The organism is Flavobacterium sp. K5-23 (assembly GCF_023278045.1).
Taxonomy (GTDB): domain Bacteria; phylum Bacteroidota; class Bacteroidia; order Flavobacteriales; family Flavobacteriaceae; genus Flavobacterium.
Genome location: NZ_CP056783.1, coordinates 2,608,598 through 2,839,283 on the forward strand (window position 1 = coordinate 2,608,598; position 230,686 = coordinate 2,839,283).

Annotated in this window: 207 protein-coding genes, 2 tRNA genes, 1 other RNA gene and 1 riboswitch (2 of these 211 cut by a window edge); of the genes, 122 read left to right on the top strand and 88 right to left on the bottom strand. The window is 33.0% G+C overall.

Going from position 1 to position 230,686, the window contains the following annotated elements:
* Positions 1 to 529 carry the 3' portion of a M1 family metallopeptidase gene (locus tag FLAK523_RS11295; protein WP_248903430.1) on the top strand. The gene continues 1,517 nt to the left of window position 1, outside the view, so the window shows 529 of its 2,046 coding nt (coding positions 1,518–2,046); its start codon lies off the left edge, out of view; the stop codon is at positions 527 to 529.
* Positions 530 to 599: 70 nt separating this feature from the next.
* Here FLAK523_RS11295 and FLAK523_RS11300 read toward each other — a convergent pair whose 3' ends face one another.
* Positions 600 to 1,121 (bottom strand): hypothetical protein, encoded by a 522-nt coding sequence (locus tag FLAK523_RS11300; protein ID WP_248903432.1) that lies wholly within the window; start codon positions 1,119 to 1,121, stop codon positions 600 to 602.
* A 151-nt stretch (positions 1,122 to 1,272) separates the two neighbouring features.
* Between FLAK523_RS11300 and FLAK523_RS11305 the strand changes: the two genes are divergently transcribed.
* From FLAK523_RS11305 to FLAK523_RS11315, 3 genes are all read left to right on the top strand, one after another.
* Entirely contained in the window at positions 1,273 to 2,043 is a 771-nt protein-coding gene (locus tag FLAK523_RS11305; protein WP_248903434.1) for a TSUP family transporter, read from the top strand.
* 120 nt (positions 2,044 to 2,163) lie between these two features.
* Positions 2,164 to 4,497 carry an ATP-dependent helicase gene (locus FLAK523_RS11310; protein WP_248903436.1) on the top strand — a complete coding sequence of 778 codons (2,334 nt, stop codon included), beginning with the start codon at positions 2,164 to 2,166 and terminating at the stop codon, positions 4,495 to 4,497.
* Positions 4,498 to 4,589: 92 nt separating this feature from the next.
* Positions 4,590 to 5,210: an L-threonylcarbamoyladenylate synthase gene (locus FLAK523_RS11315; protein WP_248903439.1), complete on the top strand. Its 621-nt coding sequence runs from the start codon at positions 4,590 to 4,592 to the stop codon at positions 5,208 to 5,210.
* Positions 5,211 to 5,337: 127 nt separating this feature from the next.
* Here the strand turns inward: FLAK523_RS11315 and FLAK523_RS11320 are convergent, their stop codons facing one another.
* The 3 genes from FLAK523_RS11320 to FLAK523_RS11330 all read right to left on the bottom strand — a co-directional run bounded on the left by FLAK523_RS11320 (position 5,338) and on the right by FLAK523_RS11330 (position 7,735).
* Positions 5,338 to 6,171, bottom strand: a complete 834-nt coding sequence (locus tag FLAK523_RS11320; RefSeq protein WP_248903441.1) for an OmpA family protein — start codon at positions 6,169 to 6,171, stop codon at positions 5,338 to 5,340.
* An 80-nt stretch (positions 6,172 to 6,251) separates the two neighbouring features.
* The gene (locus FLAK523_RS11325) at positions 6,252 to 7,241 is read right to left on the bottom strand and encodes a glycosyltransferase family 2 protein (RefSeq protein ID WP_248903443.1); all 990 of its coding nucleotides are present in this window, start codon (positions 7,239 to 7,241) and stop codon (positions 6,252 to 6,254) included.
* A 50-nt stretch (positions 7,242 to 7,291) separates the two neighbouring features.
* Positions 7,292 to 7,735 (bottom strand): type I restriction enzyme HsdR N-terminal domain-containing protein, encoded by a 444-nt coding sequence (locus FLAK523_RS11330; protein WP_248903445.1) that lies wholly within the window; start codon positions 7,733 to 7,735, stop codon positions 7,292 to 7,294.
* Between the two features lie 94 nt (positions 7,736 to 7,829).
* Between FLAK523_RS11330 and holA the strand changes: the two genes are divergently transcribed.
* The 7 genes from holA (at position 7,830) to ettA (ending at position 17,677) form a co-directional block, all read left to right on the top strand.
* Positions 7,830 to 8,834 carry a DNA polymerase III subunit delta gene (holA, locus tag FLAK523_RS11335; RefSeq protein WP_248903447.1) on the top strand — a complete coding sequence of 335 codons (1,005 nt, stop codon included), beginning with the start codon at positions 7,830 to 7,832 and terminating at the stop codon, positions 8,832 to 8,834.
* Between the two features lie 46 nt (positions 8,835 to 8,880).
* Positions 8,881 to 9,063: a CAL67264 family membrane protein gene (locus tag FLAK523_RS11340; RefSeq protein WP_248903449.1), complete on the top strand. Its 183-nt coding sequence runs from the start codon at positions 8,881 to 8,883 to the stop codon at positions 9,061 to 9,063.
* A gap of 106 nt (positions 9,064 to 9,169) precedes the next feature.
* Complete coding sequence (locus FLAK523_RS11345) at positions 9,170 to 13,231, top strand: response regulator (RefSeq protein ID WP_248903451.1); 4,062 nt, start codon at positions 9,170 to 9,172, stop codon at positions 13,229 to 13,231.
* Between the two features lie 3 nt (positions 13,232 to 13,234).
* The gene (locus tag FLAK523_RS11350; protein ID WP_248908090.1) at positions 13,235 to 14,044 is read left to right on the top strand and encodes a protein-glutamate O-methyltransferase CheR; all 810 of its coding nucleotides are present in this window, start codon (positions 13,235 to 13,237) and stop codon (positions 14,042 to 14,044) included.
* A 1-nt stretch (position 14,045) separates the two neighbouring features.
* Complete coding sequence (locus FLAK523_RS11355; protein ID WP_248903453.1) at positions 14,046 to 14,603, top strand: chemotaxis protein CheB; 558 nt, start codon at positions 14,046 to 14,048, stop codon at positions 14,601 to 14,603.
* On the top strand, positions 14,593 to 15,693 hold the full coding sequence (locus FLAK523_RS11360; protein WP_248903455.1) for an ATP-binding protein: 1,101 nt from the start codon (positions 14,593 to 14,595) through the stop codon (positions 15,691 to 15,693). The genes FLAK523_RS11355 and FLAK523_RS11360 overlap by 11 nt, the downstream gene beginning before the upstream one ends.
* 289 nt (positions 15,694 to 15,982) lie before the next feature.
* Positions 15,983 to 17,677, top strand: a complete 1,695-nt coding sequence (gene ettA / locus FLAK523_RS11365) for an energy-dependent translational throttle protein EttA (protein WP_248903457.1) — start codon at positions 15,983 to 15,985, stop codon at positions 17,675 to 17,677.
* Positions 17,678 to 17,729: 52 nt separating this feature from the next.
* Here ettA and FLAK523_RS15235 read toward each other — a convergent pair whose 3' ends face one another.
* The 4 genes from FLAK523_RS15235 to FLAK523_RS11380 all read right to left on the bottom strand — a co-directional run bounded on the left by FLAK523_RS15235 (position 17,730) and on the right by FLAK523_RS11380 (position 22,173).
* Positions 17,730 to 17,858 carry a hypothetical protein gene (locus FLAK523_RS15235; RefSeq protein ID WP_256469080.1) on the bottom strand — a complete coding sequence of 43 codons (129 nt, stop codon included), beginning with the start codon at positions 17,856 to 17,858 and terminating at the stop codon, positions 17,730 to 17,732.
* A 69-nt stretch (positions 17,859 to 17,927) separates the two neighbouring features.
* Positions 17,928 to 18,344 (bottom strand): thiol-disulfide oxidoreductase DCC family protein, encoded by a 417-nt coding sequence (locus FLAK523_RS11370; protein ID WP_248908091.1) that lies wholly within the window; start codon positions 18,342 to 18,344, stop codon positions 17,928 to 17,930.
* Between the two features lie 982 nt (positions 18,345 to 19,326).
* Complete coding sequence (locus FLAK523_RS11375) at positions 19,327 to 19,632, bottom strand: GIY-YIG nuclease family protein (protein WP_248903459.1); 306 nt, start codon at positions 19,630 to 19,632, stop codon at positions 19,327 to 19,329.
* Between the two features lie 375 nt (positions 19,633 to 20,007).
* The gene (locus FLAK523_RS11380) at positions 20,008 to 22,173 is read right to left on the bottom strand and encodes a DNA mismatch repair protein MutS (RefSeq protein WP_248903461.1); all 2,166 of its coding nucleotides are present in this window, start codon (positions 22,171 to 22,173) and stop codon (positions 20,008 to 20,010) included.
* A 70-nt stretch (positions 22,174 to 22,243) separates the two neighbouring features.
* On the opposite strand from FLAK523_RS11380, the gene FLAK523_RS11385 reads away from it, so the two are divergent.
* From FLAK523_RS11385 to ung, 3 genes are read left to right on the top strand one after another with little or no spacing between them, the layout of a single operon-like run.
* Positions 22,244 to 22,534: a nucleotidyltransferase family protein gene (locus FLAK523_RS11385; RefSeq protein WP_248903463.1), complete on the top strand. Its 291-nt coding sequence runs from the start codon at positions 22,244 to 22,246 to the stop codon at positions 22,532 to 22,534.
* Complete coding sequence (locus FLAK523_RS11390; RefSeq protein WP_248903465.1) at positions 22,527 to 22,892, top strand: DUF86 domain-containing protein; 366 nt, start codon at positions 22,527 to 22,529, stop codon at positions 22,890 to 22,892. Before FLAK523_RS11385 ends, FLAK523_RS11390 begins: the two co-directional genes overlap by 8 nt.
* A gap of 1 nt (position 22,893) precedes the next feature.
* Positions 22,894 to 23,565: a uracil-DNA glycosylase gene (gene ung / locus FLAK523_RS11395; RefSeq protein ID WP_248903466.1), complete on the top strand. Its 672-nt coding sequence runs from the start codon at positions 22,894 to 22,896 to the stop codon at positions 23,563 to 23,565.
* Positions 23,566 to 23,717: 152 nt separating this feature from the next.
* Here ung and FLAK523_RS11400 read toward each other — a convergent pair whose 3' ends face one another.
* From FLAK523_RS11400 to FLAK523_RS11420, 5 genes are all read right to left on the bottom strand, one after another.
* A complete protein-coding gene (locus tag FLAK523_RS11400) occupies positions 23,718 to 24,092 on the bottom strand; it encodes a DUF4258 domain-containing protein (RefSeq protein WP_248903469.1) in 375 nt (124 codons plus the stop codon).
* Between the two features lie 36 nt (positions 24,093 to 24,128).
* Positions 24,129 to 25,328 (bottom strand): alanine dehydrogenase, encoded by a 1,200-nt coding sequence (locus tag FLAK523_RS11405; protein ID WP_248908092.1) that lies wholly within the window; start codon positions 25,326 to 25,328, stop codon positions 24,129 to 24,131.
* Between the two features lie 97 nt (positions 25,329 to 25,425).
* A complete protein-coding gene (locus tag FLAK523_RS11410; RefSeq protein ID WP_248903472.1) occupies positions 25,426 to 25,905 on the bottom strand; it encodes a GNAT family N-acetyltransferase in 480 nt (159 codons plus the stop codon).
* 11 nt (positions 25,906 to 25,916) lie between these two features.
* Entirely contained in the window at positions 25,917 to 26,324 is a 408-nt protein-coding gene (gene tsaE / locus FLAK523_RS11415; protein ID WP_248903481.1) for a tRNA (adenosine(37)-N6)-threonylcarbamoyltransferase complex ATPase subunit type 1 TsaE, read from the bottom strand.
* A gap of 163 nt (positions 26,325 to 26,487) precedes the next feature.
* Positions 26,488 to 28,041, bottom strand: a complete 1,554-nt coding sequence (locus tag FLAK523_RS11420; protein WP_248903483.1) for a bifunctional response regulator/alkaline phosphatase family protein — start codon at positions 28,039 to 28,041, stop codon at positions 26,488 to 26,490.
* A gap of 641 nt (positions 28,042 to 28,682) precedes the next feature.
* On the opposite strand from FLAK523_RS11420, the gene FLAK523_RS11425 reads away from it, so the two are divergent.
* From FLAK523_RS11425 to FLAK523_RS11525, 21 genes are all read left to right on the top strand, one after another.
* Entirely contained in the window at positions 28,683 to 29,714 is a 1,032-nt protein-coding gene (locus FLAK523_RS11425) for a hypothetical protein (RefSeq protein ID WP_248903485.1), read from the top strand.
* A 182-nt stretch (positions 29,715 to 29,896) separates the two neighbouring features.
* Positions 29,897 to 34,558 carry an AAA domain-containing protein gene (locus FLAK523_RS11430; protein WP_248903487.1) on the top strand — a complete coding sequence of 1,554 codons (4,662 nt, stop codon included), beginning with the start codon at positions 29,897 to 29,899 and terminating at the stop codon, positions 34,556 to 34,558.
* A gap of 166 nt (positions 34,559 to 34,724) precedes the next feature.
* Positions 34,725 to 35,093, top strand: a complete 369-nt coding sequence (locus FLAK523_RS11435; RefSeq protein WP_248903489.1) for a lipocalin family protein — start codon at positions 34,725 to 34,727, stop codon at positions 35,091 to 35,093.
* Positions 35,094 to 35,201: 108 nt separating this feature from the next.
* Positions 35,202 to 35,411: a hypothetical protein gene (locus FLAK523_RS11440; protein WP_248903491.1), complete on the top strand. Its 210-nt coding sequence runs from the start codon at positions 35,202 to 35,204 to the stop codon at positions 35,409 to 35,411.
* Between the two features lie 270 nt (positions 35,412 to 35,681).
* Complete coding sequence (locus tag FLAK523_RS11445) at positions 35,682 to 36,026, top strand: DUF4242 domain-containing protein (RefSeq protein WP_248903493.1); 345 nt, start codon at positions 35,682 to 35,684, stop codon at positions 36,024 to 36,026.
* 101 nt (positions 36,027 to 36,127) lie between these two features.
* A complete protein-coding gene (locus FLAK523_RS11450) occupies positions 36,128 to 36,706 on the top strand; it encodes a protoglobin domain-containing protein (RefSeq protein ID WP_248903495.1) in 579 nt (192 codons plus the stop codon).
* A 124-nt stretch (positions 36,707 to 36,830) separates the two neighbouring features.
* Positions 36,831 to 37,295 carry a GNAT family N-acetyltransferase gene (locus tag FLAK523_RS11455; RefSeq protein WP_248903497.1) on the top strand — a complete coding sequence of 155 codons (465 nt, stop codon included), beginning with the start codon at positions 36,831 to 36,833 and terminating at the stop codon, positions 37,293 to 37,295.
* A 220-nt stretch (positions 37,296 to 37,515) separates the two neighbouring features.
* Positions 37,516 to 38,010: an SRPBCC domain-containing protein gene (locus FLAK523_RS11460; protein WP_248903500.1), complete on the top strand. Its 495-nt coding sequence runs from the start codon at positions 37,516 to 37,518 to the stop codon at positions 38,008 to 38,010.
* A gap of 506 nt (positions 38,011 to 38,516) precedes the next feature.
* Positions 38,517 to 39,746 carry an HD domain-containing protein gene (locus FLAK523_RS11465; RefSeq protein WP_248903502.1) on the top strand — a complete coding sequence of 410 codons (1,230 nt, stop codon included), beginning with the start codon at positions 38,517 to 38,519 and terminating at the stop codon, positions 39,744 to 39,746.
* A 131-nt stretch (positions 39,747 to 39,877) separates the two neighbouring features.
* A complete protein-coding gene (lpxD, locus tag FLAK523_RS11470) occupies positions 39,878 to 40,921 on the top strand; it encodes a UDP-3-O-(3-hydroxymyristoyl)glucosamine N-acyltransferase (RefSeq protein WP_248903504.1) in 1,044 nt (347 codons plus the stop codon).
* The gene (locus FLAK523_RS11475; RefSeq protein WP_248908093.1) at positions 40,914 to 42,302 is read left to right on the top strand and encodes a bifunctional UDP-3-O-[3-hydroxymyristoyl] N-acetylglucosamine deacetylase/3-hydroxyacyl-ACP dehydratase; all 1,389 of its coding nucleotides are present in this window, start codon (positions 40,914 to 40,916) and stop codon (positions 42,300 to 42,302) included. The genes lpxD and FLAK523_RS11475 overlap by 8 nt, the downstream gene beginning before the upstream one ends.
* Positions 42,303 to 42,376: 74 nt before the next feature.
* Positions 42,377 to 43,162, top strand: a complete 786-nt coding sequence (gene lpxA / locus FLAK523_RS11480) for an acyl-ACP--UDP-N-acetylglucosamine O-acyltransferase (protein WP_248903506.1) — start codon at positions 42,377 to 42,379, stop codon at positions 43,160 to 43,162.
* A gap of 56 nt (positions 43,163 to 43,218) precedes the next feature.
* Positions 43,219 to 43,785, top strand: a complete 567-nt coding sequence (gene efp / locus FLAK523_RS11485; RefSeq protein ID WP_248903508.1) for an elongation factor P — start codon at positions 43,219 to 43,221, stop codon at positions 43,783 to 43,785.
* Positions 43,786 to 43,855: 70 nt separating this feature from the next.
* Complete coding sequence (locus FLAK523_RS11490; protein ID WP_248903511.1) at positions 43,856 to 44,785, top strand: UDP-3-O-(3-hydroxymyristoyl)glucosamine N-acyltransferase; 930 nt, start codon at positions 43,856 to 43,858, stop codon at positions 44,783 to 44,785.
* A 1-nt stretch (position 44,786) separates the two neighbouring features.
* Complete coding sequence (locus FLAK523_RS11495) at positions 44,787 to 45,149, top strand: nuclear transport factor 2 family protein (protein WP_248903513.1); 363 nt, start codon at positions 44,787 to 44,789, stop codon at positions 45,147 to 45,149.
* An 85-nt stretch (positions 45,150 to 45,234) separates the two neighbouring features.
* A complete protein-coding gene (gene sucD, locus FLAK523_RS11500) occupies positions 45,235 to 46,107 on the top strand; it encodes a succinate--CoA ligase subunit alpha (protein WP_248903515.1) in 873 nt (290 codons plus the stop codon).
* 86 nt (positions 46,108 to 46,193) lie between these two features.
* Complete coding sequence (locus tag FLAK523_RS11505) at positions 46,194 to 46,622, top strand: hypothetical protein (RefSeq protein ID WP_248903518.1); 429 nt, start codon at positions 46,194 to 46,196, stop codon at positions 46,620 to 46,622.
* A 117-nt stretch (positions 46,623 to 46,739) separates the two neighbouring features.
* Positions 46,740 to 46,836: riboswitch (SAM-I-IV-variant riboswitch) on the top strand.
* A gap of 58 nt (positions 46,837 to 46,894) precedes the next feature.
* On the top strand, positions 46,895 to 48,217 hold the full coding sequence (locus FLAK523_RS11510) for a Na+/H+ antiporter NhaC family protein (protein WP_248903520.1): 1,323 nt from the start codon (positions 46,895 to 46,897) through the stop codon (positions 48,215 to 48,217).
* Between the two features lie 185 nt (positions 48,218 to 48,402).
* Positions 48,403 to 49,149 (top strand): 3-oxoacyl-[acyl-carrier-protein] reductase, encoded by a 747-nt coding sequence (fabG, locus tag FLAK523_RS11515; RefSeq protein WP_248903523.1) that lies wholly within the window; start codon positions 48,403 to 48,405, stop codon positions 49,147 to 49,149.
* An 83-nt stretch (positions 49,150 to 49,232) separates the two neighbouring features.
* Positions 49,233 to 51,260 (top strand): hypothetical protein, encoded by a 2,028-nt coding sequence (locus FLAK523_RS11520; protein ID WP_248903525.1) that lies wholly within the window; start codon positions 49,233 to 49,235, stop codon positions 51,258 to 51,260.
* A 96-nt stretch (positions 51,261 to 51,356) separates the two neighbouring features.
* Positions 51,357 to 52,361: a zinc dependent phospholipase C family protein gene (locus tag FLAK523_RS11525; protein ID WP_248903527.1), complete on the top strand. Its 1,005-nt coding sequence runs from the start codon at positions 51,357 to 51,359 to the stop codon at positions 52,359 to 52,361.
* Between the two features lie 259 nt (positions 52,362 to 52,620).
* Here FLAK523_RS11525 and FLAK523_RS11530 read toward each other — a convergent pair whose 3' ends face one another.
* Entirely contained in the window at positions 52,621 to 54,165 is a 1,545-nt protein-coding gene (locus tag FLAK523_RS11530) for a hypothetical protein (protein ID WP_248903529.1), read from the bottom strand.
* A 235-nt stretch (positions 54,166 to 54,400) separates the two neighbouring features.
* Here FLAK523_RS11530 and FLAK523_RS11535 point away from each other — a divergent pair, with 235 nt between their 5' ends.
* The 14 genes from FLAK523_RS11535 (at position 54,401) to FLAK523_RS11600 (ending at position 70,637) form a co-directional block, all read left to right on the top strand.
* Positions 54,401 to 55,576 carry a 2-isopropylmalate synthase gene (locus FLAK523_RS11535; protein ID WP_248903531.1) on the top strand — a complete coding sequence of 392 codons (1,176 nt, stop codon included), beginning with the start codon at positions 54,401 to 54,403 and terminating at the stop codon, positions 55,574 to 55,576.
* A 231-nt stretch (positions 55,577 to 55,807) separates the two neighbouring features.
* Positions 55,808 to 56,926, top strand: a complete 1,119-nt coding sequence (gene leuB / locus FLAK523_RS11540) for a 3-isopropylmalate dehydrogenase (RefSeq protein ID WP_248903533.1) — start codon at positions 55,808 to 55,810, stop codon at positions 56,924 to 56,926.
* A gap of 275 nt (positions 56,927 to 57,201) precedes the next feature.
* Positions 57,202 to 58,875, top strand: coding sequence for a dihydroxy-acid dehydratase (gene ilvD, locus FLAK523_RS11545; protein ID WP_248903535.1), 1,674 nt, complete (start codon positions 57,202 to 57,204; stop codon positions 58,873 to 58,875).
* A 40-nt stretch (positions 58,876 to 58,915) separates the two neighbouring features.
* Positions 58,916 to 60,610: a biosynthetic-type acetolactate synthase large subunit gene (gene ilvB / locus FLAK523_RS11550; RefSeq protein ID WP_248903537.1), complete on the top strand. Its 1,695-nt coding sequence runs from the start codon at positions 58,916 to 58,918 to the stop codon at positions 60,608 to 60,610.
* A gap of 4 nt (positions 60,611 to 60,614) precedes the next feature.
* Positions 60,615 to 61,136 (top strand): acetolactate synthase small subunit, encoded by a 522-nt coding sequence (ilvN, locus tag FLAK523_RS11555; protein ID WP_248903539.1) that lies wholly within the window; start codon positions 60,615 to 60,617, stop codon positions 61,134 to 61,136.
* A gap of 66 nt (positions 61,137 to 61,202) precedes the next feature.
* Positions 61,203 to 62,672 (top strand): ketol-acid reductoisomerase, encoded by a 1,470-nt coding sequence (gene ilvC, locus FLAK523_RS11560; protein WP_248903541.1) that lies wholly within the window; start codon positions 61,203 to 61,205, stop codon positions 62,670 to 62,672.
* A 508-nt stretch (positions 62,673 to 63,180) separates the two neighbouring features.
* On the top strand, positions 63,181 to 65,088 hold the full coding sequence (gene acs / locus FLAK523_RS11565; RefSeq protein WP_248903543.1) for an acetate--CoA ligase: 1,908 nt from the start codon (positions 63,181 to 63,183) through the stop codon (positions 65,086 to 65,088).
* 107 nt (positions 65,089 to 65,195) lie between these two features.
* Positions 65,196 to 66,329 (top strand): NAD(P)/FAD-dependent oxidoreductase, encoded by a 1,134-nt coding sequence (locus tag FLAK523_RS11570; protein ID WP_248903545.1) that lies wholly within the window; start codon positions 65,196 to 65,198, stop codon positions 66,327 to 66,329.
* On the top strand, positions 66,330 to 67,043 hold the full coding sequence (locus FLAK523_RS11575; RefSeq protein WP_248903547.1) for a methyltransferase domain-containing protein: 714 nt from the start codon (positions 66,330 to 66,332) through the stop codon (positions 67,041 to 67,043).
* Entirely contained in the window at positions 67,040 to 68,092 is a 1,053-nt protein-coding gene (locus tag FLAK523_RS11580; RefSeq protein ID WP_248903548.1) for a type III polyketide synthase, read from the top strand. Before FLAK523_RS11575 ends, FLAK523_RS11580 begins: the two co-directional genes overlap by 4 nt.
* Before the next feature lie 16 nt (positions 68,093 to 68,108).
* Positions 68,109 to 68,537, top strand: a complete 429-nt coding sequence (locus FLAK523_RS11585; protein ID WP_248903549.1) for a 3-hydroxyacyl-ACP dehydratase FabZ family protein — start codon at positions 68,109 to 68,111, stop codon at positions 68,535 to 68,537.
* A 71-nt stretch (positions 68,538 to 68,608) separates the two neighbouring features.
* Positions 68,609 to 69,883 (top strand): beta-ketoacyl synthase, encoded by a 1,275-nt coding sequence (locus tag FLAK523_RS11590; RefSeq protein ID WP_248903550.1) that lies wholly within the window; start codon positions 68,609 to 68,611, stop codon positions 69,881 to 69,883.
* 11 nt (positions 69,884 to 69,894) lie between these two features.
* The gene (locus tag FLAK523_RS11595; RefSeq protein WP_248903551.1) at positions 69,895 to 70,149 is read left to right on the top strand and encodes an acyl carrier protein; all 255 of its coding nucleotides are present in this window, start codon (positions 69,895 to 69,897) and stop codon (positions 70,147 to 70,149) included.
* The gene (locus FLAK523_RS11600; RefSeq protein WP_248903552.1) at positions 70,146 to 70,637 is read left to right on the top strand and encodes a 4'-phosphopantetheinyl transferase superfamily protein; all 492 of its coding nucleotides are present in this window, start codon (positions 70,146 to 70,148) and stop codon (positions 70,635 to 70,637) included. The genes FLAK523_RS11595 and FLAK523_RS11600 overlap by 4 nt, the downstream gene beginning before the upstream one ends.
* A 20-nt stretch (positions 70,638 to 70,657) precedes the next feature.
* Here the strand turns inward: FLAK523_RS11600 and FLAK523_RS11605 are convergent, their stop codons facing one another.
* The 4 genes from FLAK523_RS11605 to FLAK523_RS11620 all read right to left on the bottom strand — a co-directional run bounded on the left by FLAK523_RS11605 (position 70,658) and on the right by FLAK523_RS11620 (position 75,115).
* Positions 70,658 to 71,254, bottom strand: a complete 597-nt coding sequence (locus FLAK523_RS11605; RefSeq protein ID WP_248903553.1) for a PolC-type DNA polymerase III — start codon at positions 71,252 to 71,254, stop codon at positions 70,658 to 70,660.
* 2 nt (positions 71,255 to 71,256) lie between these two features.
* The gene (locus FLAK523_RS11610; protein ID WP_248903554.1) at positions 71,257 to 73,173 is read right to left on the bottom strand and encodes a DUF294 nucleotidyltransferase-like domain-containing protein; all 1,917 of its coding nucleotides are present in this window, start codon (positions 73,171 to 73,173) and stop codon (positions 71,257 to 71,259) included.
* 555 nt (positions 73,174 to 73,728) lie between these two features.
* Positions 73,729 to 74,256 (bottom strand): GNAT family N-acetyltransferase, encoded by a 528-nt coding sequence (locus FLAK523_RS11615; RefSeq protein WP_248903555.1) that lies wholly within the window; start codon positions 74,254 to 74,256, stop codon positions 73,729 to 73,731.
* A gap of 184 nt (positions 74,257 to 74,440) precedes the next feature.
* Positions 74,441 to 75,115, bottom strand: a complete 675-nt coding sequence (locus FLAK523_RS11620) for an NAD(P)H-dependent oxidoreductase (protein ID WP_248903556.1) — start codon at positions 75,113 to 75,115, stop codon at positions 74,441 to 74,443.
* 242 nt (positions 75,116 to 75,357) lie between these two features.
* On the opposite strand from FLAK523_RS11620, the gene FLAK523_RS11625 reads away from it, so the two are divergent.
* Positions 75,358 to 75,726 carry a helix-turn-helix domain-containing protein gene (locus tag FLAK523_RS11625; protein WP_248903558.1) on the top strand — a complete coding sequence of 123 codons (369 nt, stop codon included), beginning with the start codon at positions 75,358 to 75,360 and terminating at the stop codon, positions 75,724 to 75,726.
* Between the two features lie 154 nt (positions 75,727 to 75,880).
* Here the strand turns inward: FLAK523_RS11625 and FLAK523_RS11630 are convergent, their stop codons facing one another.
* Genes FLAK523_RS11630 through FLAK523_RS11640 form a run of 3 tightly spaced genes read right to left on the bottom strand, consistent with a single transcriptional unit; the run spans position 75,881 to position 79,218 of the window.
* On the bottom strand, positions 75,881 to 76,810 hold the full coding sequence (locus tag FLAK523_RS11630) for a phosphotransferase (protein ID WP_248903560.1): 930 nt from the start codon (positions 76,808 to 76,810) through the stop codon (positions 75,881 to 75,883).
* A 1-nt stretch (position 76,811) separates the two neighbouring features.
* Positions 76,812 to 78,263, bottom strand: a complete 1,452-nt coding sequence (gene thrC, locus FLAK523_RS11635; protein ID WP_248903562.1) for a threonine synthase — start codon at positions 78,261 to 78,263, stop codon at positions 76,812 to 76,814.
* A 4-nt stretch (positions 78,264 to 78,267) separates the two neighbouring features.
* Positions 78,268 to 79,218, bottom strand: a complete 951-nt coding sequence (locus FLAK523_RS11640) for an NAD(P)-binding domain-containing protein (RefSeq protein ID WP_248903564.1) — start codon at positions 79,216 to 79,218, stop codon at positions 78,268 to 78,270.
* 594 nt (positions 79,219 to 79,812) lie between these two features.
* Between FLAK523_RS11640 and FLAK523_RS11645 the strand changes: the two genes are divergently transcribed.
* Complete coding sequence (locus FLAK523_RS11645) at positions 79,813 to 80,244, top strand: peptidylprolyl isomerase (protein WP_248903566.1); 432 nt, start codon at positions 79,813 to 79,815, stop codon at positions 80,242 to 80,244.
* A gap of 210 nt (positions 80,245 to 80,454) precedes the next feature.
* Here the strand turns inward: FLAK523_RS11645 and FLAK523_RS11650 are convergent, their stop codons facing one another.
* The 4 genes from FLAK523_RS11650 to FLAK523_RS11665 all read right to left on the bottom strand — a co-directional run bounded on the left by FLAK523_RS11650 (position 80,455) and on the right by FLAK523_RS11665 (position 83,446).
* A complete protein-coding gene (locus FLAK523_RS11650; RefSeq protein WP_248903568.1) occupies positions 80,455 to 80,949 on the bottom strand; it encodes a hypothetical protein in 495 nt (164 codons plus the stop codon).
* Between the two features lie 153 nt (positions 80,950 to 81,102).
* A complete protein-coding gene (locus FLAK523_RS11655) occupies positions 81,103 to 81,546 on the bottom strand; it encodes a hypothetical protein (RefSeq protein WP_248903570.1) in 444 nt (147 codons plus the stop codon).
* Between the two features lie 234 nt (positions 81,547 to 81,780).
* On the bottom strand, positions 81,781 to 82,677 hold the full coding sequence (locus FLAK523_RS11660; protein ID WP_248903572.1) for a restriction endonuclease: 897 nt from the start codon (positions 82,675 to 82,677) through the stop codon (positions 81,781 to 81,783).
* A gap of 148 nt (positions 82,678 to 82,825) precedes the next feature.
* Positions 82,826 to 83,446 carry an Abi-alpha family protein gene (locus FLAK523_RS11665; RefSeq protein ID WP_248903574.1) on the bottom strand — a complete coding sequence of 207 codons (621 nt, stop codon included), beginning with the start codon at positions 83,444 to 83,446 and terminating at the stop codon, positions 82,826 to 82,828.
* 356 nt (positions 83,447 to 83,802) lie between these two features.
* On the opposite strand from FLAK523_RS11665, the gene FLAK523_RS11670 reads away from it, so the two are divergent.
* Positions 83,803 to 84,996, top strand: a complete 1,194-nt coding sequence (locus FLAK523_RS11670) for a multidrug effflux MFS transporter (RefSeq protein WP_248903575.1) — start codon at positions 83,803 to 83,805, stop codon at positions 84,994 to 84,996.
* 359 nt (positions 84,997 to 85,355) lie between these two features.
* On the opposite strand, the gene FLAK523_RS11675 is transcribed toward FLAK523_RS11670, so the two are convergent.
* From FLAK523_RS11675 to FLAK523_RS11685, 3 genes are all read right to left on the bottom strand, one after another.
* The gene (locus FLAK523_RS11675) at positions 85,356 to 86,693 is read right to left on the bottom strand and encodes a DEAD/DEAH box helicase (RefSeq protein WP_248903578.1); all 1,338 of its coding nucleotides are present in this window, start codon (positions 86,691 to 86,693) and stop codon (positions 85,356 to 85,358) included.
* Positions 86,694 to 86,834: 141 nt separating this feature from the next.
* A complete protein-coding gene (locus FLAK523_RS11680) occupies positions 86,835 to 88,391 on the bottom strand; it encodes a DEAD/DEAH box helicase (RefSeq protein WP_248903580.1) in 1,557 nt (518 codons plus the stop codon).
* 109 nt (positions 88,392 to 88,500) lie between these two features.
* The gene (locus tag FLAK523_RS11685) at positions 88,501 to 89,031 is read right to left on the bottom strand and encodes a DUF6155 family protein (protein ID WP_248903582.1); all 531 of its coding nucleotides are present in this window, start codon (positions 89,029 to 89,031) and stop codon (positions 88,501 to 88,503) included.
* 102 nt (positions 89,032 to 89,133) lie between these two features.
* Here FLAK523_RS11685 and FLAK523_RS11690 point away from each other — a divergent pair, with 102 nt between their 5' ends.
* From FLAK523_RS11690 to FLAK523_RS11700, 3 genes are read left to right on the top strand one after another with little or no spacing between them, the layout of a single operon-like run.
* Positions 89,134 to 89,418 (top strand): DUF3817 domain-containing protein, encoded by a 285-nt coding sequence (locus tag FLAK523_RS11690; protein WP_248903584.1) that lies wholly within the window; start codon positions 89,134 to 89,136, stop codon positions 89,416 to 89,418.
* The gene (locus FLAK523_RS11695) at positions 89,411 to 90,667 is read left to right on the top strand and encodes a mechanosensitive ion channel family protein (protein WP_248903586.1); all 1,257 of its coding nucleotides are present in this window, start codon (positions 89,411 to 89,413) and stop codon (positions 90,665 to 90,667) included. Before FLAK523_RS11690 ends, FLAK523_RS11695 begins: the two co-directional genes overlap by 8 nt.
* Before the next feature lie 7 nt (positions 90,668 to 90,674).
* The gene (locus tag FLAK523_RS11700) at positions 90,675 to 91,241 is read left to right on the top strand and encodes a GNAT family N-acetyltransferase (protein WP_248903587.1); all 567 of its coding nucleotides are present in this window, start codon (positions 90,675 to 90,677) and stop codon (positions 91,239 to 91,241) included.
* A gap of 159 nt (positions 91,242 to 91,400) precedes the next feature.
* Here FLAK523_RS11700 and FLAK523_RS11705 read toward each other — a convergent pair whose 3' ends face one another.
* The gene (locus FLAK523_RS11705; RefSeq protein WP_248903589.1) at positions 91,401 to 91,787 is read right to left on the bottom strand and encodes an acyl-CoA thioesterase; all 387 of its coding nucleotides are present in this window, start codon (positions 91,785 to 91,787) and stop codon (positions 91,401 to 91,403) included.
* Positions 91,788 to 92,296: 509 nt separating this feature from the next.
* Here FLAK523_RS11705 and FLAK523_RS11710 point away from each other — a divergent pair.
* The 3 genes from FLAK523_RS11710 to FLAK523_RS11720 are packed head-to-tail and all read left to right on the top strand — an operon-like array spanning position 92,297 to position 93,728.
* Positions 92,297 to 92,557, top strand: coding sequence for a hypothetical protein (locus FLAK523_RS11710; RefSeq protein ID WP_248903591.1), 261 nt, complete (start codon positions 92,297 to 92,299; stop codon positions 92,555 to 92,557).
* Complete coding sequence (locus tag FLAK523_RS11715) at positions 92,550 to 93,203, top strand: class I SAM-dependent methyltransferase (RefSeq protein WP_248903592.1); 654 nt, start codon at positions 92,550 to 92,552, stop codon at positions 93,201 to 93,203. Before FLAK523_RS11710 ends, FLAK523_RS11715 begins: the two co-directional genes overlap by 8 nt.
* 36 nt (positions 93,204 to 93,239) lie before the next feature.
* Positions 93,240 to 93,728: a nuclear transport factor 2 family protein gene (locus FLAK523_RS11720; RefSeq protein WP_248903595.1), complete on the top strand. Its 489-nt coding sequence runs from the start codon at positions 93,240 to 93,242 to the stop codon at positions 93,726 to 93,728.
* A 424-nt stretch (positions 93,729 to 94,152) separates the two neighbouring features.
* Here the strand turns inward: FLAK523_RS11720 and FLAK523_RS11725 are convergent, their stop codons facing one another.
* The 26 genes from FLAK523_RS11725 to FLAK523_RS11850 form a co-directional block, all read right to left on the bottom strand.
* On the bottom strand, positions 94,153 to 96,240 hold the full coding sequence (locus FLAK523_RS11725) for a copper-translocating P-type ATPase (protein ID WP_248903597.1): 2,088 nt from the start codon (positions 96,238 to 96,240) through the stop codon (positions 94,153 to 94,155).
* A gap of 115 nt (positions 96,241 to 96,355) precedes the next feature.
* Positions 96,356 to 97,129 carry a hypothetical protein gene (locus FLAK523_RS11730; protein WP_248903599.1) on the bottom strand — a complete coding sequence of 258 codons (774 nt, stop codon included), beginning with the start codon at positions 97,127 to 97,129 and terminating at the stop codon, positions 96,356 to 96,358.
* 4 nt (positions 97,130 to 97,133) lie between these two features.
* A complete protein-coding gene (locus FLAK523_RS11735; protein ID WP_248903601.1) occupies positions 97,134 to 97,673 on the bottom strand; it encodes an AAA family ATPase in 540 nt (179 codons plus the stop codon).
* A gap of 28 nt (positions 97,674 to 97,701) precedes the next feature.
* A complete protein-coding gene (locus FLAK523_RS11740) occupies positions 97,702 to 99,075 on the bottom strand; it encodes an MBL fold metallo-hydrolase RNA specificity domain-containing protein (RefSeq protein ID WP_248903603.1) in 1,374 nt (457 codons plus the stop codon).
* Positions 99,076 to 99,100: 25 nt separating this feature from the next.
* The gene (locus FLAK523_RS11745; protein WP_248903605.1) at positions 99,101 to 99,943 is read right to left on the bottom strand and encodes an ATP cone domain-containing protein; all 843 of its coding nucleotides are present in this window, start codon (positions 99,941 to 99,943) and stop codon (positions 99,101 to 99,103) included.
* 127 nt (positions 99,944 to 100,070) lie between these two features.
* Positions 100,071 to 101,132 (bottom strand): class I fructose-bisphosphate aldolase, encoded by a 1,062-nt coding sequence (locus FLAK523_RS11750; RefSeq protein ID WP_248903609.1) that lies wholly within the window; start codon positions 101,130 to 101,132, stop codon positions 100,071 to 100,073.
* An 11-nt stretch (positions 101,133 to 101,143) separates the two neighbouring features.
* Positions 101,144 to 101,839 carry a type II glyceraldehyde-3-phosphate dehydrogenase gene (locus FLAK523_RS11755; RefSeq protein ID WP_248903611.1) on the bottom strand — a complete coding sequence of 232 codons (696 nt, stop codon included), beginning with the start codon at positions 101,837 to 101,839 and terminating at the stop codon, positions 101,144 to 101,146.
* 15 nt (positions 101,840 to 101,854) lie between these two features.
* Complete coding sequence (locus tag FLAK523_RS11760) at positions 101,855 to 102,157, bottom strand: hypothetical protein (RefSeq protein ID WP_248903613.1); 303 nt, start codon at positions 102,155 to 102,157, stop codon at positions 101,855 to 101,857.
* 150 nt (positions 102,158 to 102,307) lie between these two features.
* Positions 102,308 to 102,583: a DUF5676 family membrane protein gene (locus FLAK523_RS11765; protein WP_248903615.1), complete on the bottom strand. Its 276-nt coding sequence runs from the start codon at positions 102,581 to 102,583 to the stop codon at positions 102,308 to 102,310.
* A 15-nt stretch (positions 102,584 to 102,598) separates the two neighbouring features.
* Complete coding sequence (locus tag FLAK523_RS11770; protein ID WP_248903617.1) at positions 102,599 to 102,817, bottom strand: SHOCT domain-containing protein; 219 nt, start codon at positions 102,815 to 102,817, stop codon at positions 102,599 to 102,601.
* A gap of 131 nt (positions 102,818 to 102,948) precedes the next feature.
* Positions 102,949 to 103,446: a DUF4175 domain-containing protein gene (locus tag FLAK523_RS11775; protein WP_248903619.1), complete on the bottom strand. Its 498-nt coding sequence runs from the start codon at positions 103,444 to 103,446 to the stop codon at positions 102,949 to 102,951.
* A gap of 99 nt (positions 103,447 to 103,545) precedes the next feature.
* On the bottom strand, positions 103,546 to 103,851 hold the full coding sequence (locus FLAK523_RS11780) for a hypothetical protein (protein ID WP_248903622.1): 306 nt from the start codon (positions 103,849 to 103,851) through the stop codon (positions 103,546 to 103,548).
* Between the two features lie 21 nt (positions 103,852 to 103,872).
* On the bottom strand, positions 103,873 to 105,051 hold the full coding sequence (locus tag FLAK523_RS11785) for a hypothetical protein (protein WP_248903624.1): 1,179 nt from the start codon (positions 105,049 to 105,051) through the stop codon (positions 103,873 to 103,875).
* The gene (locus tag FLAK523_RS11790; RefSeq protein WP_248903626.1) at positions 105,048 to 105,455 is read right to left on the bottom strand and encodes a c-type cytochrome; all 408 of its coding nucleotides are present in this window, start codon (positions 105,453 to 105,455) and stop codon (positions 105,048 to 105,050) included. Before FLAK523_RS11790 ends, FLAK523_RS11785 begins: the two co-directional genes overlap by 4 nt.
* Before the next feature lie 834 nt (positions 105,456 to 106,289).
* Positions 106,290 to 106,985, bottom strand: a complete 696-nt coding sequence (locus FLAK523_RS11795) for a DUF4240 domain-containing protein (protein WP_248903628.1) — start codon at positions 106,983 to 106,985, stop codon at positions 106,290 to 106,292.
* 48 nt (positions 106,986 to 107,033) lie between these two features.
* Entirely contained in the window at positions 107,034 to 108,689 is a 1,656-nt protein-coding gene (locus FLAK523_RS11800; protein WP_248903630.1) for a M1 family metallopeptidase, read from the bottom strand.
* A 41-nt stretch (positions 108,690 to 108,730) separates the two neighbouring features.
* Positions 108,731 to 110,161 (bottom strand): M17 family metallopeptidase, encoded by a 1,431-nt coding sequence (locus FLAK523_RS11805; RefSeq protein ID WP_248903631.1) that lies wholly within the window; start codon positions 110,159 to 110,161, stop codon positions 108,731 to 108,733.
* 227 nt (positions 110,162 to 110,388) lie between these two features.
* The gene (gene hisIE, locus FLAK523_RS11810; RefSeq protein WP_248903633.1) at positions 110,389 to 110,988 is read right to left on the bottom strand and encodes a bifunctional phosphoribosyl-AMP cyclohydrolase/phosphoribosyl-ATP diphosphatase HisIE; all 600 of its coding nucleotides are present in this window, start codon (positions 110,986 to 110,988) and stop codon (positions 110,389 to 110,391) included.
* Between the two features lie 49 nt (positions 110,989 to 111,037).
* Positions 111,038 to 111,793: an imidazole glycerol phosphate synthase subunit HisF gene (gene hisF, locus FLAK523_RS11815; protein WP_248903635.1), complete on the bottom strand. Its 756-nt coding sequence runs from the start codon at positions 111,791 to 111,793 to the stop codon at positions 111,038 to 111,040.
* Positions 111,794 to 111,833: 40 nt separating this feature from the next.
* Positions 111,834 to 112,571: a 1-(5-phosphoribosyl)-5-[(5-phosphoribosylamino)methylideneamino]imidazole-4-carboxamide isomerase gene (gene hisA, locus FLAK523_RS11820; RefSeq protein WP_248903637.1), complete on the bottom strand. Its 738-nt coding sequence runs from the start codon at positions 112,569 to 112,571 to the stop codon at positions 111,834 to 111,836.
* A 14-nt stretch (positions 112,572 to 112,585) separates the two neighbouring features.
* Positions 112,586 to 113,173 (bottom strand): imidazole glycerol phosphate synthase subunit HisH, encoded by a 588-nt coding sequence (gene hisH / locus FLAK523_RS11825; RefSeq protein ID WP_248903638.1) that lies wholly within the window; start codon positions 113,171 to 113,173, stop codon positions 112,586 to 112,588.
* 98 nt (positions 113,174 to 113,271) lie between these two features.
* Positions 113,272 to 114,408: a bifunctional histidinol-phosphatase/imidazoleglycerol-phosphate dehydratase HisB gene (hisB, locus tag FLAK523_RS11830; protein ID WP_248903639.1), complete on the bottom strand. Its 1,137-nt coding sequence runs from the start codon at positions 114,406 to 114,408 to the stop codon at positions 113,272 to 113,274.
* 17 nt (positions 114,409 to 114,425) lie between these two features.
* Positions 114,426 to 115,481 carry a histidinol-phosphate transaminase gene (hisC, locus tag FLAK523_RS11835; protein WP_248903640.1) on the bottom strand — a complete coding sequence of 352 codons (1,056 nt, stop codon included), beginning with the start codon at positions 115,479 to 115,481 and terminating at the stop codon, positions 114,426 to 114,428.
* 82 nt (positions 115,482 to 115,563) lie between these two features.
* Positions 115,564 to 116,868, bottom strand: a complete 1,305-nt coding sequence (gene hisD / locus FLAK523_RS11840; RefSeq protein WP_248903641.1) for a histidinol dehydrogenase — start codon at positions 116,866 to 116,868, stop codon at positions 115,564 to 115,566.
* 81 nt (positions 116,869 to 116,949) lie between these two features.
* On the bottom strand, positions 116,950 to 117,807 hold the full coding sequence (gene hisG, locus FLAK523_RS11845; protein WP_248903642.1) for an ATP phosphoribosyltransferase: 858 nt from the start codon (positions 117,805 to 117,807) through the stop codon (positions 116,950 to 116,952).
* A 267-nt stretch (positions 117,808 to 118,074) separates the two neighbouring features.
* Positions 118,075 to 118,599 carry a DUF2231 domain-containing protein gene (locus FLAK523_RS11850; protein WP_248903643.1) on the bottom strand — a complete coding sequence of 175 codons (525 nt, stop codon included), beginning with the start codon at positions 118,597 to 118,599 and terminating at the stop codon, positions 118,075 to 118,077.
* Between the two features lie 455 nt (positions 118,600 to 119,054).
* On the opposite strand from FLAK523_RS11850, the gene FLAK523_RS11855 reads away from it, so the two are divergent.
* Positions 119,055 to 121,154, top strand: a complete 2,100-nt coding sequence (locus FLAK523_RS11855; RefSeq protein ID WP_248903645.1) for an LTA synthase family protein — start codon at positions 119,055 to 119,057, stop codon at positions 121,152 to 121,154.
* A gap of 82 nt (positions 121,155 to 121,236) precedes the next feature.
* Here the strand turns inward: FLAK523_RS11855 and FLAK523_RS11860 are convergent, their stop codons facing one another.
* Positions 121,237 to 122,781 carry a hypothetical protein gene (locus tag FLAK523_RS11860; protein WP_248903647.1) on the bottom strand — a complete coding sequence of 515 codons (1,545 nt, stop codon included), beginning with the start codon at positions 122,779 to 122,781 and terminating at the stop codon, positions 121,237 to 121,239.
* A gap of 586 nt (positions 122,782 to 123,367) precedes the next feature.
* Complete coding sequence (locus FLAK523_RS11865; RefSeq protein ID WP_248903649.1) at positions 123,368 to 125,344, bottom strand: thiamine pyrophosphate-dependent enzyme; 1,977 nt, start codon at positions 125,342 to 125,344, stop codon at positions 123,368 to 123,370.
* 171 nt (positions 125,345 to 125,515) lie between these two features.
* Between FLAK523_RS11865 and FLAK523_RS11870 the strand changes: the two genes are divergently transcribed.
* The 7 genes from FLAK523_RS11870 (at position 125,516) to FLAK523_RS11900 (ending at position 130,848) form a co-directional block, all read left to right on the top strand.
* A complete protein-coding gene (locus FLAK523_RS11870) occupies positions 125,516 to 126,466 on the top strand; it encodes an isopenicillin N synthase family oxygenase (protein WP_248903651.1) in 951 nt (316 codons plus the stop codon).
* Positions 126,467 to 126,641: 175 nt separating this feature from the next.
* A complete protein-coding gene (locus tag FLAK523_RS11875) occupies positions 126,642 to 127,025 on the top strand; it encodes a GxxExxY protein (RefSeq protein ID WP_248903653.1) in 384 nt (127 codons plus the stop codon).
* A 74-nt stretch (positions 127,026 to 127,099) separates the two neighbouring features.
* Positions 127,100 to 127,429 carry a translation initiation factor gene (locus FLAK523_RS11880; protein WP_248903655.1) on the top strand — a complete coding sequence of 110 codons (330 nt, stop codon included), beginning with the start codon at positions 127,100 to 127,102 and terminating at the stop codon, positions 127,427 to 127,429.
* A gap of 93 nt (positions 127,430 to 127,522) precedes the next feature.
* Positions 127,523 to 128,392 carry a nucleoside phosphorylase gene (locus FLAK523_RS11885; protein WP_248903657.1) on the top strand — a complete coding sequence of 290 codons (870 nt, stop codon included), beginning with the start codon at positions 127,523 to 127,525 and terminating at the stop codon, positions 128,390 to 128,392.
* 107 nt (positions 128,393 to 128,499) lie between these two features.
* The gene (locus FLAK523_RS11890; protein WP_248903660.1) at positions 128,500 to 129,024 is read left to right on the top strand and encodes a GNAT family N-acetyltransferase; all 525 of its coding nucleotides are present in this window, start codon (positions 128,500 to 128,502) and stop codon (positions 129,022 to 129,024) included.
* A gap of 18 nt (positions 129,025 to 129,042) precedes the next feature.
* Positions 129,043 to 129,894: a substrate-binding domain-containing protein gene (locus tag FLAK523_RS11895; protein ID WP_248903661.1), complete on the top strand. Its 852-nt coding sequence runs from the start codon at positions 129,043 to 129,045 to the stop codon at positions 129,892 to 129,894.
* Between the two features lie 21 nt (positions 129,895 to 129,915).
* Entirely contained in the window at positions 129,916 to 130,848 is a 933-nt protein-coding gene (locus tag FLAK523_RS11900; protein ID WP_248903662.1) for a transglutaminase, read from the top strand.
* Positions 130,849 to 131,102: 254 nt separating this feature from the next.
* Here the strand turns inward: FLAK523_RS11900 and FLAK523_RS11905 are convergent, their stop codons facing one another.
* Together FLAK523_RS11905 and FLAK523_RS11910 are read right to left on the bottom strand one after the other, a co-directional pair.
* Positions 131,103 to 131,267 carry a GIY-YIG nuclease family protein gene (locus FLAK523_RS11905; protein WP_248903673.1) on the bottom strand — a complete coding sequence of 55 codons (165 nt, stop codon included), beginning with the start codon at positions 131,265 to 131,267 and terminating at the stop codon, positions 131,103 to 131,105.
* Between the two features lie 115 nt (positions 131,268 to 131,382).
* Positions 131,383 to 131,457, bottom strand: a tRNA-Val gene (locus FLAK523_RS11910).
* Positions 131,458 to 131,669: 212 nt separating this feature from the next.
* On the opposite strand from FLAK523_RS11910, the gene FLAK523_RS11915 reads away from it, so the two are divergent.
* Positions 131,670 to 133,457 (top strand): ABC transporter ATP-binding protein, encoded by a 1,788-nt coding sequence (locus FLAK523_RS11915; protein WP_248903674.1) that lies wholly within the window; start codon positions 131,670 to 131,672, stop codon positions 133,455 to 133,457.
* Positions 133,458 to 133,567: 110 nt separating this feature from the next.
* Here FLAK523_RS11915 and FLAK523_RS11920 read toward each other — a convergent pair whose 3' ends face one another.
* Complete coding sequence (locus FLAK523_RS11920; protein WP_248903675.1) at positions 133,568 to 134,737, bottom strand: proline dehydrogenase family protein; 1,170 nt, start codon at positions 134,735 to 134,737, stop codon at positions 133,568 to 133,570.
* Between the two features lie 161 nt (positions 134,738 to 134,898).
* Here FLAK523_RS11920 and FLAK523_RS11925 point away from each other — a divergent pair, with 161 nt between their 5' ends.
* The 6 genes from FLAK523_RS11925 to recQ all read left to right on the top strand — a co-directional run bounded on the left by FLAK523_RS11925 (position 134,899) and on the right by recQ (position 143,798).
* Positions 134,899 to 137,283 carry an O-antigen ligase family protein gene (locus tag FLAK523_RS11925; RefSeq protein ID WP_248903676.1) on the top strand — a complete coding sequence of 795 codons (2,385 nt, stop codon included), beginning with the start codon at positions 134,899 to 134,901 and terminating at the stop codon, positions 137,281 to 137,283.
* A 7-nt stretch (positions 137,284 to 137,290) separates the two neighbouring features.
* Positions 137,291 to 138,370 (top strand): 3-dehydroquinate synthase, encoded by a 1,080-nt coding sequence (gene aroB / locus FLAK523_RS11930; RefSeq protein ID WP_248903677.1) that lies wholly within the window; start codon positions 137,291 to 137,293, stop codon positions 138,368 to 138,370.
* 291 nt (positions 138,371 to 138,661) lie between these two features.
* Positions 138,662 to 140,062 carry an arginine decarboxylase gene (locus FLAK523_RS11935; protein ID WP_248903678.1) on the top strand — a complete coding sequence of 467 codons (1,401 nt, stop codon included), beginning with the start codon at positions 138,662 to 138,664 and terminating at the stop codon, positions 140,060 to 140,062.
* 97 nt (positions 140,063 to 140,159) lie between these two features.
* Positions 140,160 to 141,131: a deoxyhypusine synthase family protein gene (locus FLAK523_RS11940; RefSeq protein WP_248903679.1), complete on the top strand. Its 972-nt coding sequence runs from the start codon at positions 140,160 to 140,162 to the stop codon at positions 141,129 to 141,131.
* A gap of 9 nt (positions 141,132 to 141,140) precedes the next feature.
* A complete protein-coding gene (locus FLAK523_RS11945; RefSeq protein WP_248903681.1) occupies positions 141,141 to 141,554 on the top strand; it encodes a DNA primase in 414 nt (137 codons plus the stop codon).
* A gap of 129 nt (positions 141,555 to 141,683) precedes the next feature.
* A complete protein-coding gene (recQ, locus tag FLAK523_RS11950) occupies positions 141,684 to 143,798 on the top strand; it encodes a DNA helicase RecQ (protein ID WP_248903683.1) in 2,115 nt (704 codons plus the stop codon).
* Between the two features lie 51 nt (positions 143,799 to 143,849).
* Here the strand turns inward: recQ and FLAK523_RS11955 are convergent, their stop codons facing one another.
* From FLAK523_RS11955 to FLAK523_RS11970, 4 genes are all read right to left on the bottom strand, one after another.
* Entirely contained in the window at positions 143,850 to 144,365 is a 516-nt protein-coding gene (locus FLAK523_RS11955; protein WP_248903685.1) for a DinB family protein, read from the bottom strand.
* A gap of 12 nt (positions 144,366 to 144,377) precedes the next feature.
* The gene (locus FLAK523_RS11960; protein WP_248903687.1) at positions 144,378 to 146,963 is read right to left on the bottom strand and encodes a phosphoenolpyruvate carboxylase; all 2,586 of its coding nucleotides are present in this window, start codon (positions 146,961 to 146,963) and stop codon (positions 144,378 to 144,380) included.
* Positions 146,964 to 147,074: 111 nt separating this feature from the next.
* On the bottom strand, positions 147,075 to 147,554 hold the full coding sequence (locus tag FLAK523_RS11965; RefSeq protein WP_114755272.1) for an Lrp/AsnC family transcriptional regulator: 480 nt from the start codon (positions 147,552 to 147,554) through the stop codon (positions 147,075 to 147,077).
* A gap of 76 nt (positions 147,555 to 147,630) precedes the next feature.
* Positions 147,631 to 148,785, bottom strand: coding sequence for a M14 metallopeptidase family protein (locus FLAK523_RS11970; protein ID WP_248903689.1), 1,155 nt, complete (start codon positions 148,783 to 148,785; stop codon positions 147,631 to 147,633).
* Between the two features lie 311 nt (positions 148,786 to 149,096).
* On the opposite strand from FLAK523_RS11970, the gene FLAK523_RS11975 reads away from it, so the two are divergent.
* On the top strand, positions 149,097 to 149,573 hold the full coding sequence (locus FLAK523_RS11975) for a helix-turn-helix transcriptional regulator (RefSeq protein ID WP_248903691.1): 477 nt from the start codon (positions 149,097 to 149,099) through the stop codon (positions 149,571 to 149,573).
* Between the two features lie 81 nt (positions 149,574 to 149,654).
* Here the strand turns inward: FLAK523_RS11975 and FLAK523_RS11980 are convergent, their stop codons facing one another.
* Positions 149,655 to 150,206: a 1-acyl-sn-glycerol-3-phosphate acyltransferase gene (locus FLAK523_RS11980; protein ID WP_248903693.1), complete on the bottom strand. Its 552-nt coding sequence runs from the start codon at positions 150,204 to 150,206 to the stop codon at positions 149,655 to 149,657.
* A gap of 63 nt (positions 150,207 to 150,269) precedes the next feature.
* Here FLAK523_RS11980 and FLAK523_RS11985 point away from each other — a divergent pair, with 63 nt between their 5' ends.
* Both FLAK523_RS11985 and FLAK523_RS11990 read left to right on the top strand, forming a co-directional pair.
* Positions 150,270 to 150,935, top strand: a complete 666-nt coding sequence (locus FLAK523_RS11985; RefSeq protein ID WP_248903695.1) for a spermidine synthase — start codon at positions 150,270 to 150,272, stop codon at positions 150,933 to 150,935.
* 65 nt (positions 150,936 to 151,000) lie between these two features.
* Entirely contained in the window at positions 151,001 to 151,711 is a 711-nt protein-coding gene (locus tag FLAK523_RS11990) for a potassium channel family protein (protein ID WP_248903697.1), read from the top strand.
* A gap of 92 nt (positions 151,712 to 151,803) precedes the next feature.
* Here FLAK523_RS11990 and FLAK523_RS11995 read toward each other — a convergent pair whose 3' ends face one another.
* From FLAK523_RS11995 to kdsB, 3 genes are all read right to left on the bottom strand, one after another.
* Positions 151,804 to 153,216, bottom strand: coding sequence for a pitrilysin family protein (locus FLAK523_RS11995; RefSeq protein WP_248903699.1), 1,413 nt, complete (start codon positions 153,214 to 153,216; stop codon positions 151,804 to 151,806).
* Positions 153,209 to 154,522 carry a pitrilysin family protein gene (locus tag FLAK523_RS12000; protein WP_248903701.1) on the bottom strand — a complete coding sequence of 438 codons (1,314 nt, stop codon included), beginning with the start codon at positions 154,520 to 154,522 and terminating at the stop codon, positions 153,209 to 153,211. The genes FLAK523_RS11995 and FLAK523_RS12000 overlap by 8 nt, the downstream gene beginning before the upstream one ends.
* Positions 154,523 to 154,730: 208 nt before the next feature.
* A complete protein-coding gene (gene kdsB, locus FLAK523_RS12005) occupies positions 154,731 to 155,459 on the bottom strand; it encodes a 3-deoxy-manno-octulosonate cytidylyltransferase (protein ID WP_248903703.1) in 729 nt (242 codons plus the stop codon).
* Positions 155,460 to 155,565: 106 nt separating this feature from the next.
* Here kdsB and FLAK523_RS12010 point away from each other — a divergent pair, with 106 nt between their 5' ends.
* Positions 155,566 to 156,372, top strand: a complete 807-nt coding sequence (locus FLAK523_RS12010; protein WP_248903705.1) for a hypothetical protein — start codon at positions 155,566 to 155,568, stop codon at positions 156,370 to 156,372.
* Positions 156,373 to 156,449: 77 nt separating this feature from the next.
* Here FLAK523_RS12010 and FLAK523_RS12015 read toward each other — a convergent pair whose 3' ends face one another.
* On the bottom strand, positions 156,450 to 157,871 hold the full coding sequence (locus FLAK523_RS12015; RefSeq protein WP_248903708.1) for an ATP-dependent RecD-like DNA helicase: 1,422 nt from the start codon (positions 157,869 to 157,871) through the stop codon (positions 156,450 to 156,452).
* A gap of 208 nt (positions 157,872 to 158,079) precedes the next feature.
* On the opposite strand from FLAK523_RS12015, the gene FLAK523_RS12020 reads away from it, so the two are divergent.
* Positions 158,080 to 158,892: a DUF3822 family protein gene (locus FLAK523_RS12020; RefSeq protein ID WP_248903710.1), complete on the top strand. Its 813-nt coding sequence runs from the start codon at positions 158,080 to 158,082 to the stop codon at positions 158,890 to 158,892.
* Positions 158,889 to 159,482, top strand: a complete 594-nt coding sequence (locus FLAK523_RS12025) for an RsmD family RNA methyltransferase (protein ID WP_248903712.1) — start codon at positions 158,889 to 158,891, stop codon at positions 159,480 to 159,482. The genes FLAK523_RS12020 and FLAK523_RS12025 overlap by 4 nt, the downstream gene beginning before the upstream one ends.
* Before the next feature lie 115 nt (positions 159,483 to 159,597).
* Here the strand turns inward: FLAK523_RS12025 and FLAK523_RS12030 are convergent, their stop codons facing one another.
* On the bottom strand, positions 159,598 to 160,536 hold the full coding sequence (locus tag FLAK523_RS12030) for a ketopantoate reductase family protein (RefSeq protein WP_248903717.1): 939 nt from the start codon (positions 160,534 to 160,536) through the stop codon (positions 159,598 to 159,600).
* A 129-nt stretch (positions 160,537 to 160,665) separates the two neighbouring features.
* Positions 160,666 to 160,989: RNase P RNA component class A (gene rnpB / locus FLAK523_RS12035), an RNA gene on the bottom strand.
* Positions 160,990 to 161,107: 118 nt separating this feature from the next.
* On the opposite strand from rnpB, the gene FLAK523_RS12040 reads away from it, so the two are divergent.
* The 4 genes from FLAK523_RS12040 (at position 161,108) to FLAK523_RS12055 (ending at position 164,492) form a co-directional block, all read left to right on the top strand.
* A complete protein-coding gene (locus FLAK523_RS12040) occupies positions 161,108 to 161,416 on the top strand; it encodes a hypothetical protein (protein ID WP_248903719.1) in 309 nt (102 codons plus the stop codon).
* Between the two features lie 89 nt (positions 161,417 to 161,505).
* Complete coding sequence (locus FLAK523_RS12045; RefSeq protein ID WP_248903720.1) at positions 161,506 to 162,618, top strand: class I SAM-dependent methyltransferase; 1,113 nt, start codon at positions 161,506 to 161,508, stop codon at positions 162,616 to 162,618.
* 123 nt (positions 162,619 to 162,741) lie between these two features.
* Positions 162,742 to 163,827, top strand: coding sequence for a DNA polymerase III subunit gamma/tau (gene dnaX, locus FLAK523_RS12050; protein ID WP_248903723.1), 1,086 nt, complete (start codon positions 162,742 to 162,744; stop codon positions 163,825 to 163,827).
* Positions 163,828 to 164,147: 320 nt separating this feature from the next.
* A complete protein-coding gene (locus FLAK523_RS12055) occupies positions 164,148 to 164,492 on the top strand; it encodes a DNA polymerase III (RefSeq protein ID WP_248903725.1) in 345 nt (114 codons plus the stop codon).
* A gap of 180 nt (positions 164,493 to 164,672) precedes the next feature.
* Here FLAK523_RS12055 and FLAK523_RS12060 read toward each other — a convergent pair whose 3' ends face one another.
* Together FLAK523_RS12060 and FLAK523_RS12065 are read right to left on the bottom strand one after the other, a co-directional pair.
* On the bottom strand, positions 164,673 to 165,629 hold the full coding sequence (locus FLAK523_RS12060) for a phosphoribosylaminoimidazolesuccinocarboxamide synthase (RefSeq protein ID WP_248903727.1): 957 nt from the start codon (positions 165,627 to 165,629) through the stop codon (positions 164,673 to 164,675).
* Between the two features lie 89 nt (positions 165,630 to 165,718).
* A complete protein-coding gene (locus FLAK523_RS12065) occupies positions 165,719 to 168,073 on the bottom strand; it encodes a prolyl oligopeptidase family serine peptidase (RefSeq protein ID WP_248903729.1) in 2,355 nt (784 codons plus the stop codon).
* Positions 168,074 to 168,365: 292 nt separating this feature from the next.
* On the opposite strand from FLAK523_RS12065, the gene hmpA reads away from it, so the two are divergent.
* Both hmpA and FLAK523_RS12075 read left to right on the top strand, forming a co-directional pair.
* Positions 168,366 to 169,568, top strand: coding sequence for an NO-inducible flavohemoprotein (hmpA, locus tag FLAK523_RS12070; protein WP_248903731.1), 1,203 nt, complete (start codon positions 168,366 to 168,368; stop codon positions 169,566 to 169,568).
* A 12-nt stretch (positions 169,569 to 169,580) separates the two neighbouring features.
* Entirely contained in the window at positions 169,581 to 170,018 is a 438-nt protein-coding gene (locus FLAK523_RS12075; RefSeq protein WP_248903733.1) for an Rrf2 family transcriptional regulator, read from the top strand.
* A 281-nt stretch (positions 170,019 to 170,299) separates the two neighbouring features.
* Here the strand turns inward: FLAK523_RS12075 and FLAK523_RS12080 are convergent, their stop codons facing one another.
* Positions 170,300 to 171,115: an SDR family oxidoreductase gene (locus FLAK523_RS12080; protein ID WP_248903736.1), complete on the bottom strand. Its 816-nt coding sequence runs from the start codon at positions 171,113 to 171,115 to the stop codon at positions 170,300 to 170,302.
* A gap of 171 nt (positions 171,116 to 171,286) precedes the next feature.
* On the bottom strand, positions 171,287 to 172,237 hold the full coding sequence (locus FLAK523_RS12085) for a PhoH family protein (protein WP_248903738.1): 951 nt from the start codon (positions 172,235 to 172,237) through the stop codon (positions 171,287 to 171,289).
* Positions 172,238 to 172,423: 186 nt separating this feature from the next.
* Here FLAK523_RS12085 and FLAK523_RS12090 point away from each other — a divergent pair, with 186 nt between their 5' ends.
* From FLAK523_RS12090 to dnaN, 5 genes are all read left to right on the top strand, one after another.
* A complete protein-coding gene (locus tag FLAK523_RS12090; RefSeq protein ID WP_248903740.1) occupies positions 172,424 to 173,251 on the top strand; it encodes an S-adenosyl-l-methionine hydroxide adenosyltransferase family protein in 828 nt (275 codons plus the stop codon).
* A 61-nt stretch (positions 173,252 to 173,312) separates the two neighbouring features.
* Positions 173,313 to 173,609: a putative quinol monooxygenase gene (locus tag FLAK523_RS12095; protein WP_248903742.1), complete on the top strand. Its 297-nt coding sequence runs from the start codon at positions 173,313 to 173,315 to the stop codon at positions 173,607 to 173,609.
* Between the two features lie 57 nt (positions 173,610 to 173,666).
* A complete protein-coding gene (gldF, locus tag FLAK523_RS12100) occupies positions 173,667 to 174,392 on the top strand; it encodes a gliding motility-associated ABC transporter permease subunit GldF (RefSeq protein ID WP_248903745.1) in 726 nt (241 codons plus the stop codon).
* A complete protein-coding gene (gldG, locus tag FLAK523_RS12105) occupies positions 174,392 to 176,077 on the top strand; it encodes a gliding motility-associated ABC transporter substrate-binding protein GldG (protein WP_248903746.1) in 1,686 nt (561 codons plus the stop codon). Before gldF ends, gldG begins: the two co-directional genes overlap by 1 nt.
* A gap of 108 nt (positions 176,078 to 176,185) precedes the next feature.
* The gene (gene dnaN / locus FLAK523_RS12110) at positions 176,186 to 177,304 is read left to right on the top strand and encodes a DNA polymerase III subunit beta (protein WP_248903756.1); all 1,119 of its coding nucleotides are present in this window, start codon (positions 176,186 to 176,188) and stop codon (positions 177,302 to 177,304) included.
* A gap of 157 nt (positions 177,305 to 177,461) precedes the next feature.
* On the opposite strand, the gene FLAK523_RS12115 is transcribed toward dnaN, so the two are convergent.
* The 3 genes from FLAK523_RS12115 to FLAK523_RS12125 all read right to left on the bottom strand — a co-directional run bounded on the left by FLAK523_RS12115 (position 177,462) and on the right by FLAK523_RS12125 (position 181,149).
* On the bottom strand, positions 177,462 to 178,346 hold the full coding sequence (locus tag FLAK523_RS12115; RefSeq protein WP_248903758.1) for a hypothetical protein: 885 nt from the start codon (positions 178,344 to 178,346) through the stop codon (positions 177,462 to 177,464).
* Between the two features lie 76 nt (positions 178,347 to 178,422).
* Positions 178,423 to 180,195 (bottom strand): DNA mismatch repair protein, encoded by a 1,773-nt coding sequence (locus FLAK523_RS12120; RefSeq protein ID WP_248903760.1) that lies wholly within the window; start codon positions 180,193 to 180,195, stop codon positions 178,423 to 178,425.
* A 120-nt stretch (positions 180,196 to 180,315) separates the two neighbouring features.
* Entirely contained in the window at positions 180,316 to 181,149 is an 834-nt protein-coding gene (locus tag FLAK523_RS12125) for a universal stress protein (RefSeq protein WP_248903762.1), read from the bottom strand.
* Between the two features lie 167 nt (positions 181,150 to 181,316).
* On the opposite strand from FLAK523_RS12125, the gene mnmE reads away from it, so the two are divergent.
* The 9 genes from mnmE to FLAK523_RS12170 all read left to right on the top strand — a co-directional run bounded on the left by mnmE (position 181,317) and on the right by FLAK523_RS12170 (position 191,878).
* Complete coding sequence (gene mnmE, locus FLAK523_RS12130; protein WP_248903764.1) at positions 181,317 to 182,717, top strand: tRNA uridine-5-carboxymethylaminomethyl(34) synthesis GTPase MnmE; 1,401 nt, start codon at positions 181,317 to 181,319, stop codon at positions 182,715 to 182,717.
* Positions 182,718 to 183,167: 450 nt separating this feature from the next.
* Positions 183,168 to 184,730, top strand: a complete 1,563-nt coding sequence (locus FLAK523_RS12135; protein ID WP_248903766.1) for a type I restriction-modification system subunit M — start codon at positions 183,168 to 183,170, stop codon at positions 184,728 to 184,730.
* Positions 184,730 to 185,962 (top strand): restriction endonuclease subunit S, encoded by a 1,233-nt coding sequence (locus FLAK523_RS12140; RefSeq protein WP_248903768.1) that lies wholly within the window; start codon positions 184,730 to 184,732, stop codon positions 185,960 to 185,962. Before FLAK523_RS12135 ends, FLAK523_RS12140 begins: the two co-directional genes overlap by 1 nt.
* A gap of 11 nt (positions 185,963 to 185,973) precedes the next feature.
* Entirely contained in the window at positions 185,974 to 186,654 is a 681-nt protein-coding gene (locus tag FLAK523_RS12145; protein ID WP_248903770.1) for a hypothetical protein, read from the top strand.
* Positions 186,635 to 187,237 (top strand): hypothetical protein, encoded by a 603-nt coding sequence (locus FLAK523_RS12150; RefSeq protein WP_248903772.1) that lies wholly within the window; start codon positions 186,635 to 186,637, stop codon positions 187,235 to 187,237. Before FLAK523_RS12145 ends, FLAK523_RS12150 begins: the two co-directional genes overlap by 20 nt.
* Positions 187,238 to 187,251: 14 nt before the next feature.
* The gene (locus tag FLAK523_RS12155) at positions 187,252 to 190,128 is read left to right on the top strand and encodes a type I restriction endonuclease subunit R (protein ID WP_248903774.1); all 2,877 of its coding nucleotides are present in this window, start codon (positions 187,252 to 187,254) and stop codon (positions 190,126 to 190,128) included.
* 288 nt (positions 190,129 to 190,416) lie between these two features.
* Entirely contained in the window at positions 190,417 to 190,941 is a 525-nt protein-coding gene (locus FLAK523_RS12160) for a hypothetical protein (RefSeq protein WP_248903776.1), read from the top strand.
* Positions 190,942 to 190,943: 2 nt separating this feature from the next.
* Complete coding sequence (locus FLAK523_RS12165; protein WP_248903778.1) at positions 190,944 to 191,420, top strand: helix-turn-helix transcriptional regulator; 477 nt, start codon at positions 190,944 to 190,946, stop codon at positions 191,418 to 191,420.
* Positions 191,420 to 191,878: a hypothetical protein gene (locus tag FLAK523_RS12170; RefSeq protein ID WP_248903780.1), complete on the top strand. Its 459-nt coding sequence runs from the start codon at positions 191,420 to 191,422 to the stop codon at positions 191,876 to 191,878. The genes FLAK523_RS12165 and FLAK523_RS12170 overlap by 1 nt, the downstream gene beginning before the upstream one ends.
* Positions 191,879 to 191,948: 70 nt before the next feature.
* On the opposite strand, the gene FLAK523_RS12175 is transcribed toward FLAK523_RS12170, so the two are convergent.
* From FLAK523_RS12175 to FLAK523_RS12185, 3 genes are read right to left on the bottom strand one after another with little or no spacing between them, the layout of a single operon-like run.
* Positions 191,949 to 192,875, bottom strand: coding sequence for a HipA domain-containing protein (locus FLAK523_RS12175; RefSeq protein WP_248903783.1), 927 nt, complete (start codon positions 192,873 to 192,875; stop codon positions 191,949 to 191,951).
* Entirely contained in the window at positions 192,868 to 193,182 is a 315-nt protein-coding gene (locus tag FLAK523_RS12180) for a HipA N-terminal domain-containing protein (protein ID WP_248903786.1), read from the bottom strand. The genes FLAK523_RS12175 and FLAK523_RS12180 overlap by 8 nt, the downstream gene beginning before the upstream one ends.
* A 2-nt stretch (positions 193,183 to 193,184) precedes the next feature.
* Positions 193,185 to 193,394 (bottom strand): helix-turn-helix transcriptional regulator, encoded by a 210-nt coding sequence (locus tag FLAK523_RS12185; protein WP_248903788.1) that lies wholly within the window; start codon positions 193,392 to 193,394, stop codon positions 193,185 to 193,187.
* A 269-nt stretch (positions 193,395 to 193,663) separates the two neighbouring features.
* Between FLAK523_RS12185 and FLAK523_RS12190 the strand changes: the two genes are divergently transcribed.
* Together FLAK523_RS12190 and FLAK523_RS12195 are read left to right on the top strand one after the other, a co-directional pair.
* Positions 193,664 to 193,975, top strand: coding sequence for a type II toxin-antitoxin system HigB family toxin (locus tag FLAK523_RS12190; RefSeq protein WP_248903789.1), 312 nt, complete (start codon positions 193,664 to 193,666; stop codon positions 193,973 to 193,975).
* A 19-nt stretch (positions 193,976 to 193,994) separates the two neighbouring features.
* Positions 193,995 to 194,351: a type II toxin-antitoxin system HigA family antitoxin gene (locus tag FLAK523_RS12195; protein ID WP_248903791.1), complete on the top strand. Its 357-nt coding sequence runs from the start codon at positions 193,995 to 193,997 to the stop codon at positions 194,349 to 194,351.
* A gap of 269 nt (positions 194,352 to 194,620) precedes the next feature.
* On the opposite strand, the gene FLAK523_RS12200 is transcribed toward FLAK523_RS12195, so the two are convergent.
* On the bottom strand, positions 194,621 to 195,298 hold the full coding sequence (locus FLAK523_RS12200; RefSeq protein WP_248903793.1) for a 2OG-Fe(II) oxygenase: 678 nt from the start codon (positions 195,296 to 195,298) through the stop codon (positions 194,621 to 194,623).
* Between the two features lie 186 nt (positions 195,299 to 195,484).
* Between FLAK523_RS12200 and FLAK523_RS12205 the strand changes: the two genes are divergently transcribed.
* Both FLAK523_RS12205 and FLAK523_RS12210 read left to right on the top strand, forming a co-directional pair.
* A complete protein-coding gene (locus FLAK523_RS12205; RefSeq protein WP_248903795.1) occupies positions 195,485 to 196,627 on the top strand; it encodes a saccharopine dehydrogenase family protein in 1,143 nt (380 codons plus the stop codon).
* Positions 196,628 to 196,734: 107 nt separating this feature from the next.
* Complete coding sequence (locus FLAK523_RS12210; RefSeq protein ID WP_248903805.1) at positions 196,735 to 197,454, top strand: DUF4339 domain-containing protein; 720 nt, start codon at positions 196,735 to 196,737, stop codon at positions 197,452 to 197,454.
* Positions 197,455 to 197,526: 72 nt separating this feature from the next.
* Here the strand turns inward: FLAK523_RS12210 and FLAK523_RS12215 are convergent, their stop codons facing one another.
* From FLAK523_RS12215 to FLAK523_RS12225, 3 genes are read right to left on the bottom strand one after another with little or no spacing between them, the layout of a single operon-like run.
* A complete protein-coding gene (locus FLAK523_RS12215) occupies positions 197,527 to 197,910 on the bottom strand; it encodes a YchJ family protein (protein WP_248903807.1) in 384 nt (127 codons plus the stop codon).
* 29 nt (positions 197,911 to 197,939) lie between these two features.
* Positions 197,940 to 198,164 carry a hypothetical protein gene (locus tag FLAK523_RS12220; protein ID WP_248903809.1) on the bottom strand — a complete coding sequence of 75 codons (225 nt, stop codon included), beginning with the start codon at positions 198,162 to 198,164 and terminating at the stop codon, positions 197,940 to 197,942.
* Position 198,165: 1 nt separating this feature from the next.
* A complete protein-coding gene (locus tag FLAK523_RS12225; RefSeq protein ID WP_248903811.1) occupies positions 198,166 to 198,321 on the bottom strand; it encodes a hypothetical protein in 156 nt (51 codons plus the stop codon).
* Positions 198,322 to 198,814: 493 nt separating this feature from the next.
* On the opposite strand from FLAK523_RS12225, the gene FLAK523_RS12230 reads away from it, so the two are divergent.
* The 13 genes from FLAK523_RS12230 (at position 198,815) to FLAK523_RS12290 (ending at position 225,924) form a co-directional block, all read left to right on the top strand.
* Positions 198,815 to 201,658 carry a PAS domain-containing protein gene (locus FLAK523_RS12230; protein WP_248903814.1) on the top strand — a complete coding sequence of 948 codons (2,844 nt, stop codon included), beginning with the start codon at positions 198,815 to 198,817 and terminating at the stop codon, positions 201,656 to 201,658.
* Positions 201,655 to 202,050 (top strand): response regulator, encoded by a 396-nt coding sequence (locus tag FLAK523_RS12235; RefSeq protein WP_248903816.1) that lies wholly within the window; start codon positions 201,655 to 201,657, stop codon positions 202,048 to 202,050. Before FLAK523_RS12230 ends, FLAK523_RS12235 begins: the two co-directional genes overlap by 4 nt.
* A gap of 853 nt (positions 202,051 to 202,903) precedes the next feature.
* Entirely contained in the window at positions 202,904 to 207,847 is a 4,944-nt protein-coding gene (locus FLAK523_RS12240; protein ID WP_248903818.1) for a gliding motility-associated C-terminal domain-containing protein, read from the top strand.
* A gap of 131 nt (positions 207,848 to 207,978) precedes the next feature.
* Positions 207,979 to 208,890 (top strand): type IX secretion system membrane protein PorP/SprF, encoded by a 912-nt coding sequence (locus FLAK523_RS12245; protein ID WP_248903820.1) that lies wholly within the window; start codon positions 207,979 to 207,981, stop codon positions 208,888 to 208,890.
* 11 nt (positions 208,891 to 208,901) lie between these two features.
* Entirely contained in the window at positions 208,902 to 209,282 is a 381-nt protein-coding gene (locus FLAK523_RS12250; RefSeq protein ID WP_248903822.1) for a tetratricopeptide repeat protein, read from the top strand.
* Between the two features lie 131 nt (positions 209,283 to 209,413).
* On the top strand, positions 209,414 to 210,115 hold the full coding sequence (locus FLAK523_RS12255) for a hypothetical protein (RefSeq protein ID WP_248903824.1): 702 nt from the start codon (positions 209,414 to 209,416) through the stop codon (positions 210,113 to 210,115).
* A 43-nt stretch (positions 210,116 to 210,158) separates the two neighbouring features.
* A complete protein-coding gene (locus FLAK523_RS12260) occupies positions 210,159 to 210,554 on the top strand; it encodes a flagellar motor protein MotB (RefSeq protein WP_248903826.1) in 396 nt (131 codons plus the stop codon).
* A gap of 181 nt (positions 210,555 to 210,735) precedes the next feature.
* Positions 210,736 to 212,673, top strand: a complete 1,938-nt coding sequence (locus tag FLAK523_RS12265; protein WP_248903828.1) for an OmpA family protein — start codon at positions 210,736 to 210,738, stop codon at positions 212,671 to 212,673.
* 699 nt (positions 212,674 to 213,372) lie between these two features.
* On the top strand, positions 213,373 to 216,120 hold the full coding sequence (locus FLAK523_RS12270; RefSeq protein WP_248903830.1) for a SprB repeat-containing protein: 2,748 nt from the start codon (positions 213,373 to 213,375) through the stop codon (positions 216,118 to 216,120).
* Positions 216,062 to 216,334, top strand: coding sequence for a SprB repeat-containing protein (locus FLAK523_RS12275; protein WP_248903831.1), 273 nt, complete (start codon positions 216,062 to 216,064; stop codon positions 216,332 to 216,334). Before FLAK523_RS12270 ends, FLAK523_RS12275 begins: the two co-directional genes overlap by 59 nt.
* Before the next feature lie 311 nt (positions 216,335 to 216,645).
* Entirely contained in the window at positions 216,646 to 222,933 is a 6,288-nt protein-coding gene (locus FLAK523_RS12280) for a gliding motility-associated C-terminal domain-containing protein (RefSeq protein ID WP_248903833.1), read from the top strand.
* Between the two features lie 130 nt (positions 222,934 to 223,063).
* On the top strand, positions 223,064 to 223,975 hold the full coding sequence (locus tag FLAK523_RS12285) for a type IX secretion system membrane protein PorP/SprF (RefSeq protein ID WP_248903835.1): 912 nt from the start codon (positions 223,064 to 223,066) through the stop codon (positions 223,973 to 223,975).
* Positions 223,976 to 223,986: 11 nt separating this feature from the next.
* Positions 223,987 to 225,924: an OmpA family protein gene (locus FLAK523_RS12290; protein WP_248903837.1), complete on the top strand. Its 1,938-nt coding sequence runs from the start codon at positions 223,987 to 223,989 to the stop codon at positions 225,922 to 225,924.
* A 107-nt stretch (positions 225,925 to 226,031) separates the two neighbouring features.
* Here the strand turns inward: FLAK523_RS12290 and FLAK523_RS12295 are convergent, their stop codons facing one another.
* Positions 226,032 to 226,589 carry a hypothetical protein gene (locus FLAK523_RS12295; protein WP_248903838.1) on the bottom strand — a complete coding sequence of 186 codons (558 nt, stop codon included), beginning with the start codon at positions 226,587 to 226,589 and terminating at the stop codon, positions 226,032 to 226,034.
* 92 nt (positions 226,590 to 226,681) lie between these two features.
* Between FLAK523_RS12295 and FLAK523_RS12300 the strand changes: the two genes are divergently transcribed.
* The 6 genes from FLAK523_RS12300 to FLAK523_RS12325 all read left to right on the top strand — a co-directional run bounded on the left by FLAK523_RS12300 (position 226,682) and on the right by FLAK523_RS12325 (position 229,771).
* Entirely contained in the window at positions 226,682 to 226,930 is a 249-nt protein-coding gene (locus tag FLAK523_RS12300) for a hypothetical protein (RefSeq protein ID WP_248903840.1), read from the top strand.
* A gap of 159 nt (positions 226,931 to 227,089) precedes the next feature.
* A complete protein-coding gene (locus tag FLAK523_RS12305; RefSeq protein WP_248903842.1) occupies positions 227,090 to 227,530 on the top strand; it encodes a KTSC domain-containing protein in 441 nt (146 codons plus the stop codon).
* A 220-nt stretch (positions 227,531 to 227,750) separates the two neighbouring features.
* Positions 227,751 to 227,987, top strand: a complete 237-nt coding sequence (locus FLAK523_RS12310; RefSeq protein ID WP_248903845.1) for a hypothetical protein — start codon at positions 227,751 to 227,753, stop codon at positions 227,985 to 227,987.
* 357 nt (positions 227,988 to 228,344) lie between these two features.
* Positions 228,345 to 229,097, top strand: a complete 753-nt coding sequence (locus FLAK523_RS12315) for a DUF4369 domain-containing protein (RefSeq protein WP_248903847.1) — start codon at positions 228,345 to 228,347, stop codon at positions 229,095 to 229,097.
* Between the two features lie 36 nt (positions 229,098 to 229,133).
* Complete coding sequence (locus FLAK523_RS12320; protein WP_248908094.1) at positions 229,134 to 229,502, top strand: TlpA disulfide reductase family protein; 369 nt, start codon at positions 229,134 to 229,136, stop codon at positions 229,500 to 229,502.
* 187 nt (positions 229,503 to 229,689) lie between these two features.
* A tRNA-Tyr gene (locus FLAK523_RS12325) sits at positions 229,690 to 229,771 on the top strand.
* A 141-nt stretch (positions 229,772 to 229,912) separates the two neighbouring features.
* On the opposite strand, the gene FLAK523_RS12330 is transcribed toward FLAK523_RS12325, so the two are convergent.
* Together FLAK523_RS12330 and FLAK523_RS12335 are read right to left on the bottom strand one after the other, a co-directional pair.
* Positions 229,913 to 230,602, bottom strand: a complete 690-nt coding sequence (locus FLAK523_RS12330) for an SIMPL domain-containing protein (RefSeq protein WP_248903848.1) — start codon at positions 230,600 to 230,602, stop codon at positions 229,913 to 229,915.
* 52 nt (positions 230,603 to 230,654) lie between these two features.
* Positions 230,655 to 230,686 carry the 3' portion of a rhomboid family intramembrane serine protease gene (locus tag FLAK523_RS12335; protein WP_248903849.1) on the bottom strand. The gene runs 607 nt beyond the window's last position, so 32 of the gene's 639 nt are visible here — the last part of the coding sequence; its start codon lies beyond the right edge, outside the window — the gene reads right to left on this strand; its stop codon occupies positions 230,655 to 230,657.

Below are 230,686 nucleotides of genomic sequence, written 5' to 3' on the forward strand. Positions count from 1 at the left end.
ACAAGCGGTTGCAAGTTCTTTAACTAAAATACCAGAAGATTTTAGAACGCTATATGAGACGTTATTAGAAGACAAATCCTATCAGACACAGGAATTTGCATTGTATCAATTATGGAATAATTTTCCCGAACATCGTGCTTCCTATTTGGATAAAACTAAAGATTGGATAGGTTTTAACGATTATAATTTAAAGACACTTTGGCTTTCACTGGCTATTTCTACTCCAAATTACTCGACAAATAGAGAAGAATTAATTAACGAACTTGTTTCATATTCCTCTACTAAATATGAAGCTACAACCCGACAAAAAGCCTTAGAAAAATTGATTGCTTTTCGTGTTTTTAATGATGTTGTTTTAAAAAATCTAGTGAACTCTACTACTCATCATACGTGGCAGTTTACTAAATTTGGAAGAGATAATCTTAGGGCTTTAATTAAGAAAGAAGAAATGAAAGCTTCGTTAACTCGTATTCTACCGGAATTGAATGAGACAGAACAGTTTCAATTGAATAGATTGTTGATCGAATAAAAAAAATCTCATCTAATTGACTGAAAGAAAGCAATTGGATGAGAATAGTATTAAAATCAGGCGTTTTGTATTAAAACAATTGGCCTACTTCATTTTTTATGTAAGCTAGAGCAGCATAACTTGGAGATTGCTTTTCTATTAAATCACTAATTACCACTTCGCGTAAACTATCGGCATTAGATACTTTTTCGTTTTTTGCTGCCAAACGTATCATTTGAATAGTAGCGTTTTTAGCGGTTACTATAATAGACCAGCACTCTTCAGATATATAAATTTGTTGAGCTAAATTATGTTCGAATTCTTGTTCGATTTGAGCGATAACAAGATTTTGATAATCGTTTTTATCTTCAGAAAGGGGATTGATGCGTATCATCAATTGTGATGGATTGATGCGTTCCATAAACAAAGTTACTCTCTCGTACGCTTGCAGTCTAAGAGGTAATGTCCCTGATTGATTGTCTTTTTGTAACAACCAACGTCTAGTGTTTTGCTGGTCTTTAAAATGCGAATCGAATAAAAAGTAAGCAACTCCACCTGTAATTAATGATGGAAGAGTGTAGGCAATTATTTCAATTATAGTAGTAGATTCCATTTGGTTTTAAATTTAGATAAACAAAAATATACTTTTTGATGCTATTTCTTCTTCAATTGTAGGTTAATAAATAAACGGAATAGTATTTTTACCAAAAATTATCAAAGTTTTATTCTAAAAAGGAATTGCTGTATTTTAATACTATTTATAAATGGAGTCATATATCATTATTTTGCTTTGTATTGCAGCATTCGCTGCTGGTTTCATTGATGCAATTGTAGGTGGTGGAGGATTAATTCAAACACCCGCTGGATTAATTCTATTGCCAAATTTACCTGTGTCTACAGTAATAGGAACGCTGAAGATACCTGCATTTAGTGGGACTTCTTTTGCTGCATATCAATATTTGAAAAAGGTAAAAATGAACTGGAAGTTATTGCTGATAATGATGGGAGTATCATTGCCTTCTGCTTTTTTAGGTTCGACACTGCTGACTTATATGAGTAATGATTTTATGAAGCCTTTACTGTTATTTATACTTTCATTACTAGCGATTTATACCTATGCCAAGAAAAATTTTGGTCAACATATTGAGAAAAACTTATCTGAAAAGACGCAAATTATTAATGCCGTTATGATAAGTGTAATTGTTGGTTTCTATGATGGCTTTATCGGTCCTGGAACCGGTAGTTTCTTTGTAGTTGCGTTCATAGCTTTAATGGGTTTTGATTTTCTTCACGCTTCTGCCAATGCTAAAATGGTTAATCTATCGACTAATTTTGGTTCGATTTGCTTATTTATCATTAAAGGAAAAATCATTTGGGCAATAGCTTTACCTATGGCAGCAAGCAATGCGCTTGGCGGGTGGATAGGAGCTAAACTAGCCATAAATAAAGGGAATGGATTTATCAGGATTTTCTTTTTAGTGGTAGTTGTAGGGACATTGATTCGCTTTGCTTATGATGTTTTTTGGAATAAATAATACGTTATTACCTTGAGTTTTTGTTCCTAATTATCTTTTTCTTTGTATACAAATATGGATGCGATATATACTCTTTTATTAATTCTTAAATTCTTATTTTTGCATAAATAGAAAATCTACATGCAACAATATATTTCCCAATTAAACGAAGCACAACGCGAACCTGTATTACAGAAAGAAGGACCTATGATAATCATTGCAGGTGCCGGTTCAGGTAAAACTCGTGTATTAACTATAAGAATTGCTTATTTAATGCATCAGGGGATAGATGCTTTTAATATATTGTCGCTTACTTTTACGAATAAGGCGGCACGTGAAATGAAAAAACGTATCTCAGATATTGTTGGTTCCAGTGAAGCAAAAAACCTTTGGATGGGAACTTTTCACTCTGTTTTCGCCAAAATATTACGTTCAGAAGCGTCTCTTTTAGGGTATCCATCTAATTTCACCATATACGATTCCCAGGATTCACTTCGTGCAATATCAGGTATCATTAAGGAAATGCAATTAGATAGGGATGTTTACAAACCCAAACAGGTTTTAGGTAGGATTTCTAATTTTAAAAATAATCTGATTACCGTTAAAGCTTATTTCAACGATAGAGATTTACAAGAAGCCGATGCAATGTCCAAAAAACCAAGGATGGGCGAGCTGTATCAAGCTTATGTAGATAAATGTTTCAAATCGGGTGCGATGGATTTTGATGATTTATTATTGAAAACCAATGAATTGCTTACCCGTTTTCCCGAAGTACTTTCAAAATATCAAAACCGTTTTAGATATATAATGGTAGATGAGTACCAAGATACAAACCATTCTCAGTATTTGATTGTTCGTGCGCTCTCAGACAAATTCCAAAATATATGTGTGGTTGGAGATGATGCTCAAAGTATTTATGCCTTCCGTGGTGCGAATATCAATAACATCCTGAATTTCCAAAAAGATTATGAAGGGGTAAAAACCTATAAATTAGAACAAAACTACCGTTCTACAAGAAATATTGTGGAAGCGGCTAATACCATCATTGACAAAAATAAAGTCAAACTGGATAAAATCGTTTGGACGGCAAATGAATTTGGACCAAAAATAAAAGTGCATAGAAGCTTAACTGATGCCGAGGAAGGCCGTTTTGTCGCCAGTACCATTTTCGAACAAAAAATGCAAAACCAAATGACGAATGGTCAGTTTGCTATTTTGTACCGTACCAATGCACAGTCCCGTGCAATGGAGGACGCTTTGAGAAAAAGAGATATTCCATACCGTATTTATGGTGGATTGTCATTTTATCAAAGAAAAGAGATCAAAGACGTGCTTTGTTATTTGAGATTGGTCATCAATCCAAAAGATGAAGAAGCCTTGATGCGTGTAATTAATTATCCAGCAAGAGGAATTGGCGATACCACAGTTGAAAAACTGACTGTTGCTGCTAATCATTACAAGCGATCAATATTTGAAATAATGCAAAATATTGATAAAATAGATCTCAAGTTGAATTCAGGGACAAAACAGAAACTGAAAGATTTTGTGCTTATGATTCAGAGTTTTCAGGCTTTAAATGAAAATCACGATGCTTTTTTTATAACGGATCACGTTTCTAAAAAAACGGGATTGGTACAGGAATTAAAAAAAGATGCTACTCCGGAAGGAATGGCTAAAATTCAAAATATTGAAGAGTTACTAAACGGTCTTAAAGATTTTACTGAAGGTCAAAAAGAAATTGATGGGGCACGTGGTGCTTTATCTGAATTTATGGAAGATGTGGCCTTGGCTACTGATTTAGACAAAGACACATCCGATGAAGACCGTGTGGCATTGATGACCATACATTTAGCCAAAGGACTGGAATTCCCGCATGTTTTTGCAGTAGGAATGGAAGAAGATTTATTCCCATCAGCAATGAGTATGAGTACTCGAAGCGAACTGGAAGAAGAACGCCGATTGTTTTATGTGGCGTTAACCCGTGCTGAACACCAGGCCTATTTAACCTATGCGCAATCCCGTTACCGTTGGGGAAAACTGACAGATAGTGAGCCTTCGCGTTTTATCGAAGAAATTGACGGTCAATATTTGGAATATCTTACTCCTGCGGAATCTAATTATCGTTATAAATCATTGATAGACAAAGATGTTTTTGGGGATGTTGATAAGTCAAAAATGCGATTGGCAAAACCATCAAATGGAACACCTCCTAAATATAATACAGACAATGAGCCTAAACCGGATGTAAATATTCGTAAATTGAAACCAGTAACCGGGAGTTCTTCTTCTGGAGCCGCAAATTTATTTGATAATAAATTAGTCTCTGGTAATCTGGTAATGCATGAGCGTTTTGGTAGAGGTGAAGTATTAAATATCGAGGGAGTGGGAGCAGATAAAAAGGCTGAGATTAAATTTGAGGTAGGAGGAATTAAGAAATTATTATTGCGTTTTGCAAAATTAGATATTATTGGTTAAAATTTTGTTTCAGGTTTAAGGTTTAAAGTTGTCGGTAAGAAGAACTTTAAACATATTAAACTTTGAACATTTTATACTTTAAACAAAAAAAAATGGCACAATTTATAAAAATATACCCAGACAATCCTAATGAAGCGGCTATTGCTAAAGTAGTTAAGGTGTTGAAAGACGGAGGATTGATAATTTACCCAACGGATACCGTTTACGGATTGGGTTGTGATATTACTAATACAAAAGCGCTGGAACGGATTGCTAAAATAAAAGGAATCAAACTGGAGAAAGCTAATTTTTCTTTCATTTGTCACGATTTAAGTAATATCTCAGACTATGTAAGGCAAATTGAAACATCAACATTTAAAATTTTAAAAAGAGCATTACCGGGTGCGTATACTTTTATTTTACCAGGAAATAATAATCTACCCAAAGAATTTAAGAAGAAAACCACTGTTGGTATCCGTGTTCCTGACAATTCAATAGCACTAGAAATTGTTCGCAAGTTAGGAAATCCAATTGTTTCTACTTCTATTCATGATGATGATGATGTAATTGAATACACTACAGACCCAGAATTAATTTTTGAAAAATGGCAGAATCTTGTTGATTTGGTTGTTGATGGCGGATATGGAGATAATGTAGGATCAACCATAATTGATTTATCTGGAGATGAACCTATTGTAGTAAGAGAGGGAAAAGGAAGTTTGGATATTCTATAGAAGTTATTTAGTGTTCAGTCCCGAAGCGTCGGGGTTAGTGTTTAGTAAAAACAAAAAAACGTCTCGATTTCTCAAGACGTTTTTTTTATGCAATCTGAAAATTGATCACTAAAAACTGATCACTTTTTTATTGTTTCTGTTTTTTCATTTCTTTTTCAATCATATCATAGAATTGATCGATTTTTGGTAAAACAACGATACGAGTTCTTCTATTACGAGCTCTGTTATCAGCTGAATCATTTGCTACTAATGGAATGTAAGAACTTCTACCTGCAGCAATCAATTGTGATGGTTTAACTCCTAATTCATTCGTTAATACACGGATGATTGAAGTAGAACGTTTCACACTTAAATCCCAGTTGTCAAGTAATATTCCGCTTCCGTTGTAAGGTACGCTATCAGTATGACCTTCTACCATACATTCAAAATCAGGTTTGTCATTTACTACTTTAGCTACTTTAGCTAATACTCCTTTAGCTTTGTCTGATACATCATAGCTTCCAGTTTTGAATAATAATTTATCAGCAATAGAGATAAATACAACTCCTTTTTCTACGTTAATTTCAATATCTGGATCAGAAATTCCAACTGAGCTTTTTAAACTTGTTACTAAAGCAAGTGTTACACTGTCTTTTTTAGTTAACGCGTCTTGCATCCTTGTAATTTTCAAATCTTTTTCTTTGATAGACTCTAATGCTTTTTCAATGTTTTCAGCACCTTTAGTAGTCAATATCGTCATATCTTTTGAAGTAGATATAAGAGTTTGGTTATGGTCTTTTAAACCAGCAACAGTAGCGGTTAGTCCAGCTTTCTCCTCCAAACATGAATTTAATTTTACAGTACAAGAATTTAATAAATCTTGAGTTTCTTTATTTCTTGCTTCCAGGTCAGTGTATTTCTTCTTAGATACACATGAAGTCAATGCCATAAGGATAGACAGGGTAATTACAATTTTTTTCATAAAAATTAGGGTTAAATTAAAAGGTGAATACCAAAGTTAGTTTTTTAATATTAAATATTGATTGTTAAATACTGTTAAAATCATTTAACAAAGACCTTGCCAAAACTCACGTAATATTGATAAACAATACTACGTGTTTTATAGTATTTTTCAGTCTGAATTGTCTCTCTTTTGTCATAACTAATTGAAAATAAACGATAAAAAGAAAAATGTGCCTTTAGAATAGCTGTGAAATGAGCAAAATTACCTTTTAAAATAAATTGAATTCCCGCAACACCGTCCAAAATCATTCGGCAAAATAAAATCCAATATAGGGATTTTTGGGGTAAGTTTTTGGTTAACATTAATAATGAATTTCTGAAATTCAAAAAAATTTTCCTTGGATTGCCTTGTTGTAAGGTAGCTCCTCCTACATGGTATACAACAGATTCCGAATTATATTTGATTTGATGCTCTTTGTTAATGGCTCTCCAGCATAAGTCAATTTCTTCTTGATGGGCAAAAAAATCAGCATCAAAACCTTGTAATTCATTGTAAACAGAACTTCTAATAAAAAAACAAGCTCCTGATGCCCAGAAGATTTCGCAATTATCATCGTATTGGCCATTATCCTTTTCTACAGTATCAAAAATTCTACCTCTACAATATGGATAGCCATATTTGTCAATGAAACCGCCAGCTGCACCAGCATATTCAAAATATTCTTTGTTCTTAAAATCTAATATTTTTGGTTGAACAATGGCTGTTAAAGGTTCTTTTTCGAAAGTTTCAATAATGGGCTTTAACCAGTTTTCGGTCACTTCGATATCTGAATTTACTAAAGCAAATATTTCAGCATCTATATGTTTTAATGCCTCGTTGTAACCTCCTGCAAAACCTAAGTTCTCCTTGTTTTTTACAATTTTTATTGTTGGGAAATTTGCCATTACAAAAGAGATGGAATCATCCGTAGAGGCATTATCTGCTAGATAAACGGTTGCTTCTGGAGAATATTGAATTACGGATGGCAAAAATTGCTCTAATAATTTAACTCCATTCCAATTAAGTATTACAACTGCTATTTTTTTCAAAAGTATTATTTTTTAAAGTTTGAATTTTCATTTCGATCGTGATTAAGCTCTTATCTGAAATCAGGAAGTTCTCTTAAGAACTCATATTTTTCATTTTCAAAATCCATTTGACAAAAGTAATGATTCAAACCATTGGTAACCATCAAAAAATCGGCTTTCATAGTCATATTATAACGTGCTATTTGGTCAAAGGTGGCTTGGGCTATTTTAATTTGAGGCGCTTTACATTCAATAAGTACGAGAATTGAACCATCAGAATTAAATACAACAACATCATATCTTTTGTTCAAACCATTGACTTTTAGTACTTTTTCAACATTTATTAATGATTTTGGATATTTTTTCTCTTCTAATAAAAACTGCACAACATGCTGACGAACCCATTCCTCGGGTGTGAGAATGATAAATTTTTTCCTGATTTCATCAAAAATAGACACTTTATTTTCGCTATTTTTGAATCGGAATGGATAGGAAGAAAAATTGAGTTTCTGCATAAAGCAAAAATAGTTATTTAGTTTAAAGTTTTAGGTCTAAAGTTGTACAAGATGCAACAAACCTTAAACATTAAACCTTAAACCAACAAATTAAATGGACGAGGTAATAAAAATTGTAAATGATATAAAAAGCGGCAACATTAAACCCATCTATTTTTTGATGGGTGAAGAGCCTTATTATATTGACAAATTATCAGATTATATAGAAAAAAACATCTTGTCTGAAGAAGAGAAAGGATTCAATCAAACTGTTTTGTATGGACGCGATGTGTCAATTGAAGATATTGTTTCTACAGCGAAGCGCTACCCTATGATGGCCGAACGCCAAGTGGTAATTGTCAAAGAAGCACAAGACTTAAGCCGCACCATTGATAAGCTGGAAAGTTATGCCGAAAATCCTATGCCGTCGACTGTTTTGGTAGTTTGTTACAAGTATAAAACCTTAGACAAACGTAAAAAAACAACTAAACTCCTTGCGAAATCTGGAGTTGTTTTCGAAAGTAAAAAATTATATGAAAATCAAGTAGGTGACTGGATTAAGCGTATTTTGGCTGGTAAAAAATATACTATTGAACCCAAAGCTTCCGCGATGCTCGTTGAGTTTTTAGGAACCGATTTGAGTAAAATAAACAATGAACTTGAAAAGTTGCAAATTATCCTCCCTGTAGGAAGTGCAATTACTCCTAAACATATTGAGGAAAATATAGGTTTCAGCAAGGATTTCAATGTATTTGAATTGCGAAAAGCAATAGGGGAACGTAACCAATTAAAGGCTTACACCATTGCCGAAAATTTCGCCAATAATCCCAAAGACAATCCTATGGTGGTTACTACAAGTTTAGTTTTTGGTTTCTTTATTCAATTGCTAAAATACCATGGTTTAAAAGACAGAAACCCAAAAAATGTTGCAACCGTTTTAGGAGTCAATCCTTTTTTCTTGAAGGAATATGATGTGGCCTTGAAGAATTACCCTATGAAAAAAGTAAGTCATATAGTGGCTTCATTAAGAGAAATAGATGTGAAAAGTAAAGGAGTGGGTGCAAATGCAATGTCAAATTCAGATTTGTTAAGAGAAATGCTATATAATATTTTCAATTAAAGAGTAATATTTACGATATTTGCTTTAACTAATATATAACACAATTATGGGAATGAATAAAAATACCATCCTGGGATGGGCAACTTTTATAATGGTTATAATGGGCTTTTTATTAATAGGGCTTGGTGCCTTTAGGTACAGTGAAGTGTCTGGATGGGGTTTTGCTGCAGTTGGTGTTGGTTTTTTAGCAAATGCATGGGTATTCAGTTCCCTTAAAGGAAGGCTTTAATAGTATTCTTATAATTTTTTTAAAGCACTATTGATTTAGTGCTTTTTTTTGGTTTTATATTTAAATTTAAATATTATATTTAGCTAAAAATAAACCTACTCTAGATATGTGGAAATCATTATCAATCAAATCTCAATTAATTTTAGTCTTATTGTTGCCAATCTCAGGGCTAATTTATATGACTATTTCTAATATTAAAACTTCTTTAGATGATTATAAAAATATTGATTCTAGCACAGAAAAGATAAAGAATATAGCTGTTCTTTCAAGAGGAATTTCTGAGATTAGTTTTGAGAGAGGGTACTATAATTATTCTTATTTTGATGTTACCAAAAAAGAGAGGTATAAGGAAGAGAAGAAAAAAACTATTGATTGGTTTTTAAAAACACAAATCAAAGACACAATAATCTCTAAAAATCTCAAAGCTTTACTAACTTCTTTAAAAGAACTACAATCTAATATTGAAAATGAAAAAGAAACGCCAGCAACTGCTTATGTTAAATATTCAGCTTTTAATAAAATATTAAATAATTTAATTAAAAGAGAAATAATTGAATGTGAGTCTTCCAAATTGTCTGAATTGGTAAATAATTATTATAATTATGTAATATTAAAAGAATCAGCCTTATTAGAAAGAGGTACCGTTTTACAAAAATTAATAAATTCCCAAAATCATCAAGGACTTGATTATTCATTATTGGAATTATATTTTAACGGCAAAGATTATGTAGGCGATGCCAATTTCACATTAACTAATTTTACATTCGATAATTTAAATAAAGATTTGAATAAATTTAGGAATTCGAATGTTTTTAAATCTCACAATATAGATTCTGAAATGATTATAGGAGATAAATTAAATTTGTCTCCTCATTTATGGTGGGAAAAATCATCATCAATAATTTCAACGTTAACAGAATTAGAAGGTAATAATTTAGAATCAGTTCTAAATTATACTAATAAAGAAAAGCAGTCCGCTTTAAAATCCATTATCATTTTATTTTCGATAATGACCTTATTCCTAATTATTACATTTTTTCTATTATATAAATTAGTCAATAATTTATCAAAATCTCTAAACTTCATATCTACAACAATAAAGAAAATTTCGCAGGGAAAAATCATAGGCAATCCTGTTTTTTCAGGAAATTCAGAGTTTGTTGATATTAGCAATTCATTCAATCAGTTATTACAAGGTATGAAAGAACAGTTTGAACTTTCATCAAAAATTAGTTCAGGAAACTATGGTTCCCAAATAAACCTAAGGAGTCCTAATGACACATTAAATAAATCTTTGAATTCAATGTCATTGGAATTAAGTAGATTATACAATGAATCTGTTGAAATTAATGAAATGAGAAAGAACATTTTTGAGATAAATCAATCCATTCTGGATTCAACGGATTTGCATGAATTTGGAATGAATATTTGTCAAACTTTAGTAAAAATAACTCAGGGATGTCAGGCTAATTTTTATTTTATAAATAAGACTGATAATCCAGATCAATTGTATAAAATAGGAGGATATGCTGATGATGTAAACACGCCAAATGTTATTAAAATTGGCGATGGGTTAGTAGGTGAAGCCGTTAAATCAAATCAACAAAAATGCTTAAATAATTTACCAAATGAATACTCTTATATATCCTCTTCACTTGGGAAATCTCCTTATTTTAACGTTTTAATCACACCTATATCCTATAAGAATAACGTGATTGGTGTAATAGAAATTGGATCACTTGAAAATTTTAGTGCAGGTCATGAGAAATTAATGAGTACGGTATCTGACTCTATAGGAAATGCAATTGAAGTTTATATTCGAAATGAAGAATTAAAAATTTCTGTCAACGAAATTAATCAAAAGAATAATACACTTCAGGTACAGGAAGAAGAATTAAGACAAAGCAATGATGAGTTAAATAAACACACTATGCTCTTGCAACAATCTGAAGAAGAGTTGAGAAATCAAGCTGCTGAGTTAGAGAAAACCAATGCTTATTTAGAAGAAAAAGGAAGAGAGCTTGAAAACAAAAACTATGAAATTGGTATAAAGAATGATGAATTGGTTATTGCTCAAGAGGAATTAAATATTAAAGCTGATGAAATTGCTCAAGGCAGTAAATATAAGTCGGAGTTTTTAGCGAATATGTCCCATGAATTACGAACACCTTTAAACAGTATTTTAATTCTTTCGGATCTTTTAAAAGAAAATAGTGGGGGTAATTTATCAGATGGTCAAATAGATAATTTATCGGTTATTAACTCCTCTGGAAAAGATTTACTGAATTTAATAACTGATATTTTAGATATTTCTAAAATCGAAGCTGGAAAAGTTGAAATTTACCCTGAAGAAACTATTGTAGAGCGTGTATTCTCTGATATGGATGGATTATTCAGAGCTCAAATGGAGAAAAAGAAAATTGATTTTTCCACAACTGTCTCTGAAGATTGCCCTAGAAAACTAAATACTGATATAGGAAAACTTGAACAAATTCTTAAAAATTTCCTGTCAAATGCTTTAAAGTTTACACCTGAAAAAGGAAAGGTTTCATTAAGTTTTTCATCAGGAAAAGAGAAAAAAGATTTCGTTTCCCCGTTTTTGAATAAATTAAAATCAGATGAAATAGTATGTATTCAAATTAAAGACAATGGAATTGGAATATCAGATATAAATAAAAAGAAATTATTTCAAACTTTCCAACAAGCAGATAGTTCTACCAGTAGAAAATATGGGGGTACAGGATTAGGTTTGTTTATTTCAAAAGAGTTAGCAATCCTTTTGGGAGGAGAAGTTGACTTTAATAGTGAACTCAATAAAGGTAGTGTGTTCAGTGTATATATTCCTGCAATTTATCAAATTGAATCTCTAAAACAAAATGAATCTATTGTTGATAGAAAGGTTGAAACAAAACAGGATGAAACGATAAAACCGTCAGTAGACACTATAGATTTAACGGAGCATCTTGATGATGATAGAAAATTACTGTCTCCAGATGACAAGACGATTTTGATTATTGAAGACGATGCTGCTTTTGCGGAGATATTGATGAAAGTAGCCCATGAAAATGGCTTTAAAGCTGTTGTAGCTTATCAGGGAGAAACAGGATATCAATATGCTAAAAAATACAAACCAAAAGCTATTATTCTGGACATGAAACTTCCAGGAATTGATGGATGGACAGTTTTAAAATGGCTGAAAGAGGACAAGGAATTAAAACATATTCCAGTGCATGTAATGTCAGGTATGGATAGGGAAAAATTGGCAAAAGAAATGGGTGCATTTGGTTTCTTAGTGAAACCCATAACAACTGAAAAACTTAAAAATGCTTTTGATTCAATCGACGTACAGATAAATAAAGTGTTCAAAAAAGTTCTGATTTTGGAAGATGATGTAAATCTTAATTATTCCATTAAAGAGCTAATTCATAACTGTGATAGAAATGTTATTTGCATACAAGCACATACATTTAAAGAAGCCGAACATATTTTAAAAAATGATGATATAGATTGTGCAATAATGGATATTGGTTTGCCAGATTCAAAAAATATTGAGAATATATCAGAACTCAGAAAAATTTCAAAAAACAAGGATATTAATATCATTGTAAATACAGGAAAGGAATTAACAGAAGAGGAAGAATTAGTACTTCAAAACAGTGCCAATGGCGTCGTTATAAAAACTAATAATGTAACCGAAAGGTTAAAGGATGAGTTACTTTTATTTTTAGACACGGTTGAAACTACTGATAAAAAAACAAGTATTGCGACTCATAATTTATTAGGTGGAGATATATTGAAAGACAAAAAAATTCTGATTGTTGACGATGATATTCGTAATATATATGCGCTTTCGAGTGCTTTGACAGCTAAAGGAGCTTCAATAACAACTGCTTTTAACGGAATCGAAGCTCTTGAAGTTCTTTCTAAAAATACGGATATAGATATAGTTTTAATGGATATAATGATGCCAGAAATGGATGGATTTGAGGCTACCCGAAAAATAAGGGAAAATGCAAAATGGAAAAATCTTCCTATAATTGCTCTTACTGCTAAAGCAATGAAAGGGGATAGAGAGGAAATTTTAAATGCAGGAGCATCAGATTACCAGTCTAAACCAATAGACATTCAACAGCTTATTTCTTTAATTAGTATTTGGATTTACAAATAAATGATGACATTCGATGACCTTGAAGATATAATTCTTCTAATAAATAAGCATTATGGTTACGACTTTTCTGGATATTCCCGAGCATCTCTGCTTAGGCGAATAAATAGGTATATGGAGGTTTCAAAGTTGGAATCAATATTCAGTTTAAAATTTGAATTGATAAATAATCCTGAAAAGTTCAACGAATTTATAAATGAAATTGTAGTTAATGTAAGCGAGTTTTTTAGAGACCCTTCTTTCTATAAATCTTTGAGAACAAAAGTATTTCCTTATTTGGAAAGCTATCCTAAAATCAATATTTGGAGTGCTGGCTGTTCTTTTGGAGAAGAAACTTATTCTTTGGCTATTCTATTAAAAGAATTAAATTTACTTCATAAATCTAGATTGTATGCTACAGATATAAGTGATAATGCTATTTCAAAATCTAAAAAAGGGATTTATTCGAATAAAGATTTCAAAGAGTATTCTAATAATTATTTTTCTAGTGGAGGCAAAGAATCATTGAATGAGTATTTTGTATCTGACGGAAAAAAATCAATGATAAATTCGGAATTAAAAAAAGACATCCTATTTACAAAACATAATTTAGTTGCTGATGGAGTTTTTAAAGAATGTCAGCTTATTTTATGTCGTAATGTTTTAATCTATTTTAATGAAGAGTTACAAAATAAAGTGATAAATTTATTTTATGATAGTTTGCCTATTCATGGATTCTTGGCTTTAGGTAATAAAGAATCGTTACGATTTAGTACTGTTTTTGATAAATTTAAAGAAATTGATAAAGAACAGAAAATCTTCCAAAAAATAAAATAATATGGAAATGATTATAATTGGTGGTTCAGCGGGTTCTTTTGATTGTATTTTATCCATTCTTAAAGGATTGGATAAAAGGCTACAGATTCCTATTGTTATTGTTTTACACAGGTTGAAAAATGCCAGTTCAATGCTAGAAAAACATTTACAGTTACATACTCATTATACCGTTAAAGAAGCCGAAGATAAAGAATTTATTAAAAATGCGTATATCTATACAGCCCCAACGGATTATCATTTATTATTAGAGGAAAATTTAAGTTTTTCATTAGACAATTCTGAGAAAGTGAATTACAGTCGTCCTTCGATTGATGTTACTTTCGAATCATTTTCTTATGTTTTAAAAGAGTATTGTTGTGGAATACTATTATCAGGTTCTAATAAAGACGGTGCCAAAGGTTTGAAACAAATAGCTGAAAATGGGGGTTTAACCATAGTGCAAGATTACAATGAAGCTGAATTTGATGTAATGCCACAATCAGCTATAAGTCTATATAATAATCATAATGTTTTAACAGTAAATAATATAATTAAAAAACTCAATCTTAATGTCGAATAAAAAACATACACTTTTATTAGTAGATGATTTACCTCAAAATCTGGTTGCTTTAAAAAGCATACTTGAGCGTCCTGATAGAGAGATCATTACCTGTCTATCAGGGAATGAGGCTTTACAAATATTATTAAAAAATAAAATATCATTAATTTTAGTTGATGTTCAAATGCCAGATATGGATGGCTACGAATTTGTTGAGATTGTAAAGAATCACCCCGACACCAAATTTATACCTACAATCTTTGTAACTGCAATAAGTGACGAGCCAAAGTATTTAAGCAAAGCGTATGATTTAGGAGCTATTGATTTTTTATTCAAACCGTTAATTACTGAAGTTACACGTAAAAAAGTAGATTCTTTTTTACGTATATGGGATTACGAGCAAGAATTAAAAGGCTTGAATGAAAAACTAGTTCAAAAAAATAATGAATTAGAACAGTTCGCACATATTATAGCGCATGATTTAAAAACTCCTTTGGGTAATATTCAAGTTTTAATTGATTTAATTGAAGAGGATCATATTATTGATAATGACAAAAGTGAGCTTGCTGTGTTGTTTGATATGGTGAAGACTTCTTCTAAAAGTATGTCAAAACTTATAGAAGATTTACTCTATTACAGTAAAAATGTTCAAAACAATGAAGGAAAAGTAAATGTAAATATCGCTGATGCATTAGATGGGGTATTAAAACTTATAAATCATTCAGAGAAAGTACATATAGAAAAAGTAAACTTAAATCATGAAATTCTTTTTCAACCTATAGCATTTCATCAAATATTATCTAACCTTTTATCGAATGCCATAAAATATAATGATAAAGATAAAATTGTAATCACAATAGCATTTGATCCTGAAGCTAATTCCTTATCGGTTTTAGATAACGGTCCAGGAATTGATGAGAAATACCATAAATTAGTTTTCGAAATGTTTCAAACATTAGGCAATAGGTCTAGTGGAGAAAGTAGTACGGGAATTGGTTTAAGTTTAGTGAAAAAATTAGTAGAAAGAAATGATGTTAATATTGTGATTAATAACATCCTTAATTCAGGAAGCGAATTTTTAATTACGGATTTGAAATTTGAAAACAATTAATTAAGTTCATCAGGAATATTTACAATAATTAACGAGGATATTTATATTCAATTTGTGAATGTAATAATTTAAATCCTTCCATTTAGTAATGAAGTTTTCCATCTGTTGGTTTATTTATCTTTTACTAAAAAGCATTTTTCAACAACTAATATATGCGTGTTTTGTTCCTAAAAAAATAATACCTTTGCAGCGTAAAAATTAAACGAATTTTTAGTGCCTATTGTGGATTGAACTGTTTTAAGATATTTTCAATTAGCCAATAATTCATTAATACAATTAAATAAAAATTATGTCAGACGATAAAAAAGTAATTTTCTCAATGTCAAAATTGAGTAAAACTTATCAAGGAGCAGATAAACCCGTTCTTAAAAACATCTATTTAAGCTTTTTCTACGGAGCTAAAATTGGTATTCTAGGTCTTAACGGATCAGGAAAATCTTCATTATTAAAAATTATTGCCGGGGTTGATAAAAATTACCAAGGTGATGTAGTATTTGCTCCAGGTTACAGTGTTGGTTATTTAGAGCAAGAACCAATTCTTGATGACAGTAAAACGGTTATCGAAATTGTACGTGAAGGTGTTGCCGAAACAATGGCAGTTCTAGAAGAGTTCAATCAAATCAATGATAGTTTTGGTCTTCCTGAGGTTTATGAAGATGCTGACAAAATGGAGAAATTGATGGACCGTCAGGCTTTATTGCAAGATAAAATTGATGCTCTTGGTGCTTGGGAAATTGATACTAAATTAGAAATAGCTATGGATGCATTACGTACTCCAGATGCTGATACTCCTATAAAAAACCTTTCTGGTGGAGAACGCCGTCGTGTGGCTCTATGTCGTTTGTTATTGCAACAACCTGATGTTTTGTTACTGGATGAGCCTACGAATCACTTGGATGCGGAAAGTGTACTTTGGTTAGAACAACATTTAGCGCAATACGCAGGAACAGTTATCGCTGTAACGCACGATAGATATTTCCTTGATAATGTAGCAGGATGGATTTTAGAGTTGGATAGAGGAGAAGGTATTCCTTGGAAAGGGAATTACTCTTCTTGGTTAGACCAAAAATCAAGCCGTATGGCTTTAGAAGAAAAAGTAGTTTCTAAAAGAAGAAAAAACTTGGAACGTGAGTTGGACTGGGTTCGTCAAGGAGCCAAAGGTCGTCAAACGAAACAAAAAGCACGTTTACAGAACTACGATAAATTGTTGAATGAAGATCAAAAAGCATTAGACGAGAAATTAGAAATCTATATCCCGAATGGTCCCCGTTTAGGAACTAATGTAATAGAAGCAAAAGGTGTCGCTAAAGCATATGGTGATAAATTACTGTATGACAACTTGAACTTTACTTTACCTCAGGCTGGAATTGTTGGAATTATCGGGCCAAACGGTGCGGGTAAATCGACTATTTTCAGAATGATTATGGGAGAAGAAAAGCCAGATGCTGGAGAGTTTTCGATAGGAGATACAGTAAAAATCGCTTATGTAGATCAAGCACACTCTAATATTGATCCTAATAAATCAATCTGGGAAAACTTCTGTGATGGTCAAGAATTGATTATGATGGGAGGACGCCAGGTGAATTCTCGTGCTTATTTAAGCCGTTTTAACTTTGGTGGTAGCGATCAAAACAAGAAAGTATCTACACTTTCAGGAGGAGAGCGTAACCGTTTACACCTTGCAATGACTTTGAAAGAAGAAGGAAACGTATTGTTACTGGATGAGCCTACGAATGATTTGGATATTAATACTTTGCGTGCACTTGAAGAAGGTTTAGATAACTTTGCTGGTTGTGCGGTAGTAATTTCTCACGACAGATGGTTCTTAGACAGAATTTGTACACACATTCTAGCTTTCGAAGGTGATTCTGAAGTGTATTACTTTGAAGGTGGTTTCTCTGAATATGAAGAAAATAAAAAGAAACGTTTAGGTGGTGATTTAACTCCAAAACGTTTGAAATACAGAAAATTAATCAGAAGTTAATTTTTACAATTACACACAAAAAAAGAGGATGTCTACTAGGCATCCTCTTTTTTTATTTCTTTTTCTTATCGCTATTCATCAATAGTAGTACTGCGGCAACTAAACCAATGCAAACAAAACCGAAGACAAAAACAATGATAATCGAACCGTTATCCCAATTAAATAGTGCCAAGTTTTTCATATTTCTTTTTTTATTTCAAAAATAGAAAATTCAACAGCTAAAGTATATGATATTAGTCAGTTTTTTTATTTAATCTAAAAATTTTGATTTTAATTCCAGTGTTGGAATCATACAGCTATCTTTTTTACCATACCATTTGTAACGGTTTTTGGCCACGTAATCATATATAACATTGCTTAATGCTGTAGGCAGAATTTTAAAAATTGTTGCAAACGAGAATAGCCCACCAAGATTTTTTGCAATTTCTAATGCTGCTTCCGATTTATAATAATAAGCAATACCGGGTTGGTACAATATTATGCTATCAATTTTTTGCGTGTCAATTCCAATATGTTTAATAATCTCCTGACCAATCTCCGACTGTAAAGAAGCGAATCTAAAAACATCTTTTTTATCGTGTTTAATAACAAATTGAACAGCTGAGTCACACAAATTGCAAACGCCATCAAAGAGTATTATTTTTTTATTTTGAGGAAGGTTTAGCATACATTTTAATTGTTTTATTGTTCCTGGAGGGACGAGATTCCGAGTCATTTCGTTGTGTTGCAAGAGACGGAGCAATGGAATCTCATACAGTATTTCTTCAATCTATTTCCGTAATCTAAGTCATTGCGAGGGACGAAGTAATCTCATTCAGTATTTCCGTTCCAATTAATTTCCGTAATCTAAGTCATTGCGAGGAACGAAGCAATCTCATCCAGTATTTCTTCAATCTATTTCCGTAATCTAAGTCATTGCGAGGAACGAAGCAATCTCATCCAGTATTTCCGTTCCAATTAATTTCCGTAATCTAAGTCATTGCGAGGAACGAAGCAATCCCATACAGTATTTCCATTCCAATAAATTTTTATTTTGTTTGTCGATGTGTTTTAGTGTGTTTGCTTCGTTCCTCGCAATGACTCAGTTTGTCTATTTTGTTTGTGGGCTTATTTTAGTTCAATTTCCTCGTTCCTCGCAAAGACTCAGTTTGTCGATTTTTATTGTCGACTTGTTTTAGTGTGTTTGCTTCGTTCCTCGCAATGACTCTAATTGTGTACTCTGTTTGTCGATTTTTATTGTCGACTTGTTTTAGTGTGTTTGCTTCGTTCCTCGCAATGACTCAGTTTGTCTATTTTGTTTGTGGGCTTATTTTAGTTCAATTTCCTCGTTCCTCGCAAAGACTCAGTTTGTCGATTTTTATTGTCGACTTGTTTTAGTGTGTTTGCTTCGTTCCTCGCAATGACTCTAATTGTGTACTCTGTTTGTCGATTTTTATTGTCGACTTGTTTTAGTGTGTTTGCTTCGTTCCTCGCAATGACTCTAATTGTGTACTCTGTTTGTCCACTTTGTATGTCTACTTGTTTTAGTGTGTTTACTTCGTTCCTTGAATTGACTCAGTTTGTGTACTCTGTTTGTCGACATATTATAGTGCGATTGCTTCGTTCCTAGCAATGACTCAGTTTGTGTTTTCTGTTTATAGACTAGTTTATTATTCTGTCATAATATCTTTAATTTCATCAAATAAATCGATCCAATTTGGGTTTACCGAACGAATCAATTCATTCTTCGTCTCTCTTGAACCTGCTTTTATTTGTTTTTCTCTTGCAATCGCATCACCAATCCATTGATATTGTTCATAATAAACTAATATGTCTAAATTATAACGAGCTGAGAATGAATTTGGATTTCTTTTTTCTTTATGATTTAAAACACGTTGGGGAAGATTAGCCGTAACACCAGTATAAACAACTGTTTGGTATTTATTTGTAATGATATAAATAAATCCTGGTTTCATATAGACTTTTTTATTACTTGAAATTTAATGAATTTAATTCATTTAATCATTTTATTTGCTGATTCGTTACTAGGGCCGAAGCAATCTCATTGAGTATTTCTTCAATCTATTTTGGTAATATAAGTCATTGCGAGGAACGAAGCAATCTCATCCAGTATTTCCGTTCCAATAAGCTTTCATTTTGTTTGTCGATGTGTTTTAGTGTGTTTGCTTCGTTCCTCGCAATGACTCTGCTTGTCGATGTGTTTTAGTGTAATTGATTCGTTCTTCGTAAAGACTCAGTTTGTCGATTTTGTTTGTCGACATATCATAGTGTGATTGCTTTCGCCCCGACGAACAGGTCGTTCCTCGCAATTACCATAAGATAACTGAACACTACTTCTTAGCGGCCTCCACAAATTCTAATGAATCCAGGCTTACCTTAGAAGTAAAGATACCATAATTTACTGTGGCTTTATTTTTCTCTATTACATCAATACTACCTACCGCTTTTCCGTCTATCATTCGAACGCGATCACCTACTTTCAGGATGTGTTTTATTTTTTCAACTACAGGTTTGAGTTTCTTTTCCTTTTTTGCTGCACGAATTTCTTCTACCTGAACGGTAACTTCTTCAATGACTTCCTTTTTCTTGGCAACAATAGCTTTAACCTCTTTTGGTGTGGCTTTCTTGCGTTTCGAATTTTCTATTTCTATTATCTTTAAAAACTCACCTATTAGGTCTTTCTTGTTTTTATTATTGAAATATTTCTCGGCAATATCTTCAATTTTCTGACCTATGTATATTGTTTTTTGATTGCTGTCATACAATTCCTGATAGCTTTCCAGTTTTTGTTTTATTTTGACATTAATCGTTTCCATTTTCTTTCCTTCTTCACGCGCTTTGGTTTCTTCTTCCTTTAATGTTTGTGAAGTTTTCTCCATTTTGGAGCGTTCTTTTTGAAGTGTGGCTATGGTTTTGTCAAAACGTACTTTTCCAACTTCAATCTTCTTTTTAGCTCTATTGATAAGACTGAAAGGGATTCCGTTTTTCAAAGCTACTTCAAAAGTAAACGAACTTCCAGCTTGTCCCAGGGCTAATTTATACATGGGCTCTAACGACTTTTCGTCAAACATCATATTAGCATTCGTCGCAAACGGTAATTCATTTGCTAATATTTTCAAATTGGAATAATGCGTTGTGATAATTCCAAAAGCTTCCCTATGATAAAATTCTTCGAGGAATATTTCGGCCAAAGCTCCACCCAATTCTGGGTCAGAACCAGTACCAAATTCATCAATCAAGAACATCGTTTTTCGATTGCACTTCTTCAAGAAGTAGTTCATATTCTTCAATCGGTAGCTGTAAGTACTTAGGTGATTTTCAATGGATTGGTTGTCACCAATATCTGTAAGTATTCTATCGAATAAAAACGTTTCAGAGCGTTCGTGAACCGGAATCAACATACCTGACTGTAGCATCAATTGAAGTAAACCAACCGTCTTTAACGATATGGTTTTACCACCAGCATTAGGACCGGAAATTACAATAATTCTGTTTTCCTGTTGTAATTCAATAGTCTGTGGATGTGTGATTTCCCTTTTCTCTTTGTTGTTCAAATATAAAATAGGGTGGTAGGCATCTCTAAAATAAAGACGACGATCGTCAGTAATCGTTGGCAGGATTCCGTTAATTTTATTGGCGTATTTTGCCTTGGCAGCAATCACATCTATATCACTTAGAAAATTCTGGTATTGAATTAGCAGCGATAAAAAAGGCCTGATATCATTTGACAATTGTTTTAAAATACGCATAATCTCTTCAGACTCTTCGTATTCTAAATTACTCAATTCACGAGAATACATCAAGGTGGCTTCTGGCTCGATATAAGCAATGCTACCCGTTTTTGAACTTCCTAGAATTGATCCTTTTACTTTACGGCGATACATAGCTAATACTGCTAAAACTCTACGGTTTTGAACAAAACTTTCTTTAATGTCGTCCAGATAACCCAGACTATTGTATTGGGTTAATGCCACACCAAAACTCTGATTTACTTTTCCGCGTATAAGATTCATATTTCTACGAACTTCTTGTAGCATAGGCGAAGCATTATCTTTTATCTCACCGTATTTGTCAACTATGGCATCTATCGACGTAATTATTTCTTTAGTAAATTCTACTTCGTTGGCTCTGGTATTTAAATAAGGATAGTAATCATCAAATTTTTTAAAGTAAGTCAATAAAAAATTCACCGTAGAAGATAAGGTAGCTATTTTTCTAAAACTTCCCACTTCAAGATAACTGTCTTCAATAGCCAGAAATTTAATTTCGTGTGTTATGGCATCAAAGCCATGATTAGGAATCGCATTGTTATTTTGAAAAGAGGAAACATACTCTGATGTTTGCATTAAAGCCTGCATCAAAGTTTCTTTATCTCTAAAAGGGGTTATTTCTAAGGCTTTTTGTTTTCCAATGTCTGTATTACAGATTGTAGAAATCGTTTCAAGAACGGTTGGAAATTGTAAATCCTGTAATGTTTTTTCTGTAATCGAAATCATTTTATATGCTAAGTTGTAAGATTGCAAAGTTACAAAGTAATTTGACTGTATTATTTTTTATCTTTGTTTAATGAAAAAAGATGAGATAATCAATGTGCTACAAAAAGACAAGCAATACCTTAAAGAAAAATATGGTGTTGTGACAATCGCTTTGTTTGGTTCTTATGCTAAGGGGTTAGAAAATCCTGATAGTGACGTTGATTTCTTTGTTGAATTTAGTAAACCTTCTTATAGTATTTTAATGGGTTTATATTCTTATTTAGAAAATAAATTGAATTCTAAAATTGAAATTGTTAGAAAAGGACCGCATATTTCGGAGCGTTTTTTTAATAATATAAAAAATGATTTAATTTATGTATAATGACGTTTATAAATATTCGTTAGAAACTATTTTAGAACATATCAATATTTGCAATAAAAGATTTTCGGAAATTGATATTGCAACAGATTTTGTCGCTACTGAATATGGACAAATGGTATTAGATGCTATCGTTACTAGGCTTCAGGCAATTGGCGAGAATGTTAAAAACACTTCCAGAAAACATAATTTACTGCAGGATAATTATCCGGAAATCGAGTGGGATAAAATCATTCGTTTTCGAGATTTTATTTCACATCATTATGAAATGTTAGATTATGAGATAGTTTATGAAATAGGAAAAAATTATTTACCTAAATTAGAATTAGCTATAAAAAAAGAGCTCGGTAAATTTGAATAATATGCAAATCAAACTAAATTCCGAGTGGAACTCCTTTTTATCTGACGAAATTGAAAAACCTTATTTTCAGGATTTGATGAAAGGAGTGGAGAAAGAATACCAAAATCAAACTTGTTTCCCTCCTAAAGAGTTAATTTTTTCCGCTTTTGATCATTGCAGTTTTGAAAACACAAAAGTGGTCATAATAGGTCAGGATCCCTATCACGGGGAAGGGGAGGCTAACGGTCTTTGCTTTTCGGTAAATGATGGCGTCCGAATTCCGCCCTCTTTGCGAAACATCTATCGCGAAATGTGTGATGATTTAGATACTATATTTTTACCCACTTCGGGAAATTTAGAAAGCTGGGCAAAGCAAGGGGTTTTGTTGTTGAATGCTTCACTAACGGTTAGAAAAGACACGCCCAACAGTCATAAACACATGAAATGGAATCTTTTTACCGATGCTGTAATCCAAAAGATTTCGGAAGAAAAAGATGGTGTTGTATTTTTACTTTGGGGCGCTTTTGCACACAAAAAAGGATTGAAAATTGATAGAAACAAACATTTGGTTTTAGAATCCGGCCATCCTTCTCCAATGAGTGCTAATATGGGAAAATGGTTTGGGAACAAGCATTTTAGCCAAGTAAATGCGTATTTGAAAAAAGAAGGGGAATCTGAAATTTCTTGGTTTTAAAATACGACCTCACGGTTTACGGTTTGCGTGAGGGATAATAGCTATCCGCCGCGGCGGAGCGAATAGCCCGACGGCCATAAAAAAAGGCGCTAATTACCATACTGATAATTAGCGCCTTTTTTTATTGCTGGCACGCCCAAAGTAGGGACTTACTATTTCTTGATGATATCTTCTAAAATCGCTTTGTCAGCACGGTTACTTACTTTTAGGATAATCTCTTGATTTTTCATTGTTTTACCTTCGATGATATAGGTTTTAGCTTTTCCAAAATCGGTGCTGCTTTGATCAAAATCTACATCTCCAAATTCTAGAGTGTTTTTTATATCGATGGTGTCTATCCATTTTTCGGTTAAAATAGCGGAAGCTTTTTCAGAATAATGGAAAGGTTTATTTCTTAAATCATTTAAAACTCGGGAATTCGGGAAATAATTGCAACGGGTGTCTTTACCACTAAAAACCATTGCTACAAAAAACAGACCGATAACCAATCCCACTAAGTAGTAGGCAAAACGTTGTGCAAATTTCATGAAATATTTTTTGTGCAAAGATAAATGAATCTTTACTTAAAACACAATTAAATTGATGTCGTTATTTGGTAAATCAAACCATTCCCCAATCGCTTTATTAGTCAGGATTCCATGGTACATATAAACACCGTTTTTCAAGCCGTAATCAAAACGGATAGCGGGTTCAATACCGCCATCTCCAGCAATTTGCAATAGATAAGGCGTAATAATGTTGCTAATGCACATCGAAGCCGTTTTAGAATAGCGAGAAGGAATATTAGGTACACAGTAATGCAGGACATTACTTTTTATAAAAGTGGGCATTTCGTGAGAAGTGACTTCTGATGTTTCAAAGCAGCCTCCAGTATCAATGCTAACATCGACAATTACAGCTCCATTTTTCATTTGTTCCACCATAGTTTCAGTAACAATTACCGGACAGCGTTCTACGCCACGCATAGCGCCTACAGCCACATCACAACGTCTTAAGGCTTTAAGTAAAGCCTTAGGTTGTATGGTTGAAGTGAAAATACGCTGGTTTAAATTATTTTGTAAACGGCGTAATTTATTAATCGAATTATCAAAAACTTTTACGTTTGCTCCAAGACCAATTGCGGTTTTAGCCGCAAATTCGCCCACGGCTCCAGCACCTAAAATAACCACTTCAGTAGGAGGGACGCCTGTAATATTACCAAATAACAGTCCTTTTCCGAACTCATTAGTAATCATCAGTTCAGAGGCAATTAATATGGAGGCTGTTCCTGCGATTTCGCTTAATGATTTAACGGCAGGGTAGGAACCATCTTCATCTTTGATGTATTCAAATGCTAAGGCAGTAATTTTTTTCTTGGTTAAAGCGTCAAAATAATCTTTCTTCTTGGTTTTCAGTTGGATAGCCGATATCAGAATCGTTTGAGGATTCATCATTTGTATTTCGGCAATAGTGGGTGGTGATACTTTTAATATCATTGGGCAACTAAATACTTTATTAGTGTCTTTAGTTATCTCGGCTCCGGCTTCACTATACTCTTTATCAGAATAACTGGCATTTACACCAGCGCCTGCTTCCATCATTACCCGATGTCCTTGATAAGTTAGTGAGGTAACAGCGTCAGGGGTTAGGCAAATGCGGCGTTCCTGGAAACTGGTTTCTTTTGGGATACCAATAAAAAGTTCGCTTTTGTGTCTTGATACCTCAAGTTTTTCTTCTTGGGGTAAAAGCTGTTGTTTTGTAAAAGGAGTTATTGATATTGATATTGACATTGACATTGTTATGACGATAGTAAGAAGTAAAATTACACAAAAAAGATTAAAAATATCTCTTTCTGGACTTAGAAATTTAAAAATGAATTGTTTATAATCCGTAAATATTTTTTCTCATTTTTATATCAGCTCGTTCATATACACCTTCTTCTAGAGGTACTTCGACAAATCCAAATTTATGGTACAAATGAATCGCAGGTACCAAGCTTCTATTCGAATACAATAGAAGGGTTTTTATTTTTTGTTTTTCGGCTGCTTCAATGCAATGTTGAAGCAGTTTTTTTCCTATTCCCAGTCCTTGAACATCATCAGTAACGGCCATTTTGCTCAATTCAAATAAATTTTTATCTATATTAATTAAAGCTACGGTGCCTACAATTTTGTCGTGGTATTTAGCATAGAATATCATACCGCCTTTGTCAATAATTTCTTCCTGTGGATTAGAAAGTACCCGCTTGTCTTTGGGCTCAATTTTAAAATATTTCTTTAGCCATTCATAATTAAGTTCCTTAAAAGGTTCTTTTAAATCAGCTGAAAAAGGAATGATTGTAATTGCGTTTTTTGTATTCATAATCGTTATTTTTAACTGAGTACTAATGAGCGTCTACCGTCAGCAAGTACTTTAATTGTGATAACCGAATGTTCATCAGGAATCAGGCTGGGGATCTGTTCGGCCCATTCAATGAAACACCAGTTCCCAGAATATAAATAATCATCCACACCCATATCCATAGCTTCGATTTCGTTTTTCAATCTATAAAAATCAAAATGGTAAACAGTTTGATTTTCAGTTGTTTGGTATTCGTTAACTAAAGAAAAGGTTGGACTGCTCGTTGCTTCAGTAACCCCCAGTGTTTTAGCTAATTGTTTTATGAAAGTAGTCTTTCCAGCACCCATTTCTCCGTGAAATAAAATCACTTTGTTAGGACTTTGCGCCACTACTTGCTTTGCTATATTTTCGATTTCATCTAATGAAAAAATAAATTCCATACTTTTTAATAGTTATGAATTATAAGTTATGAGTTATGAGTGCTGAATTATGAGTTATGAGTTATGAATTATGAGTGCTAGATAATGATATCGGCACTTCATTAAACTTTAAACTTTAAACATTTTTAAACATTAAACATTTTCAAACGTTAAACCCTTTTCTTTACTTCGGATTAAATATCAAAAACGGGATTATCATTTCTTCCAGTGATATTCCGCCGTGCTGATACGTATTCTTATAGTAACTCACATAATGGTTGTAATTGTTCACATAGGCCAAAAACAAATCATTTTTGGCAAAAATATAAGAACTACTCATATTTATGGTAGGCAAGCCTATATTTTTAGGATCTTTTACCGCATACACGTCTTTGTGCTCATAAGTAAGGCTACGACCCGTTTTGTAACGCAAATTCAAACTCGTGTTTTTATCACCCACTACTTTCGATGGGTTTTTAACGTTTATGGTTCCGTGGTCCGTGGTTAGAATCAATTTGAAACCCATTTTTTGGGCCTGTTGAATGATTTCTAGCAAGGGTGAATTCTTAAACCAACTCAAGGTCAGCGAGCGATACGCTTTATCATCAGAGGCGAGTTCTTTCACTACATCCATTTCGGTTTTGGCGTGAGAGAGCATATCCACAAAATTGTAAACCACCGTCACAAGATCATTGTCTTTTAGTCCCTTGAAATTCTCCACCAGTTTTTTCCCTGAGGCCAAATTGGTGATTTTAAAATAATCTTCTTTGATTTTTAGTCCAAGGCGTTTCAATTGAGCCGACAAAAACTCCGCTTCATACAGGTTTTTACCGCCTTCCTCGGGATCATTTTTCCAGTATTGCGGAAACTGTTTTTCCATTTCAACAGGTAATAAACCGGAGAAAATGGCATTTCGCGCATACTGGGTCGCAGTAGGGAGGATAGAGTAGTAAGGCACTTCTTTTTCCAGCTTGTAATAATTGCCCACCACACTTTCAAAAGATTTCCATTGGTCGTAGCGCAGGTTATCGATAACTACAAATAGAATGGGTTTGTCTTTCTTGACAATCTCGGGAACCACTAATTCCCGAAATAAAGTATGCGATTGAATGGGTTTATCCGCCTTTGGTAAAAACCAATCCTCGTAATTGCGTTCTATAAATTTCCCAAACTGCGAGTTGGCTTCCACTTTTTGGGATTCCAAAATCTCTACCATACTCTGGTCGTTGATATTCTCGAGTTTCAGCTCCCAGAAAACCAGTTTTTTATACAATTCAATCCAGTCTTCATAGGAATTCACCATAGACATCTCCATAGTAATTTTCCGGAATTCCTTCTGGTAATCTAATGTCGTTTTTTGCGAAACCAGTCTCGAGTGATCCAGATTCTTTTTCAAGCTCAACAGGATTTGGTTTGGGTTCACCGGTTTAATCAGGTAATCAGCAATTTTAGAACCTATCGCTTCCTCCATAATGTATTCCTCCTCACTTTTAGTGATCATAATCATAGGAATAGAGGATTTCTTCTCCTTCATTTCTGACAGCGTTTCCAGTCCGCTCATCCCGGGCATATTCTCGTCCAGGAATACGATATCAAAATTCTCGCTATCAAAAATATCAATCGCATCCCTACCGTTATTACAAGTGGTCACGCTGTAGTTTTTTTTCTCCAAGAAAAGGATGTGCGGTTTCAAGTAGTCAATCTCGTCATCAACCCAAAGTATTTTTATCTTGTCCATATAGTAGTGTAAAGGGAATTAAAACCATAAAATCATTGTGGCAATTTACAGCTTTTTGGGCTGCTTAGATACTAATATTATGATAAATTTTAGTGTTAAAAGACACTCTTCTATAACTCTATAAAACCTTTTTTATTTTGTGCCATTGCTATCTTTTTTTGCTCGCGCTGAACTTGTTTCAGGGCTTGTGCTGAACTTGTTTCAGTGATTGCACCAAAGTTTATTCAGGGCTTGTGTTGAACTTTTTTCAGGGCTTGTGCTGAACTTGTTTCAGTACGTGCCCTTCGCAAAAGCTACGGTCGGGCAGTTCACTGCAAGTCCTCGCCCCGCCAAAAAAAGCGCGGCTGTGGGCTTTCCGTTTCCGTCCCTCACGCAAATGCGAGAAGGAGTGGAGTTTACAAGAAGGATTTAGTTTTAAATTTCAATTGATTACTAATAATGAGGAGTTTATATAGCAACAAAATTGTAAACTATAACTTATGTTAAATTTAAAGGGCTTTTGATGATTTGTAATAAAAATATTATTTTATATTTGGTGAATAAAACGCTATTCAATAGTGACATTCTACACAATTTTGGGTGTATAGTCGCTACTTTGTAGCGAGTATGTACATGTTTGCAGTAATTTAAAAAAAAACCGTATGGATATAAATTTAATATATATGATTCTTGGAGTTGTCGCTACAATAATAGTTGGGTATTGGGGCATCAAATTCACTGATAATCATAAAACAATTACAAATTTACTTTTTTTTGAGAATGGTTGCATTTCTCTATTCAAAACTGTTGTAAAAGACTTGGAGGAAGTTGAAATAAAATACAAAGGAAAAAAAATAGATGAAAACTTACTAATTTATAAAGGCACGTTTTTTAATTCAGGTAATACAGACATTGATAAAACTATAATTCATCAACCACTTAAAGTAAAATTACCTGAAAACTATGAATGGAAAAAAATAAAAATAATTGACCAATCAAAGGATGTTAATATTTCATTAAATCACACAGAAAATGATTTGACCTTCGATTGGGATATTCTTAAAGAAAATGAGTTTTTTACTTTTGATTCAGTAATTGAATTTAAGCCACAAACTGAAATTAATGAAAATTCAGCAATTAAAGATATTACAAGACATTTATCTCGTAATATTAGTTTTAGCCATAGAATTACTAACTTAAAATCAATACAAAAAGAAGAACTTCCCGCAAAACCTGTTGGGAAATTTGGATTAATTTTTTTAAGTGCTTATTTATTAGGAATAGTTTGTTTAGGTCTCTACTGGTCTGCTGGTCAGTTTATATTTCCACATTATAACATCTCTTATGAAATAAAAAGCGACTCAACAAAATTTTATTCATCAATTGAAGCTAATGGTTTAAACGAAATTTTACTTACTGATAATAATGAAAATGAAATCATTAAAAATATTGGGTCCGATAAAAAAATTGGACTTACAGGAAATGTAAAAACACTTAGAAAAAATTTATCGTATTGGGGATTAATAGGTGGTGGTATATTAGCTCTTTTAATACTCTTCGTATTTATACTAATGATTTATAGCCACATAAAGGACAGCAATTTATATAAAAAAGTAAAATTGATAGCTGACAAATATGATGAAAAAACTTTTCCAAGAAGAAAATCTTCTAGATTATTATTCCCTTTTGAATAAAAAACTACTGCCAACACACGTTTGTGGCTATTGCGGAATTTAGTGGAATTACCGTTTTTTATCGTATTTTCGTTTAGCCGAAAATACTCGTCTTCGTAAGTCGCAAACGGCGCAAGGCGCGAGAACGTTATGTGCAATTTAACCGAGACGACCAACATTAACTGACATTCAGAGAAAAAAGTATGACGCCATTACAAAATCTATTTTACTATATAAGGGACTTGTACAATTCATCGGACACTTGTTTTGACTTTGAAAAAGACAAAAGCAATCCAAAGACGAAGAATATAAACTTTTGGGAAGTTGGAGAACTTTTGACACTTGCTAAAAAATGTGAGCAAAAAAATATAGCAGAATTTAGTTTAGCTATTAACAACAATCTAAATCCACTTGACTTTTTATTAAAGTTAAAGCGAATTGCAATACCTGATGAACCCAAACAACCAAAAGAACTCGAAAGTTGGATTGAAATTAATAGAAGTAACGAAATTCCAACACTTACAATTAAACAAGAAATTGAAACAGTTGAAAAATTTGAACAGTCAACACAAAGAATAAATGATTTAGAAAAATACAAGGAACAAAGACTAACGTCTTTGTTCGATTTATCTTTACCAAATTCTTTAGTTGATTGGATTGATTTAACAGATAACAAATTCTTGCGAAAACCAGAGCTAAAAGTCAAAATAGTTCTTGCAAACAATCCAACACTATCAAGAGTAGCAAACAACTTTCAAAAGGAATTTTCTGAATTCTATCAAAAATTTGAACTGCCTTTTAAGACAAATCGAATTTACGATGCCTTACATACGCTACATTATGAATTAAAAGGGAAAGACAACAAAAGAATTTATATATCATTTGGTTTAGTTTGTGGAAAAATTGGAAACCAAGACTATAAAAATTTTCTTTTTAATGTTCCATTGAAACTAACTCTTAAAAGCCAAGAATTCAAATTAGAATTTGACACTTTTTCAAGTAAAATATTTTGCGAACAATTTTTTGTAGAATTATTAGACAATCATTTTCAAAATGAAAATCAATTAATAATTGAAGAACGCAAAAAAGATGTTTTACTAAATATCGATAGTTTCAATTCACAGCAACGTGAATTTATTTTTGAAAGTGATTTTATAAGAACTGAATATTTTGACAAAGGTTTAGAAATATTAAGCGTTTTTACTAAAAAACAATATGCCTTTTTCAATGAAGAAACATTAAATTATTCTTTTCAAAAAACACCAATTGAAAATCAATTAACTTTTAGTTTTTCGCCAATAATTCAAACCAAAATTGTTGAAAGTAAACTTGCTATTTCAAAAGATGCAAATAATATAATCAACAAAATAAATGAATTACAAGCAAGTGGAAATCTTCAACTAATTCCAGATTTTTTCAAAAAACTATTTTCAATAGATGGTTTAGAAATTGAAACAGAAACACAATCAAACACAAACCAATTTCAAAATAATGAAAGCAAATCTCAATTAGCTGATTTTGGAGAAGTAAAACATCGTTCCTTATTTCCATTACCTTACAATGAAGAACAATTTGAAATTGCAAAACGATTAAACGAGCAAGATGCAGTAACAGTAAAAGGACCACCAGGAACAGGTAAAAGTCATACAATTGCAAACCTAATTTCGCACTTTGTTGCACAAGGAAAATCTATACTTGTAGTTTCACATAATGCTAAAGCATTAAGCGTATTAAAAGATAAATTACCAAGTGGAATTCAAGAACTTGCAGTTTCTTTAGTAAATGAAGGAAAGGGAAATGAAAGTTTAAAAGGCTCTGTTAATGCTATTATTAGAAATTTGGCACAAAGATATGAAGAAACAAAAGTTACAGAATTAGAACGGCAATTAACCAATTTAGAAAGTAATTATGCGAACACTTTAATCCAAATATATAAAGCTGTTCAAGCGAATACTTTAACTCTTAATATTTTCAACCCAATCACAAAAGAACTTGAAAATAAATCAGCTTACGATTGGGCTGTTTACCATTTTGAACAAACAAATTACGAAAATCAATTATTAAAAGATACCGTTTCTTATGAAACAGAAACAAATGGAGTAGCTGAAAAATTAGTTGACTTAGTAGCAATTGGAAACAATCTCAAAAGAGATGATTTTGATTTAATAAACTTTCAGTTTCTAAATGATGATACTTTTATTGACTTAAATGAGATTAGGAAATATGATATTAAGCTAAAGGAAATTAACGAAAAAATTAATCCATTAGATTACACTAACATTCCAACAAATTCAATAGACGAAAATCTAAAAAATATTATTCTCAATTACGAAAATATTTTTAGAACATTCAAAACAAACTTAATTGCAGAACAGGTATACAAGCATCCTAATTTTAGGATTGATGTATTAGTTAATATCTTAAACGAAAATGCTGGATTAAGAAAACAGATTGAAGTTGCAAATAGCAAACTTTTGTCTTACGAAATTGATTTGTCAGCAGTTCAAGATACAGATGCTGACATTTTACATCAGCAAATAAATCAAATAATTGTAAAATTTGGTCAAAATAAAGCACTTAATTGGTTTACTAAAAACACTTTAGATAAACCATTAAAACGTTTTTTTGAGTGTAAGTTGAATTTCAATCCAGTAACTGAAATTGACCAATTCAAAATTTTAGAAATCGAGATAAATAGATTAAAATGTTTAAAACAACTTTCTATAACTTTTAATAAATATCTAAATGGCTTTGGCATAACAAAGCAAAATAATATTCAAGAAACATTAAAAGAACTTGATTTTACAGTAGAATTTGCAAAAGAAATAACTGAATTTAATTCGCAATTAAAAACAAGAAATTTACCACAAGTTTCAATTACATCAGACGATTTAGCAGAAAAAATAATCTACATCAAGAATGTGAATTATTACGCTGATTTTGTTTCTATCTCAACCTTTTTACAAGAAACCAAACAGAAATTAATTACTCATTCAAAACCACATCCTATAATTTACAAAATTGCAGACGCAATTGAAAATACGGACAGAGCAAGTTACGAACTCTATATAGACGAATATAGAAAGTGCAGAGATAAACAAAGTCAATCATTGGTGTTTGAAAAACTCTTAAACGAAATCGGCAAAACACTTCCTCAAACAGCATTGTTCGTAAAAAACAAATGTCTAATTGATGACCAATACACGATTGATAAAAAGATAATCGAATTAGATATTTTCAATTTAAAACTAAATGATTTTCTAACTTTTGTAACATTACAAACAAATGGTTCGGAAAAACTTTTAGCCAATCTTCAAACTTTGAAACTAAGTATTGAAAAACAAACAGCAGAGACAATATCATACAAAACTTGGTATCATAAGTCTAAAAAAGTTAGTGACACACAAAAAGCCGCTTTAAATGCTTGGCTAAATGACCTAATTAACATTGGTAAAGGTTACGGAAAAAATACAGCAAGAAATATTGCATCAGCAATAACAAATATGCAAGTAGCAAAAGGTGCTGTTCCTATTTGGATTATGCCACAAGATACAGCAGTTACATTTTTTCCTGATGCTTCACCTGAACAATTTGACTTATTGATAATCGATGAAGCGAGTCAATGTGATATAAGTAGTTTGAATTTAGTTTTTCGATGCAAAAAATGTTTAATTGTAGGCGATGAAAATCAAACTTCTGTAGTTGCAGACAGAAGTTTATTTACTATTGATAGAACAAATGAACTTCTTGACAAATATTTAATATCTCATAGATTTAAAACCCAATTTGATGTAAATAATAAAAACAACAGTATTTACACAATTAGTGGAGTTATTTATCCAAACATTGTAACGCTCACGGAACATTTTAGATGTTTGCCCGAAATTATTGGTTATTCAAACAAGTACGTCTATAATTCTGATATTGTTCCACTAAAAACAGCGACTGAAAAAACTTTCGGAGAACCAATAGAAATTCATTATGTTGAAGATAATTTAGACGATGAATACAAACCATTAATTGTACAAAAAGTAATTGACGAAATTGAAAATTACATTAATCAATTTCAAGCACAGCAAATTAAAAGATTGCCGACCATTGGAATATTGACTTTAGACAGCAGTAATATAAAACACCAATATCAACTCATTCGTCAAATATCACAGAATGAACTTATAAAACAATTTGAAGACAAACTTGAATTATTAATTGGGACATCCAGAGAATTTCAAGGCGATGAAAGGGATATTATGTATATGACAATTACAGCCAGCCATAGTATTGTTGAAAAAGAAAATCGCTTTGAAATTAAACCACCAAGAGCAGCAACAACTGAAGAATATATGCGAATTTTTAATGTTGCTGCAAGTAGAGCAAAAGAAAAATCTGTTGTTATTCATAGTATTCATCCTGACGCAGTTGGAATTATGAACTCTGATTGTTACAGAAAAAAATTAATAGATTATTACGCCAATATTCAAAATCAAACGAACAAACCTACTACAACAAAAAATTTGCAATCACTTTTAAATAAGACAGATGCAAATTCAGGAGACTTTGAAAAAAGTGTTTGTAAACTACTCTACAATAATGGATTTGGAGATTATTTATTTCCTCAATTTGAAGTCGGAAAATATTGTATAGACTTTGGGCTAATAATAAACAATAAAAAAATAGCGATTGAATGTGATGGTTTTACATATCATTCAGGAATTGTAAAAATACAAGAAGACATAAACCGTCAACTCATTTTAGAAAGAGCAGGATGGCGTTTTTTTAGAATACAAAGTACAGATTGGTTTTATAAAAACTCAAAAGTAAGTTCAGACTTAATTCAATGGATAACCGAAAACACAACAGAATGAAAAATAAACTGCACATAACAGCCATTTTTATATAGCTGGAATTTAGTGGAATTACCGTTTCGTATCAAGTTTCGTTAAACCGAAAATATTCGTTTCAGTGTCTCCTATACAGCTATAAACACGGGAATATCAGATTGTATTTTGAATAACCAACAATAAAAAAACAATGTTTAGAATAATTTTATTATTTGTCTTGATAGGGTTTTACACCACTTCTAATGCTCAAAACTCTGAACTACTTAAGGGAAAATGGGTCTTTAAAGAAGCCTTGAATAAAGGCATCGATAAAGATGGAAAAAAAAGCTTAAATTCATATATCATTAATAAAATGACATTTGAGTTTGAAGAAAACGGAGACTTTGTGGCTTTTGTAATGGGACAAAACCAAAAAGGACAATGGAAACTTACAGATAATTCAAAAGACATAATTTTAGATACTGGTGCAGAAGAATTTGAAATGAGCATTCTCGAATTGACAGCAACAAGATTGGTTCTTAAATTAGGGTTAGGCGAATTTTTAATGAAGAAAATGTAAACATCCCTAATTGCTTTGTATTAACATCCAAGCTATCATTGTCTTAACCTAATAATATTGATTGTGAATCTCGCAACCTCAATAAAACAAAACCGAAAATCATCTTTTATGAAAATGTCAAAAAACATATACTTAGTGCTCGCTATTTTATTTTTGGTTTCGTTCATCAACTCATTATTTGATACTGGAGAGACACATAAATTGTTCTTTTGGGAAGTTAATATTTGGGTGTATCGATTGTTTAGATTGGCGATAGCAGTATTGTTTATGAAATCGTACTTAGACATTAAAAAAGCAGAAACGATTACGAAGGAATAAAGAAGTGAACTCAACGGCTTAAATAAATTCGGAATTTAAAACAGTTGTTCCCAAAACTATAATAAACACATCAAGATTTTTAACCAAAAAACTACAGCAAAATTCAATTTTGCTGTAGTTTTTTGTTTTTATACCTATTTTATCATAATGTGATTTAAAATCACCAACAAATGTTTAGCAATTGAATTAGTGTTAAATAATTGATAATGAATGCTATGTGAGTAATTATTGCTTAGATATTGATTAACTTTAGGTTCATTAAAAATAAAAATGGAAACCAGATACCATTTTAAAAAACGGGCCGATTCTCAATCTTCGATAAGTATCAAAAAAGGAAATGTTATGCCTAAGTATGTAATTGAAAGAGAAATTCCGGGTGCAGGTAAATATACTCCTGAAGAGTTAAAAAATATTTCCCATTCTTCAAATGAAGTAATCAATAAAATGGGTTCGGATATTAAATGGGTAAATAGTTTTGTAACTAAAGATAAAATTTACTGTGTTTACGATGCTAAAAACCAGGAAATTGTAAAAGAACACGCTAAATTAGGAGGATTTCCGGCAGATAGTATCAGTGAGGTTTTCGCTGAAATTAATCCTGAAACGGCAAATTAATCTTGTGTTAGATTCTTTGATAATAAACAAAGTGTTGTCACAATATAATTGTTTGAATTTCGTGTCTACTAATTTCATTCGTTAATTAAATTTTAAATAAAATGGAAGAGCAAATCAAAGGGTATGACTACGGTAAAGTAGGGCAGTCCCCAGTAAGTATTGCTGAACTGGAACTGCTTAAAAAAACGGTTCTATTTACTGCAGAAGACGAAAAAAACCTGCGTTTGGTAGGCGAAGTGCTGAAAGATCAAACCAATGAGGTCTTGGATCTTTGGTATGGTTTCGTTGGCGGAAACGAACATTTACTTCATTATTTTGGCAAAAACGAGAAGCCTAATATGGAGTATCTCACAGCTGTAAGAGCCAGATTTGGGCAATGGATAATGGATTTATGCAACAAACCGTATGACCAGACTTGGCTAAACTATCAGCACGAAATTGCCTTGAGACACCACAGTACCAAGAAAAATAAAACAGATGGTGTGGACACAGTTCCCATTATACATTATCGCTATATGACGGCTTTCATTTATCCAATAACAGCCACCATCAAAGGGTTTCTGTCTAAAAAAGGACACGATACAGAAACAGTGGAAGCCATGTATTCGGCCTGGTTCAAAGCGGTGACGCTAACAGTAATTCTTTGGACTTATCCCTATATTAACGAAAATGAATTTTAATTTATTTTCTATTTCGAAGAAAAGAAATAAATGGTTTTGTTTTATATTCAAGAAGAAGCTACAGCCCAGAAGTTGTGGCTTTTTTTATATCTTACCAACATAATCAAACCAATAATACGATTTAATGTCAGAAGTACACATTGCTCCATACGATCCTAAATACCACCAGGAATACAAGAATCTTTCTATCGAATGGTTAGAAAAATATGATTTGTTAGAAGAAGCTGATATGCCAATGTTAGACCATCCAAAAGAAGTGATTTTAGACCAAGGAGGCTTTATATTTCTAGCACATTATGACAATACGGTTGTAGGAACAATTGGACTGATAAAAATAGAAGAGGATTGTTTTGAAATATTAAAACTTGGAGTGAACGAGAGGTATCAAGGATTAGGTATTGGAAGAAAACTAATGGTTCACATTCTGGAATTATGCAATCAGCTGGGCGCAAAAAAGATTGTTTTGGAAACCAATACCAAGTTAGTCAGTGCCATTAAGCTATATAAAAGTTTTGGGTTTATGGAAATCCCTTTAACCGAAGCATTATTTCTAACTGCTGATTGTAAAATGGAATTAAATATAAGTTAATACTTTATAAATCAGTTGTGTATAAATGACTAACTTAGCTATATAAGTAACAACCATTGTATAATGTCGTGTTTTAAAATTAGACAAAATGACGCAACAGATTGATTTTAAACTACTGTTTGCAATATTGCTCCTTTTGACTTTATGACGTTTAAACTTTCGACTTACTTAGTTTACGATTCGATAAAAAAAGAATATTAAATTAAAAACAGCAAAAGCTATGGAAAATTTTGACTGGACTAAATTCACAAAAAAAATTGCGGTAAAAGCGCCACTTTCGGAAATTTATGAAGCTTGGACAAAATCAATGACTTTAGAAAGTTGGTTTTTGAGTAAAGCGGTATTTTTAAGAGAGGAGAAAGGGATTCTGGATCGCAATCAAAGCATATCAAAAAAAGACAAATACGAATGGTCTTGGTTTTTATTTGACGGAATTGAAAAAGGGAAAGTCACTAAAGCTAATGGTATAGATCATTTACAATTTACCTTTGCCGGTGAATGCCTTGTTGATGTCGAGCTAGAACAAGAAGGAGATTATGTGATTGTTGAACTTACCCAAAAAGACATTCCAACAGATGATAAATCAAAACGCAATATCCGCCTGGGTTGTGAATCGGGTTGGTCTTTTTATCTACTGAACTTAAAGTCTATTTTTGAAGGCGGAGTGGATTTAAGGAATAAAAACCCGAATTTCAAAGGAATGATAAATAGTTAAATAATTCGATTCTCATACGAATCAAGGGTTGAAAGCCTGTGTTTTGTGCCATTAGGCACTTAATATTGGTAGTAATTAGGTTCGAAATTTATTAGCGTGCCGTAGGTACGCAATACCTATCGTTTTGTTGCGTACCTACGGCACGCTAAATTCGTTTCAATTGATGTTTTCTACCAATATTTAGTGCCGATAGGCACATTCGAACCCTTGATTCGCATTTTTCATTTATACTAAAAAACATTTTCAACATAATGAGAAATACTCATTAAGCCACGAAAGTAGTTTTAGAATCCAAATAAACATAACACAATCCCAGTCATCAAAAAGCAGAAATTATGCTTACGGATGCCTGTGTCTATTTCTATGAATCTGAAATTTGTCATTTCTTACTAAAGCCATTTTCAATACTGAACACAAGGCTTTCTGCTACTCAAAAGCTCCTTCTAAATCACTTTTCATTATTCCCTCTAATTTCCTTATATTTGTTCACCTAAAAAAAAGTTATAGTGATTCAAATCAATAAACTAAAAATATTCAATGATCCCATTTATGGGTTTATTACCATCCCGAATGCCTTAATTTACGATTTAATACAACACCCTTATTTTCAGAGACTAAGACGTATTTCCCAAATGGGATTATCTTATTTAGTCTATCCTGGAGCTAATCACACTCGTTTTCATCACGCATTAGGCTGTATGCATTTAATGCAAAAAGCGGTTGATGTTTTGCGTTTTAAAGGAGTTTCTATCTCTCCTGAGGAAGAAAATGCTCTATACATTGCTATTTTATTACACGATATAGGTCATGGACCGTTTTCTCATGCTATGGAAAAAAGCATTGTGGAAGATGTACATCATGAGGAAATTTCCTTGTTGTTTATGCATCATTTAAATATAGAATTCAAAGGCCAGCTTAGTTTAGCGATTCAGGTTTTTGAAGGAGATTACCATAGAAAATTTATGCTGCAGCTGATATCGAGTCAACTGGATATGGACCGAATGGATTATTTAAAACGCGACAGCTTTTATTCAGGTGTGGCAGAAGGGAACGTCAACTCGGAGCGATTGATCCAAATGATGAATGTGGCAGACGATGTGTTAGTAATCGAAGAAAAAGGAATATACTCCGTAGAGAAATTCTTGATGTCCAGACGATTGATGTACTGGCAGGCTTATTTGCACAAAACCAGTTTGGTGGCTGAATTGATTCTAACCCGAATCTTGAAACGCGCCAAAGAACTGACTTTAAAAGGAGTGGTCTTACCTTGTAGTGAACCGCTGCAGTTTTTCTTGAACAACCGAATTACCTTAGAAACTTTCGACACAAAAAACCTTGATTTGTTCTCTCAATTGGATGATTTTGATATTATAAGTGCCTTGAAAACTTGGCAGCGTCATGATGATTTCATTTTATCCTCCTTGAGCAATATGATAATTAACAGGGATTTATTGAAGATAAAATTGACCAATGAAAAAGTTAATATTGAAGAGTTAAACCCTTTAAAAGAGCGTTTTGCATTGGAAAACAATATAAGTTTAGTGGAAACAAATTATTTTATATTCAAAGGAAAAATAAAAAATCAAGCGTATAGCAAGGAAGCTGAACCGATACGAATATTGAAAAAAGACAGGACTGTCGAGGATGTCATAGAATCATCTGACCAGCTGAATTTAAAATCATTATCTAAATTGGTAACCAAATATTACATCTGTTTCCCAAAACAACTTGTATAAATGAAGATTTAAAATCTATTTTTTTATATTTTTGTCGGAATGAAACAAGTTAATCCATTTTTGTTAAATTTTAAGAGAACTTTAAATAATGAGTTTCATCTTATGCCTTTAAAAATACAGTATTAGATAAAATGAAATTTACAGCAGAACAAATAGCGGGGATTTTAGAAGGTGAAGTTGTTGGGAATCCCAATGCTGAAGTATTCGAGCTATCTAAGATTGAAGAAGGGAAAGACGGTTCGTTAACTTTCTTGGCAAATCCTAAATACAATAATTTTATTTATACCACTGAGGCTACAATTACTATTGTGAACAAAACCTTTGTGCCAGAATCAGCATTAAAAACAACTCTTATAATAGTAGAAGACGCCTATATGTCATTTTCTAAATTATTGGAATTTTATGATCAAGCAAAAGGAAATAAAAACGGGATAGAGCAGCCTTCAGTAATTTCTGAAAACGTTAAATATGGAGAGAATCTATATTTGGGAAGCTTTGCTTACATAGGGTCTAACGTAGTTTTAGGTAACAATGTAAAGATTTATCCTAATTGTTTTATTGGAGAAAATGTTATCATTGGAGATAATGTTACTATTTTTGCTGGTGCAAAAGTGTATTCAGATACGCTAATTGGTAATAATTGTGTACTACATTCAGGAGTTATTATAGGTTCGGATGGTTTCGGATTTGCTCCAAGTCCTGATGGAACCTATAAAAAAATACCCCAAATAGGAAATGTCATTATTGAAGATGATGTGGATATAGGGTCTTGTACCACAATAGATAGAGCTACAATGGGCTCTACAATTATCAGAAAAGGAGTAAAACTAGACAATCAAATTCAAATTGCCCATAATGTAGAAATAGGGGAGAACACTGTTATCGCCGCACAAACTGGAATTGCAGGTTCTACTAAAATTGGGAAAAATGGAATGATAGGAGGTCAAGTAGGTATTGCAGGACATTTAACCATTGGGAATAATGTTCGCATACAAGCACAATCTGGTGTAGGCAGGAATGTAAAAGACAATGAAATTTTACAGGGAAGTCCAGCATTTGCATACAATGATTATAGTAAATCGTATGTGCATTTCAGGAATTTGCCTAAAATCGTTACAGAAATAGAGAAATTAAAAAAAATAATATTAAACCAAAAAAATGGAAACAATGGTTAAACAGAAGACCATCAAAGCAGAAATCTCGCTAACAGGAGTTGGATTACACACAGGTAGAGAAGTGAAAATGACTTTTAAACCTGCTCCAGTCAATAATGGTTTTACTTTCGTACGTGTAGATCTTGAGGGACTTCCAGTAATAGAAGCCGATGCTAATTATGTAGTTAATACTCAAAGAGGTACAAATCTTGAAAAACTAGGTGTACAAATACAAACACCTGAGCATGTTTTAGCAGCACTTGTAGGTTGCGATTTGGATAATGTTATCATAGAATTGAATGCTTCTGAACTTCCTATAATGGACGGTTCTTCTAAATATTTTGTAGAAGCTCTTGAAAAAGCAGGTTTTGAAGATCAAGGTACAAATAGAAATGTATATGTTGTAAAAGAAATTATCTCATTTACCGACGAAGAAAGCGGAAGTGAAATTCTAATTATGCCTAGCGATCACTATAGTGTAACTACTATGGTAGATTTTGGAACTAAAATTCTTGGAACTCAAAATGCTACAATGAAAAGCATTGCCGATTTCAAAACTGAAATTTCAGAATCAAGAACATTCAGTTTCTTACATGAATTAGAATCACTTTTAGATAATGGCCTGATTAAAGGTGGCGATTTGAATAATGCGATTGTTTATGTAGATAAAGAAATATCTGAAACTACAATGGAAAACTTAAAAGTAGCTTTTGGAAAAGAGACGATTACAGTTAAACCAAATGGAATTTTAGACAATCTAACTCTTCATTATCCAAATGAGGCAGCAAGACACAAACTACTTGATGTAGTAGGTGATTTGGCATTAATTGGAACAAAAATTCAAGGGAAAGTTATCGCTAACAAACCTGGACATTTTGTAAACACACAATTTGCCAAGAAAATGGCTAAAATCATTAAAATCGAACAAAGAAATTTTGTTCCTGTTTATGATTTAAACCTAGAGCCTTTGATGGATATTCACAAAATTATGGCTGTACTTCCTCACAGACCTCCATTTTTGTTAATTGACAGAATTATCGAAATGTCGGATACACATGTGGTGGGGATGAAAAATGTAACTATGAACGAGAACTTCTTCGTAGGTCATTTTCCTGAAGCACCGGTTATGCCTGGAGTTTTAATTGTGGAAGCAATGGCACAAACAGGAGGGATTTTAGTATTGAGTACTGTTCCAGATCCAGAGAATTATTTAACGTATTTCATGAAAATTGACAATGTTAAATTCAAACATAAAGTTTTACCAGGTGATACTCTAATCTTTAAGTGTGATTTAATCTCACCTATAAGAAGAGGAATTTGCCATATGCAGGCCAATGCTTACGCTAACGGAAAATTAGTGGCAGAAGCAGAATTAATGGCACAAATTGCAAAAAAACAATAAATTCAGCTTGTAAAACCTTGAAATTTCTTATTTCAGGGTTTTATTCGAATTACTAAAAAATAAAATAAAAGCAGATGAATCAACCATTAGCATATGTTCATCCTGGTGCGAAAATCGCCAAAAACGTTGTCATCGAACCCTTTACAACCATTCACAATAATGTAGTTATTGGTGATGGAACCTGGATTGGTTCTAATGTTACTATTATGGAGGGCGCGAGAATTGGGAAAAACTGTAATATCTTTCCCGGTGCAGTAATCTCTGCAGTTCCACAAGATTTAAAATTTGGAGGTGAAGATTCTTTGGCTATAATTGGAGACAATTGTACCATTAGAGAATGTGTAACTATCAATAGAGGAACGATTGCTTCAGGGCAAACGACACTTGGAAATAATTGTTTAGTTATGGCTACTGCGCATATTGCACACGATTGTCACATTGGCGATAACGCCATAATTGTTAATGGTGTTGCTCTTGCTGGTCATGTAACTGTAGGTAAATATGCAGTTATTGGTGGTTTGGCTGCCGTTCACCAGTTTATTCACATTGGAGATCATGCCATGATTTCAGGTGGTTCATTGGTTCGTAAAGATGTACCTCCATTTACAAAAGCTGCAAAAGAGCCTTTGTCTTACGTGGGTATCAATTCAGTAGGATTAAGAAGAAGAGGTTTCACTACCGAAAAGATAAAGGAAATACAGGATATATATAGAATTTTATACCAGAAAAACTATAATACAACGCAGGCAATAGGTATTATAGAAGCCGAGATGGAAGCTACTCCGGAACGTGACGAAATACTAGACTTCATCAGGAATTCATCTCGAGGAGTGATGAAAGGGTATTCAAGTAATTTCTAGTTGAATCGAAAGTTTTTGTAGTCACAAAATAAAATTAAAAATAAAAAAACAACAATATGGCATCTACATCAGATATTAAAAACGGATTGTGTATTAAGTACAATAACGATATTTATAAAATCATTGAATTTCTTCACGTTAAGCCAGGAAAAGGACCCGCTTTTGTAAGAACTAAATTAAGAAGTTTAACTAATGGAAAGGTATTGGACAATACATTTTCTGCAGGACATAAAATTGAAGAAGTTAGAGTGGAAAATCATAAATTTCAGTATTTATACCCAGAAGGGGATGAGTTTCATTTTATGAACACGGAAACATTCGAACAAATTTCTTTGAATAAGAGCATCTTAGATTCTCCAGGTTTATTAAAAGAAGGAGAAAATGTAATGGTAAGTATTAATACTGAAACTGACTTGCCTCTTTCAGTAGATATGCCAGCTTCAGTTATATTAGAAGTTACTTATGCTGAACCAGGAATTAAAGGAAATACAGCTACAAACGCTACAAAATCAGCAACTGTTGAAACTGGAGCTTCTGTAAACGTTCCTTTGTTTATCAATGAAGGGGATAAAATTAAAATTGATACTGCATCAGGTTCTTATATGGAACGTGTAAAAGAATAATTTATAATCCTAAGTATTCAGTTTGTAATTAGACTGAATACTTAGGATTTTTTACTGAATACCAAAATTTATGAAATTTTCAAAAACAATTACCTTAAAAGAAATTGCTGCTATACTTAATTGTGAGTTTGTTGGTGATACTGATTTTCCGGTTTCTGGGATGAATGAAATTCATGTTGTTGAAAAAGGAGATATTGTTTTTGTAGATCATCCAAAATATTATGATAAGGCATTAAATTCAGCTGCAACCATTGTTTTAATTAATAAAAAAGTGGAATGCCCTGAGGGAAAAGCATTATTGATTTCAGATGATCCTTTCAGAGATTTTAATACGCTTACAAATCATTTCAAACCATTTCAGTCCACAAATTCGGCAATAGCTACTTCAGCTATAATAGGAGAGGGCACTATAATTCAGCCTAATGTGTTTATTGGTAATCATGTTGTCATAGGGAAAAATTGTATTATTCACCCTAATGTATGCCTTTATGATTATACGGTATTAGGAGACAATGTAATTATTCATGCAGGATCTATTCTAGGCGCAGATGCTTTTTATTACAAAAAACGTCCTGAAGGCTATGATCAGTTGATTTCGGGTGGTAGAGTAGTTGTTAAAGACAACGTGGGCATTGGAGCCCTTTGTACTATTGACAAAGGAGTTACTGGTGACACTACTATTGGAGAGGGAACTAAAATTGACAATCAAGTCCATGTTGGACATGATACCGTAATTGGAAAAAAATGTCTGATTGCTTCACAAACTGGAATTGCAGGATGTGTAATCATTGAAGACGAAGTAACAATCTGGGGACAAGTAGGAACTACAAGCGGAATCACGATAGGTGAAAAAGCGGTAATACTTGGACAAACAGGAGTTACTAAATCAGTACAAGGAGGGAAGAGTTATTTTGGGACTCCTATCCAAGAGTCAAGAGAAAAGTTAAAACAATTGGCGAATATTAAAAAGATACCTGAAATACTTATCAAATTAAAATAGTATGTCTACAAAAGAACTAGTTCAAAATTTTTACAAATCGGATGCTCTTATAGATAGCGAAATCCTGAAAGAATATTTACATTCGGATGTCGTTTTAGACTGGAATAGCAGCAAAGGATTTGTTCAAATGGATTATAATGCTTTAATCGAATTTTCAGAAGAATTAGCGAAAGCTTATATTCGGTCTAAAGTTAGAATTAGTCATATCATTGCAGAAAATGATATGGTATCTGTTCGTTATTCTCATTTTGTCAAGACAATTGAAAACCCAAGAGAGGAAATGTTATTGGCACATTTTATTGCTATTTGGGAAATAAAAGACAATAAATTGTATCGTGGATATCAAATGAGTCAATTATCCTAAATTATTTGATAAGAAAATCGTCAAAATAATTTACAAAACCTTACTTTTGCATCACAATTTATAAAAATCACATAAAATATATATCATGAGTGTTTTAGTTAATAAAGATTCCAAAATAATTGTTCAAGGATTTACAGGAAGTGAAGGAACTTTCCACGCTTCTCAAATGATTGAGTACGGTACTAACGTTGTTGGTGGTGTTACTCCAGGGAAAGGTGGTTCTACGCATTTAGATCGTCCCGTTTTTAATACAGTAAAAGACGCTGTAGAACAAGCAGGTGCTGATACAACTATCATTTTCGTACCACCAGCTTTTGCTGCTGATGCAATTATGGAAGCTGCTGATGCTGGAATTAAAGTAATCATTGCAATTACAGAAGGAATTCCTGTTGCAGATATGATTAAAGCAAATGCTTACGTAAAAGAAAGAAACGCTAGATTAATTGGACCTAACTGTCCAGGTGTTATTACTCCAGGTGAAGCTAAAGTTGGTATTATGCCAGGTTTCGTTTTCAAAAAAGGAACTGTAGGTATTGTTTCTAAATCAGGAACTTTAACTTATGAAGCTGCTGATCAAGTTGTAAAACAAGGATTAGGAATTACTACAGCAATTGGTATTGGTGGAGATCCTATTATTGGAACAACTACTAAAGAAGCAGTAGAATTGTTGATGAATGACCCAGAAACGGAATGTATCGTAATGATAGGTGAAATAGGTGGTCAATTAGAAGCAGATGCTGCACATTGGATTAAAGCTGACGGTAACCGTAAGCCAGTAGTAGGATTCATTGCAGGAGTTACAGCTCCTCCAGGACGTACAATGGGACATGCAGGTGCAATCGTTGGAGGTTCTGACGATACTGCTGATGCAAAAAAACAAATCATGAGAGAATGTGGAATTCACGTTGTTGATTCTCCAGCTGAAATTGGTAAAAAAGTAAAAGAAGTATTGGGTTAATTGAAAAATTAGCGGTAATATTTACTTATTATAAAAATGCCTCACGTATTAGTGAGGCATTTTGTTTAATTATAAAATAAAAGAAGATGTATAAAGATTTAGAAAAATTTGCAGTAAAAGGGAGTTTTACTTTTGCTCAAGACGATAGCTTAGAAGCAGTATGTACAGCATCCGATTCAGGAAGTGGTGTATTCATTGTTAACGCTATAAATGGAGATGATAAAGAATTAATCATGGTAGGTTCTACAGGAACTGTTCAAAATGATGGTACTTTGAAAAGTAAAAATGGTGGTTTATTTGAAAAAATTGTAAACGGTCACCAATTTGCAAAGACTGGAAGAAAATATTCTTGGCCAGCACAAATGAAACTAGAAAACATAGAAAGACTTGAAGTACTTTGGTTTGAAACTTTCAATGATGATTCTAAAGCTATTCCAACATCAGTTGAAGGACAAGTTTTGCAAAATTTCATGGATGCAAACGGAAAATTACCAAGATGGAATGTTGCCTTTTAATTATTTTTTATAATTAAGGTATACTATTCAGTATATTATATTTAAAACGTCACATTTTTATGTGCCGTTTTTTTTTGTTCAAAATATTTTTTATAATAAAATAATAAGTACTTTTGCAGCCGTTATCACGAATCTCATAAAGAGATAGCAACCTGCAACAACGAGCAAGGTGCTAAAACGATAAGCCAAATCCTTTGGAAAAAATGTTGTTTTACATTCCCATTTATTAGCTGTAGTTTTTCGTTATAATCAATTCATTATAAAACTGATTTATGACACATTTATTGAAAAAAACTGGAAGTGCTTACGCTTTAATCCCTTTATTGATTTTTATTTTTACTTTTTTAGGAGCCGGTATTTGGCTTGATGACTTCTATGCTCTCCCAGCTCCAATTGCTGTGTTAATTGGTATTATAGCTGCTTTTATACTATTTAAAAGTTCGGCTGATGAAAAAGTAGCCACTTTGATTGCAGGTTGTGGAGAAAGCAAAATTATTACGATGTGTTTGATTTATCTTTTGGCAGGAGCTTTTGCGGTAGTTAGTAAAGCTACAGGTGGTGTTGATGCTGTTGTAAGTCTTGGAATTAATACTATTGATGTTGCTTATTTTCCTTTAGGGATCTTTTTAATAGCTGCTTTTCTATCAACTGCTACAGGAACATCTGTAGGCGCTATTGTTGCTATTGGACCTATAGCGGTAGATTTGGCTAATTCTAGTGGAGCTTCATTACCCCTTATTGCAGGTGCTTTGCTAGGTGGTTCTATGTTAGGCGATAATTTATCGATGATTTCCGATACTACAATTGCAGCTACACAATCATTAGGCTGTGAATTGAAAGATAAATTTAAAATAAATTTATTCATTGCTTTTCCTGCAGCCATTATAACTATTTTGGTGTTCTTTTATTTGGGTTTAAACTCAGATATAACTGCTGTAGCGATTGCTAAGACTAGTTTTGAATGGATAACTATTGTTCCTTATGTTTTAGTTATTGTCCTTGCTCTTGTGGGGGTTGATGTTTTTTCTACCTTGATTATTGGGACAGTATTGGCTGGAGTGATAGGTTATTTTGGAAATCATTTTAGCTTGATGGTTTTTGCACAAAAAATATATGAAGGATTCACCAGTATGACTGAAATATTTCTATTGTCAATGCTTACAGGAGGATTGGCGGCAATGGTAGATAAAGCAGGAGGAATTGATTTTTTATTGCACCAAATAAAAAAACGCATTAAAAGTAAAAAATCAGCGCAAGCGGGGATAGGAGCCTTGGTTGGTTTTACTAATGTGGCTATAGCCAATAATACCGTGTCAATTGTAATCACGGGAGGAATTGCCAAGGAAATAAATGATGAATATCATTTGAGTCCCAAAAAAACGGCGGCAATTCTTGATATTTTTTCCTGTGTTATTCAAGGGATTTTGCCTTACGGAGCACAAGTACTGTTGATTTTAAGTTTTGCAAATGGCAAACTTGATTTTATGGATTTACTTGGTAATGCTTGGTATCACTTGTTTTTATTTATTTTTACTTTGGTAGCGATTTATAGTTCTTTTTGGGATAAATTAGTAAAACGATTCTTAGATATTTAGAATCGGTTCATTTTACAATGTTATTGAATTTGAAATTTTTTTTAAAAAAGGAATTATTCTATATTTGACGACTCTAAGATAGCCCTGATAGTAGCGGAAATCCTTTTATGTTTTTCTTTTAAACATAAAAGATTGAAGTGAATAGCAGGAATAGCTTCAAATAAAAATTAAACTAATTTTCGAATATGAAATTACTAGAAGGAAAAGTTGCCATCATAACAGGCGCAAGTCGCGGAATTGGAAAAGGAATCGCAGAAGTTTTTGCAAAACACGGAGCAAATGTTGCTTTTACTTACAGTTCATCTGTTGAGTCAGCTTTGGCATTAGAAAACGAATTGAACGCTTTAGGAATAAAAGCTAAAGGATACCAGTCTAACGCAGCAGATTTCAATGAAGCACAAACTATGGTTGATGCTGTAATTGCTGAATTTGGAACTGTAGATATCTTAATCAATAATGCTGGAATTACTAAGGACAACTTGCTAATGCGTATGTCTGAGGAGGATTTTGACAAAGTTATCGACGTTAATTTAAAGTCGGTTTTCAATATGACTAAAGCGGTTCAAAGAACTTTCTTGAAACAACGCTCTGGTTCTATCATCAATATGAGCTCTGTAGTAGGAGTGAAAGGAAACGCGGGTCAAACGAATTATGCAGCTTCCAAAGCTGGAGTTATTGGTTTCACTAAATCGGTTGCTCTAGAATTAGGTTCTCGTAACATTCGTTGTAATGCGATTGCTCCTGGATTTATTGAGACTGAAATGACTGCAAAATTAAATGACGATGTGGTTCAAGGATGGAGAGACGGTATTCCGTTGAAACGTGGTGGAACTACTGAAGATGTTGCTAACGCTTGTCTTTTCTTAGCTTCAGATATGAGTGCTTATATTTCTGGACAAGTATTGAATGTTTGTGGAGGAATGCTTACTTAGTATTCAAAAATTAAATGATTAAATAATTGAAAGATTCAAAGAGCTTAAATTCTTAAATCTTTCAATCTTTCAATAAAAACGATATGACTTTAAATACAACTCTATTGCTTGTTCTTTCATTGTTAATAGCTGGTGGTTTATCGTTTTTTCAATATTATTACAAAGCCAAAAACAATTCAAAGCTGAATTTGTTTTTGGCTTTTTTGCGTTTTCTGTCTATTTTCGGGTTATTGGTTTTGCTGATTAATCCTATGATGACTAGAAATACGCTAGAAATCGTTAAGACTCCACTAGCAATTGTTGTAGATAATTCCATTTCAATAGATTTTTTGAAGGGGAAGGAAACGGCTACGGAGTTGTATCGAATAGTTTCCGAGAATTCAGAATTAAAAGATAAATTTGAGATTCAATCGTATCAATTTGATAGTGAATTTCAGCAATCAGAACAATTTGATTTTAAGGGCAAACAAACTAATCTAGATAACATATCTAAAAACCTGAAAAGCATTAATAAAAATATTGATTTCCCAACAGTGATTATTACTGACGGAAATCAAACTACGGGTAATGATTATGTTTTCAGTTTTGATTCGGCTAAAAAAGTGTACCCTTTAGTTGTGGGAGATACAACTGCTTTCCTAGATTTGAAAATAAATCAATTGAATGTAAACAAATACGCTTTTTACAAAAACAAATTTCCTGTAGAAGTCTTTTTACAATATTCAGGAAACAAAAGCGTAACGGCAAGTTTTAGTATCTCGCAAGGGAATTCTGTTTTGAGTAAGCAAAGTGTCTCTTTTTCTCCTTCTAAAAAAACGGCAGTTTTAAATGTACTTTTACCGGCCGATAAAGTTGGTACTCAGTTTTTTAAAGCGACTATTTTATCTCCTGAAAAAGAAAAAAACAATTACAATAACAGTAAACAATTTGCTGTGGAAGTACTGGATCAAAAAACAAATGTTGCAATTGTTTCGGCTATAAACCATCCTGATATTGGTGCTTTGAAACGTTCGATTGAATCTAATGCACAACGCAAAGTAACCATTGTTAAACCTAACGATATCAAATCTTTATCGGATTACAATGTATTGATTTATTACCAACCAACAGCAGCTTTTCAAACTGTTTTTGAAAATAATAAATCAGCAGGAATAAACACTTTTATTATCACTGGAACTAAAACTGATTTTAACTTTTTGAATCAGCAACAAGGAAATTTAGTTTTTAAAATAAGCGGCCAAAAGGAAGATTATCTGGCTCAATTCAACTCGCAATTCAATCTTTTTGCTATTGACAATATTGGCTTTGAGAATTTCCCGCCTTTGGAAAATGGTTATGGTACGGTTAGTACCACAGGTAATGTTTCGGTTTTACTTTCTTCGAAAATAAGAAATATAGATACCAATTCCCCTTTATTGGCTTTCGCCGAAAATCAGGGCAGACGTTCGGCTTTTCTTTTGGGTGAAAATAGCTGGAAGTGGAGAATGAAAACTAATGTTGACAAACAGTCATATGACGAATATGATGTTTTCATTGATAAGACGATACAGTTTTTGGCTTCTAATAATTCCAAAAAATCCTTAGTGGTCAATCACGAAAGTTTTTATAATTCAGGAGAGGCAATTGAAATTACGGCTCAATATTTCAACAAGAATTATGAGTTTGATGAGAAAGCACGTTTGACTATTTCTATTACCAATATCAAAACGAAGCAAACTAAAAACTACGATTTGTTGAAAGAAAATAATTCGTATAAAGTCAGTCTTGACGGATTCCCTGCGGGTTCATATCAGTTTACTGTAAAAGAACTGAATTCTAAAACAAGTTATTCCAGTCATCTCGACATATTGGATTTTGAAATCGAAAAACAATTTGTAAATCCCGATTTGACAAAGTTAAACCAGCTGGCATCCCAAACAGAAGGAAAAGTATTTATGCCAAATCAGGTATCTGATTTAATCAAAGTACTTTTAGAAGATGAAAGTTACAAAGCCGTTCAAAAAAACAATGTTACCAAAACCCCTTTTATTGACTGGATATGGTTGTTAGTGTTGATTGCTTTTACTCTTGCTGTAGAATGGTTTGTAAGGAAATACAATGGTATGTTGTAGCACTAAAAACTTAATAACAAATAAATAAATACCCTGTGTTTTTTGTAATACTAATGTATTTAAAAAATATATTTGCACTTCAAATAAATATAAATTATGAAAAATAATAAATTGAAACGTACTGTAATATTGTTTTCTGCAATTGCAATAGGTTTTTTAACCCTTTCTTGGGGAATTGTTGGCCATGAAAGAATCAATAGAGCGGCGGTAATGGCTTTGCCAGCACCCTTACAAGTTTTCTTTTACAATCATATTGATTTTATAACTCAGGAATCTACAGTTCCCGATTTAAGGAAATTTGTTTTACAAGATAAGGCTGAAGGGCCAAGACATTATTTTGATATGGAAAATTTTGGTGCTGTAGACAGTTTTCCTAAGACTATGACTGAAGCCAAAAAGAAATATGATGATAAATTTTTATCGAAAAACGGGATACTACCATGGTATATCCAGGATATGATGGTTAAGCTTACACAAGCTTTTAAAGACAAAAGAAAATCGGAGATTTTATTTCTTGCGGGTGATTTAGGTCATTATATTGCGGATGCACACATGCCTTTACATACTTCAGACAATCATGATGGACAAAATACGGATCAAAAAGGGATTCATTCTTTGTGGGAAAGTAGATTACCTGATTTATTTGTTAAACAGTACAAGTTAAATGCTCCACAAGCTCAGTATTATGCAGATGTTGATAAAGCAACTTGGGATATGATTAAAGATACTCATAGTTTAGTTGAACCTTTACTAGCTGCTGATAAGGGGTTAAGAACTTCTTTACCTAAAAACCAAGTATTTGTTACTGATGAAAATGGAACAATATTAAAAAACAAATTCAATGGTGTAAGATATACGGATGAATATGCAGGTAAATTTCACAAGGCCTTAGACGGAATGGTAGAAAGCCAAATGAGAAAAGCAATTACAGTAACAGCAAGTTTTTGGTATACTGCGTGGGTAAATGCAGGAAAGCCTGATTTGAGTAATTTAGATTCTCAAGAATTAACTAAACGCAACAGTAGATTTTTGAAAAAGGATTTGAAAACTTTCAATAAAGGAAAACTATTCGGTATTGAAAGCGATAAAGACGCAGATTAATTTTATCAAATAAAAAAATATTTAAAGCCTATGATGTTTATTCATAGGCTTTTTTAGTTCTAGGTTGTTGTATATTCTAAATGCTATTCGGCATATTTTTAAAACATATAAGTAATTTAAGTAGTTCTAATTTTAAAGAAAAAAACAACTTAAATGAATTTCTATATCTTATATGGTTCAAAAGAAAAGATCAAGATTATTCTATTCTATGCTTTTAATATAACCGTTTTTCTTAAATTTAAAATGAAACAGATCTTTACTACCTGTTACTAAGTTTTGCTTTTTCCTTAATAATATCACCTATTTTCCTGTTCTCAATTTTACTTTCAAGCCAAGAAATAATATCCAAATAAAGAAAAGCTCTTTTCTCATAAGTGTTTTTTTCTAACTCGATAAATCGTTCCCTCATTTTTATGAACTCTTTTTTAAGGTCTCCGGGATAAATAGAATTCAGGTTTTTCATGAAACGAATAATTTCCTTTTGCACTTCATGCAAATCATTCATTTTGATTAGAAATTTATAGGTGGTTTTTAGTTGGTTTTCCAAGTAATAATCTTTACCCATTTCATAATGAACAATCAGGCAGAGTATGCGCGAAAAACACATCAAATCCTCCCGCATAGAAAGATTTTTATTGTTTATGATTTTCTCTAAATAAAATATCGATTCAGCATATTTATCGTTACCAAAATAGATACAAGCAATTTTATAATAAAACATCATTTCGTGATGCTCATCAAGATGTTCAGAGTGTAATTTTATTTTGGTCAGTATTTCAGGAATCAGGTATTCGCTTTCAGCAAAAGTACCATCCAGAATATGATAATTCAATTTGTTGTTATACAAATATAAAAAGGATAATGAGGCTACATTATCATTTACAGGAAAGCGAGGATCGTTTAAAGTGCCTTCGAATAGCTCCAAATATTTTTTGAAATTGGATTTGTATCTAAGCATAAATAGAGACTCCAGCAAATAATGATTCCCTTTTATGAAAAAGACAGGATTAAGAAAAATCATATTTGGGTTGTCATAAAAAAGAGTCACCCATTTAAGCGAATATTTATAACAGGAAAGAAAATCCTGAACTAGAAAACTTCGCCAAAGGTTTGCATTGTAATACCAGTATTTCTCACGAAAGCCAAACTTTTTTTGGTCAAGCTTAGCAATGTGCTTATTGAAATAATTATCTATGTATTGATATTCCTCATCACTCTTTACGTATCCAGTTTTTAGCATAATACCATACAATTGTAATGATAAATTAGACAGTTTACTAGAAATTGTATTTTGGTAATTTAATTCTTTGGCCTGAATAACTAATTCATCAGCACGCCCTTGAATACTACGGGTAATATATTGTGATTCGATGAGTTTTTCGAATTCTACAATTTCATAAGCTATGTTTTTTTCGTCATTTTCCAATGCTTGGATTTTTGTTTTATCCAAGATCTTCAGACTTTGTTTGTAAAGCCCTTTATTATAAAGAATGGCGGCAAAATCAATTTGTTCCCTTAACTGGTATCGTATGTTCTGGCTAGGGATATTCAATCGAATACTCACCAATATTTGTTTGTATAAGTATGATTTAAGGTTCGATAACTGTACTTTTTTGATAATCCCACTTTTCAAAATAATCTTTTCATCATAGACTTCTGATTTGTCTAAAATGTTGAATAACTCGATAAATTTTGTATTCGAACTTGTCTCTAATCTACTTGCAAAAATCTTAAATTGTCTCTTCTCAGACTTTGAAAGTGATTTTATCAATACAAATAAGAAATCTTTTTGAGGGTTAGCCATTGTAAAATAATATATCGTAACAGGTTGTATTTATTGGAGTTATCCTGAATTTAATTGGTTTATAAACAGTATAAAGCCAATAAAATGGATTTTATATTAAAGTAAAGCATTCTATTTTTGTTTCAAGATGTGAAATTACATTAAAAAAATTAATTCGGTATGTTTTTAATTTAACAAAAACAGCCTTATAAGTGATTCCATCAGAGATAAAAATAAAGAAAAGATAAACATGACGATGAATAGAGAAAAAATCCAAATTTTTGATACCACTTTGCGAGATGGAGAACAGGTCCCTGGTTGTAAATTAGACACCAAACAAAAACTTGTTATAGCAAATCGCCTGGACGAAATGGGTGTTGATATTATAGAAGCCGGTTTTCCTGTTTCTAGCCCTGGAGATTTTTTGTCTGTTTCTGAAATAAGTAAAATTGTAAAAAACGCTACTGTTTGCGGACTTACCAGAGCCGTTAAAAATGATATAGATGTTGCAGCAGCAGCATTAAAATACGCGAAAAAACCTAGAATTCATACTGGAATTGGAACTTCAGACTCTCACATAAAATTCAAACTTAACACTACGAGAGAAGATGTCATTGCAAGAGCAAAATACGCAGTTTCGCATGCTAAAACTTATGTTGAAGACGTAGAATTTTATGCTGAAGATGCAGGTAGAACTGATAATGATTTCTTGGCTAAGGTTTGTGAAGAAGCAATAAAATCAGGTGCAACGGTACTTAATATACCTGATACAACAGGGTATTGTCTTCCTGAGGAATACGGTTTGAAAATAAAATATCTAAGAGAAAACGTTAAAGGGATAGAAAACGTAATACTTTCCTGCCATTGTCATAATGATTTAGGAATGGCTACCGCCAATTCGATTTCCGGTGCTATAAACGGAGCAAGACAGATAGAATGTACCATAAATGGAATAGGGGAAAGAGCGGGAAATACGGCACTTGAAGAAGTGGTTATGATTTTAAAACAACATCCATATTTGAATTTATATACTGATATCAATACGAAGCAATTAAACGAAATGAGTCGTTTGGTTTCTGAAAGTATGGGTATGGTTGTACAACCAAATAAAGCTATTGTGGGTGCTAATGCTTTTGCTCACAGTTCAGGAATTCATCAGGATGGTGTCATTAAAAACAGATCTACTTATGAAATTATGGATCCTTTAGAAGTCGGTGTCAATGAATCTTCTATTGTTTTAACCGCCAGAAGTGGAAGAGCAGCATTGGCTTATAGAGCAAAAAAAGTGGGTTACGAACTAACAAAAGTGCAACTAGACATTGTATATATAGAGTTTTTGAAATTTGCAGATATTAAAAAAGAAGTTCTAGATGTCGATATTCATCAAATTATTGAAGCGTCAAATATAAATAGTGAATTAAAAGCTAGTTAATAATTTACTCCCTAATTTTAACTTTATTAATTAGTGTAGAATTAGTGATATTTATGTTAATTTACAAAGATTACATTATGCAAATTAGTATTTTTACATATTAAATCTTGCGTAATGTTTAATATGATAATAAAAGCGTAATATAAAATTACGTAAATAGAAACATTAAATTATATAAATTCCTTTTCGGAATTGTAAAAAACGGTATTAAAAAAATATAAAATAAAAACCATGAATTTAAAAATAGCAGTACTGGCAGGTGACGGTATAGGTCCAGAGGTAATCTTACAAGCAAAGAAAGCTTTGAATGCCATTGGTGAAGTGTTTGACCATGAATTTGTGTATGAAGACGCCCTTATGGGAGCTATTGCAATTGAAAAAACTGGAAATCCATTACCGGAACAAACACTTAATTTGTGCCTTAATACAGATGCTGTTCTGTTTGGTGCAATTGGAGATCCAAAATACGATAACGATCCTGAAGCAAAAGTACGCCCAGAACAAGGATTATTGAGATTAAGGAAAGAATTAGGGCTTTTTGCAAATATTAGACCTATTAAACCATATAAAGGATTACTAGATTCTTCTCCATTAAAAAAAGAAATCATTGAAGGTGCTGATTTTACAATTTTCAGAGAACTTACTGGCGGAATTTATTTTGGAGAGAAAAAAACAAATGAGGCTGGAACAGTTGTTTCAGATTTATGTGAATATTCTGAAGAAGAAATTTCCAGGATTACTCATATGGCTTTCAAAACGGCTCAAAACAGACGTAAAAAAGTGACTCTAGTAGATAAAGCAAATGTTCTTGAAACATCCCGTTTATGGAGAAGAGTGGTAAAAACCATTAGTCAATCGTACCCAGATGTTGAATTAGATTTCTTATTTGTTGATAATGCTGCAATGCAAATTATTTTAAATCCAAGACAGTTTGATGTGATTTTAACAGAGAACTTATTTGGAGATATTTTATCTGATGAATCTAGTGTAATCACGGGCTCAATTGGATTATTGGCTTCCGCTTCATTGGGAACTACAAATGCACTTTTCGAACCTATTCACGGTTCGTATCCGCAAGCTACAGGGAAAAATATTGCAAATCCAATAGCTTCCATATTGTCTGCTGCAATGCTTTTGGAACATTTTAATCTTCACAAAGAAGCTAAAAAGGTGTATGAAGCAGTTGAAAAAGCAATAGAATATAATGTAGTTACCATCGACCTGAAGTCCGATTCAAAATATGGTACCAGTGACGTAGGAGATTTTATTTCGAATTATATTTTAGACAAAGATGATTTAATGTATTTCAATAATGCAAATGTCCATATCGGACAGTCGACTATTGTATAAAAGCAATAATCAACAGAATATTTAATAATTGAAAGCATATTAATTTTATTCTTGTTTCTTGTGAGTTTCATTTGTTTTTATACATTTGTTAAATATCAAAAAAAGAAAATGAAATTATTCGTAATTATTCCTTCAATTATTATTGTCATTGTGATTATCACAAGTGCAAGGGGAATGGTATAGATATAATTGAAACATATATTTAGAAACCTCCCAATTATCTGGGGGGTTTTTTTATACAATAAACTTAAAAATACATAAACAATATTAAACTGATGGAATTAAATAAATACAGCAAGACTATAACTCAAGACGAAACTCAACCAGCAGCACAAGCGATGCTATACGGAATAGGTTTAACCGAAGAAGATTTAAAGAAAGCGCAAGTGGGAATTGTAAGTATGGGTTATGAGGGAAATACTTGTAACATGCATTTAAATGACTTAGCTAAAGATATCAAAACGGGAGTCTGGAAAGAAGACTTAGTTGGTTTAATTTTTAATACAATTGGTGTAAGTGACGGAATGTCTAACGGTACTGACGGTATGCGTTTTTCATTAGTCTCTAGAGATGTAATTGCTGATTCAATTGAAACTGTAATGGGAGCACAATGGTATGATGCATTAATTGCTGTTCCGGGTTGTGATAAAAATATGCCGGGATCCATTATTGCTATGGGAAGAGTCAATCGCCCATCGATTATGGTTTACGGAGGAAGTATTCATTCTGGTAAATGGAAAGGGGAATCTTTAAATATTGTATCCGCGTTTGAGGCATTAGGTAAAAAGTTCAGTAACACTATTGAACCTGAAGATTTTAAAGGAGTTATCCAGAATGCTTGTCCAGGAGCAGGTGCTTGTGGAGGAATGTATACAGCAAATACAATGTCTTCGGCTATTGAAGCTTTGGGTATGAGTTTACCTTATAGTTCTTCAAACCCAGCTTTAAGCGAGGAGAAGAAAAAAGAATGTCTGGACGCTGGAAAAGCGATTAAGATATTATTAGAAAAAGATATCAAGCCTAAAGACATTATGACGCGTAAAGCATTTGAAAATGCTATTACTATGGTTGCTGTGTTGGGAGGTTCCACAAATGCTGTTATGCATCTTATCGCAATGGCACATTCTGTTGATATCGAAATTACATTAAAAGATTTTCAAGTCATCAGTGATAAAACACCATTACTTGCTAATTTAAAACCAAGTGGAAAATACTTAATGGAAGATCTTCATGAAGCTGGAGGAGTTCCTGCGGTAATGAAATATTTATTAAAAGAAGGATTGTTATATGGCGAATGTTTAACGGTTACCGGGAAAACCTTAGCTGAAAATTTAGCTGCTGTTCCAGATTTAAACGATGGTCAAGATGTAATTCACGAAATTCAAAAAGCGTTAAAAGCAACCGGAAATATTCAAATTTTATACGGAAACCTTGCAGAAGAAGGTTGTGTAGCGAAAATTAGCGGAAATGAAGGGGAATTTTTCGAAGGAGACGCTATTGTTTATGAAAATGAACATGATGTAATAACTGGAGTTCGTAGTGGTGAAGTAAAACCTGGTAATGTGGTCGTCATTAGGTATTGTGGACCTAAAGGTGGGCCAGGAATGCCTGAAATGCTTAAACCTACATCAGCCATTATGGGTGCTGGTCTTGGAAAAAGTGTCGCTTTAATTACAGACGGTAGATTCTCTGGTGGTTCACATGGATTTGTAGTAGGACACGTTACTCCGGAAGCTTTTGATGGTGGTGGAATCGCTTTAGTCAAAAATGGTGATATTATCACGATTGACGCTATTAAGAACACGATTAATCTGAAAATTTCTGAAGCTGAATTTGCTGAAAGAAAAGCGAATTGGGTGCAACCTGTATCAAATATTAAAAAAGGAGTTTTACTAAAATACATACGATCAGTTTCTAGTGCGTCCACAGGATGTGTAACTGATAAATAAAGCAAAAAGCCAAAGACTTTTAGCGAATAAAATGACACCAATGAAAACAAATAAAATATCTGGCGCAGAAGCCGTTATCAGATGCTTATTAGAAGAAGGAGTAGACTTGGTTTATGGCTACCCAGGTGGTGCTATTATGCCTGTTTATGACGAATTATATAAATTTAAAGATCAATTGCATCATGTATTAGTACGTCATGAACAAGGGGCGACGCACGCTGCTCAAGGTTTTGCAAGAGCTACTGGAAAAGTGGGTGTGGCAATTGCAACATCTGGACCGGGAGCAACAAACTTGGTGACAGGAATAGCCGATGCTCAAATTGATTCCACTCCAATGGTTTGTATTACCGGTCAGGTGGGAAAACATTTATTGGGTTCGGATGCTTTTCAGGAAACGGATATTATCGGAATTTCAACTCCTGTAACCAAATGGAATTACCAAATTACAGAAGCTTCAGAGATCCCTGAAATTATGGCTAAAGCTTTTTATATTGCTAAATCGGGTCGTCCAGGTCCTGTATTGATTGATATTACAAAAAATGCTCAATTTGACGAATTCGAATTTAGCTATAAGAAATGTACGGGAATCAGAAGTTACATTCCTAAACCAACATTAAATATAGAAAAAGTAAAGGAAGCTGCTGAATTGATTAACAAAGCCAAAAAACCTTTTATTGTATTTGGACAAGGAGTAATACTAGGTCAAGCTGAAGCCGAATTGAAAGCATTGATAGAGAAGGCTGGGATTCCAGCTGCTTGGACTATATTAGGATTATCAGCATTACCTACGGAACATCCTTTAAATGTAGGAATGCTAGGAATGCACGGTAATTATGCGCCAAATGTTCTCACAAATGAATGCGATGTGTTAATTGCTATAGGAATGCGTTTTGATGACCGTGTGACTGGAAATTTAGCTACTTATGCTAAACAAGCCAAAGTAATTCACTTTGAAATCGACCCAGCTGAAGTGGATAAAAATGTTAAAACGACAGTTGCTGTTTTGGCTGATGTTAAAGATTCTTTAAGTGCGCTATTACCATTTATCGAAAATAATTCACATGAATTATGGCATAATAAATTCAAAGAATTATACGATATAGAATTAGACACCGTAATTAATGAGGAGTTAAATCCAAAGAAAGAAGGCATTTCTATGGGTGAGACCATCGAAATGATTAATAAACACTCTAAAGGAGATGCGATTATAGTGCCTGATGTAGGTCAACACCAAATGTTTGCCTGTAGGTATGCCAAATTCAATCATTCAAAAAGCATGATTAATTCAGGTGGTTTAGGAACAATGGGATTTGCATTACCAGCTGCTATTGGTGCCAAAATGGGAATGCCAGAACGAGAAGTTGTAGCAATTATAGGTGATGGTGGTTTTCAAATGACCATACAGGAATTAGGAACAATTTATCAAACTAAAGTCCCTGTAAAAATTGTAGTGCTGAATAATGAATTTTTAGGAATGGTGCGCCAATGGCAGCAGTTGTTTTTTGACAAGCGTTATGCTTCTACTGAAATGATTAATCCAAACTTTACAGCTATTGCTGAAGGCTATTATATTAAAGCTAAAAAAGTAACCAAAAGAGAAGACTTAGACGCAGCTGTTGCTGAAATGATGGCTTCAAAAGACTCTTATTTCCTTGAGGTAATGGTAGAAAAAGAAAATAATGTATTCCCAATGATTCCAACAGGAGCTTCGGTTTCGGATATCAGATTAAGCTAATAGTATGGAAAATAAAACATTCACCGTTTCAGTATATTCAGAAAACAACATTGGATTGTTAAATAGAATATCTGGCATCTTCTTAAAGCGACACATTAATATATTGAGTTTAAACGTCTCTGAATCAGAGATTGAAAACGTTTCAAGGTTTATTATTGTGGTCAACACCAGCGAAAAATGGGTGCAGAACATTGTAGGGCAAATAGAAAAACAAATAGAAGTCATCAAAGCATTTTATCATGTTGATGAAGAAACTATTTTTCTTGAAAACGCATTGTTCAAAATCCAATCCAGCTTATTATTCGATGAAAAACAAATTCAAAATATCATCAAAGAAAGCAACTCAGAAATAGTTACAGTAGCTAGAGAGTTTTTTGTGATTTCAAAATCGGGACAACGTTCTGACATAGAAGAACTTTACAATAAATTAAAACCTTTCGGTATTATGCAATTTGTTCGTTCTGGAAGGATTTCTGTTTCGAAAGAGAAAATGGAAATATCAACTTTATTGGAAGAGCTACAATAAGCAAAAAAATTAAAAGAAAACAACAACAAGAAAGGCAATCTTTCGAAAATTAAAATACAATTAAAAATGGCAAATTATTTCAATACATTACCACTTAGATTACAATTAGAACAATTAGGAGTTTGTGAATTCATGGATCAATCTGAATTTTCAAATGGAATAGATGCACTTAAAGGTAAAAAAGTTGTTATCGTAGGTTGTGGTGCTCAAGGATTAAACCAAGGATTAAACATGAGAGATTCAGGTTTAGATATTTCTTATGCATTACGTGCCGAAGCAATTGCGCAAAAAAGAGCTTCATTTATGAATGCTGCAGATAATGGTTTTAAAGTGGGAACTTATGAAGAACTGATCCCTACAGCCGATTTGGTATGTAACTTAACACCAGACAAACAACATACTGCTGTTGTTACGGCTATTATGCCATTAATGAAAAACGGAGCTACATTAGCTTATTCTCATGGTTTCAATATCGTTGAGGAAGGAATGCAAATTCGTAAAGACATAACTGTAATTATGTGTGCGCCAAAATGCCCTGGTTCAGAAGTTCGTGAAGAGTATAAAAGAGGTTTTGGAGTGCCAACATTAATTGCTGTTCACCCTGAAAATGATCCTAATAATAATGGTTTTGCTCAAGCAAAAGCTTATGCTGTAGCGACTGGAGGACACAAAGCAGGAGTATTGAATTCTTCATTCGTAGCCGAAGTGAAATCGGATTTAATGGGAGAGCAAACAATTCTTTGTGGAATGCTTCAAACGGGTTCTATTTTATGTTTTGATAAAATGGTTGAAAAAGGAATCGAACCAGCTTATGCATCTAAATTGATACAATTTGGTTGGGAAACAGTAACCGAGGCTTTAAAACACGGTGGAATTACGAATATGATGGATCGCTTATCTAATCCTTCAAAAATTGAAGCTTTTAGATTAAGTGAAGAATTGAAAGAAATTATGCGTCCTTTATTTCAAAAACACATGGACGACATTATTTCAGGTGAATTTTCAAAAAACATGATGATTGACTGGGCTAATGATGATATCAATTTGTTGACTTGGAGAGCCGCAACTGCCGAAACTAATTTTGAAAAAACAGCTGCTACTGAAGCGCCTATCTCTGAACAAGAATATTTTGACAATGGAGTACTTATGATTGCTATGGTAAAAGCGGGAGTCGAACTAGCTTTTGAAACTATGACCGAATCAGGTATAATTGAAGAATCAGCATATTATGAGTCTTTACATGAATTGCCTTTGATTGCAAATACTGTAGCAAGAAAAAAATTATACGAAATGAACCGAATCATTTCGGACACTGCTGAATACGGATGTTATTTATTCGATCATGCTTGTAAGCCTTTATTGACTGAATTCATGAAAACGATTGATACAAATGTAATAGGGAAGGCTTTCTCAACATCTAATGGGGTTGAAAATGCAGCACTTATTGCTGTAAATAACAGTATTCGTCAACATCCTATAGAAGAAATTGGTACTTGGTTAAGAGAATCGATGACTGCAATGAAAAAAATTGGATAAAATGAAGTTGAAATTAGCGCACCTGAGGTGTGATGGGATTAGTTCTGTGTCTTTTACTTTTAAAAATAAGGAATTAGTTTTTTATAAAGTATAAAAATCAAGTGGATACAGCGGCTTTACATTCACTTAGCTTTAGACGAGATTAAAAGTTAAGTGAAGTAATCCCATATAATTTTACAATAATATTCTGTTTAACAGCAGAATTATAATAATAGTATTGAAAAACAACTTTGCATGCACGGTGTTATATTATGATTGGTTTGAAATATATGTTGTTTTTCTATACTAGGTTAAATGTTAAAATAAATTGTTGGTTTAAAATGGGCAGGATATAATTTATCCTGCCTTTTTTTTGAGGTTTATTAATTGAATAACTATAATAAATTACAGCATATGTAGTAAGATGTATGGATTCCCCCTTATATTTTGATTTTATACTGCAATTTATGGATTAAATAGTTTTAAGAATCAAAGGAGAATTAATACATTTATAAAAAATTACAAAAGCATGAGTTACTATAAGATTCAAAATTTAGAACAATATTTTAAACATTATAACAAGTCTGTTCGTGAGCCCAGAAAATTTTGGGGTAAAATAGCTGAAGAGAACTTTACTTGGTACCAACAATGGGACAAAGTAGTAGATTTTAATATGGCTGAAGCAGAAGTAAAATGGTTTACTGAGGCTAAAGTTAATATTGTAAAAAATTGTATCGATAGGCATCTTGCTAAAAGAGGAGAAAAAACAGCTATTATTTTTGAGCCAAATAATCCTGATGAAGCTGCTTTACATATAACTTATAATGAATTGCATCAACGTGTTAGCAAAATGGCTAATGTTTTGCGCGAACAAGGAATAAAAAAAGGGGACCGCGTTTGTATTTATTTACCAATGATTCCCGAGTTAGCTGTTTCTGTTTTAGCCTGTGCAAGAATTGGAGCAATCCATTCCGTTGTTTTTGCTGGATTCTCAGCTTCAGCAGTATCATCAAGAATTAATGATAGTGAATGCAAAATGGTTATCACATCTGATGGTGGTTATAGAGGAAGTAAAACAATAGAATTAAAAGAAATTATTGATGAAGCTATAGAAAAGTGTCCATCCGTTTCAACTGTTTTGGTTGTCAATAGAACAAATAGCACAGTAAAAATGAAAGAGGGCAGAGATAAATGGCTGCAACCTTTATTAGACGAAGCTTCAGATAACTGTGTTGCTGAAATAATGGATGCCGAAGATCCTTTGTTTATTTTATATACCTCTGGTTCTACAGGAAAACCAAAAGGTATGGTACATACCACAGCGGGATATATGGTTTACACAGCTTACACTTTTAAAAATGTATTTAATTACGAGGAAAACGATATTTTTTGGTGTACCGCTGATATTGGTTGGATTACTGGACATTCATATACTTTGTACGGGCCTTTATTAAACGGGGGTACTACAGTAATTTTTGAAGGTGTTCCTTCTTATCCTAATTTCAGTCGTTTTTGGGAAATAATCGTAAAACACAAAGTGTCACAATTTTACACAGCTCCTACGGCAATTAGAGCCTTGGCTAAAGAAAGTTTAGAATACGTTCAAAAATATCAATTAGACTCATTAAAAGTAATTGGTTCCGTGGGTGAACCTATCAATGAGGAAGCTTGGCACTGGTTTAATGACCATGTAGGAGGAAAGAGATGTCCAATAGTTGATACCTGGTGGCAAACAGAAACTGGTGGTATCATGATTTCGCCAATATCTTTTGTAACACCTACAAAACCAACATACGCTACATTACCATTACCGGGAATACAGCCCGTATTGATGGATGATAGACGCAATGAGATCGAAGGGAATCAGGTTGTGGGAAGTTTATGCATTAAATTTCCATGGCCGGGAATTGCCAGAACTATCTGGGGAGATCATCAACGTTATAAAGACACTTATTTTTCTGCTTTTCCAGGTAAATATTTCACCGGTGACGGCGCATTACGTGATGAAGTTGGTTATTACAGAATTACGGGAAGAGTTGATGATGTGATTATTGTTTCGGGTCATAACTTAGGAACAGCTCCTATTGAAGATGCAATTAATGAACATCCAGCTGTAGCTGAAAGTGCCATTGTAGGATTTCCTCACGATGTAAAAGGAAATGCATTATATGGATTTGTAATTCTAAAAGAAAGCGGTGAAAACCGTGATAGAGATAATTTGACTAAAGAAATCAATCAGCAAATCTCGGATCATATTGGACCAATTGCAAAATTAGATAAAATCCAATTTGTATCTGGCTTGCCAAAAACACGTTCGGGTAAAATTATGCGTAGAATTCTTCGAAAAATAGCGGAAGGTGATTTTTCTAACTTTGGAGATACTTCTACATTGTTAAACCCTGAAATTGTGGATGAAATTAAAAACGAAAGGAAATAAATTTATCTTTTCGAATACTATATACTTAAACCGCTTCTATATTTAGAGCGGTTTTTTTTATTTAGAAACAAATTAATTTGAACGAAATAACCTAATTTAGCCTTGTTATGAAAACAAATGAATCTGTGATAATTGTTGGTGGAGGATTAGCTGGTCTATGTAGTGCCATTCACTTGTCAAAAGCAGGTATTGCAGTGATTTTGATAGAAAAAAATGAGTATCCAAAACATAAAGTTTGCGGAGAATACATTTCAAACGAAGTTTTTCAATACTTAGAATGGCTAGGCTTAGATCTTGAATTTTTACAGCCAACTCATATTACAAAATTTGAATTCTCAACGAATAACGGCAAAACAATTAATTGCGAATTGCCACTTGGTGGATTTGGAATTAGCCGATATACATTGGATGAGTTTTTGTACAAAAAAGCTTTGGATAATGGATGTAAAATCATTCAGGATACGGTTGAAAACATTGTTTTTAAGGACAAGCAATTCTCTGTAACCACTTCTGAAAAAGGGGCTTATAATACTGAATTTGTCCTTGGCGCTTTCGGAAAACGTTCTAACATTGATGTTAAACTCGATAGAGATTTCATCAAAGTAAAATCAGCTTGGCTTGCTGTAAAAGCACATTACTCTGGTGATTTTCCTAATGATTTAGTTGGTTTACATAATTTCGTGGGCGGTTATTGCGGCGTTTCCAAGGTTGAAAACAACACAGTAAACATATGTTATTTAGCGGATTACCATACTTTTAAAAAGTATAATAATATTGAAGAATATCAAAGTAAAGTAGTTATGGAAAACCCAAAATTAAAGGCTGTTTTTGATAATCACCGTCTGATATTTGATAAACCATTAACGATAAGCCAAATATCATTCGGAAAAAAAGCACCAATTGAAAACCATATTTTAATGATTGGTGATACTGCCGGATTGATACACCCATTATGTGGAAACGGAATGGCGATGGCAATCCATAGTGCTAAAATCGCATCAGAATTGATTGTTAACTATTTTAATAATGATATTAAATCAAGAACTGAACTAGAAAGTAACTATTTGAAGGAATGGAATGTTAATTTTAAGAATAGAATACTGATTGGTAGGTTTATAGCGGGAGTATTAAAAAAACAACGTATTTCAGCATTACTGATGCGTCTGTTAGTTGTATTTCCTTTTATTTTACCAATAATTATAAAAAAAACGCACGGAAAACCAATTTCAATAAATCAATAGATGTTCCTAAACACAAAACATAGAACTGATAAACCCGAAATCATGGATGATTTTGCCCTTGAAGGCGAGATCTTAAGGGAGGCTTTGGATAAAATCGCCAAAATCAACCAACTTTTAGGAGGCAATCGGCTAACTTTACAAGGAGTGAAAGATTTGATAAGCCAGATTGATTCCACAAGGACAATTACTATAATAGATGTGGGTTGCGGTAATGGAGATATGTTACGAACTCTGGCAGAGTACGGTTTAAAAAATCATTTGAAATTTGATTTAATTGGGATTGACGCTAATAATTACACCGTTAATCACGCTCGTAAATTATCAAAAGAATATCCAAATATCAGTTATCGTTGCGAAAATATTTTTGATAAAGCTTTCAGTGAATTAAAATATGATATTGCGCTATGTACCTTAACGTTACATCATTTCAAAGAGATTGAAATCGTTAGTTTAATGGAGCTTTTTAATTCCAATTCAACTATAGGAGTTGTGATTAATGATTTACATAGAAACGGCACAGCATATCGATTGTTTCAAGCATTGTGTTTTGTGTTCCGACTCAATCCTATGTCAAAAGAAGACGGGTTAACATCTATTTTAAGAGGATTTAAAAAAGAGGAATTAGTTCGTTTTTCAGAGCAATTAAATTTCAGCAACTATACAATTCAATGGAAGTGGGCCTTCCGTTATCAATGGATAATAACAAAAATATGAGTGTAAAAATACATACGGTTTCAAAACAGCTTCCTAAATATTCTAGAACTACTCAAGAAATAATGCCATTTCTAGATTCTTGGCTGGAAGGTCAGGAGGATCGTTTTATTCGAAAAGTAAAAAAGATTTTCGAAGGAGCAGCGGTTGATAAAAGGTATTCTATTATGGACCCAATTGAAGTATTCACCAAAACATCTTTTGAGGAACGAAATGACATTTATGCCCGTGAAGTAATTGATTTGGGCGAAAAAGTTCTTGAAAAAGCACTCCTGAAATCCAATTGGAAACCACAAGATTTAGATTTCATTATTACGGTTAGCTGTACTGGAATTATGATTCCCTCATTGGATGCCTATTTAATCAATAAATTGAAATTGCGTCAGGATATCGTGAGACTTCCTGTAACTGAAATGGGTTGTGCAGCAGGAGTTTCAGGAATTATTTATGCAAAGAATTTTTTAAAATCCAATCCAGGAAAACGCGCGGCAGTTATTGCAGTTGAAAGCCCTACGGCTACTTTTCAACTTGACGATTTCTCGATGGCTAATATTGTTAGTGCAGCCATTTTTGGTGATGGAGCAGCCTGTGTAATGCTTTCATCACATCCTGATGATAAAGGTCCGGAGATTCTAGATGAGGAAATGTATCATTTTTATGATAACGAGCATATGATGGGTTTTAAACTTACTAATTCTGGTTTACAGATGATTTTAGACATTGAAGTACCTGAAACCATCGCGTCCCATTTCCCCAATATTATTCATCCTTTTTTAGAAAAAAACAATTTGGATATCAAAGATATGGACCATTTGATTTTTCATCCCGGAGGAAAAAAAATTGTTCAAACCGTGGAGGACTTATTCTTAGATTTGGGAAAAAACATAGATGAAACAAAAGAAGTGTTGCGTTTATATGGTAATATGTCAAGCGCAACTGTTTTATATGTTCTGGAGCGTATTATGGACAACCAACCTGAAAAAGGAGAAAAAGGATTAATGTTGAGTTTTGGCCCAGGATTTTCGGCACAAAAAGTATTATTGCAGTTTTAAAAGTTCAATTCAACCTATGAAATACCAGGAAATCATATCAAAGTTGCCTTATTCCAAACCCTTTTTGTTTGTCGATGAGATTATTGATATAAACGAAAATGGGGTAGAGGGTAGTTATACATTCGACGAAAACCTTGATTTTTATAAAGGACATTTTAAGGAAAACCCCATTACTCCAGGCGTAATATTAACTGAAGTTATGGCGCAAATAGGATTAGTATGTTTGGGGATATTTTTATTAGACGAAACATTTAATGATAAAACTGCAATTGCCTTAACGTCAACTGATATTGAATTTACCAAAGCAGTATATCCAAAAGAAAAAGTAACCGTGATTTCTCAGAAAGTATATTTTCGTTTTGGTAAACTAAAATGCAAGGTGACTATGAAAAATGAGAATGGTGATGAAGTTTGTAGCGGTACAATTGCGGGAATGATTGTTTAATAAAAAGATTGAAATCAAGCTTTGACACATAAAAAAATAGTGGTTTTTAATTTATGTAAATTGAAATTTGTATGAAAAAACGAGTAGTCATAACTGGTCTTGGTGTTGTTGCTCCAAACGGAGTAGGCTTAGAGATGTTTACAAATGCAATTCGGAAAGGTGTTTCAGGAATTAAACACGATCCGGAACTGGAACGTTTGCAATTCTCTTGTCAGATTTCAGGAAAACCAGAAGTTTCTAATGAATTGGCTTTAAAATATTTCAGTGAATTAGAACTGAGAAATTTCAATTCTACGGGGATTTTATACGGTGTTATAGCTGGAATAGATGCTTGGAAAGATGCAGGATTAGCAATAAACACTAATGAAGATCCGGATTGGGATAGCGGAACTATTTTTGGAACTGGAACCTCAGGAATTGATAAATTTCGCGAAAGCATTTATAAAATTGATGATTTTCAAACAAGGAGATTAGGAAGCACGGCAGTTGCACAAACGATGAACAGTGGCGTTAGCGCTTATTTAGGAGGGAAAATTGGTTTAGGAAATCAGGTAACCACTAATTCTTCTGCTTGCACCACAGGAACTGAAAGCATCTTAATGGCTTACGAAAGGATCAGATCAGGACAAGCAAAACGCATTTTGGCAGGGAGTACCAGTGATAGTGGCCCTTATATTTGGGGAGGTTTTGATGCGATGCGCGTTTGCACTTTTAAACACAATGACACTCCTGAACAAGGCTCACGACCAATGAGTGAAAGCGCATCAGGGTTTGTTCCCGGAAGCGGTGCCGGTGCTTTGGTTTTAGAAGATTTGGATCTGGCTTTAGAACGTGGTGCCCGAATTTATGCCGAGGTTTTAGGCGGGAATATTAATTCCGGAGGACAACGTGGATTAGGTACTATGACAGCGCCAAATCCCATAGCGGTACAAAAATGCATTAAGGATGCTATGGCAAATGCAGGAATTCAAGCCAATGCTATTGATGCCATAAACGGTCATTTGACAGCAACTTCAAAAGATAGCTTGGAAATGGAGAACTGGGCAGAAGCATTGGGAAGAAAGGGTGCCGATTTTCCATATATCAACTCTTTAAAATCGATGGTTGGTCATTGTTTATCAGGGGCGGGAAGTATTGAAAGTGTGGCTTCTATATTGCAATTGCATCAGGGATTTGTATTTCCGAATATCAATTGTGAAGACTTACATCCTGAAATTGTGAGTGTTATTGATAAATCACGTATTCCGAAAGAATTAATTGAAACGGATTTGAATATTATAGCCAAAGCCAGTTTTGGTTTTGGGGATGTGAACGGATGTGTGATTTTTAAAAAATATATAAAATAAAAAAATATCAAATGAATAAAGAAGAAACTACATTAAAATTAAAAAGCATCATTAAACCTTATATAAAAAATGAGGAAGCGTATGAATCACTTACAGACGACACTGATTTCATTACCGATTTGAATATAAATTCGGCTAATTTAGTTGATGTAATTCTGGATATTGAAGATGCCTTTGGAATAATAATAGACAATCAATCTATGCAAAATATGCTGGATGTGAAATCAACTTTGTTAATAATTGAAACCAAATTATCCGAAAAGTGATAGGTAACGATATCGTAGATTTGGCTTTAGCCCGAAAAGAAAGCAACTGGAAAAGGAAAGGTTTTTTAGATAAAATATTCACCATAAAAGAACAATTCCTTATTAATAGCGCTGAAAATCCAGAGATTATGGTCTGGAATCTATGGAGTAGGAAGGAAGCAGCTTATAAAATATATAACCGTCAAACGGGAATTCGGGCCTATATTCCTATTCAATTAGAATGTGTCTATGGAGATGAAAATTCAGGTTCGGTTTTATGTGATGGAAATGAGTATTACACACAAACCAAAATTTCAAATGATTGCATCTATACCGTAGCGGTAACTGATAGCTCTCATTTTAAAAAAATAGTACTGCTTGACCCAAACATACTAATAAGTAAAGACGATGGAAAACCTTTTATAACTGATAACAACGGTTTGATAAATAAGGCAGTTTCCGTAAGTCATCATGGTCGGTTTCAGGAAAGTATCATGCTAACAGAATAAACCCAGCTGATTACCCAATTTTATTTAATTCCCAATCTGGATTTTAATTTTAAAAAGAGTAAGCCAATATTATAAGCATCCTCAGTTGATGATACTCGGTCGTTTACAGGTATTTTAAAAAATCCTGATAATTCTTCAAGTGAAAATTGTTGATCGGTAATATCATGTAGTTTTCGATACATAATATCAATATCCAAGGCTTCATTTTTTAATCGGCCACAATCCATTCTTTCTAATGCAGCATTAATTATTTCTACATCAAAATCCACATGATGTCCCACTATAGTTGCATTTCCAATAAAATCAATCAGCGATATTATTGCATCCGCTTCCCCAAGTTTTTTCATATGGGTTTCTATAATGAAATCATTTGAAATCTTATTCTCATGAAGGAATTTATATTGCAGTACATACGTTTCGAAGCTGTCTCCAATAACAATACAATCATCAACAACTGCAAAAGCCCCAATTCCTAAAATGACATCTTTTTCGACACTCAAACCCGAAGTTTCTGTTGACAATACAACATAGCGCTTTGATTTTGCCTCAAATTTAGAAAGATATATTTTCCAGAATTCAGGATATTCTTTATTTATATTTTTAAGCCAGTCTAACATGGTTATGAAAATTGAGTAAGTTTAAATTTACTTTTAATTAATTCTTCTAATTCTTTCATTGGAGCCAAAGAATTTTTCAACTTTTCTTTGTCGATTTTAGACAACTCCTCTAAATTGATGTATTGTCCACTATTTTCGTTCTTAATACCTTCTAATGTCCTGAATTTTGACAATGTTAGAAAAGCTTCAGCACAATCCAAATAAATCTCGGCATTTTTAGAATCTGTCATTGCTAATTGTTTGAATCGAACATAGGTATTGTTAATTCCTTTTAAATTAAAGCTTAAATCAAATAATCGTGCTCCATCAATCAAAGGCATTAAAGCTAGAGTTTTGATGTCAAATTTATCTTTGTTTGGACCTTCTTCTTCGACATTGAATTTTTTGAAAAAACTCAAAGGGGAATTTTTCCTCAATGCATCATTGCCTAAATAATCAAAGAATAAGGTATTGTTTACAGCATTTTTATACACTTCATTAATTAATGTTTCAAAAATCTTCGACTCACCGTAAACAATATCGAAATCAAAGAAAATACTACTTAAATTATTGCTGTTTTCACCCGGATTGTTAATCCAGCTATTGTATTGCTTTAACCAATCAGTTTGTGACTTACACCAAAGAATATTGCTCCCAACATATCCATTTTCAGACAATTTATAGCCTACTTTTTCCAGGATACTAGTTGTTCTTTTGGCTAAATTCAAGAAATAGTCTTTCACTTCACGGTATTTTTCCGGAGTTACATCTTCAAAAACTAGGATACTATTTTGATCCGTCAATAATAATTGTTCTTTTCTAGCCTGACTGCCAATACAAAGCCAAGCAAAACGAGCAGGAGGGGAGCCTATTTCCAAAATAGATAATTCAACGGCACGTTTTAAAATAGCAAAATTGATTTCGCTAACAATATTATTAATATGGGTAAGCGGTATATTTTTCTGTATCGATTTTTGGATAAGATCCGCTAAGTTCTTTCTTATTTGGATTAGGTCTTTAGGTGCTTGAGCTCGTTTAACTTCTTTAATTAAAACTCCAGGATTATTGGCTTGAGCCACTATTAAATCGTGTTCGGATATAACTCCTTTTACGATAGATTTATTGGTTCCGTCCTCAGTAACACACAGGTGAGTGACATTATTTCTTAACATCAATAGTTGCGCTTCCGCCAGGGAAACATTCTCGACTACTGTTACCACCGGAGAAGACATAATTGTATCAACTGTTGTGGTAATAGGGAAACGTCCAGTTGCTATTTTAGAACATAAATCAGTATGTGTAACAATTCCAACAGGAATATTATTTTCGCAAACAATCGCACTGTTTACAAGTGATTCGGCCATTAATTGGGCGATACTATGTACAGGATCGCTTTTTAACGCTTTTATCGGGGAGATATTATAGGATAAAGATTGAAAAAATTGAATTCCTGTCTGTTGATCCGAATAATACCCAGTCGCGGAATGATGCTTACCGTTACCATTTTCATTATCAGTAAGATTATTCGAACCTTTAGCAAAATTCTCTAATAAAACATCCAGTACATCCGGATTATTAGCTACAAATGGTCTGAAAACTGCAATAGGAATAGCATAAATAATGCTTTCTTCTCGAGCTTTAGCCGTCATTTTGTAGTTGTTTTTGGCAAAAAAAGGTCTCAAACCAAAAATATCACCCTCATGACATTTACTTAATAAAGTTTCTTCGGCATCTGCAATAACAGACAAATGAATAGTCCCTGTTGCGATAATATAAAAGCTATCATGCAGTGTATCATTTATTTGGAATAATGTTTTATTTTTTTCCAAATTAAGCACACGGATATTGCTAGCGATTTCAGCTAACTCTTGAAATGTCAAATGATCAAATGGAGAGTATTTCTTTAAAAAATCAGCAATCTGCTCAGCAATAGAATTCATAGTATAGAAAGTAAATGAAATTTTGAAGTGTAAAATTAATAAATTATACACAATCAATTACAGTAAATTCAATGTAAAAACACTGAAATAATAATAATTTTATAGTTATTATTTTTTGGTTCTATATAATCAAGATTTCTATATTAATATATAAGGTAATAAGAAGTAGGGTAATGTAATTTAGTATGAATCTTTACTATTTATAGAAAGTCTTATAATAATGGAAACAGGAAGAATAATGAAGTTTTTATATATTCTATTTTACATAATATAAATTATAGTTCATTTGTATTATGAGATTAAAAAGGATTAGGAAACCGGAATCTGAATAATTTCATCAATTTTATACCGTTCTGACACTTTTAAGATCCAATTAGTTTTTACAACTACTATTAATTATTTTAGAAATGCTGTAAATGATTCAAAAATTTTCAAGAATCTTTATGGGCTTTCTTTGTTTCCTGTGCATTGATTCCACTTGTTAAGAATAGAAACATAAAAAAGGAAATCAGAACCGTTGTTAATTTTGTCATTTTTGAATTTATTTTTGCGGTGTTAGTTTAATTTCCCATAATATATCAAGTCAACAATTTCTCCCGAAGTAGTTTTATAGTCCCTTCTTATGGTGCCTTCAATTTCAAAACCACATTTTTCAGCAACATTTCTTGCAGCAAGGTTATTTTGGTGAGTTCTTAAAAACATTTTTTTGAATTCATATTCCTCAAAACAAAATTCGCAAAAAAGACGAAGCGCTTTAGTTGTAATCCCTTTATTGGCATAGTCCGCGTCAATGTATAAACCCAATTCTGATTTTGGAATGTTCCAATCAATATTTTTCAAGTCTAAGAAACCTATAACTTTATCGTTAGAATTGTCAACGATGACATATGGAAAATAAATTTTGTCTTTAGATCGTTGAATCATATCGATAATGAAGTATTGCGTGTCTTCAATCGTCTTCGTTCTTGAAACTGTTCCCGTAAAAAAGTCTTCAAGTCGCTGCCTGTTCTTCTCCACAAGTTGAAAAAAACCATCTAAATCTTGTATCGATAAAAGCCTTATCGAATAGTTGTCAAATTGCATATTTTAGTTTTTTATGAATTCTCTCTTTTTGCCTTCCTCCAAAAATAGAATTATTATTTTAACCGCTTCCTTACGGTTCAATATTTCTTTGAATATCTTAAGTTCTTCATTATTAAAACACAAAAGGAAGAAACCATTTTTTAAGTGACTTCTTCCTTCTATTAATATATTTTAGAGATTATTTTTATTTCCAACTCACAATTTCTTCACTATTTCTTCTTGATTTTCCATGTGCTGGAGCTTCTTTTCTATATCCAAAAGCAACCATATACGATAAACCATATTTATCAGTATCCACTCCAAATTTTTCTTTCAATAAAGCTTCTGCTTTTTCTTGATGAAAACCTTCGATAGGACAGCTGTCAATTCCCGTTAATGCTGCTGAAGTCATCATATTCCCTAAAGCGATATAGGTTTGTTTAGAAGCCCAATCAAATAATTTTTTATCAGTATCCAATGCAAAATCACGCTCTTGAAATTCTCTGTAAAATTTAGAATACATTTCGATAACATCTTCAGGTAATTGTTTTACCTCTTTCATCATGTGCATTATGTAATCTGAATCCCATTTTGTCATTGAGGCTTTCATACTTAATCCCAAAACAAAGTGACTGGCAGTATCTAGTTTTAAAGGCGCTCCCCAAGCTACAGGTTTTAATAATTCCCTTAATTCTTTGTCTTGTACAACAATAAAATGCCAAGGTTCGAAACCAAAAGAACTAGGCGATAAATGTGCTGTTTCTAGGATAAAATTCATATCCTCATCTGAAACCGTTTTTGTTGAATCAAATTCTTTTGTTGCGTGTCTAAATTGAAAAGCGTTTAAAATATCCTCTTTTGTGATTTTTGGTGTACTCATAATTATTTATTCTTACTATTTATTAATTCTATTTTATTTATACTATCAAAAGTATAGCGGCAAAAGTAAATATAGTTTATCTTTCTCGCAATAACGGTCAAAAACGATAGTAGATTATTTTTCACTTAAAAATATGTAATTTACTAATTGTCAATTGTTTAATACTTATGAATTAAACTATAAAAAGTATAGTTGTATAATTAACTATAGTATTGTAGCTTTGTTGAAAATTATAGTTGTTTATGGACTTAGAATATAAAAAATGCCTTATAAAATATAACGACAAACTGTTTTCGTGCACCACAAGTATTGCAATGGAATTTATTGGTGGGAAATGGAAAAGTGTGATTTTAATTTATCTTTTAGATGGAAAAAAACGCTATAATGAATTGTATAAATTAATTTCCACAATCACGGAGCGTACTTTAAGTTTGCAATTGAAGCAACTGGAAAAAGATGGTTTAATAACACGTATTGTTTACACTAAAAAACCGCCTTTAAAAGTAGAATATGCTTTAACTCCTTTAGGAGAAAGTTTAGGTCCAGTTTTGACTTCTATTGCACAATGGGGAATGGTTGTAGCCGAAGAAAAAGGCGAGATTATAGAGTAAAGTGATTCGAATAAATAAATTTAAGGACTTCCCTATCATTAAATTGCAATAATTAAATTATTATAGCAATTAGTCGAAATAAAAAAAGGCGCTGACAATTTTTGATTTTCAGCGCCATGTATACTAATGTTTATTAAATATTTTATATTGACTTTTAAATAAAACAATCATCCGGCATCTTCATAATGCTATCAGCAAGCAATTGCATTTCTAAATAATGATCTTTCATTTCAGGATTGATATTGACATAATTATAGTTTTGATGTCTCCAAAATCCTGTTGCTGTAGCTGCATAAACTGTAAATGCTTTAAGCGCTTTTTTTTCAATTTCTAGGAGTTTTATTTCTTGTTGGTAACCGTCAAGTAAACTAGATACTTTATTTAAATTGAGCGTTTCGTTATCTCTACAGGTTCCTATAATCATCATTCCAATATCAAATACACGATAATAATAACAAGCTTCTTCAAAATCCATGATTGATGCACGGTTTGCCTCCATATCAATGATAATATTACTATAAAAAATATCAGTATGTATCAATGCTTTAGGCAAATCAACAGCTATATGATTTTCTATATAATTTTGTGTTTGTTTTAACCATTTATAAAAATCGGAATCTGGTGCATATATTTGAACTTCATCAAAATGATCTATTCCAAAAGCTACTTTCCGTGGCAGATAATCGGGCGCTTTTATTTGATGTAATTGCGCTAATTGGGTCCCTAAATAGTGAAACAAATTTGCTGGTATCTCTTCGACAATGTCGCCCTTGATAAAATCTTTTAGTAAGATTGGTTTTTTGTTCCAATGACTAATTAAATCGCCAGTTATAGTCTTTATTAATTTAGAAGTAGAAAATTGATTTAGCTGTAAATACTCTAGTAAAGAGGCTAATTCTATGGTTTCTTTTTCCGTTTTTAGTTCACATATAGTTAATACATAAGAATCTATTTCTGTACTAATTAGATAATTTGTGTTAGCCGACCCCCCACTCAAAACCTTAAAAGAAACTAATTTTTCACTACTATATTGACTTAAGATGGTTGTAACATCTTTCTCGTTTAAAAGGGTATACTGTATCATATTATTTCCCTTTTGTTAAATCCCAATTTGTTTCCATAGCATGTAACAGTGCCTTTTCTAGATGAGCATGATCACATAAATGTACTTTCTCACACAATTCCTTTGCCAGTTCGATGCTAGCGTGAGTAGCTGCTTGTGGCAAAACATCTGTATGTAGTGCTCGTTTTATTATTTCGGGAAATTTAGAAGGATGTGCTGTTGCAAAGCAGATTAATTTCTCGTTACCTAAAGTTTCCTTTAATTGATCAGCCGCTACTACTGCTACTGCACCATGTGGATCCAGTAAATAGTTCTCACTAGTATAAAGCTCATTGATGATATCTAATGTTTCTTTGTCTGTTGCGCTATAGGATTTAAAACCTTTGGAATACTTTTCAAAAGTTTCTTTATCAAAAGTAACAGTACCAGAGGAATTAAATTCATCTACCCATTTTTTTATTTTTTCAGTATTTTTATCTATTCTGAAATACAGGAATCTCCAAAAATTGGATGGTACTAAAATATCTATTGCTGAAGAAGGGGTTTCAATAATGTCTTCTTTTGAAAAACGCCCTTCTGAAAAAATGCGATGTAAACAGGCGTTTTTGTTATTGGCTACGACAAAATATTTAATAGGCAATCCCATTTCTCGTGCTAGTCCGCCAGCACATAAATTACCGAAAGCACCAGAAGGAACCGACATGTTAACTTGTTCTCCAATGGTATCAACAACTTGTAAATAACCATAGAAATAATGGACCGTTTGCATCATAATACGACCCCAGTTAATAGAGTTTACACTCGATAATTTTAGTTTTTCTTTAAAGGGTTTATTAGCATATAATTTAGCAATTACAAGATCTAAATCATCTGCGCCATCTGGGCAATTAGACACACCAACAGGATGAATATTCGCATGTTGCAAAGTTGTCATTTGGCGTTCTTGTTCTTCAGTAATTAAACCTTTAGGATATAGAACCCAAGCATCCAAGTTTGATTTTCCTGCTGTGAAATACGCTGTCGCTGGTCCTGTATCTCCTGTGGTGGCAACAACAAGCGTTAAGTGCTCCTTTTTTCGTTCTAAAAAAAAGTTCACCAGATTAACCAAAAAAGCCAATCCGACATCTTTAAAAGAAATCGTTGGACCATAAAACAACTCCATTATGTAGGTGTCTTTTCTAGATTTCAATGGATGTAACGGAATAATATCTTCTTTTTCGAAAGGTTCATAAGCCGTTTTTAAAATGTTCTTCAACTCCAATTCCGAAATAATAGAGCGATCAATAAATAACGAAAGTACCTCAAAAGCGAGTTCGACATAAGACAAACCTTTCCATTTATTTAATTGCTCTTTAGTGATTTTCGGTAATGTCTCGGGAACATAAAAACCGCCATCAGCTGCAAAACCATCTAGTATGGCCGTTTCAAAACCTACAGGCTTCCCTCCTCCTTTATTACTTACATATTGAATCATATCTTTATTTTTTTAAATAAGCAGTATATACCGCTTTGGTTATCATAATATCTTGTACAGCTACTCCTGTCAAATCAACAATTGTAATTTGATCTTCGTTTTGTCGTTGTAATTTTGGGTTTTGAATGGCAGTACCCAACTCAATGATTTTATCTTCTAGAATTGCCCCATCTTGTACTGCTCTAAAAATTTCACCTCTACTTTTACTTTGCGGAATACTATCTGCCACAACGATATCGGCTTTTTTTAGTAATACGCTTTCTAATTCTTGTTTGTGTTCTGTGTCTGAACCTACCGCGTTGATATGTGTTCCTTTTTGGATGTCTGCTGCTTTTAATAAAGCAAGTTCCGAAGGTGTTGTAGTCACAATTAGATTACAATGTTGTGCAAGTTCGGCTGGTGTTTCGGCAATATGAATATCAAAATCAGGGCCTAATTCCTTGGCGAATTTTTCAGCCTTGTCTTTAGTACGTCCCCAAATCCAAACGGTTTTACAAGGCGTGTATTTTTGAAGGTATTCCAATTGCAATTTTGCTTGTATCCCAGTACCTATAATTCCTATGGCGCTTATTTTTTTTGGTGCAAAATACTTGGCTGCCAATGCACCTGCTGCTGCAGTACGAATATCAGTTAGATATCCTTCATCTAGTAAGACTGCTTTTGGAACTCCCGTTTTTTGATCGAATAATAACATTAAACCTTGACTGGAAGGTATCCCTAATTTAGCATTGTCATAAAAACCAGAAGCAACTTTAATGACGTAATAATCATCGTTTTTAATATAGCCATATTTGATATGTGCATCTCCTTTGGGGTCTTCAAAGAGTAATTCCCCTACTGGAGGCACAACAGTGTTTCCATTACTATATTGAATAAATCCTTCTTCCATTGCTGCTACAACGTCTATATCTGGGAGTATAGCTTGTATTTCTTTTAATCTAATAACGGTTGCCATAGGTCTAATTTATTAAGTTACTTTTTATTTTATAATTCTGTACGCTACTGTTTTACAATAATAAAATGCGCACTATTTTCTAATTTTAAAGCTTTTAAATTTGGCATAAAAAAAAATCTCTGCACACCAAATTAGCTATTAACTAATTAAGGTATACAGAGATTTTCTGTAAGACGTAAATTTATTTTTCCAATTTCTTCCTTAAGATAAAAAATAAACCTGTAACAATTTGTTACTATAACTTCTATGAGTCAAATATATAAAAAATTATTATACAACATAGAAAAAAAAATATTGAATATCGATTAGACCAATTTAAGGCTTTACAAAACGAAGTTTTTATGTGGTTTAAAAAAGAATTGTCTGCCTGACACATTTTCCGATTATTGAACTCAGAGGGAATAAATACATTAAAAAAAGTAGTTTTTAGCTTATAATTGCCTTTTGATAAAAGGAACACCCTTTTTTAATCAATTTTTGAATTTTTATTTCAAAATAAGGTTTTTTGGCTCAGTTTTGGCAATAAACAGCCTAATTAAGTTTAAACTAAGATCTTTTTATTAATAAAACGAAGGATTTTTAAAATTATAAAATATGACTCAAGTTAAAGAGAACAACACGGTTAAAGTACATTACACAGGAAAATTAGCTGACGGACACGTATTTGATACATCTGAAGGGAAAGAACCTTTATCATTTACTTTAGGACAAGGAAAATTGATTCCTGGTTTCGAAAAAGGCCTAATTGACATGAAATTAAATGAGAAAAAAACGATAAACATTGCTAAAGAAGACGCTTACGGAGATCCTCGTCAAGATTTGTTTGTTGAAGTACCAAAGAGTGAATTACCACAAGATATGGCTCCTGAAATTGGTATGGGATTAGTTTCTAGATCTCCAGAAGGACAAGAAATGAATTTAATGGTAGTTGAAATTAGAGAAGAAAGTGTTATTCTAGACGGAAATCATCCTTTAGCCGGTAAAGATCTTGTTTTTGATCTTGAAGTTGTGGCTATTTCTGAATAGAACAACCCAAATTAAAATATACCTGACATGCATTGTTGAAAATTCAACTTTGTTTGTCAGGTTTTTTATTGGAGTATAGCTCCTACTCTATTCTTAATTAAACTTTTTCCCTTTGTAGATTTTCTTTGTGGAAATGATGTGTGTACGGATTGAAAATCCACGCCATCGTTGTTTAAGAAAATTCGATTAGATATCCGAGCGATCGGGTTTTTAGTTATTACTTAGTATTCTATTCAAAATTGCAATTTGTCCATTATGCCAAGATTGATGTTTAAATAAAGTCGTTAATGCTTCATATTTAGTTTTTGCACTTGGATTTGGGATTTCAGTTGGACTATTTAATTCTTCAATTTTAACTTTACTTATTTCTAGATAAATTAATTCAAAGATGAATTCATATAATTTCAATAGTTCTTCATTTTTCGGTTTTTCATCTAAAAACATATGTGGCGTTGAATTCGGTCCATAAAATTTTATGAAATTTTGCATATTAATTCTTTCACTGACTTTTTCGTTTGCTCCTGAAATAGAAGCTATTCCGTGTAAATAGTTTGCCAAAATCAGATGTCCAATTTGCCAGTTCATATTCGTTTCAATAATTTCTGGTGAAATATTCCACTTTTTTAATTCGATATTTTTAATAAAATTATCTGTCTTTTCTTTAGCAGAAATTATTTGGTCTTTAATTATTTCAATTACGTTCATTCTTTGTGTTTTTTATGTTTAAGGTTCGCTTTTCTAAGCTGACCGCTTAAAGTATTACTGCTTTGAGATGGCTGGAAGTTCATAAACGCTCAATTTTCGGCTTAACGAAAACTTGATACTTCGGGGATTTTTAATGGCGATTTGGCTTAATAATTAATTTTTTTGTTCATTTATAAGTTTACCATCAATGTAATAACGTGAAATTCGTTTATTACCTTCAGCACTAAAATAAGTTCTATAAACTGAGCCATTAAAAAGTCTAACATTTCCAAAAACATAGGCTTTATCTTTTAATTGATAAGAATAATCAACTGCGGAATTATCTGGATAAATCAAAACAGAATAATCTGAACAATCAGTAGGAGTTGGTAAAACTAAATATGATTCAATTAATTCATTTGTTTTCAAATCGTTTTTAAAAGTATTTTTAACTTGTTTTGAAACTAAAATATCAGGATAAAATTGATTTACTTTTTTAATCAAATCATATTGATCAAAAGATATAGTTTCAGTTTTTTCTAAATAAGCCTTTATTTTTGTTTCTTGAGAAAAAACAGATAAAGAAATCATAAAAAACAACAAAGTAATTTTTTTCATAGCAATCATTTTTTTGTAGGTTAAGTATTTGTAAAATTATACGAACTTAACCATTCTTTAGCAATTCTTAATATATAAATCATGCTAATCTTAATATATAATCAAAATAATATTTTTATATTTTTTAAATATACCTGACAAGCTTTGTTGAAAATTCAACTTTGTTTGTCAGGTTTTTTATTGGAGTATGGCTCCTACTCTATTCTTAATTAAACTTTTTGACGATCGAGTTAGTTAATCTTCTTCAAAAAAGTCATTGTCAAGTTCTTTAACTTCATAAACAGTTTTTACTTGAACTCCCTCGTTATACTGATGCATTAAGTCAACCAATTTTAAGCCATCAATTAATATTATTCTGTGATGTGCTTCTTTTGCTTTTTTAATAGCGGAATCATCGAAAGTTGATGTTGTAATAAAAACTCCTTTACTTGTATCTCCACTCATTGCTCCAATGAAATTCCTAATGTCTTTTTCACGCACCTTATTTTCGTTGTAGCGTTTCGCTTGAGTGTATATTTTTTCTAGACCTAATTTATCTTCATTAATTATTCCATCAATTCCACCGTCACCTGATTTTGATGTTTCAATAAAATCTCCATACCCCATTTTTTTAAGAAGAATCAAAATCACCTTTTCAAAATAGTACGGGTCTATTTCTTTAAGTTTTTCTAAAAGTTCAGATTTTACTTCCGTTTCAATTGTTGAAAACCCAGAGTCAATTAAATCTTGTGGGGAAGCATTTTCAACTCTAACTATATCAAGTTCTATTTCGTATTCTTTTTTGCTTTCAACAGATTCACGATGATCTATAAAATCTGGGTCATTTTGAAGATCATGTAAAGGTAAATTACCTATAGCGAGTCTTTTTTTTCCCTTTTCAGTTATTTGAACCAAACCTCTTTTTGGGTATGAAACATATTTCCCCATTTTTAGATATGATTTGCCCCATAGAATTCTGTCAAGTAAAACGTTGGCTCCAGAACTAGTCTTTTGGTTCATAAGTTCTTGAGGAAGTACTGAATAATAATTATCACGAACTTTAGATGCCAATTCTCTACTTTTAATTGATTCTACAGTATTTAGAATTTCTAATACTGGTATGAACGTTTCGTGATATTTTGGTAATTCCATATTATTTTGTTTTTATTATGCACTACGTTTGGTTGCTTTCAAATTGTGTGGTTCGAAACTTTTTAATTTTCAGTTTTGCAGAAAATAGGGTGCGGAACGGTAATTGACTAAATCACACACTATATTAATACATCTGTAGTAGGTAGTTTTATTTGCTGACAGATTTATAAAAACTTTGACCCATTTCAGTTACTTTGAAATTTTGTAATCCATGGAAAGTCGTAGGTGAATGACCTCCAATTTTTATACCTTCTGTTATGGTTACTCCATAAGTTATTAATCCTAGACTTAGTAAAACGTTAAGAGATTCTTTTTTCTCATAATCTGAACCATTTAAAGTAACCATAGTTTCGTATTTACTATGTTGAGAAAGGCAAAATTTATTTATGTCATCAAATATTTTCACGTCAATCGGTTCAAGGCTTTCGAGAGTGTCAATAAATATTTTTCTGATTGAGCCTTCGTAATTCTTATCGGTAGCATTTCCTAAAAGATTGGCCCACTTTTCCAACAGATTTTCGTCATCTTCCAAAGATGCTTTTTCTAATAATTTATACCCGAAAGAAAGTGCAGTTGGTTTAGATTCATCAGACTTTACAAGTTTATATTTCTCTTCTAATTTTAATGTATTTGATATTCTTTTGGCTTTCACAGCGTCACCATAAAGAATTCCCGCTCCGTCAACTAATGGCTTGCCTACTATTTCAGAAAAAAAAATAGTCAAACTTTCGATTGGCTTTGAATTAATAATATCACCTACTGCTCCCATTTTATTAGTTTATTTATGATTATTAGTTTATTCGAGATGGTATTACAAAATTACCTACAACTATTATATACTACTGACGTTGTCAGGCATATCACCCCTAAATTGGGTAGTTTTGTCTGATAAATATCAGCGATTATTTATTTTCAAATATATAAATTAATACCGAATATTCTGATAAAAACTACTTTCTTTTATATAGTTTTTTCAAAACAACTCCTTTTGAAAACCCTTACTTTACAGTAAACCATAAACCGAAGTTTTTAATATTAATCTAGCCTTTGTAAATGTTATATACTTAGTTAAAGAGTCTATTTAGCACTTTAATTTTTTACCTTTGCCCAAAAATTAAAGCCTTCATGACTAAAGCCCGTTATTTTAAATTAATCCTGATTCTAGGTTCTCTTACGGCTCTAGGGCCGTTTTCTATTGATATGTATTTACCTGGATTTTCGGGGATTGCTTTGGATTTAAATACTTCAGTTGCCAAAGTTGCCATGACTCTGTCGAGTTATTTCATAGGGATTTCAGCGGGACAATTGCTTTATGGTCCGTTACTGGATCGTTTTGGAAGAAAAAAACCGTTGTTTATCGGTTTGTTGGTTTACATATTGGCTTCTTTGGGTTGTGTTTTTGTTAAGGATATCGATACTTTTATAGGTTTAAGATTCATACAAGCCGTGGGGAGTTGTGCTGCCACAGTGGCTTCGGTTTCCATGGTTCGTGATTTATTTCCAGTTAGGGACATCCCAAAAGTCTTTTCGTTATTGATGCTGGTCGTGGGACTTTCTCCTATGCTTGCCCCTACTGTTGGTGGATTTGTTACAGATGCTTACGGATGGCATACCGTGTTTTTCATTTTAATGTGCATTGGTATTGTTATTCTATTGGCTTCTCATTTTGGTTTACCCAATAGCTACACACCGGATACTTCGATTTCATTGAAACCAAAACCAATTTTAACTAATTTCTGGAACGTATTGAAAGAACCACAGTTTTACACTTATACTTTTACTGGAGCAATCGCTTTCTCCGGCTTGTTTACGTATGTGGCCGCTTCTCCTATCTTATTTATGGATATTTTGAAAGTGGATGCCAAAACATACGGTTTGATCTTTGCTTTTATGTCGCTGAGTTTTATTAGTGCCAGTCAACTTAATTCTTATTTGTTGAGATGGTTCTCCAGTGAACAAATGATTTTTGGTGCTTTAATCACGCAATCAGTTATCGCGATTACTTTTTTAATATTGGCCATAAATCAGCTTTTGGGAATGTATGAAACCATTGCAATGTTGTTTCTTTTCTTGGGTTGTTTAGGGATTTCAAACCCAAACACGGCAGGATTGACTCTGGCTCCTTTTGCTAAAAATGCAGGAAGCGCTTCGGCGCTGATGGGTGCAATCCAACTTGGTTTTGGCGCATTGGCTTCTTTTGCGGTGGGAATGTTTGTGAAAGATTCTATGATACCTATGACTGTAATAATGACTGTTTCAACGATTACGGCATTAATTGTTTTAACTATTGGAAAAAGAACCATTACCGTTAAATATTAAAGTGAGCATAAAACTATTGATGTTTATAAATTAGTCCAATTGTCCTAAGCTTCTGCGCTCGATATCAATGTCATTAAGTTAAGGGTTCGTCAGTTCGAGTTGAGTAATAATTTGCGATAGAAAATTATTACGAAGTATCGAGAACCCTTTTTGTTTTAGAGACTTCTCGATACAATTGCAAACATTAAAGCTATCGCATAAATGTTTAAAATCACTCGAAGTGACGGATAAACTACTTAATTCAATGACATTTCGCTCGATATGACAAAAAAACATAGGACTATAGTATTTACAAATTATATAAAAAAACCTTCCTAAGTATGAATTTAGGAAGGTTTTTTTATGAAGAAATACTGAGATTATTTCATTTTTTGTCTTTTAACTGGCTTTTCGGCTGGTTCATTTTTGTTTTGCAACAAATAATTAGCCAATAATTTTTCGATCAATTCATCTTTAGTCAAATGATGAAATACCGTTTTTATTTTTGTTTTTAATTCGGCGTCAACCTCGTGATTGGGTTTTGTTTTAAAGATTTGCTTTGCCCATAAAAGGGTGTTGTTTTCTTCAATACTTGAAACCGAAGGCTTTTTGAATTTGGTAAATTTTATACCAAGTTCTTTTTCGAAGTCGGCAATTTCTTTTTCTTCTTCCGGTTGCAATACCGTTAGAGAAAGTCCCTTTGCTCCTGCTCTAGCCGTTCTACCACTTCGGTGTACATAAGCTTCATAAACGTCAGGCAAATGGTAATTGACTACATACGAAATTTCCTTTACGTCAATTCCCCTTGCGGCAAGATCAGTAGCCACTAATATATTGATATGACCTTCACGGAATTGCTCCATGATACGGTCTCTGATTCCTTGTGATAAACTTCCGTGCAATGCTCCAGATGAAAAACGATTGATAGCCAAATTCTTCGCTAATTTATTTACTGCTGCCTTAGTCTTACAGAAGATAATTCCGCGTTCTCCTTCTTTAGAATTTAAGAAGTGCATTAAAACATCAAGTTTCTCAATAGGATCAACAACGATATACTCGTGGTCAATTCCTTGATTTCCTATTGTTTCCATACTAGCACTCACTTGAACCACGTTTTTATTCAAGTAGTTTTGAACTAATTGCTTTATGGTTCCTGGCATAGTAGCCGAAAACAAAAGTGTTTTGTGTGTTGTAGGTAATTCGGCAACGATTTCATCAAGGCTTTCTTTCAGGATAGTCACCATTTCATCGGCTTCATCCAGCACCATGAATTTAGTTTCCTTAAGGTTTATGGCTTTGCGTTGAATTAAATCTATCAAACGTCCCGGTGTAGCCACAACAATATGTGTAGGTGCCGTTAAACGCTCCATTTGAGGTTTTATTGGGATTCCACCACAGGTAGCAGCGATAGAAACTTCAGGAAGGTATTTTGCAAAATCTTCCAGGTTTCTAAAAATTTGATGTCCTAATTCCCTTGTAGGAACTAAGATCACTGCTTGAACAGTAGGTGAATTTGTGTCTATTAATTGTAAAAGAGGCAATCCAAAAGCAGCCGTTTTTCCAGTACCTGTTTTGGCAAGCCCAACTAAATCAGTTGTGTTAGCTAATAATAACGGAATAGTTTTTTGTTGAATTTCTGTTGGTACAACAATTTTCAATTCGGTAAGCGCTTTTAAAATAGGTGCTGAAATTCCTAAATCAGAGAATTGTATTGGCATTTTTTTTTGGATTATTATATTTATAATAAATAGTTGTTTTGTATTCTGGATTCTTAGCCCTGATGGAAACGACATCCTGTTGTGGTGGTGTTCACCACAACAGATATAGTGTACAGCGGGATTAGCTCCTTATATTATTTCTTATTCTTCATCAGGTTCGTTCATGATTTTCTCACGATACTTCTTCCCTATCAATAAAACTAATTTTAATTTATAGTCATCAATAAGCCATTCTTTATAATTCTTGCTACACTGGCTCAAACATTTAGAATAGCGCTTGATACGACAATCGATATCGTCATTTAGTTCCCGCATTAAGCCTTTAGCGTCTCTTAAATCCTCGGTATTGTCAACACACATTGATGAATGTTGTTCCAGGGATTTATCAAGAACGACTTTAGAACGTAAATTTTGCGCAATGATTAGTTTGTGCTCTTCATCGACATCAAAAGTTACTTCGGCAGTTTTGCTGAATTTAGCACGCAATTCCGGTGGCATAGTGTATTTAAAATACAATTCAATCTCCGTATCATCACGTAAATTCTCTAAATAAAATTCAGGCGATTTAAAAATATGTTGCCAGTTTACCGGTTCGCTCCAAAGACCAAAACGGGCTGCATTGTTTCCTAAATCTATTACTGTAAATCCGTCTTTATTAGGTAATTTTCTTGAACCACGACCAATCATCTGATAATATAATGTCAGTGATTTTGTTGCTCTGTTCAATATAATAGTCTCCACCGTAGGCTCATCAAATCCTGTGGTAAGAATACCTACAGAAGATAAAATGGCATCAGGGGTTTTCTTGAACCACTGTAAAATGTCTTTACGCTCCTCGTTATTACACGTATTGTCAAGGTGCCTGATAGGATAACCCGCTTCTCTAAATGTTTCATAAACATACAAAGAGGTGTTAATACCATTGTTGAAAATAAGCGTCTTTTTACCCAATGATTTTTCAGTGTAAGCATGCAATAATTTCTCTTGCATTACTGAATTTGTATACAAATCATCAGAAGATTTTACGGTATAATCTCCGTTAATACCCACTTTTAATGAAGTCAATCCAACATCAAAACTATAAGTGGTCGCTTTAGCTAAAAAGCCATTTTTAATTAAAGAGCTAATGGTGTCCCCTACAATTAATTCATTGTAGCTTTCATGCATAGGCAATTTTATATTTGAACTCAAAGGCGTTGCAGTAACCCCTAATATAAATGCGTTCTTGAACGAACTTAGTAATTTACGGAATGAGTTGTAATGCGCCTCATCAATAATTACTAAACCTACATTATCAAGATGCAATTTCTCATCGTTGATACGGTTTTTCAATGTTTCAACCATGGCCACGAAACAAGAATATTCATTTTGGTCTGGAAGTTCTTTAACCTTAGAGTTGATGATTTTATTCTTTACGTCAAAGCCTTTAAGCATCTTTGAAGTTTGCTTACAAAGCTCAATTCTATGCGTAAGAACAACAACTTTTTTATTATGTTTAGTTAAATAGCGACGCACAATTTCAGAAAACACAACCGTTTTTCCTCCACCTGTAGGTAATTGATACAGTAAATGATGATTTTGTGGTCCGTTATCTATTCGATCAAAAATGGCATCGATGTCCCCTTGTTGATAATCGTATAGTTCTTTTTTGACTTCTTTTTTTTCTTCTTGTTCTATTTCTATGGTATTTTGAAACATTGTTTTTTGTTGGATTTTTGCAAAAATACGTCTAAAAAACAGTTTATCTATCAAATATTAGACAAAATATCGGGATTGAATTAATAAAATTAAACTATTGAAGAAATATTTAAAACTCCATTCTTTCCATAATTGTACTGAAATCAGCTTCGTTATGCCATTTTTGAATGCGTGTTTCACCTTGAATTGCGTTAAGTCTTTTTTTAAATTCATTTAAAATTCCGTTAGCAATTATGAATTTTGCGGCCTGTTCGAAAGAATTGAACATACTTTTATAAAACAATTCCTGTTTAATGGGATGATCAGTAGAATAAGCTTGGGCGATTTCGACATTATAAAGCATCACATCAGCAATTACAAAAGGATCTACACCCAATACCGTGAAATGCTTGATGTATTTTTGAGCGACTGAACGGCGCATTTTGGGTTTGCTTTTGCCTCTGGCAGTTTTTTTTATGGGGAAATACTCATTAGAAATCTTTAGTTTGCACTCCTGTAGCAGCGTTTCCTCCTTTGGGTTAAAAACAAAATTATAATATACTTTTACAGGACTGAATTTTTCATACAACTCGATAATTTGCTCTTCGAGTTGCTCTTTATTCAGTTCAGACAGATATTTTTTTAAATCCCTTTTGCTCATAATCAAAGTTTAAGAATACAAAAGTAAATTACTTTAAAATTGAATACTTCAATAATCAATGATAATACTTAATTTTGTAAATTATTACTTAAATTACATTTAATGCTCAAGATTTTTAAGGTTACAGCGATTCTCGAAGGAATATCCTATTTGGTTTTATTTTCTAATATGCTTTTAATTAAGCCTAACAATTTTGATCTATATAAAACACTGTTATATCCTATAGGTATGAGTCACGGAGTTTTATTTATTGGTTATGTTTTATTGGCAATTTTACTTAAGAATTCCCAAAAATGGTCTTTGAAAGACTTCGGAATTATATTAGCGGCTTCATTAGTTCCTTTTGGGACCTTTTACGTAGATAAGAAATACTTGAAAAATGTATAAACTAATAGAACAAATCTTCAAATTTCTCTATCCCCTATTTCGTAAATGGGGAATGGGATATAGTCTTGCTACTTATACCAGTTTGATCATAAATATCGTCTTACTTTGTGTATTGGCGTATTTTATTTATGTTGTCTTTAGACTTGTATTAGTAACTGTAATGGTGTTTGTAGCCCAAAAAACTAAAACCCAGTTTGATGATTTATTAGTTTCGAATAAAACGGCAAAGTACATTGCCCATCTTATCCCGCTGTTATTAATCTATAAGTCGGTACCCATAATTTTAAACAAGTTTGAATACTGGGAAGGCGTTTTTGGAAAACTGGTTGGTATTTATATTGTATTTCTGGTGTTGTGGATCATCCGTACCATATTCAATGCTTTAAGGGATTATTTAAAATTAAAACCACGTTATAGCGACAAGCCTATTGATAGCTTCATTCAGGTTATTATGATTGTCTTATGGATGGTTGGTGTTACAATTATCATCTCTAAATTATTTGAAATTAACCCTAAAGATCTCTTAACTACTTTAGGAGCTGTTTCAGCTTTGATTATTTTAATATTCAGAGATATCATTTTGGGATTTGTTGCCAGTGTTCAAGTATCTATCAATGATATGGTTCGAATAGGTGATTGGATTACAATGGATAAATTTGGGGCTGACGGTGATGTTATCGAAATCAACTTAACTACGGTTAAAGTTCGAAATTTTGATAATACAACCACTACCATTCCTACCTATAGCCTGAGTTCAGATTCTTTTCAAAACTGGAGAGGAATGCTAAATTCTGAAGGAAGACGTATTAAAAGACACATCCTTATAAAGACAAGCAGTATTCGTTTTCTCGAAGAATCGGAATTAAATAATCTAAAGGATATTGAAATTATAAGTTCTTATATTGATTCTCAAAAAAGGGATATTGATAAATTCAACAATTCAAATTCAGTTGATAAATCCATTCCTATCAATGGTAGGAACCTTACTAATTTAGGATTGTTTAGGAAATACATCACACAATATTTAGAAAATCATCCAGCTCTAAACCAAGAAATGCTATTGATGTGTCGTCAATTGCAATCAACTTCTCACGGTGTTCCTATAGAGATTTATGTTTTTTCGAAGGATAAAAGATGGGAAAACTATGAATATGTAATGTCGGATGTTTTTGATCATATTTTCGCATCAGTAAAATACTTTGATTTGGAGGTATTTGAATTACCTTCTGAAAGGGATTATTTAAAATAATATAAAAATGAAAAGCAATAAATCCGAATTACTAAGCAAACGATTAACATTGAGGTTGGTTGATTTTTCGGATTTAAATGCGATTCATATATTACATTGCTTACCGGAAACGGACGAATTCAATACTTTAGGAATTCCCGAAAATATTGAGCAAACCAAAACAATACTCGAATCCTGGGTTTTAGCTAACGAACAGGAAGAAATCCTAAGTTATACCTTTGCCATTGAAACGATTAAAGAGAATATATTCATTGGTCTTTTTGGTCTGAAATTATGGGCTTCTAAACACCGAAGAGGGGAAGTCTGGTACAAATTACATTCGGATCACTGGGGAAATGGATATGCCACCGAATCTTTAAATTTAATCTTAGACTTTGGCTTCAATTCATTAAACCTTCATAGGATTCAAGCAGGTTGTGCAGTTGATAATCCTGGCTCTATAAAAGTACTTGAAAAAGCAGGAATGATTCGAGAAGGCCGAGGAAGACAACTATTACCCTTAAAATCAGGCTGGTCTGACAATTTCGAGTATTCTATTTTAGAAACTGACGATAGAAAAACAAACATTATATAAAAACTCATAAAACAATGAATTCGATTATTCAGTGTTAATATCAGATTTAATATTGTTTAATATATTAGAGGAATCAAGGGTTGAAAGCCTGTATTTTGTGCCGATAGGCACATTCGAACCCTTGATTCGCATATATTAGGCGAAAATAAATAACCGCTATTACAATAAAAGGTTTTTTACATATTCAACTTCCGTTTTTCCGTGGGCTTTTGGTTTTCCATCGGCACCTAAATTCACCATAGTAATTTTATCAATCGAAATAATTGTTTCACGAGTCATCATATTTCGTGCCTCGCATTTTAGCGTAAGGGAACTATTTCCGAATTTAACGACATTAATACCAATTTCGATAATGTCTCCTTGTTTCGCCGAACTCCTAAAATTAATTTCAGAAAGGTGCTTGGTAACAACTCTTGAATTTTCTAATTGAACAATGGTGTACAAAGCCAATTCTTCGTCAATCCAAGCTAACAATTGACCTCCAAACAAGGTTCCGTTTGGGTTTAGGTCTTCGGGTTTTACCCATTTTCTAGTGTGAAATCGCATATGTTTTTTTTTATTATATAAAATTAAGCCATTAAATATTATAAATCATAATTGCTTTATAATATTTCAACCATAAAAAGGCCTGTTATTAATTTACTGAAACTCACAAAAGCGAATTGATTATCTGTGGCAATCTAGATTAATTTACTCTAACAATTATGTGTATCAATAAAGGTCCAATGATAAAAACTTGAGAATTTATAGCTTTCATACAAACTAAATCCATAATTAGCAGTTTGTGTAAACCGTACAGTTAAAGCATTTCACAGAAAAATCCACTTTATACAATAGTCACAAATTTCTACTGTTAATAATGAATTATTAAGTCTGTTTGATTTTTAGTTTTAAAATTGACACCATTAAATAAAATTAGCCCTAAAATCAAAACAAACTATCATTTATTATATGAAAAATAAGTACTGTAAAGCGGTAATTATGAAAAATATTAACAAAACCAATACGATTTATTTAATATATTTTCTTAGTTTTGAAATTCTACATTCTTAATTATGAAAATAATTCACATTATAGTATTAGTAATTCTTGGCACTTTTTTGATGCCAACGACTACTTTTGCTTGTGGGGGTAATTCTAAAAAACAATCTAGTACTAAAGCGATGTCTTCTGTGAGAGATAAGAAAGATTATTTTGAGTCCCATTCAAACAGTAAAAATATCGAGGGATGTAATGAAAAATGCGGACAAGAATTATGCGGTAGTTCAGTCGTTAGCCTTGGGATTACCTCCTCTTTACAATTAGGAAATGAGTGATAAAAAATTTATTCCAGCTTTAGGATATGATTTCCTGACTGTTTATTATGATTTAGCCATAAAATTAACAATGCCTGAAAAGAAATTTAGACAATTGTTAGTAGAACATATAGACCCTCAAGACAAAGAATGTATTTTAGAATTTGGTTTTGGTACAGGACAAAATTTAATTTTAATCAAAAATAAAAATCCAAATATTGATTTAAAAGAATTAGATATTGACCCAAAGGTAAAAGAAATAACAGCCTATAAACTAGCAAAAAACAATCTTGAAGTTCCTCTAAATTTATATGATGGTACTACTTTTCCTTATCAAGATAATCAATTCGATAAAGTATATAGTTGTCTGGTATTTCATCAATTAGATGCACAAACAAAAAGTAATTGTCTGAAAGAAATTAATCGTGTTTTAAAACCAAATGGACAATTAATTATTGCCGATTGGGGAAAAGCATCTAATATTATGATGCGTTTTACTTTCAGATTAGTTCAAATATTGGATGGTTTTAAAACTACAAATGATAATGTTAAAGGCAAAATACCTCAATTTATTAGTAATGCAGGATTTCTAGACGTAAGTGTTTCTAAATCTATAAACACATTAATTGGTACTTTTTCTTATTTTAATGCAGTAAAAAAGACTTAAATAAATAATTTAATAAACAATAATTTAAAAAAAAAAATGAAAAACTTAAAATTGATTAATTTACTAATGATTCTTTTTGTGACAATAGCTAATGCTCAAAATAAGAATGAAGACAGAAGCATATCTAAAGATAATGATGCAGTTATAGCAGTTATGAAGTCATATAAAGATGCGCTTCAAAATTTAACAACAGAAGGAACTTTTAATCTTTTTACAGAAGACTCAAAAGTTTTTGAATCTGGAGGTATTGAAGGTACTTACAAAAATTACATAGAGCATCATTTAGGTCCAGAATTGGGACACTTTAAAAGTTTTACATTTTCGAATTATCAAATCGATACTCAGGTTGATGGTAATTATGCGTTTACAACAGAAACGTATGTTTATACCATTGTTTTAAAAGCTAATGATAAAGGAGAAACGAGAACTATAACTAAGAAAGGAGTGGCAACTTCAATTTTAAAGAAATTAGATGAAAAGTGGAAAATAATCAATACACATTCTTCTTCTAGAAACTTGAAATAGATGCATTAATAATGAACAACCTCTCTCAAATTATCCAACAATACAAAACCGATACAGAAAGCGTTTTCAATACTTGGTTCAGATTATTCCATTATGGAAAAAACAGCAAAATCAATTTAAGAAAAAACAAGAAGAAGATATGTTTAAAGTGAAAAAAAGGATAGGGAAATCCCATCGCTTTTTGGGTACTTAATTCTTAATGTGGTCTTTTAATGATTAGTATTTTAGGTGGATATCTCCAAAATATAAATCTCGTAATTACCAAAAAATCAGATCCAATCTGAAATACATATAACAGAACACAATCAATCGCATCAGCATTAAAAACTTCGCTTTATCATTTAGTATAAATGGAGTTTTGTAGCACTTCGTTGAAAACAAACTCAGGATGGTTCTATAAAGCATTATGAGTTTGTTGTTGTAATTATTTTTTGCTGATTTTTCTCTTCAACAACTGAGCATTGATGGCAACAATAATAGTACTCAAACTCATAAATACAGCCCCGACTGCTGGACCTAAAACAAATCCGGAAGAATAAAGCACTCCTGCAGCCAGTGGAATGGCAACAACATTATAGCCAGTAGCCCATACCAGGTTTTGAATCATTTTGTTATAAGTCGCTTTTCCAAATAAAATCAAGTTGGCAATATCCTGTGGATTACTGTTTACCAAAATAATATCTGCTGTTTCGGCTGCCACATCGGTACCAGAACCAACAGCAATCCCAACATCCGCTTGTGCTAATGCGGGAGCGTCATTTACGCCATCACCAGTCATAGCCACAAATTCATTTTTAGCTTGAAGTTCTTTTACAATTTCAACTTTTTGATGTGGGAGCACTTCTGAATAGTATCCATCCAATCCCAGTTTATCGCTTACTGCTTTAGCAGTTATCTCATTATCTCCCGTAGCCATTAATACTTTGATATTGTTCTTTTTGAATACTTTTATGGCATCATAGGATTCTGGCCTGATTTCGTCTGCAAGAGCAATATATCCAGCCAATTTCCCGTCAATTAATACAAAAACTACAGTTTCAGCGGCATCGCTATAGGCGTCCTCGGGAATGGTTATTTTTTCGTCCCTCAAATACCCTGGACTAACCACTTTTACTTTTTTTCCTTCAACATCCGCTTCAACACCTTTCCCGGTAATGGCCATAAAATTTTCAGGCTTTGGAATAATACCATTACTTTCTTTAATCTTTTTAATAACTCCAACAGCAATTGGATGTTCAGAGCTTTGCTCTAGGGCACTCGCTAGTCTTAATACTTCTTCACTGGTGTATTTTTCATCTGTAGATTCAATTCTTGTAACTCCAAAATCACCTTTAGTCAATGTCCCCGTTTTATCGAAAAGCAATACCGATATTTTACGTGATTCTTCAAAAGCTGTTCTATTACGAATCAATAAACCATTTTGTGCTGAAACTGCCGTAGATATGGCAACTACTAACGGGATTGCAAGCCCCAAAGCATGTGGACAAGCAATAACCATTACTGTAACCATACGTTCTAAAGCGTAAACAAAAGGAAATCCTAGAACTAACCATACGGCAAGTGTACCAAAACCAGTAGCTAAAGCTATATAAGTAAGCCATTTAGCTGCTCTATCAGAAAGATTTTGCATTTTAGATTTGGTTTTTTGAGCCTCCTCAACCATTTTTATAACTTTGTTTAGGTAGCTGTCTTTTCCCGTATGCTCTACTTTTACCTTTAAGGAGCCATTTCCATTTACCGATCCGCCAATTACTTTATCGTTCAACTCTTTTTTTACAGGTTTAGATTCTCCGGTAAGCATAGATTCATTCAAGTAACTGGATCCTTCTACTATAATTCCATCAGCGGGAATTTTTTCTCCGGGTTTTACTAATATCATATCATCCTTAAGTAAATCTTCAAGAGGAATATCTTCAACGATATCGCCATTCACTCTATGGGCTTCTGCGGGCATCATACTCACCAATAATTGTAAGGCCTTTGATGCGCCTAGAACACTTTTCATCTCAATCCAATGCCCCACAAGCATAATTGCGATTAGTGTAGCCAGTTCCCAGAAAAAATCGACACCATTTAAACCAAAAACGGTCGCGGAGCTATAAAAATAAGCAACACTTATAGCCATAGCTATCAGGGTCATCATTCCGGGAGCAGCTTTTTTTATTTCAGACAAAAAGCCTTTTAAAAAAGGCCAACCACCATAGAAATAAACAATACTGGAAAGCGCAAAAAGGATATACGGATTACCGGGAAGCAGAATTTCATATCCAAAGAATTCCTGAATCATCGGTGAAAAGAATAGGATGGGTACGGTTAAGAACAATGTGGCCCAAAACCGTTTTTTAAAGTCGGCAATCATCATTTTATGATGGTCGTGTCCAGCCATTCCCATTGGAATATTACCGTGATCGTGATTCATTTTAGAATGATCTTCTTTATCGTGATTCATTTTAGAATGATCCATCTTCGAATGGTCCATTTCTTCATGCTTTTGGTGTTCGTGATTCTCCATTTAGTTTTTATTAAAGTATTAATGTGATCTTTATTTTTATCGCTTCTGAAGAACTCCCGCTTTTTAAGGCCAATAACTCATCTTAAAAATACATCCTTATTTCTCATAAAATAAGTCATTTATAGGTCATTGTAAAGTAGCTAGCATCTTCTTCAGTAAATTTCTGAAAGCTAAGTAAGCCTTTGTCGGTCAGTTTTTCGATTACAGTATATTTGAATTGTTTAATTCGTATCCCTAGCGCATACGCTTTAACTCTGAGTTTCGATTTTATTTTCTTCCCATTCACATCGGATTCCAATACCCTGTCATAAATTTTTATCGTGCTTTTAGCACCAAAGAAATTCAACAACCCAGAATCAAAATTCATTTCCATTTCAACATCTTGTAGATTATCCAAATCATAAAGCCCTTTAAAATTTTCAGAAGTGGTATTAATTTCAGTTTTTTTTGATTTCGGATTTGAAAATGGGAAAACCATTACCATTACACTGGATTCATTTGGACTACAACGATAACTGGTAGCATATTTATCAATAAATTTTCCGCTTTTATCAAACATTTTAGTGACAACCTGTATGATATAATAATCATTTGCTTTTTTCACTTGTCCAACTTCAAAGGTTTGTTTATTGAGCAAATCTCCTTTTTTATCAAAATTTTCCCGAATTACGGTTCGCCCTGATAACTGCCCTATAAACATTTCATTCTGAGCGCTTAAATTAGTAAAACTAAACAGGATAATTAACGATAGTAAGCAATGTTTAATTTTACTATGTAAAAATAATACTTGCTTTGACTTATTGTAAAGACAACAAGATTCTATTCCTTCTTGCACTATGTCACCCGTATAAATCATTTTAGTTAATTGATAACTTGATACCATACTCATTAAACTAAATGTTGTTCAAAACAAAATCCACTCTTTCTTTTGGGGGAAGAACCGGAACAAAAACGATTGGAAAACCTAAAGATTCATATACATCTATAATCAATCGGTGAATTTCTTTTTGTTCCTCTTCATCTTCTGTTCGTGCATAGTCCTTTTGGAAAGGCAATCGATCTAAAATAAAAATCTTTTTATAGGATGATTCTTTTACTGCATTAAGTAATTTCTCATCGTAATCAAGATTCAGAAATTGATAATAAGCCAATGCATCTGGTATTGCTCTGTCAAGGAAAACTAAATCTTCCGGCATTATTGATGCTTCTTGTTCAATTTGCATATCTAAAACCCCTAATTGAAATTTTTTCTTGTTATTTCTCATTTCTTCCACTGTCTCTCCATCAATACGCATAGTATCAATATAATGCCTTGCATGCTCGATAGTGGTTTTGTAACCTCTTTTAGTTAAAATATCAACAACAGTAGTTTTACCGGTACTGGGTCCACCTGTGATAACATACCAATTGTTATTTGCTTTTTTATTATTCATTATTAAACTTTTTATTCTTTATTAGAATTTAGACTTCTTTGATACTATACAATTCTGGAATATCGCAATCCCAATTATAGGTTTCTTTAATTCCTTTTTGCAATCCTTCCGCCTCTTCTTTTTCCCCGTGAACTATGAATATCCTTTCTGGTTTTTTATTTATCAGACTCAACCAATCCAATAGTTCGGTGTGATCTGCGTGTGCCGAAAGACCTTCGATTTCTGCTACTTGCATGTTAAAAGGCACCCATTTTCCATACACCTTTAATTCCTTTCCTCCTTCCAACAGCTTTCTTCCCCGAGTACCTTCCGCCTGATACCCTACAAAGAGTAAAGTGTTGTTTGGGTTTTGTGCTTGTGTTTCCAGATAATTCAACATTCTTCCACCTGTAAGCATCCCACTCCCTGCTATAACAATTTTAGGCTTATTATCTGCACTAAGCTCCATAGTTTCACTATAACTGCTCACCACATTAAAATAAGAACACATTTCATCACATTCTTTTTCTTCCAATTTATGCCAGTCCCTTGTTCGATGAAATAGTTCCAGTACGTTTGCTCCCATAGGACTATCCATTATCATGGGAACTCTAGGTATTTTATTTTCTTTTAAAAGCCTCCAAAATATCAACATCATCAATTGGGCACGTTCTACAGAAAAGCTGGGTATGAAAAGACTACCACCCTTTGATAAGGTATCATTAACCAATTTTTCTATCAATGGAATGGCTTCAAGTTCTTCTTGATGAAACCTTCCCCCATAAGTGGACTCAATAAAAAGAACATCAGCCCTTTCAGGTTTAATAGGTGGATATAACAGTAAATCATTGATTCTGCCGATGTCTCCAGAAAAAACAAATCGTTTACCGTCGACATCCAATTCTATGTAGGTGGCACCTATGATATGACCATTGTAGGTAAAGCGCACTTTGATTCCCTCAAATAGAGGAATCCATTGTGCAGGGGGAACCCCTTTAAAATGAGGAATTGTTTTTTCAACATTTTTTAAATCATATAAAGGTTCTGCCGGACTGTGTTTGGAATAGCCTTCCTTATTGGCACGTTCAGCTTCTTGCTCTTGAATTTTGGCACTATCATTCAGTATTATTTTAGCAATATCCATAGTGGGATAGGTCCCATATATTGGGCCGTTAAAACCCAACTTTACTAATCTTGGCAAATAGCCCGTGTGGTCCAAATGACCGTGAGTAAGCAATACAACATCTATTGCAGAAACATCTATTGGAGGATACTCCCAGTTGAGTAGACGCAATTCTTTAAGCCCTTGAAAAAGTCCACAGTCAATCATGATTTTTTTATCTCCGGTATCTAAAAGATATTTAGAACCTGTAACAGTTCCTGCTGCTCCTAAAAAGTGTATCTTATTCTTTTTACTTTCCATAATTTCTTGTTTTTTTACAATTAGTCTAATGTTCTTTACACAGTTCTAGAGAATCATCTAAAATATTTTGATGTCGTGATTTATCTATTCCAATTTCTGCTAGAATCTTTGGATTTTTATGCAACTCTTTGCACAATACGATGCCTTTTTCCAATATTTTTGATTTCTCTGCCTTGGTGATTGTGGTCAGGGCGGTTAATGGATGTAAACCCGATTTATCAATTCTATATTTAAGACTATTGTCTTGAGGGTAACCCCAACTTACAAGACCTAATCCTGCGCAAGTGCCATATTGGATGGCATCTGTGGTAAAACGGGTGTTAGTGTAAACCCATCCCTGATGAAATTTTGTTTCATGTCCTTTTTGTTTTTCCCATTGTTTCTCCACATCCAAAAATCTGGAATGGATATAGAGTGGAATTTTCACATTACAAAACCGTCCTTGATCACTGTGAAATTTACATTCTATCATATAGTGTTTATTATCTTTAAGAGCAACTACATCCACTTCATGTTGCACACAATGTCCTTGAACAATAACGCCAACTTGGGTTTTAAAACTTTCATAATCCAGAATTCTACCCACAAATTTTTCAAAAGGGAAACCAGTAGGTCCCAATTCCATGATTGCTTTTTTAAGTTTATACCTTGAGGCGCTTACCCTTTCTTTACTTTTTAGCATTTTAAAGGCTATTTGATATATTTTTTTGGTGGTAATTCCTTCATAAAGTTCAGTCTTTACTTGCTCAACAATCTGTTGAATAAGGGTTTCGTTAGCTTGTGAGCGTCTTAAGGAATTGATAAGTTTGTCAACATCAAACGCTACGATGTCTCCTGAATGTTTTACTATATTGATTGTATTCTCCATTTTTTAAGTTTATTATATTTCAATAGTTTTTAATGGCTATAAACACTCCTTTCAGTCCTTCTTTTTTAAGCTTTTGTTTTAAGATTTAAAAGAGTGGATAACTGTGTTAACCCTTCTTAACCTTAAACTATGCTACTGAAATCTTCTTTTCTAAATAAACACTCTGCACGGTTTGTATCAATTCAACTCCTTCTTCAAAAGGTCTCTGAAAAGCCTTTCTCCCCAAAATCAATCCTGATCCTCCCGCCCGCTTGTTTATGACGGCAGTTTTTATGGCTTCGCTTAGATCTGATGCTCCTTTTGAGCCGCCACCCGAATTGATCAATCCAATTTTTCCCATATAGCAGTTGGCCACTTGTAGACGGCACAAATCAATGGGATGTTCTGTGGTAAGGGTTTCATACATACTGTCAACGTATTTGCCGAACTGGAGCTTTTTAAAACCGTAATTAGTGGTGGGTAATTTCTGTTTAATGATATCCGCCTGCATAGTCACGCCAAGGTGGTTGGCTTGCGAAGTTAAATCGGCAGCGGAATGATAATCCTGTTCAGTCGTTGCAAAGGACTCATTACGGAGATAACACCATAAAATGGTTGCCATTCCTAAGTTGTGTGCCTCTGCGAAAGCTTCCGCAATTTCTTTCAGCTGACGATTACTATTATTGGAACCAAAATAAATGGTAGCCCCTACTGCCACGGCTCCCATATTCCAGGCTTCTTTTACCGTTCCAAACAGAGTTTGGTCATATTTATTGGGGTAGGTCAACAATTCGTTATGATTTATCTTTACAATAAATGGAATTTTATGGGCATATTTTCGTGCGTTTAAAGCCAACACTCCAAATGTGGAAGCAACACCATTACACCCGGCTTCAAGTGCCAATTTTATAATATTTTCGGGGTCGAAATAGTTGGGGTAATTGTAGAATGAAAAAGAGGCGCTATGTTCAATCCCTTGGTCAACGGGAAGTATGCTTAAATATCCAGTACCAGAAAGATTTCCATGATTGTACAGTTGAGAAAGACTTCTGATAACTTGCGGGTTTCTATTACTGTTGCCAAAAATGGTGTCAATAGTATGAATAGATGGAGTTTGTAGCTTATCTTTTGTGATTTTCTCGCAAACGTGTTCCAGATATAAGGGAGCTTTAACCCCTAAATATTCAACTATATTTTCGTATGGATTCATAATTGCCTTTTTTAATTGATTCCCAAACTTTTATTAGTTTTAGAGATAGATTTTTGACCATCGATTTCAATTCCTGTAAGTGCTCGTATAGCATCAATCGTTTCTGGGATTACGATAGCTTGATTATCTACCACATAGGCATAAAAAAGCTCATCACCCACCACTTTCAGCATATCTTCCCAAAGTACAACTTCGTACATATCGCCCCAAGGTCTACCCATATCCAAAAACATTTCTTTTATGGTGTTGTTTGAAACTAATCCTTGGTCATAACGAATCAATTTAATTCGGCTTGAAGTCTTTAAAGCAATAAGTACTTCTTCTTTGGTTACTTGTTTTTTTAACTTGATATTCCAATAATGCATATGGCTCAAAGTTTCGGGAACTTTAACTGCCGAAGTGATTACATCCAGTTCTGGATCTACACTTTGCGCATCTGGACCTTGATGGCTGAGAATTTCTTTTTCGGGAACCATGGTATTCATTATTCCGCCTAAATGACTTTCCCAAGGGTCTGTTGCTCTTCTTAGTAATGTCCCTCGTGCATATTCTAAAATGTTTGCTCTTTTTAAAGCACCAAGCGTTCTTAAGATAGAAGTGGTATTACAGGAAACAACTCGTGTTGCATCTAGGTTTAAAGCGGACTCATAATTGGTTTCTGCATTAAAGGAGTGTCCTGTAGTTCCGTGTTTATCACCACCTTGCACAATAAATTTAATCCCTTACTTTTTATAAAATGGAACATTCTTTGCAGAAATAGTTTTAGGAGTACAGTCAACAACAAGATCTACCTGTTTCAAAAGGTCTTCCATGGTTCCTTTAACAGAAATACCAGATGCAATCATCTCTTTTCCCGCATCCTTTGTTGCTGCATATATCGGATAGCCTTTTCTAACGGCGTTCTGTATGCGCCAATCGCTGATGACATCACATATCCCAATCAGTTTCATATCATCTTGCAAATTAATAGCATCAGCAATCCTTTTTCCGATAACTCCATAACCAATGACTGCAATATTTTTCATATTTTTAAAGTTTAAGCCATTTTATTCCTGTAACAACTTGATTGATAAAAGAAAAAGTAGCTCTCTTATAAGCCAGTCAATTCATCATGCATAGGAGATGAATACTATATCTTGATTTTACAGAAACTTCAATATTGAATAAGTTGTTACTTATATTTTTTTTATTTGTGCATTATAGAAAGCCGCGATGCAAGCACCCGTAAGCCATCCGATTATGAAAGTTTGAATGATTCCTAACAATGCCTCCCAAAGAGAGACATCCATCCTGATGATACTCGTCGTGTCCAGCCCGTGTAAAAGACTGTTAAAGAAGTTTATGCTTCCATCTTTGTCAGCTGACATCATTACGATCATACAACCCAAATAAAGCAAGGCAACTGTTAGACCTAAGGCAAAACCGAATTTTTTTACGTTGATTGAATTCATAATTCCTGTTTTAGATTAATTATCAGATATTATAATTTTCTTTGATTCTTCGTATTCCTCTTTGGTGATTTCTCCTTTAGCAAACCGTTTTTTAAGAATAGCTAGTGGGTCCTCTTTTTTTGATTTTTGATATGGGATGCTATAGGGAGTAAAAAAAATCCAGAATAAAAAGATTCCCCAAATAATCCACCATATAAAGTGCATACCCCAGTAATGTTCGCTATAATTGTGCATAATTTCCAGTTTTAAATGTTAGTCTTTTAATTTAATTGATTGTATTGGACTTGAGTTTATCGGGTTGCCTTTGCAAATCATTCGCAGAAAGTTTCCCTTTCAAACTGATGACTACAGCTCTCTTTTTAGTTTTATTTATTATCGTTCATCATTCCCTTCATATCCATACCTTTCATGCCCGCACCTTTATCTTCCATCATTTTTATGCTGGATTTCATGCAATCGGCACTCATCATCCCTCCTTGATGCATCATTTGCATCATGTTTCCCATCATCTTTCCGTCCTTCATCATCTCTCCCATCATGGCTTTCATCATTTGCGGGTTTCCCATCATTCCTTGCATCATGTTTTTAGATGTCATACTATCTTTTATCATCATTTGCATCCCGTTTCCTTGCGTCATATTGCCCATCATTTTCTGATTCTCTTGCATCATTAGCATGGCATGTTGACTGTTTTGCATATTTTCCATAAATTCTGACATAAACACATGATTTTCCCCTATTGCATTAAAGAGTTCTTTCCTTGTTTCTGGATTATCAAGAATTGCTGTTGAGTCTGTTTTCTGGTTACAACCGTTTAAAGTTAGAATACCGATTACCGTTAAAATAATTACTGCTGTTTTCATACTATTTATTTTATTTAAGTGTTAATAAAAATTTTCATATTTAAAGTACATTTCTAATATTCTTGATAATATGTTATAATTTGAAATCTGTGTTATCCATTAATTGGCTGACTTTAGAAACTCTTCAATCTTTTTCGATGAGCTTTCAGTCAAATTGGCTCTTACCCTCATATGTAAACTAATGGTCTCCCAATCGGTATCATTATAATCCGCTGGAGAAGGAGCCAAATGACATCGACTACAAGTTTCTCCCCAAAGTTGAGCTCCTGATTTTTCAATTTTAATTTCTTTCGAAAGAGCTGTAGTTTCCGTGTAGGCATCCTTTGAAGTGGAACAAGCAACTATGACTATTAAAAAAAAAGCAATCATTAATGCTCCCGTCAGAATTTTAGGTATTGTTTTCATTTTTATAGCATTTATAGTTCATTAAAATCCTATTGCCCAGTGCAGAAAAACACTATCAGTTTTCGTGGTTCCTGCTGTTTTATGGCCTCCATTGACATCCGTGGTTTGGTAACTTAACTTTATCAAAGACCGCCATGTTAACCAATAGTTTATTCCAAAAGCAAATTGCTTGGATTTTTCTTCCCATTCTGCGCCTTTAGGAGCATTGAAATTTGAATATCTGCCCACAAACTCCAGTTTCTTTAGAAAATCACTATCTGCCATAGTTGATCTGTAACTTAATTGGCCGTAGAAAGAATTACTTCGATTATCAAAAGTGTACACTTCACTATCATTATTCAAATAGTTCGCTTTATCAACTTTAGAATTGTTATATTGAGCTTTAACATCCACAAATCCACTTATTTCTGGAATCTGTTTTACAAAAGAAAAGTCAAGTGCATAAAGAAAAGCCCCCACATTCTCATATTCTGAATCTGTAGAACCCGTACCATTAGTGGAATAAGCTGAAAAACCAACTTCGGTTGAAGAATCAGCAAAAGGCAATAATCCCAAACGGCCACCAAAAGCTTTACTCAAATTATTATCTTCATAATTTTGAAACAGCAGCATGCCTGCTTCTTCCGGCTCTTCACTACCGTCTTTTAATCGAGGCCCATTAGTGGAATAAACTGAATAGTTAATTGTAGGTCCTCCAAGGTCAAAGACGCCTCTTAATTCTACACCAATGCCAGAAGAAGGAGCTATACCATCATGACCAAAACCTAGTGGCCTTGTTGGAAATCGGTTAATCCATGCAGGATGTAGCCTTTCCATAAAGGTTCCAAAAGGAAGGAGGAATTTCCCTGCCCTAACTGTCATATACTTATTTATAATATACATTACATCAGCATATTCCAAACCTATTTCAAGTGAGTTATTTTCAAGCTCAAACTCAAGTTCTGCTTCAAACATAAGTTTGTTTGAATGTTTAAATAAAAAGATTGGAGAAAAAGCAGAACCCACAAATGAGGATTCTTTTTCATCTCCTAAGGTTTGATAGTTAAAACCAGTATGGCCGTAACCGCGAATCATAAACTGGGTTTTACTTGGTTTGTATGTTTCATAAACTGAAATACTATCACCATCGAAATTATATGTTTGGGCGTAAGTGTTAGAACCGCAAACAATGACTATTATTGATAAGACTATATTTTTCATTTTTTAAGAGTTCTGATATAGTTAATAATCTCCCAGCGTTTTTTTTCTGGAATTGAAGTTCTGTAGCCTGCCATTGGAGAGCGTCCTACTGCTATTTTCCAGAAAATCGCACCATCTGTTTGTGATTGAAATTCAGAATTAGTCAAATCAGTAGGCTTTGGCGTTAACCCTGTACCTCCTATCCCATCCCCTTTGCCCTTTATTCCATGGCAAACGGAACATAGCGCGTTGAAAAGTTTTTTGCCGGAAGTAGAGGCCTCCTTATCATTTTTTAAAGGATTGACAATTTTATCGGCACTAGAAGGGGCAACCCATTTTTTCTGGATTGGTTCATTAAAACCTACAATTAGAAAACACATTACGGACAAAAGCGTAATACAAGTTAAAATACTTTTTGTTTTCATGATTAATTTCTGTTTTAGAAAATTATCGCATTTTTCATAAAGTAAAGTTCCAAATAATTTATTCTTTATTTTATGATATATATCACATCATAAGCTATTTATAGACTTCCTGCCAAGTTTTACATGTAATTAAATAAAGGTTAATTTTAATGAATATCATTTGGTATAATATTGTCGTGATTTATTATAATATCTTTTTTAGGATTATAAAAGTTATTAAATAGTTTGACTAAAAGAAAAGTAGGAAAACCCATTTAGCACTATAAATGTAATAAATATTTTCAATCTATTTAACATAAATTTTGTTTTAAATAAAACGTAAGTCATTTAAAATTAAATAATTAAGTGATATTTATAATGATTAAATTCATTAAATCAGATTAACAAAAGGATAAACTACTATTTCGATAGCAATGTTTTTTTTACGGTATTTCAAAAAATGATTTAAGCATAAACTTTATAAAATCCTTAAATCTTTTAATTGAATGGTGGCATGAAAAAGAAGTTATTCATCAATAGAAACTCATAATTGACCCGAAAAAACAGTTCAAGTTTGGATCTAGGTCTTTTGTTTTCGTTTTTAATAAAAGTAAAATCAGGTAGCCTTTAGTTATTTTTTAAAGGAAAAAAGGAACTAGTAAACTGTTTTTTTAAAGAATTATGAGGAGGAACAATAGTCATTGTGAGTTCACAATACCATCGGATGAATCGTTCCTAAATGAGTGATTTTCCCTCCATAAGTGTGGGTTTGAAAGGCATCACATTTTTATGGAATATTCAAATAAAGTGCGGCTGATAACTTATTTTAAGAATAGAAAACAAAAATGCAGTTTCTTATTTCCTAAGTTTTTTATATAAAACAGGACAAATCTTTTTTAAACTTTCTGGATTTTCTTCATTCCAGTTAAAACTGATCAGCGGGTAATTATCTTCATTTGTCAGGAAAGTATCATAGTCAATATAAGGATATAACTCTTCTGAAGTTTTGTTAATGAATGAAGCCATAGCCACATACCAAAAACTCTCAAATTCATAATTTTCTTCGCCTTCAACGATTTCTTTTATAAGGGAGTCTGGATTTGATTTAGCGTCATAATAAACCGCTTTTCCTCTGGATATTAACCAACATCTGAAATACTCAAACCCATTGTCAGAACATCCATTATTCATTAAATAAGCTGCGCACCACATATTAGAATTATAAGTATCATAAAGTAGTTTATCCGTTCTTAAACGAAAACCCACGATCTCTTTTGGTGTTAGTTTCTCAATTTCAGCAATTAGAAAAACTTCCTGGTCTTCTTTATTCGTAGTGACTTTTATTGAATTATCAATAATTCCCCAGTATATGTCTTCATCAAGCATTTCGCTTGTTTTAGTAAAGGTAATGGAATCATATTTAATTTCTGTTGTAACTGTATGTGCATCATTTACAGCTAGTTTAGAAACAGGAGTTTTAATATTATCTTGACTAAAAGACAGCGTACTAAAAAGCAGAAAACTAATCAGAATTGTATTTGAATTTCTCATAAAATTAAACAGTTTTAAGTTCTATTTATTTGGTAAAATTAACATTTTTTATTCTGTAATGTCAAATCCGGAGACATAAAAATTTTTATTGATTACAAGTGTTGAATTAACATTCGGCACTGCCATAATATTCCATTCTACACCAGGTTGTAACCATTTATCTTCTCCATTAACTTTTGCTATTAGTGGCATATCGAAACCTGTAACGCAATTTGTCCATCTATAAAATAATGTTTTGTTTTTAAAATAATATTCTAACGTTGGAATCCTTGTATCTCTTAAATATTGATCAAAAAATGTTTTTAAATCCAGCCCAGCCTGTTCACTTAAATAATCTTCAATTTGTTTTGTGGTGACGGTTTGATGATAAAAAGTACTATTTAATCCTCTTAATATACTTCTCCATTTCTCGTCGTTATTCACTATTTGGCGTAAGCTATGCAGCATATTAGCGCCTTTATAATACATATCGCTTGAGCCTTCATTATTTAGGTTATACTTCCCTATAATAGGAATATCATTTTGTATATTTTTCCTAAGTCCTTTTACATAAGCATATCCAGCTTCCTTGCCATAGAAATATTCCAAAAAAAGACTTTCTGAATAATTTGTAAAACTCTCATGAATCCACATATCAGCAATATCTTTATACGTAATATTATTGGCAAACCATTCGTGACCCGATTCATGGATAATAATAAAATCAAATTTCAATCCCCAACCCGTATCACTCAAATCAGTACCGAGATAGCCGTTTTCATAACCATTACCATAAGTTATACTACTTTGATGTTCCATTCCTAAATACGGGGCTTCAACGAGTTTGTAACAGTCTTCGTAAAAAGGATAAGGACCAAACCAATGCTCTAATGCTTTAAGCATGCGAGGCACTTCTTTGAATTGTTTTTTGGCTTTCGCCAAATTATCTCTTAAAACATAATAGTTACAGTCTAAATCTCCTTTTTCACCTTTGTATTTTTCCGAAAATGAAACATAATCCCCTATGTTTATATTGACTCCGTAATTATTTATTGGGTTGGATACATACCAGTTATAGGTTTTCGTTCCGTCTTTTAATTCTTTTACGCTTTGCAAACGACCATTGGACACATTTACGAGGTTTCCGGGAACATTTACACTGATTAGCATATTTTCCACCTCGTCATACATATGGTCTTTATTTGGCCACCATACACTAGCTCCTAAGCCTTGACAGCTAGAAGCAATAAATGGCTTTCCATTACCGTCTTTTTTCCATGTAATCCCTCCATCCCATGGTGGATTAACCGCGACTTTAGGTTTACCTCCGTAAAAAACAGTAAGTTCTCTTAAAGTTCCAATTTTCTGAAGAGAAGTCAATTCTACAAAAAATGCATTTCCATCTCTAGTGTATTTCAATTCCTTACCATCCTGTACTACTTTATAGATTTGCATTGGATTTTGCAAATCGATCTGCATACGTTTGTCTTCAAGTAATACTTGATATCGAATAGTATTAGATCCTGTAATTGTACTGTCTGCAGGATTTACTTTTATATCTAAATGATAGGATTTAACATCCCACCAAGCTCTTTCTTTGGTAATGCTTCCACGTAATGTATCTTGCCTTGTAAAAGCAACATCTGTTTTATCGAGAAGGCCTTGCCCCTTTAATCCATTCGATACTAATAAAACAAAACAAATAGTACTTAAATATTTCTTCATGAATTTCAAAACTTTTACTCTTTAATTCTTAATCTATAGTATTATAAATTTTCGATGAATTTAGTCAATAAATGAACGCCGTAAGCCGTTGCGTGTTTGCTTTTAGCAAATTCTCCATCTCCAAAAGCAACTCCTGCAATATCAAGATGTGCCCAAGCAGGATGTTCCTGCGTGAAGAACTCTAAAAATTTAGCGGCACTTATTGCACCAGCCACTGGTTTTCCACTGTAATTTTTCACATCTGCGATATCGCTTTCTATATCTTGCTTGTAGGCATCCCAAAGCGGTAACGGCCATAAACGCTCGCCTACTGCATCTCCGGCTTCCTGTAGTTTTTTTGAAACAGACTCGTTATTGGTAAATAAGGCTCCGCATTCATATCCAAAAGTTCCCACACTACTTCCCGTAAGTGTGGCAATGTCTACAATATACTCTGGTTTGTAGTTTTTTATTAAGTAAGACAAACCATCAGCCAAAATAAGACGGCCTTCCGCATCAGTATCAATGATTTCGATTGAATGTCCGCTATAACTATAGATTACTTCACTTGGCATAAATGATTTATTATCAACCGAATTTTCGGCACAAGGAACGATTGCGGTTACTTTTACAGGTAACTTTAAATCGGCTATAAGCTGCATTACTCCTAAAACCGCTGCCGCACAAGCCATATCGCATTTCATCTGAACCATTCCGGACGTTTTAATATTAAGTCCTCCGGTATCAAATGTGATTCCTTTACCTACTAAACCCACGTGTTTTTGAACACCTACATTCTCCTCTGGAGTATATTTTAAAATTAAAAACTGTGGTTCGTTTTCACTTCCTTTACCCACGGCCAAAAATGCGCCTAATCCTTCAATTTCAGCAGCTTCATAACCAAGTACATCTACTTCAAAGCCATACTTTTCTCCACGGTCTTGGGCCCAATTAGCAAGGAATTTTGGATTCACTTTATTTGGAGGTGAATCAACGAGATACAAAGTTTCAAGTTGGGCACGAGCAATTTTTATGGCTTTATCAATTGTGGGTGTAAAATCTTTTATAGATAGAATATCCAATTCAAACTCAGCTTTCAAAAAAGGATGGTCTTCTTTTTTCTTGAAATGCCCTAAATCATAAGTTCCTAAAAGCAAGCCTGAAACAGTAGCCTCGACTTGTTCTAAGCTGAATTCTTCTGGAATATGTAAAGCTACATTTTTGCCCAAATTCTCTTTTTGATTAGTGGAAATTCTGCGCGAAATTGTTTTTAATTCTTTATAATCAATAGTTTTACCCAGACCAATAAAAACATAAGTGTTTCCGTTTTTTTCTGACAAATAATGAGTGTCTTTTTTTCCATAGAAAACTTTAGATGAAATTTCTACATCTCCAAACTTAATGGGTATCAAATTTTTAGTACTTGTTTCGAAAACAGGAATTAATATGGTTCCTGAAAAATTCTCTAAACTTGCTATATTTTTTGTTTTCATTTTATTGTTTTAAGTTATGGGAAATGGTGTTACTCGAAGAATAAAATACATTTTAAGAGTATATAAAAATCTATTTATGGTCACTTTTAACTATAACAAATTTACTGATTTTATATTTAGTAATTAATAGAAATTTGAATAGTCCTCATTCAATTATAAAGAAAAACCCGATAGCTACATACAATAGCTATCGGGCTTAAATAATAACATTAAATCAAAAGCAAAGTCTATTTCTGACGGCTTTTCAATACGTCAATTACATCATTAATTTGGAAACCCTTGGCTTGCAATAAAATAAGATAGTGAAAAAGTAAATCGGCACTTTCACTCAAGAACAAATCATCGTTATCATCTTTAGCTTCAATCACCACTTCTATTGCTTCCTCTCCTACTTTCTGTGCAATTTTATTAATCCCCAGTTCAAAAAGTGAAGCCACGTAACTCTTCTCTGAATCTGCATTTTCTCTTCTAGTTTTGATGGTGTCTTCCAAATTTGAAATAAATCCATAATCCAATTTGTTTTCAGTTCCCCAACAAGTGTCCGTTCCTTTGTGACAAGTAGGTCCATCCGGTTTTACCTGAATTAATAAGGTATCATCATCACAATCGTTTTTGATATCAATTAAATTCAAAAAATTACCGCTTTCTTCGCCTTTTGTCCAAAGTCTTTGTTTGGAACGGCTGTAAAAAGTTACTTTTTTGGTTTCTATCGTTTTTTGATAAGCCTCCGCATTCATATAACCCAACATCAAAACCGTTTTGGTTTCGCTATCTTGAATAATGGCAGGAATTAATCCATCTGTGTTTTTTGAAAAATCTATGTTCATATTTTTTTGTCTAAAGTTTTAAAGTCGAATGTCTTAAAGTCAAAATAAATCAAATTCGTACCTCGATGTTATTATTCTTAAGTTCTTTTTTTAGTGTTTTTATTTCAATTTCCTTAAAGTGAAATACGCTTGCCGCCAAGGCTGCATCGGCTTTTCCTGATTTGAAACAATCTACAAAATGCTGAATGCTTCCAGCTCCTCCAGAAGCGATTATCGGGATATTTACTAAAGTTGATAATTTAGCCAAGGCTTCATATGCGAATCCGTTTTTAGTACCGTCATTATCCATCGAGGTAAAAAGTATTTCTCCCGCTCCTCTTTGCTCTACTTCTATTGCCCAGTCAAATAAGTTAAATTCGGTTGGGACTTTTCCGCCTACCAAATGCACGATCCATTTTCCTTCAATTTGTTTGGCATCAATCGCTACAACCACGCATTGGCTTCCGAATTTTTGTGCCAAATCATTTATCAATTGCGGGTTTTTAACAGCCGATGAATTAATGGAAACTTTATCGGCTCCATTTTGCAATAAAATTTCAACATCTTCAACTGAGGATATTCCGCCACCTACTGTAAACGGAATATTGATAGTAGAAGCTACTTTTCTAACCAAATCAACCAACGTTTTTCGTCGCTCTTCCGTTGCCGAAATATCTAGAAACACCAGTTCGTCAGCACCTTCATCCGAATAGATTTTGGCCAATTCAACAGGATCTCCTGCATCACGTAAATCAACAAAATTGACGCCTTTTACCGTTCTTCCGTTTTTAATGTCTAAGCAGGGAATTATTCTTTTTGTCAGCATTTTTTATTGTTATTAGGTAGAGACGCGATTAATCGCGTCTCTACAATATATATTGTTCTAACTGTTTCAACGAAATTCGCCCTTCGTAAATCGCTTTTCCGATTATGGTTCCTTCACAACCTAGTTCAGCCAGTTTTGGTAATTCGTCGAATGTGGAAATTCCGCCTGAAGCTATTAATTTAATCTCGGCTCCGCTCGATTTGACATTGCATTGCTTTAAAATTTTAGCATACAAATCAAAACTTGGACCTTCCAGCATTCCGTCTTTGGCAATGTCAGTACAAATGACATACTGAATTCCTTTATCTTGGTAGTTTTGTATAAACGGCACTAAATCTTCATCAGACTCTTCTAACCAACCCGATATAGCCACTTTTTCATTGTTAGCGTCTGCTCCAAGAATGATTTTATCGGCACCATATTCGGCAATCCATTTTTCGAATACTTCCCTGTTTTTTACAGCAATACTACCGCCAGTTATTTGGTTTGCTCCACTTTCAAAAGCGATTCGTAAATCATTATCCGATTTCAATCCCCCTCCAAAATCAATTTTTAATTTGGTTTGAGTAGCAATTTGTTCCAATATTTTATAATTTACAATTTTGCTCGATTTGGCTCCGTCTAAATCAACTAAATGTAAATATTCTATTCCGTGTGCTTCAAATGATTTCGCCACTTCAAGCGGATTTTCATTGTATATAATTTTGGTATTGTAATCGCCTTTGGATAAACGAACACATTTTCCGTCGATGATGTCTATTGCTGGTATAATTCGCATAATTTGTTTCAAGTTTAAAGTTTCAAGTTCAAAAAATTCCCTAGAATTTTCTCCCCTACATCACCACTTTTTTCTGGGTGAAATTGGGTTCCGTAAAAATTGTCTTTTTGTAATGCCGAGGCGTATTCTACTTCATAATTAGTTGTAGCGATAGCTTCTACACAAATAGGTGCATAAAAACTATGTACTAAATACATATATTCGTTTTCAGCGATTCCTTTAAACAAAGGCGATTTAAGATTGTAAATTTGGTTCCAACCCATTTGTGGCACTTTTACTTTTGGAGTGAATTTTATCACATCTACATCAAAAATTCCCAACCCTTTTGTATCTCCTTCTTCAGATTTGTTGCACATCAATTGCATTCCGAGGCAAATTCCCAAAACAGGTTCCGTCAATGTTGGAATCAAAGTGTCTAAACCGCTTTCTAAAAGCATTTTCATTGCCGAACTAGCTTCACCTACACCCGGAAAAATCACTTTATCGGCTACTTTAATCTCCTCAGGATTATTACTCAAAACCGCTTTGAACCCCAATCTTTCGATGGCAAACATAATGCTCTGAATATTTCCTGCTCCGTAATTTATGATTACTATTTTCATTTATTTAGTCTTAATGTTGTAAAGTCGAAAGTCATAAAGCCCGATGTAAACCCATTTTAGGGACATTTTAACTTTAAGACTTTTGACCTTATGACTTATTAAAGCATCCCTTTCGTACTTGGCAATATCATTTTTTCGGTATCGCGTTTTACGGCTACTTTTATTGCTTTGGCAAAAGCCTTAAAAATAGCTTCAATCTTGTGGTGCTCGTTTTGTCCTTCGGCTTTGATGTTGATGTTGGCTTTAGCCCCATCCGAGAATGATTTAAAAAAATGCAAGAACATCTCCGTTGGCATCTTTCCTACCATTTCCCGTTTGAATTCGGTTTCCCAAACCAACCAGTTTCTACCTCCAAAATCAATCGCCACTTGCGCTAAGCAATCGTCCATTGGCAAACAAAAACCATAACGCTCAATCCCTAATTTGTTCCCTAGTGCTTTCGCAAAAACTTCTCCAAGAGCTATCGCTGTATCTTCAATTGTATGGTGCTCATCCACTTCTAAATCTCCTTTAACAAGAATTTCTAAGTCCATTTGTCCGTGACGCGCAATTTGGTCTAGCATATGGTCAAAAAAGGCAATTCCGGTTTCTATTTTGCTTTTTCCAGTTCCGTCAAGATTCAAATTAATATAAATATCCGTTTCGTTTGTTTTTCTAGATATCGTAGCCGAACGCTCTTCTAGTTTTAAAAACTCATATATTTCTTTCCAATCAGTTGTTTGTAATGCAATAACCGAATTTAATTCCTCTCTCTTAGAAGCTACTTCTGTACTTCCTAATCCTTCATCGGTATTGATAAAAATAGCTTTAGAACCCAAGTTTTTTGCCAGTTCCACGTCTGTCAGACGATCTCCTAGTACAAATGAATTCTCTAAATCATAAGATGGATTATTCAGGTATTGAGTAAGCAAACCAGTTCTGGGTTTTCTTGTAACTGCATTTTCATGTGGAAATGTTTTGTCAATAAATACTGCTTCAAAACGAACATTTTCATTTTCGAAAGCCTTCATAATGAAATTTTGTATTGGCCAAAAATTAGATTCTGGATGTGCATCCGTTCCTAAACCATCCTGATTAGTTACCATAACCAATTCATAATCTAATTCCGTTGCGATTTTACCCAAATATTGAAAGGCTTTTGGATAAAATTCTAATTTTTCAAAACTGTCTAATTGATAATTTTCTGGTTCCAAAACCATAGTTCCATCACGATCAATAAATAGTATTTTTTTCATTTTTTTATATTTTAATACTATGCATTTAAGCTTTGTAATGCATCAATTAATTTTAAGTTTTCCTCGGCAGTTCCAATTGTTAATCGCAAACAATTTTCACATAAAGGCTGTGTTGTTCTATTCCTGATAACAATTCCTTTGGCAATTAATTCATTGTATCTTTTATTGGCATCATCTACTTTTATCAATATAAAATTGGCTTCGGTAGGATAAATTTTAGATACAAATTTAACTTCATTTAATACTTTAAGTAAATCGTCTCTTTGTATTATAATCGAATCAATTTCAAGTTGGATTTTTTCTTTATTCGCAAGTCTTTCCAAAGCTCTTTGTTGAGTCAGTTCATTAACATTATAAGGCGGTTTAATTTTATTTAAAACCGAAATTACTTGACTGGAAGCATAACAAATTCCCAATCGAATACCTGCTAAACCATAAGCTTTCGATAAGGTTTGTGTGATTACCAAATTAGGATACTCATCTAATTCATTAATCCAACTTTGCTTTTTTGAGAAATCAATATAGGCTTCATCAATAACAACTAAACCATTGAAATTTTGTAATAAAGTAACAACACTTGAATCAGAAAACGAATTTCCTGTTGGATTATTTGGCGAACATAAAAAGATCATTTTAGTATTGGAATCTACTGCATCTAAAATAGCATTTATATCAGGTTGGAATTCTTTAGAAAGTAAAACTTCTTTATTTTCAACTGCATTGATATTAGCCAAAACACCATACATTCCGTACGTTGGAGGCAAAGTTATAACGTTATCAACTTTAGGTTCGCAAAAAGCTCTAAATAGCAAATCCAAAACTTCATCACTTCCGTTTCCTAATAAAACTTGGTCTGTTTTAAGGTTTCTTTGTTTTGCCAAAACTGCTTTTACACTGCTTTGTTGTGGATCAGGATAACGATTTACCCCATTATCGTAAGGATTTTCATTGGCATCCAAAAAAATCATTTCAGCCGTATCGAAACCTTCAAATTCATCTCTAGCAGAAGAATAAGGTTTCATTACCTTCACGTTCTCACGAACTAAATTATTTATATCGAAATTATTTTTCATTTTTAAATTTTAAAAAAGAATAAAGAAAATAGAGTAAAGAGAATGGACTCCACTGAAATAACGTCTTTCTATATTCTATGTTCTATTTTCTATTCTCTAAATCTTCTTCTATTTGTGCTAATCTCAACGTAACCGCATTTTTGTGAGCTTGTAATCCTTCAGCTTCAGCCATAATTTCTATAGCTTTTCCTATATTCTGAATTCCTTTTTTGGATATTTTTTGAAAAGTCATTGATTTGGTAAAACTATCCAGGTTCACGCCGCTATAATTCTTCGCATATCCATTTGTAGGCAAGGTATGATTTGTCCCAGAAGCATAATCTCCTGCACTTTCAGGTGTGTAATTCCCTATGAAAACCGAACCTGCATTTTCAATTCCGTCAATGTAAAGATCATCGGCTGCTGTACAGATTATAAAATGTTCCGGTCCATATTCATTGATTAATTCCAAAGCAATAGTGTCATTTTCGACATAAATCAACTTAGAATTTGCAATGGCTTTTTCAGCAATTGCTTTTCTTGGCAAAACATCTATTTGTATTTGAATTTCAGTCTCAACAGCATCAATTAATTCTTTTGAAGTCGAAACTAATATTACCTGACTGTCCGTTCCGTGTTCTGCTTGCGATAACAAATCAGATGCTACAAAAGCGGGGATAGCAGTATCATCTGCGACCACTAATAATTCAGAAGGTCCAGCAGGCATATCAATAGCAACACCATATTGTGTTGCCAATTGTTTAGCCACGGTTACAAACTGATTTCCAGGACCAAATATTTTATACACTTTCGGAACCGTTTCCGTTCCAAAGGTCAAAGCAGCAATAGCCTGAATCCCTCCCATTTTCAAAATTTTGGTAACCCCACATAAATTAGCGGCATATAAAATGGCAGGATTTATTTTTCCGCTTTTATCCGGTGGTGAACATAATATAATTTCGCTACAACCAGCAATATTAGCGGGAACTGCTAGCATCAAAACTGTAGAAAATAAAGGAGCTGTTCCTCCAGGAATGTATAAGCCTATTTTTTGAATGGGTCTTTTTTCTTGCCAACAATTTACGCCTTCTACCGTTTCTACTTCTACTTTGGCCGTTTTTTGAGCAGTATGAAATTTTTCAATATTTCCCTTGGCCAATTGTATAGCACTTTTCAATTCATCAGAAACGGATTCAATTGCTTGGTTTATTTCTGCTTCACTGACTTCTTGATTCACTAAAGTAACACCATCAAATAACGAAGTATATTTTGCAACAGCATCATCTCCTTTTTTCTGAACTTCTTTAAATATTTCTTTTACGGTAAGCTCTATATCGTCTATCGTTTTGGTTGGCCTTTCCAAAATTGATGACCAAGTTTCGGGTTTTGGGTTGTATATTTTAATCATTTTTGTTTTAATTTAAAGATTCAAAAATTAAAAGATTGAAAAATATTTCAATTACTAATTTATGACATTTAGAAATAGAATTTAAAGCACCATTTTTTCAATTGGGCAAACTAATATTCCTTCGGCACCAGCTTCTTTCAATTGATCGATCACATCCCAAAAGGAATCTTTGTCAATTACGGAGTGCACGCTACTCCAGCCCTCTTCAGCTAATGGAAGTACGGTAAGACTTCTCAAAACAGGTAATATTTTACCAATAGCATCAATTTTGTCATTAGGAACGTTCATCAAGATGTATTTTGATTTTCGAGCCCTTAAAACCGATTCGATTCTGAATTTTAAGGTGTCAATTAATTTTTGAACCCCGGGTGTCACTTTTGGAGAAACCGCTAAAACAGCTTCGCTTTTTAAAATGATTTCTACTTCTTTAAGATTGTTTTTAAACAAGGTACTTCCGCTAGAAACAATATCCACAATAGCATCTGCAAGACCTATATTAGGCGCAATTTCTACAGAACCTGAAATTTGGTGTATGTCTACATTTACTCCAAAAGAGTTGAAATATTCATTTACGGTATTAGGATAAGAAGTAGCAATTCTAAGTCCGTCAAGATCTTGGATTGAATTGTACTCAAAGGTTTTAGGCACCGCTACAGAAACCTTACATTTAGAAAACCCAAGTTTTTGAATTACTTGTATTTCTTTTCCTTTCTCCACTAATAAATTATCGCCTACTATAGCAACATCCACAACACCGTCAATTAAATACTGAGGAATATCAGAATTTCTTAGATATAAAACTTCAAGGGGAAAATTAGAAGCTTCGGCTTTTAGTTGGTCAATTCCATTGTTTATAGAGATACCGCAATCTTTAAGGATTTGGATACTTTCTTCGTTTAAACGACCTGATTTTTGAATTGCAATTTTTAATGTACTCATTGTTATTTATTTTTTGATAGAATAATATGTCTGAGTACAAAGGCTTGAAAAAACAAAAAACCCGTTTGATGTACTCAAACGGGTTTTAAAATATGATGATTTACATGCATATCATTAACACATCGCTTGAGAGCAATAATGAGAATGATGATGATGTAATTGATTCGTAAACATAATAGTGTTTTATTTATAATGCAAATATATAAGTAAATTTACTAACAATGGTAATTTTAATTTAACGAATAGACTAAGTTTTGTTAAAAACTACTAATCTACTTTTTGTTTATTAAAATCAATTGATAAAGAACTACCGTTTCTATGGCTATTATTAATCATTACGGGCTCTTTAACCACTTTTCTAATTTCAGTATGACGAATTTCTCCACCAGAAGTTCCAACATTTATTGATAAAAATCCAGTTAAAAGAGATAAAACTAAAGTTAGAATAGAAAAAATCAATGAAGATTTCTGTTTTTTAATTGAAGTTATTAATGACAGCGCACTAAATATTGCCGTTGCATATAAAATTAATACAAATTTCTCAGCAAGCTCTTCATGTTCATGAATAATATCACGCCCTATATTTGGCATATCTTCTACTAATTTTTCTGCTCCTTCTCCGGTTTCCATACTAAAATAACCAAATATTGCTGCAACAATAAATAAAATATAAGCGGTGTTTTTCACTGCATCATTTTTCAATAACAGTCCTGTAATTAAAATCCCAATTGCTAAAACAGTAGTAATGATTGGAAAATGGTTTACAAGCAAATGTAAATGTGCGTCATTCATAATAGTCATAATTATATAATATTGTGGTTTGGTTAATTAAATTTCTATTTCTAAAATACATTATAAAAATAATCACGCAATGACGTAAAATGTTTCTTACAATAGGTTGGTTTTAGGAATGTCAAATTTAAATAAAAAATGCAAATGAAATGACAAAAATCAGAAAAAAAATAAATATTAATTAAACATTCAATATCTATTGATATTACTAGAAAAGAATAAAATATTAAAATGATTATTGTGTTTATTATCCTGAAAAAAAAACATTGTTGTTATATAAAAACGTCTAAGAAAGGATATCAATAAATTAAAAAACAAAAAAATTAGGACACCAATATTACAAACAGAATTCAGAAACAGGAACTATTCGTTTCAGTTTTACATAACTAAATTGAACATTGAAACAATCCCATTTTATTGATTCAAATTTACTAATTTTACAAAAAAAAGCCCTTATGTCATTTGTGAAAAAATTATCCCCTTTTTATAATCTTACTGTTTTTTATATACTTGTTAGTTTTATATTAAGAATTGTATTGCTTTTTCATCCTATAACTCAAACCTCATTTGAATTTATTGATGCCTTAAAGATTTTTTCATATGGATTAGTTTCTGATATTTTTGTTTTTGTTCTGGCTAGCGGATTTTTATGGCTATACCTCATTTTCATTTCGAATACAAAATACTTAAAACCATATGGTTACATCATTTTCTGTTTATTCGTTGCATTATTTTTATATGTATTATCTGGAAAAACAATTCTAAATGAATATGGAGGAGCATTACCCGAAATTGGATTGGCATTTATTGGTATAAAAACTGCCTTATTTGGGCTATTACTTTTTCTTCCAAAATACAGAAGCAAAATTAGATTTTGGTTGTTCACCTTTGTTATGTTCCTGTTTGTTCTTTTAATTCTTCAAAATGCCATAAGCGAATACTTTTTTTGGAATGAATTTGGAGTAAAATATAATTTCATAGCGGTTAATTATTTGGTTTACACCAATGAAGTAATAGGGAATATTATGGAATCTTATCCAGTGATTCCGTTATTCTCTGGTCTATTTCTTATAGCAGGAATCGCAACTTATTATATTGTAAAAGGATCTAAAAGTTATATTGACAGTATCCCCACCTTTATTGAAAAAGTTAAATTATCGGGTCTTTATTTTGTGTTATTCGGTCTTTCTTTAGTAGCTATACCTTTTTTTGCAGCAAAGGAAAATTCGAAAAATGTTTTTACAAATGAGCTGCAGGCTAATGGAATATACAAGTTTTATTTGGCTTTTATGAACAGTGAGTTGGACTATTTTAAATTTTACAAAACGCTACCTTCTAATGAGGCTTATGCTATATTAGGTCAGCAAATCCCATCTCTTTCTGGAGAATCAACTTTAAGAGAAATAAAAAGTACTGCCGCAGAAAATCATAAAAATGTGGTTTTAATAACAATAGAAAGCTACAGTGCTGATTTTATGAAAATGTATGGTAACGAACAAAACATTACCCCATTTTTAGATAGTTTAGCTACACAGAGTTTAGTTTTTACAAATTTATATGCTTCTGGAAACCGTACAGTTCGTGGTCTTGAAGCCGTAACCTTATGTTTGCCTCCTACTGCTGGGGAAAGTGTTGTAAAAAGAAAAGACAACAAGGATAAATTCTCCACAGGAAGTATATTTAAACAAAAAGGGTATAACGTAAAATACCTTTACGGAGGAGATGCTTATTTTGATAATATGCAGGATTTCTTTTCAGGAAATGGATATGACATTGTTGACAAAAAAACCTTTAAACCAGAAGAAATTACATTTTCTAATGTTTGGGGTGTTTGTGATGAAGACATGTACAATAAAGCGATAAGAGTAATGAATGAAGAGGCTAAAGAAAACAAACCTTTCTTTAATCATATTATGACCGTGAGTAACCATCGTCCTTTTACCTATCCAAATAACAAAATTGACATTCCTGGAGACGCAAAATCTCGCGAAGGTGGTGTGAAATATACCGACTTTGCAATGAAAAAATTCTTTGAAATGGCCAAAAAGCAACCTTGGTTTGCAAATACTGTTTTTGTAATTATTTCAGATCATTGTGCTTCCAGTGCTGGAAAAACTGAACTTCCTGTTGATAAGTACCGAATTCCAGCTATGATTTACAGTCCCGGTTTTGTGCAACCACAACACTATACCAATTTGATGTCACAATTAGATATGATGCCTACAGTGTTTGGATTGTTGAATTTTAATTACCAAAGTAAATTCTTTGGTCAAGATGTAATGAAACCCGAGTATAAACCAAGAGCTTTAATTGCTACTTATCAGGATTTAGGGTTGATAAAAGATAACATTTTAACCATCATTTCACCTAAACAACAAGCAAAGCAATACCAACTGACTTTGCAACCTAAAGAAGGTGTATCTGATAATTTCCAAATTTATTATGAGCAAAAACTTTTGACTAAAGAAAGAACTGATTTAATAAATGAAACTATTTCTTTTTATCAAACAGCTTCTGATATGTTAAAAAATAAGAAGTATCAGAAAAATAAATAATAAGTTTAAAACATATAATTGTAAAAACAAACAGCCTCACATAATGTGAGGCTGTTTGTTTTTATATATAATCGAATACAATTTAATTCTTGTTACAAGGAAGTGCTTGTTTTAAATGCATTTCAACCTGATACTTATTAAAATTATCCCATTTTGGAGAAGCAATTGTTTTTTGACCACACATTAAATCCAAACAAACATTGTTGTCTTTATATCTTTCGAATAAAACATCCAATATTTTAAAGAAAAATTCATCCAACTTCACAATAGCATCAAATTCCGCTTTAAGCGTAGCATTATCAACATTCGAAGCATAAAATATTTGAAATAAATTTAAGACATCTTCTTTCTCCTCTTTGTTTATTTCAGTTAAGTAACCGTATTTCAAAGATTTAAAAACTAAATTATTCCAGGTAACACTATCATGTCCCCAAATCATATCAGGTAGATTAAGAGAATGTTCACATATCAAAATAATAGATAGAAGAACATCGTTTAAATAGGATTCAGGAAATTCATCAAAACTTCTAAATTCAAAACCACTCTGGTACATTTTTTCCTGATTAAAATCAAGTCCAAGTTCAGGAAGTAATTTGTATTCCATATCCATTTCAATCTGATCACGCCACCAGATATTATCTTCTTTTTCAAACTTCAATAGTTTTCTGAAATCTTCAACTTTACAAGCAAGAATCTTACCCCTAACCATTGATTTATTATAAGTCCCCACTCCTATATAACGAGACATAGCACTTCTCATGGAACCCATTGCGAAGTTTTTATCTAAATTAAATTTCTGGCTGATAACACCCATAATATCTGGACTTCCAAGAGTAGCTATAAATAATGGCTCAAACCATTGCAATAAATAAATAGCATTAGAATGTGTTTTATCGAAGTCATTGTAATTTACAATTCTGCTGTTTTCTGTCAGCGTAGGTAACGTAATATGAAAATGATACGTTCCGTTGTTAAACAAAACAATATTTTCTTGATTGGTCATAAACATATTAAGACCGCTGTTGTATTTTGGGAAATCTAATTTTTCTGGAATTACAGCCGATTCATTGATTTTATTCAGAAACAATTTCTTAGTTGCTTTCAGTTCTTCACAAGATTCGGATATAGTCCTGTTTTCAAAATATTTAGTCACAAATTCGATAGAATCTCCATCAAAATGTACGGAACCCATCGTTTTATTTCTTTGGGTTATCATACTTTGAATGTTATACGGCTGCCCTTCAAGAAAATTTTCCATTATAGAAGTACCAAGATATTCTGGATTTTCTAATGGTGGAAGAGCTTCTTCAGCAGATTCCAAATCGTCTGTCAATGATTTTACTATAGACAATGTTTTGTGTTGGTAGTTTACATCCAGTTTATCAAAAGTATGACTGTTAATCATCCTGCTGATTTTATAGCTTTCATTCAGACAAAAAGCCGACTTTATTATAGGGGCAATACTTTCGGATTTATAGGAAGTTCTATAATCTATACTATATTTTTCATAACCAATTTTTTCTTGTATAAAGTCACCAGTAACTATTAATGATTCTTCGAATTGCATATACGTTTCGTTTTCTAATCCTATTCCCCAATAATGTTTTTGTGTCTGGTTGTCTTTCATTTATACTTTTATTCTTTGAATGGTTAATTGTTGTTTTTTGAAAAGATTCAATCAATTTCTAAGCGTTTAAAAAAAGCTCTTTTTTATGAATAAAAACAGTATTGACATCTATAAAAAAGGCATTACTTTACTTTTAAACAAAGAAATTTAAATCTCTGTATTAGAAACTTTTGCACTTGAATTATTTGTAACTTCTGAATATTTGATAAATAGCGAAATTTCACATTGAAGTTGTAAAATTATTTTTTACTAATTTATTTTATAATCACTATTATATCAATAATTTAAGTAGTTCAACAGTAAAATTTTTTTATTACTATTCTTGTTTTTTCTAAGTTGCAAAAATACTTTATTTTAGTGGCATTTACAAGTAGTTTTTATAGTCGCAGAAATATTTTTTTATTTCGGTCCTGCTTCAAATAAATCCTCATAAAATCCTTGTCCTAAATCACCTAATTTACACTCCATTGTCAGCAGCAATCCAAATTTTAAATTCCTCTTTCCTCAGTAGTAAATTATTGCAATATTTTATAACTTATTTAAATAGCCTCATTGAAAAACGAGGCTATTTAAATAATGAAACCAATTAATACGAAATCAACTCTTTCAAGGCTGCTTCAAATCTTCCTTTCGGCAAATACTGATCTTCAAGAGCTTTGGTAAACGGAATCGGGGAATCTAAACTCGCGACGCGTTTAACGGGTGCGTCCAAATATTGGAAACATTCCTCCATTATCATCGCCGAGATGTCGCTGGCAATACCACCAAACATTGTGTCTTCTTGATATATAATTACTCTTCCTGTTTTCTTCACTGAAGCATAAATTGCTTCAGTATCTAATGGTTGTAAAGTTCTTAAGTCCAATAGGTCCGCTGAAATTTCTGGATTTTTTTCTAAAGTATCCAGAGCCCAATGTACTGCCGCTCCAAAAGAGATAATAGTAACATCAGTTCCTTCTTTCAATAAAGCTGCTTTACCTAACGGTAGTGTATAGTATTCTTTTGGCACGTCTTGAGACAAGCTACGATACAATTGTTTGTGTTCGAAGAACATTACTGGATTAGGATCGTTTATAGAAGCATTCAATAAACCTTTTACATCATAAGGAAATGCTGGGTAAACCACTTTTAAACCAGGCGTTTTAGTAAACCATGCTTCATTAGTCTGTGAATGGAAAGGTCCCGCTTGGGTTCCACCACCACAAGGCATTCGCACTACCACATCAGCGTTTTCCAACCAGCGATAATGAGATTTAGCCAATAAATTCACTACCGGATTAAATCCTGTCGAAACGAAATCAGCAAACTGCATTTCAACAATCGCTTTATATCCATTAATTGATAATCCCATTGCTGCAGATACTACAGCACTCTCGCAAATTGGCGTATTGCGAACACGTTCTTTCCCAAACTGAGCCACAAAACCATCGGTGATTTTAAAGGCACCACCATATTCCGCAATATCCTGTCCCATAATAACTGAGTTTTCATATCGCTCCATAGATTGACGTAAACTACTTGTAATAGCATCAATAAATCGGATGTTTTCCATTTCTCCGGTAGGACTAACTTCCTCATATGTATATTCTTTGTATACATCATTTAACTCATCACTGTAAGATGCTATTATTTCTGGTTCAGCATTGGCCATAGCCAAATTCTCATCAATTTCTTTTTTGATTTCAGCACGTAACTCACTGTCTAAATCGTCAGAAAGAATCCCTTTTTCAATTAAATATTTTTTGTAATTATCTACGGGATCTTTGGCAGCCCACATATCCATTAATTCTTGTGGTACATATTTAGTACCACTCGCCTCTTCATGACCACGCATTCTGAAGGTTTTGAATTCCAACAGTACCGGGCGCGGTTTTTCAATCATCGAGATTTTTAACTCCGACAATAAATTATATACTTCCAGAATATTATTTCCATCAACTATATGACTTTCTATGCCGTAACCCACACCTTTATCGGCTAAATTTTGACATCGATATTGTTCATTAGTAGGTGTTGAAAGTCCGTATCCGTTGTTTTCAATAACAAACATAACTGGTAATTCCCATACAGCTGCAATATTCAAAGCCTCATGAAAGTCACCTTCACTTGTTGCGCCTTCTCCAGTAAAAACAGCAGTGATTTTTCCGTTTTGTTTTAATTTATTGGCCAACGCAATCCCGTCAGCAACTCCTAATTGAGGTCCGAGATGCGAAATCATACCAATAATCTTATATTCTTGGGTTCCAAAGTGAAAACTTCTATCACGACCTTTAGTAAATCCATTTGCTTTTCCTTGCCATTGAGAGAATAAACGATGTAAAGGGATATCACGACCAGTGAAAACACCTAAATTACGATGCATAGGTAAAATGTACTCATCGTTATCCAAAACGGCTGTTACACCCACAGATATTGCCTCTTGCCCTATTCCCGAAAACCATTTTGACACTTTTCCTTGACGTATGAGAATCAACATCTTCTCTTCAATAAGTCTTGGTTTTAGTAATCTTTTATATAATTCTAATAATTTATTATCTGTTAGTTTTTTTCTATCAAAGTTCATTTTTTTTGATTTATTGTGATACTCAAAGATAAAAAAATATAACAGTTAGCATTAAAAATGTTATATTATTTTGTAGTCTTTATGTATTATAAAGTTCGAAAATTAAAATTATTCAATATCTTTGTATTTGCAAGGTTTTAAGCCTTGTATTTTATTAAAATATTTAATAGTATGCAAAACATTCCTAGTGTTGACTTGCGTGATTTCCTTTCGGACGACCCGAAACGTAAACAAAAATTTGTAAATGAAATCGGAAGTGCATTTGAAGATATTGGCTTCGTAGCACTAAAAGGGCATTTTTTAAATGACCAATTGGTAGAAGAATTGTATGGTGAAATTAGAAATTTTTTCTCTTTACCATTAGAAACAAAACACAGTTATGAGATTCCAGGTATTGGAGGTCAAAGAGGTTATGTTTCTTTTGGAACAGAACATGCAAAAGGCAGAAAAGAAGGAGACTTAAAAGAATTTTGGCATTTCGGTCAGTATGTGAGCGAGAATTCAAAATATGCTTCAGAGTATCCTGAAAACGTTACCGTTAAAGAATTACCTCGTTTTAATGCTGTAGGTAAAGAGGCGTATCAAATGCTTGAAAAAACAGGTGTTTATGTCTTGAGAGCTTTGGCATTGCGTTTAGGATTAGATGAATTCCATTTTGACAATTTTGCCAAAGACGGAAATTCAATCTTAAGACCTATACACTACCCTCCTATTACTTCTGAACCAAAAGACGCAATTCGTGCAGCTGCTCATGGTGACATCAACCTTATCACACTTTTAATGGGTGCTCAAGGAAAAGGACTTCAGGTTCAAAATCACAATGGAGACTGGATTGATGCTATTGCTGAACCAGACGAATTAGTGATTAACGTTGGTGACATGTTATCACGTTATACGAATAACAAACTGAAATCAACTATTCACCAAGTGGTAAATCCACCTAGAGAATTGTGGGGAACTTCAAGATATTCAGTTCCGTTTTTTATGCATCCCGTTAGTGATATGCCATTAAATTGTTTAGAAAACTGCGTTGATGCAGAACACCCAAAACAATTTGAAGACACTACTGCTGGTGAATATTTATACGAACGTTTAGTAGATTTAGGATTGATTAAAAAATAATCCCTAATTTTACTTCTAGTAATAAAAGACATTGAGTTTACTTAATGTCTTTTTTCTTTTTGTTTAACATTGCACTAATAAGAATTTCAAAAATGGAACGCAGATAACACGGATTTAAACGGATTTTCGCTGATTAATTTTCAATAAACGTTTTTTTTTAATTCCTTTCAATTTTATGAGTAGTATTTTACATCGAGAGTTAACTCAATCTATTTTAAAACATTTTTTTGATGTTTATAATGCACTAGGGTATGGTTTTCTTGAAAGAGTATGTCAAAACGCATTATTCTATGAGCTTAAAGAAAATGGTTTTAAAGTTGAAGCTCAGAAAAAAATAAAAGTATTTTATAAAGAAATTGAAGTTGGAGAATATTTTGCGGATATAATAGTAAATGATTTAATAATTTTGGAATTAAAAGCCCAAGATGTTTTAGTTGAAGAAAACGAATTTCAGGTAATAAATTATTTAAAATCTACTCAATGTAAAGTTGGCTTACTTTTAAATTTTGGAAAAAAACCAGAATTCATTAGAAAAATATTTCAGAATAGTAATAAGTAACATATATACACAAAAAAAAATCCGTTACCATCCGTTTTAAATCCGCGTCATCCGCGTTCAATTAAATATAAAATATGGACTTACAAGACCAATTAAAAAACCTTTTCCCTGATCACGAGCCTGGTCCTGAAGAAAAAATTGAAGAAGCCGCTCATGAATTGTACGTTCAAAAAGAACCTATGATTTGTAAGTTCGAAAAAAGAAAAGGCAAAGCCACAACCATAATTGAAGGCTACGAAGGATCTGATGAAGATTTTAAAATATTAGCCAAAGAAATCAAAACAAAACTGAGTGTTGGCGGTACCTTTAAAGACGATTCAATTATCATTCAAGGGGATTATCGAGACAAGATTATGGAAATACTTAAACTCAAAGGGTTTAAAGTAAAACGTGTGGGAGGATAAAAAAAATCAGTATTCAGTAATTAGTGTTCAGTAAAAGTTAGTGGCAAATCTCAATAACTTTAAACTTTTTAACCTTAAACTTTAAACAAAAAAATGATAAAATCATCTGAATTAATATTAAACCCTGACGGGAGTGTATATCACCTAAATCTGAAGCCAGAACATATAGCACACGATATTATCTTTGTAGGGGATCAAAACCGAGTGGAAAAAATCACTCAGTTTTTTGACAGTATCGAATTTTCTACTCAAAAAAGAGAATTCAAAACCCAAACCGGAATATTCAAAGGTAAAAGAATCACCGTAATGTCAACAGGAATAGGTCCTGATAATATTGACATTGTAATAAATGAACTGGATGCCCTTGTTAATATTGATTTGGTAACAAAGCAACCCAAAGAAAATTTAACATCCCTAAACATCATCCGCATTGGAACTTCTGGTTCTCTTCAAGAAAATATTCCTGTGGATAGTTTTGTAATGTCTAAATTTGGTTTAGGGTTAGACAATATGCTTCGCTCCTACCTAATCGATGAAGTTTCAAATACTGCTATCGAAGATGCTTTTGTAGCACATACTAATTGGGATTTACGAAAAGGAAAACCGTATGTAATCGCTTGTTCTGAGAAACTGGAGAAAATTATAGAAAGCGACAAAATGCACAAAGGAATTACCGCAACTGCAGGTGGTTTTTACGGGCCTCAAGGACGTGTTTTACGATTGAATATTCAAGATGAGTCTTTGAATTCTAAAATGGATGATTTTAGTTTTGAAGACAATATTATTACAAATCTCGAAATGGAAACAGCTGCAATATATGGGCTTTCGTCTCTTTTAGGACATCACGCTTTATCGTTGAATGCGATTATTGCTAATCGTGCAACGGGAACTTTCAGCGAAGATCCATACAAAGCGGTGGACGAATTGATTGCCTATACCTTAGATAAATTAGCTAATAATTAATTGACTTAGGAGCTAAATCCCGCAATCCGTTTCAATCTTATGTGCCAAACACTGGCACATAAGGATTTCCACTACTGTCGGGGCTAAAAAAATAATTGCAACTAATTATGAATATACTAATTGAAACCGAACGCTTAATTCTAAGGGAGTTATTACCAACTGATGCTGAAGGAATGTATCTATTAGACAGCAATCCAAATGTACATCAATATCTAGGAAACAAACCTGTGGCTTCTATTGAAGAAAGTAATAAGTACATTGAGAACATAAGAAATCAATATGTCATAAACGGAATTGGTCGTTATGCGGTAATCCTCAAAGAAACCAATGAGTTTATGGGTTGGGCAGGAATTAAATACGTAACGGAAACCGAAAATAATCAGGTTAACTTTTACGATATTGGCTATCGATTAATCGAAGACTTCTGGGGTAAGGGTTATGGCTATGAAGCTGCAAAAGCTTGGTTGGATTATGGTTTTAATGAAATGAATATCCAAAAAATGGTTGGAACTGTCAACAAAGACAATATAGCTTCAAGAAAGATTTTAGAAAAAATTGGATTGAAGATTACCTCCGAATATTACTGGAACGAAATTCCGTGTTATTGGTTAGAATTAGAGAATAATAAATGATTTTAGAAGTTTAGAAAAATGAAAACTATAAAAATTGCCGGAGTACCGGAACATTTCAATTTACCTTGGCATTTATCAATTGACAATGGTGATTTCGCTTCTGAAAACATCGATTTACAATGGGAAAACGTACCAGAAGGAACCGGAAAAATGTGTCAAATGCTACGTACTGGTGAAACTGATATTGCAGTTATCCTTACTGAAGGTATTGTAAAAGATATTGTTGCCGGAAATCCATCCAAAATAGTACAAATTTATGTGCAATCACCTTTAGTATGGGGAATTCACGTTGCCGAAAAATCTAAGTATAACTCTTTAGCCGATTTGGAAAATACCAAAGCCGCTATTTCCAGATTAGGATCTGGTTCCCAATTAATGGCTTATGTTAATGCGGGAAATCAAGGTTGGAATACTGACAATCTACAATTTGAAATAGTAAACACCATTGAAGGTGCGGTACAAGCCTTGACAGATGGAACAGCTGATTATTTTATGTGGGAACATTTTATGACTAAACCATTAGTGGATCAAGGTATTTTCAGGCGTCTTGGTGACTGTCCTACTCCTTGGCCTTGTTTTGTGATAGCTGTTCGAGAAGAAATATTGAATAATCATCCTGAGACAATAAGGACTATTTTAAAAATTATAAATAAAAAAACTAATATTTTCAAAGACATCGCTAATGTTGATCAAACTTTGTCAGCGAAATACAATTTAAAAGTTGCTGACGTCCAACAATGGTTAGCCGCAACTGAATGGTCTCAAAAGCCATTAACTAAAGAAATGTTAAACAAAGTTCAAAATCAATTATTTCAACTGAGAATTATTGATAAATTAGGTACTTTTGAAGAAATTGTAAAAGCAATCTAGTTTTTGCAACCTTAGGGAACGATGATAAAAATTAAAAAAATTTCTTTTCAAAATATTGGGCAGGACATCCAGGTGAAAAAACCCTGGGACGATGTCATTATTTTTGTTTTGAATATTTTAATTGCAATTCCCGTTTTTATCATTGCCCATCAAAACTTAATCAACCTCGATTGGTATTTTAATGCCGACAGAATAATACTTTTTCTGTTAATCATAGTCGCTATTCAATTAATATTGAGATTGTTGCGCACTCTTATTATATTTTTAATAATTCTGTATTTAGTTGTTTTGTTTTACGGTACTCTTTTTGGCGATTACGGATTCAATAGTGTTTTTGAAGACTACAATTCAATGATGTATACTATGTCAAACAACCCTAATCCTCAAGATATTATAATTGCTAAATTGCTTCCATTTCCCAATAAATCGAAAATTATAAGCGCCATAGAATATCAAAATCCCAAAGTGAGGAATTTTGCAATAATGGCTACTTCTAAAAATTTTAAAAACATAAAAGGCTATTCTGATTATAGAACTATCATTCAGTGTTTTGCTGTTTTTAAAGAAATAAACCAAAGATGGAATTATGTAAACGATCCTAAAGATCGTGATTACATCGCTACAGCCAGTGAATCTCTTCTTTATTTTTCAGGGGATTGTGATGATCATTCTGTATTAATGGCCGCCGGAATCAAGGCTATTGGCGGAACTCCAAGACTAATCCACACTAAAGGACATATATACCCTGAAATATTAATAGGCTCACTCAACGACCTAGAAGCAGTTAATTATTTGATAAAAAATGAGCTTTTCCCAAAAGAAAGCCATAAAAAACAACTCCATTATCATATTGATGAACGCGGACAAGTTTGGCTGAATCTTGACTATACAGCTACTTATCCTGGAGGTCCCTTTTTATCAGAAGAAATTCTAGGAGCATTGACGTTGAATTAGCTTTTTAAATAGTAATAAGAAACTATATTGATTTAATTCTTAGGTGTAAACACCAACATACTTAACTGCTAATTCTGAATTTTTCTTGAAAATCAAATTTCAAATTATTTTTGAATTTACTCCAAAAAAAAACTTCTCAATTTCTTGAGAAGTTTTTTGTGGGCGATGAGTCCCGAAAGCTTTCGGGAGAACCCCCGACATCTTCCGATATAATCGGAATGCTCTGAACCGACTAAGCTAATCTTGTTTTTCTATTAATTCCTGTATTTTAATTCTACTTTCCAAGATTTAATTTTTAATTCTCTATGTTGAGCTTGTTCTTTTGCACAGTATTTTTCTAGATATACCACTTTCCAGTCATTTATGCTACCTGTAAAACGTTTGCTTTTTTGGTTGTGTCGAATAATTCTGTCTTCCATATTAGAAGTGTAACCAATATAATACCGATTTTTCGTTTAGCTGAAAAGTATGTAAACAATAAATTTCCGAAAAAAAAACAAAAAAAAAAACTTCTCAATTTCTTGAGAAGTTTTGTGGGCGATGAGGGGTTCGAACCCCCGACCCCCTCGGTGTAAACGAGGTGCTCTGAACCAGCTGAGCTAATCGCCCTGTTACAATTTAGTAATTTTCATTTCCTTATTGCGAGTGCAAATATAAGTCTCTTTTTGGTATATCCAATCATAAAATATAAAAAAATGACTAAAAAAAACACATTAAATCATTAACTTCTCAATAACAGCATATTACAAAACAACTCAATTTACACTATTTTTTGTAATGATTATCTATAGTGTTACATTTGCGGTATAAACAACATAGCAATGGCCCGATTCAAGGAAAATGATTTACCAAAATCAAAAATTACCACTAGTTCTCTCAATAAAGCTTCCCTTATATTTAAATATGCTGAAAATCATCGTTGGAAATTTTATGTAGGTCTGTTTTTTTTATTGTTAACTGGAGCTACAGCCCTTGCTTTTCCTAAACTGATGGGAATGCTTATTGATTGTGTAAACAATAAAAGTTACAGTCAGGCAAATGACATTGCTTTATTGCTTTTTGGTATTCTATTTATGCAATCCATTTTTTCTTTTTTTAGATTGTCCTTATTTGTCAATTTTACTGAGAATACACTAGCTAATCTTAGACTTTCCTTATATAGTAATTTGGTTAAACTACCTATGTCCTTCTTTTCCCAAAAACGTGTTGGGGAATTAAACAGCCGAATAAGTTCAGATATTACCCAAATACAAGATACCCTTACCTCTACTATAGCTGAATTTTTGAGACAGTTTATTTTAATTATTGGTGGTGTTGCTTTATTGGCAACCGAAAGCATTAAACTTACGCTATTAATGTTGTCAGTAGTTCCTTTGGTGGCAGTAGCTGCGGTGATTTTTGGAAGATTCATTAGAAAATTTTCTAAGGACGTACAAGATCAGGTAGCCGAAAGTCAGGTTATCGTTGAGGAAACTATGCAAGGAATAAGTATTGTTAAAGCTTTTGCTAACGAATGGTATGAAATTGCCCGCTATAATGGAAAGATTAAAGATGTGGTGAAATTAGCCATCAAAGGTGGTAAATACCGTGGTTACTTTGCTTCCTTTATTATATTCTGTCTGTTTGGAGCCATTGTCGCTGTAGTATGGTTCGGAGTTAGATTGAGTATCAGTGGGGAAATGAGCGTAGGACAATTAATATCTTTTGTTTTGTATTCAACATTCGTGGGTGCTTCTTTTGGTGGAATAGCCGAATTATATGCGCAAATTCAAAAGGCAATTGGGGCAACGGAAAGAGTCTTTGAATTATTGGAGGAAACTCCAGAAAAAATTAACTCTGATCAAAACCCAGATATCTTGAAAAAAATAAAAGGGAATCTTACTTTTAAAAATGTAAAATTCAGTTATCCTTCCAGAAAAGAAATCAAAGTTTTGAAGGATGTGAATTTCACTGCTAACTTTGGTCAAAAAATCGCCATTGTAGGGCCAAGTGGTACCGGGAAATCAACTATAGCATCTTTATTATTGCGTTTCTATGAAATTGATGGAGGGGAAATAATAATAGACGGAAAAAACATTTACGATTACGACCTAGAAAACCTTCGTAGCAATATGAGTATCGTTCCTCAAGATGTAATCTTATTTGGAGGTACAATTCGTGAGAATATCGCTTACGGAAAACCAAATGCAACAGAAGAAGAAATAGTACTAGCAGCAAAACAAGCAAATGCGCTGAATTTTATTGAAAGTTTTCCTGAAAAATTTGAAACCATCGTTGGAGAAAGAGGTATCAAACTTTCTGGCGGACAAAGACAAAGAATTGCTATTGCGCGTGCATTGCTTAAAAACCCTAGTATATTAATTCTGGACGAAGCGACCTCTTCATTAGATAGCGAAAGTGAAAAACTAGTTCAAGAAGCATTAGAAATATTGATGCAAGGAAGAACGAGTATTATCATTGCTCACCGACTTTCAACCATTCGTAGTGCTGACCAGATTTTAGTGCTTGATAACGGTGTAATCACTGAACAAGGGACGCATCAGGAATTAATAGCTTTAGAAAATGGTATCTATAAGAATTTAAGTAATTTACAGTTTAGTAATTCTTAAATCACATTCTTATTAATTCATATAAAAAAACTCCATTTACTACGGTAAATGGAGTTTTTTTATACTAATATCAAACAGAATATAGGTCACTGAAAACTGATCCCTAATTTCTATTTTCCTTTTCTTCTTTTACGTTCCGCCTTTATCATTTCTAATTCACGACTCGTTTGTCCTGCAACCGAAGTGTTTTCTTCAGCACGACGAATTAGGTACGGCATCACATCCTTAACAGGTCCAAATGGTAAATATTTAGCAACATTGTAACCGTTTTCGGCTAGATTGTAACTAATATTATCACTCATACCGTACAACTGTCCAAAAGAAATTCTTTCGTCATTTGCTTTAATTCCTCTTTCCTGCATTAAACTCATTAAGTTATAAGTACTCAATTCATTGTGAGTTCCTGCAAAAATGGCCATTTTATCCAAATGTTCCACCATATACAGCACAGCTGAATCATAATTAATGTCTGAAGCTACTTTTGACTCACAAATTGGTGACGGATACCCTTTCTCAATTGCTCGTGCATTTTCTTTTTCCATATAGGCACCACGAACTATTTTCATACCAATATAGAATCCTTCTGCTACAGCTTGTTCATGTAGTTTTTTCAAATAATCAAGACGATCCCAACGATACATTTGTAATGTATTATAAACAATCGCTTTTTCTTTATTGTACTTACGCATCATTTCAGTAACTAAATCGTCAGCAGCATCTTGCATCCAGCTTTCCTCAGCATCGATAAGTAGTGCAACATCTTTTTTATGTGCTTCGCTGCAAACCAAATCAAAACGGGCAACTACCCTATTCCATTCCGCTTGCTCATCCGGAGTTAAAGTTTCTTTATCTCCCATTTTTTCATATAAATCTATTCGACCTAAACCTGTAGGCTTAAAAACAGCAAACGGTATCGCTTTGCGTTCTTTTGCAAATTCTATAGTTTTTAAAGTCATTTGAAGTGCTGCGTCAAATTGATCCTCCTCTTCTTTTCCTTCAACAGAGTAATCCAGAACAGACGACACTCCTTTAGTATACATTTTATCTACAACTGAAAGACAATCTTCTTCATTTACACCACCACAAAAATGATCAAAAACAGTTGCTCTTATTAAACTTTCAACTGGAAGATTAGCTTTTAAAGCAAAATTAGTAACCGCAGTTCCTATACGAACTAATGGCTGATTAGCAATCATTTTAAAAAGGAAGTACGCTCTATCTAATTCTGTATCACTCTTTAATGAAAAAGCAACTTGCGTATTATTAAATATTTTTTCCATGAACTGGTTTTTTTAAACAAATATAGAAATTGTTAGATTTTTTTTTGTCAAAAACTCAATAAAATATCTATAAATATTTAATTTGATAATTAATTTCATATTAAGCCAATTTGTAAATAAATTCTATATTTTTGAATACTATAATTTCAAAAACGATTTAAATGAGCAAAAGAAACAAAGGTCAAATAGATAAAATTATTTCTAGTGAGATAGATAATAAAAATACTTATTACGATTTTATTTTACTCTTATTTATCATTAGTTTAATTTCCATTGATTTTTTTCCTCAGTTTAATAGTGTTGAAATTATAGCTCCACAGTTTTTGTATTTATCTTTTATTAATATACTAACCAGTATTTCTACATACAGAAACAATGAAATTTTCACGAATGGAATCGTTATACTAATAAAGAAAAGTCCAATAGTTATAGCCTATCTAGGTTTTTTAGGATTTAGTTTCATTAGTATGCTTTTTGCTCGAAATTTCTCCATTGCTGTTGTAAGTTTTATGCAATTAACAATTGTTTTTTGTTTGTTTATAAACCTTTCAATTTTATTATATAATAGATTGGACCTTATTTATAAAATTGCATTTATAATAAGTATAGGTGTTTTTATACGTTCATTTATTGAAATTAGTAGTATCATTAGCCTATCAAAAAGTAATAGTTTACTTAATGCTTTAGCTGAAATTAAAGGAAATACAGGAAACATTAATATTTTTGCAGCTAGTTTAGTGGGGAAAATACCATTTACCCTATTGGGGATATTTCATTTTACAAACTGGAAAAAATGGTTCCTGTGTCTGAGTTTGTTTTTAGCATCTTTATTGGTATTATTAACCGCTTCCCGTGCATCGTATATTGGCTTGTTTATAGAACTATTTTTATTTATTGTAATATTAATAAAACTAAAATTCATCTCTAAACAAAACCTTAGCTTATTACTATATATAATCTTACCTCTTATTATTTCCTTTTTTGTTGCCAATGTAATTTTTAAGAACACCCAAAACACAGATCGATATGCGTCTATAACAAATAGAATCCAACAAATAAGCCCAATAAACAATGAGGATTCGTCAATAAACGCCCGGTTAATGTATTGGGACAATGCAATACAAATAATTAAAGAAAAACCGTTTTTCGGAATTGGAATAGGAAATTGGAAAATTGAAGCATTGAATTATGAAAAAGAACAAACTAATAATTTATTAGTTTCTGAACATCCGCATAATGATTTTCTTGAGATTGCCGCCGAAACTGGAATCGCTAATTTTATCATATACCTTCTACTATTTATCTTTTGCAGCTATATCAATCTTAAAAGGATTTTTTCCACTAATGAAAACCAAGTCAAGATTATTGCATTAATAGCACTTTTATTATTGGTAACATATGGTATCGATGCAATGTTCAATTTTCCGTTGTATAGACCTACAATGCAACTTAATTTTATTTTGTTCTTGGCTTTAACCCTTTTAAATACTACTTCCGATAATTTAGTTCTAAATTCTAATTATTTAAAAACTACTATTATAGGAATTACTATTATTAGCTGCTTAGGTTTTTATTTTTCATATAATGCCCTAAAAGCTTATCAATTTGAAAACGACACTAGAATTGATTTACTTCAAAACGAAAATAATTACAAATTAAATTTACAAGAAATACTTAATAGAATGCCTCAGTTTCCTAATACTGCCACAAATTCTCAACCCTATATTGAAGTTGCCGGAATTTATGCTTTAAAGGAGAAAAAACACTTAGAGGCATTACAATACTTTAATCAATCACAAAAAATTAATCCATTTACCGGTCGAGCTGAGTGGTATAAATACCGAATCTATAAAGAACTTAACAATCAAGACAGTGCTTATTATTATGCTAAAAAAGCATTCGAAATAAGACCTAGAAATGAAGACTATTACTTATCAGCATTAGTTGTTGAGGCTAATAAAAAAGATACTTTAGCCATTTTGAAAATTCACAATTATTTTTCGCAAATCAATTCTAAACCAAGTGTTTGGTTAAATAGCTCAAGCGCATTAGCGCAATCACAATTTTCAAATAAGGAATTAATTGAATTTATTGATTCAGGTATTACTCTTTTTCCTAATGACACTACATTGCTTAACAGAAAAAAATCTTTTCAAAATGATTTTTTAAAAAAAACTTCTAATAAAGAGAATAATACCCCATCAAAACCCAATTATATTTTAATAGCTGATCAATATGGTTTAAAGTTGGAATTTGACAAAGCATTAATGAATTATAAAAAAGCACTACATGAAACTCCTAATAATCCAATAATAATTCAAAACATAGGAATATGTTATTTTAAGTTAAATCAATTTAATGATGCCATATTAAGTTTAGAAAAAACATTAAATTCGCCAATTCTTTCCGATGGTAAATCGGAGTATTTAATTGGCGCAGCCTATTTAAATATAAACAAAAAAGAAAAAGGTTGTACCTATTTAAGGTTGGCTCAAAATAAAAATTATCCTGGTGCTACTGAATTAGTAGTACAATATTGTAAATAATACTATTATGTCAAATTCATTAAAAACAATAGAAGCTAATAATCGTCCAATACATTTTAACGAAAGTGGTTATCAAGCATTAAATCTACATTTAAAAGAAAACAGCTACTCCATTATATTTATTATAGTAGATACTAATACGGCCGAATATTGTTTGCCAAAATTATTACCAAATATTGAAACCGACTTAACCATTGAAATAGTAGAATTTGATAATGGGGAAGTCAATAAAAATATTGAAACTTGTGTCCAAATTTGGAATGTTTTGACGGAACTAGGTGCCGATAGAAAGAGCCTTGTAATTAATTTAGGTGGAGGTGTAGTAACTGATCTTGGAGGATTTGTAGCTTCAACTTTTAAAAGAGGTATTGATTTCATCAATATTCCTACTACCCTATTAGCAATGGTTGATGCATCAGTAGGTGGTAAAAACGGGGTTGATTTAGGTAACTTGAAAAATCAAATAGGTGTTTTTAACTTGCCTGTAATGGTTCTTGTTGATTCCAATTATCTAGAAACAGTACCGCAAAACGAAATGAGGTCTGGTCTTGCTGAAATGCTGAAACACGGTTTAATCTATGATAAAAACTATTGGGAACAGTTTTTAGATTTAAAAGCTATTGATTTTGCTGATTTTGACGAATTAATTTATCGTTCAGTGGAAATTAAAAACGAAATAGTAACTCTAGACCCTACTGAAAAAAATATTCGTAAAGCATTAAATTTTGGACATACACTTGGACACGCAATCGAAAGTTATTTTTTAGAAAATGAAAATAAAACAACGTTACTCCACGGTGAGGCAATTGCCATAGGAATGATCCTTGAAAGTTACATTTCATTAAATATGAATTTAATCAATTTGCAAGAATACTTACAAATAAAGACAACTATAAAGACTATCTTTGAAGATATCACTATAGAAGCAAATGACATCGATCCTATACTTGAATTACTAATTCACGACAAAAAAAATGAGTATGGTACCATTCAATTTGCATTAATAGAAGGTATCGGAAAAATAAAGATCAATCAATCTGTTGAAAATGAATTAATTCTTAAAGCATTTGAGGATTATAAATCTTAATATATTTTTACAAAAAAGCATTGCTTTACGTATAAAATATTTTTTACATTTGCCGCAATGAAAAAAAATCAAAAACAAGAGAATCACAGTTCTAATAGAACCCAAAACAATAGGTCTTTCCTAAGATTGTTGAAAAGGTTCTATTCGATAAAAGGAAACTTTAGTTTTGATATTTTTCAATACTTGAAAGAAGAAAACGAGAAACTTCAGATTATTTATGCAAATATCAGGGTTTGAATTATAGATTAATTTACACTTACTATTTAATTAATCTAAAATTCTAAAATTCAAATGAACACAAAATATACCGACTTAATAAATCAAACTTATTATTTCCCACAAGAAGAGTTTACTTTAAATAAAGACAACCTTCAGTTTCACAATATCGATTTGATGAAATTAGTTGAACAATACGGTACACCATTAAAGTTTACCTATTTGCCACAAATTTCAAACAACATCAACAAAGCCAAAAGTTGGTTTCGTAAATCAATGGAAAAAAACAAGTACGACGCAAAGTATTTTTATTGCTATTGTACTAAAAGTTCTCATTTTGAATATATCATGAATGAAGCTTTCAAGAATAACATCCATATTGAAACATCATCAGCTTTTGATATTGATATCGTTGAAAACTTATTGAAAAATGGGAAGATTAATAAAAGTACATATGTAATATGTAATGGATTCAAAAGAGATCAATACATAGATAACATAGCTCGTTTAATTAATAACGGACATATTAACACTATTCCAATTATTGATAATTACGAAGAACTGGATTTACTTCAGGCTGAAATTAAAGGGAAATTCAAAATTGGAATCCGAATTGCTGCTGAAGAAGAACCTAAATTTGAGTTTTACACTTCCAGACTTGGAATTGGTTACAAAAACATAGTCAACTTTTACAGAAAACAAATTCAGGAAAATGATAAATTAGAGCTGAAAATGCTGCACTTTTTTATCAATACTGGGATTAATGACACTGCGTATTATTGGAATGAATTAGTGAAATGTATCAAAGTTTACATTGCTCTTAAAAAAGAATGTCCTACATTAGATGGATTGAACATTGGTGGAGGATTTCCTATCAAAAATTCATTGGCATTTGAATATGATTATCAGTATATGATTGATGAAATTATCAATCAAATAAAAATTGCCTGCGACGAAGCAGAGGTTGATGTACCAAATATTTTCACTGAATTTGGCTCATTTACTGTTGGAGAAAGCGGTGGGGCAATTTACCAGATTTTATATCAAAAGCAACAAAATGACAGAGAAAAATGGAATATGATCGACTCTTCATTTATTACAACTTTACCTGATACCTGGGCTATTAATAAGCGTTTTATAATGCTTGCAATTAATCGATGGAATGAAACTTACGAAAGAGTTTTGCTAGGTGGACTTACCTGTGACAGCGATGATTATTACAATTCAGAGCAAAATATGAATGCCATCTATTTGCCTAAATACAATAAGGAAAAACCATTATACATAGGCTTTTTCAATACTGGAGCTTACCAAGAAACAATTGGTGGATATGGTGGATTGCACCACTGTTTAATTCCTCAACCCAAACATATTTTAATTGATAGGGACGAAAACGGAATTTTGGCAACAGAAGTATTCTCAGAGCAACAGACTGCTGGCGATATTTTAAAAATATTAGGTTACGATAAAAAATAAATAATTAAATACACAATTAGTCAATTTAAAAATTTATTATATTTGGGAATGCCTTCATTTCTATATAATTGATTTTTAAATATTTAAATCCAAAAAAATGAGTAAAGGACCAATCAGTCAGTTTATTGAAAAGCATTATTTGCATTTCAATTCTGCATCTTTAGTTGATGCTGCTAAAGCATACGAACAACAATTAGCAAATGGTGCCAAAATGATGGTGAGTATGGCTGGAGCAATGAGCACAGCCGAAATTGGAAAGATTTTTGCCGAAATGATTCGTCAGGATAAAGTTCAAATAATTTCTTGTACAGGAGCTAATCTTGAAGAAGATATTATGAATTTAGTTGCACACTCTCACTATGAAAGAGTGCCAAATTATCGTGATTTAACTCCGCAAGATGAATGGGATTTATTAGAAAGAGGATTAAATCGTGTAACTGATACCTGTATTCCGGAACACGAAGCTTTCCGTCGTTTACAAAAACACATTTACAAAATCTGGAAAGATGCAGATGATAATGGAGAAAGATATTTTCCTCATGAATTCATGTACAAAATGTTGCTTTCTGGTGTTCTTGAAGAATATTACGAAATAGACCTTAAAGACAGTTGGATGTATGCTGCAGCTGAGAAAAACCTTCCTATGGTTGTTCCAGGATGGGAAGACAGCACAATGGGTAATATTTTCGCCTCTTATGTAATTAAAGGAGATTTAAAAGCTTCTACAATGAAGTCAGGGATTGAATACATGGTTTACTTGTCAGACTGGTACCCAAAGAACAGTTCTAAAGGAATTGGTTTCTTCCAAATTGGTGGTGGTATTGCTGGAGATTTTCCAATATGTGTTGTCCCTATGTTGTACCAAGATATGGAAATGCATGATATTCCTTTTTGGAGTTATTTTTGCCAAATTTCAGATTCTACAACCAGTTACGGATCGTATTCTGGGGCAGTACCAAATGAAAAAATTACTTGGGGTAAATTAGACATAAATACTCCTAAGTTTATCATCGAGTCGGACGCTACAATTGTAGCTCCTTTAATTTTCGCTTATTTATTAGATTTATAGAATAACTTTATGAAAAGAGTAATAGTTGATTACGCAAAACTGACCAACGAAATTTTAAACTTATTAGTAGAGAGATTTCCTGATGGTTACGATGATTCTGATATAATTCGTTTTAGAAATGCTAAAAATGAATTAATAGAAGCTGTAGAAGTACGAACTGAAGATACCATTTACCTGGTAAAAGTAAGTACTAAACTTGCTGACAGTATGGAAAATTATGATGAAGATGATGATATCGATGGAGTTGATGAGCCAGTTAGCGGCTTAGAACTTGATGATGACTCAATGGATGATGATGATGACGATGATGACAATGACGATGAAAAATTAGACAAACCAGATACTGATGGCGAGGATGATGACGATGACGACAAAGATGACAAAGATTCAAGCGAAGAAGATGATGACGATGAAGAAGATTAAATTCTAAATTTCATTTAAAATACTAAAAAGGAACTCTCTATTGAGTTCCTTTTTTTATTTATCAACCTTGCTTTGATAAATAAAAAAGTAAATTGATTAACTTCCCTATCTAAAATCTATATTTCCAAAATGATTACATCAAAAATATTACACAATACGCTTAAGGAAAATTTTGGTTTTGAAAAATTCAGACCCAATCAAGAAGAAATCATCAATACCATTCTTGAAGAAAAAGATACTTTAGCAATTATGCCTACAGGTGGTGGGAAATCTATATGTTTTCAATTACCTGCTTTATTGTTGCCAGGAATCACTATTGTTATTTCGCCGTTAATTGCTTTAATGAAAGATCAGGTAGATAGTTTAAGAGCTAATGGTATTGAAGCTTGTTTTATCAATAGTAGTCAGAGTGGATCAGAACAGCAATTGCATATTCAAAACCTGAAAGACAACAAAGTTAAGCTTGTGTATATTGCTCCAGAGAGTCTGTCTTATCTAGATCAGGTTTTCAGCCAACTCACAGTAAGCCTTATTGCAATTGATGAGGCACATTGTATTTCGGCTTGGGGCCATGATTTTAGACCCGCTTATACCAATTTAGGTTATCTTAAAAACCGCTTCCCTTCTACTCCAATCTTAGCTTTAACTGCTACCGCGGATAAAGCTACACGTAAAGACATTAGCCAACAATTAAATTTAAAATCACCTAAAATATTTGTTGCTTCATTCGATAGAAAAAATCTAAGTTTAGAAGTACGTCCCGCACTTGACAGAGTTAAACAAATTATCGATTTCATCAAAGACAAACCAAATGAATCTGGTATCATATATTGTTTAAGTAGAAAAACCACAGAAGAGCTTGCGGATAAACTTCAGAAAGTAGGTGTGAATGCTAAAGCGTATCATGCAGGCTTAGACAATACCATTCGCTCAAAAACGCAAGACGAGTTTATCAATGACGATTGCCAAGTCGTATGTGCTACTATTGCTTTTGGAATGGGAATAGACAAATCTAATGTACGCTGGGTGATTCATTATAATCTACCAAAAAACATAGAAGGTTATTATCAGGAAATAGGACGTGCTGGAAGAGATGGACTACCTTCTGAAACCATTTTATTTGAAAGTTATGGAGATGTCATACAACTGCAAAAATTTGCATCACAAGGATTGAATGCCGAAGTCCAACTGGCCAAACTCGAAAGAATGAAGCAATATGCCGATGCACTGAGTTGTCGAAGAAAAATATTGCTTTCCTATTTTGGAGAATTGGTAACCGAGAATTGCGGAAATTGTGATATTTGTAAAAACCCTCCCTCTTTCTTCGACGGAACTGTTGTAGCTCAAAAAGCGCTATCAGCAATAATACGCCTAAAAGAATCGGAACCTCTGCCTGTGATTGTGGATTTCTTGAGGGGTTCTAAAAACGCTTATATTTTCGAAAAAGAATACCAAAACCTAAAAACCTATGGAATAGGAAGCGATATTTCCTGGTTTGACTGGAACCAATACATAATCCAACTCATCAATCAAGGGTATTGTGAAATAGCCTTTCACCAACAAAATAAGATCAGATTGACTTCCTTGGCACCAGAAGTCTTATTTGAAGGAGAAAAAGTACAGTTAACGACTGTTCAGAAAGCAATTATTGAAAATACTGAGATTAAAGAACCGAAAAAGAAAGCGTCAGTCAACTCCCTTTTTGAGACTCTGAGGAAACTACGCTATGAAATCTCTAAAGAAGAAAAAGTGCCTGCCTATGTAATTTTTAGCGATGCGGCTTTACGCCAAATGGAAACTAATAGACCAATGAGTGATGAAGAATTAATCTCAATTGATGGTGTAGGAAACGCAAAACTAGAAAAATATGGAGATGCTTTTATAAAAGCCATAATAAATTTTCAAAAAAGCAAGGAGGTAAAACCGAAGAAAGAAGCAAGTACTTATAAAGAAACATTACTGCTTTTTCAAAACGGAACTACTGTCGAAGAAATAGCTGCAAAACGAAAATTAGGTTTAGGTACTGTAATGTCTCATTTAGCAAAATTATATATGGACGGTGCAGCAATCGATTTACATCAATTTGTAACTAGAGAAGAAGTGAGTATAATTATTGAAGCCCGAATAAAACTAAACAATCCTACTACTTTAAAACCTTACTATGATTATCTGGAAGAAAAAGTGGCTTATGATAAAATAAGATTGGCATTAGCCATAATTGAAAAAGGAAGCAATCCTTCATAAAAAAAAAGGAATTACACTTTATATTCGTGTAATTCCTTTACTGTTTTTTATTTACAAATATCTTTCCTTGAAAACCTTCTGATGGTGCTTTTGATGACCAATGATTATAAAACCAATAGCCCGTACAGAAACTTCACAATTCGATGCAGTTCCAATTCTTTCAAGTTGCTCTTGTGAAAAACTTTTAAAAAGGGACAAAGTTGACTGCCTTACAACCGCCATTTCAGTTAATAATTCCTGAAGACTTCTTTTATTTGCAAATGCATTATCGACATAATCATTTTCTTCAAAACCCGGTAAAGGAGTCAAATCGTTTCTAGAAATTCTCATAGCACGATAACTAAAAACGCGTTCAGTATCTATAAGATGCTGAATAATATCTTTTATGGTCCACTTTCCTTCAGCATAACGGAAATCAAATTTATCCATAGGAATGTCTTGGACAAATTTGATAAATTCATGAAGACAAATTTCTAATTCCTCCATCAAATTTACATTTTCTAAAATCTGAATATATCCAGCATAATAAGGAGCGTATTCAGTAACTGGTAACTGGTCTGATTGCATATTTATATAATTTTAAGCTGAGTTTCTACTAGCGTTAGTATTTCCAAAAAGGGAGCGCATAACTATCTTTTCATATACTTTAATTAAGTTCACATCCGGCTCATTAGACTTGTTTAACTCATTAATTCTTAATAAAGCATATTGTTGTATTGTTAACAATGGCAGTACAATATGTTCTCTTATTTGAATAGATGCTTTACCATCAGGATAGTTTTCCATCAATTCTTTATGACCCGCAATTTTTAACAACAATCTTTTTGATTCTAAAAATTCATCATAAATAATTTGCCAGAAAGCACCAAATTCAGGATCGTTTTTCATATATTCCGTCAACGGAAAAAATGATTTAGTCAAAGACATCATACTGTTTTCTAACAAGGTTTTAAAGAACAAAGAATTGTTATATAAGTCCTGAACTTTATCCCATTGCTGTGTGTTTTCAAAATGTTTCAATGCAGTTCCTACACCAAAAAAACCAGGTACATTTTGCTTTAATTGACTCCAAGATCCAACAAACGGAATCGCTCTTAAATCTTTAAAATCTAATTTATCTGATTTACTTCTTTTTGATGGACGACTTCCAATATTAGTTTTAGCATAATATTTCAACGTACTCATCTGCTCTAGGTAAGGAATAAATTTAGGGTGATTTTTAAAACTTAAATATTTCTGGTATCCAATATCCGATAACTGGTCTAAAACATTCTTTTCAGTAACAGATAGTTCATTGTCATTTTTTTCGAAAATTTGATTAGAAACACCTGCGCTTAGTAAGTTTTCCAAATTATAACGACATGAATCTAAAGTTCCAAAATTAGAACTTATAGTTTGCCCTTGAATAGTAATCTGAATTTCTTTGTTTTCAATTTTAGGCCCTAATGAAGCATAAAATTTATGTGTTTTTCCTCCTCCACGTGCTGGAGGACCACCACGACCATCAAAGAAAACAACCTTTACACCGTATTTTCTGGAAATTGCCGTAAGCTCTTCCTTTGCTTTATAAATTCCCCAGTTTGCCATTAAATACCCACCATCTTTTGTACCATCAGAAAAACCAAGCATTATTGTTTGCTTCATTTCTCTGCTTTCCAAATGACTTGAATAAACCGCATTGGTATACAAAGTCTCCATTACGTTATGCGCATTCTGCAAATCTTCAACAGATTCGAATAACGGAATCACATCAACAGAAGGATTATCCCAATTACTCAATTTAAATAATGCAAAAGCTTCCATTACATTCTGAGCACTTTCATTATTACTGATTATATAACGATTTGAACCATATTCACCATTCTTCTCTTGTATCGTCTTAATCACCTGAATCGACCCAATTGTTGATTTAGTTATCTCATTTTCGAAATTCTCAGGATCTAAATTTCCTTTAACATTCGACAAAACAACAATCTTTTCTTCGGATGTTAGTTGGTAATAATTCTCAGGAAAAACACTGTTGTCGTTTTTTAAATAATAATCTACAATATCTTCAAAAACTGAATCATGGATTTTACTGTTCTGACGAACATCTAAAGTCGCAAAATGAAAACCAAATAAATTCACCTTAATCAATAAAGCCTCTAAATCATCCAAATACAAAGACTGATGCTGATTGATAACAATTTTTTTAATCTCGTTTAATCGCTCTTTAAACTCATCCAAAGTGATATAAATTTCACCTCTGGAATAAAAAACAGAACGGTAAAGTTTGTATTCAAGTTCAGCAACTATATTATCTACACCTGAGAAAGTTAGCTTTCTTTTTAAATTCCGAATATCAACATAATAACACTTCAAAATAGAAGACCTTAATCGCTCAGCAACTTTCAATGTGATTTCGTTAGTTACAAAAGGATTTCCATCACGATCACCACCAGGCCAAAAACCAAGTTCTATTAATTTATTTTGTATCGTAACCCCTTTAAAAACATTTTTTTGTAGATAATGAACCATATCGCCTGAAGTGTGATAGAATACATTTTCAAGATACCAAATAAGACTTACTGCTTCATCATAAGGATTTGGTTTTTCGTTTTTAATAAAAGGCGTTTTACCAAGTTGAGACAATAATTGTTTGATTTTAAGAAGATTATTGCCTCTAATAGCATCCGTAAGGTCATTTATGATCCCTAACACTGCTCCGGTATAAAACTGGGTAGGATGTGCAGTTAGCACAGTTCTAACATTGAAATTTTCCAAAAAATCCACTAACTCCTCTTTCTTATTTTTAGCATCAGCTTTCTCTTTTATATCCCTTAAAGACCCTCTACCCTCCATATTATTAACCACAGGAAAAGCAGCATCTTCAACAGCATCAAACAAAACAATCTGACGCTCTATATATTGGATAAAACGAAACATTAAATCAATTTTGTCGGCTTCTGAAGTACTGGTTAAATATTTTTCTGCAAAGAAATCAATTATAGCTTTTGGGGTTTGCTGCTTTTTGAAACCACTTTCACAAACTTCAGTAAACAGAGGAAGTAAAACTCCCGTATTATCTATAGAATCAAACGGTAACGTAATAAAAACACTGTTGTAAATATTATATTTTGAGAGCACATTTTGATTAAAGCGCTCAATTTTAGGTAGCGTGTACATAATTCTGTTATAGTTGGTTGGTTAATTAGCTAATTTGTTAGAAATTTTACAAAAAAAAATAACCTCAAGAATAAACTTGAGGTTATTTTTTAAATAAGCATTCAAGAATAATTACATATTTTTAAAAATAGTATGCATTAAACGCTTTTTATCGTTTATAGATTCTTCAAGAGAAATCATAGTTTCGGTTCTATATACACCTTCGATATCGTCAATCATAAAGATTACATCTTTAGCATGCTTCGTATCTTTAGCTCTAATTTTACAAAAGATATTAAACTTACCTGTTGTTACAGAAGCTACTGTTACAAATGGAATTTCATTAATACGTTCTAAAACAAATTTAGTTTGAGACGTGTTATTAAGAAACACACCTACATAGGCAATAAATGAATACCCTAGCTTATCATAGTCAAGTACTAATGAAGACCCCATAATAATTCCAGCATCTTCCATCTTCTTAACTCTTACATGGACAGTTCCAGCAGAAATTAATAATTTTTTTGCAATATCCGTAAACGGAACTCTTGTATTGTCGATCAACATGTCCAAAATTTGATGATCAACTTCATCTAAACGGAACTTACTCATAATTCTTTAATTATATTATTAAATGCGATAACGAAGTATAAAAATATGCATAAAAACAATAAAAATGTAAAAAAACTTACATTTTTACCAATCCGTTAACAAATTTGATGTTTTTAGTTAAATAAAAATCTGCTTTTTGACCCACTTCCGGAATATTATCATTCTCATCGGTATACAAAACTCCATTTGCATCATACTCATAATGACCGGATTTACCCTCTAAATCTCCTATTTCCGAAACATAAGCATTGAAGCAAATTTTATCATCAATTAATTCTTCCTTATACTGTGCAGCAAAATTCGTAATTTTTTCAATACCATCATAATTTATCTTGACATTTTTATATAAAAAATCATAAAAAACGACACTATTCTGAGGAATCTTCAAATAATCATCCATTCTATTGCCAACTATATCGTTTTCGCTGAGTATAATAAAACTAGAAACCAATGCGAAAAACACAAATTTTCTAGTGACTTCTCTTTGATAATCATCAGGATAATGACCTGCCTCAAATAATAAAGTAGGCACTCCTATAGCTTGAAAAGCATCACCAACACAATTAATATTAAAAGAATCATCAAAACGACCTATTTGATTTGGTATGAACTGTTGCAAAATATCATTAATTCCAGCAATCAAATTAATTGCCTTTAATCGAGATTCATTTATTTCGCATTTCTTATTATAAGAAGGGGCTAAAAATGACATTGTTGCCGGTTTAGAGGTATCACCCACTCCAAAAATAGTACGTTGATCATGAAGGTTATAACAATAATGAGGCTTAAAGTCATCAAAGACCTCCCAAAGAACAATACTTTCAGGTTGAGACAATTCTTGAGAATCCCTATTTAAGTCCACATCATTTGCATTAACTCGGGTATACGCATTAGATCCATCAGGGTTTAGCATTGGAAGTGCGCAAAAAGTAAAATTAGAAAGCAATTCTTTTGCTAAATCAGAGCCGTTATGGAGTACATTGAAAAAGTCTAATAAAGCTTTAGTCGTGGTACTTTCATTTCCATGCATCTGTGACCATAAAAATATTCTCGTTTTCCCCTCACCAATTAAGTATTTATAAATTGGTTTTCCCAATACCGATTGTCCAACAACGTGTAACTGATTATCTGTATTAATTCTTTTTAAAAAAGTTGAGATTGATTCTAATGTAAGATATCTACCAGAGATAGATTGCTCTTTATTTTCAGCGAATAATTGTTCGAAATTCATAGTAACATATTTGATTTACAAAAGTAAACATCTTTATATTTACAATTGTAAACTGGTTAAATTTTGTTTTTTATAAAAATGTAAACAAATATACATCCTTAAGCCAATGTCTATATAGCGTTATGATTGACAAATGTTACGCGTTTATTATTCTTTACACAACTACTTTGTTTTCAGTTTATTAATGTAGTTTATATAAACTTATTATTTATATCAATAAACTATATTTACCTGTTTTACACTTGTAATATTGTTATTGTTAGTTGTTTTGATTACATTTGTAAATAGTTTGTTTTAAACAATTATTTACAATGGTAAACACGGAAGATTTTATAAAAAGATTAGAAATCATACTTGACTATTACAGCTTGAATGCATCTGGATTTGCAGATAAAATTGGTGTACAACGTTCCAGTTTGTCTCATCTACTTTCAGGTAGAAATAAACCTAGCCTGGATTTTATTCTTAAAATATTAGATGTTTTTCCAGATGTAGACTTGTACTGGATTTTGAATGGCAAAGGAAGTTTTCCGAAAAATTTAGAAACCATAGACAGTCGGGAATCGATTTTTGAAGAAGAAGTTAAAACTAAAACCCCTACTCCAATTTCAGAAGCTGTAATTGCTAATAACTTGTTTTCAGAAATAAATAATAACGAAATAGTGAAATCTGTCGAATCTCCTAATTACAGATCTCCAGATAATAATATTGATTCCAACTCACCAGAATTAGAAAAAATTGTTTTCTTTTATAAAAATGGTACTTTCAAAACATATACACCAAATTAAAATTAAGGCCGTAATTAAATTATTTTTTTAAATAACTTAATTACGGCCTTAATACAGTTTTGACAATAAATAGAAGATACCTTATCCTTTATACCCTTTTTCAGGAACTTTTCCTTCCACTCCTTCATAATGTTTCATTAAAACAGCTAAATCTGTCTCTAGATCTCCTGTTGGTATTAATGGCGTCCCTAGATTGACTTCTTTTTTTCCAAAATCAAAAGCTACAGGTACGATAGGTACATTAGCTTTCATTGCAATATAATAAAATCCTGTTTTAAGTTGGTCTACTTTTTTACGGGTTCCTTCGGGTGCTACCGCAAGACGAAACGTTTCTCTTCTTTTGAAAATGGCCGCAATCGAATCTACTTTATTTAATCCACCCGAACGATCCAGAGGTTCCCCTCCCATATATCTGAAGTAAGCCCCAAATGGAAATTTGAACAATTCTCTTTTAGCCACAAAGTTCATTTCTAAACCCGTTATGCCTCTTGTGAAAATTCCCAAATAAAAATCATGAGCACTTGTATGTGGCATAATCATCATCACGCATTTTTTAATATCGGCATCTATCCCTCCTACAATTTTCCAGCCCATTAGGCGAAAAAATATCCACTTATAAATTTGTTTCTTCATTACTGTCCAATTTAGTGCAAAATAAATAATTTAAAACTTATTTTTGGGTAAAAACTTCTTTTGATGCTTAAAAAAATATTCAGTTACCTAATTCCCATTAAAATTTATTCACAAAATTCAAAATTGAGTAAGACTATTGAAGTGACTTGGGCTAACGGTAAACTGGTTTTAGATTCTAAAAATACTAATTATTCTTATGGTAGTTTGCAACGTGTTCTTAGAAAAGGGCTGAAATCGATTGGCTTTAATAAAATAGTGCAAATGAATCATATTTTGGTTCTGGGTGTCGCAGGGGGAAGTGTAATTAAAACGTTAGTCGATGAAATTAAATATAAAGGAAAAATAACCGGAGTCGAAATTGACCCAGAAATAATTCAAGTCTCTAGGGACTTTTTCAATTTGGATGAAATTAAACAACTTGAGATCGTTATAGATGATGCATTTGAATTTGTTTTGAAAACAACAAAAAAGTACGATTTGATTATTATTGATGTTTTTCAGGATACGACAATGCCTAATTTTTTATTTGAAAGTTTTTTTGTCAATCGAGTATGCTTCCTTTTAAAAAATAAAGGTTTTATACTTTTTAACACAATGCTTTTGACCGAAATAGATAATCAAAGAAATAAAAAGTACCTCACTGATTTTAACGACCCTCATTTTAGAATTAAATCACTCCCTAGAATTGAAGAGCATAATGAAATGATTATCATTGAAAAAATAGCCTGAACCAGCTATTCTTATTTTAGAATAAAACAAGAACCGTAATTTTAAAGTCCCATTAGAACATAAAGATGAAACAAATATTAAAAAAACTATTACTAGGAAACATCTCAAAAGTAGAAAAACCTAAATACAATCCTTTTCAAAAGAGAATTAAGAATATAAAATCCATTTGGAATAACGACCATCAGGATGACAACGGAATTGAAAAAATTGTTCGATTGTTTCTATCCTCTTCATTATTACTATTTCCCGGTATTTACATTAAATATGCAGCTTCAAAGAGAGGACCTGAATATGAAGATCTTGCTTTGGATATTTATGTATTGCTTAAAGTAGCGCTTCCATTGGTAATTTTAATCAATAACTGGCAAAGCAATCACTTTATACTGGGAATTATGATATATGTAATGCTAGAAACAGTTTTTTATATTCCAACATTAATTTTTGCCTCCGATTTATTTTCAAAGCCCCGCTCTTACAAAAGATCCATGCTATTACTTTTCTTTAATTACTTAGAAATGGTGTTTGCTTTTGGCGTATTGTATAGCTGTGATAATTATTTAAACAAACCTTTTTTGCATTGGTTTGATGCAATCTATTTTAGTACGGTTACTTCATCCACGATTGGGTTTGGAGAATTCTATCCAGTACAAACTATTGGGAAAGTATTAGTAAGTATACAATCCATGTTAGTTTTATTATATGTTGTCTTGTTTCTAAATTTTTTCTCTACAAAAATAAAAGCAACAGGATATTTCGACCCTGAAAACCAAGACTAACCTAAATCATTTTATCAATTGTTATTTATTTAACAGAGGACATTGATTTTTAAGTATAAAAAAAGGGGAATCTAATCCCCTTTTTACATTTTTTAATTTCTATTCGAAATATCATCTGTTATTTCAACCTGAATAACTTTACCGTATTTTTCAGCAATCTTTTTAATATCTTCTGATTTTCCTACTAACACAAATTGTAGTTTGTCCTTTGGGAAATATTTGGCTATAATTTGGTTGGCTTTTGCCAAGTCTAAACCATCAACATTTTTTTCGAAATTATCAATAAATGATTTGTCAAAATTATACCAGAACATTTGTGATAACAATCTCGATAATTGTTCAGTCGTTTCATAATCAGGAGGGAATTGTCCTTTCACATAATTCTTAGCAGAATTTAATGCTTTTTCATCGATTCCAGTAGCATGCAATTTATTCAAAACTTCAAGCGCTTTATCTATTGCAGGTTCAGTAGTCTTTACAGCAGTAAATGTGCTAATTAAAAATGTCCCACCGTTCTTTAATGTACTAAATCTACTTGAAGCACCGTAAGTCAAACCTGAATTTACTCTAAGTTCGTCATTTAACATTGAAGTGAAACGTCCTCCAAAAAGTGTATTAACCACTTCAATTGCTACAAAATCTGGATTATTACGACTTATTCCTGGAGCACCAATATAAAAAGTAGTTTCTTTGGCATCACCCTTATTCACTAATAACACATTGCTTTCTGTTGGAGTTTTGATAGGTTTCGAAGCAAGGTTTTCTTTTTCATTTGCACCTTTTTCCCAACCAGAAAATAATTTAGTTATAATTGATTTCATTTCAACAGAAGTGAAATCACCAACAATATTTATAGCCGAATTATTTGGCTTGTAATTGTCTTTGTAAAAGTCTTTTAAATCTTTCACCGTCAACTTACCAACAGTGGTTTTATTACCGTTTACAACATTTCCATATACATGATTTCCATATAAAAGAGTGTCAAAATACGGTCCTATTACTGCACGTGGGCTTTCTTTTTGTTGTTCAAGATTTACTAATAAACGACTTTTTTCTTTTTCAAATTCACTATTGTCAAAAACAGGATTTAGTAGAATTTCCTTAATAATGGAAAGTACTTTGACTTTGTCTTTAGTTGCAAAAGTAGAACTAAGACCCGAAAATTCTTTAGATGAATAGGTATTCACATCAGCACCTATAAAATCTAACTCTTCATCAATTTTTGTTTTTGAAAAACTTTTAGTACCATGTTTTAGTGCGGTAGCGGTCAAAGATGCTAATCCTGATTTTTCATTGTCATAAATCGCACCTGCAGGAAGTATTGCTGAAACGCTAATAATGGGCACGTCATGTTGTTCCATTAGGTTTACCGTAAGTCCGTTTGGTAATTTAAAAGTAGTGTAAGCTGGTAATTTAAAACTTTGTGCTGATAGATTCGTACCTGTAAAAACCAAAAGGCAGATTATCATGAGTTTTTGTTTAATTCCTTCCATAATATTATTCATCTACATTTGTTTTTAATACACCTACTGTTCTGTTGCTTTTAGTGAAATATTTCTGTGCAACTCTTTGAACATCGGCAATTGTTACTTTATTATAGCTAGCAGGAGCGTTGAACATTTTTTTGTAATCACCAAAAAACACTTCGTATGTACCTATATTATTTGACTTTCCATTAATGGTTTCTACCTGATTGTAAAACTCCATTAATTTTTGGTTTTTTATTTTTTGAAGTTCATTTTCACTGATACCCTCTTTTTTAATTTTATCAATCTCAGTGTAAATGGCTTGCTCTAAATCACCCTCTTTAACATTCTTATTTGCAACAGCATATACATTAAAAAGATTAGGATCAAAACTATCTCCATAATCAGTAAATACTTGTGTTGCCAGTTGTTTTTGATCTACCAAAGAGGCATATAAACGTGATGATTTTCCGCTTGATAAAACAGAACTTAACACATTTAATGCATAATAATCCTCGTTTTTAGACTCTGGAGTATGATAACCTATCAAAAGATACGGAGTGGCTACTTCTTTTTTTACTGTAATTCTACGCTCCCCCGTTTGTTCCGGTTCAACAATGTGAACCACTGGCGGTGTTGGTTGCGCTGGAATGGGTTCCAAGTATTTTTTAGCAAATTCTTTTACTTTTTCTAATTTTATCGCTCCCGAAACAACCACTACGCAATTGTTTGGTGCATAATAGGTTTTAAAATAACGCTCTAAATCTTGTTGCGTCCAGTTTTTCATATCATCTTCATAACCGATAACTGGCCAGTGATAAGGATGTTCCTGAAAAGCAGTTGCTTTTACAGACTGTGACAAAAGACGCCAAGGAGAATTTTCAAGACCGGTGCGGCGCTCGCTCAACACTACTCCTCTTTCACTTTCTACCATAGAAGGATCGATACTCAAACTTGAAATTCTATCTCCTTCAAGATCAAAAATAACTTCTGATGATGCAGCTGGAAACCAATTAGTATAAACCGTAACGTTTTCAGTGGTGTACGCATTATTTGCGCCTCCATTGAATTCCATCGTTTGGTCAAAGAGTTTTGGGCCGTATTTTTTGGCACCATTGAACATCATGTGTTCGAAAAAATGAGAAAGTCCAGTGATACCTTGGTATTCGTTTCGGCTTCCCACCTTGTAAAACAAATACATATTGGCATTTGGAATAGAGAAATCTTCTACAACCAGAAACTTCATTCCGTTTGTAAGAGTGAACGTTTTTACATCATCCGCTTTCATTTGGGCCTGTCCGTAGAAGGCTCCCATAAGAAAGAGATGGAGCATTATTTTTTTCATCTGTTGATATTTATTGTTTTTTAATTGTCATATGTAATTCACATTTTATCATTGGTATTACGACCAAATTTAGGTTATGCTCATTTCATAGGTCTAATATTAATTGCCTATAAAACTACTACTATTTTATTGAGTAATAAAAAATAATAGTAACTAATTTCTTATACTTATCTTTTTTTAACACTAGCATAGTAATCAACAAACTCAATTACAACAGCGTTTTCCTTGCCTTTTCTAAGTCTTCAGCAGTGTCAATTCCAATTCCAACGTGGGTAGTTTCAATCATTTTGATGCGTCTCCCAAATTCTAGATAACGCAATTGTTCCAGTTTTTCGGATGCCTCCAATGATTTCATTGGTAAACTATAAAAATCAGACAAAGTTTGTTTTCGAAAAGCATATATCCCGATGTGTTGCATATAACGAACACCTACGTTTTTCTCTCTTGGATAAGGAATTACAGAACGCGAAAAATACAATGCGAATCCGTTTTGGTCTGTGACCACTTTCACATTATTTGGATTATTGATTTCGTCTTCATCTTTGATTTCTCTCATCAATGAAGCCAGATCCACTTGTTTAGTAGAATCTTTCCTGAAAGTTTCTATCAATTTCGCCAATGGTTCTTCATTGATGAAAGGCTCATCTCCTTGTACATTAACCACAATATCCACTTCTAGGTTTTCAATTGCTTCAGCAATTCGATCACTTCCTGATTCGTGTTCTTTTATGCTTCGAATGGCTTTTCCGCCATTTGAAACAATCTCATTATATATTAAATCCGAATCAGTTACCACAAAAACATCGTCAAATAACTGCGTGCTTACCGCTGCTTCATAGGTTCTTAAAATCACTGTTTTACCTCCCAAATCCTGCATTAATTTGGCTGGAAATCGTGTAGAAGCGTAACGTGCGGGAATAACGGCGATGATTTTCATAGAATAGATTAATTAGATTAACAAAAATACTATTATTTTAAAAAGAATAAACTATAACTTATATCTTTTAAGATAATTTCTTACTTTTAGTAAAAATTCATTATTTATGAAATCGATTTATCTATTACTCTTTTTATTTTTATTTTCCTGTGGTCCCGCTAAAATTAAAGATTTTAACAAAGATTACACTCAAGATTTAGTTGGAAAAATAAAATCAATTAATATCATAAACTATGAATATAAATTCATAAAAAAAGACACCGTTAATTTGGTTAAAAACACCTTTTTAAACTTTGATTCTAATAACAATGTAATAAATGAAAAAATAACCACAGAAGATAATCAAAAAGAAACTAGCTTTAAATATCAAAATGGTTTACTAATAGAAAAAAAGCCGATTTTAGAAAATAATACACATTTAACTACTTATAAATATGATAAAAAAAATAATCTAATTGAAGAAAAAGAATTTGATGATAAAAAAGTCTATTTTTTGATTTCTCAAGTATTTGATAAATACAATAATCTAATGGAAAAAAAATTAAACTCTTTTGGTAAAATCTTTGGAATAACAAAAACTGAATACAATTATAAAAAGAAATTTTTTGTTTCAAAAACCACTACAGACACTTTAACTTTAGAAAGAATGGGAACCCAAAAATATTTTAATAAGAAAGGATATATTATCAAAAGTGGATCAACTAATAACACTATAAATAATAATTACTACACTTACGAAATTGATGTAAAAGGAAACTTAACCAAAAAAACTTATTACAAAAGTGATGACAGCATCATTGAAACCGTAACCTTTAATAATACTTATGATAAAAAGGGAAACATTATCATAAGAGATCGATTTTTAGATGGGAAACTGATTGAAAAAAACACTTATGATATAATTTATTATTGATATTCTGCATTTTTTTCTATAGCATATAGTTTATCATTTTAAACCAATAAGAAGTTGGCAAGCCCAATCAAAGAAAATTACTCCACAAAATTCTCGTCTTTAAACCCTATCAAATACAATTTATTTTTGGCACGAGTCATCGCTGTGTACAACCAACGAATGTAATCTCTGTCGATACCATTTGGCAAATACGGTTGTTCAATAAAAACGGTATTCCACTGCCCTCCTTGTGATTTATGACAGGTAATCGCATAAGAGAATTTCACTTGTAACCCATTAAAATACTCATTAGCTTTTACCTTCTGAAATTGTTTGTATTTGGTTTCCCCTTCATAATCTTTCAGGACTTCCTGATACAATCTGTTGGATTCATCATAAGTTAAAGAAGGCGATTCGCTTTTTATAGTGTCCAATAACAACACCGTTTCAAAAGGAATCTGGCTTGGATAATCGACCATTCGAATTTTTACTTTGGCAAACTTAAAACCATACAATTCTTTGATGTTGAAAATTTCCAAGACTTCGATAATATCACCATTGGCAATAAAACCTGCTTCATCCGATTCTTTTAACCAAAAATAATTGTTCTTCACCACCATCAAGAAATCTCCTGTGGAAAGTTCGCTTTCTTTATCGAGTATTTTTGTCCTTATTTGCTCATTATATTGATTGGCTCTTTTATTCGAACGAACAATAAAAGCCGTGTCTTCAATACTATAATTACTGTACGCTGAATTAATGGCGTCCTGAATATCATAACCGTCAATCAAACGAACAATGTCTTTGTATTTTTTAACATCAAACTGAAAATCGGATATGAAGGAATCTTTTAGCAATTCCCTAAGTTCAGTTGCATTAAACAAAATCCCAGAATTCTCTTCCTGACGCATTACTTCATCAAGCTCAATATGCTCTATTTCTTTATTGTAATGCAAACTCAAAGTGTGAATGTCTAAAGCAGGACTGATATCGAGATTCACAGGCGGCAACTGAGCTGTATCTCCCAGTAAAATCATTTTACAATTGGTTCCTGAATACACATAAGAAATCAAATCATCCAGCAAAGAACCGTTTTCGTATAATTTCGAATCCGAATTACTGTCTGAAATCATCGAAGCTTCATCGACAATAAAAATAGTATTCTTATGTTTATTGGGCTGTAAAGTAAAGGAAACACCTCCACCGGAAGACTTTTTAGGAAAGTAGATTTTTTTATGAATTGTAAAAGCGGGTTTATTCGAATAACTGGCAATTACTTTGGCCGCACGACCAGTTGGCGCCAGCAAAACATATTTTTTATCTATTTCGATTAAATTATTTACAATGGTCGAAATAACAGATGTTTTTCCTGTTCCGGCATATCCTTTTAAAACAAATATGGTGTCATTTTCTTTTTCCGTTAAAAAAACAGCGATTTTTTGAAAAAAAATATCCTGCTTATAAGTGGGATTAAAAGGGAATTTTTTTTGTAAAAGGCTATAAAACAAGGAAGATTTCATTTGGTGTATTTTAGTTGCAAAGTAAAGTTTTTTAATGGCAATGGCAATGAAAATAACCAATTTCAATGGCAATTATAAATTATATTAACAATACTTAATTTAAAATTTAAGATTAGTAATGGTTTTATATATAATGATTTTTGACATCGTTATTCCCATTGTTATTGCTATTTAAATTTGTAAGTTTGTGCTGTTGTAAAAAATCAATATGAACACAAACATAACCGATAAGAAATATAAAAAACTCTCCATTCAAGTGTCTTTGAATGGGCTTTCTTTTTGTTGTTTTGATTCTTTAAATCATACGATACTATCTGTAAAAGAAGTGCAATTTGACACCTTTGATAAAACAATTAAAATAGAAGAATTATTTGCAGATGCTTTTCGGGAAAATCCGGAATTAAAGGATTCTTATGACGAAATTCTTGTTATTCACAATAACAACCTTTCCACATTTGTCCCTGCACCTCTTTTTGACGAAAACTTCCTGGGTAGCTATTTACAGTACAATACTAAAGTTTTTAAAACTGATTTTTTTGCATTTGATGAAATAAGCAACTATTCCATAAATGCCGTTTATATCCCTTATGTCAATATCAACAATTTTTTTATTGATCAATTTGGTTCTTTCGATTACAAACACGCTAACAGCGTACTTGTGACAAAGCTTTTGGATGCATCCAAGAATAATGATGATAAAAAAATGATTGTGAATTTCAATCCAGGTCATTTTGAAATAATCGTAATTCAAAATCAAAAGTTGTTGTTATTTAACTCTTTTGACTATCAAACACCTGAGGATTTTATTTATTATTTGCTATTCGTAGCAGAACAAATGAGTATGAATCCAGAAAGTTTTAAACTTGAATTATTAGGAACTATTAGTAAAGAGGATGATTTCTACACAATAGCTTACAAGTACATCCGTGACGTTTCATTTTATGACGTTAGCGATTTACAAAAAACCAACTCTTTCACAACAGCTCAAAATTTGAAACATTTTATATTATTTAACTCATGAGAATCATTTCGGGAAAATACAAAGGAAGACGAATACTTCCACCTAAAAACCTTCCGGTTCGCCCCACTACTGATATGTCTAAAGAAGCCTTATTCAATGTACTGAATAATCACTTTAGCTTTGAGGGATTAAAAGTGTTGGATTTATTTGCAGGAACTGGGAATATAAGTTACGAATTTGCCTCAAGAGGAAGCTCACCTATCACATCCGTAGATGGAGATTTTGGTTGTGTGAAATTCATTAAGCAGGTAGCTGCTGAATATGATTTTAATATTGCAGCCACAAAGAGTGATGTTTTTAGTTTTTTAGAAAAAAACAAAGCCACTTACGATATTATATTTGCTGACCCACCATACGCTTTAGATCAAGCTACTTTCGAAAAAATTGTTTTACTTGTTTTCGAAAAAAATATGCTTCATGAAGACGGAATGATGGTTATCGAACATTCAAAATACACTAAGTTGGATCATATGATTCACTTTTCATTCAAGAAAACTTACGGCGGATCTATTTTTAGTTTCTTCGAAATTAGTTCTGGTGATGAAGAAGAAATTGAGGATTCAGAAGAAAAAGACAACGAAGAAGAATAAAAAATTCATTCTTTTAAATACAAAAGCCCTTGCAATGCAAGGGCTTTTCTGTTTATATCTTGTCTGATGAAATTAATTTAAAAATGCAAATAATATTTCTCAATGATAAATTTATCTATTCCTCCTTTATTACAGCCTCAGACAATTTAGCCAATACTATATTATACATTGGTGTCTCTACTTCATACTTTACTCCTTCATTAACTACAAACTCCGTTAAAGAGGCTAGTTCAAAATTTCTTCCGGCCATCAAATCACGATGCATTGATGAAGTGGCAGAATGAGGTGTTTTTTCAAGTTTCATTATGGATTGCAGGATGATGTCATTAGGTAAACTCAGTCCTTTTACAGCGGCAATCATGGTAATTTCATTAAGAAGCTCAACATATACTGCTCTACTTGTATCGGTTTTTAAAATCTCACCAATATTTTGATCTAAATAAGAAGTGGCAGAAGCCAATGATGAAATGAATATGAATTTCTCCCAAATCGTTTCTTCGATAGCATCAACAAGATAACTTTCTATAGCCGCTTTTTCGAATATGGATTGCAAAGCATTTAGTCTTGAAATAGGAGCGGTTTGAGATCCAAAAAACAACTTTTCGTAAGGTCCCACTTTTTTAATTACTCCCACTGATTCTATCATCGATACAATATACACACATCCTTGCAACACTTCGTTGTCAGGATAAAGAACACTGATGCGTTCTGTTGCATCTACTCCATTGTATAAAGGTAAAATGATGGTGTTTAATGTGATACATTTTTCTAAAGAAAGCAGACTCTCTTCTATATCATAGGTTTTTGTGGCACAAATTAAATAATCCAATTTCCCAATTACTGCAGGATCATTTGATACAACACTTGGAAACACATTAAATTCGGCTTCATCAGTTCTAATTTTCAAACCGGATTCAGCAACCGCTTTTTGAGTTTCACCACGAGCAATAAAAACAATTTCGATTGAATCTGTTTCGGCATAAGCTTTGGCTAAAAGTCCGCCAAAATAACCACCTACTCCACCTAATCCTAAAATTCCAATTCTTGTTATCATAACTACTATTTATAAATTAAACCATTAAGAAATTTAGAAAATTAAGCCTTGAGACTTAATGAAACTTAATTTCTTAATGGTTCTCTTTTAGATTTTACAATCCTTTATTTCATTAATTCCATTTAATTAAAAAAAAACAGACCTATAAGCCGGATTCTGTATCCCGATGAATCGGGACCCTTATCATTTATCTAGATCATGCATTACTGCAAGACTCAAGCTATCTACCCTTCAACAACGGACGAGAAGCCCTTAAATGCTGATATACTTGATATTTCACCGCATAGAGTTTACCTGGTTTCACTACAGCATTACCTGTACATACTTTCTGTTGCACTTGTCCTAATCACGCCCTAAAGCGTGACCGACGGGCGTTACCCGCTATGCTTCTCTCTGGTGTCCGGACTTTCCTCCCTTTTGATTGCTCAAAACGACGATAAGGCGGTCTGTGGTGCAAATTTACATTATTTATTCCTTTTTCGGTCTAATAGATAATTTTGTTTAACAACACTTTTACAACAACTTAATAATAAATTAGTTATCTTTAATCCTCAACCAAAAAAACATAATTATGAAGCCAACCTATCACTATGCTACCGTTACTAAAGCTTTAGACAACTTAAACGAGGATGGATTCACTTATGATTTTAATCTTCATGAAGAGGATATTATTAAAAATCCGCATCGCTATCAAGTCAAACATGTTTATCGTTACGAAGGAAATTCAGATCCTGCCGATGAAGCCGTAGTGTATGGCATAAAATCAAGCTCAGGCAAAAAAGGAGTTTTCGTAGCTGGCTATTCTGCTAATTCAAGTGGAGCGGCTATAGTATTGAGTAAATTATGTATTGAAGATAATAGCGGTTCCTGTAAACTTTAATTATTTCTTTCTCTTATTAAAAAGAAAGAAGATTTCACCGTCACTATTTTTAGAATTGAATTCGAATAAAAACCAAATATTTAAGTTCAATGGTATTATCTGAAATTATCATAGAACGAATCCATAAAGAAGGACCATTGTCGTTCCATGATTTTATGGAAATGGCTTTGTATTACCCAAAATTAGGGTATTATAATTCAGAGCAGAACAAAATTGGAGCCAACGGTGATTTTTACACCAGTGCTAATCTATCTGTCTCTTTTGGCGCAATGCTAGGCCGCCAAATTGAAGAAATGTGGCTTGCATTGGAAAAAAAACCTTTCCAAATCATAGAATATGGTGCGGGAACGGGCTTATTATGTCATGACATTTTGGATTACCTCAAAAACAACATTCCACTTTATAATGATTTAAGCTACGCCATTATCGAAAAAAGCGAAAGTATGCGAGCAATTGAAAAAAAGCATTTGCTCGAAAAAGTATGTTGGTACGATACTATAGAAGAGATTCCTGAAATTAACGGCTGTGTACTATCTAATGAATTGCTGGATAATTTTGCTGTTCATCAAGTGATTATGGAAGAAGTGCTAAAAGAGGTTTTTGTGGACTATAAAAACGGATTTATAGAAGTTTTGAAACCGGCAAAGAAAGAACTCATAGATTATTTCGAAAAACTAAACATAAAACTGCCACTAGGTTTCCGAACTGAAATCAACCTGGAAGCGATATCGTGGTTAAAATCTATTTCAAATCGCTTGCGCAAAGGTTATATAATCACAATAGATTATGGCGGTTTATCTACTGAACTATACCAAAACCATAGAAGTTCCGGCACTCTTTTATGCTACAACAAACATCAAAAAAACGATAATCCCTACCAATACATTGGAAGTCAAGACATCACTTCACACACTAACTTTTCAGCTTTAAACCTTTGGGGTTCAGAATACGGATTTGAAAGTTGCGGATTTTTAGATCAAACCACTTTTTTATTAGGTCTTGGTATCAAAGAATATCTCCGCAATACAATAATGAATCCCGATATAAATTCACAATCTACTATACATGAAACTTATATAAATCAAGGGTTGTTGATGAGTATGGGAATGAAATTCAAAGTATTGATACAACAAAAAGGAGCTCTTAAAATTCCGTTATCTGGGTTTAAGTATATGAATTCTACAGCAAAGTTTACTAGCTAAAAACAGCGCGGAAATGTCAATATTCAGATCTAATAATTCAAAATCAAGATGCATAAATTATTTGTGATTTGGAATTTTGGAATTGATTTTTTAAAAACTATATTTGCTTTCGAATAAAACTCTATGGAACAATTTATAGTATCGGCACGAAAATACCGTCCACAAACATTTAACGATGTAGTGGGGCAAAAAGCCATTACCAATACTTTACTGAATGCCATAGAAAGCAATCATCTTGCCTCTGCCCTATTATTTACAGGACCTCGTGGGGTAGGAAAAACGACTTGTGCTCGAATTCTGGCTCGAAAAATCAATCAGCCGGGTTATGATGATCCCAATGAAGATTTTGCCTTTAACGTATTCGAATTAGATGCCGCTTCAAACAACTCTGTTGACGACATCCGAAGTTTGATTGACCAAGTTCGTATCCCTCCGCAAACAGGGCAATACAAGGTTTATATTATTGATGAGGTTCACATGTTGTCTTCGGCTGCTTTTAATGCTTTTTTGAAAACATTGGAAGAACCGCCAAAGCACGCCATTTTTATATTGGCTACGACCGAAAAACACAAAATAATCCCAACAATACTTTCTCGTTGTCAAATATTTGATTTTAAAAGAATCACCGTTAAAGACGCAAAAGAACATCTTGCTGATGTAGCCACAAATCAAGGAGTTGCGTTTGAAGACGATGCATTGCATATTATCGCTCAAAAAGCGGATGGAGCAATGCGTGACGCTTTGTCAATTTTTGACAGAGTTGTTTCTTATTGTGGTAGCAATTTGACCCGTCAGGCTGTTACTGAAAACCTGAATGTACTGGATTACGAGACATACATCAATATTACCGATTTGATTTTGGAAAATAAAATTCCGGAATTATTAATCGCTTTTAACGAAATACTCGCTAAAGGATTTGATAGTCATCATTTTGTTTCAGGCTTAGCATCCCATTTCAGGGATCTATTGGTAAGTAAAACACCTTCTACCCTTTCTTTATTAGAAGTTGGAGAACAAGCTCAAAAAATGTATGGCGTACAAGAACAAAAATGCGAGCAGGATTTTCTATTAAAAGGAATCGCTATTGCAAATGATTGTGATTTAAAATACAAATTAAGTCAAAACCAACGCCTTCTTGTTGAGCTTTGCCTAATGCAACTTGCCTCTATCACTTTTGATGGAGAAAAAAAAAAGTTGACGCCTTTATAATTCCGCCTACTTATTATAGAAAGAACGACTATTCTATTGTTGAAGTAAAACCAACAGCTAATACGAGTTCGACTACAATAACTAAAGAGGAAGCTCATATTCCGAATTTAGGAGCAAATAACACTGCAGTTCAACCAGAAACTACACAGCCTGAAATTCAGAAACCTAAAACTCCAACAGAAACGTTCACATCCAATGAACCAAAAATTTCAGCCTTTTCTTTATCAAGTATTCGTGCAAAAAAAGCACTAGAGGAAAGCGGTAAAAGCTATGTAAAGCCAACACTAGATTTACCAACAGAAGATTTTACTGAAACTGAAATGTTACTACATTGGAATAAATATGCGCAACGACTAGGGGAAAAAGGATTTAGAATTATGGAATCCTTATTACTTATTAACGACCCTGTTTTAAATGGTACTGCCATCACAATTGAATTACCAAATGAAGGATCTAAACTAGATTTTGAAAAGGAATTGAATGGTCTTTTAGGACATTTAAAAGGACATTTACACAATCACGATATCTCTATTGAGGTTATAGTAAATGAAGCTATTGAAAATAAAAGAAGCTTAAATGATCAAGATCGCTACAATAGACTTTTTGAATTAAATCCAAATATTGAATTATTAAGAACCATTTTCGGGCTAGACTTAAATGTTTAGTTTTAAAATCATTACTTATTGAAAAGTAATACGTTACACTTAATCATTTAAACAATAGATTCGCATTTTTAAGATGTAGAAATAATTATATCAAGCATCACTTTGGAATATAACATATTAAATAAAAAAGCGAGGATTATAAAACCCTCGCTTTTTCAATAGTATTAAATCAATTATAAATTATTTTTTAATTGATTCTAAATAGGCTAATACATTTTTTTCAATACGCTCATTGATATTTGTAATATCAGCTTTCACGAATTTCTCGCCTAGTATCTTTTCGTATAATTCAATATATCTTTCAGAAACAGTTTCAATATACTCGTCTGTCATATTAGGAATTTGTTGTCCTTCTAGACCTTGGAAACCATTTTCAATTAACCAACGACGAACAAACTCTTTAGACAATTGCTTTTGCTCTTCTCCATTATCTTGTCTGTCTTGATATCCTTCCGAATAAAAGTAACGAGAAGAATCTGGTGTATGTATTTCGTCAATCAATACAATTACACCTTCTTTAGTTTTTCCAAACTCATATTTGGTGTCAACCAAAATCAAACCACGACTAGCGGCGATTTCAGTACCTCTTTGAAATAAAGCTCTTGTATATTTTTCTAAAACTAAATAATCTTCTTCAGTAACAATTCCTTTTGCTAAAATATCCTCACGAGAAATATCAGCATCGTGCTCACCATTATCAGCTTTAGTTGTAGGAGTGATAATAGGTGTTGGAAACTTATCGTTTTCTTTCAATCCTTCTGGCATTGCAACACCGCAAATTTCTCTTTTTCCAAGAGCATACTCACGAGCGGCGTGACCTGAAAGATACCCACGAATCACCATTTCCACTTTAAAAGGAGTACACAAATGACCAACAGCAACACTAGGATCTGGTGTAGCGATTAACCAATTTGGAACTATATCCTGAGTCAACTCCATGAATTTAGTCGCGATTTGGTTCAAAATTTGTCCTTTATAAGGGATTCCTTTTGGCAAAACCACATCAAAAGCTGAAAGTCTATCTGTGGCAACCATAACCAAAAGGTTGTCATTGATATTGTAAACTTCTCTCACTTTACCTCTGTAAACTGATTTTTGATTTGGAAAATTAAAATTAGTGGTTGTTATAGTATTCATGTGTTTTGTTGTGTTGTTATTTGTGCAAAAATAGGTTGTTTCAAAGAGATACACAAAATTGTTTAACTATAATCATCTCTTAAAACAGACTATTTTTTCTTTTCCAAAAGCGTATCGTTAAACAAATTTAAAATGCGGCTATATTCATCTACCCAAGAATAAGTTTCTTTAAAACCATGTGCTTCAACAGGAAATGAAGCTAGACTCCAGTTTTTCTTTCCTAGTTCTATGAAACGCTGAGACAAGCGAACAACATCTTTATATTCCACGTTATCATCAACCATTCCGTGAAGCATTAATAAATTCCCTTTTAAGTTATCCGCAAAGTAAATTGGAGAGCTTTTCTTGTAAGCTTCGGGATCTGTTTCCGGAAAATTAAGAATATTTCCTGTATATCCATGGTTGTAATGTGCCCAGTCCGTTACTGAACGCAACGCTGCTCCTGAAGCAAACTCGTCAGGCGTTGTAAGCATTCCCATTAGGGTTATAAAACCACCATAAGAACCACCGTAAATACCAACTCTTTTAGCATCAATACCTAAATTCTGAACTAAATAGTTTTTACCATCAATCTGGTCAGATAAATCTTTACCTCCCATAAAACGGTATATTCCGGTTCTTACATCACGACCATAACCGTCACTTCCTCTATAATCGATATCTAATACGGTATAACCCAAATCTGTCAATAAATTATGGAACATATATTCTCTATGGTAATTACTCCAAAAGTTATGGGCATTTTGCAAGTATCCAGCACCGTGAACAAAAATAACTGCAGCTTTATTTGACTTTTCAGCTTGTGGTGTATATAAACGAGCGTTTACATTTGCTCCATCCTGAGCTTTAAATGTGATAACATTCGGTTTTCTCCAAGAATAGCCTTTAAATTCAGCTGTTGTTGATTGTGTTATTTGACTTAAAGAAGTATTGGTTTTATTAGGAGCAACATACAATTCCCATGGTTTGTCTTTATAGGAATAGCGAACTAATAATGTGCTCTCATCTGGAGACAAACTCACTTCATGAGCTCCGTCTTTAGTTAAAACAGGCTGCAAAAGCGCATCAGAAACCGCCAATTTGTAAAAACTTCTATTCCCAGGATGAGTGGTGGTGGTAGTTAAGTAAAAAACACTTTTATCTTTTGACAAACTCAAATCTCTTACTTCCCAATCCCCTTTTGTGATTTGTCTTTTCTTATTCGTTTTTAGATTATACCAATACAAATGGGAAAAACCAGTAGCTTCCGATTGAAAATAAATCGTTTCATTGTCAGCAAGAAATCCTAGAGTCCCTGAACTAAACGGATACGAAGGAATTCCAGGCCCACCTATCCAAGCTTCGTCATGCTGGTGATCAATTTCTTCAAAACTTCCTTTTTCTACATTCAATTTCACTATCCAACGGTCTTTATTATCCTGGCTTCTTATTTCGGTAACTGCATAAGAACCATCGTTATTATATTTAGGTTCTTGTACTACAATTAATCGGTCTTCTTTCTTGGCGTTTTTTAAATTATCATATAATTTGTAGTATTCCGGAGTATCTTGAATATGGCTCAAAGTGGAAAAGTTAACAAAATAAACACTGTCTTTTGCGACAGAGTAAACACCAAATTTTGTAGCCGACAAGTTGGCTGTAGATACTTTCTCCTTCGTGTTTGGAGATTGATTATATCCATCTGAAGTAATAAAAACCTCCATTTTTTCGTTTTTCACCTCTTCAACTTCTCGTAGTCTGAAGGTTGCAAAAGTTCCTTTTGGGTTAATTTTCAAACTTCCAAAAGCATTTTTTCCATAGAAGTATCCCTTTGGAAAATCCGATTTGTTTTCGTCAGATTTAGCCTTGTTCCACTTTTTCTTTGCGTCTTGATCACGTATAAATTGGAATAATTCCTTTTGCTGACTTATTAAAAAAGAATCCTTCTCTGAGTCTTTTTCTTTTTCTTTACCCGATTTAAAATTAGTAAGTTGAACAAGAGTCCCTTCAATAGTATTGAATTTTATAATATTATCATTTTGTTCAAAAAATAAAACCCCTTTTTCACTTCCCAATTGTAAATTCGAAACTGAACTAGACTGTTGCAGTAATTTTTTGATAGTTTTATTCGAAAGAGAATAAGAATACAAAGCCCCTTTTGAAATATAATAAGCAATATCCGAATTTGGTTTTTGCACGAAATCATATTTTGAAAAAGCGGCATCTTTTACAGAAGCAAGCAAAGGTTTCTGCATTCCTTTTTCCCAAAAATAGGTAGTAGTACCAATTTCGTTATTTGGATTCCATTCAAAATATATTTTCTTCCCGTCTAGAGACCAACGTCCGTTAGAAGGTTGCACTCCAATGAAAGCATCCCCTTTCATAATGTCTTCTAATTTCAAATTTTGACTTTGACCAGCAGTTATAAAGAACAGAAACACAAGCAATAAAACTTTTCTTAACATTGTTACATGATTTAATTTAAACAAAAATACACTTTGAAATTTATTAAAAAAAGAAAACCATAATTATAAGAGCACTAAATACTTAAATAGTACCCCATATAAAACACAAATAATGTCTTTTATTTTCCCTACCCTCTTTTGGTGTATCCTAAAATTTAAAATTCTTAAAAGAGATTAGGATAGATTCTCAATAATTAAAAAATCTTTTGAGAATTAAAAATCCTATATGTTGTATTTAATATACAACATATAGGGTTTTAGTCTACCTTTGAGAAAAATAAATAACACAAACATGAATACATCTCAAAAAGAATTAATAAAAGCAACAGTTCCAGTTTTAAAATCAAGTGGTAATGATTTAATCTCCTATTTCTATCAAAGAATGCTTACCAATAACCCTGAGTTAAAAAACATATTCAATATGGCAAATCAAGCTAACGGCAAGCAACAAAATGCTTTGACAGGCGCTGTATTGGCTTATGCTGAAAATATTGAAGATCCTAGCATACTAATAAATGTATTAAAATCAATTGGAAACAAGCACGTAAGTTTAAACATTGCTCCAGAACAATATGACATTGTTGGAAATCATCTTATTGCATCCATTAAAGAAGTATTGGGTGAATTAGCAACACCCGAATTAGTAGAAGCTTGGACTTGTGCATATACTGAATTAGCGCAGATAATGATAAGTATTGAAGCCGAAATGTATAAAAAAAATACCCTTAAAAAAGGAAGTTGGATTGGTTGGAGAAAATTTACAATTGCAAAAATTATTAAAGAAAGTGATGAAATTAAATCCTTTTATCTACAACCAGAAGACAAAAAAGATATTGCCTCTTTTTTTCCAGGGCAATACCTTTCCGTTAAAACTTTTATCCCTGAACTTGGTTATGAGCAACCTAGACAATATAGTTTGTCTTCCTCTTCTAACAATGAATACTACCGAATATCAGTAAAAAAAGAAATGGGAATTAATGCTATTCCTGACGGTGTGTTTTCTAATGTACTCCATACTAAAAAAGTGGGCGAAAGCATCGATGTTAGTGCTCCAGCAGGTGTTTTTTATGCTGATCCTGAATCCGTAAACCCATTAGTCCTTATAAGCGGCGGTGTGGGAGTTACTCCTTTAATGAGTATGGTAGAAACCAATAAAACAGCACTCCAAAAAAACAAAACGGTATGGGTTCACAGCTGTCGTAATGAAAACGTTCACGCTTTTAAAGACACTATCGAAGAATTAAACAGTCAGGAAAACTGGTTGACATCTTATGTATTCTATGAAACGCTGCCTAACCACAAAACAGATGCGATAGAAGGAAGAGTAAATTTGAATCTGTACAAAGAAGAAATTATTATTAATGATGCAAAATATTATATTTGCGGACCTGAAATGTTTATTCGAAAACAATACGAATCATTAATTGAACTTGGCGTAACAAAAGAAGCCATATTTTATGAAGAATTTGGACCTCAGTTATTGACCTTAAATTAATAAATAGCACTTATGAAATTAAACCACTTTACAGATTTTAGTATGCGTGTATTGATTTATCTGAATCAAAAAAAAGATACTCCTCAAAGTTCTTTGGATGATTTGGCTACAACTTTCAAAATTTCACGAAATCATCTCATTAAAGTGGTTCAATTTTTATCAGCTAATGAATTGGTTTTAACCAAACGTGGCAAAAGTGGCGGAATTGTAATTTCAGAGAAAGCCAAAGAAATTCAGTTAGGAGACTTAATCCATCTATTGGAACAAGATGACAGTCCAGTGGTTAATTGTGATTCCAAGCCTTGTATTTTTAAATCACATAATTGCAAATTAAAATCATTGTTCAATAGAGCTTATACTGCTTTTATTGATAGTTTAAACGAATCTAATCTCTCAGATCTTGAATTTTCCGATTGGAATTCAATTTTTCAAAACAATCCAAATGCGTAAAACTATTCTTAGCAGTATTCTTGTTACTTCATTTATCACATTTACACTCACAACAATCAACACAAATACTAAAAACACTATAGATTTTGTTTTTTTATGGGCTCAATCTTGGTTAATTGCAGCCACAATTTCCTGTATTTTCAATATCTATATAATTCCTTTTCTATTTAAAAAGAAAAGAAAGCTAGTACTAATGCAGCAAACATTTTTAAAATCTAGTTCAAGATCTTAATCTACTTTCCAAAAATAGTTATACATCCAGTCTGTATATAAAAACCCTTTTATTTCAAAACGGATTGTCTAATCAATCTTCCAAATAAACGATATCCAATTCTTGACCTTAATATACTAAGACTATTGGCATCAAAACCGATTGTATATCGCTTGAAATTTTTGGCTGGATTTTCAGCTATTTTTAATAATTCTCGAATAATTTGAGGCTTTAAATCTTTGTTTTTCTTAGTCTTGTTTTCTAATATTACCCCAATTTTATCCATCAAATTATTGTACGAAGCAAGAGAAGAACGCTCTGATTTGGTGACATTTTTTTGAAAATTAGAAGGAGTATTACCAAATTGTATGGTGGAAATACTAATATTATATTCTGATAATTCGTAGGCCATACATTCCGAAAAACTTTCTACTGCATGTTTTGTTGAATGATAAAAACTCCCTAACGGTAAATTTACCAAACCCGCAATGGAGGAAATGTTTATGAAGTGGCCCTTTTTTTGAGTCCTGAATATGGGGATGAAAGCTCTACATACTTTTACAACACCTAAATAATTGACATCAACAATGTGATTAATTTTAGAATCTTCGGATAATTCCACAAAACTTCTGTATCCAACTCCTGCATTATTGATTACAACATCTATGGTTTTAAAATCATTTACTATTTTATTCTTGGCAACTTCAATACTTTCTGTTGAAGTTACATCCAGAGCATAACAACTTATGTTCGTTATCCCTTCAAGTTCTTTACCTTGTTTCAAGCAAATCATTGTAGCAATAACATTCCATCCACTTTTTGCAAAGTGCAAAGCTATTTCTTTTCCAATTCCGCCTGAAGCTCCTGTTATGATTACATTTTTCAAGATTTATATTTTTTTAAGCAACTCTTTTTTTTTGATTTTCAATAAATAATTTCATTTGCTTAAAACAAAAAAAAATGAGTAGTTCATTAATTAAGAACGACCCCGTTTGGGGTCGTTAACTATAGTATTAATATGTATTTTGATTTAAACTTTCAAAATAACATTTCCTTTCTAATCGGTATTTTCGATTTGTTTATAGGCATCAATCACTTGTTTAACTAATCTGTGACGTACAATATCTTTATCATCAAGATATATGATCCCAATGCCTTCAACATCTTTTAATACCAGTAACGCTTCTTTAAGTCCTGAAATGGTTCGACGAGGTAAATCTACCTGACCTGGATCACCGGTAACCATGAATTTGGCGCTTTTTCCCATACGGGTTAGAAACATTTTCATTTGAGAATGCGTTGTGTTTTGCGCTTCATCGAGAATCACAAAAGCATTATCCAGCGTTCTACCTCTCATAAAAGCAAGTGGCGCAATTTGAATGATTCCTTTTAAAATATAATCCTCCAGTTTTTCATTGGGTAGCATATCACGAAGGGCATCGTAAAGCGGCTGCATATAAGGATCTAATTTTTCTTTCATATCACCTGGCAGAAACCCAAGATTCTCCCCTGCTTCAACGGCCGGACGGGTAAGAATGATGCGTTTTACCTGTTTTTCTTTCAGTGCTTTTACAGCCATCGCAACACCTGTATACGTTTTTCCAGTACCTGCTGGACCTACCGCAAAAACCATATCGTTTTTGTTTATGGTATCCACCAATAATTGCTGGTTAGGCGTCATGGCTTTAATTATTTTCCCTCCTACTCCATGAACCAAAATTTTATCGTGACCTAATGTAATTCTTTCATCCTGACCATCACTAAGTATAACGCGTTCAATCACATTATTATCAATAGTATTGTATCTGGTAAAATGAAGCATCAGTCGCTGAAACCGTTTTTCGAATTCGTCCAGCACGATTTTTTCTCCAAAAGCTTTAAGAGTTGTACCTCTTGCTACAATTTTTAACTTTGGATAGTACTTTTTAATAGTTTCAAGATGAGTGTCTTGAGCGCCCCAAAACTCTTTTGGAGCGATGTCGATGAGCTCGATGATTCGTTCGTTCAAATGATGTAGTTTTAGATTAAATTTTTCCGTTTAATGCTTAAATTCGAATTGAATTAAAACTTGAGTATTATTTTTGCGAAATTTGGAATTTGTTTTTGCTTTTTTGAGTTTACTATTATTAGCTTTGCATATCTCAAATTTAAGAAAAATAAGGTTTACTTTACACTAATAGTTATAAACAAATTTATGTCAATAATTACCCTTACTACCGATTACGGCTTGAAAGACCACTTTGTAGGTGCGTTGAAAGGGAAGATTTTATCTGAATATCCGGATGCAACCATTATTGATATTTCTCACGATATTGACCCATTCAACACAGTAGAAGCAAGTTACATTATTGGAGCTGCCTATTCTAGCTTTCCAAAAGGGACCGTTCATCTTATAGGAGTCGATTTAGAACACAATAAAGAGAACCAACATATTGTTATGCAATGGAATGATTCTTACTTTATTGCTGCTGATAATGGCATTTTAAGTATGCTTTCGCAAAAAATTGTGCCCCAAAAAATGGTTACCATCAACATCCACGATAGATTACCAAGCGAAGCAACAGATTTAGATGTATTTGTCAAAGTAGCCTGTCACATCGCTAAAGGTGGTTTGTTGAACGTTATAGGAAAAGAAATAACAAGTATCAAGCAAATTACCGAAATGAAAGCGGTTGTATCAGATGATTCTAATTCCTTAAAAGGACACGTGATTTATATTGATCATTTTGGAAATGTGGTTACTAATATTTCAAAAAGACAGTTTTTGGATGCGGCCAAAGGAAGACCCTATGAAATATTGATGAAAACAAAAAATATTAAAACCATTCTGCCTAATTATTCCGCTATCGCAAGTTCTGACAAATATCCAATTAAAAATTATGAAGGAGAGAAATTAGCTATTTTCAATGAAGCCGGTTTTCTGGAAATTGCCGTTTTCCGAAGCAATCCGTTAAAAGTAGGCTCCGCTAATAGTTTATTAGGTTTGAATTATAGAGATGTGGTAAATATAGTATTCAGTTAACAGTGGTCGGTAATCAGTTTAAAAAATCTAAAAATCAACAATCCTAAATCCTAAATTTCAAATGTTTGTACGAATAGTAAAATTGAGTTTTCACGAAGAAAACATTCCTGCTTTTATGGAAAATTTCGAATCCATAAAAGAAAGAATCCGCTCTGCTCCCGGGAACCGCCTTTTAGAATTATATCAGGATAAAGACAACAAAAGCATTTTCTTTACTTATAGTTATTGGGAAACTGAACAGGATTTGGAAAATTATCGACAGTCGGAATTTTTTAATGAGGTTTGGACTTTTACTAAAAAATTGTTCAATGACAAACCCGAGGCTTGGAGTGTGGACAAATTAGCAACTCTAGCTTAAAATTTATTTTCAACTTGCCCAATCTATAAGTCTGAAATTTGAAACAAAAAATAAAAAATGAAAGCATTATTATTACGAGAAATTAAATCTTTTTTTGGCTCACCCATAGGCTATTTAGTTATTGCCTTATTTCTAATTCTCAACGGTCTTTTTCTTTGGGTGTTTGATGGTGAATACAACATCCTAAATACTGGATTTGCTGATATGACACCGTTTTTCACATTATCCCCTTGGATCTTAATATTTCTAATTCCTGCGGTAACTATGCGTAGTTTTTCGGATGAGAAAAAACAAGGAACACTTGAATTACTGCTAACAAAACCATTGAGTATGTGGCAAATAGTCAACGGAAAATTCCTAGGTGCTATGCTATTAATTGTAATGGCAATTGTACCTACATTTATCTATGTTGAAGTAATTTCAAGCCTTGGACTTCCTGAAGGGAATATTGATATGGGAAGTACTATAGGGTCTTATTTTGGTCTATTATTTTTAATAGCTGCCTATACTTCAATTGGAATATTCACTTCTACCCTTACTGACAACCAAATTGTGGCTTTTATATTAGCCGTTTTTATATGTTTCCTTTTTTACTTTGGAATTGAAGGATTTGCTTCTATAATCTCCAACTTTAAATCCTTGATCAGTTCATTGGGAATGCAAGAACATTTTAAGAGTATGGGACGAGGTGTTTTAGACACTAGAGACATTCTTTATTTTGTAAGCATAACGACATTATTCCTTTCGCTTACTGTTTTTAAATTAAAATCTTTGAAATTATAATGATACCAATTAAAAAAAGCAACCTAATAGATCTATTGATCATAATTGCCTTTTTGCTTCTTGCAAACGGAATAGGTAATTCCTTTTTTCATCGTTTTGATTTAACTAAAGACAATAGATACACATTATCTGACACTTCTTTGAAAATTATCGAACAAATAGAAAACCCATTGTCGGTAAAAATATATATGCAAGGTGATTTACCGGCTGAGTTCAAAAGACTGCAACAGGAAACCCAACAAATTCTGGAAGAATTTCAGGCTTACAATAAAAATATTGTTTTCGAATTCGTAAATCCTATGGAGAACGAAGAAGAAAGTATGGATAATGTTAAACAGTTGTATCGAAAGGGTTTAACACCCATTAATATAACTGTGGATGATAAGGGAAAACAATCTCAAGCAATGGTATTCCCTTGGGCAATTGCAGTATATAATAATAAAGAAGTCAATATTCCTTTATTGAAAAACAGAATGGGCGCTTCCACTACTCAAAAAGTGGTTAGTTCAGTTCAACATCTAGAATATTCAATAGCTGACGCAATAAACAAAATCACCAAAGACAAGCAAAAAAAGATTGCAGTAATAAAAGGAAATGGGGAATTAAAAGATGTTTTAATGGCTAAATTTCTAATGCAGGTAAGAGAAAGTTACCACATTGGCCCTTTTACATTAGATTCGGTTGCCAAAAACCCCACTGCTACTTTAGAAGCTTTAGAAAAATATGATTTGGCCATCATTGCTAAACCAACAGAAACGTTTACAGACGCTGAAAAACAAGTCTTAGATCAATTCATCATTAAAGGAGGAAAAACCCTTTGGTTAATCGATCAAGTAGCTGCAGAAATGGACAGTCTTTACAATTCAGCAGGAGCCACATTAGCTTATCCTAGAGATTTAGGATTGAATGATATGTTCTTTAAATACGGGATACGCATTAATCCTGACTTAGTGAAAGACGAGCAAGGAAGTTCTATTAAATTAGCCTCTGGTGAGCAAGGAAGTGCAACACAATATCAGGAATTCAACTGGAAATTTGCACCTCAAGTTTATCCAGATAGCAACCACCCTATTGTTAAAAATTTAGGCGGAATTAAATTTGATTTTGCTAATCCTATTGACACTTTAAAAAACGGAATCAAGAAAACCATCCTTTTAAAATCCTCTCAATATTCTAAAAAAATTGGTACTCCTACAGAGATCAATTTGAATATTGTGGAAGAGGAAACAAGTCCGAATCATTATATCAATACTGGAAATATTCCGCTTTCTGTTTTACTCGAAGGTTCGTTTCATTCTATGTTTGAAAATCGTGTCCTGCCTTTCGATCAAAAAACTTTTGAAGTAAAAGGAAAAAACAATAAAATGATTGTGATTTCTGATGGAGATTTAATTCGGAATCAACTCGATAAAGATTTTCAACCCGTTGAATTAGGTTACGATCAAAGATCAGGGAATTTATACGACAACAAGGATTTTATGTTGAATTGTGTCAATTATTTACTGGATGATAATGGACTTATTAACATTCGAAGCAAAGATCTCGATTTACCTTTATTGGATAAGGAAAAAGTTTACAGCAACTATAGTGCAATACAATTCCTAACTATCGGGCTTCCAATTCTTATTTTAATTCTTTTTGGTGTGGTTTTTACTTTTTTAAGGAAAAGAAAATACAGCAAGTAGATGTTAATAAAAAAGTTTCAATACTAAATTAGTTTACGATATATTTGTAAATGTATATTATTTTGAAATTTAACTAAAAAATATACCACAAAAAATAAAACAACAAAGATGAAATTTATAGTATCGAGTTCATACTTATTAAAACAATTACAAGTTTTAGGTAGCGTTATCAATAGCAGCAATACTTTGCCTATTTTAGACAACTTCCTATTTGAATTAGACAATGACGTATTAACGGTTTCTGCATCTGATTTAGAAACTACGATGTCAGCAACCTTATCTATTGATTCTACTAGTAAAGGTAGCGTTGCAGTTCCTGCAAAATTACTTTTGGAAATCCTTAAAACTTTTCCTGAACAACCTTTAACTTTCACAGTTGAAGAAAACAGCACAATTGAAATTAGCTCAAATTCTGGTAAATATGCATTAGCATACGCGCCTGGAGATGAATTCCCTAAATCAGTTAATCTAGACGAACCTTCGGTTACTTTAGTGCCTGCTGATGTATTGGCTACTGCAATAAGCAAAACTATTTTTGCAGCTGGTAACGATGATTTACGTCCAGTTATGTCTGGTGTATTCTTCCAGTTTTCTCCTGAAGGATTGATATTTGTTGCAACTGACGCACATAAATTAGTAAAATATGCACGTACCGATGTAAAAGCATCTCAGGTTGCCGATTTTATTATGCCTAAAAAGCCTTTGAATATTTTAAAAAGTATCCTTTCTACTTCAGATGCTGAAGTAAAAATTGAATATAACGATTCAAACGCTACTTTTTCATTTGACAATTACATCTTAATGTGTCGTTTAATTGATGGAAAATATCCAAACTACGAAGCGGTTATACCAAAAGAAAACCCAAATAAATTAATGATTGACCGTTCTCAATTTTTGAGTTCTGTACGTCGTGTTGCTATTTTCTCTAATAAGACTACACACCAAATTCGTCTAAAAATCGCTGGTGCAGAACTAAATGTATCTGCTGAAGATATCGATTACTCTAACAAAGCAGAGGAAAGATTGACTTGTGATTATCAAGGAGATGATATGCAAATAGGATACAATTCTCGTTTCTTGACTGAAATGTTAACTAACCTACAATCCGATATGATTATGCTTGAAATGTCATTACCTAACAGAGCCGGAATTTTAACTCCTGTAGATGGATTAGAAGAAGGTGAAACAGTAACTATGTTAGTTATGCCAGTAATGCTAAATAACTAAACCTTAAACTACCCTTAAAGAGGCAGTTTAAATACAAAATCGCTATTAACCAAACCATTTTTATATTTAAAAAAACCGCAATTCACTAACCAGAATTGCGGTTTTTTTGTCTATATAAGGTTAAAAATAATAACTTCAGTGAATTTTTAAAGACAAGTTATTCAGTATGAAGGAAATACATTTTTGAGTGATTCTTTTTTAATGACTCTTTGGCATCTTTATGATTTTTTTCAAATGTTTCTAAATTGGTGCCTTTACAAATTCCGTACGAATAATGGTATTTTAGAATTTCAAGATCTTTTTTCCCAAATTCCTTTTTATCTGATTTACAAATTGAAAAATAACTACTACAATCCGGATTTTCAAAATCTAAATAAAAATATCCCAAAGAACGTATAAAATTGATTTTTAGTTTAATCAATTCCTGTTCTTGATTTAAATTCTTCCCGTCAATTTTCAATGAACAATTATAGATATTTTGTTTATTATTCCACATCAAATAATAACCATCATTAGCACGAATTCTGGTGTCTAAATTAACTTCTGATGGGCTATTTACAGAATAAACAAAGTAGTTCGCTTTTATTCTATCTTTAACCAAACTAATATGTAATGAATCTACTTCTTTATCAAGAAAACGAATGAATTTAATAAGTTCCTTACTGTTTTGCTTACTAACCGATTTGTCAAAATAAATTTTTATTTCTTCTTTCCAAATCTTCATCGTTGGCTTTAGTTTCTCCTCTTTTCTTTGATATTTTTTGTTATAAACCAATTGTTTATATTTTTCCAAAAAAATAGAATCTTTTTCCTCGTATTCAACTTTTACTCCTTTTTCTTGGTAATTATTAATATCTATTAGAGTATCATTATTAATAATTTTAAAACCAATTGAATCAATAACTTTATTGTTTTTTTTCAATGATTTATAACTTTTATAAGTCATATAAGTCACTGTTTTAGCTGAATTCAAATGATTGTTCTGGGAAAAAGCAAACGAGTAACTTAAAAACAACAAAAATACAAACATATTTTTTTTCATAAATTTTCTTTTTTGAAATGTTAAAGTAGTAAAACTAAACAAATCTAATTTATTATTTTAATAAATATTATCTGACTTAAATCACTCCCATTTTTTTCATCAAGAAAGTAGCACTTTTATTTTTACAAATACCGTCACGAAGTTTATAATCAAAATGTAATTCATCATTCTGAATTTCGACTTCAAAGCATTTATTTGTCAATATATCCGGGTATTCATTTGTTGTTAAACATACTTCTATATCGTGAGTTGCAATAGCGCCAATAGCTTTCTTTGCAATCACTTTTTTCACCACTTCAATAGTTCCGTTGCGTTTATCGTCAGAATTAGTTCCTCTTAATATTTCGTCTAGCAATACGAATGCTGGATTCCCTTCCAGTTCGTCCATAATTTGTTTTAGACGCTTTATTTCGGCAAAAAAGTACGATTCACTGTCGGATAAAGAATCTGACAAGCGCATCGAAACTAATACCGGTAATGGATGCACATTAGCTGAGGAAGCACAAACAGGCGAACCTATTCCTGCCAAAACCATATTCACTCCTAAACTTCTTAGAAAAGTACTTTTCCCGGACATATTCGAACCCGTTAAAATCATAAAAGATTCGGGATGAAAACTTACCTTGTTCCCTATTCTGGTTTTCGAATTCAATAATGGATGACTCAAATCAGAAAAATCTATTTCAAAATCGGTATTTAATTTTGGGAAAGTAAACTCAGGATTATTATAAGAAAAGTTAGCCAGGCTATTAAGCATTTCAAATTCACCTATAACTTCCAGCCAATCTTTCAGTACCTCTTCATTTTCCTTTTTCCATTTGATCAAACTTTTTAGAACGTGCAGATTAAATAGAAAAGTTCCGTTGAATAATGTGGCAGTAACAAAGTTAGCGATACTGTCCATTTTCGAAAACAATTCAGATAATTCTTTAAGATGCTGACTCGCATTCTCCGTTTTAAATTTAAGTTTTTGCTGTAAAGCAACCAATTTTGGAGATTGAAAATTTTCGGTTTCAATTTTTTCCAGAATCAAACCATATTGATGAATTACCTTGTCAATGTTATCTGCATTAGCAGTTTCAAACTGAATGCGCTTTAAGAACTTACCTAAAACAACAAGATTGATGATAAATAGATACGACATATACGATAAGAATATCGTTTTAGTAGTTGCCAAATAGGCAATAAAAGTCCCGATAAACAATGCAGGGCCAACATAAGATAAAACTACAGCCCATTTTGGCAACGGAACACTGTTGGTTTTACTCCATTGCAACAATACATCATAGCTGGATTGATTGTCCTTAGAAATTTTGGCCAAAGCCAAAAAATCCTGACGCCAATTAATTTTATCCGCTAATTCTTTAATAGCATCCTGATTATTTTCAATTTCTTGATTGGGTAATAAACTCAATAACTGCTTCGCTAATGTTTTCTTACCTATATATGTAGCGGTTCTATTTAGGTTTTGAAACAAGGAATGATCACCAAAAACATCCAAATCATAAGCGTAAGGATGGTGAAAATCATTAAATTCTATCCCGTTTTCAAATGGAATCACATTCTTATCCAGATAAGCCAATTCCTCTTTGTTAATTTCAATAAGAGCTTCTTTCAATTTACGTTGAAAAAGCAACTTAGCGTGAATTCGCATTAAAAAAAGGAATACCGCAAAAAAGGAAACTGCTGAAAAAAGATATATATTTTCGCTTTTTTGCATATAAAAATAGAGCGATCCCAGAAAGAGAATAATACTCATCAACCTGAGAAAACTGATACTATTGTACTTTTTATTAATCGTATTTAATTCTTGGGAAAACCCTTTGCTTTTAGTACTGTAAACTTCCATACCCTATTTTAGTGAAATACAAATATAGGATTTATACGAAGAATTCTTTCCTATAAACAGAAGGAAAAGAAGTAAACTAATTTGAATAATAATTGCTTTTCGCTTTACTAAAAAAGTGATTTATTCAATGTGAATGGCTAAAATGGGAACGTCAAAATTATTAGCGAATTTTTTAGTTAAACTTGGATGAAACAATCCTTCAAAAAAACTTCTTTTATAAGTCAGCATCGTCAATATATCTATATCCTTATACAGGATGAAATCCAGAATCGTTTCTTTCACTTCATCGCTGGTAATGACATAAAACTCAATAGGTTCATTTTCAAACTCTGCTTCCCAGTTTTTAATCAGTTCTTTAGAAACATCAGAATTATTTGTTTTCACATAAAGGCATTTTACGGTTGCTCCTGCTTTTTTAGCAATAACCAATACCTTTTTAAGTGCTATTTTATCCTTTGGTCTAAATCGTGTAGTAAACCCGATGGTTTCAATTTTTTTAAATACAGCATCCATTGGAATACTCAATAACGGAATATGGATATCCACCAAAACCGCTCCTGTATTAGTGCCCGAAACAAATTCCGACCAGCCCGAAGCGCCTGCCGTACCCATCACCACATAATCTATATCGTCCTCTTTTATGGCTTTTTTAATGTTATAAAGTAAATCCCCATCCATAAGTCGGTGCGTCAATCTTATTTTATCCAATTTACGTTGTTCAGCAATAGCACGGAGTTTAGGAATTTCTTCTTTAAACATATCAAATTTAGACAGTTCTATGGATTCAAAAATCACCATATAATTTTCAGGAAAAAACTGATTATCAAACACTGGCATTTCAAAAGTGTGTAATAAAATGAGTTCTCCTTTTACTATTTTAGCAAATTCTAAAGCGTGAATGAATGCATTTGTAGAAACTTCAGAAAAATCTGTTGGGAAAAGAATTTTTTTCATAAAACAAAAGTTTAAAGTGATACGTCAACCAAATGTAGATATAAAGTTACGGCTTTAAAATGATAATTATCAGAGTTTTACCTAATTTTTAGCAACAAAAAGTGTCGTTATATAAATAAATAGATACTTACATAGATTTACTACCTTTGCATCTTAGAATAAAAAATATGTTATACAACGATTCCATAGTAGCACTAGCAACACCATCAGGCGCCGGAGCAATTGCCATAATTAGAATTTCCGGAAATGAAGCAATTACTATAGGTAACAGCGTTTTTAAGTCCATTAAAAACAAAGATTTACTAAAGCAAAAAACACATACCCTACATTTAGGACATATAATAGACGGCAATAAAACGCTAGACGAAGTATTAGTCTCTATTTTCAAAGGCCCTAATTCCTATACTGGCGAGAATACCATTGAAATTTCTTGTCACGGTTCTACTTATATTCAGCAACAAATCATTCAGTTATTACTTCGAAAAGGCTGCCGTATGGCAAATGCAGGGGAATTCACACTTAGAGCATTCCTAAACGGAAAACTCGATTTGTCGCAAGCAGAAGCTGTAGCCGATTTAATTTCGTCAGATAACGAGGCTTCACACCAAATCGCAATGCAACAAATGCGTGGTGGTTTCTCTAATGAAATAGCCAAATTACGGGAGGAATTATTGAATTTTGCTTCGCTTATCGAATTAGAACTTGACTTTGCCGAAGAAGACGTAGAATTTGCAGATCGCACCCAGTTTCACGAGTTGTTAAACCGAATCGAATTTGTATTAAAACGTCTTATCGATTCTTTTGCCGTGGGTAACGTCATCAAAAACGGTATTCCTGTGGCAATTGTGGGTGAACCCAATGTAGGTAAATCAACTTTATTGAATGCTTTATTGAATGAGGAACGCGCAATTGTTTCTGAAATTGCTGGAACAACAAGAGATACAATCGAAGACGAATTAGTTATTGGTGGAATTGGATTCCGATTCATTGATACGGCTGGAATTCGCGAAACCCAGGATGTAATTGAAAGCATCGGAATCAAGAAAACCTTCGAGAAAATTGAACAAGCGCAAGTAGTTTTGTATTTGTTTGATAGTTTAAAGTTTAAAGTTCAAAGTTCAGAATACATCATCGAAATTGAAAAAATAAAAAATCAGTTTCCTTTAAAACCTTTGGTTGTTGTAATCAACAAACTTGATTTATTATCGGAAAATGAAATTGCAATTATTCGTACAGCACTTGAAACTTTAAACTTGAAATTAATATTTTTAAGTGCTAAACAAAACTTAGGGATTGACGAACTTAAAAATCAATTACTTTCTTTTGTAAACACAGGAGCTTTAAGAAATAATGAAACAATTGTAACTAACACAAGACATTACGATTCCCTACTTAAAGCCTTAGACGAAGTGCAAAAAGTAAAATACGGCTTAGAAACTAACCTACCAAGCGATTTAATGGCTATTGATATTAAAGAAGCCTTGTATCATTTCGGGACCATTACCGGTCAAGTTACAAATGATGAATTACTAGGAAATATCTTTGCTAATTTCTGTATTGGAAAGTAAAAGAGTGTTCAGTTATTAGTGTTCAGCAGGCGGTTTTTAGTGATCAGTAATGCACGTAAACTTTAAACTTTTAAACCCTAAACAAAATATTTTAACTGTCCGGGCAGGCTATTCACTACAAGTCCGCAGCAACCAGTCCATAAAACTATAAACCCGAAACGAGCTTCCTATGGTCGCTGTTTCGGGTTTTGTTTTATAAAAAAGACTGCTTCCCTTACGGGCTTTTCGTTGCTATCCTTGACAGAAAAAGTGCTTTAAATGGAAAACTGCATTATAATGCAACATACTCATTACTGCATAATGTAATTTCTTACAGATAGAAAACAACTAAAAGAAAGTAAAGGAATACAAGAAAATGTATTTATTTTTTATCCTTTACGGTTTCCCTCAATTAGGGTGGGATAAATTTCTATACCTTAGCGGATAAAAAAAAACTGATAATACCCAATAATGGCAGCTGAACAAAAACAAAAATTAGAACAACAACTCTGGAATATTGCAAACACCCTACGTGGGAAGATGGATGCCGATGATTTTAGAGATTACATATTAGGTTTCATTTTCTACAAATACCTGAGTACCAAAATGGATTTGTATGCCAACGAAATACTGAAACCAGACAATTTGATTTTTCAAGAAATTGAAGGACACGATGACGAAGCGGTATTGATGCAGGAGATTAAACAACTGGCAATTGATAAATTAGGCTTTTTCTTAGAACCAGCTGATTTGTTCTCCGTATTAGCCAAAAGAGGTAACGCAGGCGGAAAAAACAATTTCATTCTAGGTGACTTGGCAGCAGTGTTGACTCACATAGAGCAAAGCACGATGGGTTTTGAGAGTGAAGAAGATTTTGGGAACTTGTTTGCCGACTTGGACTTAACTTCCCACAAACTAGGAAAATCAGAAGCGGATAAAAACGAATTGATTGTAAAAATCTTAGTGCATCTAGACGAAATTGATTTTGACTTGGAAAACACGGATAGTGACGTTCTGGGTGATGCTTATGAATATTTAATAGGACAGTTTGCAAGTGGAGCAGGGAAAAAAGCAGGTGAATTTTATACACCGCAACAAGTAAGTAGTGTTTTGGCAAAATTGGTTACTGTTGGCAAGGACAAACTAAAGAGCGTTTACGACCCTACGTGTGGTTCTGGTTCTTTGTTATTGCGTGTGGCTAAAGAAGTGAAAGACGTAAGTGCTTTTTACGGACAGGAAATGAACCCTACGACCTACAACTTGTGTCGTATGAATATGATTATGCACGATGTTCACTACAAGCGTTTTGATATCAAGAACGAAGATACACTTGAAAGACCACAACACAGCGATATGCGTTTTGAAGCTATTGTTGCTAATCCCCCTTTCTCGGCTAATTGGAGTGCAAGTCCTTTGTTTATGAATGATGACCGTTTTTCTGCTTATGGGAAACTTGCCCCGAGTAGTAAAGCTGATTTTGCCTTCGTGCAACATATGGTTCACCAGCTGGATGATAACGGAACTATGGCAATTGTCTTGCCTCACGGAGTTTTGTTTCGTGGCGGTGCTGAAGGACATATTCGCCAGTATTTAATACAAGAAAAAAATTACCTCGATGCCGTTATAGGCTTGCCAGCGAATATTTTTTACGGCACTAGTATCCCTACTTGTATCTTGGTCTTGAAGAAAAAGAGAGAAAACCCAACTAACATTTTGTTTATTGATGCCAGCCAACATTACGAAAAGGTGAAAACCCAAAACGTATTGCGTACTGAAGACATTGATAAAATTATAAGCACATACGAAAACCGAACGGAAGAAGGTAAATACAGTCATATCGCTCTTTTAAGTGAAATAGAAACTAACGATTACAACCTGAATATTCCTCGCTATGTAGATACTTTTGAAGAGGAAGATGCGGTTGATTTAGGAGCTATCACTAATGAATTAAGAGAATTGGCGGTGCTTGGAAATACTACAGATGATACCATTGCTGAATTTTGTGCCGAATTAGGAATCGAAACCCCATTTTAATGAGTACAGCAACTTTAACAATAGAAAAGAAAAAAACACTGGTGCCACAATTAAGGTTTCAAGGGTTTGGTGGAGAGTGGAAACAAAAGAGATTAGGAGAAATAGCCAAAATCACAACTGGAAGTACTCCAAGTACACTTATTGTTGAATATTACAATGGTGAAAAATTATTCGTTTCACCTGCTGATATACAAGAAAATAGATATGTATTTAAGACCAAAACAACGCTTACTGAGAATGGTTTTAGTAAAGGGCGTAAAATAGCAAAAGGAAGCGTATTATTTGTTTGTATTGGTTCAACTATCGGGAAAGTTGCTCAGGCAACGGAAGAATGCTTGACAAATCAACAAATAAATGCTTTATATGCTACGAAGGAATATGATAATAACTTTATATATGAATTATTAGAAAAAAATGGCGCTAAAATAAAATTACTTGCTGGAGTTCAAGCAGTACCACAAATAAATAAAACAGATTTTTCAAATTTTAAATATTTTATTCCCGCCCTCCCAGAACAACAAAAAATAGCTTCTTTTTTAAGTGTTGTAGATGAAAAAATACAGCAACTCAGCCGTAAAAAGGAATTATTAACCCAATACAAAAAAGGTGTAATGCAACAATTGTTCTCGGGTAAATTGAGGTTTAAAGACGAGAATGGAGAGGATTATGCGGATTGGGGGGAGAAGAAATTGGGTGCATTGACTTATAAAGTTGGGAAGAAAAACAAAGAAAATATAAAGTATCCGATTTACTCCATCAATAATAAAGAAGGTTTTTTACCTCAATCAGAACAATTTGATGGTTTAGATAGTAATGACAGAGGCTATGACATAAGTTTGTACAAAATCGTGAACTCTGAGACGTTTGCTTATAACCCAGCGAGAATAAATGTAGGCTCAATAGGATATAGCTATAATTTGGATGAAGTGATAGTTAGTTCTCTTTATGTATGCTTTAAAACCAAAGACAGTCTAGAAGATTTATTTCTTTTAGCTTATTTGGGAACTTATACTTTTAAAAAGGATATTTTAAGATTTGAAGAAGGTGGTGTTCGTCAATATTTATTTTATGAGAATTTCTCAATGATTAAGATTCCATTACCTTCAAATATTGAGCAAAAGAAAATCGCCAAATTCTTATCGAGTATCGATGCTAAAATAGAAAGTATTAATCAACAAATCAACCAAACGCAAACATTCAAGAAAGGCTTGTTGCAGCAAATGTTTGTGTAAAAAAATAAAATATGATATCATATTTCCATAGAAGAAAAGGTAATTTAGGTACTTGTGAAGACAGCTTAACAGCAGTTGTTTTTGACACATTGAAATATTTACCTACAGAAATGTTTTGGTCTATTTTAAAACGGTCATTGTATTATGATAAATTGCCAACAGCTGCAGGAGATTTATTATCGATTTCATTTTGGGATAAATGGAAGGCTAAAGACACTACTAATTCTAATTTTGTTGAACCTGATGTCTTTTTACGATTCACTGACTTTGATGTCATTATTGAAGCAAAAAGATTTGACGAGAAGCAACAAAGTGGAGCTCAAATGAAAAATGAAATTCAAGCATATTATAATGAATTCAATCAAGATGACAAGACATTATATTTTATTCAATTAGGAGGGTTACATCATAGAAACGATGAATTAGATTTTCCTTTTAAAGATAAAAACGTTGTGATTTGTAAAACCAACTGGACAAAATTATTAGAACAAATAGTATCTGAAAATAATAAAATTAAAAACAGTGGACTTACTATTTTATCAGCCTACAACCGTATTCTTGAAGATTCAATCAGTGGTTTTGCTCTTCACCAATATTATAAAAAAAGATGGTTGAAAAACTTAACAATTAAATCAACTATAGAACTTCAACCCTTAGAAAAACTATTTTCTTATGCAACAAAACATAAATAACACATTACAAGAAGTACGTAAGGCATATCGCCTTTTATTCGATTACCAAACAAGAGTTTTGGATTTGATAGGATTTATTGGTAGTTCTTTTAACTATGATTACAATGGTGGTTTTCCGAAATTTAGTAACTCTGCTCCAAATAACGGAAAAGGAAGACTAACCTTATGGGCTTGGGATTGGCTTAATATGTATTTTTATGAATTCAACTTTGTTACAAAAAAGGATAAAATTGGTTTTGCTGTTTTTTTAGTAAATGATACTGGATATTTTCAGAAAAACAAAGAAAGTAAAATTAGCAAGACTAAAGTTAGTGCCTTTGACGCAGTTGAAAATTCTAAAACAAAATTAATCTTTGTGGTTGGCAAAAACACTTGGGATGGATGGGGAGCTAATTGGGATAATGATAATTTTATTTTAGAAGAGGAAGGACAAAAAATATCGGATGATAAAGTAATGCTTTTTAAAAGTTATTTATTAAATGATTTTTTTGATGAAGAAAATGCAATTGAAAAACTAAAAGATTTTGAAAGCTATTGCAAAAGATTTGATGTGAATTTTAAATACAGAGAAAAAACGGTATAATAAAAACAATAAAAATGAGTCATCAATCCGAAGCGATATTAGAAAATAACTTAATCAAGCAATTAGTTGGCTTAGATTATATATCTGTAAAAATACAGGACGGTGATGCATTGGTTGCTAATCTACAAAGTCAACTCGAAGTTTTTAACGAAACCACTTTTACTCCCAAAGAGTTTGATGCCGTTTTGAACCATTTGGCCAAGGGAAATGTTTTCGACAAAGCCAAAACCCTAAGAGACCGTTTTCAATTGACCAAAGACGATAGCACTTCGTTTTATGTTCGCTTTTTCAATACAGAAGACAACAGTAAGAATTTATTTCAGGTAACTAACCAAATCTCGCTTGAAGGAAGTTTTAAGAACCGTTATGATGTGACACTTTTAGTCAATGGATTGCCATTAGTCCAAATAGAACTGAAACGTTCAGGAATCGAAATCAAAGAAGCCTTCAACCAAATCAATCGCTATCAGAATCATTCGTTTTGGAGCAATCACGGTCTGTTTCAGTACGTGCAATTGTTTGTAATAAGCAATGGAGTGAATACTAAATATCTAGCTAACAACAAGCTACAGTCAGTAAAGCAAACCTTCTTTTGGGCTGATGCCAATAACAAAAACATTACCGAGCTAACCGAGTTCACAGCGGCTTTCTTGAACCCTGAGCATTTGGGTAAAATGATAGCGCATTATATCGTGATTAACGAAACCCATAAAGTGATGATGGTGTTGCGACCGTATCAATATTTTGCCACGGAAGCCATTATTCATCAAGTTAATAACTCTAACGATAACGCTTACATCTGGCACACTACAGGTTCGGGTAAAACCTTAACCTCATTCAAGGCAAGCCAGATTTTGATGGAATTGCCAGAAGTTCACAAAGTCGTGTTTGTAGTCGATAGAAAAGACTTGGATTATCAAACTATGAACGAATTCAATGCGTTCAAGAAAGACAGTGTAGATGTAACTGATAATACACAATCCTTAGTAAGGCAATTAACCGATAATACGAAGCTGGTCTTAACCACAATTCAAAAACTGAACAATGCCGTTTCGGAACGTTTTGCTGGTAAAATTGAATCTTTACGACATAAGAAAATCGTATTTATATTTGATGAATGCCACCGTTCACAATTTGGGGAAACCCACGACCGTATTACTAAGTTCTTTGAGAAAAGCCAACTATTCGGATTTACGGGAACACCCATATTTGCTGACAATGCTTCTAAAAATGAAATGGGAAAGCGCACCACCAAAGATTTATTTGGAAACTGCCTGCATAAATACGTCATTACCGATGCTATAAGAGATGAGAACGTATTGCGTTTTGGGATAGAGTATGTAGGGAAATACAAAAACAAGAGCAAAGCTTTTATCGACATTGAAGTAGAAGACATTGACAAAAAAGAAGTGTTGGACTCTGAAAAGCGAATTAATAAAATCGTTGACTATATCATTGCCTATCACAATCAAAAAACTTTTAGTAGAGATTATTCGGCACTTTTGGCAGTAAGCAGTATTGATAACGTGATTCAGTATTACGACCTTTTTCAGCAGAAGAAAGAAGCTGGAGAACACGATTTGCGAATAGCTACTATTTTCACTTATGGTACTAATGAAGATTCAGACGAAGCAAAAGATTTTCTACCAGATAATTATGATGATATTGGCATAGCTGCCGAACCGCAAACAATTTATAAATCCAAACACACCAGAGACAAACTCGAAAAGTACATAGGAGATTATAACACAATGTACGGTACTAGTTTTTCAACCAAAGACAGCCAACAGTTCGAGAATTACTTCAAAAATATAAGCCAACGTTTAAAAGACCGTGAAAAGGAACACTTCAATCACGAGAAAGAACGTTTAGACATTGTTATCGTTGTAAATATGATGCTTACGGGCTTTGATGCCAAAAAAGTAAATACATTATACGTTGATAAAAACTTGAAGCAACACGGCTTAATTCAGGCGTTTTCAAGGACTAATAGAATACTAGGTGAGCAGAAGTCACAAGGGAACATTTTAGCGTTTAGAAACCTTAAAAAAGCCACTGACGAAGCGATTACTTTGTTTTCGAATAAAGATGCCATAGAAGTGGTAACAATGCCTGATTATGAGCGAATAGCGGAGAAGTTTGACGAAGCATTGAAACTCTTAAGGGAAGTTGCTCCAACCTATCAAAGTGTCAATGATTTAGAAAGCGAACAAGACGAAGCACAATTTGTTCAAGCCTTCAGGAAATTGATGCGAGCGATGAATGTATTGCAATCCTACACTGATTTTGATTGGGAGGATTTACTGATAGAAGAGCAGGAATTTGAAGACTATAAAAGCAAATACTTAGACTTGTACGAGAAGGTTAAACGAGATACTGAAAAGCAAAAGACTTCCATACTGGATGACATAGATTTTGAGTTAGAGTTAATCCATAGAGACCAAATAAACGTTGCTTACATCCTGAAATTAATAGCTCAATTGAAAGGAGTCAAAACTTCGGAAGCCAAAGCACAACGAAAAGCCATTATTGATTTATTAGGAGGTGATATCCAACTAAGAAGCAAGCGTGATTTAATCCAGAAATTCATTGATGAGAATATGCCGTTCATTAAAGATGGCGATAACATTGACGATGAGTTCGAAAAATTCTGGCAAGACCAAAAAGTACTCGCATTAGGCAAACTATGTGATGAAGAACACCTTGACAAAGCACAATTCAAAGCCTTAATTGACGCCTATATCTATAGTGGACGTGAGCCTATAAAAGACGAGGTCTTTCAGTGTTTAGACAATAGACCTAGTATTCTGCAAGCGAGAGTTATTGGAGACCGCATAATCGCAAAAATGAAGGAGTTTGTGGAAGTGTTTGTGAAGGGAATGATGGCTTAGGGAGATGGTTAGTGTTAAACTAAATAAGAATATAAACTTCATTGCAACAGGTTTTTAGAGAGGCATTGCTAGGGAAACATCTAAAATAAATAAAGTAAAGAGTTAATCTATTAAAGTTAACTTAAAAGTGAATAATAATTATTTCTTATCCAGAATAGTGAGACTCCTTAATAATATAAATCAAATTCAACAAGTACTATATATCATACTTTTATGGTGATAACTTTGATTTGATGTTACTTTAAAAAGGTATAGTTTTGTTAAATAATAAACTTACAGGTTGATTTTATGAAAATAGTTGTTACATTTGTACCAGATTTATATGCGTTTCATCTTCCAAATTTGGAATTCGATGAATTAGAACGTGTTTTGGATGAATGGGAAGATCCTTTATTTTTGTTTGAATTTTTTTCTGATAATGAAGCTGACTTAAATGGGGAGTATACTATTGAAGAAGCTATTGAAAAAACAAGAAATGAAGTAAAAAAATTCAGAAAAAGAATGTTGGATTTAGCAAGTGCAACACCAAGTAGACTTAATGAGTTTTTTCAAAATTTACACAATCAAGAATACAAACAAACGATACTACCAAAACAAAAAGCGAGACAAAATTGGCTTCGATTGTATGCCTTAAAAATAATTGATGAAAATAAAACTTTCTATGTTATAACAGGTGGAATGATAAAACTCACTGGCTTAATGGAAGACAGGCCTCACGGAGCATACGAAAGGAACAAAATAAATCAATGCAGTGATTATTTAAAAGATTACGGTGTTTATGATACTGATTCTTTTATTGAAATTTTCTTTTAATTATGGAAAACAAAAACACAAAAAAATTTCTTGACTTAGTTTCTAATAAAGAATCCGGTTGGCTTGAAAAAGCCAAATGGCGTCAAGAAAACGAGGATTGGTTAGACATTTCTTTTAGTATAGCGGTAAAAATACTTTCTGCCCTGAAATCAAACAAAAAGGCTGATATTTTCCCTAGAAATCAAAAAGAATTATCGGAGGCTATGGAATGTTCTGCTCAATACATCAACAAACTATTGAAAGGAAAAGAGAATTTACAAATTGAAACTATTTGTAAAATACAACGCATTTTAAAAATCAATTTAATTGAAGTCCCAAAAGTAGAAATCAAAAACACAATATTTTATGAGGTTTTTAATACTTTAACAAACAAGATAGAATTGAGTCATTGGTCTACCCAAAATTCACTTTCCTATCAGAATAATGAATTTGAAAAAGCAAATATTAATCAAGAACATTCTCAATTACAGGTTGCCTAATGGAAAATAAAGATCAGATTAGTTTTGGATTACGTAAAATCACTACAGAACAATTTGCTGTCATTGAAAGAGCTTTTGACGAAAAGAATGACAACATTGAATTAGTTACAAATTTGCGTTTTGGTTTAAATATTGAAAAAAGAATAATAACTCCTCTTTTATCAATAAACTTTAGCCAAAACAAGAACCCTTTTCTTTTATTGGAAATAGGTTGTCATTTTGAAATCATAAAAGAACATTGGGATAATTTATATCATAAAGACAATAATGAGATTAAGCTACCAAAAGGTATCGCGTTACATCTTGTAATGTTAAGTATAGGCACATTAAGAGGTGTTTTACACGCTAAAACAGAGAACACCTTTTTTAATAGATTCTTAGTACCTACTCTCAATGTAAATGATTTAGTCAAAGAAGACATTATCATAAATACTAATGATTTAATTATAAAGGAGTAAAATAAACAGGTTCAATATAAAATAAAATTTAATTACGTTGCAACTATTTACTTCTTAGCAACATACTTAACTACTTAAACACCTCTAGTCTAGCTTCCAGTAAATCAAAATATTTACCTTTCATATCGTCTGACAGAAAAGAAATTTCAAGCAATTCCTTCCATTTTGGAGTTGCTTTTTTTATTTGTTGCAGAATATTAGCTATTGTTTTTTCATTGAGCTGCAGTCTTTCTTTAGCATAATAATCTACAAAATCAGCTGCTTTTAAATTACTTTTTTTTCCTTTTAATGTTAGTGCTATTTCTTCTTCAGGGTTTTTAATGGATATGGTCGAATTTAAGAAATCGTATATAGGTGTGAGCGTTGTTTTACCGTTTTTAGTAATTAGCGAAAAGTTTTTCAAATGCATATCCTCATTTCCGGTTACAAAGCAAAAAAGAATTCTTTTGAAAAAATCGGCTTTTTCAATAGCAGGAAAGGAACAATATTCATCAAGTACTGGAATCAATTTTTCCATTGTAAAACGATATTTTGTGTCTCTTGTATTCCCAGTTAATTGAGCAAAATCTTCTGTTGCGAACTTACTTCCTTTACCGTAACGGTCAAAACGTTTTATGAAATAAGACAAACTACCATCTTTGCCATATAGCATCCCGTGAAATGGAACTTCTAAACCAAACACTTTTGCCATTCGCATCGTTACATCTTCATTTTCCGGTAATTGTGGAAATAAATCATTTTGTGGTTTTATGATGTAGGTTCCAAATTGATCCACAATTTTAAATTCTTGATCCACTATTGAAATAGCAGCACTAAGCTTTGGCTGTACCCCCTGAATGGATAGCTTTTTAGCTCTATTTGCGGCTTCCTGACGAAGTTCAACTGCTGTATAGGGTAAATCATTTAAATAAGTCAGTTTTGGAGCTATCATTCGAAGTCCTTTTTCACTGTACTTATCCGTACCACACAAATCATACGTAATAGGACATCTATTCATCTTCCATCAATTTAACCGTTACTGCTCCTACTAAATCATTTCCCGTTGCTATCAGTTGAGAGAAATAATCTTTTTTATCAATTTTCACAATACGTAGCAATCCCTCTAGCATTACACCCTCAGGCAATAGCCCTTCAAAAAAAGGAGGAAAGGATGTATAGCTATATTTATTGTGACTTGTAGGCATAGTCAATGAAACCGCTTCTCCGTCATAATTTTCATTATACTCAAAATGATAGTCGTTAGCAGCAATTTCCGTTAAAATTCCAGCTCTTTTTCCGTGTGCAAATACAATTGCTCTTCTCATAATTATTTATTTAAAGGACTTTTGAATTCCACTTTAATATTTAGCACTCGGAGTACTGCAAAAAGATTGTTCAAACGAACTGTTTCTTTATTTTTTTCAATATCAAAAACAGTAGTCTTACCTACTCCAGCTAAGTCGGCTAGTTCAAGTTGCGTCAATCCTGCTTTTTTTCGATGGTCTTTAATTAAAGCGCCTAAATCAAAATCGTCCATTATATACTGTTTTAACGGTAAAAATATACAATTTAATGATACGTACGGCTTAAATTATTGAAAACTTTATTATTTTACTGTTATGGCAGTAAAATAATTGGTAAAAAGTAATATAGCATATATTTCAAAGAAAAAAAGGGATATTTACCGTTAAGGCGGTAAAATAAAACAAATAAATCTTACTGCTTATGAACTAGTTGAATAAAAGAACCTTTAATGAACCATATAAAAATGTTTGCAATTTGAAAACTTTTTTATACATTTGACAAATGAATATCATAAGCCGAAATACAATAACTCATTATACCGAAAAATATCCAAAGGCAAAAAACCAGTTATTAACTTGGTATAATGAAATTCTTAAAAAAGATTTTGAGAATTTCAACGAGTTAAAAGAAGTTTATGGAAACGCAAGTTTGGTCAACAACCAGCGAGTAGTTTTTAATATTAAAGGAAATGATTATAGATTAATTGCATCATTTAATTTTAGACGCAAAATTTGTTATACTATTTGGTTTGGCACACATTCCGAGTACGATAAAATTGATGTTGAAACAATAGAATATAAAGACAATTTATAACTTATAATAGATAGAAAAAATGAACTTGAAAGTAATAAAAACAGAAGAAGAACATAAAAAAGCCGTTACACGAATTATAGAAATTTTTCATGCCGAACAAAATACGCCCGAAGATGACGAGCTTGGAGTATTAGCCGTTTTGATAAAAGATTATGAAGACAAGTACCATCCAATGCCTGAACTTGACGCACTAGAAGTAATCAAAATAAAAATGAAAGAAATGGGTATGAAAAATAAAGATTTAGAACCTATCATAGGGAGCAAAGGACACGTTTCGGCAATATTGTCAGGCAAGCGTGAAATTACCTTAAAAATGGCTCAAAAGCTTAAAAACTATTTTGGTATTCCAGCCGAAGCATTTTTACATAATGCCTAAAACATATTTATGGTAATTATGCCCTTTAAGAAAAAAACAAGCTTTTAGATTACATATTGATTTTAATAGCAATAAATACTACTAATTAGACAATATCTATCCATCTTTCGTAAACCTCTACCCTTCTAACATCTATTAATAAAGAGAAATTAGATATTGTTTGAAAAATAAAGTAAACTAATATATTTATATAAACTCCTCAAAAATTTAATGTAAATTTTTGAGGAGTTTTTTAATGTTTCTATTCTTTCAAAATGAATCAAGTTTTTTTAATCCGACTTTAACCAACCCGTAATACTCATTCTAGTGTTTTGGGTAACCAAAACTTCGTGTTCCAGCTCGTTACTTTTAAAGAAAACAGTTTTTCCGTGAGTGGGTGATATTTTCTGGTTGTTCCCTTCTAAATGGATTAAAAGTTCCCCACCATCGCTTTCCTGCCAATCTTTATTTAGGTAACTTATCATAGAGTACTTCCTGCCTGAATTGTTTTTAAACTGATCAAGATGCTTTAGATAAAAATCACCTTTTTCATACAAAGCATAATGAAACTCATAACTTGTAATTCCGGCATAACAACTTCGATTCAAATAAAGAATAAACTCTTCTATAAGTTCAAAAAATTGAAGTTCGAATGGATTATTATTCTTTTTATCTAGCCAATAAATGGAATCACTCCTAATTGCTGAGTCATAAGAAACAACTTCTGAGCTTCCTATTCCCGCTGCCATAAGCAAGCTCTTCTGCTGCAGATTGAGAATGTTTTGTTTTAAATTATTAGCCAATTCATCACTCAAAAAAAATTCTGACATACCTACTTTATTATCTATATAAGTAGTTATCAAAGCCTCAAAGCTATTTTCCATAAAAGTTTTATTGCCTGCAAAGACGAGCAACGACGCAAGGTAGACTAATAAAACCACACTTAGGTTTTTATCTTTCTGAGCCATTTATTTTGTGATTTAAATTACTCGTCAGATTTATACTTTCTGAAACTTCAGCCAGTTCGTATTACATAACAATACTTCATAAAAACGAAATATTACATTTTAATTTTTACCTCAAAAACTAAATTAACCTGTTAATTTTAAAATAATTACACCCTGAAAATTCGTGAAAAACACTAACTTTATTGTATGAAAAAACATTTCAACATTATTATTGCTGGAGCTGGAGGAATTGCTGAAGCAGCCGGATTGTTACTGATGGAATGGAGCGAAGTCACTCCTACTCTATTTATTGGAGACCGAAACTTTTTAAAAGCTAAAAAAGTAGCACAATGGATTGAAGAAGGCACCACAAAACCCTGCTCTGTAAATGGGTTTCATCTTGATGACAAAAATTTGACAGATGAAATGAAAGCCATATTTGATAAAGGCGCAATTATTTTGGACTGTTTGCCTGGGAGTGCGGCTCCAAGAATAGCAAAATTTGCCAAAAATCACGATTTGCATTATGCCAATCTAACCGAATACATTAAGGAAACAGAAGAAATAATGAATCTCGCTAAAGATTCGAAAAAAGGTTTTATTCTACAAACAGGCTTGGCTCCTGGTTACATAGACTTATTAGCCAATGCCCTTTTTCAGGAATTTTGTCACGATTTCAAAGTGGAGAAAGTGGACAAGCTTGAGTTAAAAGTGGGAGCGCTTACGAATCACGCCGTTGCTCCTCATTATTATGGTTTTACCTGGAGTCCTGTGGGTGTTGCAACTGAATACTTAGAAGATACTGTTGTAGTCAGAGATTATAAAAAAACAACGCTTCCCTCACTATCCGAAAGAGCCACTATAATAATTGATGGCATCGCTTATGAAGAGGATCTTACCTCCGGTGGCGCTGCAGATTTACCGGATGCTTTGTCAGGCAAAGTACGTACTCTTGACTACAAAACTTTACGACATCCTGGACATTATACCTGGGTTCAAGAACAACTTAATCAAATAGGAAATACTGCGAACCCAATTAAAGAACTGCAACAAGCAATGGAAGCAATAGTTCCTCACAATGAAGATGACCAAATTGTTTTATATGCTGCAGTTGAAGGCAAAGATAGTCTAGGTATTTTACGAAGACGCGAAGTCGCCAAGAAAATACTTCCTCAAAAAGTTGGGAAACACCAATTGAGAGCTATACAGACCACTACAGCCGCGCCCTTAGTGCAAGCAGCTCAGCTATTATTAGAAAATTCCCTCAGTGGTGCAATTCTTCAAAGTCATATCGATGCAAAGGCTTTTTTGAATGGAAATTACATAGTAGCAGTTTATGGAAGTGTATAGCCATTTATATATAAACAAACCTTCTAAATATTAAGTGCATTTTTTGTATTTTTGGCTTTTGAGAACAAACCCAATCTTTATATTATCTAAATAAGCATCTCTTATAAATGAATACCTATTACCTACACAACGGAATTGAAAATAGTGGTCCATTTGGGCTAGAGGATTTAAAAAATAAAAGAATTACAAAAACAACTCCCGTATGGTGTGAAGGAATGGAAGATTGGAAATCCGCAGGTGAAATCGAAGAATTAAAAAGTATTTTACATGCAATCCCTCCGCCTCTTAGAAATGCAGTTACAACTCCCCCAATTCAGTCTCCTGAAAAAAAAACAGTTAACCCAATGATATTGGGTATAAACCGAAAAGTGTTTTTTATGATTTTTGGGTTTTTATTGTTAACTATCGGTACTGTTATTTTTAATGTTTTGCAAGAAAACAGAAGAGCTGAGTTTGAAGCCAAGAACAACAAAACTGAACAAAACAATCAACAATTTAAACTACAGCAATCAGAAATTGAAGAACAAAAAACCCTAATTGCCGAACAAGAGTTGATGGATGCCGAAAGAATTAAAAAGGAAAGGAAACTTGAAATCAATGCCAAACTCTTAGAAATTCAGAAAACAATAATTGAAAAACATACTTATTATGAAGATTCAAAAAACAAACTTACTGAAGCTTCAGTATTTAAGATTTTAAGAACTACTGATGAGCGAAATGAGGAAATTAGCTTAATTCAAAACGACATTCAATACTGGAAAAAGGAGATTGAAAAATTAGAAAACGAAATGAATCTTTTAAATTTAGAATTAGAAAGGTTGCATTAGTCTTTAAGTTTAGAGTTTTAATAATATTATTAAAATAATACAAACAAAACTTCACTTGAAAAACATCCTTAATTATCCAAAAAACTGACCATCTACATAATACCAAACTCCATCAACTTGCTTGAAAGTTGAAAGTTCATGATGCACCTGAGAATTTTTTCTTTCATCTAAGAAAAAGGCTTTGAATTCAACTGTGTTTTCGGAGGTATTAATAACTTCTAGTTTAAGCCATTCATTACTAACGGCCCAATCTAGAATATCCTGCTTCGAATGGTGTTTTTGCTCTTCTACATAAGTGGTTTCAACCAAATAATCAACCGAATGAGTGGCGTAAGCAGAATAACGGGAACGCATTAATATTTCAGCAGAAGTTGCTGTTATACTGCGTTCTATATAAGGTTCGCAACAGTTTTTAAAAAGGGTTTCAGAACCACAGTAACATTTTAAATGCGTCATTTTTAAAAATTTTGGATAACTAAATATTGTTATTCAATATCAGGATTAATCTTTTGATGCAATTGATTCAATAAAACCTGATACCGACTGATTTCCATCAGATCTTCATCTTCATCTGAAAAATCAAGTAATTCGTCTAATAATTCACTCACCTCCAGCAATTTATTATTAGCATCTTTATTTTGCTTGTTAGCAATAAAATCAATTATTTCCTGCACGCTATCTTTTAAAACAGTGAATTTATTAGTCTCCATATTATTGTTTTTTGTCAGCTGAATTTGTTTCATTATATTTTTTAACAATTTGCTTTAATTTTTCCTTACGTTGTACCTCCGCTAATTTTGCTTTATCTTGTGCTTTATGCAACTTATCGTTATGTTTTTTAATATTTCTCTCATTATTTCTACTCATAACTATCTAATTTTAAATTCTTATTAATGTATTTACAAAGACTTCTTATTTTAATACAGTCTGCGTCTAGTGTTAAACTGACGCAAAGTTCGTCATTTTTACAAGATATCCTATGTTTTCAATACCCAAGAATTAATTTATCATCTCATTACAATAAATTCAGTATCTCATTACTTCAATTTAAACTGCTTTTTTCTTATAGGACATTATAATCTAAAAGGGAGATCATAAAGCCTTAATGGTAAAAAACTATTATTTCTGATAATCAGTCTTATAATATAATTAAAGGAATAAAATAACATAGTCTTTATCTTATATTTTTTTCGTATTATTGTATATTGATGGTGTCTTTTTTTTATATTATAAATCTTATATTAAGAATTATGCTATCAAATAGAACATTCCTATTCTTTGTTTTTTAATACATATATAACTTTTTTAAGTTTAAAGTATATTTTTTTTTAAAGTTCCAAAACCTTCTAAATAGTTTTTTATGGTGTCAAAATCTAATTGGTCCAACTTTACCTCCTGGTTTTTAACTAAACCAAAAACTACTGGGCTTTTAGTATTCCTAATCTTATGGATAGTTGTAACATTTGCTGTTTTACAAAGGTATCAAGTAGTTAAGGAAAACGAACATATTCAAATGAATAGCACGCTTAAAGTGGTACAGCAGAATATTGAGCAGTCTTTAAGAAACAGTAATACCACAGCATTGTCTCTAGCACTAACGATAAACGACAATGGAATTCCAGAAGACTTTGAATATTATGGAAAACAGTTATTAGAATCAAATCATAGTATTGACGTAGTGCAGTTAGTTCCTAAAGGAATAATTAAATACATCTATCCTTTAAGTGGTAATGAAGCTGCCTTGAATTTCAATATTTTAAAATCCCCTTTGCATAAAAAAGAAGCTATAAAATCGATTGAAAATCAAAAAATGTATTTTGCAGGACCTTTACAATTAAAACAAGGCGGTATTGGTATTGTAGGTCGCCTTCCTGTCTACAAAAAAAATGTTTTTTGGGGGTTTTCTGGCGTTGTAATTAAATTAGAAACCTTGCTAAAAAATTCAGGGATTAATGAAATTGACAATTCTAAATATTTTTTTCAATTTGCAAAGAAAAACCCTTTAACATTACAAGAAGATTTTTTTCTACCTGCAAAAACTGATTTCGCTGATAACCATTACGTATCGGGAATGATTCCAGATGGAGACTGGAAGATATACCTCGTGTCAAATAATCAATACTATTTATACTCTCAAGTATTACCATCTGCTATATTAGGGTTTATTTTAGCAATCTTATTTGGTTTTTTTATAACTGTCCTTTTAAAAAAACCTGCGGAATTGCAGCTATTAGTAAATCAACAAGCAACAAAACTGTTGAACAGTGAAATAAAATTCAAAACTATTTTTGACAATGCCGCCGTGGGAATTGCACATGTAGATACAGATTCAGGTAAATACATTGAAATTAATAATCAATATTGCAAACTATTAGAATACTCTTCTCAGGAAATGAAATTGAAAAATTTCCAATCCCTAACTCATCCTGAAGACTTGGAATTGGATTCAATGAATTTTGATAAACTAAAGAAAGGCACCATTAATGAAATCAAGGTTGAAAAAAGGTATTTCACTAAGTCAGGTGGCACAGTTTGGGTAAATCTTATGGTGTCCCCACTTTGGAAAACCAGCAAATCACCTGCTACTCACATTTCAGTAATCGAAAATATTACACAAAGAAAAGAATCAGAAGAATTGCTTAAAAAAAGCAAAATACGTTTTAAAAGTTTATTTGAAAACTCCCCTATTCCATTATCAGAACAGGACTTTTCAAGTGTTAAAAGGTATCTTCTTGAATTAAATCTTATAAACGAGAGTACTGAAAAAGTTGTTGCTTATTTAAATGAATATCCGGAGGTAGTGAAAGAATGTATTTCTTTAATAAAAGTAATAGATGTTAACTTTGAATGCATTCAACTTTATAAAATAAAACATAAAGAAGCATTAATTGACAATCCAAATTTGTTGTTTGAATTTGAATCTGATTCAGATTTTATAAAATTATTAGTTGCCATTACTCAAGGTAAAACTCAATTTAATGTTGACACTAGAATATTGAACACTGATGGAGAATATCATGATATCAATTTAAGATGGAATGTTATTAAAGGCTACGAAAAATCTTTAGATCGTATTATTATTTCAACGATAGATATCACGGCAAATAAAATTTCGGAAAAAATTATTCTTGATTCACAAAAAAGAACAGAATCCATTATTAATACAGTTGATGGAATCGTTTGGGAATTTGATATTGAAAGCTCTTCTTTTACTTTTATCAGTAAAAAAGTAGAGGAGATATTAGGTTACCCATCTGAAGAATGGATTGCTGACAGCAATTTTTGGAGAGATCATTTACATCCAGACGATCAGGAATGGGCAATAAATTATTGCGATGAAAAAACGAATGGAAATTCAAATTTTGATTTTGAATATCGAATGATTAATAAAGAGGGCAACATTGTTTGGTTAAAGGATATTGTAAATATTGTATTCGAGAATAAAAAGCCTAAAAGCTTGCGTGGTATTATGATTGACATAACTAAAGCAAAAGAAATTGAGAATGACTTAAATAACTCTTTTAATTTAGTTACTGAACAAAACAAGAGGCTTTTGAATTTCTCCTATATAGTATCGCATAATCTAAGATCGCATACGAGTAACATTGAGTCGATTACTAATTTAATTGAAACATCTGAGACAAAGGAAGAAAGAGACCAAATGATCCAATTATTGAAAACAGTCTCTGATTCATTGAATGAAACTATGTACAACCTAAATGAAGTGATTAATATTCAGGCAAATATAGGTCTGATATCTGAATCATTGAATCTAAAGCGCTATATCGACAATACAAAAACTGTCCTTTCAGAACAAATAGCATCAAAAGACGCTTCTATTATTTCAACTATTACTAGTGATGTTGAAATAAATTACAACCCTGCTTATCTGGAAAGTATATTACTTAACCTTATATCAAATGCACTTCGTTACAGGCATCCTGATCGGAAACCGGTTATTGCAATCACTTACTATCAAGAAAACGATAAGAATGTGATTCAGGTTTCTGATAATGGAATTGGAATAGATCTTATCAAAAATGGCGATAAAATATTTGGAATGTATAAAACATTTAGCAATAATCCTGAATCAAGAGGCATTGGTCTATTTATAACAAAAAATCAAATTGACGCAATGGGAGGAAAAATCACTGTAAAAAGCGAATTAAATATAGGTACCACTTTTAAAATTTATATTATATGAAAAAAGGCTCAATATGGGTTGTAGATGATGATACAATTTATCAGACTATTGTTGAAAAAATTATTGAAAAATCGGATTCTTTCACCACGATTGACTCTTTTAATAATGGAAACTTAGCAATTAATTCATTGAAAATTTCAATAGAAGAGAATAAAATATTACCGGACATTATTCTTTTAGATATAAATATGCCACTAATGAACGGTTGGGAATTTATGAACGAATTGTCATTAATCAAATCTCAATTAAATAAAAAAATTGCTATTTACATCGTTAGTTCATCTATTGCAAAGGAAGATAAAGAAAAATCAAAAACGTATTCAAATATTTTAGGTTACCTTTCAAAACCAGTAGTTATGACCGATTTGTTAATGATAAGCTCTCTTAATTAAATAAAAATATTGTGTTTTAATTCCAAAATCCTTATATTCAAGTATAATTACCCTAAAAGCATATTATCCAGATTTCAACAAATTGTTTTAATCAATTAGTAGTAAATTAATGAAATTTGCTGCTAATTGGTCATTTATGTTTTTTTCTCTGATAATGCATCCCTCTCTTCCCGTTAATAAAAAAAAGAACTTTAAAATCATCTCATTTCCCATTTAAAGATGAAAAGAAAAAATCCTTATAATAATTATTACATTTAAACGAATATTTAGGTTATTTATAGATAAAGCAAATTTATCTCGTTTTTTATTCATAGCTTTGATTATCAGAACATTAAGCTGAATCTAACCGGCTGTATGGTATATTAAGGAAATTCACCTACAAAAAAAATCTTAAACCCCAAATAAAGATTTTTACCTTAAATTAAATATATCAAAAGTCTGACTTTTATGAATTGACAAATTATTATTGTTTTATTGATTTTTTTTTCAAGCTAAAAACAATACTAAATTTTAAATAAATTCTAAAAGCACCTACCTTTTAGATGAAATCCAATGTGAGAAAAGACGCCTCCAAAATCTCACGTTATGAATCAAACTTTTTTATTTGTTTGATTTATTGAAGTTGTTTATTCATTTTATTAAAAAACTTAATTAAAAGAACTACTAAAACTACTTACCCCCTATTCTTCTGGTTTACCAGAACTTTATAAAAATTTTAATTGTATCCAAAATATTAATCCGTTAAAAGTAAAAACGCTTTTAATAATCTTTCTATTCAAAATTGAAAATCATTGACTACTTAGTCTATTGATATACTATCAAATTAGTTTCTAACGATTTAAAATAAATCAATATGAAAACAAACTTTACACTTTCGAAAAAATTATTTACGTTTTTGGTATTATGTTTCCTTAATTATTCAACTATATACTCCCAAAAAGTGCCAGTTGACATACCTTTAAACGGATTTCTGATAGATGGGCAACTCAAAGCAAACACATCATTAGATGGGAAAATTATTGGTGACTGGTTGGATGGAGCCTCAGGAAAAGGTGTTTTCAAATCCACACCGCAATGGGAAGCATATAATTCAGCAACTACATATAGATTTAAAGATTTCTATAAACCTTCAAGTGATAGTATATTTACAGGTGGAGGAAAGTTTAATCAAGACCCAAATACGGCTTGGAAATGGACTGCTGGAAATGCTGCAGGTAAAGGAGATATAAATAATGTTTTAATACACTTAGCAAACGGACCAAATAAAAATGATCAAACTAAAACTGATCAGTGGTTGATTATTGCAAGTGACAGATTAGAAACAAATGGAACAAGTTATATCGATTTTGAATTTTTTCAAAACACTTTGAAAACGAATTCAAATGGATCGTTTTCTTTAACAGGTTCTGCACCTAATACAGGAATTGATGGAAGGGCTGTAAATGACATTTTACTTGCCGTTGAATACTCCAATGGTGGTAGTATTGCAACTGTAAAGTTTTATTTATGGAAGGGTACTGATTATATTTTACAAACAAGTATTGATGATGCTGATAATGCTTTTGGACAAACAAACCTTGTACCTGCGAGTACATTAAACGGAGCAGCATTTGGATTGGATCAATATTCCCCTTTTCAGTTTGTTGAAGCCGCAATAAATATTACACATTTTTTAAATATTGCTGGAGATTGCTCTGAAGGAAGTTTTGGGTCACTATTAGTTAAAACAAAATCTTCAAATTCACCAACAGCGGCATTAGATGATTTTGCAGGCCCCTATCCTATAAAATTAGTACTTGGTAAAGCGGAAATTATTGGAGGTGGAGCATATTGCAATATAGCTGGCTCTTCAAAACAACTAACAATTAATGGTGTACAGGGCGGAACTTTTACAACATCCTCTAATGACTTGAGTATTACTGGGTCTGGTTTAATTGATATAGCTAAAAGTAAACCAGGTATTTACACTGTAACTTATACATTTATCACAGGAGGATGCGAAAAAATTGTTACTACAACAGTAACAGTGAATGCCCTGCCGACAATTACTGGTACACTAAGCGTGTGTGTAAATTCTACAACAACATTGACTGGGTCAGGAACTGCGGCTACATCAAATCCATGGGTGTCATCTGATCCCTTGAAAGCCACTGTTTCTTCAATAGGTGTGGTTACAGGTGTGTCTGCTGGCACAACTGTCATTACTTATACTAATAATAATGGTTGTCAAAAAACAGTTACGGTAACGGTAAATCCAAAACCCGCAATTACAAATATGACGGCATCAGCCATATGTACTGCAGGGACATTTATTGCAACTCCTGCAAATGGGACTAATGGTACTGTGCCTTCAGGAACAACTTATAGCTGGACTGCTCCTAGTGTAACAGGAATTTCAGGAACAACAGTAGGAACTGATGCAGCAAATATCAGCGGAACATTAACCAATTCGACAAATGTTCCGATAGATGTGGTATACACAGTAACCCCGAAATCAGGAACCTGTACCGGAAGTACGTTTACAGTTAAGGTAACAGTGAATCCTAGCTTAACATTAGGAGCTTCAAGTAAAACCGATGTAAGTTGCTTTGGTACAAATACGGGTTCTGTAACGGCGGGAACTGTAACAAACTCATTTGGAACTGTAAAGTATTCATGGAAAAATGCTAGTGATACTGTTGTTGGAATTACTGCTACGGTAAATAATCTTCCTGCTGGCACATATACTTTGACCGTAAAAGATGATTGTTCTAGTCATTCTAATTCAGTAACCATTTTTCAACCAAGCGCCGCTTTAACTGGAACTCTTGCCTCTACGGACGTGACTTGTTTTGGAGCCAAAGACGGTACTATTACAATCAGCAACATTGCCGGTGGGTACGGAACTTATGAGTACAGCATCAACGGTGGTACTTCTTGGGAAGCATCCGGTAATTACACCGGTCTTGCCAACGGAACTTATAATGTGCAAATAAGAGACAAAGGAAAACCAAGCTGTGTCCATACATTAAACGGAACTTTGCTTATCGAAACACCAAGCGCCGCTTTAACTGCAACTCTTGCCTCTACGGATGTGACTTGTTTTGGAGCCAAAGACGGTACCATTACAATCAGCAACATTGCCGGTGGGTACGGAACTTATGAGTACAGCATCAACGGTGGTACTTCTTGGGAAGCATCCGGTAATTACACCGGTCTTGCCAACGGAACTTATAATGTGCAAATAAGAGACAAAGGAAAACCAAGCTGTGTCAATACATTAAACGGAACTTTGTTTATCGAAACACCAAGCGCCGCTTTAACTGCAACTCTTGCCTCTACGGATGTGACTTGTTTTGGAGCCAAAGACGGTACTATTACAATCAGCAACATTGCCGGTGGGTACGGAACTTATGAGTACAGCATCAACGGTGGTACTTCTTGGGAAGCATCCGGTAATTACACCGGTATTACCAACGGAACTTATAATGTGCAAATAAGAGACAAAGGAAAACCAAGCTGTGTCAATACATTAAACGGAACTTTGCTTATCGAAACACCAAGCGCCGCTTTAACTGCAACTCTTGCCTTTACGGATGTGACTTGTTTTGGAGCCAAAGACGGTACCATTACAATCAGCAACATTGCCGGTGGGTACGGAACTTATGAGTACAGCATCAACGGTGGTACTTCTTGGGAAGCATCCGGTAATTACACCGGTCTTGCCAACGGAACTTATAATGTGCAAATAAGAGACAAAGGAAAACCAAGCTGTGTCAATACATTAAACGGAACTTTGTTTATCGAAACACCAAGCGCCGCTTTAACTGCAACTCTTGCCTCTACGGATGTGACTTGTTTTGGAGCCAAAGACGGTACCATTACAATCAGCAACATTGCCGGTGGGTACGGAACTTATGAGTACAGCATCAACGGTGGTACTTCTTGGGAAGCATCCGGTAATTACACCGGTCTTGCCAACGGAACTTATAATGTGCAAATAAGAGACAAAGGAAAACCAAGCTGTGTCAATACATTAAACGGAACTTTGTTTATCGAAACACCAAGCGCCGCTTTAACTGCAACTCTTGCCTCTACGGATGTGACTTGTTTTGGAGCCAAAGACGGTACTATTACAATCAGCAACATTGCCGGTGGGTACGGAACTTATGAGTACAGCATCAACGGTGGTACTTCTTGGGAAGCATCCGGTAATTACACCGGTCTTGCCAACGGAACTTATAATGTGCAAATAAGAGACAAAGGAAAACCAAGCTGTGTCAATACATTAAACGGAACTTTGCTTATCGAAACACCAAGCGCCGCTTTAACTGCAACTCTTGCCTCTACGGATGTGACTTGTTTTGGAGCCAAAGACGGTACCATTACAATCAGCAACATTGCCGGTGGGTACGGAACTTATGAGTACAGCATCAACGGTGGTACTTCTTGGGAAGCATCCGGTAATTACACCGGTCTTGCCAACGGAACTTATAATGTGCAAATAAGAGACAAAGGAAAACCAAGCTGTGTCAATACATTAAACGGAACTTTGCTTATCGAAACACCATCTGCAGCTGTAAGTGCAACGGCTATTATAATAAATAATAATAATTGTACTGGATGTAGTAATGGTTCTATAGACCTTACGGTTACTGGAGGAACAGCTCCTTACACTTTCTTATGGTCTAATGCAGCTATAACAGAAGATCTTTCAAACTTATCAAAAGGTTCATATAGTGTTGAAATTACAGATGAAAACGGTTGTATAGCAAACTATACTTATGATATAACCGAGTCAGGTATCGCTTTAGTAAAAACAGCTGTAGTTGGAGGAAACGGTGGTGTTGGTGATATTATTACCTATACGTTTGCCGTAAAAAATACAGGAAATGTAACCATAACCAATATTAAAATCACCGATATCACTAAACCTTTGATTGCATTAACTTTCTCTAATAATACGATTGCTACATTAGCTCCTGGAGAAACTAAATCTATAACAGGAACCTACACTATAACACAAGCTGATATTGATTTAGGTTATGTTGAAAATTCCGCCTTGGCTGAAGGTGAAGATCCTGAAAGAAAACCTGTGCGAGATGTATCTGGAACAACAGTGGATAACGATACCCCTACCGTTACAACTTTAACTCAAAATCCTGGTTTAGTTGTTATAAAAGAATCTCCTACTCCATTTTATAGTTCTGTTGGCGATATTATTAACTATACTATTGAAGTGAAAAACACAGGAAATGTTACTCTGTATCAAATAACTGTAAAAGATCCATTGACATTATTGGATAGTATTATTGAAAGCTTAGCTCCTGGTGAATCTAAGGTATTCAATGAAACTCATACGGTAACTCAAAGGGATAGAGAAGAAGGTTTTGTGACAAATGTAGCAACAGCACATACAGTAGCCCCAAATGGAACTATTTTAGATCCCCAAGATGATGAAACAGTATTTGCTGCAATTGTTTTAGGTTGTGGATCTATTACGGTTCACAACGCATTCTCGCCTAATGGTGATGGAATAAACGAAACTTTCATAATTGATAACATTGATGATATCCTTTGTTATCCAACCAATACGGTAGAAATATACAACCGTTGGGGAGTATTAGTTTTTGAAACTAATGGATATGATAATGTAAATAAAGTGTTTAGAGGTTTCTCTGAAGGTAGAACTACAGTTAGTCAATCTTCGGGATTACCAACAGGGACTTACTATTACATCTTAAATTATACTTCGATTACAGGTACTGATCAAATTCAAGCCAATAAAAAAGACGGGTATTTATACCTAACTAGATAAATCTAACATTACCTGAGGGCTATAAAATGCCCTCAGGTTTATAAATAGTCATTAATGATTAAAATTTTAAATTAATTATCGAACTCTGTAAAAAAGAGTTTATTTGATAACCTACCTAATAAACAGCTACTATGAAAACAAAAATATTTTCTTTCGTTTTGATGTTTACAACCATTGTAAGTTTTGCTCAACAAGATGCTCAATTTTCACAATATATGTACAACACAATCAATATCAATCCAGCATATGCTGGGTCGAGAGGTGCCTTGAGTATTTTTGCCTTACATCGTACCCAATGGGTAGGACTTGACGGTGCCCCTGTAACAAATGCAGTATCCATAAATACCCCGCTCAACGAGAGTAGATTGGGGTTAGGTGTATCCATAATAAATGACAAAATAGGACCTACAAGAGAAAATACCATTTCAGCCGATTTGTCCTATACGGTACCAACATCAGATACTTTCAAGCTCTCTTTTGGGATAAAAGCAACCGCAAATTTATTCAATTTAGATGTTAGTCGCTTGAATCCTGTGAATAGTGGCGATCCTAGCTTGCAGAATTTTGATAACAAATTCTCCCCTAATATTGGAGCAGGTGTTTATTACCATTCGGATAAAGCATATATAGGGCTTTCAGTTCCTAATTTTATTGAAACTAATCGCTACAATGATAACGAAGTGGCAATTTTTAAAGAAAAAATTAATTACTACTTAATAGCAGGTTATGTATTTGATTTAAATAATTATTTAAAATTCAAGCCTGCCCTATTAACTAAAATGGTAGAAGGAGCTCCGCTTCAGGTAGATGTTTCTGGGAACTTTATGATAAATGACAAATTTGTTTTGGGAGTCGCGTATAGATGGAGCGCAGCTGTAAGTGCAATGGCAGGTTTTCAAGTGTCAGATGCCTTATATATAGGTTATGGATACGATCTGGAAACTACCAATTTAGATAATTATAATTCCGGTTCGCATGAAATATTCCTGCGATTTGAATTATTCAACAAAAATAAAAAAATGACTTCTCCTAGATTCTTCTAAAACATAATATTATGAAAACTAAAATGACAATCTCAATTCTAATAGTTCTTGTTTTTTCATTATATAGTCAAGCACAAAATGGAAACAAAACTATTAATGACAATAAACAAACAAACTATACCAACTTCGAAGCCATAAAAACCTATGAAAGAGTTGCTGAAAAAGGATATAAATCGATTGATATATTTCGAAAATTAGGCGACTCACATTATTTTAATGGAGATATGACAAAGGCAGCTAAATGGTACGGAGAATTATTCATAATGACAACAAACTTAGAATCAGTATACTATTACCGCTATTCAGATGCTTTGAAACAAACAGGTAATAATGACAAATCTAAAGAGATGTTTGAAAAATTCAACGAATTATCCGAAGTTGATAATAGGTGAAATTATTAAATTTTTACGTAATAATAGTCCCTTTATATACATCTAATAACTTAAGATTTTAGTAAACATCTCGTAATGTCAGAAGTAAAAAAACACATTAAAAGATAAATAATACTTCTAAAACTAATATCATGAAAACCGGAAAACTTATTCTCATAACATTTATTTGCAGCTTCACTTTCAACTGTTTGGCCCAAACGAACTATGCTTCTAAACCAGATGTAATAAAAGAAAACGCTCAAAAAACGAATCAAAAACTATTAAAAAAAACAACAAAAACATATCATGTAGAAGAAAACATAAATATGACATTTGGAGGCTACACTACTAACTATGTTGTTTCTGATAAAAAATTAGTAAACACAAATGATTTAGGGCCAAACAATACCAGAGTTGTAACACTGAAAATTGATGAAGAAGTAAAAGAAATATTAAGTACACCTGAAACAATTACAAACACAATTAAACCTGTCTTAGTATCTAATACTATTAATACTGAAAAAATTATAATTGAGAATATTGATTTAAAAGTCAATTTAAAGCAAAGCAATGGCTATGCCTATGTAAATAAGATAAAAACATACGAAAAAGTAGCAGAGAAAGGGTATAAATCCATTGAAATATTTAAAAAAATAAGTAATGATTTTTATTTCAATGATCAATTAGATAAAGCTGCCAAATGGTATGAGGAATTATTTGCAATGACGACTGATTTAGGATCTGAATATTACTATCGTTACGCACATTCATTGAAAGCAACTGGCGGTAACACTGAAAAAGCAAAAGCTTTTATGGAAAAATTTAACGAATTATCTGAAAAAGAAAATAAATAAAATAAAGTTAATAAATCACAGCGAAACTTTAAAAAATCTACTTATGAAAAATAAAATACTTTTATTCATATTAATTAGCAGTGCTTTTTCAATTAAAATATATTCTCAAAAAGAAAAAAACAATATAGTAGTAATAACAACTACTAAATATGCAAAAATAGATGTCATTAAAACATACGAAAGAGTTGCCGAAAAGGGGTATAAATCGATTGATATGTTTAAACAAATCGGGGATTCACATTACTCCAATTTTGACTTTGAAAAAGCAGCCAGATGGTATTGTGAATTATTTGCAATGACATCAAATCTAGAACCAAAATATTATTACCAATATGCACAGTCACTAAAATCCATTGGTGAACATGACAAAGCCAATGAAATTATGGGGAAATTTAATTTAAGATCGGAAGCGATAGCAGATAAAAATATTAGAAAATAACGATAAAAGGAAGTGTCCGTTTTTTTTTTATGAAAACTAGTATTTCGAGTAGAGTACAAATTATATTTCGAAACAATTATAATACAATTACTTAATATCAGTAAAACGAGTTAAATTCTCAAAAAATAATATATAAAGTCATTAATTACATATGACCAATAATAACAATAAACATCTACCTATGAAAACTAATATACTCCTTTATATAACAGTAATAAGTGTTTTCTCAGTAAACATTTATTCTCAAAAAGGCAGGCTAGCTGCTGCTGATAAAAAGTACGACAACTATGCCTATATAGATGCCATAAAAACCTATGAAAGGGTGGCCGAAAAAGGATACTCATCAGTAGATATGTATCAAAAACTAGGAAACGCCTATTACTTTAATGCTGAGCTGGACAAAGCCGCAAGATGGTATGGGGAATTGTTTTCTATAACAACTGAATTGGATTCTGAATATTACTACCGCTACGCCCATTGTCTAAGAGCCATAGGCGAAGATGATAAAGCCAAAGAAATGTTTAAAAAATTCAATGATTTAGCCGGTGATGACAAACGTGCCGAACTTTTAACAGACAATCGAAATTATTTAGAGATCATCAAGGCTAATTCCGGTAGATATGATGTGGAAAACGCAGGGATTAACTCGGAATATTCTGATTATGGTGCCGCCATTTATTTAAATAAATTAGTCTTTGCTTCAGCTAGAGATACTGGAAGCTTAGCCCAAAGAAAACACGCCTGGAACAATCAGTACTTTACTAATTTGTATATGTCTGATCTCGATGAAACGATGAGTTTGGGAACTGTAGCCAAATTTGACAAAAATGTGAAGTCTAGATTTCACGAAGCTTCTGCCGTTTTTACCAAGGATGGAAATACGATGTACTTTACAAGAAACAACTATCTCAAAGGAAAAAAAGGAAAAAGTGAAAGCAATACTACTCTTATAAAAATATACAAAGCCAGCTTGGTTAATGAAAAATGGGATAATGTAATTGAACTGCCTTTTAACAGTGATAATTACAGCACCTCTCACCCTGCCCTGAGCGCGGATGAAAAAACATTGTATTTTGCATCAGATATGCCAGGTACATTAGGGAGATCGGATATTTTTAAAGTTCAAGTGAATGAAAACGGAAGTTTCGGAAATCCTGAGAATCTAGGCAATGCTATAAATACTCCAGGAAGAGAGACTTTCCCTTTTATTAACGATGAAAACGAAATCTATTTTGCTTCAGACGGACATCCCGGGCTTGGAGGATTGGATATATTTGTAACTAAAATCAATGCGGACGGTAGTTTGAGAAAAATACAAAACGTAGGAGCTGATGTTAACTCTCCTCATGATGATTTTGCGTATTTGATTGATACCAAATCCAGAAAAGGTTTTTTCTCTTCCAATAGAGATGGCGGACAGGGATTTGATGATATTTATAAATTCTTGGAAACAAGAAAACTGATATGCGAACAAGAATTATACGGTGTAATATCGGATATGGCTACCAAGGAAGTTTTAGCAGATGCTAAACTTACTTTGTTCGACAGCAAATTCAATCAAATTAGCACTGCCGTTTCTGATGTAAAAGGGAGCTACTCCTTTGCAGTGGAATGTGATAAAACGTATAGTGTGAGAGTTCAAAAAACCGACTATACGGCCAAAGAAGAAAAAATAAAAATCCCTGCCGAAAACGGTAAAACTATGCTGAATATAGCTTTAGAAAAAGCGGAATGCGTGGTTACTGTTGGAGATGATTTAGGAACTTGTTTCGGAATAAAAATGATTTATTTCGATTTTGACAAATCTGATATTCGAATAGAGGCAGCGTTAGATCTTGAAAAAATACTCGATGTAATGAACCAATACCCTACAATGAAGCTCGATATACGTTCCCATACTGACAGTAGAGGTTCCTCTAAATACAATGAAGCCCTGTCAGACAGAAGAGCCAAATCAACCATAAACTGGCTTATCAAAAATGGGGTTAATAAAAACAGATTAGTTGGCAAGGGATACGGTGAAAACCAACTCGTAAATAAATGTTCAGACGGTGTAGAATGTACTGAAGAAGAACATCAATACAACAGACGTAGTGAGTTTATAATAACTGCTTTGTAAAAAATAAAAGATAATAAGTATAGAAGCCTCGGGAGTATAATCTTTCGAGGTTTTTTTATGAAGTGCAGCTATCACTGCAATTTGTATCCCTTTATATACCTATTCATATAATTTATTTAATCCATAAAAAACTGCCATTTTCGTTAATTTTATGTATTATCAGAATAACAACCAGTCAAAAACACACTATTAACCTTATTTTTAATGCGTTAGAGAGATTTATTACATTTTAACGAGTATTTAGGTTATTGATAGAAAAAAACAACCAATAACCATTATTATTCATATCTTTAAATATTAATAAACTGTTTTTAAGACAATTACAATAAGAATTATCTGTAAGAAATAATTATTATTAACAAAAAATAATTATTTATTTTAAAAATTTAAACATAATTATTATGACGCAAAAATTACTTTAACATTACTTTTCAACTTCATATTTGCTTGTAAAAAAGCACTCCATACAATACCACATAATTTAGACTGACTTAATTCAGTCTCCTAATATATACTTTTTCAAAAAATGAGTTATCAATTCATTTTTTGTACTTTTTTGACCAATAAAATGAACTAAAAAAACGGAATCAGATAGATTAGTTTAACATTCCAATTCATTTATCAATTCATTAAAACAATAATCATTTGATTATTAAACAATAAAATCACCTCATTTCTAACGATTTAAAACAAATCAATATGAAACCAAACTTTACACTTTCGACAAAGCAATTCTTGCATTCGTTTATATTTAAAATGCTTTCTTGTTTTATTATGACTGTTTTAATTAGCCATACTACTTTTGCACAAAGTAGTGGCCAAGGTCCTTGCAATGCTTTCCGTTATGATTCTGGAGATGGGTGGCGACTTATCAATGGCAAGTGGGAGGCAGTAACACCTTCGGGTAGCGATAATAATGCACGAGGAATTATTACCTGCGGAAGTAGTGCTTCTACCGCAAATAATTTGCAAAATACTTCAGGTAAGATAAAACAAGACGATATTGTATTTCCTTTTAGCGGTTTACCAGTAGGCTGCGTAAAGCCAACTCAAGGAACAGACGTAGTATGGATGAATTTTGATATCCGGACTTATGCTGGGTCCTTTTCTTTTCAATTAGGTACAACGGATCAGCGTTGGGCTTTGTATTATGTAAATAATGCCAATACAAAACCAACAGCATCAACACCAGGACTGTTCTATCCTGCAACACCTACGACCTTATCAGGAAGTTGTGTATCCAATAATCTTAATTATGCTGGTTGCGGGTCGGGTACTACAGCCGGTTGGGAAATAATTAATGTCCCAGCAATTGCAAATCCAACAAATTATTACATTGCCATATGGAATGCTGACGGATCACCCATTACTAATAACCTAATTTTTAAAGCTAGGTATGGATGTGGTGGATCATCTTGTGCCCTAGAAAAATCTGGGAGCGATGTACTTACCTGTGTGAGTAACGGCTATGAAGTATGTGCTACTTATTTAGGAAGCGCAGGTAAATGGAAGTTAGTTGATAATGCAACGATAAAAGCAACATCGTATAAAGTGACAACTTTTGATATAAATGGAAATCAGGTTAGCTCAGCTACTAGCTCAGACTTAGCAACGCTTAATGTTGAATTAGGAACACAAAACGGTACTTACCCGCAGAACGATATAAAAGCTATAGTATGTGCAACATACGGTTATGGAAATCCATATAATATATCTTTGGAGCCTAATGGCATTCCTGCTGGAGCCCCAAATGACTATGTTGCATGTACAAGTAGTAGTAGCTTTAGTGGGAACGGGCTAGTTCAAGTAAATGCAACAGTTGTGAAAACAAATGTTACTTGTAATGGTGCAAACGATGGGACGATTACCATAAGCGCACCAATAGGTGGTTACGGCACTTATCAATATCGACTTGATACAGGCATATGGCAAGCAAGTGGTACTTTCACAGGCCTTTCATCGGCTACTTACAGTGCGCAAATAAGAGATGCAGCCAATACAACATGTGCAATCGTGTTAGGTAATCAAACAATCACTCAGCCTGATGCTTTAACTGCTACAGTTGCAAAAACTAATGTAACCTGCAACGGAGCGAATGACGGTTCAATAACGATCAGTTCTCCTGCCGGTGGTTCGAATACATTCCAATACAGCATTGATGGCGGTGCGACATGGACTGCGGGTTTAAGCAATACAAATCTTGCTCCGGGAACTTATGATGTAAGGATAAGAGACGCGGCACATACAGCCTGTGTGATAATACTGGGAGACAAGGTAATAACCTATCCCGTTATACTTTCTGCAAGTGTTGCATCTACTCAACCAACCTGTAACGGAACCAATGATGGTTCAATCACGATCAGTTCTCCTGCCGGTGGTTCGAATACATTCCAATACAGCATTGATGGCGGTGCGACATGGACTGCGGGTTTAAGCAATACAAATCTTGCTCCGGGAACTTATGATGTAAGGATAAGAGACGCGGCACATACAGCCTGTGTGATAATACTGGGAGACAAGGTAATAACCTATCCCGTTATACTTTCTGCAAGTGTTGCATCTACTCAACCAACCTGTAACGGAACCAATAACGGTTCAATCACGATCAGTTCTCCTGCCGGTGGTTCGAATACATTCCAATACAGCATTGATGGCGGTGCGACATGGACTGCGGGTTTAAGCAATACAAATCTTGCTCCGGGAACTTATGATGTAAGGATAAGAGACGCGGCACATACAGCCTGTGTAATAATACTGGGAGACAAGGTAATAACCTATCCCGTTATACTTTCTGCAAGTGTTGCATCTACTCAACCAACCTGTAACGGAACCAATGACGGTTCAATCACGATCAGTTCTCCTGCCGGTGGTTCGAATACATTCCAATACAGCATTGATGGCGGTGCGACATGGACTGCGGGTTTAAGCAATACAAATCTTGCTCCGGGAACTTATGATGTAAGGATAAGAGACGCGGCACATACAGCCTGTGTAATAATACTGGGAGACAAGGTAATAACCTATCCCGTTATACTTTCTGCAAGTGTTGCATCTACTCAACCAACCTGTAACGGAACCAATGACGGTTCAATCACGATCAGTTCTCCTGCCGGTGGTTCGAATACATTCCAATACAGCATTGATGGCGGTGCAGCGTGGACTGCGGGTTTAAGCAATACAAATCTTGCTCCGGGAACTTATGATGTAAGGATAAGAGACGCGGCACATACAGCCTGTGTAATAATACTGGGAGACAAGGTAATAACCTATCCCGTTATACTTTCTGCAAGTGTTGCATCTACTCAACCAACCTGTAACGGAACCAATGACGGTTCAATCACGATCAGTTCTCCTGCCGGTGGTTCGAATACATTCCAATACAGCATTGATGGCGGTGCGATGGACTGCGGGTTTAAGCAATACAAATCTTGCTCCGGGAACTTATGATGTAAGGATAAGAGACGCGGCACATACAGCCTGTGTAATAATACTGGGAGACAAGGTAATAACCTATCCCGTTATACTTTCTGCAAGTGTTGCATCTACTCAACCAACCTGTAACGGAACCAATGACGGTTCAATCACGATCAGTTCTCCTGCCGGTGGTTCGAATACATTCCAATACAGCATTGATGGCGGTGCGCGTGGACTGCGGGTTTAAGCAATACAAATCTTGCTCCGGGAACTTATGATGTAAGGATAAGAGACGCGGCACATACAGCCTGTGTAATAATACTGGGAGACAAGGTAATAACCTATCCCGTTATACTTTCTGCAAGTGTTGCATCTACTCAACCAACCTGTAACGGAACCAATGACGGTTCAATCACGATCAGTTCTCCTGCCGGTGGTTCGAATACATTCCAATACAGCATTGATGGCGGTGCGACATGGACTGCGGGTTTAAGCAATACAAATCTTGCTCCGGGAACTTATGATGTAAGGATAAGAGACGCGGCACATACAGCCTGTGTGATAATACTGGGAGACAAGGTAATAACCTATCCCGTTATACTTTCTGCAAGTGTTGCATCTACTCAACCAACCTGTAACGGAACCAATAACGGTTCAATCACGATCAGTTCTCCTGCCGGTGGTTCGAATACATTCCAATACAGCATTGATGGCGGTGCGACGTGGACTGCGGGTTTAAGCAATACAAATCTTGCTCCGGGAACTTATGATGTAAGGATAAGAGACGCGGCACATACAGCCTGTGTAATAATACTGGGAGACAAGGTAATAACCTATCCCGTTATACTTTCTGCAAGTGTTGCATCTACTCAACCAACCTGTAACGGAACCAATGACGGTTCAATCACGATCAGTTCTCCTGCCGGTGGTTCGAATACATTCCAATACAGCATTGATGGCGGTGCGACATGGACTGCGGGTTTAAGCAATACAAATCTTGCTCCGGGAACTTATGATGTAAGGATAAGAGACGCGGCACATACAGCCTGTGTAATAATACTGGGAGACAAGGTAATAACCTATCCCGTTATACTTTCTGCAAGTGTTGCATCTACTCAACCAACCTGTAACGGAACCAATGACGGTTCAATCACGATCAGTTCTCCTGCCGGTGGTTCGAATACATTCCAATACAGCATTGATGGCGGTGCGACATGGACTGCGGGTTTAAGCAATACAAATCTTGCTCCGGGAACTTATGATGTAAGGATAAGAGACGCGGCACATACAGCCTGTGTGATAATACTGGGAGACAAGGTAATAACCTATCCCGTTATACTTTCTGCAAGTGTTGCATCTACTCAACCAACCTGTAACGGAACCAATGACGGTTCAATCACGATCAGTTCTCCTGCCGGTGGTTCGAATACATTCCAATACAGCATTGATGGCGGTGCGACATGGACTGCGGGTTTAAGCAATACAAATCTTGCTCCGGGAACTTATGATGTAAGGATAAGAGACGCGGCACATACAGCCTGTGTGATAATACTGGGAGACAAGGTAATAACCTATCCCGTTATACTTTCTGCAAGTGTTGCATCTACTCAACCAACCTGTAACGGAACCAATGACGGTTCAATCACGATCAGTTCTCCTGCCGGTGGTTCGAATACATTCCAATTCAGCATTGATGGCGGTGCGACATGGACTGCGGGTTTAAGCAATACAAATCTTGCTCCGGGAACTTATGATGTAAGGATAAGAGACGCGGCACATACAGCCTGTGTAATAATACTGGGAGACAAGGTAATAACCTATCCCGTTATACTTTCTGCAAGTGTTGCATCTACTCAACCAACCTGTAACGGAACCAATGACGGTTCAATCACGATCAGTTCTCCTGCCGGTGGTTCGAATACATTCCAATACAGCATTGATGGCGGTGCGACATGGACTGCGGGTTTAAGCAATACAAATCTTGCTCCGGGAACTTATGATGTAAGGATAAGAGACGCGGCACATACAGCCTGTGTGATAATACTGGGAGACAAGGTAATAACCTATCCCGTTATACTTTCTGCAAGTGTTGCATCTACGGATGTGACTTGTTTTGGAGCCAAAGACGGTGCCATTACAATCAGCAACATTGCCGGTGGGTACGGAACTTATGAGTACAGCATCAACGGTGGTACTTCTTGGGAAGCATCCGGTAATTACACCGGTCTTGCCAACGGAACTTATAATGTGCAAATAAGAGACAAAGGAAAACCAAGCTGTGTCAATACATTAAACGGAACTTTGCTTATCGAAACACCAAGCGCCGCTTTAACTGCAACTCTTGCCTCTACGGATGTGACTTGTTTTGGAGCCAAAGACGGTACCATTACAATCAGCAACATTGCCGGTGGGTACGGAACTTATGAGTACAGCATCAACGGTGGTACTTCTTGGGAAGCATCCGGTAATTACACCAGTCTTGCCAACGGAACTTATAATGTGCAAATAAGAGACAAAGGAAAACCAAGCTGTGTCAATACATTAAACGGAACTTTGCTTATCGAAACACCAAGCGCCGCTTTAACTGCAACTCTTGCCTCTACGGATGTGACTTGTTTTGGAGCCAAAGATGGTACCATTACAATCAGCAACATTGCCGGTGGGTACGGAACTTATGAGTACAGCATCAACGGTGGTACTTCTTGGGAAGCATCCGGTAATTACACCGGTCTTGCCAACGGAACTTATAATGTGCAAATAAGAGACAAAGGAAAACCAAGCTGTGTCAATACATTAAACGGAACTTTGATTATCGAAACACCAAGCGCCGCTTTAACTGCAACTCTTGCCTCTACGGATGTGACTTGTTTTGGAGCCAAAGACGGTACCATTACAATCAGCAACATTGCCGGTGGGTACGGAACTTATGAGTACAGCATCAACGGTGGGACTTCTTGGGAAGCATCAGGCAATTACACCAGTCTTGCCAACGGAACTTATAATGTGCAAATAAGAGACAAAGGAAAACCAAGCTGTGTCAATACATTAAACGGAACTTTGATTATCGAAACACCAAGCGCCGCTTTAACTGCAACTCTTGCCTCTACGGATGTGACTTGTTTTGGAGCCAAAGACGGTACCATTACAATCAGCAACATTGCCGGTGGGTACGGAACTTATGAGTACAGCATCAACGGTGGTACTTCTTGGGAAGCATCCGGTAATTACACCAGTCTTGCCAACGGAACTTATAATGTGCAAATAAGAGACAAAGGAAAACCAAGCTGTGTCAATACATTAAACGGAACTTTGATTATCGAAACACCAAGCGCCGCTTTAACTGCAACTCTTGCCTCTACGGATGTGACTTGTTTTGGAGCCAAAGACGGTACCATTACAATCAGCAACATTGCCGGTGGGTACGGAACTTATGAGTACAGCATCAACGGTGGTACTTCTTGGGAAGCATCCGGCAATTACACCGGTCTTGCCAACGGAACTCATAATGTGCAAATAAGAGACAAAGGAAAACCAAGCTGTGTCAATACATTAAACGGAACTTTGATTATCGAAACACCAAGCGCCGCTTTAACTGCAACTCTTGCCTCTACGGATGTGACTTGTTTTGGAGCCAAAGACGGTACTATTACAATCAGCAACATTGCCGGTGGGTACGGAACTTATGAGTACAGCATCAACGGTGGTACTTCTTGGGAAGCATCCGGTAATTACACCGGTCTTGCCAACGGAACTTATAATGTGCAAATAAGAGACAAAGGAAAACCAAGCTGTGTCAATACATTAAACGGAACTTTGCTTATCGAAACACCAAGCGCCGCTTTAACTGCAACTCTTGCCTTTACGGATGTGACTTGTTTTGGAGCCAAAGACGGTACCATTACAATCAGCAACATTGCCGGTGGGTACGGAACTTATGAGTACAGCATCAACGGTGGTACTTCTTGGGAAGCATCCGGTAATTACACCGGTCTTGCCAACGGAACTTATAATGTGCAAATAAGAGACAAAGGAAAACCAAGCTGTGTCCATACATTAAACGGAACTTTGCTTATCGAAACACCAAGCGCCGCTTTAACTGCAACTCTTGCCTCTACGGATGTGACTTGTTTTGGAGCCAAAGACGGTACCATTACAATCAGCAACATTGCCGGTGGGTACGGAACTTATGAGTACAGCATCAACGGTGGTACTTCTTGGGAAGCATCCGGTAATTACACCGGTCTTGCCAACGGAACTTATAATGTGCAAATAAGAGACAAAGGAAAACCAAGCTGTGTCAATACATTAAACGGAACTTTGCTTATCGAAACACCAAGCGCCGCTTTAACTGCAACTCTTGCCTCTACGGATGTGACTTGTTTTGGAGCCAAAGACGGTACCATTACAATCAGCAACATTGCCGGTGGGTACGGAACTTATGAGTACAGCATCAACGGTGGTACTTCTTGGGAAGCATCCGGTAATTACACCGGTCTTGCCAACGGGACTTATAATGTGCAAATAAGAGACAAAGGAAAACCAAGCTGTGTCAATACATTAAACGGAACTTTGTTTATCGAAACACCAAGCGCCGCTTTAACTGCAACTCTTGCCTCTACGGATGTGACTTGTTTTGGAGCCAAAGACGGTACCATTACAATCAGCAACATTGCCGGTGGGTACGGAACTTATGAGTACAGCATCAACGGTGGTACTTCTTGGGAAGCATCCGGTAATTACACCGGTCTTGCCAACGGAACTTATAATGTGCAAATAAGAGACAAAGGAAAACCAAGCTGTGTCAATACATTAAACGGAACTTTGCTTATCGAAACACCAAGCGCCGCTTTAACTGCAACTCTTGCCTCTACGGATGTGACTTGTTTTGGAGCCAAAGACGGTACCATTACAATCAGCAACATTGCCGGTGGGTACGGAACTTATGAGTACAGCATCAACGGTGGTACTTCTTGGGAAGCATCCGGTAATTACACCGGTCTTGCCAACGGGACTTATAATGTGCAAATAAGAGACAAAGGAAAACCAAGCTGTGTCAATACATTAAACGGAACTTTGTTTATCGAAACACCAAGCGCCGCTTTAACTGCAACTCTTGCCTCTACGGATGTGACTTGTTTTGGAGCCAAAGACGGTACCATTACAATCAGCAACATTGCCGGTGGGTACGGAACTTATGAGTACAGCATCAACGGTGGTACTTCTTGGGAAGCATCCGGTAATTACACCGGTCTTGCCAACGGAACTTATAATGTGCAAATAAGAGACAAAGGAAAACCAAGCTGTGTCAATACATTAAACGGAACTTTGATTATCGAAACACCAAGCGCCGCTTTAACTGCAACTCTTGCCTCTACGGATGTGACTTGTTTTGGAGCCAAAGACGGTACCATTACAATCAGCAACATTGCCGGTGGGTACGGAACTTATGAGTACAGCATCAACGGTGGTACTTCTTGGGAAGCATCCGGTAATTACACCGGTCTTGCCAACGGAACTTATAATGTGCAAATAAGAGACAAAGGAAAACCAAGCTGTGTCAATACATTAAACGGAACTTTGATTATCGAAACACCATCTGCAGCTGTAAGTGCAACGGCTATTATAATAAATAATAATAATTGTACTGGATGTAGTAATGGTTCTATAGACCTTACGGTTACTGGAGGAACAGCTCCTTACACTTTCTTATGGTCTAATGCAGCTATAACAGAAGATCTTTCAAACTTATCAAAAGGTTCATATAGTGTTGAAATTACAGATGAAAACGGTTGTATAGCAAACTATACTTATGATATAATCGAGTCAGGTATCGCTTTAGTAAAAACAGCTGTAGTTGGAGGAAACGGTGGTGTTGGTGATATTATTACCTATACGTTTGCCGTAAAAAATACAGGAAATGTAACCATAACCAATATTAAAATCACCGATATCACTAATCCTTTGATTGCATTAACTTTCTCTAATAATACGATTGCTACATTAGCTCCTGGAGAAACTAAATCTATAACAGGAACCTACACTATAACACAAGCTGATATTGATTTAGGTTATGTTGAAAATTCTGCCTTTGCCGTAGGTCAAGATCCTGAAGAAAATGATGTGAAAGATGTATCTGGAACAACCGTGCATAACGATGATGATACTGTCACAACTTTAATTCAAAATCCTGGTTTAACAGTAATTAAAACTTCTAACACTCCATTTTATAGTTCTGTAGGTGATATAATAAATTATACCATTACAGTGACAAATACAGGAAATGTAACACTGTATAACATAACTGTAACAGATCCATTGACGGGATTACACGAGTTCATCGGATCTTTAGCACCTGGAAGTCCTCCTCAAACATATACTACATTTCATATCGTAAATCAAAACGATAGAGAAAAAGGTGAATTCATTAATACCGCATTTGCTGACGGGTTCGATCCAAATGGAGATCCTATTGGCCATTCTGATGATGAAATTGTTTATGCTGCAATTGTACTTGGTTGTGGAACTGTTACGGTTCACAATGCATTCTCGCCTAATGGTGATGGAATGAATGAAACTTTTATAATTGATAACATTGATGATATCCTTTGTTATCCTGAAAATACGGTAGAAATATACAACCGTTGGGGAGTATTAGTTTTTGAAACTAGTGGGTATGATAATGTAAATAAAGTGTTTAGAGGTTACTCTGAAGGTAGAACTACCATTAGTCAATCTTCTGGCTTACCAACAGGGACTTACTATTACATCTTGAATTACACTTCAATTACAGGTACTGATCAAATTCAAGCCAATAAAAAAGACGGGTATTTATACCTTACTAGATAAGTTTAATACTACCTGAGGGCTATAAAACGCCCTCAGGTTTATAAATAATCATTAATGATTTAAATTTTAAATTAATTATCAACTCTGAATAAAAGAGTTTATTTGATAACCTACCTAATAAACAGCTACTATGAAAACAAAAATATTTTCTTTCGTTTTGATGTTTACAACCATTGTAAGTTTTGCTCAACAAGATGCTCAATTTTCACAATATATGTACAACACAATCAATATCAATCCAGCATATGCTGGGTCGAGAGGTGCCTTGAGTATTTTTGCCTTACATCGTACCCAATGGGTAGGACTTGACGGTGCCCCTGTAACTAACGCAGTATCCATAAATACCCCACTCAACGAGAGTAAATTGGGGTTAGGTGTATCCATAATAAATGACAAGATAGGACCTACAAGAGAAAATACTATTTCAGCCGATTTGTCCTATACGGTACCAACATCAGATACTTTCAAATTCTCTTTTGGTATTAAAGCAACCGCGAATTTGTTCAACTTAGACGTTAGTCGTTTGAATCCTGTGAATAGTGGTGACCCTAGCTTGCAGAATTTTAATAACAAATTCTCCCCTAATATCGGGGCAGGTATTTATTACCATTCAGATAAAGCATATATAGGATTATCTGTTCCTAATTTCATTGAAACTAATCGCTACAACGATAACGAAGTGGCTATTTTCAAAGAAAAAATTAATTACTACTTAATAGCGGGTTATGTATTTGATTTAAATAATTATTTAAAATTCAAGCCTGCTCTACTTACCAAAATGGTTGAAGGAGCTCCACTTCAAGTAGATGTTTCAGGGAACTTTATGATAAATGATAAATTTGTATTGGGAGTTGCTTATAGATGGAGCGCAGCTGTTACTGCAATGGCAGGTTTTCAAGTGTCAGACGCCTTGTACATAGGCTATGGATACGATTTGGAAACTACCAATTTAGACAATTATAATTCGGGTTCGCATGAAATATTCCTGCGCTATGAATTATTCAACAAAAATAAAAAAATGACCTCTCCTAGATTCTTCTAAAACCTAATATTATGAAAACTAATATACTCCTTTGCATAACATTGATAAGTGTTTTCTCAATAAACATTTATTCCCAAAAAGGCAGGCTAGCTGCTGCTGATAAAAAGTACGACAACTATGCCTATATAGATGCCATAAAAACCTATGAAAGGGTGGCCGAAAAAGGATACTCATCGGTAGATATGTATCAAAAACTAGGAAACGCCTATTACTTTAATGCTGAGCTGGACAAAGCCGCAAGATGGTATGGGGAATTGTTTGCCATAACAACTGAATTGGATTCTGAATATTATTATCGTTACGCCCATTGTCTAAGAGCCATTGGCGAAGATGATAAAGCCAAAGAAATGTTTAAAAAATTCAATGATTTAGCCGGTGATGACAAACGTGCTGAACTTTTAACAGACAATCGAAATTATTTAGAGATCATCAAGGCTAATTCCGGTAGATATGATGTGGAAAACGCAGGGATTAACTCGGAATATTCTGATTATGGTGCCGCCATTTATTTAAATAAATTAGTCTTTGCTTCAGCTAGAGATACTGGAAGCTTAGCCCAAAGAAAACACGCCTGGAACAATCAGTACTTTACTAATTTGTATATGTCTGATCTCGATGAAACGATGAGTTTGGGAACTGTAGCCAAATTTGACAAAAATGTGAAGTCTAGATTTCACGAAGCTTCTGCCGTTTTTACCAAGGATGGAAATACGATGTACTTTACAAGAAACAACTATCTCAAAGGAAAAAAAGGAAAAAGTGAAAGCAATACTACTCTTATAAAAATATACAAAGCCAGCTTGGTTAATGAAAAATGGGATAATGTAATTGAACTGCCTTTTAACAGTGATAATTACAGCACCTCTCACCCTGCCCTGAGCGCGGATGAAAAAACATTGTATTTTGCATCAGATATGCCAGGTACATTAGGGAGATCGGATATTTTTAAAGTTCAAGTGAATGAAAACGGAAGTTTCGGAAATCCTGAGAATCTAGGCAATGCTATCAATACTCCAGGAAGAGAGACTTTCCCTTTTATTAACGATGAAAACGAAATCTATTTTGCTTCAGACGGACATCCCGGTCTTGGAGGATTGGATATATTTGTGACTAAAATCAATGCGGACGGTAGTTTGAGAAAAATACAAAACGTAGGAGCTGATGTTAACTCTCCTCATGATGATTTTGCGTATTTGATTGATACCAAATCCAGAAAAGGTTTTTTCTCTTCCAATAGAGATGGCGGACAGGGATTTGATGATATTTATAAATTCTTGGAAACAAGAAAACTGATATGCGAACAAGAATTATACGGTGTAATATCGGATATGGCTACCAAGGAAGTTTTAGCAGATGCTAAACTTACTTTGTTCGACAGCAAATTCAATCAAATTAGCACTGCCATTTCTGATGCAAAAGGGAGCTACACTTTTGCAGTGGAATGTGACAAAACCTATAGTGTGAGAGTTCAAAAAACTGACTATACGGCCAAAGAAGAAAAAATAAAAATCCCAACCGAAAACGGTAAAACTATGCTGAATATAGCTTTAGAAAAAGCGGAATGCGTGGTTACTGTTGGAGATGATTTAGGAACTTGTTTTGGAATAAAAATGATTTATTTCGATTTTGATAAATCTGATATTCGAATAGAAGCAGCATTAGATCTTGAAAAAATACTCGATGTAATGAACCAGTACCCTACAATGAAACTCGATATACGTTCCCATACTGACAGTAGAGGTTCGTCTAAATATAATGAAGCCCTGTCAGACAGAAGAGCTAAATCAACCATAAACTGGCTGATCAAAAACGGGGTTAATAAAAACAGATTAATTGGGAAAGGATACGGTGAAAACCAGCTCGTAAACAGATGTACTGACGGTGTAGAATGTACTGAAGAAGAACATCAATACAACAGACGTAGTGAGTTTATAATAACTGCTTTGTAAAAATAATAAAAAACTAAATTTTATTAAAAAACGGATTGTTATCTTTTGATATCAATCCGTTTTTTAATTATAATATTTATATAAATTCAGTCTTAATTTACTTATATCTAAATACTCTTTTGCATTATTTCTCTTTTAATTTCATCTAATGTTTTGTTAGTATACATCAGTTCATCTATTATTATTTTTCTCAAAACATTCAAATCATCATATTCAAAATACTTAGCCCAAGAAGTCAGGTTTAATAAATTCCGAATTTGTTTTATTCTTTTTGTGGTATCAAAGCTTGTTCGAAGTAATGATTTATTATCATATTGCGGGTTATTTTTGTGTTGATAATTGACCGTATTGTTACTGTAATTTGTCTCGATGTAATACAATTCATCAACCGCATTATCAGGATAAAATTCAGACCAAGCGGCAAAACCAAGTTTGATTTTCGACTCCGTTTCTGGTTCCATTGGTTCTAATCGCCATTTACTATTAGCTAATCTACCCCAATGATTAGACAATCTATACATCCCTAAAGTAGTATAATAATAACTACTTCCTGCCTTACTTTGATATTGCAATCGGAGACCTTCAATTTTTTGAGGTAGCTGTTCATGAAATACACAAAAGGTGTTTTTGAATGAATTTGGACTAGGACGAAAATTTTTTTCCATAAACAAATGTAATCAGAAAGTTCATTATATAGCAAGACAAGTATAAATTGATTAACTTTGCAAATTAGAATTTTATATAAACAATTTAGATTATGACCAAAGCTTCAGAAGAAAAAATGCTACAAAAAGGTGTTTTTACAGGTATCATTGAAAAAGATGAAAATAACAATTTTTTTTGCGGGGTATATCTTTTAGATTACAAAATGGTTCAAGCCAAACATACTGTAGGAGATTGGATTACAATTAAATCCGTTATCGAAAACCCAAGTGACATTAGTTACAACAAATATCAAAAAAAATCAAAAAACTTTGACAAAGCAAACAACAAGCCTGAAAACTAGTTTTTTGATTTAAACACGAAAACATATCACTCCTTTTCTACTTTTTTTTTAGTGATAAAGTAAAAACTTAAAAAAAAGTGTACCTTTGCAAAAAATTTGTCGATTTTGATATTAAATAATATTAATTTCATTTTAAAAGACAAGTAGTTACCTTGATTTATGAAAAAAATAGTTGAATACCGCAAATTGCTGAATGTAGAAAAAACGGCAGAATTAAAAGATTTAAAAACAATTTACCGTAATGCGATGAAAGAAGCGCATCCTGACAAATTTCAGGGCGATGAAGAAGGTTTAAAAGTAGCTGAAGAAAATAGTAAAAAAATCATTGAAGCTTACCACTTTTTAGTTAGCATCAATCCTGAAACTATTAAAGCAAACTTACCTGAATACACTGAAACTATCACTACATCTACAATTACAGATTATAAATTTGTTGAAGGTAGATTGATTATCAATTTTTCTAACGGAAGCGTATACGAATACATCAGCGTACCAAAAGCGACTTATGTAAAAATGGTAAATGCTGATTCTCCTGGAAGATTTGCTAAAAGACACATTCTTAATGCTTTTACTTGGAGAAAAACTTTAAACCAAGATTAAGTTATTAAAGAAACTTGTATTATACAAAACCGTTCAAAAGAAATTTTGAACGGTTTTTTTTTGTCAATATCTTTAATAAATCACCTTAACAAGTGAAAAACACTGGTGAATTTTATAAATAAAATATTGTTAAAAAAAATAATTGAATTGTATTGTAATATTAATTAGTTTAAAGTATTTTTATAAAAACCATTTTGACTATTAACCATTACTCTCAACTATGCCAGATCCTTGTAAATTATACAAATCACAATTTAAAAGAGCATTAGAAACACTAAATGTTTTAAAAATTAATCAAGAACAAATCAATATTAAATTAAAGACTAATCCTATATGTGCTGATTTACATAAAGAATTAAGGAATGTTGATTTAGAAATAAAGATTACAAAAAACGAAATTGAGCAAGCTGAAATTGATATCAATAGCTGTGAAATTGAATATCAATCCATAATTTAACAATGTTACTTTATATAAGTTTCATAGAAAGCTTCACTTATATTTAAAAGCGAAAACCTTTTTCTTGTATATCTCCAATACATTTCTATCCCAGTTCTCAATATTTTTTTATTGAGAACCTCTCACGATACCTGAATTTTCATTAAATTCAAGCTTTTATAATAGCTATTTATATTTTCTGTAAAAATATTTTTCCTTTTATAATTCCATTTTAGTTAGTATTATTAAAACTTCCTTAAACTCCTTTTAATATATCTATTAATTTTTAAAAACTATAACAAAAATTTAGGCAATAAAATTATTAATGAATTATTATTTTAGATACTTTTGCAAACAAAATCAAATAACTAATTAATAATGAAAAAATTTATTTTATTACTTTCCGCTAGTGTAGTTTTATTATCATGTAGCAAAGACAAGTATACAATTTCAGGAATTGCTGAAGGTATTGAAAACGGTAAAACCATAATCGTTGAAACTCAAGATGCATCTGGCATGGGATTAATTGCAGTAGATACTGTTAAGGTTGAAAATGGTAAATTTGAAATTAAAGGAAAAGCTTTAGAGCCTGTTTTCCATACACTTCAAGTAGAAGGAATTCAAGGAAAAGTACCATTCATCCTTGAGAACGGAGATATTGAAATCGTAATAAACAAAGACAGTATCCAAAAATCAAAAATTTCTGGGACTTACAACAACGATGAATATATGAAATTCAACGAAGAGATAACTAAGGTTCAAAAGAAACTTATGGATTTCCAGACACAAAACATGCAAGCAATGAATACAGCTCAACAAGCTAAAGATACAGCTGTAATCAATAAATTAATGAAAGGTTATGCTGCAATCCAAGAAGAAGTTGGTACTGCATCAAAAGCAAAGTATATTACTTATGCTGAAACTCACCCAAAATCATTTATAAGCGCCTTAATCATACAAGGAATGTTAAATGACCCAAGTGCTGACGCAAAAAAATCTGAAGCTTTATACAATGGTCTAGAAGAATCATTAAAAAACACAAAACCAGGTAAAGCAATTAAAGCTAAACTTGGCGAAATGAAAACGCCTGCTGTAAGTGCTACTGCACCTGCTGCTGGTGAAGCTAAATGAAGTACAGATTTTTCGGCTCCTAATCCTGAAGGAAAAATCGTTTCCCTTAAGGAAAGCTTAGGAAAAGTAACAATTGTTGACTTCTGGGCGTCTTGGTGTGGTCCTTGTCGTAAAGAAAATCCTAATGTGGTTGCTATTTACAAAGAATTACATTCTAAAGGTCTTAATATTATTGGTGTCTCTTTAGATAAAGATGCTGATAAATGGAAAGAAGCCATTGCAAAAGACAAATTAACTTGGACTCAGGTTTCAAATTTGAAATTTTGGAATGAACCAATTGCACTACAATATAAAGTCGAATCTATCCCAGCTACTTTTATACTTGATGCTTCAGGTAAAGTTGTAGCAAAAGATTTAAGAGGTGATGAACTTAGAGCAAAAATCATTGAACTTTTGGCTAAATAATTCGTTTTTTTTCGAAACATTAAAAAATCTCCCTAGTGGAGATTTTTTTATTTTATTCAATACCAATACGTTAAAAAAAATACAGCGAATAACTGTAAAATATCTTCGAAATTAGTTTGTAGAAACGAAAACAGTTCCTATATTTGCCACCGCTAACAACAACATAAGTGTTGTACTCAAAGGCTTCGGGGAGATACTCAAGCGGCCAACGAGGGCAGACTGTAAATCTGCTGACTACGTCTTCGTAGGTTCGAATCCTACTCTCCCCACAAAACGCTGCAAGTAATTGCAGCGTTTTTTTTGCTCTATTTTCACTTTAAAAATAATCCTCCTACTCTATTTCATAAAACAAAAAAATCCCGTTTCCATCATCAAGAAAACGGGATACTTTTATTGTAATAACATTTAGCTTATTCTAATATAAAACTCACGCTTACGTTTGCAGTAATATTTATTTCCCCTACAGCAAGAGTTTCTCTAGGCATTACACTTTCCTCCAACGCCATTGTTTTCATAGTGGCATAAATGGGCTGTGGGTGATAAACTTGTGAATTATCAGAGATTGTCATTGCTCTCCCTATTTTCTGGTTTAAAACGGACACATAGTCCTCTGCTTTTAATTTAGCATCCTTCATCGCTAATTTCCTAGCCTCTGATTGATATTGCGATAATTTAGAAGATTGAAACACTACATTATCAATTCTATTAATTCCCTGATCTACTAAGCCCTCCATCAATTCATCATATTTAGACAAATCTCTCAACAAAATCTCTAGTGTTTGGGTTGCATTATAACTGTGTTTCTTCTTTAGATAATCATATTGTGGATTCAATGAAACACGTTGGGTTTTATAATCTGATGGAGGCAAGTTCATTTTTTTAATCATTTTTAGAACTGCTTCCATTTGCTGGTCATTATCCTTTTTCACTTCTTTAGCAACATTCCCTTTTGTTTCAACAGTCACAACTATTGTCGCCTGATCCGGAACTACCTTCACTTTACCCTCACCGGATACACTGATTTGAGGAACTTGTTTAATTTCTTGTCCATATGACATAGTAACTAACAATACGCTTAGAATAAATAATGCTTTTTTCATATTACTTTGATTAATTTATTAAGTTTTAAATATTTTCAAAAGTTGTGCCATTCTATATTTTCCCGAGTTTTTCCATTACAAAAA

What these genes read in the sequence shown, in the direction of transcription:
- FLAK523_RS11300 (WP_248903432.1), bottom strand. Translation starts at nt 1,121, where the DNA reads ATGGAATCTACTACTATAATTGAAATAATTGCCTACACTCTTCCATCA.
- FLAK523_RS11305 (WP_248903434.1), top strand. Translation starts at nt 1,273, where the DNA reads ATGGAGTCATATATCATTATTTTGCTTTGTATTGCAGCATTCGCTGCT.
- FLAK523_RS11310 (WP_248903436.1), top strand. Translation starts at nt 2,164, where the DNA reads ATGCAACAATATATTTCCCAATTAAACGAAGCACAACGCGAACCTGTA.
- FLAK523_RS11315 (WP_248903439.1), top strand. Translation starts at nt 4,590, where the DNA reads ATGGCACAATTTATAAAAATATACCCAGACAATCCTAATGAAGCGGCT.
- FLAK523_RS11320 (WP_248903441.1), bottom strand. Translation starts at nt 6,171, where the DNA reads ATGAAAAAAATTGTAATTACCCTGTCTATCCTTATGGCATTGACTTCA.
- FLAK523_RS11330 (WP_248903445.1), bottom strand. Translation starts at nt 7,735, where the DNA reads ATGCAGAAACTCAATTTTTCTTCCTATCCATTCCGATTCAAAAATAGC.
- holA (WP_248903447.1), top strand. Translation starts at nt 7,830, where the DNA reads ATGGACGAGGTAATAAAAATTGTAAATGATATAAAAAGCGGCAACATT.
- FLAK523_RS11340 (WP_248903449.1), top strand. Translation starts at nt 8,881, where the DNA reads ATGGGAATGAATAAAAATACCATCCTGGGATGGGCAACTTTTATAATG.
- FLAK523_RS11345 (WP_248903451.1), top strand. Translation starts at nt 9,170, where the DNA reads ATGTGGAAATCATTATCAATCAAATCTCAATTAATTTTAGTCTTATTG.
- FLAK523_RS11350 (WP_248908090.1), top strand. Translation starts at nt 13,235, where the DNA reads ATGACATTCGATGACCTTGAAGATATAATTCTTCTAATAAATAAGCAT.
- FLAK523_RS11355 (WP_248903453.1), top strand. Translation starts at nt 14,046, where the DNA reads ATGGAAATGATTATAATTGGTGGTTCAGCGGGTTCTTTTGATTGTATT.
- FLAK523_RS11360 (WP_248903455.1), top strand. Translation starts at nt 14,593, where the DNA reads ATGTCGAATAAAAAACATACACTTTTATTAGTAGATGATTTACCTCAA.
- ettA (WP_248903457.1), top strand. Translation starts at nt 15,983, where the DNA reads ATGTCAGACGATAAAAAAGTAATTTTCTCAATGTCAAAATTGAGTAAA.
- FLAK523_RS15235 (WP_256469080.1), bottom strand. Translation starts at nt 17,858, where the DNA reads ATGAAAAACTTGGCACTATTTAATTGGGATAACGGTTCGATTATCATT.
- FLAK523_RS11370 (WP_248908091.1), bottom strand. Translation starts at nt 18,344, where the DNA reads ATGCTAAACCTTCCTCAAAATAAAAAAATAATACTCTTTGATGGCGTT.
- FLAK523_RS11375 (WP_248903459.1), bottom strand. Translation starts at nt 19,632, where the DNA reads ATGAAACCAGGATTTATTTATATCATTACAAATAAATACCAAACAGTT.
- FLAK523_RS11380 (WP_248903461.1), bottom strand. Translation starts at nt 22,173, where the DNA reads ATGATTTCGATTACAGAAAAAACATTACAGGATTTACAATTTCCAACC.
- FLAK523_RS11385 (WP_248903463.1), top strand. Translation starts at nt 22,244, where the DNA reads ATGAAAAAAGATGAGATAATCAATGTGCTACAAAAAGACAAGCAATAC.
- FLAK523_RS11390 (WP_248903465.1), top strand. Translation starts at nt 22,527, where the DNA reads ATGTATAATGACGTTTATAAATATTCGTTAGAAACTATTTTAGAACAT.
- ung (WP_248903466.1), top strand. Translation starts at nt 22,894, where the DNA reads ATGCAAATCAAACTAAATTCCGAGTGGAACTCCTTTTTATCTGACGAA.
- FLAK523_RS11400 (WP_248903469.1), bottom strand. Translation starts at nt 24,092, where the DNA reads ATGAAATTTGCACAACGTTTTGCCTACTACTTAGTGGGATTGGTTATC.
- FLAK523_RS11410 (WP_248903472.1), bottom strand. Translation starts at nt 25,905, where the DNA reads ATGAATACAAAAAACGCAATTACAATCATTCCTTTTTCAGCTGATTTA.
- tsaE (WP_248903481.1), bottom strand. Translation starts at nt 26,324, where the DNA reads ATGGAATTTATTTTTTCATTAGATGAAATCGAAAATATAGCAAAGCAA.
- FLAK523_RS11420 (WP_248903483.1), bottom strand. Translation starts at nt 28,041, where the DNA reads ATGGACAAGATAAAAATACTTTGGGTTGATGACGAGATTGACTACTTG.
- FLAK523_RS11425 (WP_248903485.1), top strand. Translation starts at nt 28,683, where the DNA reads ATGGATATAAATTTAATATATATGATTCTTGGAGTTGTCGCTACAATA.
- FLAK523_RS11430 (WP_248903487.1), top strand. Translation starts at nt 29,897, where the DNA reads ATGACGCCATTACAAAATCTATTTTACTATATAAGGGACTTGTACAAT.
- FLAK523_RS11435 (WP_248903489.1), top strand. Translation starts at nt 34,725, where the DNA reads ATGTTTAGAATAATTTTATTATTTGTCTTGATAGGGTTTTACACCACT.
- FLAK523_RS11440 (WP_248903491.1), top strand. Translation starts at nt 35,202, where the DNA reads ATGAAAATGTCAAAAAACATATACTTAGTGCTCGCTATTTTATTTTTG.
- FLAK523_RS11445 (WP_248903493.1), top strand. Translation starts at nt 35,682, where the DNA reads ATGGAAACCAGATACCATTTTAAAAAACGGGCCGATTCTCAATCTTCG.
- FLAK523_RS11450 (WP_248903495.1), top strand. Translation starts at nt 36,128, where the DNA reads ATGGAAGAGCAAATCAAAGGGTATGACTACGGTAAAGTAGGGCAGTCC.
- FLAK523_RS11455 (WP_248903497.1), top strand. Translation starts at nt 36,831, where the DNA reads ATGTCAGAAGTACACATTGCTCCATACGATCCTAAATACCACCAGGAA.
- FLAK523_RS11460 (WP_248903500.1), top strand. Translation starts at nt 37,516, where the DNA reads ATGGAAAATTTTGACTGGACTAAATTCACAAAAAAAATTGCGGTAAAA.
- lpxD (WP_248903504.1), top strand. Translation starts at nt 39,878, where the DNA reads ATGAAATTTACAGCAGAACAAATAGCGGGGATTTTAGAAGGTGAAGTT.
- FLAK523_RS11475 (WP_248908093.1), top strand. Translation starts at nt 40,914, where the DNA reads ATGGTTAAACAGAAGACCATCAAAGCAGAAATCTCGCTAACAGGAGTT.
- lpxA (WP_248903506.1), top strand. Translation starts at nt 42,377, where the DNA reads ATGAATCAACCATTAGCATATGTTCATCCTGGTGCGAAAATCGCCAAA.
- efp (WP_248903508.1), top strand. Translation starts at nt 43,219, where the DNA reads ATGGCATCTACATCAGATATTAAAAACGGATTGTGTATTAAGTACAAT.
- FLAK523_RS11490 (WP_248903511.1), top strand. Translation starts at nt 43,856, where the DNA reads ATGAAATTTTCAAAAACAATTACCTTAAAAGAAATTGCTGCTATACTT.
- FLAK523_RS11495 (WP_248903513.1), top strand. Translation starts at nt 44,787, where the DNA reads ATGTCTACAAAAGAACTAGTTCAAAATTTTTACAAATCGGATGCTCTT.
- sucD (WP_248903515.1), top strand. Translation starts at nt 45,235, where the DNA reads ATGAGTGTTTTAGTTAATAAAGATTCCAAAATAATTGTTCAAGGATTT.
- FLAK523_RS11505 (WP_248903518.1), top strand. Translation starts at nt 46,194, where the DNA reads ATGTATAAAGATTTAGAAAAATTTGCAGTAAAAGGGAGTTTTACTTTT.
- FLAK523_RS11510 (WP_248903520.1), top strand. Translation starts at nt 46,895, where the DNA reads ATGACACATTTATTGAAAAAAACTGGAAGTGCTTACGCTTTAATCCCT.
- fabG (WP_248903523.1), top strand. Translation starts at nt 48,403, where the DNA reads ATGAAATTACTAGAAGGAAAAGTTGCCATCATAACAGGCGCAAGTCGC.
- FLAK523_RS11520 (WP_248903525.1), top strand. Translation starts at nt 49,233, where the DNA reads ATGACTTTAAATACAACTCTATTGCTTGTTCTTTCATTGTTAATAGCT.
- FLAK523_RS11525 (WP_248903527.1), top strand. Translation starts at nt 51,357, where the DNA reads ATGAAAAATAATAAATTGAAACGTACTGTAATATTGTTTTCTGCAATT.
- FLAK523_RS11530 (WP_248903529.1), bottom strand. Translation starts at nt 54,165, where the DNA reads ATGGCTAACCCTCAAAAAGATTTCTTATTTGTATTGATAAAATCACTT.
- FLAK523_RS11535 (WP_248903531.1), top strand. Translation starts at nt 54,401, where the DNA reads ATGAATAGAGAAAAAATCCAAATTTTTGATACCACTTTGCGAGATGGA.
- leuB (WP_248903533.1), top strand. Translation starts at nt 55,808, where the DNA reads ATGAATTTAAAAATAGCAGTACTGGCAGGTGACGGTATAGGTCCAGAG.
- ilvD (WP_248903535.1), top strand. Translation starts at nt 57,202, where the DNA reads ATGGAATTAAATAAATACAGCAAGACTATAACTCAAGACGAAACTCAA.
- ilvB (WP_248903537.1), top strand. Translation starts at nt 58,916, where the DNA reads ATGAAAACAAATAAAATATCTGGCGCAGAAGCCGTTATCAGATGCTTA.
- ilvN (WP_248903539.1), top strand. Translation starts at nt 60,615, where the DNA reads ATGGAAAATAAAACATTCACCGTTTCAGTATATTCAGAAAACAACATT.
- ilvC (WP_248903541.1), top strand. Translation starts at nt 61,203, where the DNA reads ATGGCAAATTATTTCAATACATTACCACTTAGATTACAATTAGAACAA.
- acs (WP_248903543.1), top strand. Translation starts at nt 63,181, where the DNA reads ATGAGTTACTATAAGATTCAAAATTTAGAACAATATTTTAAACATTAT.
- FLAK523_RS11570 (WP_248903545.1), top strand. Translation starts at nt 65,196, where the DNA reads ATGAAAACAAATGAATCTGTGATAATTGTTGGTGGAGGATTAGCTGGT.
- FLAK523_RS11575 (WP_248903547.1), top strand. Translation starts at nt 66,330, where the DNA reads ATGTTCCTAAACACAAAACATAGAACTGATAAACCCGAAATCATGGAT.
- FLAK523_RS11580 (WP_248903548.1), top strand. Translation starts at nt 67,040, where the DNA reads ATGAGTGTAAAAATACATACGGTTTCAAAACAGCTTCCTAAATATTCT.
- FLAK523_RS11585 (WP_248903549.1), top strand. Translation starts at nt 68,109, where the DNA reads ATGAAATACCAGGAAATCATATCAAAGTTGCCTTATTCCAAACCCTTT.
- FLAK523_RS11590 (WP_248903550.1), top strand. Translation starts at nt 68,609, where the DNA reads ATGAAAAAACGAGTAGTCATAACTGGTCTTGGTGTTGTTGCTCCAAAC.
- FLAK523_RS11595 (WP_248903551.1), top strand. Translation starts at nt 69,895, where the DNA reads ATGAATAAAGAAGAAACTACATTAAAATTAAAAAGCATCATTAAACCT.
- FLAK523_RS11605 (WP_248903553.1), bottom strand. Translation starts at nt 71,254, where the DNA reads ATGTTAGACTGGCTTAAAAATATAAATAAAGAATATCCTGAATTCTGG.
- FLAK523_RS11610 (WP_248903554.1), bottom strand. Translation starts at nt 73,173, where the DNA reads ATGAATTCTATTGCTGAGCAGATTGCTGATTTTTTAAAGAAATACTCT.
- FLAK523_RS11615 (WP_248903555.1), bottom strand. Translation starts at nt 74,256, where the DNA reads ATGCAATTTGACAACTATTCGATAAGGCTTTTATCGATACAAGATTTA.
- FLAK523_RS11620 (WP_248903556.1), bottom strand. Translation starts at nt 75,115, where the DNA reads ATGAGTACACCAAAAATCACAAAAGAGGATATTTTAAACGCTTTTCAA.
- FLAK523_RS11625 (WP_248903558.1), top strand. Translation starts at nt 75,358, where the DNA reads ATGGACTTAGAATATAAAAAATGCCTTATAAAATATAACGACAAACTG.
- FLAK523_RS11630 (WP_248903560.1), bottom strand. Translation starts at nt 76,810, where the DNA reads ATGATACAGTATACCCTTTTAAACGAGAAAGATGTTACAACCATCTTA.
- thrC (WP_248903562.1), bottom strand. Translation starts at nt 78,263, where the DNA reads ATGATTCAATATGTAAGTAATAAAGGAGGAGGGAAGCCTGTAGGTTTT.
- FLAK523_RS11640 (WP_248903564.1), bottom strand. Translation starts at nt 79,218, where the DNA reads ATGGCAACCGTTATTAGATTAAAAGAAATACAAGCTATACTCCCAGAT.
- FLAK523_RS11645 (WP_248903566.1), top strand. Translation starts at nt 79,813, where the DNA reads ATGACTCAAGTTAAAGAGAACAACACGGTTAAAGTACATTACACAGGA.
- FLAK523_RS11650 (WP_248903568.1), bottom strand. Translation starts at nt 80,949, where the DNA reads ATGAACGTAATTGAAATAATTAAAGACCAAATAATTTCTGCTAAAGAA.
- FLAK523_RS11655 (WP_248903570.1), bottom strand. Translation starts at nt 81,546, where the DNA reads ATGAAAAAAATTACTTTGTTGTTTTTTATGATTTCTTTATCTGTTTTT.
- FLAK523_RS11660 (WP_248903572.1), bottom strand. Translation starts at nt 82,677, where the DNA reads ATGGAATTACCAAAATATCACGAAACGTTCATACCAGTATTAGAAATT.
- FLAK523_RS11665 (WP_248903574.1), bottom strand. Translation starts at nt 83,446, where the DNA reads ATGGGAGCAGTAGGTGATATTATTAATTCAAAGCCAATCGAAAGTTTG.
- FLAK523_RS11670 (WP_248903575.1), top strand. Translation starts at nt 83,803, where the DNA reads ATGACTAAAGCCCGTTATTTTAAATTAATCCTGATTCTAGGTTCTCTT.
- FLAK523_RS11675 (WP_248903578.1), bottom strand. Translation starts at nt 86,693, where the DNA reads ATGCCAATACAATTCTCTGATTTAGGAATTTCAGCACCTATTTTAAAA.
- FLAK523_RS11680 (WP_248903580.1), bottom strand. Translation starts at nt 88,391, where the DNA reads ATGTTTCAAAATACCATAGAAATAGAACAAGAAGAAAAAAAAGAAGTC.
- FLAK523_RS11685 (WP_248903582.1), bottom strand. Translation starts at nt 89,031, where the DNA reads ATGAGCAAAAGGGATTTAAAAAAATATCTGTCTGAACTGAATAAAGAG.
- FLAK523_RS11690 (WP_248903584.1), top strand. Translation starts at nt 89,134, where the DNA reads ATGCTCAAGATTTTTAAGGTTACAGCGATTCTCGAAGGAATATCCTAT.
- FLAK523_RS11695 (WP_248903586.1), top strand. Translation starts at nt 89,411, where the DNA reads ATGTATAAACTAATAGAACAAATCTTCAAATTTCTCTATCCCCTATTT.
- FLAK523_RS11700 (WP_248903587.1), top strand. Translation starts at nt 90,675, where the DNA reads ATGAAAAGCAATAAATCCGAATTACTAAGCAAACGATTAACATTGAGG.
- FLAK523_RS11705 (WP_248903589.1), bottom strand. Translation starts at nt 91,787, where the DNA reads ATGCGATTTCACACTAGAAAATGGGTAAAACCCGAAGACCTAAACCCA.
- FLAK523_RS11710 (WP_248903591.1), top strand. Translation starts at nt 92,297, where the DNA reads ATGAAAATAATTCACATTATAGTATTAGTAATTCTTGGCACTTTTTTG.
- FLAK523_RS11715 (WP_248903592.1), top strand. Translation starts at nt 92,550, where the DNA reads ATGAGTGATAAAAAATTTATTCCAGCTTTAGGATATGATTTCCTGACT.
- FLAK523_RS11720 (WP_248903595.1), top strand. Translation starts at nt 93,240, where the DNA reads ATGAAAAACTTAAAATTGATTAATTTACTAATGATTCTTTTTGTGACA.
- FLAK523_RS11725 (WP_248903597.1), bottom strand. Translation starts at nt 96,240, where the DNA reads ATGGAGAATCACGAACACCAAAAGCATGAAGAAATGGACCATTCGAAG.
- FLAK523_RS11730 (WP_248903599.1), bottom strand. Translation starts at nt 97,129, where the DNA reads ATGAGTATGGTATCAAGTTATCAATTAACTAAAATGATTTATACGGGT.
- FLAK523_RS11735 (WP_248903601.1), bottom strand. Translation starts at nt 97,673, where the DNA reads ATGAATAATAAAAAAGCAAATAACAATTGGTATGTTATCACAGGTGGA.
- FLAK523_RS11740 (WP_248903603.1), bottom strand. Translation starts at nt 99,075, where the DNA reads ATGGAAAGTAAAAAGAATAAGATACACTTTTTAGGAGCAGCAGGAACT.
- FLAK523_RS11745 (WP_248903605.1), bottom strand. Translation starts at nt 99,943, where the DNA reads ATGGAGAATACAATCAATATAGTAAAACATTCAGGAGACATCGTAGCG.
- FLAK523_RS11750 (WP_248903609.1), bottom strand. Translation starts at nt 101,132, where the DNA reads ATGAATCCATACGAAAATATAGTTGAATATTTAGGGGTTAAAGCTCCC.
- FLAK523_RS11760 (WP_248903613.1), bottom strand. Translation starts at nt 102,157, where the DNA reads ATGAAAAATATTGCAGTCATTGGTTATGGAGTTATCGGAAAAAGGATT.
- FLAK523_RS11765 (WP_248903615.1), bottom strand. Translation starts at nt 102,583, where the DNA reads ATGAATTCAATCAACGTAAAAAAATTCGGTTTTGCCTTAGGTCTAACA.
- FLAK523_RS11770 (WP_248903617.1), bottom strand. Translation starts at nt 102,817, where the DNA reads ATGCACAATTATAGCGAACATTACTGGGGTATGCACTTTATATGGTGG.
- FLAK523_RS11775 (WP_248903619.1), bottom strand. Translation starts at nt 103,446, where the DNA reads ATGAAAACAGCAGTAATTATTTTAACGGTAATCGGTATTCTAACTTTA.
- FLAK523_RS11780 (WP_248903622.1), bottom strand. Translation starts at nt 103,851, where the DNA reads ATGAAAACAATACCTAAAATTCTGACGGGAGCATTAATGATTGCTTTT.
- FLAK523_RS11785 (WP_248903624.1), bottom strand. Translation starts at nt 105,051, where the DNA reads ATGAAAAATATAGTCTTATCAATAATAGTCATTGTTTGCGGTTCTAAC.
- FLAK523_RS11790 (WP_248903626.1), bottom strand. Translation starts at nt 105,455, where the DNA reads ATGAAAACAAAAAGTATTTTAACTTGTATTACGCTTTTGTCCGTAATG.
- FLAK523_RS11795 (WP_248903628.1), bottom strand. Translation starts at nt 106,985, where the DNA reads ATGAGAAATTCAAATACAATTCTGATTAGTTTTCTGCTTTTTAGTACG.
- FLAK523_RS11800 (WP_248903630.1), bottom strand. Translation starts at nt 108,689, where the DNA reads ATGAAGAAATATTTAAGTACTATTTGTTTTGTTTTATTAGTATCGAAT.
- FLAK523_RS11805 (WP_248903631.1), bottom strand. Translation starts at nt 110,161, where the DNA reads ATGAAAACAAAAAATATAGCAAGTTTAGAGAATTTTTCAGGAACCATA.
- hisIE (WP_248903633.1), bottom strand. Translation starts at nt 110,988, where the DNA reads ATGAACATAGATTTTTCAAAAAACACAGATGGATTAATTCCTGCCATT.
- hisF (WP_248903635.1), bottom strand. Translation starts at nt 111,793, where the DNA reads ATGCTGACAAAAAGAATAATTCCCTGCTTAGACATTAAAAACGGAAGA.
- hisA (WP_248903637.1), bottom strand. Translation starts at nt 112,571, where the DNA reads ATGCGAATTATACCAGCAATAGACATCATCGACGGAAAATGTGTTCGT.
- hisH (WP_248903638.1), bottom strand. Translation starts at nt 113,173, where the DNA reads ATGAAAATAGTAATCATAAATTACGGAGCAGGAAATATTCAGAGCATT.
- hisB (WP_248903639.1), bottom strand. Translation starts at nt 114,408, where the DNA reads ATGAAAAAAATACTATTTATTGATCGTGATGGAACTATGGTTTTGGAA.
- hisC (WP_248903640.1), bottom strand. Translation starts at nt 115,481, where the DNA reads ATGAAAAATAATTTCGATATAAATAATTTAGTTCGTGAGAACGTGAAG.
- hisD (WP_248903641.1), bottom strand. Translation starts at nt 116,868, where the DNA reads ATGATTAAAATATACAACCCAAAACCCGAAACTTGGTCATCAATTTTG.
- hisG (WP_248903642.1), bottom strand. Translation starts at nt 117,807, where the DNA reads ATGAGTACATTAAAAATTGCAATTCAAAAATCAGGTCGTTTAAACGAA.
- FLAK523_RS11850 (WP_248903643.1), bottom strand. Translation starts at nt 118,599, where the DNA reads ATGAATGACGCACATTTACATTTGCTTGTAAACCATTTTCCAATCATT.
- FLAK523_RS11855 (WP_248903645.1), top strand. Translation starts at nt 119,055, where the DNA reads ATGTCATTTGTGAAAAAATTATCCCCTTTTTATAATCTTACTGTTTTT.
- FLAK523_RS11860 (WP_248903647.1), bottom strand. Translation starts at nt 122,781, where the DNA reads ATGAAAGACAACCAGACACAAAAACATTATTGGGGAATAGGATTAGAA.
- FLAK523_RS11865 (WP_248903649.1), bottom strand. Translation starts at nt 125,344, where the DNA reads ATGAACTTTGATAGAAAAAAACTAACAGATAATAAATTATTAGAATTA.
- FLAK523_RS11870 (WP_248903651.1), top strand. Translation starts at nt 125,516, where the DNA reads ATGCAAAACATTCCTAGTGTTGACTTGCGTGATTTCCTTTCGGACGAC.
- FLAK523_RS11875 (WP_248903653.1), top strand. Translation starts at nt 126,642, where the DNA reads ATGAGTAGTATTTTACATCGAGAGTTAACTCAATCTATTTTAAAACAT.
- FLAK523_RS11880 (WP_248903655.1), top strand. Translation starts at nt 127,100, where the DNA reads ATGGACTTACAAGACCAATTAAAAAACCTTTTCCCTGATCACGAGCCT.
- FLAK523_RS11885 (WP_248903657.1), top strand. Translation starts at nt 127,523, where the DNA reads ATGATAAAATCATCTGAATTAATATTAAACCCTGACGGGAGTGTATAT.
- FLAK523_RS11890 (WP_248903660.1), top strand. Translation starts at nt 128,500, where the DNA reads ATGAATATACTAATTGAAACCGAACGCTTAATTCTAAGGGAGTTATTA.
- FLAK523_RS11895 (WP_248903661.1), top strand. Translation starts at nt 129,043, where the DNA reads ATGAAAACTATAAAAATTGCCGGAGTACCGGAACATTTCAATTTACCT.
- FLAK523_RS11900 (WP_248903662.1), top strand. Translation starts at nt 129,916, where the DNA reads ATGATAAAAATTAAAAAAATTTCTTTTCAAAATATTGGGCAGGACATC.
- FLAK523_RS11905 (WP_248903673.1), bottom strand. Translation starts at nt 131,267, where the DNA reads ATGGAAGACAGAATTATTCGACACAACCAAAAAAGCAAACGTTTTACA.
- FLAK523_RS11915 (WP_248903674.1), top strand. Translation starts at nt 131,670, where the DNA reads ATGGCCCGATTCAAGGAAAATGATTTACCAAAATCAAAAATTACCACT.
- FLAK523_RS11920 (WP_248903675.1), bottom strand. Translation starts at nt 134,737, where the DNA reads ATGGAAAAAATATTTAATAATACGCAAGTTGCTTTTTCATTAAAGAGT.
- FLAK523_RS11925 (WP_248903676.1), top strand. Translation starts at nt 134,899, where the DNA reads ATGAGCAAAAGAAACAAAGGTCAAATAGATAAAATTATTTCTAGTGAG.
- aroB (WP_248903677.1), top strand. Translation starts at nt 137,291, where the DNA reads ATGTCAAATTCATTAAAAACAATAGAAGCTAATAATCGTCCAATACAT.
- FLAK523_RS11935 (WP_248903678.1), top strand. Translation starts at nt 138,662, where the DNA reads ATGAACACAAAATATACCGACTTAATAAATCAAACTTATTATTTCCCA.
- FLAK523_RS11940 (WP_248903679.1), top strand. Translation starts at nt 140,160, where the DNA reads ATGAGTAAAGGACCAATCAGTCAGTTTATTGAAAAGCATTATTTGCAT.
- FLAK523_RS11945 (WP_248903681.1), top strand. Translation starts at nt 141,141, where the DNA reads ATGAAAAGAGTAATAGTTGATTACGCAAAACTGACCAACGAAATTTTA.
- recQ (WP_248903683.1), top strand. Translation starts at nt 141,684, where the DNA reads ATGATTACATCAAAAATATTACACAATACGCTTAAGGAAAATTTTGGT.
- FLAK523_RS11955 (WP_248903685.1), bottom strand. Translation starts at nt 144,365, where the DNA reads ATGCAATCAGACCAGTTACCAGTTACTGAATACGCTCCTTATTATGCT.
- FLAK523_RS11960 (WP_248903687.1), bottom strand. Translation starts at nt 146,963, where the DNA reads ATGTACACGCTACCTAAAATTGAGCGCTTTAATCAAAATGTGCTCTCA.
- FLAK523_RS11965 (WP_114755272.1), bottom strand. Translation starts at nt 147,554, where the DNA reads ATGAGTAAGTTCCGTTTAGATGAAGTTGATCATCAAATTTTGGACATG.
- FLAK523_RS11970 (WP_248903689.1), bottom strand. Translation starts at nt 148,785, where the DNA reads ATGAATTTCGAACAATTATTCGCTGAAAATAAAGAGCAATCTATCTCT.
- FLAK523_RS11975 (WP_248903691.1), top strand. Translation starts at nt 149,097, where the DNA reads ATGGTAAACACGGAAGATTTTATAAAAAGATTAGAAATCATACTTGAC.
- FLAK523_RS11980 (WP_248903693.1), bottom strand. Translation starts at nt 150,206, where the DNA reads ATGAAGAAACAAATTTATAAGTGGATATTTTTTCGCCTAATGGGCTGG.
- FLAK523_RS11985 (WP_248903695.1), top strand. Translation starts at nt 150,270, where the DNA reads ATGCTTAAAAAAATATTCAGTTACCTAATTCCCATTAAAATTTATTCA.
- FLAK523_RS11990 (WP_248903697.1), top strand. Translation starts at nt 151,001, where the DNA reads ATGAAACAAATATTAAAAAAACTATTACTAGGAAACATCTCAAAAGTA.
- FLAK523_RS11995 (WP_248903699.1), bottom strand. Translation starts at nt 153,216, where the DNA reads ATGAATAATATTATGGAAGGAATTAAACAAAAACTCATGATAATCTGC.
- FLAK523_RS12000 (WP_248903701.1), bottom strand. Translation starts at nt 154,522, where the DNA reads ATGAAAAAAATAATGCTCCATCTCTTTCTTATGGGAGCCTTCTACGGA.
- kdsB (WP_248903703.1), bottom strand. Translation starts at nt 155,459, where the DNA reads ATGAAAATCATCGCCGTTATTCCCGCACGTTACGCTTCTACACGATTT.
- FLAK523_RS12010 (WP_248903705.1), top strand. Translation starts at nt 155,566, where the DNA reads ATGAAATCGATTTATCTATTACTCTTTTTATTTTTATTTTCCTGTGGT.
- FLAK523_RS12015 (WP_248903708.1), bottom strand. Translation starts at nt 157,871, where the DNA reads ATGAAATCTTCCTTGTTTTATAGCCTTTTACAAAAAAAATTCCCTTTT.
- FLAK523_RS12020 (WP_248903710.1), top strand. Translation starts at nt 158,080, where the DNA reads ATGAACACAAACATAACCGATAAGAAATATAAAAAACTCTCCATTCAA.
- FLAK523_RS12025 (WP_248903712.1), top strand. Translation starts at nt 158,889, where the DNA reads ATGAGAATCATTTCGGGAAAATACAAAGGAAGACGAATACTTCCACCT.
- FLAK523_RS12030 (WP_248903717.1), bottom strand. Translation starts at nt 160,536, where the DNA reads ATGATAACAAGAATTGGAATTTTAGGATTAGGTGGAGTAGGTGGTTAT.
- FLAK523_RS12040 (WP_248903719.1), top strand. Translation starts at nt 161,108, where the DNA reads ATGAAGCCAACCTATCACTATGCTACCGTTACTAAAGCTTTAGACAAC.
- FLAK523_RS12045 (WP_248903720.1), top strand. Translation starts at nt 161,506, where the DNA reads ATGGTATTATCTGAAATTATCATAGAACGAATCCATAAAGAAGGACCA.
- dnaX (WP_248903723.1), top strand. Translation starts at nt 162,742, where the DNA reads ATGGAACAATTTATAGTATCGGCACGAAAATACCGTCCACAAACATTT.
- FLAK523_RS12055 (WP_248903725.1), top strand. Translation starts at nt 164,148, where the DNA reads ATGTTACTACATTGGAATAAATATGCGCAACGACTAGGGGAAAAAGGA.
- FLAK523_RS12060 (WP_248903727.1), bottom strand. Translation starts at nt 165,629, where the DNA reads ATGAATACTATAACAACCACTAATTTTAATTTTCCAAATCAAAAATCA.
- FLAK523_RS12065 (WP_248903729.1), bottom strand. Translation starts at nt 168,073, where the DNA reads ATGTTAAGAAAAGTTTTATTGCTTGTGTTTCTGTTCTTTATAACTGCT.
- hmpA (WP_248903731.1), top strand. Translation starts at nt 168,366, where the DNA reads ATGAATACATCTCAAAAAGAATTAATAAAAGCAACAGTTCCAGTTTTA.
- FLAK523_RS12075 (WP_248903733.1), top strand. Translation starts at nt 169,581, where the DNA reads ATGAAATTAAACCACTTTACAGATTTTAGTATGCGTGTATTGATTTAT.
- FLAK523_RS12090 (WP_248903740.1), top strand. Translation starts at nt 172,424, where the DNA reads ATGTCAATAATTACCCTTACTACCGATTACGGCTTGAAAGACCACTTT.
- FLAK523_RS12095 (WP_248903742.1), top strand. Translation starts at nt 173,313, where the DNA reads ATGTTTGTACGAATAGTAAAATTGAGTTTTCACGAAGAAAACATTCCT.
- gldF (WP_248903745.1), top strand. Translation starts at nt 173,667, where the DNA reads ATGAAAGCATTATTATTACGAGAAATTAAATCTTTTTTTGGCTCACCC.
- gldG (WP_248903746.1), top strand. Translation starts at nt 174,392, where the DNA reads ATGATACCAATTAAAAAAAGCAACCTAATAGATCTATTGATCATAATT.
- dnaN (WP_248903756.1), top strand. Translation starts at nt 176,186, where the DNA reads ATGAAATTTATAGTATCGAGTTCATACTTATTAAAACAATTACAAGTT.
- FLAK523_RS12115 (WP_248903758.1), bottom strand. Translation starts at nt 178,346, where the DNA reads ATGAAAAAAAATATGTTTGTATTTTTGTTGTTTTTAAGTTACTCGTTT.
- FLAK523_RS12120 (WP_248903760.1), bottom strand. Translation starts at nt 180,195, where the DNA reads ATGGAAGTTTACAGTACTAAAAGCAAAGGGTTTTCCCAAGAATTAAAT.
- FLAK523_RS12125 (WP_248903762.1), bottom strand. Translation starts at nt 181,149, where the DNA reads ATGAAAAAAATTCTTTTCCCAACAGATTTTTCTGAAGTTTCTACAAAT.
- mnmE (WP_248903764.1), top strand. Translation starts at nt 181,317, where the DNA reads ATGTTATACAACGATTCCATAGTAGCACTAGCAACACCATCAGGCGCC.
- FLAK523_RS12135 (WP_248903766.1), top strand. Translation starts at nt 183,168, where the DNA reads ATGGCAGCTGAACAAAAACAAAAATTAGAACAACAACTCTGGAATATT.
- FLAK523_RS12140 (WP_248903768.1), top strand. Translation starts at nt 184,730, where the DNA reads ATGAGTACAGCAACTTTAACAATAGAAAAGAAAAAAACACTGGTGCCA.
- FLAK523_RS12145 (WP_248903770.1), top strand. Translation starts at nt 185,974, where the DNA reads ATGATATCATATTTCCATAGAAGAAAAGGTAATTTAGGTACTTGTGAA.
- FLAK523_RS12150 (WP_248903772.1), top strand. Translation starts at nt 186,635, where the DNA reads ATGCAACAAAACATAAATAACACATTACAAGAAGTACGTAAGGCATAT.
- FLAK523_RS12155 (WP_248903774.1), top strand. Translation starts at nt 187,252, where the DNA reads ATGAGTCATCAATCCGAAGCGATATTAGAAAATAACTTAATCAAGCAA.
- FLAK523_RS12160 (WP_248903776.1), top strand. Translation starts at nt 190,417, where the DNA reads ATGAAAATAGTTGTTACATTTGTACCAGATTTATATGCGTTTCATCTT.
- FLAK523_RS12165 (WP_248903778.1), top strand. Translation starts at nt 190,944, where the DNA reads ATGGAAAACAAAAACACAAAAAAATTTCTTGACTTAGTTTCTAATAAA.
- FLAK523_RS12170 (WP_248903780.1), top strand. Translation starts at nt 191,420, where the DNA reads ATGGAAAATAAAGATCAGATTAGTTTTGGATTACGTAAAATCACTACA.
- FLAK523_RS12175 (WP_248903783.1), bottom strand. Translation starts at nt 192,875, where the DNA reads ATGAATAGATGTCCTATTACGTATGATTTGTGTGGTACGGATAAGTAC.
- FLAK523_RS12180 (WP_248903786.1), bottom strand. Translation starts at nt 193,182, where the DNA reads ATGAGAAGAGCAATTGTATTTGCACACGGAAAAAGAGCTGGAATTTTA.
- FLAK523_RS12185 (WP_248903788.1), bottom strand. Translation starts at nt 193,394, where the DNA reads ATGGACGATTTTGATTTAGGCGCTTTAATTAAAGACCATCGAAAAAAA.
- FLAK523_RS12190 (WP_248903789.1), top strand. Translation starts at nt 193,664, where the DNA reads ATGAATATCATAAGCCGAAATACAATAACTCATTATACCGAAAAATAT.
- FLAK523_RS12195 (WP_248903791.1), top strand. Translation starts at nt 193,995, where the DNA reads ATGAACTTGAAAGTAATAAAAACAGAAGAAGAACATAAAAAAGCCGTT.
- FLAK523_RS12200 (WP_248903793.1), bottom strand. Translation starts at nt 195,298, where the DNA reads ATGGCTCAGAAAGATAAAAACCTAAGTGTGGTTTTATTAGTCTACCTT.
- FLAK523_RS12205 (WP_248903795.1), top strand. Translation starts at nt 195,485, where the DNA reads ATGAAAAAACATTTCAACATTATTATTGCTGGAGCTGGAGGAATTGCT.
- FLAK523_RS12210 (WP_248903805.1), top strand. Translation starts at nt 196,735, where the DNA reads ATGAATACCTATTACCTACACAACGGAATTGAAAATAGTGGTCCATTT.
- FLAK523_RS12215 (WP_248903807.1), bottom strand. Translation starts at nt 197,910, where the DNA reads ATGACGCATTTAAAATGTTACTGTGGTTCTGAAACCCTTTTTAAAAAC.
- FLAK523_RS12220 (WP_248903809.1), bottom strand. Translation starts at nt 198,164, where the DNA reads ATGGAGACTAATAAATTCACTGTTTTAAAAGATAGCGTGCAGGAAATA.
- FLAK523_RS12225 (WP_248903811.1), bottom strand. Translation starts at nt 198,321, where the DNA reads ATGAGTAGAAATAATGAGAGAAATATTAAAAAACATAACGATAAGTTG.
- FLAK523_RS12230 (WP_248903814.1), top strand. Translation starts at nt 198,815, where the DNA reads ATGGTGTCAAAATCTAATTGGTCCAACTTTACCTCCTGGTTTTTAACT.
- FLAK523_RS12235 (WP_248903816.1), top strand. Translation starts at nt 201,655, where the DNA reads ATGAAAAAAGGCTCAATATGGGTTGTAGATGATGATACAATTTATCAG.
- FLAK523_RS12240 (WP_248903818.1), top strand. Translation starts at nt 202,904, where the DNA reads ATGAAAACAAACTTTACACTTTCGAAAAAATTATTTACGTTTTTGGTA.
- FLAK523_RS12245 (WP_248903820.1), top strand. Translation starts at nt 207,979, where the DNA reads ATGAAAACAAAAATATTTTCTTTCGTTTTGATGTTTACAACCATTGTA.
- FLAK523_RS12250 (WP_248903822.1), top strand. Translation starts at nt 208,902, where the DNA reads ATGAAAACTAAAATGACAATCTCAATTCTAATAGTTCTTGTTTTTTCA.
- FLAK523_RS12255 (WP_248903824.1), top strand. Translation starts at nt 209,414, where the DNA reads ATGAAAACCGGAAAACTTATTCTCATAACATTTATTTGCAGCTTCACT.
- FLAK523_RS12260 (WP_248903826.1), top strand. Translation starts at nt 210,159, where the DNA reads ATGAAAAATAAAATACTTTTATTCATATTAATTAGCAGTGCTTTTTCA.
- FLAK523_RS12265 (WP_248903828.1), top strand. Translation starts at nt 210,736, where the DNA reads ATGAAAACTAATATACTCCTTTATATAACAGTAATAAGTGTTTTCTCA.
- FLAK523_RS12270 (WP_248903830.1), top strand. Translation starts at nt 213,373, where the DNA reads ATGAAACCAAACTTTACACTTTCGACAAAGCAATTCTTGCATTCGTTT.
- FLAK523_RS12275 (WP_248903831.1), top strand. Translation starts at nt 216,062, where the DNA reads ATGGCGGTGCGATGGACTGCGGGTTTAAGCAATACAAATCTTGCTCCG.
- FLAK523_RS12285 (WP_248903835.1), top strand. Translation starts at nt 223,064, where the DNA reads ATGAAAACAAAAATATTTTCTTTCGTTTTGATGTTTACAACCATTGTA.
- FLAK523_RS12290 (WP_248903837.1), top strand. Translation starts at nt 223,987, where the DNA reads ATGAAAACTAATATACTCCTTTGCATAACATTGATAAGTGTTTTCTCA.
- FLAK523_RS12295 (WP_248903838.1), bottom strand. Translation starts at nt 226,589, where the DNA reads ATGGAAAAAAATTTTCGTCCTAGTCCAAATTCATTCAAAAACACCTTT.
- FLAK523_RS12300 (WP_248903840.1), top strand. Translation starts at nt 226,682, where the DNA reads ATGACCAAAGCTTCAGAAGAAAAAATGCTACAAAAAGGTGTTTTTACA.
- FLAK523_RS12305 (WP_248903842.1), top strand. Translation starts at nt 227,090, where the DNA reads ATGAAAAAAATAGTTGAATACCGCAAATTGCTGAATGTAGAAAAAACG.
- FLAK523_RS12310 (WP_248903845.1), top strand. Translation starts at nt 227,751, where the DNA reads ATGCCAGATCCTTGTAAATTATACAAATCACAATTTAAAAGAGCATTA.
- FLAK523_RS12315 (WP_248903847.1), top strand. Translation starts at nt 228,345, where the DNA reads ATGAAAAAATTTATTTTATTACTTTCCGCTAGTGTAGTTTTATTATCA.
- FLAK523_RS12330 (WP_248903848.1), bottom strand. Translation starts at nt 230,602, where the DNA reads ATGAAAAAAGCATTATTTATTCTAAGCGTATTGTTAGTTACTATGTCA.